The following is a 199,062-nucleotide window of genomic DNA, read 5'->3' as shown; positions in this document are numbered from 1 at the left end:
AGCGCAAACCAGCGTCCATCGCAACCCGTCCAACGTCCGTGACGACGGCCGACGCCCTTCTGAGTAGGACGGGATGGGCGAATATATGCCCCTGATTTGCATTCTGGTAAACAGAAATATTTCTTATTTCGGGCTTGACACAATTTCCGTAAATCGGAAGTGATTTGCCCGTCGGGTTGATTTGTCGCACGCGGGCCGCAAGATTCCGCTTGCGTGGGGGCGACGCACGTCGGTAGGGCGGATTGAGCCGTAAGCGTAATCCGCCGTGCCGGTTACAACTCCAATAGGCTCAGAGCGGAGACCGCAGCGAACAGCCCAAATGGCGGATTACGCCTTCCACCTCGCTCGTGGAGTGACCGCCGATGTAGTCGACTCCAATCCGCCTACCCCCTCTCCTCCTCCGCCCGGCCCTGCCCAGCCCCTCTCGCAGACGCCCCGCGCCCCCAGTTCCCGTCATGTTCAACGAGATTCGTATTGAAGCCTTGGGCTTAGGCAAATTTTAAGTCGCACGGCGTAGGTTATCAGGGTGAGTTCAGTGGTTGAGAGTTTGTGAGTACGCCATGACAGAACCCCATCGCCCGAGGGTAAAATACGTCATCGGGCCTGACGGAAGTCCATTAACAATTGCGGACCTGCCCGCGCCCGGCACCAAACGGTGGGTGATCCGCCGCAAGGCCGAAGTCGTTGCCGCAGTTCGCGGCGGCCTGCTCTCCCTCGAGGAGGCTTGCAGCCGCTACACGCTGACGGTGGACGAGTTCCTGTCCTGGCAGTTCTCCATCGACCAGCATGGCCTTGCAGGCTTGCGGACCACCCGCATCCAGCAATACCGGCAATAAACTCTCCAAACCGGAAGATTTGATGAAAACCGGCTTCGTTTTGCGAAGCTGGTTTTTTTCATGCCCAAACTTCTTCACCGACTTTAACGGTCGTTAACCATATGGAAACCATCCCCTAGGCAATAATTGCCCAGTCGGTCCCCGGGTACGAATCTGGGCCGAACCCCTGGGGGCGGTTGGTGCAAAGTCTCGTTGCTTTCCTGAAAGGCCTTGGCGCGTCGCGGCTGATGGCCATGGTCGCCGTGACCGCAGCCCTGATCGGCTTCTTCACGTTCGTCATCATGCGCGTCACGACGCCGCAGATGACCACCCTCTTCACCGACCTCACGGCCGAAGACTCCTCCAGCATCATCAAGGATCTGGAACGCCAGGCGATCCCCTTCGAAATGCGCAACGAAGGCGCCGTGATCATGGTGCCGAAGGACAAGGTGACGCGGCTGCGGATGAAGCTGGCCGAAGGCGGCCTGCCCAAGGGCGGCGGGGTCGGCTACGAGATTTTCGACAAATCCGACGCGCTCGGCACCACCAGCTTCGTCCAGAACATCAATCATCTGCGCGCGCTCGAGGGCGAACTCTCCCGCACCATCCGCGCCATCGACCGCATCCAGGCTGCCCGGGTCCATCTGGTGCTGCCGGAACGGCCGCTGTTCTCCCGCGAAATCCCGGAGCCGTCGGCTTCGATCGTGGTCCGGGTGCGCGGCAGCCTCGAACCCCAGCAGATCCGCGCCATCCGCCACGTGGTCGCTTCGGCCGTCAACGGCCTGAAGCCGCAGCGGGTGTCGATCGTTGACGAGGGCGGCCGGCTCTTGGCCGACGGCGCCAGCAGCAATCCCGAGGGCGCGAGCGGCGACGAGCGCCGCACCGCCTTCGAGAAACGGATGCGCAATGAGGTCGAGGCGATCGTCTCCTCGGTGGTCGGCCAGGGCCGCGCCCGCGTCCAGCTCACCGCCGATTTCGACTACAACAAGGTCACCCAGACCTCGGACAAGTTCGATCCCGAGGGCCGCGTGCTGCGCTCCAGCCAGTCCCGCGAGGAATCCTCGGCGACCGCCGGCGACGCCGGCCAGGTCACGGTCAACAACGAACTGCCCGGCAACCAGGCCAATGCCGGCGTCCCGGCGCGCGACCAGAGCAAGAAGAGCGAAGAAACCAACAATTACGAGATTTCCCGCGTCACCAAGACCGAAGTCACCGAGGCCGGCCGGGTCAACAAGATCTCGGTCGCGGTGCTGGTCGACGGCGCCTACACCAAGAACGAAAAAGGCGAGATGGTCTATTCCGACCGCAGCAAGGAAATGCTCGACCGCATCGCCACCCTGGTTCGCTCGGCGATCGGCTTCGACCAGAAGCGCGGTGACCAGGTCGAGGTCGTGAACCTGCGCTTTGCCGAAGCCCCCTCGGTGCCCCCGGTTGCCGAGCCGACCGGCCTGCTCGGCATGTTCCAGTTCACCAAGGATGACGTCATGTACGTCATCGAGCTCGGCGTCATGATGCTGCTCGGCCTCGTCGTGCTGTTCATGGTGATCCGCCCGCTGGTCAAGCGCATCCTGGCCGCCGAAGCCGTTCCCGCGCTGGCCGGCGGCGCCGCCCTGCCGGCGCTGACCGACGGCAGCGCCGAAGGCGCGCCCGGCCAGGCCCTGATTCCCGCCGGCGGCGCCGCAGCCTTGATCGACGTCGCCCAGGTTCAGGGCCAGGTCCACGCCCAGGCCGTGCACCGGGTCGGTGAACTCGCCGAACGAAATCCGAACGAGACCGCCTCCATTGTTCGTCAATGGCTCACCGAACCTGTCGAGTAAGCTGACATGGCCGTACCGCAAACCACCAACGCCAACGACATCACCACCGTCATCTCGGCGCTGGCGAGCCGTCAGGCGACAAGGCCCAAGGGCAAGCCGCTGAGCGGCCCGCAGCGCGCCGCCATCCTGATGCTGGCGCTGGGCGAACAATATGGCGGCAAGGTCTGGGCGCTGCTCGACGACGACGAGGTGCGCGAATTGTCGATCCACATGTCGACGCTCGGCACCGTCGAGGCCGACGTGGTCGAAGACCTGCTGCTCGAATTCGTCTCAAGGATGTCGGCCTCCGGCGCCTTGATGGGCACCTTCGACGCCACCGAACGGCTGCTGCAGCAATATCTGCCGGGCGAGCGCGTCACCGGCATCATGGACGAGATCCGCGGCCCCGCCGGCCGCAACATGTGGGAGAAACTCTCCAACGTGCAGGAAGAGGTGCTCGCCAACTACCTCAAGAACGAATACCCGCAGACCATCGCCGTGGTGCTGTCGAAGCTGAAGCCGGAGCACGCCGCCCGCGTGCTGGCGATCCTGCCCGAGGATCTCGCGCTCGACGTGGTTGGCCGCATGCTGAAGATGGAAGCGGTGCAGAAGGAAGTCATCGAGCGCGTCGAGCAGACGCTGCGGACCGAGTTCATGTCGAACCTGTCGCAGACCCGCCGCCGCGACGCCCACGAGGTGATGGCCGAAATCTTCAACAATTTCGACCGCCAGACCGAAACCCGCTTCATCACCTCGCTGGAAGAGGAAAACCGCGAATCCGCCGAGCGCATCAAGGCGCTGATGTTCACTTTCGACGATTTGATCAAGCTCGACTCCGCCTCGGCTCAGACCCTGATGCGCAACATCGACAAGGACAAGCTCGGCATTGCGCTGAAGAGCGCCAACGAGGAGGTCCGCAGCTTCTTCCTCGGCAACATGTCGTCCCGCGCCGGCAAGATGCTGCTGGACGACATGGCCGCGATGGGACCGGTGCGCTTGCGCGACGTCGATGAGGCGCAGGCGCTGCTCGTCAACCTCGCCAAGGACATGGCCGCCAAGGGTGAAATCACCTTGACCAAGAACCGCGCCGACGACGAGCTGGTGTACTGATGGCCGCGCCCGCAAAATTCCTGTTCGACATGGACTTCGGCGCGCCGGACAAGACGCGCGAGCGCCCCGCCACGCCGGCCGAGATCGCGCAGAAGATCGCCTCGGCCGAGGCCCGCGCCTATCGCGACGGCTACGAGGCCGCGCAGCGCGAGGCCAAGGCGGAAAGCGACCGCCGCGCCGCGCTGGCGCTGGAAGAGATCGGCATTGCGATCAAGGGCATCGCCTCGCGCTTTGGCGGCATCGAAGCGCGGATGGAAACCGAAGCGGTCGATGTCGCGGTCGCGGTGGCCCGCAAGCTGTGTAGCGAATTGATTGCCGCCGAGCCGCTCGGCGAGATCACGGGACTGGTGGGCGACTGCTTCTCGCATCTGGTCGCGACGCCGCACCTCGTGGTCCGCATCAACGACTCCCTCTACGAGGCCGCGCGCGAAAAGATCGAGCGGCAGGCCACCCAGAGCGGCTTCGAGGGCCGGCTGGTGATCCTGGCCGAGCCTGGGATTGCAACCGGTGACTGCCGGATCGAATGGGCCGACGGCGGCGTGGTGCTGGAGCGAGCCGCCATCGAAGCCAAGATCAACGAACTTGTCGGGCGCTACATGGCGTCCCGCGATCAGGCCGGAAGGCCGTGAGGACTGAACCATGAGCGACACCGACACCCGGGTCCCGCTGCAAGACCTCAACGCGTCAGCCGCGGAGCCTGCGGACGATCTGGCCTACAATGAAGACGAACAGGCCTCGCGCATCGCGGCCGACCTGGAGGCCGTGTTCGACGTTCCGGTCCAGGTCTCGGCGGTGCTCGGTCGCTCCAAGATGGACGTCGGCGAGCTGCTGAAGCTCGGCCCCGGCACCGTGCTCGAACTCGACCGCCGCGTCGGTGAAGCGATCGACATCTACGTCAACAACCGGCTGGTGGCGCGCGGCGAAGTCGTGCTGGTGGAAGACAAGCTCGGCGTCACCATGACGGAAATCATCAAGGCGGAACGCACCTAAAACAACGGCACGCGCATAAGCTGCGCGAACAGACGAACAGGAGACTATGATGCGGCTTCTCATCGTTGGCACATTAAAGGGCCAGCTCACCACGGCCACCAAGATCGCGATGGACAACGGCGCTTCGGTGACCCACGCCGAGACGATCGAACAGGCGATGGCGGTGCTGCGCGGCGGCAAGGGCGCCGACCTGATGCTGGTCGACGTCGCGCTCGATATCCGCGATCTGGTGATGCGGCTCGAGGCCGAACACATCCATGTGCCGATCGTTGCCTGCGGCATCTCCAACGACGCCCGCGCCGCGGTCGCCGCGATCCACGCCGGCGCCAAGGAATACATCCCGCTGCCGCCCGATCCGGAACTGATCGCCGCCGTGCTCGCCGCCGTCGCCAACGATTCCCGCGACCTGATCTATCGCGACGAGGCGATGGGCAAGGTCGTCAAGCTGGCACAGCAGATCGCGGGCTCGGACGCCTCGGTCATGATCACCGGCGAATCCGGCACCGGCAAGGAAGTGCTGGCGCGCTACGTCCACACCCGCTCGACCCGCGCCAAGCGGCCGTTCATCTCGATCAACTGCGCGGCGATCCCCGAGCACCTGCTTGAATCCGAACTGTTCGGCCACGAAAAGGGCGCCTTCACCGGCGCCGTGGCGCGGCGGATCGGCAAGTTCGAGGAAGCCACCGGCGGCACCCTGCTGCTCGACGAAATCTCCGAGATGGACGTGCGGCTGCAGTCGAAATTGCTGCGCGCGATCCAGGAGCGCGTGATCGACCGCGTCGGCGGCACCAAGCCGGTCCCGGTCGACATCCGCATCATCGCGACCTCGAACCGCAACCTGGCCGACGCCGTGCGCGAAGGCACTTTCCGCGAGGACCTGCTGTTCCGCCTCAACGTCGTCAACCTCAAGATCCCGGCATTGCGTGACCGGCCGGCGGATATCATCGAACTGGCGCACCATTTTGCGAAGAAATATTCCGAAGCCAACGGCGTGCCGCTGCGCCCAATCTCCAGCGACGCGCGGCGGGTGCTGACCGCCAACCGCTGGCAGGGCAACGTCCGCGAGCTGGAAAACACCATGCACCGCTCGGTGCTGATGGCGCAGGGCGACGAGATCGGCGCCGATGCGATCCTGACCCCGGACGGCGACCGCCTCGACCTTGCCAAGACCGCGCCGGCCGTGGCCCACGCCACCTTCGCCGCCGAACAGGTCACGCGCGCGCTGGTCGGCCGCACGGTGGCCGACGTCGAACGCGACCTGATCCTGGAGACGCTCAAGCATTGCCTCGGCAACCGCACCCACGCCGCCAACATCCTCGGCATTTCGATCCGCACGCTGCGCAACAAGCTGAACGAATATGCCGACGGCGGAATCCCGATCACGCCGGCCGGCGCCGGCGACTATCAGCGCTTTGCGGCGGCGGGCTAGCCGACGAGCCATCACCGTCATTGCGAGCGAAGCGAAGCAATCCACCTATCCGTTATGCCGAAGGATGGATTGCTTCGCTACGCTCGCAATGACGTTGGAATACCGGAATAGCTCGGTGCGTCCGGCTTGCGGAAGATGTGGATGGGATCGCCGGGCTGCAGATCGCGGCCGGTGAAGACCGCATAGGCGTAAAGCGCGAGATAGCCGGTCGCGAGCGCGCCGACGCCGTAGAATGCCCAGACCGCGATACGTTTCATCAGATTACACCGCATTGGACCAGACGCACGGCATGGCGTTGCCGAAACGACTGCGTCGGTAAGACGATTTTGCAGGAGCTTGCGTACCAAGGCACGATATCCCAATCGGGAGGAAAACGCCTCCAAGGCTTCTAATCCGTGCGCGCGCTGAAGGCCATGGCCACGACCGGTCCGCGCCGGTCCCCCGTCACCGAATTTTCACATTTTCCGGTCCGGCGATTCCATTTGCCTTGCTCAACCTTTTGTTGCTAGGCATTTATCAGACAACGGGAGAGCGACCATGGCCATATACGCGCAGACGAGTGGGACGCAGTCGACAACGTCCGATTCGTACGTACCGATTCCCGGGCTCACCTTCAGCATTCCGGAAGGCGTCGGCACTTCTGCGCTGATTATCCTGAACCTGCCCTATGTTTACGCCGAGGGTCCAGCCTCCCCTGGCGGAATCTTCGGCATCGCGATCAACGGCGCCGTGTCGCCGGTCGTGGGAGGATTCACGAGCGGTACGCCAATCGTACCTAACACCGGCCGCGTACCGACCACGCTGATCGTCAACATACCGTTGGCCGGTGCAGCGCAAAGCATTACCGCTCTGTGGCGAGGTGTGCGTGGCAGCACAGTGATCATCGACTCACCGGCGACGCTCAGCGCAATCCTGAACTAGACCGGCTGACATTATCGCGAGGCATGCGTGGCGCAGGGACGCTGACCTCCGCCAGCCTGACCGCGTCTTCGTCGCGATCGATCGCGACATACTGGCCCTGCCAATAGGCGAGCGCCGCGGTGCGGGTCGATAGCTGCAAGTCCAGCACGCGGCCGATCAGGATCGCATGAGAATGCCGCTCGACGATTTCCTCCACCTCGCACTCGATCGCGGCCAGCGCGCCCACCAGCAGCGGCACGCCTGACGCGCGCGTCGTCCACTCGGCGCCGGCAAACCGCTCGGCGCCCTTGAGCCCGTCCTTGCCGGCAAAACGCTCGGCGACGTCGATTTGGTCAGAGGTCAGGATATTGACGCCGAAGAAGCCGTAGCGCTGCACCAGCGGCCATGAGGACGCGTTCCGGTTGACGCTGACGATCAGCGCCGGCGGATCGACCGACAGCGACGATACCGAGGTCACCGTCATGCCCGAAATGTCCTTGCCGCGTCCGGCCGTGACGACGCTCACCCCGCCCAACTGGCGCATCGCGCCACGAAAATCGTCTTGGGAAACCTCTTGGGAAACCGCGCGGGAAACCTCTTGAGAAACCTGACGGTCGATCGCGATATGCCGGACAACGGAGTTCATGATGGCCTCACAGGTCGGAAGTGTCCTCGGTGCCTTGCAGCAGGTTCTTCAGGATCGAGCCTTCCAGCGCAGCGAGCTCCGCCGAACCCCGGCGCCTCGGGCGCGGGATATTGACGTCGATGTCATGCGCGATGCGCCCGTCCTCGATCACCAGGACGCGGTCGGCCAGCGCAACCGCCTCGGAGACGTCATGCGTCACCAGGATCGCGGTGAAGCCCTGATCCTGCCACACCCGCTCCAGCAGCCGCTGCATCGAGATCCGCGTCAACGCATCAAGCGCGCCTAGCGGCTCATCGAAGGCCAGCACGCGCGGGCGGCTGACCAGGGCCCGCGCCAGCGCCACGCGCTGTTTTTGCCCGCCGGAGAGAACCGCCGGCCATTGCGCCCGCTTGTCGTCAAGACCGACTTCGACCAGCGCGCTGTCGGCGCGGGCCTGCGCGTCCGGCGAGGTCCGCTCGCGGCCGAGGCCGACCTCGACGTTCGACAGCACCCGGGCCCAGGGCAGCAACCGCGGCTCCTGAAACATCACGCGGACGTCTTCCGCGCGGGTTTCCTCGCCAAAGCTGATGGTACCCGCGGTAATCGTTTCGAGGCCCGCGATCAGCCGCAGCAGCGTGCTCTTGCCGCAACCGCTGCGGCCGACTATGGCGACGGACTGCCCTGCCGGAATGTGCAGATCGATGCCGCGCAGCACCTCGTTGTCGCCGAACGATTTGCGCAATCCCCGGATCGTCAGCGAAAGCCCGCGCAACAGGGCGTCGGCATCCCGCCGCAACAGCCGCGCCTGCTTGACAAACTCGGGCTGGTCTACGGCTTCGGCATCCGCGGGGCGAAAACGAAGAGCTTCCTGCATTTTAATCCTCAATGTTTCTGGAAGGCCGGATGCCAGGACAGCGTCAGCCGCTCCAAGGCGCGTGACGCGCTGTCGGCAAGCTTGCCGAGCAACGCGTAGATCAGGATGGAGAGCACCACGACGTCGATCAGCATGAACTCGCGCGCCTGCATCGCCATGTAGCCAACGCCGGATGACGCCGCGATGGTTTCCGCCACGATCAGGGTCAGCCACATGATGCCGAGCGCAAAGCGCAGGCCGACGAAGATCGACGGCAACGCGCCCGGAAAGATCACCCGGCGGAACAATTCACCATCGGTCATGCCGTAGATGCGGCCCATCTCGATCAGCTGCGGATCGACGGTGCGGATGCCATGCAGCGTGTTGAGGTAGATCGGGAAGAACACGCCGAGCGCGACCAGGAACAGCTTTGCGGATTCATCGATGCCGAACCACAGGATGACGAGCGGGATCAGCGCCAGATGCGGAATGTTGCGCACCATCTGCAACGTCGTGTCGGTCAATTTGCTCGATAGCTGCGACAGGCCGTTGGCGAGGCCGAAGGTAAAGCCGATGCTGCCGCCGATCAGGAAGCCGACACTGGCACGCCAGAAACTGACCCAGATATTGCGCACCAGTTCGCCTGACAGCAGCAGCTTCCATCCAGCCAGCGCCACATCGCTCGGCGCCGGCAGCACCCGCGCCGAGACGAAGCCGGTGACGCAAGCCACCTGCCAGAGCAGGATGATCGCAAGCGGCACGATCCATGGAATGAGGCCGTCGGCCCGCGGCAAGCGCAGGCGTCGGACACGCGGAAGACTTTCGATCAGACTCATGATTGCGATGCCTTGACGAGGGGACGATGTTCGTTGGCGATGGTCTCGCCAAACGGGCCGGTATTGACGCGGATCGGCGTCACGTTGTTCGGCTGCTTCAGCGACAGCAGCGGAAACACCAGTTCGGCGAAGCGATAGGCTTCCTCCAGATCCGGATAGCCCGACATGATGAAGGTATCGATGCCGACCTTCTGGTATTCGCGGATCCGCGCCGCCACCGTGGCGGGATCGCCGACCAATGCCGTCCCTGCCCCGCCACGCACCAGACCGACGCCGGCCCAGAGGTTGGGGCTGATCTCGAGCTTGTCGCGCCTGCCGCCATGCAACTGCGCCATGCGCTGCTGGCCGACCGAATCCATCCGGGAAAATATCTTCTGCGCCGAGGCCACCGTCTCGTCGGTGACATGCTGGATCAATTCATCCGCCGCCTTCCAGGCCTCCGCGTTGGTCTCGCGGACGATCACATGGAGCCGAATGCCGAACGAGAGTTTTCGTCCGCGCGCGTCCGCGACCGCTTTCACGCGATTGATCTTGTCGGCGACCTGCGCCGGCGGCTCACCCCAGGTCAGATACTTGTCGACGGTGTCGACCGCGACATCGATGCCGGCGTCCGACGATCCACCAAAGTAAAGCGGCGGCCGCGGCGACTGCACCGGCGGAAACAGCAGGCGGCCATCCTCGATGCGGATGTGCTTGCCTTCGACATTGACGGTCTTGCCCGCGAGCAGGTCGCTATAGACGTTGAGGAACTCGCGCGTCACCGCATAACGCGCGTCATGATCGAGGAATATCCCGTCGCCCTTGTTCTCGACGGGGTCACCGCCGGTGACGACGTTGACCAGGAGCCGCCCGTTCGACAGCCGGTCGAGCGTCGCGGTCATGCGCGCTGCCACGCTCGGCGATTGCAGGCCGGGCCGCACCGCCACCAGATAACGCAGCCGCTCGGTCCAGGGCGCGACGGCCGACGCCACCACCCAGGAATCCTCGCAGCTTCGCCCGGTCGGCAGCAGCACGCCGTAATAGCCGAGCTGGTCCGCGGCCTGCGCGATCTGGCGCAGGTAATTGAAGTTCACTTCCCGCCCGCCGGTGGTGGTGCCGAGATAGCGGCCATCGCCATGGGTCGGCAGGAACCAGAGGATGTTGGCGTTCGATTGGTCGCTCATGAACCCGGCCTCCGTGCCGCGTCGGAAATCTTGATTTGCTTGGGAATAAGACCGAGCGCGAAGAACGCGTCGGCGACCTGCTGCTGGTCGGCGATCACGCTGTCGGTGATCGGCTTGATGCCGTAGGACTGCCGCTTCAACGCGACTTCAACGACAGGTACCGGAAGGCCGATCGCCGGCGCCAGCTGCTCGGCGACGGTGTGAATGTCGCCCTTGACCCAGTCGTCGACTTCGCTGAGCTGGGCAAGCACGAGATCGACGATGCCAGGGTCGGCGCCAATGAACTTCTTCGAGGCGAAATAGAACTGATAGTTTGAGACGATGCCGGCTCCGTCGGCGAGCGTCCGCGCGCCGGTGGCGGCTTCAGCGGCGGCCTGGAACGGATCCCAGATCACCCAGGCGTCGACCGCGCCACGTTCGAACGCCGCCCGCGCATCGGCCGGCGCAAGAAACACCGGCTCGATCTCCGAGTATTTGACACCAGCCTTCTCCAGCGCTTTCACTAAGAGATAGTGGACGTTGGAGCCCTTGTTCAGCGCCACCTTCTTGCCTTTGAGATCGGCGACCGAAGCGATCTTGCTGTCCTTCGGCACCAGGATGGCTTCGCCCTTCGGCGCCGGGGGCTCATAGGCGACATACTGGATCGGCGCGCCCGCGGCCTGCGCGAAGATCGGCGGCGCTTCGCCGGTGTTGCCGAAATCGATGGCGCCGACATTGAGCGCCTCGAGCAGCGGCGGCCCGGATGGAAATTCGGTCCATACCACCTGATAGCCCGCGGCCTTCAGCTTGCCTTCGAGCGTGCCCTTGCTCTTGAGCAGCACCAGCTTGCCGTATTTCTGGAAGCCGATGCGGACGACCTTGTCCTGGCCGTAGCTGAGGCCGACCGTCGAGCCGACGATGGCAAGAGACAGCATGGCGCTCGCGATCAGGCGTTTGATGAAACGCTTCATGTTGAAATCCTCTGCGTTGATTGGAATGGCTTTTCTCGAACTCAGGTCTGGGTATTGCGCCAGACGATGTCGCGAACCACGATCGGCTTCGGGATCAGCCCGAGCTTGAAGAAGCGATCGGCGACGGCCTGCTGGGTCTCGATGATCGGCTCCGTCACCGCTCCGATCGCGAATGAGGCGCGGTTGGCCGCGACGGTCTGGACTTCCAGCGGAACGCCGGTCACGGCGGCGAGCGCGGTTGCCACGGCGTCGCGATTTCCTTCCGCCCAGCGGGCGGCTTCCGCCAGGCCGGCGATGATGTCGCGGGTGTGCTGAACGTTGGTGTTCGCGAAGTCGCGGTTGGCGAGATAGAACGAATTGGTCTTGGCGACCTCGTAGGCGTTGATCAGGATCCGGCCGTTCTGCTTTTTCTCGCCGATCGCGAAGTATGGATCCCAGATCGCCCAGGCTTCGATGCTGCCATTGGCGAATGCCGGCCCCGCATCGGGCGGCGACAGATAGACCGGCGTGATATCGGCGTAGGTGAGACCGGCCTTTTCCAGCGTCGCTATCAGGACGTTATGCGCGCTGGTGCCCTTGGCAAATCCGATCCGCTTACCCTTCAGATCGGCAATCGTGCGAATGCTGGAACTGGCGGGAACCAGAATGCCCTGCCCGTTGGTGATGGGCGACGCCGCCACATAGACGATGTTCGCATTCGCGGCCTGGGCAAAGATCGGCGGGCTATCGCCAACCGCGCCAAGATCGACACTGCCGGTGCTCATCGCCTCCAGCAATGGCGGGCCCGACGTGAATTCGATCCATTTGATGGCAATTTGTTTTGCGGCGAACTGCTTTTCGAGAATGGCCTGCTGCCGCGTGATCACGAGGACGCCGGTCTTCTGATAGCCGATGCGGATTTCCTTTACCGGCGCTTGCGCCCGTGCACCCGGCGACAGTGCGACAAAGGCACCGGCAACCGACAATCCGAGAAACTCCCGACGCTTCATCACATTCTCCTGAACGATCATGCTCGCGAAATTGCGCGATCATGCGATGCAAGAGATGATGGTGGCGCTTTGAAACGCTGTCGAGTGCTCTGCAAAAATAGCAATGACGGCACTGCCAAGCCGTCGCACGACGACGCGTTTATTGCCGTAACACGATTTACAACGACGCATTTTTCTTGACGCTCGCCCGACGCCATTTCGTTAATCTTGCATTAGGCAGCGGCGGAACCCGATCCATCCAGAGTCATAAGCGACCGCCGCCGAGATCGACAAACGCTTATCAAACATGCAGCTTGGAATTTATCTCTGCGAACAGCGGCCGGCGTAGCATCGTCATGCGGATCGCCGGACAACAATAGACGGCGGTTCTGTTGACTGAGGTCGCCTCGTCTTTAGCTTGGCTGCATCCTTTTAATTTCAGGCAGATCAAATTCCATGGGCAACCGTACCGCATCAATTATCGGAGCCATCGCAGCCATCGCGGTCGTTTCAGCAACATCCGTGGCCGCGCAGACACCGCCCTCCGATACGATTCGCATCGGCTATCAAAAATCCTCGACGCTGACGGCCATCCTGAAAACCAATGGCGAACTGGAAAAGGCGCTCGCGCCGCTGGGCGTCCGAATTTCATGGCATGAATTCACCAGCGGCCTGCCTTTGCTGGAGGCGATCAACACCGGCAACATCGATTTTGGCGCCGACGTCGCCGATACCGTGCCGCTGTTCGCGCAGGCCGCCGGCGCCAGGCTTGCCTATATCGCGGAGGAAGCCGCTTCACCGTCGGCGCAGGCCATTCTGGTCGGCGCGGAATCGCCCATCAGGACGCTGGCCGACCTGAAGGGCAAGAAGGTTGCGGTGACAAAAGGCGCCGGCAGCCATTTCCTGCTGCTTGCCGCGCTCGCCAAATCAGGCCTGAGCTTCAAGGATATCTCGCCGGCCTACCTGACGCCGGCCGACGGCCGCGCCGCCTTCATCGGCGGCAATGTCGATGCCTGGGTGGCCTGGGATCCGTTCCTGACCAGCGCCCAGCGGCAGTCCAACGCGCGGGTGCTGTCCGACGGCAGCAACGGCCTTGCGAGCTACAAGCGATACTATCTGTCGTCGGCAGCGTTTGCCGATCGGCGCGGTGACGTGCTGAATGCCATCTTCGGCAAGCTCGACGAGACCGGCAAATGGGTCAAGGCGCATCAGGATGACGCGGCCAAATTGCTGTCGGGCCTCTGGGGCATCGATGCGGCGACGGTGAAGGAAGCCAACAGCCATCGTTCCTACAAGGTCGGTGTCGTCACGGCGCCGGGCCTGTCCGAACAGCAACGCATTGCAGATGCGTTCTTTGCGGAAGGATTGCTGCCGGTAAAGGTCAACGCGGGCGATGCGAAGATCTGGACGCCGAAGCGCGATTGATCGGAACATCGTCATGCCCGGCCTTGTGCCGGGCATCCACGTCTTGGCTTCCATTGAGCAATAAGACGTGGATGGCCGGGACAAGCCCGGCCATGACGAAAAGGGGTGCGGCGGATGTACGTAGCGAGGCGGCTTCTATGCCGCCTCGAACGCCGGAACCGGCAATGCGGTGACCGACTTGATCTTTTCCATCGCGAACCGCGAGGTCACATTCTTCAGCGCGACCGCGCCGATCAGCTTCTTGTAGAAAAGATCATAGCTCCGCATGTCGGCGACGACCACGCGCAGCACATAGTCCACGTCGCCGGCCATGCGATAGAATTCGATGACCTCGGGCATGGCGCTGACGGCGGCGGCGAATTTCTTCAGCCACGCATCGGAATGATCGTCGCTCTCTACCGAGACAAACACCGACAACCCGAGGCCGATCTTGTTCTGGTCGACCAGTGCGACCTTGCCGGTGATGATGCCCTCGTTCTCCATGCGCTGGACGCGCTTCCAGCACGGCGTGGAGGAAAGCCCGACGCGCTCCCCGATCTCGGCCACGGACAGCGATGCGTCTTCCTGAAGCACCCGCAGGATCTTGCGGTCAATCGCATCGATGCGGCGGGGAACTTCCGAGGAAGCGGTGACGACGTCGCTCATGTGTAAAACTTTCTTCCAAATGCATTGCTCTCAACAATGCTATTCAGAAAATAATTCCACACAAGCCTGGTACCGTTTCGAAATTAGCGGCTGCCGGAGAAAGACTTGCTGCGCGGACCGCGTTCGCCAGTTTAAAGACCCGCGCCCTTGCCGATCGCTCCGGAAAACGAGCGGTCGACGATATCGGCGGCATTGAGCTTCTGCTTGATCAGGCCCGAGCGAAAATAGAGATCGATGGTTTGCTGTTCGTCAGCCACCACACCGTCATCGATCGGGGCGACGCGGATTTTGGCCCGGCTCAGCCAATTCAACGGCACAGCGGGCGGAATGTTCATCAGCCTGCCCCACGTCTCGGCATAGGCCCCGACGTTGGTCTGCGACCACGCCCGCGCCGCCGTCAGCCGTCTGACAAAATCTTCCAGTTCCGGCCGCTTGTCACGGATCGCGTTCGGCGTCGCGACCTGGAATCCCAGTCCAGGCGTCAGACCCTCCGCCGTGATCACGCGCCGTGACTGGAACAGCACTTCTTCCTGGCTGACATAAGGCTCCCAAGTCGACCAGGCATCGACGGAGCCCTGCGTGTACGCGACCTTGGCGTCCGACGGCGCGAGGAACACGATCTGGACGTCGCTGGTCGACCAGCCCTTCGATTCGAGGGCTGCAAGAATCAGTTGATGACCGATCGAGCCGCGGCCGGTCGCAATCTTCTTGCCTTTCAGGCTCTCGAAGTCGCGGACTGGCGAGTTGTTCGGAACGAGTACCGCCAGCCCTTCCCGAGTTTGCCGGATCGCGGCGATGGCTTTCACGGGAACATTGGCCGCCGCGGCGAAGGTGAACGGCGCGTCGCCGACCAGGCCGGTTTCAATCGCGCCCGCACTCAGCGCTTCCAATAGCGGCGCCGCGGCCGCGAATTCCTTCCACTCGATCTTGTACGGAACATCCTTGAGCACGCCGGCCGCCTCCATCACGGCCTGCGAATTGCCCTTTTGATCGCCGACCCGCAATGTGGTCTGGGCATCCGCCGAGGCAATCGCACCCAGCAACAGGCCCGCAACGAGAACAGCGCGCATCATTCCGCGGCCACTCCCCGGGCAGCACTGCGTCCGGCGATCAGTTGGCGCGTCAGCGGAATCAGTTCGCGGCCGTAGTCGATGGCATCGATCAGCGGATCGAATCCGCGAATCAGGAAGTGGCTGATGCCGAGATCGTAATAATCGCCGAACACTTCGGCGACCTGTTCGGGCGTGCCGACCAGCGCCGTCGTGTTGCTGTTGGCGCCGGTGAGCTTTGCGATTTCGGTCCACAGCCGCTTGTCGATCCTTGTCCCCTGATCGGCCAGCGCCAGCAGCCGCTTCGCGCCGGCGGTGGCATGGCCGTCCGCCGGTTTGCGATAGCCGGTCTTGTCCTGCAGCGCGGTAGCGCGCGCCAGGATTTCATCGGCCTTGGCCCAGGCCTTCTCCTCGGTATCGGCGAGGATCGGGCGAACCGAGAGGCTGAAGCGCGGCGTCGGCCGGCCATGTTTCGCAGCCGCGGCGCGAACCCGCGACGTAACATCGCGCACCTGCGCATAGGATTCGCCCCACAGCGCAAACGTATCCGCGTGCTTGCCCGCGACCTCGATTGCCGCGTCCGATCCGCCGCCGACGAAGATCGGAATGCCCTCACTGCGATACGGCTTAAGCTGCGAGAAGCCGTTGTGCACCTGATAATACTTCCCCTCATAGGTGAACGGCTTTTCGCTGCTCCATTCGGCGCGAACCACATCCAGGAATTCGCTGGTGCGGGCGTAGCGTTCGTCCTTGTCATCGATGACATTGCCATCCTGCCGCAGCTCGGTGGCGTTGCCGCCGGTGATGACATGCAAGGCGACGCGGCCGCCGGAGAGTTGATCGACGGTCGCAAGCTGGCGGGCGAGCAGCGTCGGCGCGGTGAAGCCGGGCCGCTGCGCGATCAGGACATTGAGCTTGTCGGTCACGCCGAGCACGTGCTGGCCGATCTGCAAACCATCCGGCGTGGTCGAGTGAAACGCCAGCAGCGCGCGATCGAAGCCTGCGTTCTCATGCGCCTTGGCTACGGTCTCGACATAGTTCCGGTCGAGAATCGGGCCGTTCCGCACCACGGTTTCGGACGAATAATTGCTGCCGATGTATCCGATGAATTCCACTGACATGAGCTTGCTCCAGAGTTTGGGATTGGATTGTTGATATTCAGACGCCAAGCACGAGGCGTCCTGCGTTGACGCGGGTGGCGTCGTCCTGCGGGGTGTGAACCCGCCCGCACAGCACATCGCGATAATGCCGCTCCAGCGGATTGGCGCGGGTGAGACCATGATTGCTGGTCAGCGACAGCGCGTCCTCGAGAACCGCGACCGCATTGTTCGTGACCGTGAGCTTGACGATGCTGGATTCGGAGGCGCAGAGCTGCACGCCATCGTCGAAATCGCCCGCAAAGCTGTCGATCAGGCGCGCATTAACGGCAAGCCGCGCCTCGATGCCGCCGACGATCTCCTGCACTCTCGGCAGCGTCGCCAGCGATGCGCTGAGATTGGATGGCTTCCGGTTCTTCAGGAATTCGACCAGCCAGTCGCGCGCGGCACGGGCGACGCCGTCATAGATCGCGGCGACGAAGATCGCATGCACCACGGACTGGGTGAAATCCGGCACCCGCCAATCCTCGGGCGCGCGGACGTCGATCTCATGGTCGAGCGGGAACACGACGTCCTCGAATACGACGTCATGGCTGCCGCTGGCACGCAGGCCGAGATGGTCCCAGGTTTCGACGATTCGCGTGCCCGGCAATCCCGCAGGCACCAGGAACAGGCCGACGCGCGTTTCCGACTCATCAGTCTTCGCCCACACCGCATACCATTTCAGGATCGGCGCGCCGGTCGAATAGACCTTGCGGCCAGAGAGCCGCCAGCCCGTCTCGGTCTTTCGCGCGGTTGTCGCCGGCAGCCCGCCGCGCGCAGGCGAGCCCAGATCGGGCTCGACCCGCAGCGCATTGATCAGCGCCACGCCATCGACCGCTTCCCGCGCCAGTTTGCGCGACAAACGCCCCGGCCAGCGCGTGCTGCGCGCCATCACCAGATGCTGGATGTAGTGCATCGACAACACCAGCGCCGTCGATGGATCGGCCTTGCCGAAGATGCCGAGGATGCGCGACGTATCGAGCGCACCCGCGCCGTGGCCGCCCAGCGCGGTCGGCACGGTCAGCGCCAACAATCCCGCCTCGGCAAGCTCCTTGAAATTCTCATGCGGAAAACTGGCGTCGCGATCGTGCTGCGCCGCCCGGGCCGCGAATTCGGAAGCAAGTGCCCGCGCGCAATCGTACGGCACGGGCGCGGCGTCCTTCGGAGGCTCTTTGCGTATCGAACTGTTGATCGCGCTCACCATGTGGCGTCCAATCCGAGCAGGCCAAGGATGTTACGGCGAAGCTCCGCCAGCCTGGGATCACCGCGGTGCCGCGGATACGGCCGATCGACCGCGATGTCGGCCTTGATGCGCGCGGGACGATCGCTGAACACGATGACGCGGTTGGCGAGGAACAAGGCTTCCTCGACGTCATGGGTCACCAGCAGCGTGGTAAATCCCTTGCGCTGCCATAGCGCCACGATTTCAGCCTGCATCGTGATCCGCGTGAGCGAATCCAGCTTGCCGAGCGGCTCATCGAGGATGAGGATCTTTGGATCGTTCACCAGCGCCCGCGCCAGCGCGACACGCTGCGCCATGCCACCAGACAATTGATGCGGATAGGCATTGCGAAATTGCGACAGCCCGACGAGGTCAAGCGCGGCGTCGACACGCTGCCGCTGGCTCTTAAGGATGCCCTGCGCCTCGAGCCCGAGCGCGACGTTGTTCCACACCGTTCGCCACGGAAACAGCGTCGGATCCTGAAACACCACCACGCGGGACGGAAATGGTCCGGTGACGGGATCGCCGTCCTCGCGCAGCACGCCGGAGCGCGGCGCCTCAAGCCCCGCGACCAGCCGCAGCAAGGTTGACTTGCCGCAGCCGGATGGGCCGAGCAGCGCGATAAACTCGCCGGGCTTGACGCTGAAATTGACGTCGTCGAGCACCGGCAAGACGCTGCCGTCGATGTCAAAGGCGTGGCTGATGCGTTCGACATCGAGCGAGGCACCGACGGCGGGATAAGTGACCGCTTCGGCCAAAGCATGCGCTACCATTTGACGACTCCCTTCTGCCAGATCAGCAAACGGTCGCGCGTCCGGAACAGCAGCGTGATCGCGCCCGAGCACAGCAGCGACATCACAATCAACGCGGCATACATGTTGGCATACGCCGCCCAGCCCTGCGCCCATTGCAGATACCAGCCGAGCCCAGCCTTCACGCCGATCATTTCGGCGACGACCAGCACGGCAAACGACGAGCCGAGGCCCATGAACAGGCCGACGAATACATGCGGCAAGGCGGCGGGAATCGCGACCTTCAGCACCAGGAACGACGGTTTCGCACCGAGCGTCCGCGCCACGTCGTAATAGGAATTGCTGACGCTGGCGACGCCGGACCAGGTCAGCACCGTGACCGGAAATCCGGTTGCCAGCGCGATCAGGAACGTCGAGGCGCTCCAGCTCGACGGGAAGGTAAAGAACGCAATCGGCAACCATGCCGTCGCCGGCAGCGGACCGATGAAGCGCAGCACCGGATGCACCCAGTAGCCGACGCTGCGCGACCAGCCGATCGACACGCCGGTCAGAAAGCCGACGGTGGCGCCGATGACATATCCGCCGAGCTGAAGCTTTACAGACGCGATGATGCTGTCGAGCAATTTGGGCAGATCATCGGTGTAGACCTCGATAATCGACTGCGGCGGCGGGAAGAACGGCAGCGGCAGCCATCCGAACTTTGCGGTCGCCGCTTCCCACAGCGTCAGGAACAGCGCCGATACCAGCAGCCACGGCGCACGCCGCTGCAGGCCGGCATTGAACCGCCCGAGCCGGCTGCCCGCCACCGTCGCCAGGAAAATGGCGCCGGCGATAACGAAGGCAGCGGCGGCGAGCTGATGGGTGCGCGTCCAGTCGCCGATATCCGGCCACCACAGGCACGAGATGCCAAACCCGACCCACGCCAGGCTTGCGAACACCCCGGTCCCGCCTGCCGGAAAGGAGACCGCCAGCGAGAGCGGCCGCCCTGAAAGTGCTGCGCCTTCCTCCGCCGATTGCGCGAGAGCGACCGTTTTAGACGCCGAATACGTCGACATAGATCCGCTCCGCAAATTTCGCCGTATCGGTGCTGGCCTTGAAGACCGAAACGCTCTTCAGGTCGTCCGCATAAGCCTTCAGTTCCCGCTTCAACACTTCGCCGACGGGATGGTGATGGTGGGTGTGGTAGCGGACCATCGCCTGCAGATCCTGCAGGCTCGCCGTCTTGGGGGCGTAAGGCTGGAACGAAGCCGCGGCGACATCGGGGTTTTGCGCAGTGAACATCGCGGCATCGAGCAACGCCTGCGTGATGGCGCGCGCGACCTGCGGCTCTTCGCGAACCAGGCTGCCGCGCAAACCGAGGATGCAGCAGGTCTTGTCCTTGTATTCACCATCGAGGTTGGACGCGACCTCCTTGTAGGCAGAGTCCTTCAGCCAGATATGGGCAATCGGATCGGAGGCGAGGAACGCCTGAACTTCGCCCTTCTCGACGGCGAGCTGTAGCAGATTGCCGGGATAGGCGCGCCAGTCGACGTCCTTGTTGGGATCGATGCCCTGCTTGGCAAGCTGGATCGAGAAGAAATTCTTGTCCGGCCCGCCGAGATCGCCGACCGCGACGATCTTGCCCTTGAGGTCGGTCAGCTTGTCGACACCGGAATTGACGCGCGACAGCACGCGCATGCAGCCGCCATGGGTTCCGGCCGCGATCTTGACGTCAAACCCCTGCTCCAGCGGCTTCAGCCAGCGCAACGCCATGCCGAGCCCCGCGTCGCTCTTGCCGGTCGCGATCGCCTCCAGCAACTGATCGGTCGAGCCGCTGTAATTGATCAGTTCGACGTCGAGATTGTGCTTCTTGAAGATGCCTTGGTCGATCGCCACTGGAACCGGCACGAGGCAGACCGCGCCGGCATTCCAGGACAATTTCAACTTTCGCGGCGCTCCTGATAGCGCCGGCGCGTTGGAGGCGGTCCTGCAAATCGGAAACTCCGAGAGATCGATGCCGGGTGTGGCCGGGCGGAACGGAAAGGCTTGCGCGCCGAACACGCCCAACGGTGCGGCGAGCGCCGCGGCAGCTCCGCCGCGCAGCAACGTTCGGCGATCCAGCCGCGTTGCGCCATTTTTTTCATCTCGTGACATCCTGCACTCCTGCTCTCAAAACGGCATGGCTCCGCCGTCGGCGCAGCACGTGGATGCTGCGGCCCGTTATGTTCCACACTGGCGATCGGTTATTCGGTTCAATCCCGGCGAGACTCCGATCTCGCCTCCTTTGATCTGACGTTCAAATGATGCGCGGCAGCAACGCCATCGTCAATGAAATGGAATTTTGAATGTGAAAGCGAACGGAGAGATTATCTCCACGCTGACATCGTCGTGCGATGAAACGGTTTTCGCGCGCTCGCAAAATATGCAGCGACCCGCATCGATTCAATTCTTCCGGTTTCGAACGAATTCAAGCCGCACAGCAGACAATTTTTATTCGCGCGCGAGTAGCGAGGCGATCGTTGCCGACGCATCAAAATATTCAGTCAGCCATTTCATTGACTGCGGAGCCGTCGCCCGTACGCTTGCTGCATCGCCGATTGCCTCACGCAATGCGGCGGATCACACCGGAAAGAACAAAGGCATGCACAAACTCGAATCAACAACGCGCTCACGCATCCGCAAATTTAACACCACCCTGTTCGGCGCGGCGCTGGGGCTGGCGATGACAGCATCGGCCATGGCGGCAGACATCGTGACGCTCCGCGTCGGCGACCAGAAGGGCGGCAACCGTTCGCTGCTCGAAATCGCGGGATTGGCGAAGGATCTTCCCTACAAGATCGAATGGTCGGAATTTCCTGCCGCGGCGCCGATACTCGAAGCGCTGAACGCCGGGGCGCTCGACGTCGGCTATACCGGCGATCTGTCCTTCCTCACCGTCTATGCCACCGGCGCGCCGATCAAGGCGATCGGCGGGACGCGCTCCGATGCCCGCACGCAGGCAATTCTCGTTCGACAGGATTCGCCGATCAGGACGGCCGCGGATTTGAAAGGCAAGCGGCTGGCGGGAACGCGCGGCGGCTGGGGCCAGTTCCTGATCGACGCGACGCTGGAGAAAGCCGGATACAAGGTCGACGACGCGACCTTTGCGCCGCTCGGACCGGTCGATGCCAAGATCGCGCTGGTCGCCGGCTCGATCGACGGATGGGCGGTGTGGGAGCCCTACGTGTCCTACGCGACGCTGAAGGACAAGGCCCGCGTCGTCGCCAACGGTGACGGCCTGACGCCGACCATCACCTTCATCGTGGCATCCGATTCCGCCATCGCCACCAAGCGGGCGGCCGTGCAGGATCTCGTGCAGCGGCTCAACAAGGCGCGGCTATGGTCGCTGGATCACCTGCCCGAATATGCCAGGAACACCTCCGAGCTGACCAAGCTGCCGGAAGACGTGCTGCTCAGCGCCTACACCGCGCAAAAAACCAGCCCGATCGTGATCGATACCGGCATCGTCAAGGAAGTCCAGGAAGCCTCCGACCGCGCGACGCGCTACGGCATCCTTTCCAAGACGCTCGATGTCAGCAAATCCGTCGATCGCAGCTTTACCGCGGCGGCTGCCGGATCGAACTGACGCACCACTCAGATGAAACGGACAGGGGCCGGCATCCGGTGCCGGCCTCACCCCGTTGTAATTTCTTCTGCAGTGGCCCACGTCCAGAGAATGTTGTGCGAGGAACCTGCCTTGCTTTGGAATTCAAAAAGCAGCGCTTCGAGGGAATAATCAGGCCCGTTCGACATGACTCGTCACGGCCACGCGAGCGAGCGCACGAGGTCACAGATGATTCAACGCAGCACGATCTATCCGATCAAAATGGCGGTGGCGATCATCTGCCAGGCGGCGCTGCTGACCATGATCGTCTGGGGATTTCACTGAAATTCTGAACTTCCCGGCGGAAGGCCAATCAACGAAACGAACTGGGCAGCATCAGACATGATCCCGCATTACACCATCCGGCATCTCGCGGGAGCGCGCGAAGAACTCTCGTGCTTCCGACAGCTGGAGGATGAAAGCGCGGCGCTGTACTTCAATATTGTGCACGGTGCGAAGGTCCGCAGACGCTTCACCACCGCAAAGTCGGGACTGCCGTGCACGGACTACGTGCTGATCGCGCGCGAGGATGGCAGCGGCGGAGCCGTCAGGGAACGGGCTATCGCGCTGTTCGACGCCTCCTGACCAAGACTTCCCCAGGCGATCTCGGCGTGCCCGCTATCCCGCCACCGCAACCTTTTGCGTCGGCGCGACGCTGACCGCCAGTTTACCGTAACGGTCCTTGAACGCCTCGGTGTCGATTTCCTCGAGCTGGATCGCACCGCTCATCACGCCGGCCTTCCAGGCCTCGTGCTCGGGATCGTGCTGGAATTCCGGCATCACTTCCCTGGCGAACAATTCCAGCGAATCGCAGATGTGCTCATGGCTGTTCTTGCCGGCCTGGTTGAGCAGGATCACCTGGTCGATGTGCGAGGAGCGGAACCGACGCAGCTTCTTGCGGATGGTTTCCGGCGAGCCGATCAGGCCGCCACGAAGGGCTGCTTCCTGCGCCTCCGGATTTTCGCGCTTCCACTTGTTGTATTCGTCCCACATGTTGACGGTGCCGGGGTCGGGGCGCTGCCGGTTCTGCGACGCGCCGTAATAGCGCAGCGCGAACTGGAAGAAGGTCGCGCCATCGGCGCGCGCCCGCGCCTCTTCGTCGGTCTTGGCGCACATGAAGAACGACACCAGCGCCATGTTCGGGTTGATCTCGTAATCGGCGAGCTTCTTCAGCCGCTTGGTGATCGCGTTGTAATAGGCGTGCACCCAGGCATGCGCCGCTTCGGCGCTGACGAACTGAAAGCCCAACGCGCCAAAGCCGTTCTCGCCGGCGCGTTCAATGGTCTGCAATTGCGAGCACGCCATCCACAGCGGCGGATGCGGCTTCTGCACCGGCTTCGGCACCACGTTGCGCAACGGGATGTCGAAATATTTGCCGTGATGCTCGGTGCCCACCTTGGTGAACATCGGGAAGATCGCCTGCACCGCTTCCTCGAAGACCTCGCGCTTGGTCTCCATGTCGCGGCCGAACGGCGTCAGCTCGGTGATCGAGGCGCTCTCGCCCATGCCGAATTCACAGCGGCCGTTGCTGAGCAGATCGAGCACCGCGACACGTTCGGCAACGCGGGCCGGATGGTTGGTGGTGAGCTGGAAAATGCCGTGGCCGAGCCGGATTTTCTTGGTGCGCTGGGAGGCGGCGGCGAGGAACGATTCGGGCGACGGCGAATGCGAATATTCTTCCAGGAAATGATGTTCCACCACCCAGGCGTGGTCATAGCCGAGCCGGTCGGCGGTCTCGAGCTGCGTCAGGGCATTCTGGTAGAGCCGAAGCTCATCGCCCTCTTCCCACGGGCGCGGCAGTTGCAGCTCATAAAAGATGCCGAACTTCATGACGTCGCTCCCGATTGTTGTTTTGTTGCAGTGTATTCGCCGCGCTGCCCAAGTCTAGCCTCGGGCATGAAACTCCAATTCCGCGCCGCGGAAGCCGGCTTGCATGGAACGCGCAAATGATTAGCTTGAGTTTTCGATGAGTCGCGGCCGATCACGGCCCGCTTGCCCCTCCGCCGAGACCAAATGACCACGTTTACGCCGCATCAGGATTCCGCGCTGAAGGCCGTTGCCGACTGGATGAAGGCAAAGCCCGGCAAGAACGGCACGCCGCCGGTATTCCGGCTGTTCGGCTATGCCGGAACCGGCAAGACCACGCTGGCGCGGCACATCGCCGACGGGGTCGACGGCGAGGTGAAATTCGCGGCCTTCACCGGCAAGGCCGCGCTGGTGATGCGCAACAAGGGTTGCGACAACGCCTCTACCATCCACTCGCTGATCTACCGCGCGCGGGAATCCGGCGTCGAGCAGCCGAGTTTTGAACTCTGGGACGACGCGCCGGCCTCGAAGGCGAAACTGATCGTGATCGACGAATGCTCGATGGTCGACGCCGAGCTCGGCCGCGACCTGATGTCGTTCGACTGTCCGCTGCTGGTGCTCGGCGATCCCGCGCAGCTGCCGCCGATCCAGGGGGGCGGATTCTTCACCGATTGCGAGCCCGACGCGATGCTGACCGAGGTGCATCGCCAGGCCCAGGACGATCCGATCGTGCGGATGTCGATGGATATCCGCGAGGGCCGCGAACTCGAAATCGGCCGCCATGGCGAGAGCGAGGTGGTGTCACGGAGCGAACTCGACCCGGACCGGGTGATGAAGGCCGATCAGGTGCTGGTCGGACGCAACAATACCCGCCGCGCCTACAACATGCGGGTGCGGCAGAAGCAGAACATCGAGGATCCGTTGCCGGTTGCCGGCGACAAGCTGGTCTGCCTGCGCAACAACCGCAAGAAGGGCCTGTTCAACGGCGGGCTGTGGCGGGTGAAGTCGCGCGCGCAGTCGAAATCGAAGATCATCACGATGCGGCTGTCGCCGGATGAAGATTTCGGCCACAAGGTGACGAAAGTCTCCGTGCGCGGCGATTGCTTTGGCGGCGCCATCGAGACCATCCCTTGGGAACAGCGCAAGCCCTATGACGAGTTCGACTATGGCTATGTGCTGACCGTGCACAAGTCGCAGGGCTCGCAATGGGACGACGTGGTGCTGTTCGACGAAAGCTTTGCGTTCCAGGACAGCCGCGCGCGCTGGCTCTACACCGGCATCACGCGCGCCGCGAAGCGGCTGAGCGTGGTGGTGTAGGGACGACTGTTCCGCTCCCCTCTACGTCATTACGAGGAGCCAACGGGTCGCGCGAATGCGCGCCCGATGACAGGCTCCGCGACGCAGCACTCCATCTATCGATTATGCCGCGCTATGGATTGCTTCGCTTCGCTCGCAATGACGGCAAGGCTTACTTCTCCGCGACAAAATAAAAATCCTCCTTCCCGGGCGGCGAGCCGTAGGTGAAGGGCTGCTGCGCGCGCTTGGTCATCGTCCAGACGTCGTCGCGGACGATATCGAACAGTTTCCGTACCTCGACCTTCGGCGTCTTGAGTTCACGCGCCAGCACGGTTGCGAACGGGCTGTTGACGGAATCGCCGTCGAGCGCGGTCTCGCCGTGCTTGGCGGCGTAGACCACCATGAAGCCGGCCTCCGGCTCGATGTTGGAAAAGCCCTTGTTGACCAGCTTCAGCGCAATGGTCCGCTGCATGTTCTTCTCGAACGGATTGTCGCGGCAGGCGTCTAATATCACCAGCCGCAGCTTGCGCGCGCCGGAAACCGCGGCGATCAATTGCTCAAGCGCCACCGCCTGCGTCTCCGCATCGCGGTCGGCGGCGAGCTTGGCGTCGGTCGGGATCAGATAATTGACGCCGCCGATCTCCATGCCGTGACCGGCATAGTAAACCACCGCCCAATCGGCTTTTTCAGCTTGCGTGCCGAACTCGTGCAGGGCCGCGAAAAATCTGTCGCGGGTGAGGTCCGGCGCCAGCGTCACGGTCGCAAAGCCGAGGTCGCGAAGCGTGGACGCGATCAATTTGGCGTCGCGCGCCGGATTGGCGAGCGGCTGCACGTTCTTGTAGGCGCTGTTGCCGACGATCAAGGCGACCTTGCGCGGACCTGATGACGCGGGGGCTCCTCCGGCCGTCAGCGCCGCCAGGCGCTCCTTGGCGAAGCGGCGCGCAATGGCGGTATCGATATCATCGAACTTGGTCAGGGCCGCGCTCGCCGCACGGTATTCGCCGCGCGCGCCCGCGAGGTCGCCGCGCTTTTCGAACACCTTGCCGCGGTTGGCATGGGCGCGGATATTGTTCGGGTTGATCCTGAGCGCCTCGTTGTAATCCTTCAGCGCAGCGTCGAGGTCACCCTTTGCCAGATAGACATTGCCGCGGCTGGTCATCGCATAGACCGAATTCGGCGTGTGGACCAACGCCACGTTGCAATCCGCGATCGCTTCGTCGAACTTCCTGATCTCGGCGTAGGTGATGCAACGGTAGGCCGCGACCTGCGGGGCATCAGGATTGATCTTTTTCGCCTCGGCGAAATCGGCGAGCGCCGCCTCGTATTGCTTGCGGTAGGTCTGGACGCGCCCCCGGTTGAAGCGGTGATTGTAGCGGCTGGCGTCGTTGTTCGCGAGCCTGACGGCGGAATCGAGTTCGGTGAGGGCGCGCTGCAGGTCGCCCTGACGCATGAAAATAAGCGCGCGGTTGTTGTAGGGGCTCGAGAAATTCGGCTGCAGTTTCGAACTCTGCGCGTAGTCGGCCAGGGCCCGTTCGTCCTCGCCCTTGCTGCTATAGGCGAGGCCGCGCATGTTGATGTATCCGGCGTTATCGGGAACCAGATCGATCGCCGTGGTATAGGCAGCGATCCCGCCGTCATAGTCGCGCTTCTTGATCAGCGCCTCGCCGCGAACGGCGAGAGCGCCCGCCTTGGCTTTGGCGGGCATTTTGTTGTCGGCAATCACGGTGTCGCAGGCAGCCAGTCTTGCGACCGGTTCCGCATCCTTGTTCCGGCAGGTGTCGATATCGCCCGCCGCCCGCGCAGAGCCGGCGGCGACAAGCGTGACGATGACCAGGAAGGCGCGCAACATCAGTGAAACGCTCCGGCGCATGAATTTTGGTCGCCGGAGGCTGCCGGCGGTTCATTGTGGGAAGCTGCGCCGGATTCGGTCAAGCGTGGCCAAACATCGCGCCTAATGCGCCGGCGCGGTTTTATTCACGAACTCGTGTGTCGCCGGCCGTAACAAAATGAGCCCGGGCTCGTATCTCTGCGTATCTGAGGAAGCTGCGCCGATTGCGAAACGCGGCTCCCGCTCTAAACTGCCTTCCAACAACCCCAAGAGGAAACCATGTCCCCTCGCCGATCCAGCCGCCTTTCGCTGTGCGCCGCCGCCATCGGCGCGCTCGCCATTGCCGCGTTCGCCGTCACCCCCTCGCGCGCCGCGGAAGAAGCCGTGATCATCCCCCCGCCCGCCGCCGACGTGCAGCCGGCCAGCGGCCTCCAGACCGCGGTCCTTGCCGGCGGTTGCTTCTGGGGTGTCCAGGGCGTGTTCCAGCACACCGCGGGCGTGGTCAACGCCGTATCCGGTTACGCCGGCGGCACCAAGGCGACTGCCGACTACAATCTGGTCTCGATGGGAACTACGAATCATGCGGAAGTGGTCGAGGTCAAATACGACCCGAACAAGATCAGCTACGGCAAGATCCTGCAGATCTTCTTCTCTGTCGTGCACGATCCGACCCAGCTGAACCGCCAGGGCCCGGACACCGGCACGCAATATCGCTCGGCGATCTTCACCACCAGCGACGAGCAGAAAAAGGTCGCGGAGGCCTATATCGCCCAGCTCAACGCCGCCAAGGTCTACAAGAAGCCGATCGTGACCAAGGTCGGTCCGCTGGAGGCGTTTTATGCGGCGGAAGCCTATCACCAGGACTACATGACGCTGCACCCGAACCAGCCCTATATTGCCTTCAACGACATTCCGAAGGTCCATAACCTCAAGAAGATCTTTGCGAGCGACTACCTCGACAAGCCGACGCTGGTGAGCAGTGCGAAGGCCAGCAACTGAGGGACCAAATTCAAAGGAGACTCCATGTCCGACACCAAGACCAAGGTCGAGAAAAGCGAGGCCGAGTGGCGCCGCGAGCTGACGCCGATGCAGTATGCGGTGCTGCGCGAAAAGGCGACCGAGCGGCCGTTCTCCGGCGAATACGAGCATGAGCACCGCAAGGGCACCTATACCTGCGCCGGCTGCGGGCAGACGCTGTTCGAATCCGACGCCAAGTTCGATTCCGGCTGCGGCTGGCCGAGCTTCACCGCACCCGCCGTCGACAGCCATGTCGACGAGGAACGCGACGTCAGCCATGGCATGATCCGCACCGAGGTTTTGTGCTCGAAATGCAATGGCCATCTCGGCCACGTCTTCGAGGACGGCCCCGGCCCGACCGGCCTGCGCTACTGCATCAATTCGGCCGCGCTGAAGCTGGAGCCGAAATAGCTGGCATTCGCCGTCGTCCCCTACTCGTCATGCCCGGGCTTGACCCGGGCATCCATCGACTTCTCTCAAGATGATGGATTGCCGGGTCAAGCCCGCCAATGACGACAGATGGATAAATCGCACCTAACATTCGAACTCATTTCCCACCCCGTGCGACCAAGAGCTGGTCGCGCGGGGTTTTTCATTTTTCAGGGGTGCTTCTCCGGTTTGCCCGGCGCGCAAACAAGGAAAGTTCAGATGCAATTATCGAAACGTCTGCTGCTCGGTCTCGGCGCAGCCACCCTCATCATGGAGAGCGTTGTGATCCAGCCCGCTTTTGCGGCCGACAAGGTCTCCCTGTTCAAGGTCATTACCGCCAAGGATGAAATCGTCATCGGCATCGCCGAGGACGATCTGGCGCAGATGGACGGCAAGAACGCCGGCGGCATCGCCAAGATGCTGGTCGCCAAGGGCTCGATGAGCGTCTGGCGATACGCCGTGCACAAATCCGCCTCGGGCGACCTCGAACAGGCGCCGCTGCACAAGATCGGCCTGCTCGCCTCGGACTCGCTGCGCGTCGAGCCCTACGCGACGCCGCTGAAGGTGCTGCCGATCGACGAGACGAAGAAGTGACGACGTAGCCGTCATCCCGGGGCGCGAAGCGAACCTCAGGTGCGCAATTGCGCACCCGGGATTTCGAGATTCCGGGTTCGCTTCGCGCCTCGGAATGACATTTCCCCCTTTCGGCGGAGCGAGAACTCGCGGCCTGGAGTATGCTTTGCTCCGGGCCGCGGGGCGTTTTCACCTGACGCCGGCCACGCTTTCAGGAGGCCGCCATGTCGCTTGGCACAATACTGATCATCATCCTGATTATTTTCCTCTTGGGCGGCTTCTCCGGCCGTTTTGGCGGCTATGGCTATGGTCTCGGCCATTCCGGCATGGGGCTAATCGGGGTGATCCTGATCGTGCTGCTCATCCTGGTGCTGCTGCGCAAACTTTAGGCGTCGTAGCCCATTGAAATAACAGGCCTTATTTCGGTCCGAAACGGCCCCAAAGCCAGCCATGCGCGGATTCAGCATCACCCCCGATCTGCGCATCAGGAGTCGCATTTCTGTCAAACAGGCTTATATTGGGGGTCGAAATGACGTGCACGGCGCGCCGCCCGGGATAGCGGCCCACCGTCATCCAATCCCCACTCGCTCGACGAACGAGCCAAAAAGATTGAGGTCACAAACCATGCGTCCATTCAGCTACGACACCGCAGCCGAACTGTTTCCTGCCGCGATCCGCAAGAAGAAGCGGGCTGGCTTTGCATATCGGCGTTTTGGCACCGCGGCCGAAGCGGTTCGCTTCGCGATCGAGGAGCTGCCGGCGGACTCGCTGAACGGCGCTTACTTGCAGGTGGAGGAAGCCCGCTTCGACCAGAGCGGCATCCGCACGCTCTATGAGAGCGAGGCCTTCCCGCTGACGCGCCGCCCCCGTGCGCCCGCCGCGACCGAAACCAACGCCGACGCTGCGTAACAGTTAAGCTTTCGAGCTGTCTGCCCTCGGACGATGTCCGGGGGCATTTTTTCGTGCGAGTATCTCTTAGTCTCCGTCATGCCCGGCCTTGTGCCGGGCATCCACGTCTTACTTCACCTAGGCAAGGTAGACGTGGATGGCCGGGACAAGCCCGGCCATGACGAAAGATTAGGATCACTCGTCACGAGCGCGGCTGCTTGTCGAGCCAGCGCTTGAGCATCCGCACGTTGCGGACGTTGGCGCGGAACATGACGTCGAAGGCGTCGCCCGCGACCGGCACCAGGCCGACTACGCCGTCGAGCGCGACATTGGCCAGCATCCGCGTCGTGATGTGCCAGGGCGCGCCGAGCGCGCGCGCCTCGCGCACCACCCACAGCGAGATCGCTGTCGTGATGATGTCGCCGACGACAGGGATCAGCCCGATCAGCCCGTCGATGCCGTAGCGGATCTTGGTGCCCGGCACGATGAAGGCGACGTCGAGCAGTTTCGACAGCGCTTCCAGCCGCGCCAGCCGCTGCTCGCGGGTGAGGTTGCCAAACGGGTTGGCGCTGGAATTCCCGAAGTCGATCCTGAAACCCTCGAATTGCCCGCGCAGGCCGGGGTCGGGGATCTCGCGCCCCTCCTGGTCGATCACAGGCCCACGGCCCTTCGCGCGGCCCTGTGAGGGACGTTCGGCGGCGCGGTTCGGCACAAAAATATCGTCGTTTGTCATGGCCATCAGATGGTAACGCAGAAGGCGTGTGCAAGTTGCGTCAAATTATCGCTGAACTCGCTGAGTTAGCACCTGTGCGGCCGTCGAAGTTCGTCCCAACAGTGCAGGAACCCACCTCCGTCATTGCGAGCGAAGCGAAGCAATCCATCGGGCCGCCAAGCAAGAATGGATTGCTTCGCTCCTCGCGATGACGTGGCTTGCAGTTCCGATTCAAAATTCAAACAGCTCAGTCTCAAACCCGTCATCCTGAGGTGCGAGCGCCAGCGAGCCTCGAAGGATGAATCGGCCACAGTCGGGCCGTCGTCCTTCGAGGCGCGCAAGAGCGCGCACCTCAGGATGACGGAGCTACCGTCAGACGCACCTTCGCGTTCCCGCGGCACATTGCGCCCGAGGTGTGCACCTTCTGGCTTGACACGATTTCTGAAAAGCGGAAGCTATTGTCACGATTCTACGTCGAGTGCACCGGCGCCTGTTCGTCGGCATACTTGTGTGCCAGCCACGACGACAGCACCGCGGGCACGCCGCCGACCAGCCCGTAGAGGATGAACTGAATCACGCCGGTGTCCGGGCCGCGCGAGCCATAGAGCAGTTCCGTGATCGTGAACCCGATCGCGCCCACGATGCATACCCGCACCCACCAGGGTATCCGCCGCACGTGGTACAGGATGTCGTCGATGGCGCCGATCATCAGCGCCGGCACGACGCCGAACAGATAGCTGTATTGCAGCGTCTTGGCGAAAGTGCCGAAGAATTTCCCGACCTCCTTCCAGTCGGTCTGAGCCCAGTAGCCCGAAGCCATCGTGATCGCGAACAGCATCAGCAACCCGCCGACGAACGGGCCGATAGCTCCGAAGATCAGATAGCGTTTCATGGACCGTCCTTTTCCAATCGCGGGATCAGATGCGGTCTCCGTCTTACGACGATCTTGCGAATAATTCGACAAGCTTGACGGACGCGTTGCGACACAATCCGCCGCCGCCCCTACTCGCCCCAGGCCGCGAACGCCTCGTTGAACGCCCGTTCGCCCGGCGCGCCCTTTTCGATCGCGATGATGGCGCGGCGCTGGTTGACGTAGACCAGCGGCACGTCGAACCAGGAACGCTCCTTCAGGAGCTGCAGATTGCGGGCGCGGTCGGCGTCGACGTTGGAGAGGCCGACCAGGAAGAAGCCGTCGGTGACCTTCACGGCGAGCCCGGCCAGCGGCGTGCCGCGCGCCTGCTCGTTGGATTTCATCAAGATGCCCGGCACGTTGCCGACGCCGCCGCCGGAGAAATCCTGCGGCAGGATGAAGGTGAGCTCCGCGGTGTGGCTTGCGGGCAGCGACGTGTCGGTGTTGCGGCGGAACGACATCGTCATCTTGAACTTGCGGTCGGGAATTTCGATGTCGGCGCGCACGCTGATGTCAGGCTTCTGGTTGCCGCTCGCCTTGATCGGTTCGGTACGCCAGATCACCGAGCCGACATATTGCTTGCCCTTGGGATCGGACGGGTCCTCGTCATACAGCACCACGCGCTGCGCCACCGGCGCCACCTGGTCCGACGACGGCTGGCCGACGCGATCGGGGATCTTCGGCTTCGACTGCGGCGCCGCGGGATCCTTCGGCGCTTCGACGACGGGTGAGGATTTGAACAGGCTGCTCACCACGTTGATGGCGGACTTGCCCCCTACCATCGCAGCGCCGATCACGACCAGCACGATGCCGACCGCGATCGCGCTCTTGAACGGGAATGCCGCGCCGACCCGGCGTGCCTTTTTCGGCTCGCGGTCGCGATCCTGCGACAGCCGCGAACGCTGCGGCGGCGGCTGCATCGGGGAAGCCTGCGGCGAATAGCGGTCGGCCTCCTCGAGCGACTCTTCATAGGAATACGGCGCTTCCGGATCGGCGCCGCGGTTCTCCATGCTCGGCTCCAGCCGGTCGAACTCCGGCGTGGGCGAGGGTACGTTGGCGTAGGTCTTGCGCGCCGAGCGGTTGGCCTGCGCGGCGGCGCGGCCGAGATCGTCGGCGTCGGCGGCGATGTCGCGGAAGCCGCGCATGCCCGGGGGCTGCGGCATCTGCGGCGCTGAATTGTCGGGGCCGCGGCGCGCCGCGCCTGACCGTTCACGGGTCGGCGGCAGCGTAGGCTCCTGCGCCGGCAGCTGCGGCGGACGTGGCGGCGGCGGCGGCAAATCGGGCCGCAGGTTGCGCGGCGCGCGTTGCTGGTCGCCGTCACCGGACGGCGGACGGGGTTCGCGCGCGGGCGGCGGCGAAGCCGGGCGCGGACGGGGTGGGCTCGCTGCAGGCGCGCCGGATTCCGGCGGGCGCGCATTGGCGCGGCGGAAGGCGTCGCCGCCACGCGAAGCCCCGGCGCCGCCGGGCCGCGAGGCGTCACGGGCGCGCTGGGCGGCCTCGGATTCGACCTTGCGGACGGCCTCTTCCAGCGACAGCCGCTCCCGGGTGATTTCCGATTCGCTCAGCGGCGGCTGCACGCTGCGCAGCTGCGCGATCAGCGCCGAGCGGGCCCGCTCATAGAGCGCACGGCGGCTCTCGCCGGGAGCACTGGGGTCCAGTCCGGCAATGGCGCGGGCGATCAGCGGGTAGTAGTCAGCCATAACGACTCAACAATGCGGACTTATGGGTAACAACTCGTTAAGCCTCGAACGGGTTTTGAACGAGAATAGTATCCTCGCGTTCCGGGCTGGTGGAAAGCAAGGCGATCGGACAGCCCACCAATTCCTCGACCCGGCGGACATATTTAATGGCCTGGGCCGGCAGATCCGCCCAGGAACGGGCATTGGCGGTCGGCTCCTTCCAGCCTTCGATGGTCTCGTAGATCGGCACCACCCGGGCCTGGGCGCCCTCGCCGGCCGGCAGATGGTCGATTTCCTTGCCGTCCAGCATGTAGCCGGTGCAGACCTCGATCGTGTCGAAGCCGTCGAGAATATCGAGTTTGGTCAAGGCGAGGCCCGTGATGCCGCAGGTTCTTGCGGCTTGTCGTACCAAGACGGCGTCGAACCAGCCGCAACGCCGCGGCCGGCCGGTATTGGTGCCGAACTCGCGGCCCCGCTCGCCGATCTTGCGGCCGATCTCATTGTCCAGTTCGGTCGGGAACGGGCCCTGACCGACCCTCGTCGTATAGGCCTTGCAGATGCCAAGTACATAGCCGACCGCGCTCGGCCCGAGGCCGCTGCCGGTCGCGGCCTGCGCCGCCACCGTGTTGGACGAGGTGACATAGGGGTAGGTGCCGTGGTCGACGTCGAGCAGCGCGCCCTGCGCGCCCTCGAACAGGATGCGCTTGCCCTCGCGGCGCTTGAGATCGAGCAGCCGCCACACCGTCTCGGCGTAGGGCAACAAATGCGGCGCCAGCGCGGTGAGGTCCTTCAGGATGACACGGCCGTCGAACTCCTCCAGCCCGAGGCCGCGGCGCAGCGCGTTGTGGTGCGCCAGCAGGCGGTCGATCTTGTGCGGCAGGGTGTCGAGGTCGGCCAGGTCCATCAGGCGGATGGCGCGGCGACCGACCTTGTCCTCATAGGCCGGGCCGATGCCGCGGCGGGTGGTGCCGATCGCGGTGCCGGCGTTGGATGATTCGCGCAGGGCGTCGAGCTCGCGGTGCAGCGGCAGGATCAGCGTGACGTTCTCCGCGATGCGGAGATTTTCCGGGCTGATGGCGACGCCCTGGCCCCTCAGCCGGGTGACCTCGTCGAGGAAGGCCTGCGGATCGAACACCACGCCATTGCCGATGACGCCCAGTTTCGAGGGCCGCAGCACGCCGGACGGCAGTAGCGCCAGCTTGTAGGTCTCGCCATTGATGACGAGCGTGTGGCCGGCATTGTGGCCGCCCTGGAAACGCACGACGATGTCAGCCTGCTCCGACAACCAGTCGACGATCTTGCCCTTCCCCTCGTCACCCCATTGGGCGCCGACGACGACAACATTGGCCATTTCTAAGCGTTTCCCTGCGACTCACGTGGTTTCAGCATGACCTCCCCGGAAAACTACTGTCCGACTTTCCGGATCATGCTTTAGATCGCCCAGCCCAAATCACGGCTTAAGGCCGTTCGCATGCGAGGCAGCCCAACCGGATAAAGGAAGCGGCCCGTCTAGGCAAGCAAGAAGGGAGCTTCGGGGGTCGTCAAAAAGGAGGACAACCCTTTGATATCCCCCAAAAATTTGTGGCGGCGCGAAGGCGGCGACATGAACGCGGAGTAATCTGGCAAATGTCTAAAACCACTCCTGCGACAAAGGCGCTGGAAAAGCTCGGCGTGAAGTTTGTGCTGCACAGCTATGTCTATGATTCCACCGCCGACAGCATCGGCCTGCAGGCGGCCGAGGCGCTCGGCGTCGACCCCTCCCGGATGCTGAAGACGCTGATGGCCGAGGTCGACGGCAAGCCGGTCTGTGTGGTGGTGCCGTCGGACGGCGAAGTCAGCATGAAGAAGCTCGCCAGCGCGTTCGGCGGCAAGGCCGCGAAGATGATGCGCCCGGCCGATGCCGAGCGGCTCACCGGCTATCATGTCGGCGGCATCTCGCCGTTCGGGCAGAAGAAGCGCGTGCCGGTCGCGATCGAGGCCACGGCGCTCGGCCACGCGACCGTGTTCCTCAATGGCGGGCAGCGCGGATTGCAGGTCGAGCTCGATCCAAGCGACGCGATGCAGGCGCTCGGCGCGATCGCGCCGGCGCTGACGGTGTGAGGATTCAAGACGCCGCGCGCAGTTTTGCTTCGGGGCTCGGCTGCGCGAAATCGCAGCGCTTGGCGACGACCAGGAACAGCAGCACCAGCGGCACCATCGATGCCAGCAGCGCGGCGCTGGCGACCAGCGCCGCCGCCGGCGATCCCCAGGCGTCCTGCAGGCTTCCGGCGGCGGTGGGTCCGGCCGCCATCAGCACGTAGAAGCAGGTATAGAACAGGCCGAAGCCCATCGAGCGGTCAGCCGGCTCGAGCACCCTGGCAGGCATCGACAGGATCGCACCCGACATCGGACCGATCGCGACGCCGAAAATCAGGCAGGCGATCGTCGAATGAAAATTCTCCACGAATAGCATCAGCGCACCGGCTGCGATCAAGCTGCAGGCAATGATTGCGGTGATCGGCCGGCCGGCGCGGTGCACGAGATAGCCACCGGCCGGAATGGCGAGAATGGTGAACCAGATCGACAGGCTCGTCAGCGACGCCGCAACCGTCGGCGAGGATCCCTGCGCCACCATCAACAGCGGCGCGTAGCTGAAGAACAGAACGCAGGCGAGATTCATTGCGCCCCAGATGGCGCCCGATATCACCACCGGGATCAGCGCCGCGCGTGGCAGCCGTCCGGGGCCGGCGGCCTCCGCCTCGGCCAGCTGCGCCGCGCGCGGTATCATCGCAAACGCCAGCAGCACCGCCACCGAACAGATCGCGCCCGACACCATCACCGCCTGCCAGCCGAGCGAATGGGCGATCCAGGTCTGGATCGGCAGCGCAATCATGGCGCCGAACGGCCAGCTCATCTGTAGGAACGACATCGCCAGCACCATCTCGCGGGCATCGAACCAGTCCGCCACCATCTTGGTCGCGACCAGCCCCACGACCGTGCCCCCGATCCCGCCAATCGTGCGGGCCGCCAGCGCGAAGGCGAGATCGCCGGAATAACTCAATGCCAGGCCGGAAACCGCCATCAGCAGCAGGCCCACGATCCCGAGCGTCTTTTCGCGGCCCCGGCTTCCGAGCAATCCGGCCGGGAATGCGACGATGACGCCCGGCAGCATATAGGCGCCGAGCAGCATGCCGATTTCCGAATAGCCGATGCCGAGATCGGCCATCAGAAGATTGGCCGCCGACCCGATCGATTGAAACTGGAATCCGATGGCCGCGCGCGTCGCGAACAACACCGCAAGGATGACCCACCTGCGTCCGGGCATACAGCTACTCCCGGGGTTCAATCGGTGCGTTCGCCGCTGAGCACGTTGGAGAACTCGGATAATTCATCCTCGGAGATCTCGTGCAGCGAGAGGCGCAGCTGCATGATCGCAAGATCGACCAGATGACCGGCAAAGGAGACGCCGCCGGAAACCAGCAAATTGCGCTGCTCTACCAGCACCGGAAGCACATTACGCAAACGACGCGCACTTAACTCATCCATAGCGATGCCCTTTGAGAGGTCGCTGCGACGTCGCGACCAGCCACTGGCCTGTGGTGGCGACGTCGGCGAAAAGTTCGATCGCCCTTGTGGCGAGCACATGCACGGCGGCGGCATCGGTATTGGGCCGCGACCGGCTCACGGATGCATCACTCAGGAAGGTGACGCTGTGCTCCCTGCGCGCGGCATCCATCGCCGTCGCAAGGCAGGTTTCCTCGGCGACAAGACCGGCAATGGCGAAGCTGCCGGCCTGCGAGACCACGCTTTCGAACAGATGATTGCTGTAGCAGGACGGCTGCTGGCGCTCGAACACCATGTCCGACCGCCGCGGCTCAAGACCGGAAATCCAGGCCGACTGGCTCGAGCGTTCGAGTATGCCCGGGCCATCCCCCCGACCCTCGGCTTGCCGCGTGAACGCGATCGGTATGGCGAACTCGCGCGCATGCCGGATCGCGGCCATGCAGTTGTTCAGCGACCGCTGGATGTCGCGCGCGTTGTCCCTGGCCAAAGCGGCGTAGTTTTTTTCCTGCAGGTCGACCATGATCAGCAGGCGGCCACGCGAGGCACCGACATAGGTTCGCAGATCAATAACCGAACTCATTGGACATCCGCCGCTTCGCAAACTCCCCGGCTGGTGGATTTTTCGAGGATGCCTGGTCTATCCCAGCGGCCTTCGGGACGAATGAGCACGTAGGGATCGTCGTTGAGGGTGATACATTGCGGATGCTTCTCGGTCTCGAGTCTGACCTCGACATAGTCAAAGTCGGAAAACACGAACTTGCGGCCGGGCGCGCGTTTGAAGCCACGTTGCTGCCAGAAGCCGAGCAGCCGGGTCTGCGCATGCGCGTACAGCACGCGATAGCCCTTCTTCCGGCACAGCTCGATGGCCGTGTCCACGATCTGGCCGGCCAGGCCGGCATTGCGACTTTCGTTGCGGACGGCCAGCCGTTCGAGCTTGGCGAAATCGGCAAAATAGCGGATCCGCATGCAGCCGACCGGCTCGCCATCCTTGTGGCAGATCAGATGGGTGGCGGAGAAATCGTTGCCGTCGAATTCCTCTTCAAACGGGCAGTGTTGTTCGCCCATGTAGACCGCTCCGCGGATCGCAATGACGCGCGCCATCTCGTCCATCGAGCGGACGACCTCGACGGTGACCGGCTCGGGCGGCATTGCCTTGACCCGCGGAAGATCCTTCGAGCGGTCGAACATCTGCAGATGCGGCGCGAACAATTCCTCGTAGCTCGCGCCCGGTTGGAAGCCGAGCGGCTCCAGCACCCGCAGGCCGCCCTTGGTGATGGGACGCGAATAGAGGTTGACGCCCTGGTAGAGCGGCGAGGAGATTTTCTGCAGCACCAGCGGGATCGCTGCCGCGAGCGTACCCTTGGCCTGGATCGCCCAGACATAGATGCCGGCCGGACGCTCGGATTGCCGCGCGACGTAGCACAGCTCGGGATCCTTGGTGTTGAGCCGGCCGTCGAGCAGCCGGCGCATGCCCTCATGGGTCAGCGGCAACACCGCAAGGAAGCCCTCGCCCTTGGGGTCGCTGATGTCGAACCGGTCGCTTCGCGCGATGGCCCAGAAAATATCGGGGTTGTGGCGTGCCGCCGCCTGGAGGACTTCGTTCTTGGTTAATCCCGGTATGTCGGCGCGGGCCCTGTCAACCAGCGAGGCGATGCCGGCGGCCCCGACGGTGAAAATCACCGTGCGTCTGGCCACTTGAAGATTGGTCATCCTCTCGAGAGAATGGGCCGTAGACCGGCTGGCGGGAACCGAGCGGCTGGCGCGAGCGTGCTCCCGGGCGGATTTTCTGATCAGATCGATGTCGAGCGCGTTCATTGATCGTCTCTTGATTGTGTAAAACTTGGTTTTCTGCCAATAATAGAAATATGGTTCTCTTAAATTAGAAGGCGACAAACGAGGCGATTTGTATGCACTCAGGTGAGCGCAGGGGCGCGCACAGCGGCGCGCACATGCCGGGACGAATGGCGAACTGGGATCTGGTCCGGATTTTCCTGGCGGTCGCCAGAACCGGAAGCTTCCGCGCCGCAGCTGCGGAGCTGAACATGTCCGCCAATTTCCTCAGCAAGCGTATTTCAGTCCTGGAGAATGCCTACAAGACGCCCCTGATGACCCGCCACGTCGACGGCATCAGACTGACGCCGGAAGGCGAGGCGGTTCTGGACGCCGCCAAACGGATGGAAGAGGCGTCCTTCGGGCTCGACCGCGCGCTAAGCCGGGCGACGCCGGCGCTCACCGGCGAGGTCCGGCTTGCTGTGACCGAGGGGCTCGGCACGTTCTGGCTGGCGCCCCGGCTGGTCGAATTCCAGCGGGTCTATTCCGGACTGCTGGTCGATCTGAAATGCGAGATGCGATCCGCGGACGTGCTCCGGCTCGAAGCCGATGTCGCCGTGCAACTCGAAGAGCCCTGCAATCCCAACCTGAAGCGGGTCAAGATCGGCCGGCTTCACATCATGCCATTCGTCAGTCCGTCCTATGTCGAGATCTACGGCATGCCGACAGACCTGAACGACCTGCAGCAAAATCATCGCATGGTGATTCAGGACGCAGAGCAGACCAAAGGCAAGGAGATGTACGAACGGCATGCCGCACGCGAACAGCTCGGCTTTGTCGCGATGCGCAACAACGTCTCCAGCGCGCATGTCTGGGCCGTCTCCAAAGGCGCCGGCATCGGCTGGTTGCCGACTTACATACCGGCGATCGCCGGGCCCCTGATTCCGCTCGATCTCGGCGTCCAGTTTCCGCTCGATATCTGGCTCACCTATCATCCCGATGCGAAGCGGATTCCACGCGTCAAGCAATTGATCGACTGGACCATCCAGGCGTTCGACGGCCGCAAATATCCGTGGTTTCGGGATGAGTTTGTCCATCCCGACGATTTGCAGAAAACCTACAAGGGCGAGCCGCTGGTGAATCTGTTCGCTGGTTTCATGAAAGAATCACGGTCAAAGATTGGCTGAGCGAGACAAATGAGCAAGTCGACCGACGGGCAAATCGATCAACTGGTGAAGGCGCGCTGGCTCGCGCTCGGGCTTTCGCAGAACGATCTTGCGGAAGTACTCGGAGCCCCCGGCCAGCCGACGCAAACCAACAACGGGTCGGGCCGCGTCAGCGTCGGCCGCCTGATGCAAGTGGCGGACGCGCTCGGCGTTTCCCACGATCTGTTCGAAGGCCTGTCGCCGTCGACCAAGCCGCAAAAGCCGCAATCCGATATCGCCAATTCCGATACGATGCAGGCGCTGCTCGAACTGCGTTTGCTGCGCGTGTTCCGCGAGCTGCAGGACAGCAATACCAAACGGATGCTGATCCAGCTCGCCGAGCAGATCGTCAAGCGTCAGACCGCGGGCCCCGACGAAGCGGGTTAGCCGGAACGCTGCGCAACTCCCTCCACGCATGGTCGCGATGCATCTGCCCCATTGATGAACGCGGCAAATCGGTGTCTGTGACACAGGCCGGGCGACCTTCTCCGGCCCGGCTTGCATCGCCGGGCGGGCCGCGGCGTCATGAACCGGGCCTTGTTTTTGCGAATGTCTGCTTCCCAACCCAACTCGCCCGCGCAGCCTGCGACATGGATCGCCAACCAGCCCTATTTGTTGCTCAGCATCACCGCGCTGTGCTGGGCCGGCAACGCCATCGTCGGCCGCCTCGCCGCCGGGCATATCCCGCCGGTGACGCTGTCGTTCCTGCGCTGGTCGTTCGCGTTCCTCATCATCCTTCCTTTTGCCTGGAAACATCTGGTGCGCGACTGGGCTGCGATCCGCGGCCGCCTCGGCATCATGATCTTTCTGTCGATCGCCGGCATCGGCGCCTTCAACACCCTGCAATACTGGGCGCTCGAACACACCCAGGCGCTCAACACGCTGCTGCTGCAATCGGCCGGGCCGTTGATCGTCGCAGTGTGGTCGCTGATCCTGTTCGGCACGCGGCTGACGCTGGCCCAGGCCGGCGGGGTTCTGCTGTCGCTGGCCGGCGTGCTGGTGATCCTGCTGCACGGCGATCTCACCACGCTCAAGAACATCGAGTTCAACAAAGGCGACCTCATCTTCACCGTGGCGCTGGCGATCTTCGGGCTTTATTCGGTGCTGTCGCTGAAGCGCCCCGCCATCCATGGCCTGTCGTTCGTCGCCTTCACCTTCGGCGCCGGCGCGGCCTGCCTGATCCCGCTGTTCATCTGGGAACTGTTCGCACGGCCCCTGATGCGGATCGACACCGCCAACCTGCTGACGCTGTTTTATGTGGCGCTGTTTCCCTCGACGCTGGCCTATCTCTGCTTCAATCGCGGCGTGCAGCTGATCGGCGCCAACCGCGCCGCCCCCTTCTTTCATGTGGTGCCGGTGTTCGGAACCGTGATGTCGATCGCCTTCCTCGGCGAGCACCCGCAGCCGTTCCATTTCCTGGGCTTTGCGCTGGTCCTGACCGGGGTGTTTGTGGCGTCGCGAAAGCAGCCCAGCTAGTTTTGGACAGCCTGGTTGCGGTGACTTGCAGCGGCAAATCCGTTATCTATCGGGCCTGCTTCGCAGGATTTCACTGATGGCGCGCGCCAGCAATCTGATGATCGGGACCTTGACCCTGGCGTTGATCGCCGGGTCGCTCGGCTCGTTCCTTGGCTATCAGAAATTCGCCAGCAATAAGCAGAAGACGCCGTTCCGGGTGATCTTCGAGGGCTCCGCCTCCGGCCTGCGCCAGGGCGGCAGCGTGAATTTCGCAGGGGTCCGGGTCGGCGAAGTGGTGTCGATGAAACTGGACCACCCGCGCCGCGTCGTCGTGCTCACCATGATCGACGGCAACACCCCGGTGCGCCGGGACACCCAGGTCGGCCTCGAATTCCAGGGCCTGACCGGCATCGCCGCGATCTCCTTTACCGGCGGCACGGTCGATCCGCCGCCGCTCGGCGCCGACGGTATTCCCGAACTGACCGCGGATCCGGAAGGACTGCTGGACATGCAGGAAAGGATCCGCGTGGCGCTGCGCAACGTCGACAAGATCATTGCCGACAATGAAGTCGCCGTGAAAGACACGCTGCGCAACTTCGAAACGTTCACGGCCTCGCTGTCCGGCAGTGGCGAGCGGATCAGCAACATCATCGGCACCGCCGACGACGGCATCAACGCGGTCGACGGAGCGCTGACCAAGACCAGGGATTTCCTCGGCGGGCTCGGCAGCGACAAATATGGCGGCGACCTGTTGCCGACCGTGATTTCGATGCGCGAACTGATCGTAAGCTTCGACAAGAAGTCCGACACGGCGCTGAAAGAAGCCCGAAAAATGCTGATCGACCTCAGCCAGTCCATCAACAACAGCAAGTTTGCCGCGCCCCCCGCCAGACGCTAAAGCGCTCTTTGTTTGAGCATGATCTTTTTCGGAAAACCGCTTCGCACTTTTCCGGATCATGCTGTAGCGTCTTGCCCCGATAATAACCAAGAACAGGGACTGCTCCGCCGTGCTCGATAAATCCGCTGGCCTGACCGCTCCGCCCGCAACAGTGACCCGGGCCACCAGCGCGGTTCCACGTCACTTGAAACGCTATCTCTCGCTCGACGATTTCGAAGCCACCGCGCGGCGGCGGATTCCGAAATTCCTCTACGGCTATATCGCCGGCGGCGCCGAGACCGACGCCGCGGTCCGCGACAACCGCGCAGCCTTTGACGAATACGGCTTCGTGCCGCGCGTGCTCAACGACGTCTCCGGCCGCGACCAAACCACGACGCTGTTCGGCAAGACCTACGCCTCGCCGTTCGGTATTCCGCCGATGGGCTCCTCGGCGTTGTGCGCCTATCGCGGCGACATCGTGCTGACTCGGGCGGCGGCCGCCGAAAACGTGCCGATGATTCTCTCCGCCTCCTCGCTGATCACGCTGGAGGACGTGCGCCGGGAAAATCCGGCCGCCTGGTACCAGGCCTATCTGGCCGGCCTGCCCGCGCGTATCGAGCCCCTGGTCGATCGGGTCGCCGCGGCCGGCTACGACACGTTCGTCGTCACCGCCGACGTGCCGGTGCCGCCCAACCGCGAGAACAACATCCGCAACGGCTTTCAGGTACCGCTGGCGATCACGCCGCAGATCGCCTGGGACACGGTGACCCATCCGCACTGGCTGTTCGGCACCTGGCTGCGCACCGTGAAGAATTACGGCATGCCGCATTTCGAGAACATGGACGCGCAGCGCGGCCCGCCGGTGCTGGCCAAGAATCTGATGCGCAACATCGGCGCCCGCGACCAGCTCGCCTGGAAGCATGTCGAACTGATCCGCAAGCGCTGGAACGGCAAGCTCGTCGTCAAGGGACTGGTCTCGCCCACCGACGCCCGGATCGCGCGCGAGAGCGGCGTCGATGGCGTGATGCTCTCCAACCATGGCGGCCGCCAACTCGACTACACGATGTCGGGCCTGCGCACGCTGCCGGAGATTGCGGCCGAGGCGAAAGGCATGACCATCATGGTCGACGGCGGCATCCGCCGCGGCACCGACGTGATCAAGGCCTTGGCGCTCGGCGCCCATTTCGTCTGGGTCGGCCGCCCCTTCCTCTATGCTGCGATCGCCGGCGGCGAGGCCGGCGTGCAGCGCGCCATCAGCCTGCTCCATGCCGAGATCGACCGCGACCTCGCGCTGCTCGGCATCCGCAGCATCCGCGAGATCACGCCGGATCTGGTACGAAAGTTCTAGGGCCGGGCGGCGCTCCCGCAGCACATTGCAGGCATGGCGACTGCTCGCGCGGGCCGGTCAGGGGGCCCTACTGTATTGCCCAACCCTGTGCAGGCTGGGTATCCTCGGCCCCCTCAAAGGCGAGGGGAGAAGGCCGATGACCGCTTTCAATACGGTGCGATTCCGGGTGAAGCCAGGGCGCGATCAGGAGTTTCTGGATGCCCACAAGAACGTTGAAGCGACGTGGCCAGGCCTGACGCACGCCAACATCATCAAGACCGGTGACCGCTCCTACTGCATTATCGCCGAGTGGAAAGACATGGACGCGTGCGTCGCGGCGCGGCCGAACATGATCGCGACCCTCAATTCCTTTCGCGATACGCTCGAAGACCTCGGCGGCGGCCTCGGCGTCACCGATCCGACGGCGGGTGAGGTCGTCCTGGCGCTGAAATAGTTCGTGGCGGCCTTCTTCGGCATTCGCAGAACGTCCCATTGACGGTTCTGAACAACTCGGAAACCCTGCCCGCGCTTTTCGGGATTGACTTCAGTCGCCCGTTTCGAGCACGGCTGACGGGGCATTTCCGGCCAGGGACGGTTGGCTGAACTGGTACGTCTATTGCTTCCGGGCAATCTGCGCTTGAGGGGAAAGAACACACGATGATCCGCCTGTTTCTCGATCGGCTCTATCTTTTCTCCGGCTATCTCGCCGGACTTTTCCTGATTGCGATTTTCGTGCTGATGATGCTGCTGTCGGCCGGCCGGCCGCTCGGCATCAATATCCCGGCAGGCGACGATTTCATCTCCTGGTGCATGGCGGCGACAGCCTTCCTCGGGCTCGCCCATACGTTCAAGCACGGCGAGATGATCCGCGTCGGTCTTTTGATCGACCGCCTCAGCGACGGCGTCCGCCATTATGTGGAGATCGCCGCGCTGCTGGTCGGCACCGGCTTCATCGGCTTTTTCGCCTGGCACGCTTCGGTCATGACGTGGCAGTCCTGGAAGTTTTTCGACATTTCGCAAGGCGTCATCGCGGTGCCGCTCTGGATCCCGCAGCTCGGCTACAGCGGCGGCCTCGTGATTCTCTTCATCGCCTTTGTCGACGAGCTGATCCACGTGCTGCGCGGTTTTCCGCCGCGCTACGAATTGCCGAAACCAAAGAGCGCCGAAGAGATCGTCGAACGCGCCATGCAGAGCGGGGTCTGACATGGAGCTGCTCTCGATCGCCGCCATCCTGCTGGGATTTCTGGCGCTGCTGCTCGGTGGCGGCGTCTGGATCGGCGTCGCCCTGATGGCGACGGGATGGGCCGGCATGCAATTCGCCGGCGGCGCCATTCCGGCGGGCAGCGTGCTGGCGACGACGGTGTGGGGCAACAGCGCGTCGTGGTCGCTGGCAGCCTTGCCGCTCTTCATCTGGATGGGCGAAATTCTGTTCCGCACACGGCTGTCGGAGGAAATGTTTCGCGGATTTGCGCCGTGGCTGAACTGGCTGCCGGGCCGGCTGATGCACGTCAACGTGCTCGCCTGCGGCGTGTTCGGCTCGGTGTCGGGATCGTCGGCCGCGACCTGCGCCACGGTGGCCAAGATCGCCCTGCCCGAACTGAAGAAGCGCGGCTATGACGAAGGCCTGAGCCTCGGCTCGCTGGCCGGCGCCGGTACGCTCGGCATTCTGATCCCGCCGTCGATCACCATGGTGGTCTACGCCGTGCAGGCCAACGTCTCCATCATTCAGGTCTTCCTCGCGGGCTTTCTGCCGGGCTTGCTGGTGATGGCGCTTTACTCCGGCTACATCGCCGTCTGGTCGCTTGCCAATCCGAAGCGCACGCCGCCGGCCGACCCGCCGATGAGCTTTCGCAAGCGCATATCGGAATCGCTCAATCTGTTCCCCTGTCTGCTGCTGATCGCTTTCGTCTTTCTGTCGTTGCTGATGGGCTGGGCGACGGCGACGGAATGTGCGGCCTGGGGCGTGCTGGGATCGCTCGCGATCGCATGGTGGCAGGGCGCGCTGACGTGGGAAGCGTTCTGGGCCAGCGTGATGGGCGCGACGCGGGTCAATTGCATGATCCTGCTGATCCTGGCAGGCGCTTCCTACATGGGCACATCGATGGCTTATACCGGCATCCCGCTGGCGCTGGCGAACTGGGTGAACGGTCTGCAGCTCAGTCCCTATGCGCTGATCGCGGCGCTCACTGTCATGTACATCGTGCTCGGCACGGCCCTCGACGGCATTTCCATGATCGTGCTAACCACGGCCATCGTTATTCCGATGGTGAAGCAGGCCGGCTTCGACCTCATCTGGTTCGGCATTTTCCTGGTGCTGGTGGTGGAAATGGCTGAAGTCTCTCCGCCTGTCGGCTTCAACCTGTTCGTTTTGCAGACCATGAGCGGCAAGGATTCCAACACGGTCGCCAAGGCCGCCCTGCCGTTCTTCTTTTTGCTCGTTGTGGCGGTTGCCATCATCACGGCGTTTCCTGCTATCGTGATGCTGCTGCCGCGAATAGCGTTCCCTGGCTAGAGAAAGGTATTGTCAATGTTGAGGCTTGTTAAGACGTGCGCAATCGCTGCCGGCGTCGCGGCGCTTGCGGTTTCCGCAACGGTCGTTCCCGCAACCGCGCAGACGAAATGGAATCTTCCGGCGGCCTATCCGGCGGATAATCCGCATTCGGTCAATCTGATCGCGTTTGCCAAGGACGTCGGCGACGCCACCGGCGGCAAGCTGCAGATCACCGTGCATCCGGCGGCGTCGCTGTTCAAGGCGCCGGAAATCAAGCGCGCGGTCGCAACCGGTCAAGCACAGGCGGGCGAGGTCCTGATCTCGCTGCATGAGAACGAAGACCCGCTGTTCGGCATGGACGTCATCCCGTTCCTGGCGACGAGCTATCCGGCAGCCAAGAAGCTGTGGCTGGCGTCGAAGCCCGCCATCGAAAAGAAGCTCGCCTCGCAAGGCCTGATGCTCCTGTTCGCGGTGCCGTGGGGTCCGCAGGGCATTTTTGCCAAGAAGGAGCTCAACAGCGTCGAGGACATGAAAGGCCTGAAGTTTCGCGCCTATAATGTCGGTACCTCGCGCATCGCAGAACTCGTCGGCGCGCAGCCTGTCACCATCCAGGCGGCGGAATTGCCGCAGGCGCTGGCGACCGGCGTGGTCAACTCGTTCATGACCTCGGGCTCGACCGCCTACGACAGCAAGGCCTGGGAAACCATGACGCATTTCTATGATGCGCAGGCCTGGATTCCGAAGAACGTCACCTTCGTGAACAAGGCGGCTTTCGACGCGCTCGACAAGCCGACCCAGGACGCGATCCTCAAGGCGGCGGTTGTCGCCGAAGAACGCGGCTGGAAGCTCAACGAAGAAAAGGCCAAGTGGTATCTCGAACAGCTTCAGGCCAACAAGATGAAGGTGCTGCCGGTGCCTCCGGCGCTGAAGTCCGGCCTCGAGAAAATCGGCGAGCAGTTGACGGCCGACTGGTCGAAAAAGGCCGGCGCCGATGGGGAAGCCGTGATCGCCGCCTACAAGAAGTAGGACGGTCGCTATCGCGTTCTGTTAGTTAGCAAAAAACTCGTCATGCCCGGCCTTGTGCCGGGCATATACGTTCTTGGTACGAAAATGCGACCTGTTTGTTCGGTCAGACTCTCGGCGACGCCGCAATCCCGAACTTGCTGTACGCCTCGTTCGTACAAATGATCACATGCTCGGCGCAGCCATTGTGGCGGTGCGGATCGCAGCGGTTTTCGTAATCGGCTGATGTCATCATGTCGATGAAAGCAGCGACGTCGGGATAGTACACCAGCGCCAGATAATCCCACTGATTGCCTTGCTGCGCGCCGAGCGCGACCGCCTTGGCGTCGCCGGTCCACAGCAGCGTGCCGCCACGCGCCTTGATCATCGGCACGGTGAGCGCGCTGTAGCGCAAATAGGCATCCCAGCCCGAGCCGTCACCGTCGAGCGAGCGTTCACGGAAGCGCATCAGATTGACCATCACGACCGGCCCCTGATGCGCCAGCTCCTCGAGGCCCCTGACATTCAATAGATCCACACCCATGACTTGCTCCCGGCCGGCTCAGACCCATTCAGGACATTGTAGCATTGCAGCCATAGTAGCATTGCAGACTCGGGCCTTGTCGCGCGGCGAAAATCCGGCACAACTCGCGATAGACCATGACCAGCCCCGCGCCACTGCCGCCCGCCCGTGATCCGGTCGGCTGGCTCAACAACCAGCCTTACGTCCTGCTGACCCTGACCTCGCTGTTCTGGGCCGGTAACATCGTGCTGGCGCGGCATGTCGGCGACCACGTGCCGCCGATCACGCTGACCACGATCCGCTGGTTCGGCGTTTTCCTGATCCTGCTGCCGTTCGCCTGGCCGCATCTCAAGCGCGACTGGAAGGTCTTGCGCGCCCATCTGCCGCTGATGCTGTTCCTCTCGCTGATCGGCTTTGCCTACAACAACGCGATCTCCTTCTGGGCGATGCAATACACCCAGGCGCTGAACGCGCTGCTGATCCAGTCGTCCGGCCCGCTGTTCGTGGCGATGTGGTCGCTGGTCCTGTTCGGCGTGCGGCTGACCGGCGCGCAGCTGGTCGGCATTGCCCTTTCGCTGATGGGCGTCCTGACCATCATCCTGCGCGGCGATTTCTCGGCGCTCGCCAGCATCAGCTTCAACAAGGGCGACGTGATGTTTGGCTCGTCGCTGGTGTCGTTCGGGCTTTACTCGGCGCTGATGCTGCGCCGCCCGGTGACGCATCAATTATCGCTCATCTCCTTCACCACCTGCTGCGGCGCGATGATGCTGGTGCCGTTCTCGGTCTGGGAATTTTCGACCGGTGCCGTGCTGAAATTCGATTTACTGACGCTGGCCACATTGGCCTATGTCCTGATCTTTCCCTCGGCGCTGGCCTATACGTTCTTCAACCGCGGCATCGCGCTGATCGGGCCGAACCGCGCCGCGCCGTTCTTCCATCTGGTGCCGGTGTTCGGCTCGGCGATGGCGATCCTGCTGCTTGGCGAGCAATTGCGGCTGTTTCACCTGGTCGGCTATGCGCTGGTGCTGGCCGGCGTCGTGATCGCGTCGCGGCGGGGCTCGGCGCGGAAATGAAAACGCGCGGCTGCGACCTCTCGACCAAGCTGTACCGCCTTTCGCTTTTATCCCGGGCAGGCTAGCTTGCCCGCCAACCCCTCAAAAAAACCAACCGGGAGAAACGACCCTATGATCGCGTCCTTGAAACGATACCGGCGCATGGCGGCGGCAACATCCTTGCTGTTCGCGCTGGCATCAACGGCTTCCGCGCAGGCTCCGTATCCGAACCGCAACATCACGCTAGTGCTGCCGTTCGCCGCCGGCAGCGGCACCGACACCACGACGCGCCTGATCTCGAAGGAGGTCGGTGTTTCGCTCGGCGTCAGCATGGTGATCGACAACAAGGCGGGCGCCAATGGCTCGATCGCCGCAAGCTATGTCGCCCGATCGGCGCCAGATGGCTACACGCTGTTCGTGACGACCAACACCACGCATTCGGCCAATCCGTATCTGCTGAAGAACATGAGCTACGATCCGGTCAAGGATTTCACGCCGATCGCGCGGACCGGCGACCTGCCGTTCATGCTGGTGATCCACCCCGACATTCCCGCCAACTCGGTCGCCGAGCTGATCGCGCTGGCGAAGAAGGAGCCGGGCAAATACTCCTACGCCAGCGGCAGCTCGTCGGCGATCGTCTCCGGCGCGACGTTCGCGCGCCTCGCCGGCATCGATCTGCTGCACGTCCCCTACAAGAGTTCGCCGCCGGCCTTGACCGACGTCATCGCCGGACGCGTCTCGATGATGTTCATCGACGTTCCGACCGGCCTGCCGCACGTCAATGCCAAGGCGCTCAAGGCGCTCGCCGTGACCACCAAGCGGCCTTCCGCCCTGCTGCCGCAGCTCCCCACCATGGACGCCACGGTGAAGGGCTTCGACATCACCTCATGGCAGGGCTATCTCGGCCCGGCCAATCTGCCAAAGGACGTGGTCACCAGGCTGAACGCGGAAATCCGCAAGGTCATCGAGCGGCCGGACATCAAGAGCCAGCTTGCCGAGCGCGGCATGGAGGCCTTCTCGGGCACGCCGGAAGAGTTCGACGCGTTCCTGAAGGAGCAGCTGGTGCTGTGGGAAAAGCTGATCGCCGACGCGGGGATCGAGAAGCAGTGAGAGCGTAGATCGTAGGGTGGGCAAAGGCGCATCGCGCCGTGCCCACCATCGATCGATTGACCGTCATCTGCGATGGTGGGCACGCTTGCGCTTTGCCCACCCTACAAAGCTACGAAGCGAGGCCGGTCGGAATACCTGGCTCGAAGCCCAAAGCGGCTTCGACCCATTTCGCCACCCGCAGCATACGATGATCATTCAGATACGGGCCGACGATCTGAACGCCGAGCGGAAGACCATGCTTGCCGAATCCGGCCGGCAGGGTGACGGCCGGCACGCCGAGCAAGGTCCACGGCGCGCAATATTCCGCATCGCCGGTATAGTGCAGGCCGCGCGGGGCTTCGCCAAACGCCGGCAACGTCAACACGGCATCATAGCCCGACATTTCCGAAGTCAGCCTGTGACGCCAGGCGTCCTGGAATGCCCTGGCCGCAAGGTAGCCGGTCGCCGAATGAGCCTTGCCGCTCTCGACGAGCGACTTCAGATGATCACTGGTGCGTTCCGGATAATTTGCGACGAGACCGGCGAATATCAGGGCAGCCTCGCTCGACAGGATGCAATTGATCGTCGTCCAGTTCGCCTCGTCGAGTTCGGATAATTCAAGTTCCTCCAGAATGGCGCCCTCGCCACGCAATTTGTCGATTGCAGCGTCGAACACCTTCTGCTGTTCGACTTCAACGCGCGGCCATTTTGCAAAACGCACGACGGCAAGCCGCGGCTTGTTCAGCGGCGGCAGCCCGGTGCCGATATCGACGGTAAAGGCGGGCAGCGGCCGGCCATGGAGATCGCGATCGCTCGAGCCGGCAAGAAGCGACAATGCGAACGCGACATCGTCGACCCGCCGGGCAAAGAAGCCGACATGGTCGAGCGACGGGCTGAGCGGATGCACGCCGACGCGAGGGATGGCGCCGAAACTCGGCTTGAATCCGACGATGCCGTTGAACGCGGCCGGCCGGATGATCGAACCGAGCGTCTGGGTGCCGAGCGCCAGCGGCACCAGTCCCGCGGCAACGGCGGCCGCCGAACCTGACGAAGATCCGCCCGGCGTATGCTCGCGATTCCAGGGGTTGACCGTCGGTCCCGGATGCCGCCAGGCAAATTCGGTCGATACCGTCTTGCCGAAGATCGTCGCGCCGAGATTGCGCAACCGCTCGACCACCCAGGCATTGGCGGCCGGAACCTGACCGGCATAGACGGGCGAACCGTTCGCCGTCGGCATGTCTGATGTGGCGATGATATCCTTGATCGCTACCGGAATGCCCGAGAGCGGGCCTGGCCGCCGCGCGGTATCGACCGGCAGGTATTCAAACGCTCTCAGCGCGGGCTCGAGGGCTTTCGCCTTCTGCAGGCACAAGGCCGCATATTCGTCCGCCATTGGCTGGCTATCGCCAAAGAGACGCAGAAGCTCAAGAACCCCTGCTTCCGAATTGGATACGGGACGCGCGCGTCGATCGGTCATGCCAGCTTCCGCGGAGAATTAGCTCAAGACGGCAGTATAGCAGGCCCGCCCCCGGTCCAAAAGCATCATGCCCGGGACAAGCCCGGGCATGACGATGTGGTTGGTGCCGAGATCTGGTTACGCCGCGCGCACCTTGACGAGGAATTCATCGACCGCGTTGCGCAGCATGCCGGATTGATTGTCGAGTTCGCGCGCGTTCGAGAGCACGTCGGACGCCGCCTTGCCGGTGGCTGACGCCGCCGTGGTGACGCCGCCGATATGGGCGCTGATCTCGCTCGACCCGCCGCCACCGACTGGATGTTGCGCGCGATCTCGCGCGTCGCGTCGCCCTGCTGTTCGATCGACGTCGAGATGCTCACGGTGATCTCGCTCATCTGCGCGATGGTTTCGGTTATGCCGCCGATCGAGGAGACCGCCTCGCTGGTGGAAGCCTGCATCGCCGCCACCTGGGCCGAGATTTCCTCGGTCGCCTTCGCTGTCTGGTTGGCCAAAGCCTTTACTTCGGAAGCGACGACCGCAAAGCCGCGGCCGGATTCGCCAGCGCGCGCCGCTTCGATCGTCGCATTCAGCGCCAACAGATTGGTCTGCGCGGCGATCGAGTGGATCAGTTTGACAACCTCGCCGATCTTCTCGGCACCGGTGGAGAGCGCCTGGACGGTGGAGTTGGTGCGCTCGGCATCGCCGACGGCCTTGCTGGCGATGTCGCTGGAACGTGCCACCTGGCGGGCGATCTCGGCCACCGAACTCGACAGCTCTTCGGCTGCAGCCGCGACCGTGCCGACATTGTTCGACGAGCTCTCCGAAGCAGCCCCAACCGTCGCAGCGCGCGCGCTGGCGTCGCTGGCGGTCGCCGTCATCGACTGCGCCGTGGTCTGCATGCCGGCGGCGGCCGTCGATACCGAGCGAACGATGCCGTTGACGCTGCGCTCGAAATCGCTGGCGATGTTCTCCATCGCGGTCCGCCGTTCGGCTGCCGCACGCGCCTGCGTCGCCGCTTCGGCCTGTTCGAGCCCGCGGATCCGCACCGCATTGTCCTTGAAGATCTGCACGGTTGCCGCCATCGCGCCGACCTCATCGCCGCGCCCGAGCCCGGGAATTTCACCGTCGAGCTTGCCGTCGGCCAGCGCCTGCATGCGCGCGCCGAGTTCGCCGAGCGGCTTTGAGATGCTGCGGCCGATCATCCAGGCGATGCTGCCCCCGATCACGCCGATGCCGAGAATGGCGAGCCCCAGCAGCCACGCGATCGGCTTCAGCTTGGCATCGAGATCGTCGAGATAGGCGCCGGTGCCGACATACATGTCGAAGCCGGGGACCGCCACCGCGTAGCCCATCTTGCGGATCGGCTTTTCCTCGCCGGGTTTGACATATTCATAGGTCAGCAGGATTGAACCGTTGGCTTTGACGCCGTCCATCAGCTCCTGCGACAGCTTGCGGCCATTGGTCACCACGTCCATGCGGTTGGTGCCAACCTGCTTCGGATCGGGCGCCATGACGGTGATGCCGTTATAGGCGGTGCCGAACAGATAGCCGGCGCCCTTGTCGTAGGTCAGGGTGTTTCCGCGCTTGCCGAACTCGGCGATGGCCGCTTCCTTGGTCATCTGGCCGGCATCGACCTGCTTCTTCAGGCCGGCGGCCATGTTGAGCGCCATATCGACGATCGCCTTGGTCTGGTCGATGCGCGCGTTCAGCATCTCGCGCTGCATCAGGTAGCCCGCGAGCACGCCGGCGGCGCACAGGCCGAGCAGCGTCACCCCCACCAAGATACCGAGTTTGGGGGTGATCTTCAGATTTGACAGCTTCACAGGGGTCTCCGGACATTTGCGCGCGGGACGCGATTGGCGAATTGATTCGCCGCACGTTATCGTGCGAGCCTTTAGCGCTTTGTTACGATGCCGCCCCGTAGAAGCCCGGACATGCAAAAAGCATGGGTCTCTATGTCGCAGGATTGTGCGAGAAGCTGATCAGGACGTTTATAATTCGGGGGCATCGGCGCGTGCCGCGGGGATAATCAACACCGAAGAGTCAAATCGGGAGCAGGAAATGCCGAAATTCAGGATATTGACGCCGAAAGGCGCGAGTTTCACGGTCGCCGGCGGCGGCTACGACTATGAAATGGAGGCGCTGGAGCCGATCGGGGCCGAGATCATCGAGGCGCCCGCCAACGAGGCGGAATTCATCGCCGCCGCCCGCACCGCCGATGCCATCTACGCCAAGGGCATGCGGATCTCAAAAACGGTCATCGACGCGCTCGATAATTGCAAGGTCATCACGCTCGGCAGCGTCGGGGTCGACAGCGTCGACGTCAAAGCCGCGACCGCCCGCGGCATCCCCGTCACCAACATCCCCGACACCTTCATCGAGGAGGTCGCCGACCACGCCATGATGCTGCTGCTCTCGGGCTTCCGCCGCCTGGTCGAGCAGGACAAGATGGTCCGCACCGGCCGCTGGTCCGAAGGCCGGCCACAGCTTTTGAAGATTCCGCGGCTGATGGGGCAGACGCTCGGCTTCATCTCGTTCGGCCGGGTGGCGCGCGCGGTCGCCAAGCGCGCAGCCCCGTTTGGCCTGCGGATGATCGCCTACGACCCCTTCATCCAGGAAACCCTGATTTCCGACCATGGCGTGCTGCCGGCGACCCTGTCGGAGGTGCTGTCGCAGTCGGATTTCCTCTCGATGCACGCCCCGGCGCGGCCGGAGGTGCATCACATGCTCGGCGAGAAGCACTTCAAGCAGATGAAGAAGAGCGCAATCTTCATCAATACCGGCCGCGGAGCCACCGTGAACGAGGAAGCGCTGATCAAGGCGCTGCAGGAGGGCTGGATCGCGCACGCCGCCCTCGACGTGCTGGAAACCGAGCCGCCGTCGCACAACAACCCGATGCTATCCATGGAAAACGTCACGCTGACGGCGCATGTCGCCTCGGCATCGGCACGTTTCGACGAAGCGCGCAAGCGCCGCGTAGGCTACGAATTGTCACTGGTATTGTCCGGCATGTGGCCGGTAAGCTGCGTCAATCCATCGGTGCTGCAAAACACCTCGCTTCGTCGCTGGCAACCTGTCAGCATGGACCGGGGGCCCAACAGCTAGGGCCGGCTGAACGCGCTATCTATCGGGCAACGCGGAGAGCGGTCCGCGCCCGGGAAGACGCACCAGAAAGAAATACCCTTTGGTTCCACTAGGAACCGGAGGCCGCGAGTTCATCGGCGATCAACGCCGGGAGCAGAAAACAGGGAGACGATAAAATGACGATCGATATTACCCGCCGCGAGGCGCTGGCACTGGGTGTGTCCGCCGCCGCGCTGGCCGCCACCGGCGCTTCGGCGCAATCCCCCATCAAGGCCGCCGATGTTCCGGCGCCGAAGTTTGCGATCGAAAAAGGCGCATCCTTGCGCATGCTGCGCCCGGTGCGCTTCGTGCAGGCCGACGAGGACGTGTTCCGCGCCAATGCCGCCAAGTTCACCAAAGAGACCGGGGTCGAGGTCAAGGTCGACTTCGTCGGCTGGGAAGACATCAACCAGCAGACCGCGGTGACCTCGAATTCCGGCGCCGGCCCGGACATGATCATCGGCTTCTCCGACGCGCCGCACATTTACGTCGACAAACTGGTCGAACTGAGCGACGTCGCCGATTACCTCGGCAAGCGCTACGGCGGCTGGCTGCCGCTGGCGCAGACATACGGCAAGAAGAGCAAGAGCAACGCCTGGATCGGATTGCCGTTCGGCGCCACCGCCGGCCCCCTGATCTACCGCAAGTCGATCCTGAAGTCGGTCGGCTACGACTCGGTCCCGGAAGATCACGCCGGAATTCTCGAACTGTGCCAGAAGCTGCAGAAGGCCGGCAAGCCGGCCGGCTTCGCGCTCGGCAACGCCAAGGGCGACGGCAACGGTTTTGCCAACTGGGTGCTGTGGTCGCATAACGCTGCCCTGCTCGATGAATCCGGCAACATCGTCATCAACAGCAAGGAGACCGTCGCCGCGCTGAAATGGGTCAAGGAACTGTACCCGACCTTCATCGCCGGCACGCCGTCGTGGAACGACGTGAGCAACAACCGCGCCTATTCCGCGCAGGAAATCTCGCTGACCGCCAACGGCGTCTCGTTGTATTTTTCGCTGAAGAACGATCCGGCGACCAAGGCGATCGCCGAGGACAGCGAGCATCAGTTGCTGCCGAAGGGCAACGCCAAGATCTCGCCGATGGCCGGCCTGACGCTGAACGCGATGCTGTTCAAGCACAGCCAGTATCCCAACGCCGCCAAGGCGTTCCTGACATTCATGCTGGAAAAGGACCAGTATGAGCCGTGGCTCAACGCCAACTCCGGCTACTGGTCGCAGCCGCTTGCGGCCTACGCCGAAGCCAAGGTCTGGTCCGAAGATCCCAAGGTCGCGATCTTCAAGAACACCATGCAGAGCACCTATTACGACGGCTACAAGGGTCCGATCACGACCGCAACGGGTGCTGTCAACGCCGATTACGTGCTGGTGCAGATGTGCGCCGCGGTTGCGACCGGCGCCTCGACGCCGGAGGCCGCCGCCGCGGAGGCCGAGCAGCGTGCGAAGCGGTATTTCCGGCGCCAGGAGCGGTAACGGCCGAACAGAGCGACCGTCATTGCGAGGAGCGTAGCGACGAAGCAATCCATTCTTTCTTTCCATGGAGACGTGGATTGCTTCGCTTCGCTCGCAATGACGGCCTCACATAGCTCGCATCGGGATAATTTTGATGTCTGTGACGACCCTACCTTCTCGACCTCGACGCATCATTGAGCAGCGGCAACCAGGCTGGATCGTGCGCCTGTTCGACTACAAGCCGTTCCTGATCGTGATGTGCCTTGCGCCGGCGATCGGCCTCTTGGCGGTGTTCCTCACCTACCCGCTCGGCCTCGGCGTCTGGCTCGCCTTCACCGATACCACCATCGGTCAGCGCGGCGTCTTCATCGGCCTGGAGAATTTCCAGTACCTGCTGAAGGATCCCTTGTGGTGGAACGCGGTGTTCTACAGCGTGTTCTACACCGCGGTCGCGACCATCGGGAAATTTGCGCTCGGCTTCTGGCTGGCGCTGCTGCTCAACAACCACTTCCCGCTCAAGAGCCTGCTCCGCGCCATCATCCTGCTGCCGTGGATCGTGCCGACGGTGCTGTCGGCGCTGGCGTTCTGGTGGATCTACGATCCGCAATTCTCGATCATTTCCTATTTGCTGGTCGACGTGCTGCACGTCCGCACCACCAACATCGACTTCCTGGGCACGCCGTGGCCGGCGCGGTTCTCGCTGATCGTCGCCAATATCTGGCGCGGCATTCCGTTCGTGGCGATCTCGCTGCTGGCGGGCCTGCAGACCATCTCGCCCTCGCTCTATGAAGCTGCCATGCTCGACGGCGCCACCGCCTGGCAGCGCTTCCGCTTCATCACGCTGCCGATGATGATGCCGATTCTCGCCATCGTCATGACGTTCTCGATCATCTTCACCTTCACCGACTTCCAGCTCGTCTATGCCATCACCCGCGGCGGACCGGTCAACTCGACGCATCTCCTGGCGACGCTGGCGTTCCAGCGCGGCATCGCCGGCGGCGAGCTCGGAGAAGGGGCGGCGATCGCGGTGTCGATGATCCCGTTCCTGGTATTCGCGACGTTGTTCAGCTACTTCGGCCTCGCCCGCCGCAAATGGCAGCAAGGAGAAGCCAATGACTGACGTAGCCGCCTCACCGGGCAACAGCAATGTCGCCAGCGCCACGCCGGACACCATGTCGTGGGATTCCCGCGCCCGGCGGGTGATGATGATCTATCTGCCGTTGTCGTGCTTCGTGCTGATCCTGCTGTTCCCGTTCTACTGGATGGCGATCACCTCGTTCAAACCGAACGCGGAGCTTCTGAACTACAAGGAGCATAACCCGTTCTGGATCACCTCGCCGACCATCGCCCACATCAAGCATCTGCTGTTCAATACAGCGTATCCGACCTGGCTGAAGACCACGATGTTCGTGGCTGTCGGTTCGACCTTCCTGTCGCTGTTCGCCTCGACGCTGGCCGCCTACGCGATCGAGCGGCTGCGCTTCCGCGGCAGCCCCTATGTCGGCCTCGGCATCTACCTCGCCTATCTGGTGCCGCCCTCGATCCTGTTCATTCCACTCGCCACCGTGATCGTGCAATTCGGCCTGTTCGACTCGCCGATGGCGCTGATCCTGGTGTATCCGACCTTCCTGGTGCCGTTCTGCACCTGGCTGCTGATCGGCTACTTCAAGTCGATTCCGTATGAGCTCGAGGAATGCGCGCTGGTCGATGGCGCGACGCGGCTGCAGATCCTGCGACGGATCACGCTGCCGCTGGCGGTGCCCGGCCTGATCTCGGCCGGCATCTTCTCGTTCACGCTGTCGTGGAACGAGTTCATCTACGCGCTCGCCTTCATCCAGAGCGGCGCCAACAAGACCGTCCCCGTTGCGATCCTGACCGAACTCGTCACCGGCGACGTCTACCAGTGGGGCGCGCTGATGGCGGGCTCGCTGCTCGGCTCGCTGCCGGTCGCGCTGTTCTACTCGCTGTTCGTCGACTATTACGTCTCGTCGCTGACCGGCGCGGTGAAGGAATAGACGACCCGTCTACCTGACGGTAAACGCCACGGGGATCGTGAAGCTGATCGATCCCTGCGGGATTTCGGATGGGATCGGGGGAAATGGCGAAGCCTGGCGGATCATCGCCGAGGCCTGCGCGTCGAGCGCGGCAACGCCTGACGATCCGCTGAGGCGGCCTCCGCTGACCTGTCCGCTGCGGCTTACCGTGAAGGACAGCCGCGCGACGCCGCGCTGGCCGTTGGCGCCCGACGGGTACTGGTGGAAACGCATCAGATGGGGGCGGACGCGCTGATTATAGGATGCGAGCGCCGAGGCCGATGCACCGGCGCTGGCCGCGGAGGCGGTCTGGGCCTGGCGCTCAACACGCGGCGGCGCCGCCGTGCGTGGCGCGGGCGTCGCCTGGTTCGGCTTCTTCGCGTCGGGCCGGACGACCTTTGGCTTGACGGGTGTCGGCGTGGCGGTCGGGACGGGCTTGGCGGGCTCGGCGGCCGGCTTCATTTCAACCTTCTGCTCGGGCGGCGCCACCACCTCCGGCTTCTCCTGCGGCGGGGTCGGCGCAATCTGCTCTTCGACCACCTCCTGCTGCTTGACCGGCTCCGGCGGCGAGGCGTCGGCCTGCTCCATCAGCTGGTCAGGCGCACGCTCCAGCTCAGTCGATTGCGGCGCCGCCGATACCGGCGCCATCTCGACCATGATGGCGGGCAAGGTAGCGCCCGGCGGCGGCCGCTGCGTGTACCAGTTCATGAACAGCGCGATCAGCGCGGCATGCGCGGCGAGGATTGCAATGCTCGATGTACTCCAACGCCGTACCCCGGCGTGATCGGTGGCATCATGCAGCGCGAACGCGTTCATGGTCATCTATTTTGTTTGCGCATGATCTTGCCGGAAAACCGGCGTCCACTTTTCCGGATCATGCGCTAGCTTCGTCCGTCGAGGCCGACCAGGGCGACCTTGAGATAGCCGGCGTTGCGCAAGAGGTTCATCACCTCCATCAGGTCGCCATAGCTGACGGCCTTGTCGGTGCGCAGATAGATCCGCTCGTCCTTGCGGCCCTTGGTGGCGCCATCGAGCGTCGCGGTCAGCGTGTCGCGCGCGATGATGTCCTCGCCGACCGCGACCGACAGGTCCGGCTTCACCGTGACGAACACCGGCTTGTCCGGACGCGGCGCGGGTTCGACCGCACTGGCGGGCAAATCGACGCCGAGATCGACGGTGGCAAGCGGCGCGGCCACCATGAAGATGATCAGCAGCACCAGCATCACGTCGATGAACGGCGTGACATTGATCTCGTGATTCTCGGCCAGATCGTCGTCGCCGCCGCGCGACCGGCCGCCGAAGCTTGCGCGTGTGCCCAATCTAGCGCCCATGATTCACTCCGCGGCGCGCGCCAGCCGGAACGAGCCGTGATCGCCCTCGCGGCTGATCAGCAGCATCACCATGACAGAGGCGTCGCCAAGCAGCGCCCGGTGGGCCGATATCGTGCGCGTCAGATGGTTGTAGATCACGACTGCCGGGATCGCCGCCACCAGTCCCAGCGCGGTCGCCAGCAGCGCCTCCGCGATGCCGGGCGCGACCACCGCAAGATTGGTGGTGTGGGCCTCGGAAATGCCGATGAAGGCATTCATGATGCCCCACACCGTGCCGAACAGGCCGACGAACGGCGCGGTGGCGCCGATGGTCGCCAGCACGCCGGTGCCGCGCGCGATCTGCCGCGACATCGCGGCCTCGACCCGCTCCAGCCGCAGCGCGATCCGCTCCTTGAAACCGTCATCGGCGATGCCGCCGGACAGGCTGGCTTCGCGCGCCGCGGACTGCACGATCTGCGCCACCGCGTCGCCGCCGCCACGGCACTGCTTTTCGACGTCGGCGAGCACCGTATCGGCCTCGAGCAGGCCGATACGCCGTTTGGCGGTCGCGGTCTTGCGCCTGATCTCGAGCGTCTTCGCCAGCCAGATCGTCCAGGTCACCAGCGAGGCAAACGCCAATCCGACCATCACGGCTTGCACCACGATGTCGGCGTTGACGAACATGTTCCACGGCGAGAGATTGCGCGGCAGCAACGCGGTATCGGTGGCGGCAAGCGCCGCCCCCGGAAATACTGCCACGCCAGCGGCCATCAAGACCGCCGGCCTTCCCGACTTGCACACATTCTGCTGCATGGTCACCTCCCGGCTGACAACACTGCGGATGGTCAGGCCGCCTTTGCCGAAGCAAGGCTGTCCGCAAGCGACTGAAAACGCTTGAGCTGATCGCCGCGCAACGCGCGGGTCTCGTCGCGGCCGACGAACACCTTGAACATGATGCCGCCATCGACATTGATGAAGGCGACGAACGCCGACGACTTGCCCATGAAGGGCCGCTCGACAAAGGCGACCGCGTCGCAGCGTTCATGCCTGAGATGGCCGTGCAATCCCTTGTTAGATCCCTAGGGCTGCATCAGGTTGAAATAGCCGCGGCCGACCTCGCCCGCCGGGATCGCGCCGGTGAATTCGAAGATCGCATCAACGGTATGGACGATCAGCGTCACCTCGCCCCATTGCGCGATGTCCTGCATCGCGGCGGCGAAATGGCTGCCGGCACCGATGCGCACCATCGTTTCGGGCATCGCCTCGATCACCGCGCGCGGCGTGACGTTGCGCTCGCGCGCAACGTCCTCGATCACCGCGCCCGGATTGTCCGCCATATACGCCTTGAGATCGGCGCTCTGCGTGCTCGACATGCAGGCCTCCCGTCAGGCGGCGGCGCTGGTTTTGCGCTCGGACTGGATCACCTCGAAACCTTCGAACTTGGGATGGCCGAGATAGAGGCTTTCGCCGGTCTTGTTGTCGGCGCGGGCATGGGCGCGGCGAAATTCTTCCGAGCGGGTCCAGGCCTCGAACGCCGCCTTGTCGACCCAGGTCGTGTGCGACGAATACAGCGTGTGGTCGTCGGCGACCGGACCCTTGAGCAGATGGAATTCGACGAAGCCGACCATGTTGCCGAGATAGGATTCCCGCGTTGCCCACACCGTCTCGAAAGCCTGCTCCTGGCCCAGCTTCACCTGAAACCTGTTCATCGCGATAAACATGGAAATCTCCTTGGTTGTCGTCGCAGCCGATCTGGCCCGATCATATTGTAACGCAGAAATGCTCCGAGGCCGCGCTGGGACATCAGCACGGCCCGGAGCCCTAATGGTGGCAATCTCTCAAACAAGACCGCCGATTTTTCTTACTCCGATCAGGTGCCTCCGAAGTGATATTTGAGACCGCCCTTGAAGACCATTCCAGGACCCGCACTCGCCCATTTCACGTCGTTCTGCGTGTCGCCGGCACTGCCGACCGGGATGGCGTAAGGCCGGTAGTACGTGTTGAAGATATTCTCGGCAGAGAGGTTGAGGGTCAGGTCGGGCGTCGGCTTGTATTGAAGATACAGGTTGACGAGATCGTACGACGTTGCCGGCGTATAGGTCACAGGAATGTCCCTGTTAGCCTTCGCCGACGTCCACATTACGGAGACCACCAAGGTATTCTCAAGGAACCTCAAACCAGCCGTCGTCGTAAGCTTCTGCGGCGGGACGCTGTACAACCCGAAATTGGTTTGAAGATTCTTGCCTTCCTGGAGGGTGCCGGCGACCCCGAGGAACCAGAGTTGGGCGTCGTACATGGCCTCGGCCTCGAAACCATGGATCCTGGCCCTCGCAACGTTCTGGTACTGCAGAAACGGGAAGAAACTACCAAAGCCCGGAACGACGACCGGCGTTCCGAACGCAACCTGATCGATGTAGTCGGTAATATCGTTGCGGAAGAAATTGAACTTGCCGCGGATGCTGTCGCCGGCAACCCACACGTCGTTCTTCTTCAGGTTGAAGCCGATTTCCTTGGTCTTGCCGATTTCGGGCCGCAGGTTCGGATTGGGAACGAAGCAGAATGTCGAATCGGCGCCCGGACCCGGCGTGCCCGACGGACAGCGGAAGAACGAGTCTTGCGGGGTGGCGCCGGCATGCGGCCCGTTGACGAGCGTCTCGGTGATCGACGGCGCGCGGTAGCCTTCAGCATAGCTGACGTAGGGCGTCAGCACAGCCAGGGGCATCAGACCGACGGTGATCTTCGGCGACAAGCGGTCGCCGCTGGAAGATGTCGTGCCCGATTCCAGCTTGTAATTGTCGTAACGCAGCGCGCCCACCACTTCGAGCATCGAGGTGTAATTGGCCTTCCACTGCACGAAGCCGCCGGAGACCGTGCGCCTGCCGCCCGGCGTCGTCACCTCGGAGGTTCCGCGAAGACCTCGGTCGACACCTTGTCCTGGAATGCATCGAGCCCGTAGGTAACGGCGTGACGCCAATCGTAGGTCTCGAAACGCGTCGTGTTGTGCACATCGATACCGATCGTGTCGAGCAGGTATCCGCGGTTGCTGCCGATACAGCCGGAGACCGCATTTCCGGGGACTCCGCCGCAATAGGTCGATGCCGTCGTGGTCGTATGTCCCGTCTTGATCTGGTCGTTATCGGTGCGATTCCAGTAGACCTTCGCGTCCCAATCGAACCACTTGTCCTCAGGCTTCGAGTATTTCCAGCCGAGCGTGGTGGTGTAGTTCTTTACATTGGTCGCGTAGATCGACGTTCCGTTGAGGTTGTTGGTGCCGTTCGCATTGGTCGAATTGGGATCACCGGCGCGGCGCGGCGGCTGGCCCACGCTGTAGATATTCTCCTGGAAGATCGCGCCGAGCTTGACCTCGTGTCCGTCGGCCGGCCGCACCGTCAGCTTGCCGATACCGCGGTTGAGACGGTTTCCGGTGTTGGCAACCTCATAGCCGGTGCCGTCCTTGTAGTTCTCCTGCGTGCTGTAGGTGCCGCCGGCAAACACATCGACGTTCGGGTTGACGTGAACGCCACCGAAGACCGAACCCAGCGCACGGCCGTAATTGGTGCCGAGAATCGTCTTGGCATCCACGCCCCAACGCTCGCCCGGCCGCACCACGTCTTCGATGTCCTTGGTGCGGAACGAGGCCACGCCGCCGATCGCGCCGGAGCCGTAGATGTTCGCGGTCGGGCCGCGCACGATATCGATTCCGGCGATCAATTCGGGATTGAGGAAGAACGAGCCGTTCGCGAAATGGCCGGTGCGCTGATAGTTCTGCCGGGCGCCGTCGACCACCACGGCGACACGGCCGAAATCCTGCAGGCCGCGAATGTTGATCGCGGTGGACGGCTCATCGCCGCGGTTCTGCACCCAGACGCCGGGGATATTATAGAGCAGATCGCCGACCGTAGAGGCCTGACGTCCCTGGATCTGCTCCAGCGTCACGACGCTGACCGGCGCCAGCGCGTCGATCGCGCGCTCTTCGGTCTTCGATGCCGCAACAGTGATGGTGTCGAGCGCCTGCACGGGTGCGCGGCCGACCTGCGCATACGCATTCAACACCGGCGCGGAAGCCTGCTGCTCGGCTTGCGGTTTGGCGGATTTGCGCTTGGCCTGTTTTTTCCGTTCCGACGGACGATCGGTCTCCTGCGTGTCCGCGGTCTGTGCAACCGCGGCATCGCCCATCAGCAACGCAAATGACACCACCGACGCGCCCAAAAGAAGGGCGCGCGGATACCTAGCCCCGTCAGCCATAACAACCCCAACCTGTTAGCTATTTCTCGGGTCTGGCTGGCGGGCGCTGCGCGACGTGCGAGCTGCTTGCTGGCTACCACTTTTCGAACGCGGGCTCCCCGGCCCGCATTCTGTCACAATTGGTTAAGCGGTGGCGTCAGGGCGGTCAATGACCGCAGGGCACACTTTATATCTATTGTAAATTGCCGCGGTTGGATTGCGCTTGGGCCCACCTATACAAGGTTGGATCATAAGAACTTCTTTGGGGCACAACAGAATTAGATGGCCGCACCGTCCGGAGACAAACTCGGAGACGCCGCTGGGAAAGCAGGGCATCCCCCTGTTGCAGCACGATCGGTTGTCATGAGCGGCAACCGGCTCGACAGCCGCGAGTTGTTTGCAACCGAACGCGAGATCATCATTGCGCACGGCGAAGAGAATTACCGCTTGCGGCTGACGTCGCAGAACAAGCTGATCCTGACCAAGTGATGCCTGCAAGTGATCCCTGCAAGTGATACCTGAATGACAATTTCTCGCACACTCGCTCTGCTCGCCACCACTTGCGCCTTCGCCATTGGCGGCGCCGCGCTTGCGGCGGGCATCACGGTGCATGACGCGCGCAACCGCGACGTCACGATTTCGGATCCGGCGCGGATCGTTTCGATCGGCGGCGCCATCACCGAGATCCTCTACGCGCTGGGCTTTGAGGACCGGCTGGCCGGTGTCGATGCGACCAGCCTCTATCCGACGTCGGCGCTGCGCGACAAACCCAATGTCGGCTATATGCGCCAGCTCTCGGCCGAGGGCGTGCTCGGGCTCAACCCTTCGCTCGTGCTTGCCGTGCAGGGATCGGGACCGAAGGAAACCATGGATGTGCTGGAGGCGGCAAAGGTGCCGCTGGTGCTGGTGCCCGAAACATTTTCCGAACAGGGCCTGCTCGACAAGATCAAGCTGGTCGGCCACGCCATGGGCGCCGACGCGCGCGCCGAATGCCTGACCGCGGCCGTATCCGGCGACCTGGCGCAACTGCGCGCGCTGCGCGCCAAGGTGACAAACCCCGTGCGCGTGATGTTCGTGATGTCGCTGCTCAACGGCCGCGCCATGGCGGCCGGCCAGAAGACCGCGGCGAATGAAATCATCGCGCTGGCCGGCGGCGTCAACGCGATCGACAGCTATGAGGGCTACAAGATCATCAATGACGAGGCGATCGTCGCAGCCAGGCCCGACGTGGTGCTCTCGATCCAGCGCAGCAAGGATTCGCTGGAAGCCGAAGCGGTCTACGTCCACCCGGCCTTCGCGATGACGCCTGTGGTGGCGAACAAGGCTTTCATCTCGATGGAAGGCCTCTATCTGCTCGGCTTCGGCCCGCGCACCGCCGCCGCCGCGCGCGACCTCTCGGTCAAGCTCTATCCGGCGCTGGCGCCGCAGGCGGCGAGCTTCACGCCGGCCGTGCTGACGGCAAATTGCCGGCAATGACCGCCGTGGCGCCGGCCGAGGCGGACGGCGCGAAACAGCGTCGCAGCGGCCCCACGCTGCGGCCCGCCGCCACGCTGACGCTGGTCGGGTTGCTGCTGGCGCTCGCTGGTGCGGCGCTGATCGCGCTGACGATGGGTGCTGCGGGAATTCCCTTAGCACGGCTTCCGGCCGCGCTCGGCCTGTGGAGCGATGCGTCGCCGCATCCGCTGGCGGCGCGCGATCAGCTCGTGCTGTGGTCGATCCGGATTCCGCGGATCGCGGCGGCGGCGATGGTCGGCGGCCTGCTCGCCGCGTCCGGCACCATCATGCAGGGGCTGTTCCGGAATCCGCTGGCCGATCCCGCCCTCGTCGGCGTCTCCAGCGGCGGCGCGTTTGCGGCGGCCTGCGCGATCGTGTTCACCGACAGCCATCTCGGCGAAAGCCTGCGCTTCATGCAGAACCAGTTGCTGCCGCTCGCCGCCTTCTTCGGCTCGCTGGCGACCACCATCGTGCTCTACGGCATCGCCAGCCGTTCGGGACGAACCTCGATTGCGATCTTCCTGCTGGCCGGGCTGGCGATCGCCGCCATCGCCAATGCTGGCATCGGGCTTCTGGTGTTCATCGCCGACGACCGCCAGTTGCGCGACATCACCTTCTGGCTGTTGGGTTCGCTGAGCGGCGCGACCTGGCCCAAGGTCGCCACGCTGGCGCCGGTACTTCTGTTCGCCCTGATCGCCTGCCTGTGGATTGGCCGCGGGCTCGACGTGCTGGTGCTCGGCGAGGCCGAAGCGTTTCACAGCGGCGTCGACGTCGAGCGGCTGAAGCGGATTTCGATCGTGCTGGTGTCGGCGATGACCGGCGTCGCGGTGTCGATCTGCGGCGTCGTCGGATTTGTCGGCATCGTGGTGCCGCATCTGCTGCGGCTGGTGATCGGGCCGGCGCATCGGCTGCTGTTGCCGGCTTCCGTATTGCTCGGCGCGATCCTGCTGGTCGGCGCCGATACGCTGGCGCGCACCATCGTCGCGCCTGCGGAAATGCCGATCGGCATCCTGACCGCGGCGGTCGGCGCGCCGTTCTTCCTTGCCATGCTGCTGCGCCAGCGCGGGTTGGTCGGGCTATGAACCCGATCCTCGAAGCGCGGTCGGTCTCGCTGCGGATCGGTGACGCGACCCTGGTCGACGCGATCGATCTTCGCGTCGCTGCCGGCGAGATGATCGCGATCGTCGGGCCCAACGGCGCCGGCAAGTCGACGCTGCTGCGGATGCTGTCCGGCGACCTCCGCCCGACCCGCGGCCACGTTGAACTCAAAGGGCGCGACATCGACGCCTACAGACCGCGCCAATTGGCCCAGCATCGCGCCATGCTGTCGCAGCATGTCACCGTCACCTTCCCGTTCACGGTCGAAGAGATCGTCGCCATGGGCGCCGGCGACAACAGCCGCGCCGCCGCGCAAAGGCTGGTCGAGACGGCGCTGCACGAGGTCGGGCTGGAGCGCTTCAGCCACCGGCAATTGCCGACCTTGTCCGGCGGCGAACAGCAGCGCGCGCATTTTGCCCGCGTGCTGGTGCAACTCGCCTGCGGCGAGGCGCAGCACGGGCCGGGATTGCTGCTCCTGGACGAGCCGACCTCGAGCCTCGACATGCGCCACCAGATCGACCTGGTGGAAACCGCGAAGCTGCGCGCGCGCAATGGCACGGCCGTGATCGCGGTGCTGCACGACCTTAATCTCGCGATGCGTTTCGCCGACCGGATCGTGCTCTTGCACCGCGGCAGGCTGGCGATCGACGGCGGCCGCACCGACGCCATTACGGCCGAAACCATCCGCCGCATCTTCGAGGTGGACGTCACGGTCGAATATACCGACCATGGCGTGCCGTTCCTGCTGCCGCAGACCATGCGGCCGGTCGCGACCCGGTAGCCGCCCAAGGATCCGCCTAAGGATCCTCGTTCGCGCGGGCGGCGTAAGGCCGCAACTTTATCCAACGGCATCACCGGCGTTTCACAAAACTGTCAGGCGGCTGTTACACGCTCCCCGGAGAACACGGCATCGCTTTTCACAGGAGATACTAACATGCGCATGTCACTGCTCTGTTCCGTCGCCTCGGTCTTTCTGGCTACAGGTGCCGCGTTTGCGCAAGGCGAAGGCGAGTTTCCCGCCACGCTGAAGGGCCACGCCGTCCTGCCCGCGCAATCCTTTGTCGAAGCCCCCGCCGACGCGCCGGATGATCTCAAGACATCAGGCAAATATACCACCGGCCGCCGCGTGGATGCCGTCGGCAGCGTGATGGGAAAATCCTATGAGCGCCCGACCGGCGTCGCGCTACCCTTCAAGGGCCAACCGCTGCAGGGCCATTCCGGCATCAAGGTGATGGCGGACGGCTCGTTCTGGGTGCTCACCGACAATGGCATGGGCTCGCGCTACAATTCGGCTGACTCGATGCTGTACCTGAACCGGCACAAGATCGACTGGGCGACCGGCAAGATCGACCGACAGGAAACCGTCTTCCTGCATGACCCCGACAAGAAGGTGCCGTTCCGCATCGTCCACGAATCCACCGCCAAGCGCTACCTCACCGGCGCCGACTTCGACACCGAAGGTTTTCAGATCATCGGCGACACTTTCTGGATCGGCGATGAATTCGGTCCCTACATCCTGAAAGCCGACAAGACCGGAAAAGTGCTCGCCGTGTTCGACACCACCGCCGACGGCAAGCCGGTACGTTCGCCCGATCATTGGTCGGTGCAGTCGCCGGGCGCGCCCGGCGCCAGCTACACCACCGTCAACCTGCGCCGCTCCAAGGGCTATGAAGGCTTTGGCGGATCGAAGGACGGCAAGTTCCTCTACGGCCTGCTGGAAGGCCCGCTGTGGGATGTCGAGAAAAAGGATTGGGAGAAGGTCGACGGCAAGGAAGCCGCGCGGATCCTCGAATTCGACGTCGCGGCGGAGAAATTCACCGGACGCTACTGGCACTATGTGTTCGAGGCCAACGGCCACGCGATCGGCGACTTCAACATGATCGACGCCTCCTCCGGCCTGATCATCGAGCGCGACAATGGCGAAGGCACCGCGGACAAGGCCTGCCCGCAAGGCACCCGCGGCGAAAACTGCTTCCCGGATCTGGCCAAATTCAAGCGCGTCTACAAGGTCGAGCTTAGCGATGCGAACGTGGGCAAGCCGGTGCGCAAGATCGCCTATATCGACCTGATGAAGATCAAGGATCCCGAGAAGAAGGCAAAGAAGCCGCTCAATGACGGCGTGCTGACGTTCCCGTTCTTCACCATCGAGAACGTCGACCGCGTCGACGACACCCACATCATCGTCGGCAACGACAACAATCTGCCGTTCTCATCGAGCCGCGATCCGAACAAGGCCGACGACAACGAGTTCGTGCTGCTGGAAGTGGGTGAGTTTTTGAAGGCGAAGTGAAGGCCTCCATCCTATCGGCCGTCATTGCGAGGAGCGAAGCGACGAAGCAATCCATCTATCCCCGCGCAGGGAGATGGATTGCTTCGCTTCGCTCGCAATGACGGTGGGTATCTAACTGCACTCGCGCGGTTACTCGTTCCTTGTCCGATAATCCCCAAACGTCGCGTCGCGCTGGTCGAGCTGTGATTTCACGCTTCCACCGTCGCGGCGAAATGTCGACATGTAATTGCGGGAAGCTTCCGTCGTGAACGCCAGCGCCTGGATTTCGGTGCCGGCGCGCATCGCGGCGCGGGCGCCCATGATCTCCATCGCGCGATGCACCGAGCGCTTGTTGAGCTGCTGCAATTCGACCGGCACTTTGGCGGCGCGCTCGGCGAAATCCAGCGTGCGCGCATCCAGCTCTTCGAGCGGAAATGACCGCGTCGCGAACCCCCACTCGGCGGCCTCGCGGCCGGACATCGCATCGCCGGTCAACATCAGCTCCATGGCGCGGCGCATGCCGACCAGCCAGGGGTGATACTGCATGTCGGGCGGGCTCATCAGCCGCACCGGCGGATAGCCGATTTGCGCATCGTCGGCGACGTAGACGATATCGCAGGCGGTCGCGAGTTCCGTGCCGCCGGCAAGGCAATAGCCGTGCACCTGCGCCACCACGGGCTTTGCGAGATCCCAAATCCCGAACCAGCCCTCGACGACGTGCCGCGACCATTGGCCCGGGCCTGCGGCCGAGTGATAGGGCTGGTCGACGCGATTATCGGCGGAGAGATCATACCCTGCGGAAAAACAGGGACCAGCGCCGCGAACAATCGAGATCGAGATATCAGGATCGCGATCGGCCTGCTCCAGCACCTCGAACACTTCCGCCCGCAGACGGTTGTTCAGCGCGTTGCGCTTCTCCGGGCGATTGAGCGTGACGCGCCGGACCCGCGGCCGGGGATCATCGACGAGAATGTGTTCGTAGGGCATTGGTGGCTTCTCCCTGTTCGCGGACCTGTTCGGCGGTCGTCGGCGGTGATGCCGGTATCAGAGAGGAAGTCTGTAGTGACAGCAAGGCCGCGGGATGCAGACCACCACCCCGCGGCTATTGCTCACCTCCGTCATGCCCGGCCTTGTTCCGGGCATCCACGTCTTGCTTATTTTCTCACCAGGAAAGACGTGGATGGCCGGAACAAGCCGGCCATGACGAGCTAACCCGCCGGAATCATCACCACGCCCTTGTCCTTGGGCCAGCGCACGCGCCAGGCAAAGCCGATATCGCGGACTTCGCCGGGCTTGGCTTCGAACGCCCATTCCAGCACGCCGCGCTTGTCGCGCAGGTTGGTCGTGGTCGGCGGCGTCGAGGACGACAGCATTTCGACCTGGATGTCCTCGTTCTCGCTGACCGGCAGTTGATCCTCGATCGCGACCTTGATCGGGAAGTCGTGGCCGTTGCGGATGGTGGTCTTGAACGAGCGTTCGTCGGTCTTCGACGTCGTCACGATCAGGCCGGCCGAACCCTCGTTGCGTTTCACCACGGTGCGTTCGATCTTGATCTTGTCGTCGGCGCCGAAGCCGAGCCGCACGGTTTCGTCCTTGCCGGCGGCGGCCATCTGGCCGCGGCCGACGAACACGCCGTCGCGATAGATCGAGACCCGGCCGGGCAGCAATGGCGCGTCCTCGGTCTGCTTGAAGCTCGCTTCGAGGAATGCGGTCGGGTCCAGCACCGGCACGGCGCGGACCGCAAGATCGGGCGCGATAATCGCAGAGGAGACGCGCAAGCTTTTGGCGCCCTCGCTGGCGCCGAGGCTGACGCGGCCGGGAATCTTGAAGGTGACCTGGAAGCCGTCGACTTCAGCCGTGGCCTGTTGCTCAAGGGCGGTGCTCGGTATCAACGCCTCAACCGTCCTGGGCGCCGCCGCCGGGGCCGCGCGCGCCAATGGTTTGGCGGCATCCATGCCACCGCTGATGGAGGCTGAAGCCCGCGGCGGCGGCGGATATTGCACGATCAGCGAATTCAGATCCGGCGCCTTGCCGCCGCGCGCGGTGCGCACGGTGGAAACCGCGAGCGCGACATTCGACCAGTCCTCGCCGGTGTTCTGGGTGATTTCGGCGCGGCGCACCAGTTCGAGCGCGGGCTTGCGGTCCTTGGCGCCGGTGTCGAGACGGGCATCATAGAGCGGCGTCCAGCGCGCGTTACGCACCGCATAGGTCACCCGCAGCGTGGCCTTGGTCGCGGCCGCGGCGGCGAGCTCGATCCGGACCTCGAGCTTGCTCGGCGGCTTCTGCGCGCGGTCGGCTTCCAGCCGCGCAATCTCACGGTCGAGCTCGCGCTGCTTGCGTTCGGCATCGCGGATCGCGCTGTCGGCAGTGGCGACTTCCTCGGCCACGGCCGCAAAAGCCGCGCGCCATTCGGCAATCGGGCGCGCCTCGCCCTTGTCGCCGATCCCGGCCGGCGAGGCATCGGCAAAGCGCTCGGCGAATTTGCGTCGCGCCGCGGCTGAATTGATGGCGCCCTGCAGATCGGCGCGCTGGTCCTTCAACGCCTCGATGCGCTTGTCGAGTTCGGGCAGATTGACCGGCGGCGCCGCGCGCGGCGGCCTGGCGTCGATGGCGCCAATGGTGAGTTTTGCGCCCGCCTCGCCCTCAACCCGCAGCGAGGACGGATCCAGCGTCAGCGGAAAATCCTTCAGCACAGCCGAGTGGTCGCCGGCCGGAAGATCGAGGGTGATGACCCGGGTGATGCTGGCGCCGTCGGGATAGACGGTGACGGCATCGACAGCCGAAATGGCAGGAACATCGGCCGCCCGCCCCGGTGCTGCGGCCAACGCCGCAACCACGACGAGGCTGGTCGTCACAAGATACTTGGCTAGAAACTGCATTGGTTTCCCTCTCCTAAAGGCCGCCTGCTGAACGGCGAAGCGAAACAATCCCACCCCCCCTGGTGATGAGACGTTGCGAGAGAGGAACTGGTTCGATTGGGGTTTCCGTGAGGCTTATGCGAGGCCGCACCGCGGCGGAAGGCAACGGAGGACGCCAACGGCCGCGGAATATGGGCACAATGTCGTCCCGGCCTTGAGCCGGGACGACGAGAAGTGAAACGCGTCTTTAAAACACCAGCGCCTTGGCCTGCTTGACCTGCGGCAACGCCTGCACCTTGGCGAGCACGTCGGCCGGAATTTCACCGTCGATTTCCACCAGCGCGATCGCGTCACCGCCCTGCTTGACGCGGCCGAGATGGAAGGTCGCGATGTTGATCTTGGCGTCGCCGAGCAGGCCGGCAAAGCTGCCGATGAAGCCGGGCTTGTCCTCATTGGTGACGTAGATCATCGACTTGCCGAACTCGGCATCGACGCGGATGCCCTTGATGTCGACCAGCCGCGGCTTGCCGTCGTGATAGACGGTACCCGACACCGAGCGCTCCTGGCGTTCGGTGACGACGGTGACGGTGATCAGGCTTTCGTAATCGCTCTGCGCCGCGCGCACGATCTCGTCGACCACCATGCCGCGCTCCTTGGCAACGACAGGCGCCGAGACCACGTTGACGTCGCCCAGCATCGGCCGCAGCAGGCCGGACAGCACCGCCGAGGTGATCGCCTTGATCTTCATTTCGGCGACATGGCCCTCATAGGTGATCTGCACCTTGAGGATGCCGCTCTCGGTGAGCTGGCCCGCGAACGAGCCGAGCTTCTCGGCCAGTTCAATGAACGGCTTCAGCTTCGGCGCCTCTTCGGCGGTGATCGAGGGGAAATTGACCGCGTTGGAGATCGCGCCGGTCAAAAGATAATCCGACATCTGCTCGGCGACCTGCAGGGCGACGTTCTCCTGCGCTTCGGTGGTGGAGGCGCCGAGATGCGGCGTGCAGATCACGTTGGGATGGCCGAACAGCACGTTCGAGGTAGCGGGCTCCTCGATGAAGACGTCGAAGGCGGCGCCTGCGACATGCTTGGAATTCAGGGCATCGACCAGCGCCTGCTCGTCGACCAGGCCGCCGCGGGCGCAGTTGATGATGCGCACACCCTTCTTCATCCTGGCGATGGCCGCGGCATCGATGATGTTTTTTGTCTTCTCGGTCAGCGGCGTATGCAGCGTGATGAAATCGGCACGCTTCAAGAGATCGTCGAGCTCGACCTTCTCGACGCCGATGTCCTTGGCGCGCTCCGGCGACAGGAACGGATCGAAGGCGATCACCTTCATGCGCAGGCCGAGCGCGCGGTCGGCGACGATCGCGCCGATATTGCCGCAGCCGACCACGCCGAGCGTCTTGGCCGTGATCTCGACACCCATGAAGCGGTTCTTCTCCCACTTGCCGGCCTGCGTCGAGGCGTCGGCCTGCGGAATCTCGCGTGCCAGCGCCAGCATCAGGGTAATCGCATGTTCGGCGGTCGTGATCGAATTGCCGAACGGCGTGTTCATCACGATGATGCCCTTGGCGGTCGCGGCGGGAATCTCGACATTGTCGACGCCGATGCCGGCGCGGCCGATCACTTTCAGCTTCTTGGCCTTCTCGATGATTTTCGCGGTCGCCTTGGTTGCGGAGCGGATCGCTAGCCCGTCATAATTGCCGATGATCTCGGCGAGCTTGTCCTTGTCCTTGCCGAGATTGGGCTGGAAGTCGACATCGATGCCGCGGTCCTTGAAGATCTGCACGGCGGCCGGGGAGAGAGCGTCGGAGATGAGGACTTTGGGTTTGGACATTTGATGTTCCTTTGGGAAATCGATCGTCGTCCCGGCCGAAGCGCCGCTTGGCGCGTAGAGCCGGGACCCATACTCCGTGCTGTGGTTATGGGTCCCGGCTCGCGCTTCGCTTGGCCGGGACGACGGCTAACTGGAGAGTTAAGCAGCCTTCGGCAACGCGGCCTTGGTCTCGGCGAACGCCCAGTCGATCCATTGCGTCAGCAGCGCGACGTCGGAGGCTTCCACGGTGGCGCCGCACCAGATCCGCAGGCCCGCCGGCGCGTCGCGGTAATAGGCGAAGTCGTAACCGGCGCCTTCCTTCTCCACCAGCGCGACCAGCTTCTTGGAGAAGTCGGCCTGCGCGTCCGCCGTCAGCGAGGTGATCGCGGGATCGACGAATTTCAGGCACACCGAGGTGTTGGAGCGGATCGCCGCATCCTTGGCCAGGAAATCGATCCACGGCGTCCTGGCCTTCCAGTCGGCAATCGCCTTGGTGTTGGCGTCGGCGCGCGCGATCAGCGCCTTGAGGCCGCCGATCGATTTCGCCCAGTTCAGCGCATCGAGATAATCCTCGACGCACAGCATCGACGGCGTGTTGATGGTCTCGCCTTCGAAGATGCCTTCGTTGAGCTTGCCGCCCTTGGTCAGGCGGAAGATTTTCGGCAGCGGCCACGCCGGCTTGTAGGTCTCCAGCCGTTCCACGGCGCGCGGCGAGAGGATCAGCATGCCATGCGCGGCCTCGCCGCCCAGCGCCTTCTGCCAGGAGAACGTCACCACATCGAGCTTTGCGAAATCGAGCGGCTGCGCGAAAGCGGCAGACGTTGCGTCGCAGATCGTGAGGCCTTCGCGGTCAGCCTTGATCCAGTCGGCATTGGGCACGCGCACGCCCGAGGTGGTGCCGTTCCAGGTGAAGACGATGTCGGAGGCGGGATCGGCCTTGGAAAGATCGGGGATTTCACCATAGCCGGCGTGCAGCTTGGTAACGTCCTTGAGCTTCAGTTCCTTGACGATATCGCTGACCCAGCCTTCGCCGAAGGATTCCCAGGCGATGGTGGTGACGGGGCGCGCGCCGAGCAGCGACCACAGCGCCATTTCGACCGCGCCGGTATCGGACGCCGGCACGATGCCGATCTTGTAACCGGCTGGCACTTCAAGCACTTCGCGCGTCAATTCGATCGCGAGCTTGAGCTTGGCCTTGCCGACCTTCGCGCGATGCGAACGGCCGAGCGCGGCTTCCTTGAGATTTGCGGGATTCCAGCCGGGGCGCTTGGCACAGGGGCCGGAGGAGAAATGCGGCACATTTGGCCGCGAAGCGGGCTTCGCTACGGTCATATTCTATCCTTCCAGATAGCAAGCCTCCCGTTGGGGGGAGGTGTCCCGCGGCGGTCATTAGGGGAATCGCGCCCGATCGTCAAGGAACTTCGGGCGCTTCCGATATCACAGGTGATTGAAGCATCGACAGCTGTGGATGAGACCGGCTGCTGCTCCAGCAGTCCAGCCGCATCGTTGATGAGCCTGGCGGCCATTCGCCGGCTCGAGGTTTTCAGAACGCTCTTTTCGCCGGCCTGCACGACATATTCATTGCCGATCCGAACGATCGAATAATCCTTCATCGAAAAATCCCCCAGAGTTGCCCACGGCCCCATGGGAGACGCTGACATAGCGGAGACGTTCCTCTCCGTAAAATCACGGAGATCGAGGTAGTTTATCGCCTGTTAATGGGATTGCAGAGTCACGACTGCTCCAGGCAATTGCCTGCGCCGCGACCCAACTTTGCACAAAAATAAAGCTCAGAATCTCAAGGTCATGCCGACATGGCTGCGCGCGAATCCAAGCCGTTCATAAAACCGTTGCGCATCGACGCGCGTATGATGCGTCAGCAGTTCCACCAGCTTGCAGCCGTTGGCTCGCGCTTCTGAAACCGCCCATTGCACCAACTGCTCGCCAATGCCCCGGCTGCGGCAATGGCTGGCGACGCGGACATCCTCGAGTAAGCCGCGCGCGGCGCCCTGCGAACTCAGGCCGGGCAGGATGCACAGCTGCAGGCAGCCGACGACAGCGCCCTCGCCGTCCTCGGCGACCACGAGATGGATGTTCCGGTCGCCCGCGACGCGATCGAACGCGTCGAAATAGGCTTGCGGCAGCGGATCTTCGAGCCGTTCGCGCGGGCCACCGAGCGGATCGTCGGCCAGCATGACGACGATGTGACCGACATCGTCACGGCGCGCGCGACGGATGGTGACTTGCGAAACGGTGGCCATGGAGCTTTCCGGTGAATTCAGCGCGCCGGCGGAAGGCCGAGCGATTTTTCGGTCTCGCCGATCCAGCGGCGCACGGCGGCATAGCCGTCGAGATGGAAACCGCCTTCATGCGCCAGCCTTGTATAGGCCAGCAGCGAAACGTCGGCGAGCGAGACGGCGTCGCCGACCAGGAACGGCGTGATGGCGAGCTGATGCTCCATGCGCGCCAGCGCCGCATAGCCGCGCTTGACCTTGTCGGGGTCGAGATCGGAGGCAGATTTCCCGAGATAGAACATCTGGAAACGGCAGACCGCGATATAGGGCTCGTGGCTGTATTGTTCCCAGAACAGCCATTCGTCCATCTTCGCGGCGGCGAACGGATCCGCTGGAATGAGATCGCTGCCGCGGGCGAGATAGCGGATGATGGCGTTGGACTGCGCCAGCGTGCGGCCGTCGTCGAATTCGACCGCCGGCACCTGGCCGGCATAATTGAGCTTGAGGAACTCGGTGGTGCGGGTTTGGCTCTTGAGCGTGTCGATCGCAACCCAGCTATAGGGCAGCGCGAGTTTGTCGCACACCCACTTCACCTTCAGGCAGTTGCCGGAATTGGTATCGCCGTAGATTTTCATGCGCCGCCGCCCTCGTTATGGCGACAGTGCAACAGCCCGCGGCAAATCTGTCAACGGTATCAGGATCGACGCCGGACCAGGCCAAGTCTTGAGGCCAAGCCTGAGGCCAGGTCTGAGCCTGTAGCCCATCAGAACTTGTAGCCCAGGCCCGCGCGCACCGTGTTGACGGTGGTATCGACACTGGAGGTGAACCGGAGATATTCCCACTCGGCGCGCAGGAACAGACCCGCATACAGCATCATGTCGATGCCGAGACCGCCGGCAAATCCTGTGATGAACTTGGAGTTGGCGTTGTCTGTCAGGAAACCGGCTGCAGAGTAATTGGGAAGTCCGTTCGTGCCGACATAGAGATAATCAATGTTGGCATCGGCCCTGCGATTGATATTCGCCTGCCCCATCGCAACGCCGACAAATCCATATGGCAGAAAGCTGTCGATGGCGTATCCGCCACGTACCCGCAACGAGCCGTAATCGGTGATCTTCATCGAGGCGCTCGAGGACACGCGCGCCGTCGATATGTAATCGGTGGGGTATTGGAACGAGCGACCCTGGGAACCACTGTTGGAACCGAAGAAGTTGCCGTGGGTATAGTTCAGCTCGATACCGATGAGGGCTTCGCTCCACTGAAAATTATAACCGACGAACCCGCCGTAACCGCTGCTCTGCATGTGGGACTTGCCGAGCAGAGGCCACTGCGAGATGTTGAACTGCGATTCCAGATCGAGATTGTTGAGGAGCTTGGCGAGCAGGTCCTGGCCGGAATTGGTGAAGTCCATGTCCGCCGCACCGTGCGAGACGTGGCCGCCAACATAGACGCCCGACCAGTTGATGCTGGTTCTGCTCAACCCGTCGGTGAAACTGCCGCGTAGAATCGGCAAGTCCGGCATATCGGCCGCCTGCGCGCCAGCCGCCGCGCCACACATCACCGCCACCAGCAAAAAACGACGCATCGCAGTACTCCATCGACCAACTCTAACTTGCTTTGATCATCGCTCGTTAACCCTAACCAATCGTTATCGCAGGCTCCGATGCGACGTGATCTTGCGCGAAAAAGCCAAACCCGTCGCGTGCCTGCGGCAGGCGCCAGCTGCGGGCCCGCCAGAAGCAAAAACGGCGCGGGAAGATCCCGCGCCGTTCTCAATCCTTAACGGATGGCAGTCGCAATTAACCTTTGCGCATCAGCGGCGCCGGCGCATAGACCTGCGGGCTTTCCAGGTTCCAGCGCACGCCGAGCTTGAGGTCATGCGAGGTGATGTTCTTGAACGTCGTCGGGTTGTTGACGGTGTTGACGCCATCGAAGCGGCGGAGATCGCCGGTCAGACCGTCGCCCATGTCGAGATAGCGATAGGCCAGTTCGACCGTGAAGTTCGGCGTGACCTTGTAAGCGACACCGGCGTGGGCCGCCCAGGCAAAATTCCACTTCGCGGTGGTGTCGCCGAAGGCTACGCCACCGGTCGGCGTATTGGTGTCGGTGAAGTTGGCGATCTGGACGCGCGCGCCACCGACACCAGCACCGATGAACGGGGTCACGCACCACCAGGTGCCGAGATCGACATAGGCGTTGCCGAGAACGACCCATTCCGACTTGGTAGCATTATAAGTGTCGACGCCGTATGCGGGGCCTGCATACGTCAGGTGATCGGTTCCGAAGAATTGCGAATTGCCGCGATACTCACCGGTGATGTCGGCGCGGAACCAGTTGTTGACCTTGTAGCCGACGCCGAGGCCGAAGATGCCCGCGGCGCCGAAGCTGTTTTTCTGAACTGACGTCGGCGAGCCGACGGTGTCCAGCACGTTGTTCAGACGCTCGACCCGCTGGTTGCTGAAGCCGATATCGCCGCGCAGATACCAGCCACCGAAGTCTTCGACCACCGGGGGCGGCGCATACTGGGGCGGGGGCGCGATGGCCATGTCCGCGGCGAAGGCCACCGACGACAACAGGGATGCCGCTCCGGCGGCAAGAAGAGACTTAACGCTACGCATTGGCTTCGTCCTTTTGTCCGGTGAGGCGCTGCGGAGGCCCCACATCAAAAACTCACGGGCGGACGATGCCAGCAAATGCTTAAGCGGCGCTTAACCCTAATTTTTAAGGTTGATAATCCGTTGCGCATGATCCGCCGAAGTGCGCCGCGGTTCGGCGATAAGATCATGCGCCACTTATATTTTTTGAGCGCGATCGAACGAAAAACCGGAATCCAGTTTTCTGATGGCGCTCGCATGTTTTTCGCGCGGGCGTTTATGCAGCATGCAACCTGATGCATTTGCAGCACCGAAAATGGCGAAACCGCCATACATCCTAACGATGTGTTGACGGAAATGACACGGATGCTGACCTACCCGATTGCTTGCCCGCGCCGTTTGCAAACGCTTCGTTAACGCGCGAGCTTCGGCATCTTCGGCAGGAACACGGCGAGCAGGCCGAGCGCCGGCAGGAAGGCGCAGAGCTGATAGACAAAGGCGATGCCGGTGTGATCGGCAAGCTTGCCGAGCACCGCCGCCCCGAGCCCGCCGATGCCGAAGGCGACGCCGAAGAACACGCCGGAAATCATTCCAAAGCGATGCGGCATCAGCTCCTGCGCGAACACGATGATCGATGACGTCGCCGAGGAAAGGATCAAGCCGATGATGATTGTCAGCACCGCGCTGCCAAACAGTCCGGCGTAAGGCAGGGCCAGCGTGAACGGCAGGGCGCCGAGGATAGAGAACCAGAGGACGTATTTGCGGCCATAGCGGTCGCCGAGCGGCCCGCCGAAGAACGCGCCCGCGGCATTGGCGGCGAGAAAGATGAAGAGATAGAGCTGGGCCGCCTGGGTCGAGACGCCAAACTTGTCGATCAGATAGAAGATGTAATAGCTCGACAGGCTCGACACATAGAGCTGTTTTGAAAACAGCAGCGCGACCAGTACCACGAGCGCGATCTTGACGCGGCGCGCGTCCGGCGCATCCGGATGCCGTTCGACCACGGCGGACTTCTTCGTCGTGATCTGCGGCCGGTACCAGACGCCGATCCGCCACAGGATCACGATCGCCAGAAACGCGATCGAGGAAAACCAGGCGATGCTGGGCTGGCCGAACGGCACCACGATCAACGCCGCCAGCACCGGCCCCATCGAGGTGCCGAAACTGCCGCCCAATTGAAACACCGATTGCGCAAAGCCATAGCGCCCGCCCGAGGCCAGCCGCGCGATCCGCGCCGATTCCGGATGGAACACGGCCGATCCCAATCCGACCAGCGAGGCTGCGATCAGAATGATCGCGTATTGATGCGCGACGCTCAGCAGCAGCAGGCCGAAGAACGTGAACCCCATGCCGAGCGCGAGCGAGAACGGCTGCGCCTTCTTGTCGGTGAAGTGTCCGACCAGCGGCTGCAGCAGCGACGCGGTGAACTGGAACGCCAGCGTGATCAGGCCGATCTGCGCATAGTCCAGCGCGTAATTGTCCTTCAGGATCGGATAGACCGACGCAATCAGGGACTGCATGGTGTCGTTGAGAAAGTGCGAGAAGCTGATCCCGGCCAGCACGATATAGGCCGGCCCCGCGGCGGCCGCCTTGGCGGCGAGCGCCGGCGACACGTCGGGCACCACCACGGGCGCGGTGAGCGCTTCCTCGGAGACGGTGACGGGCTTGTTCAAGGGCGCGATTCCCGAATATCGACTTGCAATAATGCCCGTTCCTACGCCGCGCGCGGTGCTGCGACCAGCATCAATAGCTAATAGCTGCGATGCGTTGAGGACACTGGCAGGCACTTCTTCCCTTCTCCCCTTGTGGGTGGGAGAAGGAAGAAACGCCGCATGAGAGAGCTCGCCTACGCCGCGGCGGCGTGGCCGAGGGCGGTGACGATGTGGTCGACCACTTCCTCGACCAGGATGCGATCGTCGCCCTCGCCCATCACGCGGATCACGGGCTCGGTGCCGGACGAGCGGACCAAGAGGCGGCCGCAGCCGTTGAGGCGTTTCTCGCCATCGACGATCGCGGATTTGACCTCGGCGTCGTCGAGCGGCTTGCCGCTGCGATAGCGTACGTTCTTCAGGATCTGCGGCAGCGGATCGAATTTGTGGCAGACCTCCGACACCGGACGGCGCAGCTTCTGCACCACGGCCAGCACCTGCAGCGCCGCGACGAAACCATCGCCTGTCGTCGCATAGTCGGACAGGATGATGTGGCCCGACGGCTCGCCGCCGAGATTGTAGCCCTGCTTGAGCATCTGCTCGAGCACATAGCGGTCGCCGACCGGCGTGCGCACCATCTCCAGCCCGATGCCTTCGAGGAAACGCTCCAGCCCGAGATTGGACATCACGGTGGCGACGATGCCGGGCTTGGCGAGACGGCCGTCTTCCTTCCAGCTCTGCGCGATCACCGCGAGCAGCTGGTCGCCGTCGACCACATGGCCCCGCTCGTCGACCAGGATCACGCGATCGGCGTCGCCGTCGAGCGCGATGCCGATGTCGGCGCGCATTTCCCGCACTTTCCGACTCAATGCCTCCGGCGAGGTCGAGCCGCATTCCTTGTTGATGTTGAAGCCATCAGGATCGACGCCCATGGCGACGACGTCGGCACCGAGTTCCCACAGCGCTTCCGGCACCACCTTGTAGGCCGCGCCGTTGGCGCAATCGATCACGACGCGCAGGCCGTCGAGCGAGAGTTCGCGCGGCAGCGTCCGCTTGGCGAATTCGATGTAGCGGTCATGGACGCCGTCGATGCGGCGGGCACGGCCGAGGCTGGCGCTCTGCGCCAGACGCCGGTCGATCGGCTCGTCGAGCAATTGCTCGATCTGCTTCTCGACGTCGTCGGACAATTTGAAACCCTGCGGGCCGAACAGCTTGATGCCGTTGTCCTCGAACAGATTATGCGAGGCCGATATCATCACGCCAAGATCGGCGCGCATCGACTTGGTCAGCATCGCGACCGCCGGCGTCGGCATCGGGCCGAGCAGCAGCACATCCATGCCGACAGAGGTAAAGCCCGCGACCATGGCGTATTCGATCATGTAGCCGGACAGCCGCGTGTCCTTGCCGATGACGACGCGATGGCGGTGATCGCCGCGCTGAAACACCAGGCCGGCCGCCTGCCCCACCTTGAGTGCGAGCTCCGGCGTGATCAGACCATTGGCACGGCCCCGAATTCCGTCGGTACCGAAATATTTGCGGCTCATATAACCCCCAGCCATTCCGTGCCTCTTAAACCATCCGGCAAGAAGCAGCGAACGCCCACCATCATAACGTGCACCGGCCTTATAGTCCCTCAGGCGCTAAAATGGCTTCAAAAAATATGATGAATCATTACCGGCACGGGAAACCGCGATTGGCGCATAAACCATTGCAAAACATGATATTTTTCAATTCATCCGCTGCCTGGGTACCCCTTAATCGCTCCGCTTGATGTGATGGTCGCCCTTCGACGGCGGCGGCTGGGTCACATTCACGGGGTCCGAGCCCGGAAAGGTCTCCTCCAGCCCCTCCTCCAGGGCCTCGTCCAACCGGCGCTTTTCAGCGCTCTCGCGGGATTCGCGGACGGGCTTGGGATGGCGATCAGGTCCGGTCATGAGATGTCCTTGGAAGTTTCCTTGGGATGTCCTCACCGCAGGGTTCCGCAAGCCTGATTTGGCTGACGTACCAACCATGCTAGATGACGACACAGAAAAGAAATTCAAGAAGGGGCCGGGAACGTCCATGAAGCACATTACCTGCATCGAAGATCTGCGCCAGCTGCACAAGCGCCGGGTGCCGAAGGCGTTTTTCGACTATGCGGATCGCGGCTCCTATTCCGAGGACACGCTGCGCGCCAACCGCGCCGATCTCGAAGCGATCAAGTTCCGCCAGCGCATCCTGGTCGATGTGTCCAGGCGCGATACGTCGACGACGATCCTGGGCGAACCGGCCGCGCTGCCGCTGAGCCTCGCCCCGGTCGGATTGCTCGGCATGCAGCACGGCGACGGCGAAATCGCCGCCTGCCGCGCCGCGCAGGCCGCCGGCATTCCGTTCACGCTGAGCACGATGTCGATCTGCTCGATCGAGGACGTCGCCGCCAATGTCGACAAGCCGTTCTGGTTCCAGCTTTACGTGATGAAGGACCGCGGCTTCATCAAATCCCTGATCGAGCGCGCGATCGCGGCGAAATGCAGCGCGCTGGTGCTGACCGTCGACCTGCAGGTGATGGGACAGCGCCACCAGGACATCAAGAACGGCATGACGATTCCACCCGAATGGTCGTTGTCGAAACTGATCGACTTCGCGACCAAGCCGGCTTGGGTCGCCGGCGTGATGCGCGGCAAGCGCCGCACCTTCGGCAACATCGCCGGCCACGTCAAAGGCACCGACGATATCACCCAGCTCTCGCAATGGACCAACGCGCAGTTCGACACCACGCTGAGCTGGAAGGATGTCGACTGGATCCGCTCGATCTGGCCGGGCAAGCTGATCCTCAAGGGCATTCTCGACGTCGAGGACGCCGAGGAGGCCGTCAAGACCGGCGCGCATGCGATGGTGGTCTCCAACCATGGCGGCCGCCAGCTCGACGGCGCGCCGTCGTCGATCGAGGTGCTGCCCGAAATCGTCGATGAGGTCGGCGACAAGATGGAGATCATGTTCGACGGCGGCATCCGGTCCGGCCAGGACGTGATACGCGCGCTCGCGCTCGGCGCCAAATCCTGCATGATCGGCCGCGCCTTCGTCCACGGCCTCGGCGCCGGCGGACAAGAGGGTGTCGCCAAGGCGCTCGATCTGATCCGCAACGAAATGCTTGTCACGATGGGCCTGTGCGGCGTCAACACCATCGCCGAAATCGACGATCACGTGCTGGCGATTTAGCAGTAGTCGCGGCCTTCTTGCTTCCTTCTCCCCTTCTTGTGGGAGAAGGTGGCGCGAAGCGCCGGATGAGGGGTCTCCATCCTCACCTTCAGCTTACTGTGAGGAGAGAACCCCTCACCCGTCTTCGCTTCGCGAAGCCACCCTCTCCCACAAGGGAGAGGGGAAGAAAGCGCTCACCCTCACATCGGCGGTGTGATCCCGTCGCGGCCGACATTGACGCGGGCGGCTTCCAGCGTGCCGTCTTCCTTCTTCGCCGCACCGAAGATGATGATTTTTGCGCCCGGCTTCAGTTCGGACTTGTCGCCGGCGACGAAGGTGACAACAGGCGTATCCGGCGGCACCACGACTTTCTTCTCGCCGTCCTTGTACTTGACCAGGATGTTCTGGCCATCGGTGCCCTTGACCGTCTGGGCGACGGTGGCGTTGGTCATGGTGGAGTTCGGACGCGCATCCCAGGGCCGGAAACCTTCCGCGGCGCCGCGCTGGTTTTCAGGGAAGATGTGAACGGCAACCGCCCGCTGGGTACCGTCGGGCTCCGGTATGCCGGTGACGCCGATGTAGGAGCCTTCCTTGATCTCAGACAGTTCGGTCCTGGCGACGCCGAACACCGCCACATTGTCGGTCATGCGCACCTTCAGGTCGGTGCCCTCGCGCGACTTGATCGACAGGACAGATCCATCGACGGCCTCGATGGTGCCGCGAATCCGCACCGTCGGCGTTGGCGGTTGTTGCGCCCAGGCGGACGCCCCAAACACGGTGGCAAATGTCAATGAAGCAGCGAGCAGGCGTGACGTCATCCGCATGGCGGTATCCCTTCCAATGTCTTTGAGCGTCCCATCAACGCGAACACCGGAGGGGAATGGCTATTCCATCTCTGTCATTCCGGGTCTGGTGCTAACGCACCATCCCGGAATGACGCTTCGCGTCACATCGGCGGCGTCAGCCCATCGCGGCCGACGCTGACGCGGTTGGTTTCGAACGAGCCGTCCGGCAGCTTCTTCATGAAAGCGATCACCTTGGCGCCGGCCTTGAGGTCGGACTTGTCGGCGGGGACATAGGTCACGACCGGCGTCTCCGGCGACACCACAACCTTCTTCTCGCCGCCCTTGTATTTGATCAACAGCGTGTGACCGTCATTGCCGGCCACCGACTGATCCACCGTCGCATTGGTCATGGTGCTGTTGGGGCGCAGATCATACGGCCGCGAGCCCTCGCCGGTGCCGCGCATCGCCTCGGGAAACACGTGCACCTCGACCGCATTCTGGCTGCCGTCCGGTCCCGGCACCGTGGTGGCGCCGATGAAGGAACCGACCTTGACATCGGACAGCGCGATTTTGGTGATCCCGACCACCCTGATATCGCCGGTCATGTGCAGCTTGACGTCTTCGCCGCCGCGCGACTTGACCGCAAGTATGTCGCCCTCGACACCTTCGATGGTGCCGCGAACCCGCGTCGGCGTGGGCGGCTGCTGGGCAACGGCATAGATGGTGGACGCGGCCACCATCGCGGCGGCGAACAGCGGGCGGATGAGTGTAGAACGATGCTTGGACAGATTCTTGGTCATGAGGGATCTCCGGTAGGCCACCACGTAGCCACTGCCCCCAATTCCCGCAACGATACTCCCGCTCAAACCTTGGTGAGATCGGCCTCGACGATCGCACGAAGTTCTGATGTCACTTCGGGGCGCTTGCCGAACCATAGCTCAAATCCGCGCACCGCCTGGTGCAGCAGCATGCCGAGCCCGTCGGCGGTCTGCAGCCCGCGCCCGCGCGCGGCGACAAGCAATGGCGTATCCAGCGGCACGTAAACGAGATCGTTGACGACGGCGCCCGTCGGCAACCGGCCGACATCGAGTTTGAGCGCCGGCTGGCCGTGCATCCCGAGCGAGGTCGTGTTCACCAGCAGCCCGGCGCGCGGCAGCAATTCACTCAATGCATCCCATGCCACCGGCAACACGCTCGCGCCGAATTGATCCGCCAGCGCCTGCGCGCGCTCCCCGGTCCGGTTGGCCAGATGCACGCGCTTGATGCCGCGCTCGATCAACCCGAACAGCACGGCGCGCGCCGCACCACCGGCGCCCAGCACCAGCGCCTCCTCGGCACGCTCCCATCCGGGCGCGCAGGCATCGAGATTATTGATAAAGCCCTCGACATCGGTGTTGGTCGAACACAGCTCGCCATTCTCGAACCACAAGGTGTTGGCGGCGCCGACCGCGCGGGCGCGGTCATCCGGCTTCGACAGCGCCAGCGCGCGCTCCTTGTGCGGAAGGGTGACGTTGGCGCCGACAAAGCCGCGCAGCGAAAGCCGGAAGACAAAGTCCTGAAACTCGTCGGGCGGCACCGCCTCGATGACGTAGCCGCCCTCGATGCCCAGCGTCCGCAGCCAATAATGATGGATCAGCGGCGAGCGCGAATGCGCGGCCGGCCATCCGATCAGGCACGCGGCGGGGGGTCTGGTTGCTCGGGTCATGGCAGTCAATTCGGCCATGCCGGCGGCGGTGTCAATGCCGGCGAAGGTCAGCTGGCCTACCGGAGAGCGGCGCTCTCAGGTCACGGCTCAACCTTGCACTCAAACCGGCCGCCCGGTCCTCCCAACGGATCGCCTGGCGCGCATGAAATGCCTTCGACCGGATGGCCGCGACGGTCGATGGCGCACCATTTGCCGTCGCGCTTGGCCCAGGCGATGCCGCGGAGGCGCGGCAGGAAAGCGACCGGTTCCTCATATTGCGGCTCGACCGTCACCCGCCCGGTCGTATCGACCAATCCCCATTTGCCGTCCCTGAGGAATGTCAGAAGGCCGATATCAAGCGAGATGCCGATCCTCTCGGCGTCGATCTCGATCCAGTCCTGCCCGGCCTTCGACAGGATCGTCCGCTTGCCCTCGCCTTGCGTCATCAGCGCATGGTTGATGTCGCACATGACACCCGGGCGCGGTGGAACGACCCAGGATTGATCTGCGAGCCGCACTACACCGGTGGCGCCGGCAACAGTGACGAATGCGGTGTCGCTGTTCTGGCGTCGTGCCGCAGCGTCGAATTTTGGTTCGATCACCCAAGTTCCGTCCGACCGCATGAATCCACGTTTGCCATCAACCGACGCAACGAAGGTATCGGCATGCCCCGAGAGATAATCGAAACGGGGCTCAAGCAGCCAACGGCCGTCGGGTCCGATGCGCCCCCACTTGCCATCGATCTTCACGTTCTTGACGCCCCCTGGAAATTGGCTGACCGCATCGAACTGCAATTGGATCAAAGGGATCGAGTTGGCGTCCACCAACGTAAATTTCTCGCCGGTCTTCAAGGCATAGGGCGGCACGCTGTTGCATAACGCGCCGACAAGCTTGCCGTCGGATGGCTGCAGCGGTGTGCCATCCGCCTTGAAGGAGAGCAATTCCTTGTTCTTGTGGCCCTCGAGCCGGCCATCGGCGCATCGCGTGATTGCCTGATCGAAATCGGCATCCAGCAAGACGCGGCCATCGAGGTCCAGCAGACCCCATCGATCGGTCTTCTTGAAGTGCCAGCCGAACGCAGGTTCGCGAATGCCAGCCCTGTAGCCGGCAGCGAGACGCATCTGCTGATAGTCGTTCTTGGAAACCCAGGCCCCCTTCTTGTCGATCAAGCCGACAGAGCCGTCTCGCTCTGCCTAGGTGTGCTCTATCCCTCGCTCGAATACCCATGCCTTGTCGAAGACCGGTTCGATCGCGAAATTTCCAGCCCGGTCAATAAAGCCGATCTTGCCGGTCAGTGACACACGCGCCAGACCATCCACCAGCGAACCCGCCTGCTGGAATTTCGGTTCGATCAGCCAACTTCCGTCAGCGTGCGCCAGCCCCCAGAGCTTGTCTTTTTGCACCCAGCGGATCGATGGGTCGTCCTTGTCAAAGCCGGGAGTCCACGGCACAGGTGGCGGTCCGACCCGCTGTCCCGACAAGTCTATGATTTCGCCTCCGTTATTTCCCAGGACGAATTCAGCGACGGTGACACTGACTCCTCCGGACGGAGGGTAGGCGATCCGGCCCTCTGAAAAATCCTCGCCGCCCTGCACCCCTCCAAGCCACCGCGTATCCGATACGCGGAAGCGATCCGGACCTATTGCGCGGACGAAGCCGTATTTCGGCTCGATCACCATCTTGCCGTCGCGATCGATCAGGCCGGACTTACCGTCGACATCGACCTGCGCGAAGCCGAAATGGTAGTCGTCGACGATGCGATATTGCGGCTTGACGATTTCGTGGCCGTCTTCATCGACATAGCCGTAGAGACCACCCACGCGAACAGCGGCGCGGTTGTCCGAGAATGTACCGACCCAATCATATTTCGGAAGTACCGCGACCGAGCCATCGCGACGGACCGCTCCGCAGAAGCCGCCCGGAAACGTGCACATCGCCAATGGGAAGGTCATCGGTTTACCCGGCCCGGGCCGGTCGTAGAGCGGGCGGCCGTCAATTGCGAGCTTGTCCTGGAGGATCGCTTTGCCGGCCGGCGTCAATTCCGGCGGCTTGTCCTGCGCGAGCGCGGCAGTTGCCAGCATCACGGCAACCAACGCAGCGGCTTTCCACATACGCACTATCACTGCCCTCGTCCGAACCGCCTTATCTGTCGTGGACAAATAAGGACGATCCGTGGCGAGAGCGTGTTAGCTATCTCACAATTTACGATTGCACGTTGCGCCGGGTGGCAAAGGAATCCTGTTTCCAAACACGAAAATGGATTCCGGGTTCGCGCTTTCGCGCGCCCCGGAATGACGATCGTCAACAAATCACGCCGCGACTCGATGCGCGGCGATGATCTGGTCGGCGGCGCGGCCGGTTACTTCGGCCATGCGGTCGAATTGCCGGGTGAAGCCGCCGGCGCCGGCGGTGGCGGACCGCAGCTCCACGATCAGGTCGCCGATCTCGGCTTCCGGCATGGTGGCGCGGACGCAATCCCAGCCGGCCCAGCCCTCGCGGGTGTCAAAGCCGAGGATCTGGCCGCGCCGCGCCGACAGGATGGCGTTGATTTTTGCCGTGGCCTCGGTCGGGCAGACGATCTCCACTATGTGGATCGGCTCCAGCAGCACCGGCTGGCACTGCGGCAGCGCCTCGCTCATGCCGAGCCGCGCCGCGGTGCGGAAGGCAAGATCGGAGGAATCGACGCTGTGATAGGAGCCGTCGGTCAGGGTGACGTGGAGGTCGATCACGGGAAAGCCGAGCGGCCCGCGCGCGAGACTGTCGACCACGCCCTCTTCCACCGCGCCGATATAGTTGCGCGGCACCGCGCCGCCGACGACCTTTTCGTGGAATTCGAAACCCGAGCCGCGCGGCATCGGCTTGATTTCCAGCACCACGTCGCCGAACTGGCCATGGCCGCCGGACTGCTTCTTGTGGCGCCCGCGTTGCGTGATCGATTTGCGGATCGTCTCCTGATAGCCGATCGCCGGCGCCTGCGATTTGACGTTGACGCCGAAACGATCCTTGAGCCGCTCGAGCGCGACGCGCAGATGCATCTCGCCCTGGCCCCACAGCACGATGTCGTGGGTCTGCGTGTTGTGGATCATCGATAGCGACGGATCCTCCTCGTTCAGCCGCAGCAGCGCCTGGCCGAGCTTGACGTCGTCCTTGCGATCGTTCGCGGCCAGCGACATCGCGAGCACCGGCGGCGTCGGCTCGACAAGCGCCAGCGAGGCCGGCGCGGTCTTGCCGCTCGAGAGCGTGTCGCCGGTCTTGATGGCGTCGAGCTTGCCGAGGGCCACGGTTTCGCCGGCTTCCGCCGCCGCCCGTTTGCTGTCGTGCCCGCCACTGACCGCGAGGATGCCGGAGACCCTGCCCGCTTCGCCGGACGAGGATTGCAGCGTCGCACCGTCATCGAGGTGCCCGGCGAGCAGCCGCACCAGCGACAGCTTGCCGCCGTGCGGCTGATGCACGGTCTTGAACACATAGCCCAGCGCATCCTTGGGCGAAGAGGCGCTGAGGCGCTTGGCGGTCTCGGCCACGCCGGGCGCTTCATGCCGCAACGCCTTCATCAGCCGCAGCACGCCGTTTTCGCGTGTCGCGGCACCCAGCAACACCGGGCAGATCAGGCCTTCGCGCAATTCGCGCGCGAGATCGTCGAACACCGCGTCGCGCGGCGGCTGGATGTCTTCCAGCAGTTGCTCCATCAGCACGTCGTCGTGATCGGCGAGCTTTTCCAGCATCGAGAAGCGCGCTTCCTTCTCGCGGTCGAGATTACCGCCATCCAGCGCAATCACTTCGGAAGGCTTGTGTTCGCGGTAGACAAAGGCGCGCTCCAGCGCGAGATCGACAAAACCCTCGATCAATTCGCCGTTCCAGATCGGAATCTGGCGCAACACCAGCGGCACGCGCGAGGCCGGCTGCAGCGTCGCCAGCGTTTCGCGAATCCGCTTGTTGGCCTTGTCGATCTTGTTCAGAAACAAAAAGCGCGGAATGCCCAATTCCTCGAGCTCGCGCAGGATGATCTGCAGCTGCGGCAGCTTCTTTTCATCGGCTTCGCAGACCACGATCGCGGCATCGACCGCCGGCAGCGCGGCGCGCATGTCCTGCGCGAACTCGATCGAGCCGGGACAATCGATAAAGGTATAGCTGTCGCCCATGAAACTGGTGGTGGCCGCGCTCAGGCCGACGCCCATCTTGTGCTGCCGCGCTTCGGGGCTGGAATCGCCGACCGAAGTTCCGGCATCGACGCTGCCGGCGCGGTGGATGGCGCCTGTGCGCGCCAATATGGCTTCGAGAAGTGTGGTTTTTCCGCTTTGGAAAGGGCCCACCAGCGCAATGCACCGTGGACCCGATTCTTTAGTACCTGGGGGACTTCTGACGTCTTGTCCCATTGCCGCCTCCTTGTTTGGAGCTCGGCCCATGATTGGGTCGGCGGATCAGATGCTCCGCCCGCCGCGACGATTTGGCAAGTCAGAAAAAGTTGCTGCGGTGCATCGTGACCGGCGCGGGGGCAGCGGGCTCAACTTCTCCCCGCGAGAGCGGGCGGGGGAGAAAAATTAACGCTCCGGCCCGAGTTCCAGGCCTTCCAGCCCAGCGATGCTGCACCGGCCTTGTACCGTCGATTGAAATTCGCGGAACGGAGGCCCGTCATCGCAATTTTGAGCGTCGCGACGCTTCGCGCAGGTCGGTCGGCGTCATGCCGAAGCGACGGCGAAAGCGACGATTGAAGTAAGGGACCTCGTTGAACCCGCAGGTCCATGCGATTTCGCTCACCTTCAATCGATCGTGGGCTGCATCCATCAGCATCACCCTGGCCTCATGCAGCCGCATCTCGAGCACGCGCTCGGCGAAACCAGATCCGCTTTCGGCCAGCAGATCGTTCACGTAGCGACGCGACAGGCCCAAACGCTGCGCAACGCTCTGCGACGAGAATTCCGGATCGTGAAAGCCCGATTTGATGGCCGCAAGGACGTCATGCAATCGTGCTGCGCGCAGGCCGCGCGTCACGGCAATCCCCGACGGATCGCCGCGCGCGCCGAGCGCGAGTGCGACGAGATCGACGATCATGGTCTCGATGTGCCGGTCGAGCGCCGGATCGCCATCCTGCTTCAGCCCCATGAGAAACTCGACGTACCGGCCGAGATGACGCAACGCCGGTGAGGACGCATCGAGCGGCTTGCCTATGAGGTCGTCAGCGTTTGGGACCAATGCAAGAAGCCGGGCGCGCGAAATATTGATCGCATACCAGCCATTTTCCGGACCTCTGAGCATCTCGCCGGGTTCGGCAGTCAGAAGCACCGCTGTGTCGCGGTTGATCGTCGCATCCTGCCCGTTCTGGATGCCGATTATATCGGAACGACCGCTATGAAGCGCGACGCAAAAATTGTCCGCACCATCGGAAGCGACGTCGCGCTGGCTGCCCTCTATCCGATCGATGCTGCCGTCGAGCCGACCAATACCGACCGCGCCGATCGGCTCGAATTCAAAATTCACCGCGAACGGGCGGTCTTCCGCACGCTTCAGATCGACCGAACCGTAAAGCGCGTTCCATTGATCCTGCCAAAGCGAAAATTTTTCCCGATCATTCAGATGGGGCGGAAGTTGCTCCGACGCAAAAGCAACTTTCTGGATCCTGCCGCCAACGGCTTTTCCGCCACGCTCATCAACGTCCATCGCCTGCGACGCCCTCAAAACTCGCTTCGCTGCGAGCAGATCCCGATCAAGGCAAAATAGCTGCATCGGCACGATCCAGACAGTGCCAGTTAAACCAATTGTGCCAGCCAGTTTCGCAACCCGTGGCGCGATTGCAACGCTCGCCAGCAATCGGGCGGCGATGCCACGCGGTGCAAATCGAGAGCCAGCGAGGACAAGCCAATTTTGGGCGCCTTGGTAAGGATGAAACAGGACTTGATGAGACGACCTGATGAATCCGGACCTGACGATTTGAGGGATCAGGACTCATCTGCAGCATTATTCGGGGGCAACCATGTATCATCTATCGCGGACGACGCTCGCAGCCGCAGCCATCTCATTGGGCAGTCTCTCTGCTGCGTTCGCGGCCGATCTCGGACCGCGCCCCGCCTATAAGGCGATGCCAATCGCCACCGTTTATGACTGGACGGGAATGTACATCGGCGCACACGCCGGTTGGGCCGGCGCCGACCGCACGTTCGAGCGAACCTTTGTCGGCAACGCAGTGGTCTCATTGGTTATCAATCCCGGCTTTTCGCAGCATCCAAACGGCTTTGCCGGTGGCGGCCAAATCGGCTTCAACCGCCAGACTGGCAATTGGGTCTGGGGCCTCGAAGCAGAACTTACCGGCACCACGCTTCGCAGTTCGACCACCGTTGCCGTTCCTACAAACCCGCTCCTTACGCAAACCTACGACGTGTCGATCGATTGGACCGCGAGCCTGACCGGACGCCTCGGTTATGCGTGGGACCGCTGGCTGGCTTACGGCAAGGGCGGCGCCGCCATGATGCACGAAACCTATGCCCTGACGGCACCCGGCCTCGTGATACCGGATTCTCCCTACCATCGCGCCAAGGTCGCGCGCCTTGGATGGACGGTCGGCGCCGGCATTGAAAATGCCTTCCATGATAACTGGTCATGGAAGGCCGAGTACAACTACATGCGCTTCGACGGCAACGACAGCATCACCAATGCCCTTTCCGGGGCAACAATCACCGGCGTCAAGTCCTATACCGACGTCAACCTTCACTTGGTCAAGGCCGGCATCAACTACCGGTTTGGCGCTCCGGTAGCCGCCGCGGTCACAGGATCAGCGGCGGTCTACAAAGCCCCGATCATGACCGCTTATAACTGGACGGGATTGTACGTCGGTGGACACGCCGGCTGGGTAAGCACCGAGCGCAACTTCGCCACCATCATGGGCGTCGTTGGAAACGTATTCACGCCACCTTTCCAGCAGAAGCCAAGCGGCTTCCTGGGCGGCGGGCAGGTCGGGTTCAACCGACAGGCCGGCAACTGGGTGCTCGGGCTCGAGGCCGATGCGTCAGGTACAAACATTGGCGCGAGCACGACCGTGGTCGATCCGTCCGGGACCATCATTCAGACTTACGACGTCTCGATCGACTGGACCGCCACCCTGGCAGGCCGCATCGGTTACGCCTGGAACCGCTGGATGCTTTATGGCAGGGGTGGCGGCGCGTTGATGCGCGAGACCACCGCATTGACAGCCCCGCTACTGGGGACCCGTACCGACGCCCATGCGACCCGGGCAGGCTGGACGGTTGGCGTCGGTATCGAGAACGCTTTCCTCGACAACTGGTCGTGGAAGGCGGAGTACAACTACATGAGGTTTGACAACACCAAGACCGTCGGCAACCCGAGCCCGCTCACAACTTCCGCGGGGATCATGACCGAGACAAACGTGGACATTCACGCGTTGAAGCTTGGCGTCAATTACAAGTTCGGCGGTTACGGCCTCGTCGCCGAATACTGATTAAGGAAAAAGGCCCGCATCATGCGGGCCCCTTTTACGTCGGTTGACCGAATTTAACGTCCCGGCCGAAGCTCCAGGCTTTCCAGTCCGGCGGCGATGCTGACGCCGACCTGGCCCTGCAGGCTGAGCGGCTGCAGCGCGATCGAGTTGGCCGAGCCGCCGACCAGCACATTGCCGCCGACGCCGATGCCGAGCGTGGCGCTGCCCTGCGCGCCGACATAATCGCCGGAGAGGCCGCCCGGCCCGAGCTGCGCCGACGGCGCAAACACGCCCCAGGCCAAAGCGGATTCCTGGGTGATGCCGAGATCGAGACCGACTTTACGGATGGTGGCGACGTAGCGGTCTTCCGGCATGCCGTCGGCGCGCAGCACACAACCGAGATTGGTGACGGATCCGACGATGAAGCCGATGCTGGCGCCGCCGCGGCATTCGAGAATGCCGACCTGCACCCGCGCCACCTGCTGCGCATTGGCGCCGGGAATCGAGGTGGCCAGCATGGTGATGGCGGCAGCGGCGAGAATGAGGGAGCGACGCATGAAGAAATCTCCAAGAGCACAGGCGCGAGGTCGCACGGTTTTCTATGGCACAACAACGATGATGGTTCCAGATTGGGCCTTGGTTCGTCATTCCGGGGCGTGCGAAGCACGAACCTCAGATGCGCAATTGCGCATCGGGGAATCTCGAGATTCTCAGATGTGCAACTGCACATCATAGTTCGCTTCGCGCCCCGGAATGACGGCGATAAAAAAGGCCCGCTCTCGCGGGCCTTTTCACAAAAACCATATTCAACCGCGGCGATGATGCCGGCGGTGGTGACGGCGCGGAGGGGCATAGCCGCGGAACGGCTCCAGCTGGATGTCGGCAATCCCGGCGGCGACGTTCAGCCCGGTCTGGCCCTGCACGCTGAGCGGCTGCAGCGCGTAGGCATTGGCCGGACCACCGACGAGGAAGTTGCCACCACCGCCGATACCGACCGACGCGTTGGCGCCGACGCCGCCATAGTTGCCGGCGAGATCACCGCGGCTGACCCGGCTGTTCGGCGCGTTCACCGCCCAGGCCAATTGCGTCTGCGCGGTGACCCCGAGATCGAGGCCGTAGCGGCGCACGGTGGCAATGTAAGGCTCCGGCCGGCGGCCTTCGCTCTTGAACACGCATTCGAGGCTGGTCACGGAGCCGACGACATAGCCGACATTCTGGCCGCCCTGGCATTGCAGGACGCCGGCGCGAACCGGCGGTGCCGCATCCGCGCCCGCGATCGGCGCAACGAGCGCCGCGATCGCGATGCCGAAGGTCGTAAAACGTTTTCCGAAAAGCATGTGTCGTCCCCGCTTGATGAACTGAATGTGCGGGGGGACAGGAAGGAAGCGCCGTGTTCAAAACATGGCGCTTTCAAAAAGAAGACTTCAAAACATCATGCGCTTCACGCGTGATGTGATTTGACACGCCTTTTTTCTGACGTGTTTGCTTTGCGCGTTTTCTTTGACAGAAATCTTGGGACACAAACCGGAACCCGTCCCGCATCATGTGCGGAACAGGCTTCGCTTGAAAACGCGCTATCGCAAATTGCCGCAAAAGCGCTGGATGCGTTTGCAGGCGTCTTCGAGATCGGAAGTTTTGGTGGCGTAGGAGATCCGGAACGCCGGGCCAAGCCCGAACGCGGAACCCTGCACAACAGCGACGCCTTCGGTCTCCAAGAGCTCGGTGACGAAGTCCTCGTCGTTCGCAATCACCTTGCCGGACGGCGAGGTCTTGCCGATGGTGCCGGCGCAGGACGGATAGACGTAGAACGCGCCCTCGGGCCGCGGGCATTCGATGCCTTTGGCCTGGTTCAGCATCGCCACCGCGAGGTCACGGCGTTCCTTGAACACCTTGTTGTTCGCGGGGATGAAGTCCTGCGGACCGTTGAGCGCCTCGACTGATGCCCACTGCGAGATCGACGACGGGTTCGAGGTCGACTGCGACTGGATCGTCGCCATCGCCTTGATCAGTTCGGCCGGGCCGCCGGCATAGCCGATGCGCCAGCCGGTCATGCAATAGGCCTTCGATACGCCGTTCACCGTCAGTGTGCGGTCGTACAATTTCGGCTCGATCTGCGCCGGCGTCGTGAACACGAAGTCGTCATAGACCAGATGCTCGTACATGTCGTCGGTCATCACCCAGACGTTGGGGTGCTTCACCAGCACGTCGGTGATCGCCTGCAACTCGCTGCGCGAATAGGCAGCGCCGGTCGGGTTCGACGGCGAGCAGAGGATGATCCATTTGGTCTTCGGCGTGATCGCCTTTTCCAGCGCGTCGGGCTGCAGCTTGAAGCCCTGCTCCGCCGTGCACACCACGGCCACCGGCACGCCGCCGGCCAGCGCCACCATTTCCGGATAGCTCACCCAATAGGGCGCCGGGATGATGACCTCGTCGCCCGGATTGATGGTCGCCATCAGCGCGTTGTAGAGCACCTGCTTGCCGCCGGTGCCGATGATGATCTGGTTCGGCTTGTAGGTCAGGCCGTTCTCGCGCTGGAACTTGGCGATGATCGCCTCCTTCAGCTCGGGAATGCCGTCGACCGCGGTGTACTTGGTCTTGCCGGCCTCGATGGCGTGGATCGCCGCCAGCTTGATGTTGGCGGGCGTGTCGAAATCGGGCTCGCCGGCGCCAAGGCCGATGACGTTGCGGCCGGCCGCTTTCAGCGCGCGTGCTTTATCCGTGACCGCGATCGTCGCGGACGGCTTCACACGGTCGAGCGCAGCGGACAGAAAAGGCATCATCATCTCCTGGGAATGGCATGTGTGGGCACACGTGTGCCCGTTTCGGGAATGATCCGTGATTCCAAATGTTGGGATCGGCGCACCCTAAAGCGCTCAGCGCCGCATCGCAAGAAGCTTGGCCCGAAAGGCTCAAATTTTACGGGGTCGCAGACCCGATCGACGCAATATTTGGAAAAATTTCACGCCGAAATGACTCATATCTGGCCAAGGAAACCCGCGAAGGAAACCGGCGCGGCCGCGACGGATTTGGCGACGGCCTGATCATCCCCGCCCGCGCGCCGCACCGGGTACGCCCCTCCGACGCGATCAGTTGCCGCGATGGATTGCTCCGAGGTCAATTCAGAATAGACGTCGATCCATCGCGCAGCGATTTCAAAATCCGCGCCTGCAACCATCGGCGACATCGCGAAAGCTTGAAGCGTTCCGATCACAAATCCCGACCACGTGATCGCTCCGTCGAGGCATGGCGTTCTGCGCGCGTGCAGTGCGGTAGAGGTTTTCGACTTTTTCCATAATGCGGGTCTTGCGACGCAACCCTAACGGCATCATTGTTTAACCGCGTTGCGGCGATCCGCGCGCGACAGACGTCCAACGGATCGATTGAAATTCATACGATGTACAAGCTCTATTCGATGCAGCGCTCCGGCAACAGCTACAAGGTCCGCCTTGCGCTGTCGCTGCTCAAGGCGCCGTATTGCGCGATCGAAGTCGACATCCTGCGCGGCGAAAGCCGGACGCCGGATTTTCTGGCGATGAACCCGAGCGGACAGGTGCCGCTGCTGGAAGTCGCCGATGGACGCTACCTCGCCGAATCCAACGCCATCCTCTGGTACGTCGCCGGCGGAACCTCGCTGGCGCCAGAATCACGGGTCGAGCGCGCCGAGGCGCTGCAGTGGATGTTCTTCGAACAGCACGCGCTGGAGCCCAATCTCGGCGCGGCCTATTTCTGGCTGTCGCTGGTCAAGGGCGGCCGCGACCTGCAGACCCACGCATTGGAGGACTGGATGGAGCGTGGCTATGCCGCGCTTCAGGTGATGGAAAACCATCTCAAGACCCGGGCCTACTTTGCAGCTGACCAGCTCACCGTCGCCGACATCGCGCTGTACGGCTACACCCATGTCGCCGACCGCTGCGACTTTGACCTCGCAACCTTCCCCGCGATCCGCGCCTGGCTGCGCCGGGTCGAACAGACTCCCGGTTTCGTGACCATGGACTGGCGGCCGGATGCCGAGGTCGATGATCCCGCCAGCGTCGCCGCCGGGGCTTAAGACGCGGGTAGCGATTCACGTTCGCTTGAAGAGGCGTCCAAAGGTTAAGGACAGCGGGAATAACGTTAACCTTTGCCGTGGTTTCGCCATTTTTGGCACTCCGGCGCCCCAATATTGCCGGCCACAATTGTGAACTTCCCGACGTCGCGGGTGATTCGCCCGCGTCTTGAAGGATTTAGACCCATGACACGGTCGCCCGGCACGGTCGGCTTCGAAAGCCGCCCTGCGCCCGTTGCGTCTCTCCGACTGACCAACGCCATTGCCGCCACTCTGGCGATCGGTACGCTGTCGCTCTGCCTCGTCGTTGCGCTGACAGTGCTCTCGATCAAGGTGACCATGGCCATGCCGATTCCGGCGTGATTCCGGCATTTCCTGTTTGGACTTTTTCCGAGAGCAACGCGCGATGATTGGCATCGCGGGCGGACGAAGATGAAGACACCTGTCGGACTTGTGACCGTGGCGCTGACGGCAGCGATCCTGCTGACCGCGACCCTGGTAATCGCCACCGGCACCCGCGGCGAAGAGACGGAGTTTCCGTCGTCCGCGGGCGGACTCGAAGTGCGCACCTTCGCAAGGGGCCTGGTCAATCCGTGGTCGCTGGCGTTCTTGCCCGAAGGCAGGATGCTGGTGACCGAACGGCCCGGCCGAATCCGCATAGTATCCGCGGAAGGGCAGCTGTCGCCGGCGCTCAAGGGCGTGCCCGACGTGTGGGCGTCCGGCCAGGGAGGAATGCTCGACGTCGCGATCGACAAATCCTACGCGCAAAGCAAGACGATCTATTTCTGCTTTGCGGAGCGGACCAGCGGCGGCGGCCGTACCGCGATCGCGCGCGCCAAGCTCAACGACGGCGGCGGCCGCCTCGAAGATACCAAAATCATCTTCCGCCAGGAGGGGCCGCTGTCGTCGGGCAACCACTATGGCTGCCGCATCGCGCAGGCCGACGACGGCAATTTGTTCGTGACGCTGGGTGACCATGGTTCACATCGCGAGCAGGCCCAGGACCTCGGCAATCATCTCGGCAAGGTGATCCGGATCGCACCGGATGGATCGGCCGCCGCCGGCAACCCGTTCATCGGCCGCGCCGGCGCCAAGCCGGAAATCTGGAGTTACGGCCACCGCAACGGACAGGGCCTCGCGATCAACCCGGCGTCGGGCGACGTCTGGGAAATCGAGCACGGCCCGCGCGGCGGCGACGAGCTCAACATCATCAGGACGGCCAAAAATTACGGCTGGCCGGTGATCGGCTACGGCCTCGAATACAGCGACGCCAAGATCCATGAAAGCGCCGCCAAGGACGGCATGGAGCAGCCGGTCAAATACTGGGTGCCGTCGATCTCCCCATCCGGCATGCTGTTCTATACCGGCAAGCTGTTTCCAAAATGGTCCGGCAGCCTGTTTGTCGGCGCGCTATCCGGCAGCATGCTGGTGCGACTGTCACTGAACGGCAACGGCGTCGCGGGCGAAGAGCGCCTGCTGCAGAATCTGCACGAGCGGATTCGCGACGTCAGACAAGGCCCGGACGGCGCCCTGTGGCTGCTGACCGACAGCTCCAACGGACGGATCCTGCGGGTGACGCCCTCTGCAAAGTGACGCCCAAACGCAGATGAACGCGTGAACGGGAAGCTGCGACCAAGCTCATGGTTCCCCCGTTCTCGGACACGCAACGCATGAACCGGCGCCAGTTTGCTTTCGCCATGTCAGGAGCCCTGACACTGCTCGCCGCCACGCGGCCCGGCCGCGCCGAATGCGGCGGCCTCAGCCTCAGGGAATTCGTCGAGACCACCTATTACAAGCAGGCGCGCCTGCACGCCGCCAAAACCCCGCCTGGCAACGACGACTTCTACGCGCTGTTCTCGCCCGGCTTGCGCCGGTTGATGCAGGCGCCGCGGCAATATCCGAAGAACCAGACGATCGGCCCGCTGCTCAACGCCTTCTTCGGCTGGGGCGTGCTGCCGGGCGCCGAGATCACGGTCGGCAAGGTCGAGCACCATTCCGGCGACGAGATGGGGCCGGCCACCATCCGCGTCGAGATCGAGCATCGCGGCCAGCCGCACAAGATCCTGGTTCATGTCATCGGCCCGGACGATGACTGGCGCATCGCCAACATCATCTATGATTCCGGCAAGAGCCTGCTCGATCACTACCGATCGATCACCGGTCTTTGAGAGTTAGCCCCATTTGTGGAAAATCAAAAACGCCCCGCCGGCAATCAAGAGAAAGCCCAGCGCGTGATTCCAGGCCAGCGGCTCTTTCAAATACAGCGTCGAGAATGCCGCGAACACGACCAGCGTGATCACTTCCTGCATGGTCTTGAGCTGGGCCGCCGAATAGACCGCGCTGCCCCAGCGGTTGGCCGGCACCGCCAGCCAGTATTCGAAGAACGCGATCCCCCAACTCGCCAGAATGATCAGCACCAGCGGGCTTTGCTTGAATTTGAGATGGCCGTACCAGGCAAAGGTCATGAAGACGTTGGAGGCGAACAGCATCAATATCGGCAGGATCTGCGGGGAGACGGTCGGCATCATGTCCTCATCAATTTCGTGCGCTAACAAGCGGGCTGGAGCCCGGTTCCAGCCGTTGCGCATAGCATTTGAATTCAAAAACGCGAAAGCTTTGCGCAGGCAGTCAACCCTGTCTTAACGACAGAAAAAGAAAACCCGCCACAAAACGAAACATCCGTCACACTGCGTGCCTTATTCTCGAAGCAACGGGAACGGCCCCAAACGGCCGCTCGATCAACGCCTTGGGAGGCAGCGAGAACCGGCATGTTCGACTGGCGCGCCATCTCCGGTCCGGCTCTGACGACGGCGACTGCGCTCGCCGCCTTCCTGGTCGACCGTTATGTCATCGCGGTCCCGAACCCCGCGCCGCTGTTCGTCTGCATCGTGGCATTGGCCAGTTCCGTCAGCGGGCTCGCCTCCGGCCTGACCAGCGCCGCGATTGCCGTCGTGTCCTCGGCGCTGTTCTTCCTCAACCACCGCGCCGTGCCCGGCTATGACGCCTCCGACCTGATGCGCATGCTGCTGCTGGCGGCGACCGCGGTCGGAACCGCCGTGATCACCGGGCTGCTGCGGCAAAAATGGATCGACGCCTTCGCCTGGGAGCAGAAGCACCACGCCACCGCGATGCGGCTGTCGGCAGCCCTCGACCAGGTCGATATCGGCATCGTGCTGCTCGATTCCGACACCCGCGCCGAATTCATCAACCGTGCCTTTCGCGACTATTTCTCGCTGTCCGACGAGCAGGCCGACGCCAAGCCGCCGTTCATCGCGCTGATGTATCACGGCCGCGACACCGGCGCCTACGAGCTGCCGGAAGACGAATTGAGCCTCTTCATCGCGCAGCGCACCGAGATGATGCGGGCCGGCGATTCGACGCCGATCAACATCAAGATGGCCGACGGGCAGGTGCTGCGCTTTTCCTGCACGGCGCTGCCCGATGGCGGGCGCATGCTGAGCTATACGCCGGTCACCGACCTCGTCCGCCATACCGACGACATCGGCAATGCCGACTATTACCGCTCGCTGCGCGGCGGCAGCGAACGCAGCCTGGCGCGGCACCTGCGCGCCGCCGAATAGCATCAGCGACGCGGCAAAGCCTCTCTCCCGATTGATCCGTTGGCGTGCCGCCTGTAGGCTGGCGCGAACAGCGCGTCGACGACGCAGCTCCCTTCCCCGAAGCTCCCTTGCCGAATACGGAATCAAACATGCCCGGCGATGTAACGATTCGTTTTGTCACAAGACAGGACTACGCAAAATGGCTGCCTTTGTGGGATGGCTACAACGCGTTCTACGAGCGGACGGGACCGACCGCGCTCGATCCCGCCATCACCGCGATGACCTGGGCGCGCTTCTTCGATGCCTACGAGCCGGTGCACGCTTTGGTCGCCGAACGCGACGGCGAACTGCTCGGGCTGGCGCATTATCTGCTTCACCGCTCAACCACCGCGATCGAGCCGACGTTCTACATGCAAGATCTGTTCACCAGCCAAGCCGCGCGCGGCAAAGGTGTCGGCCGCGCGCTGATCAACGGCGTCTACGAACAGGCCGGGCTCGCCGGATCGCCGCGCGTGTACTGGTTCACCTACAACACAAATCACACCGCGATGCAGCTTTACGACAAGGTGGCGGAGAAGACCGGGATTGTCGTCTATCGCAAGGTGTTCTGAACAGCCTGTGGATAAATCTGGATGTCACTGGGGCGTAACAAAGCCCGGTTAGGTTGCGCCTGCGTTTGATCAGGCCCCCCGTCTCGGATCACGCGCCCCCAGCGGCCCCCGTCAGTCGCCGCGTCTGACCGGGGCCGCATCTTTTTTTCGCAGCACTTTCATACCCTTTACGGCCGAGCTACGCCGGAACTGCTGCTCAGGCATGCCGTGCGCGGTCAGACCGCATCTTGCGGGCTCAGGGGTGCGCGGGCCACAATGCGGCCTCCTCGCCCCACCCCACAGGATCTCCCATGCAAATTCGCAATCTCGGCGGCTCCGGCCTGCGCGTTTCCGCCGTCGGCCTCGGCTGCAACAATTTCGGCCAGCGCACCGACCTCGAAACCTCGCGCAAGGTGATCCACAAGGCGATCGACCTCGGCATCACCCTGTTCGACACCGCCGACATCTATGCCGGGATGGGCGGCTCCGAGACCGTGCTCGGCACCGTGCTCGGCGACCGCCGCAAGGACATCGTGCTGGCGACGAAATATTCCAAGCCGATGAGCACGGACGGCACCAAGCAGGGCGCTTCGCGCCGCTACATCATGTCCGCGGTCGAAGCCAGCCTGACACGGCTGAAGACCGACTACATCGATCTCTACCAGCAGCACGATTACGATCCCTTGACGCCGATCGAGGAGACCATGCGCGCGCTCGACGATCTCGTCCGCCAGGGCAAGGTCCGCTACATCGGCAATTCGAATTTTCCGGCCTGGCGCATTGCAGAAGCCGAACTGGTCGCGCGGCAGATGAACGTCAACCGCTTCGTCTCCTGCCAGGACGAATACAGCCTCGTGGTGCGCGGCATTGAAAAGGATCTGCTGCCCGCCGCGAAGGAATACAAACTCGGCCTGCTGCCGTTCTTCCCGCTGGCAAGCGGCTTGCTCACCGGCAAATACAAGCGCGGCGCCGCCGCGCCCGACGACACGCGGTTTGCAAAAGCCCCTGCGCTCAAGGAGCGTTACGTCACGCCGCGTAACGAAGACATCGTCGAGAAGCTGCAGGCCTTCGGCGACAAGAGCGGCCACACCATGCTCGAGCTCGCCTTCTCCTGGCTCGCCTCGCACCCGCAAGTCTCCAGCGTCATCGCCGGCGCCACCCGCGTCGAACAGGTCGAGCAGAACGTGAAAGCGATCAGCTGGCAGTTGAGCCCGCAGGAACTCGCGGAGATCGATGCGATTACGAAGGGGTGAGCCCGACTCTCTCACTCCTCTCCCCGTTCTTCACGGGGAGAGGGTGGGGTGAGGGGCTCCATCCGCGAATACTGAATTTGCCGGGAGACCTGTACCCCCTCACCCGACGCTGCGCGTCGACCTCTCCCCGCAAGCGGGGCGAGGTTAAGAAGGCAGCGGGGATCTACTTCAGTAGCTCTGCTTGAATGGTGACAAGCACGCCTTCGATATTACCGAGAACATCGTTATTCCAGAACCGAAGCACTCTGTAACCTTCCTCACCCAAGCGACGATCTCGTATTACATCCACGTCCGATTCATTGTGTTGCCCGCCGTCGACTTCAACAACCAGACGCCTTTCGCGGCAAACGAAGTCGCAGACATAGCCGACCAGCGGCTCTTGCCGTACGAACTTATGTCCGTCGATCTGTCGGTTACGGATACGATTCCAAAGAACTGTCTCCGCGTCTGTTTGATTGACGCGCAACCGTCTCGCGATTCGGATGGTCTTCCGAGCTGGTCCGCGCACTGCCTTGCCCCTCACCCGGATCGCTTCGCGATCCGACCTCTCCCCGCAAAAAGCGGGGAGAGGTTAAGGCGACCCCGCTCTTAAATTAAAGCATTGCGGTGGAGCTTCTGCTTCTCTCCCTCTCCACGTTCTTCACGGGGAGAGGGTTGGGGTGAGGGGCTCTATCCGCGAATGCTGAAGTCGCCGTGAGAGCGGTACCCCCTCACCCGGATCGCATCTGCGATGCGATCCGACCTCTCCCCGCAAGCGGGGAGAGGTTTAAGGGCGCAATCACCCCACCAGCCCCTTCATCGGCTTCACCGGCGCGCTATCCGGAAACACCGTTTCCGCCAGCACGCGTTCGGCCAGGCCGAACTGGTCCTGCAGCACGCCCTTCATGATGGCGCGGAGGTCCGTGGTCGGGGCGAGGTCGCGGGCCTGATAGAGATTGGCGACCTTCAGCCCGGGCCAGTCCGAGATCACCCGGCCGCCCTTCACCGCGCCGCCGGCGAGCAGCGCCACGGTGCCGGTGCCATGGTCGGTGCCTGCGGTGCCGTTGATGCGCGCGGTTCGGCCAAATTCGGTGACGACGACCACGACCGTGTCGCGCCAGCGTGGCCCCAGCCCGCTTTCGAATTCCGCGAGCGCGCCGTCGAGGCCCGACAGCAGCTGCGCCAGACGGCCGACCGGGCCGCCTTCATTGGCGTGGGTGTCCCAGCCGTCGAAAGCGAGCGCGCCGATCCGCGGGCCGTCATCGGCCGCCATCAGCTTGGCGGCGCCGCGCGCCACCAGCCGCATCGCGCCTGCGCCGTTGGTGCCGGGCTTCGGTTTCATGTCGTCGCCTTGCGCGGCCTTGTCGAGCGCGAGCCCTTGCGTCAGCGCCGCCGCCAGCGCCGGATCGCGGTGGCGGTAGAGTTCGATCAGGCGCATTGCGGTGTCTTCGGCGGCCTGCGGCAGCGCCACGGGCGTCCAGCCGACGGTCGGCGCCGCGCCGCGCAGCACCAGCGGCGTGGTCGGGCCGACGCCGAGCGCGCTCATCACGCGTTCGCCCTTCGGCAATGATTCCAGCGCGCGGTTGAGCCAGCCCGATTGCACCCGGCCCGGACCGGCAAAGCCGCTTTCGAGCACGTCCTGCCCGTCGAAATGCGAGCGCTCGCGATAGGAGGTCGCGACCGCATGAATCACCGCGGCCTGCTTCTGGCGGTACATCCGCGCAAATTCAGGCATCGCCGGATGCAGCGCAAAGAACGAATCCAGCATCAGCGCCGCATTGGGTCCACTCGACGTCAGCGCGATCGAGCCATGCAGGCCGGCATAATCGGGGTCGCCGATCGGGGCGACGGTCGCAAGGCCGTCCAGCGCGCCGCGCAGGATGACGACGACCAGACGTGGATCGCGCCCATCGGCAGCACGGGCGAATTTCGGCAAGTAAGCCCAGGCCGCAAAGGAAGCGCCGCCGAGCAACATGGCGCGGCGCGAAGGGGATGTCGGGCTTTCGCAGCAATCCGTTGTCATTTCCCTTGGTGTCGTTTCCATTGGCGTCATCTCCTCTGGAATTCCGGCGACATCAAAAGCAGCGCCAGCGCCTGCTGCCGCGACTCCGCGCGCTCGACGGTGCGCCTTGTTTCCGTCGACGCTGCGTCGGCGGCGACGAGTTCAAGCAGGTCGCGCGGATCGATGGCGTCGGCGAGGCGCGAGGCGATCTGCGCCGATATATCGAGCCGCAGCTTCATGCCTTCAGGCGCGGCCCATGCCGCATTGCTGTCGGGAAAACCGTTCGGGCCGGCGGGCGCCCATAATGGCTGACCCAGCACGTTGAGGCCGTTGAGATAGCGGCCGGGATCGCCGGGGATTTGCGCCAGCAACCGGCCGGACGCGACCAGGAATTCATACGGCGAACGCACTTTGGTCAGCGGCGCCTTCCAGGCTTCGTCGGAATCAACCAGCGCCGTCGCCAGCGCCTTGAGATCGCCGTCGGTCTTGCCGAATACATCGGCCAGCCGCGCCACCAGCGCCGGCGGCGGATCGTCGGCGACGAAATGGCGGACGAATTTGGTGGCGATGAATTTTGCGGTCGAGGGATGCCGCGCAATATCCGCCAGCACCGCCTCGCCCTGCGCCACGCCATTGGATTCGTAGATCTTTCCCATCACGGCATGCGCGCCGGGCTGGTGCGCATTGGCGTTGAAGACGAAGGTGCCGGGCGCGCCGAGCTGGCCCTGCCGTCCGGCATAGGTCCACCCCGTGATGATGCGCGCCAGCGACGTCACGTCGTCCTGCGAATAGCCGCCGCCGACGCCGAGCGTATGCAGCTCCAGGATTTCGCGCGCGAGATTTTCGTTCAGGCCGCGGTTGCGGTTCTTCCCGGCGCGCGAATCCGGCCCCAGCGATTGCTGGTTGTCGAGAAAGAACAGCATCGCCGGATGCTGCTCGACCGCCTTCAGCATGTCGCCGAACCGCCCGAGCACGAAGGGCCGGATCGCTTCGCGCTCGAACGAGCCCGCCCACATCCGCGCCACCCCGCCCTTGTTGGCGGAGATGCAAAAATGATTGGACCAGAACACGACCAGCCGCTCGGTGAACCCGCAATCGGCGATGATGGCCCGCTGCAGCCGCGCCAGCGCTTCGGCGCGAAACGTCTTCTGGATGATGTTGAGCGGTTGCGGCGGCGGCTTTGGCGCGGCGGGCTGCATCGTCTCGGGCGATACCGCTTGGGGAGGCGTCATAGATGCATTGGCGCTTTCCTGCGGTTTTGCCGGCAGCTCCTTCGGCGCCATGTCCATGGCAATGCTGTTGAGCGACAGGTTTCGCCGTTGCCCTTTCGCATCGACAGCCGGTTGCGGTCCCTCGGTCGCGGCTGACGGCGCGGATTTGGCAGCCGCGTCGCGCGCCTGCTGGATCTCGAACTGATAGTCGAACACCGCCTTGCCGAGCGCCGCGGTCGACAACAGGCCCGGCACTTCGAGCAGCACCCCATTGGGCCGGCTCATCTCCGCCTTGACGAAACCTCTGGGATCGGAGGCTGCATTGACGAAATCGCCGGATGCGCCGCCGCGCGCGCCGAATCCGAAGCGATTGAGCGCCACCAATGCGGCTTGCGAATCGCGGGCCATCGGATTTCCCTTGAGCTGTCCCCGGTATATGATTTGCCGGCAAGCATAACGCCTTTCGGGATGAACCCCGAATTAAAACCCGGTTAGAAAACGCCTCGTTCATGACAAATCGGTCGGACAATCCTCCCTCGCGGCGGCTCGCCTGCGCCGGCTGCGGCACCGAGTTCTCCTGCAGCCTGTCCGGGCCGTGCTGGTGCAGCGAGGAAGCTTTCCGGATGCCGATGCCGCTGGACGGCAGCGATTGCCTGTGCCCGGCTTGCCTGCGCGAGGCGGCGACGCGCGCATCGAGCGCGGCCGCGACGTGACCGGCGAATGGAACGTCCGGGCCGTTCTGCTCGACATGGATGGAACGCTGCTCGACACCGAGCGGGTTTACTTCGACAGCCTGGTCTCGGCGCTCGGCGCGTTCGGTTATACCGACGATGTCGAGACGCTTTGCCATGCGATGGTCGGCCTGCCCGGCCCGGACTGCGAGGCCATGCTGCATGCGCGCTACGGCGAGAGCTTTCCGCTACCCGCGGTCAACGAGGCCTTCATCGCACGGCGCGACGAAATTCTTGCCGCCGGCCTGCCGCTGAAGCGCGGCGCCGTCGAATTGCTCGATGCGTTGCGGGGAAACGAATGCCCGATGGCGATCGTGACCTCGTCGTCGCGGCACACGGCGGATGCGCATTTGACGCTGGCCGGAATCCGCAGCCGTTTCGACCATATCCTGACCCGCGACGACGTCACGCGCGGCAAGCCGAGCCCTGATCTATATCTGCTGGCGGCGTCCAGGCTCGGCCTGAACCCTGAGTTCTGCGTCGCCGTCGAGGATTCCAATCATGGCGTGACTTCAGCGCATGCTGCCGGCGCGATCACGATCATGGTGCCGGATATGGTTGCGCCGACGGAGGAGTCGCGCGCACGATGTGTGGCTGTGGTGGATGATCTCGGCAAGGTGCTGGAGGTGCTGCGAACGCGCGGTGGGTTTGGACGCCGCTCGTCGTAGCCGTCATTGCGAGCGAAGCGAAGCAATCCATATCTCCGCTTGCGGCGGGCGTGGATTGCTTCGCTTCGCTCGCAATGACGGACTGCCAAATCTATCGCGCCCGCGACTTCCCCCACCCCGGCAGCGCCGCCTTGGTCAGCGCATGCGCGGCTTGACCTGCGGTCTCCATATAGCTGGGATCGCGGTGCAGCAGGACGACGGCGAACGATCCGTCCAGCAACAGCAATATCTGCCGGGCGAGCTGCGATGCTTCGGCGATCCCGGCGGCCTCGAACGTGGCGCGCAGCCAGTGCTCGAACTTCTTCTTGTGGGCGGCGCCGATCTTCATCGCGGGATGGCCGGGCATGTTGGCCAGCTCCGCCGAGGTGCGCAGGAAGCCGCACCCCTTCCATTTGGGATGCCGGGCCGAGCGGGCGAGATTGCGAAAGATCCGCTCGATCTTTACCGGCAATCCGCCGTCGGCCTCCGCGAACCATTGCTTGAACAGCGCGAGATTTGGCTGGTCTCGGCCGGCAAGATAGGCCGCCACGAGGTCATCCTTGCTCTTGAAATGATAATACAGCTCCGCTTGGTGACGCCGGCCTTTGCCGCCACGGCGTCGACGCTCACGCCGCGAATACCGTCGGCGTAGAACAGCGCGTTTGCCGCCGAAACGATCCGCTCGCGGGTGGGAGTTTCCGATCTCGCCATGCCTCAATGTATACCGACCAGTGAATATACACAATGTGATGCCGCGCCTAAGGTGCCACCGACACCGACATTTGCGGAGACCATCATGTCCGACGCCGTGCTGCTCGATATCAAAAACGGGATTGCGCTGATCACGCTCAACCGGCCCGAAAAACTCAACGCGCTGAACTACGATCTGATCGATCGCCTGATGGCCGCGCTCGACACGATCGAGACCGACGCCGGCATTGGCGCCGCGATCCTCACCGGCGCCGGCGAGCGGGCGTTCTCGGCAGGCGCCGACATCAAGGAGTTTTCGGGCAGCGTTGGGCAGGGCCCGAATGCGGCGATACGCGACTTCGTCCGGCGCGGACAGGCGATGACCGCGCGCCTCGAAGCATTCCGAAAGCCCGTGATCGCCGCGGTCAATGGCCTGGCGTTCGGCGGCGGATGCGAGATCACCGAGGCGGTGCATCTGGCTATTGCCAGCGACCGGGCGCAGTTTGCAAAACCGGAAATCAATCTCGGCATGCCGCCGACCTTCGGCGGAACCCAGCGCCTGCCGCGGCTGGCCGGGCGCAAGCGAGCGCTGGAGCTGCTGTTGACCGGCGATGCCTTTTCGCCCGCGCGGGCGCTGGAGATCGGGCTCGTCAATTCAGTCGTGCCGCATGATGAACTGCTGCCGGCTGCGCGCGAACTGGCCACACGGATCATGCGTCACTCCCCGCTTGCGGTTGGCAGCATCATCACATCAGTCACCCGCGGCTTGAACATGGCCATCGGCGAAGGGCTGCAAGTCGAGAGCGAGCAGTTCGCCGCCATGGTGCCGACCAACGACCTCCGCGAAGGCCTGGCCGCCTGGCGCGAGCGGCGGCCGCCGAGCTATAGCGGGCGGTGATGTCGGCTGCTGGACTACTCCGCAGGTCCGGCAAACAGCAGCAGATTGCCGTCGGGGTCCTTCAGGATAAAATCCCTGGCACCCCATGGCTCTCGCTTGAGCGTCTGGAAGAACGTGACATCCACCGCCTGAAATTCGAGAAATAGCTGCTTGATCTCTTCCGTCGTCGCGACCCTGAGTGACGCTGAGAGCAATTGCTCGCGGTCGCGCAGGCCAGGGTCAATCACCCCCGCCTCGACGCAGCGCAAATTGAGCCGCGCCCCATCGCGCAAAACCTGTGCGTAGAACGGCGGCTCGCCATAAATGAAGGCGATGGTGAAGCCGAGCTTGCCGGTGAAGAAATCGCAGGAAGCCTTGATATCGGCGACGAAGAGTTGCGGCTCGGCGGCGGATATGACGGCTTTGGTGGAAATGACGTCTGCATGATCTGACATGGTGTTGAGTCCTGTCTTGAGCGCCTGCCAACTCTCGAAGCCATGCTGCCGCGCGACCAGTTCCTGCGCATCGCTGAGCTTGAAGCTTTTCGCGAGGATTTCGGAATCGGTCATTTGGCCATAGCGAGGCAGGCCCGACCTGATCTGGGCCGCGACCGGATAGTAACGGTCACGATGCCAGCGCAGAACGAGCTTGGCCTGCTTCCTCAGGTTTTCGAGATTCAGCATGGGCGCAGCTACGGTTGACGTTACGTAGGTGGGCATTGCCCCTTCGGCGAAAGCCGATGCGCCCTACATGCAGCCCGGCAAGAATGACGGAGACGACCGGTTTCTGTCAAGCGGGCTGTCGCGCGCCGGAACCTACACCGCAAACCCCGGCGATTTGCGCGCCATGCCGTCGAACGCGTCGAGCAGCCGCTCGCGCCAGTCATAGACCGGATCGTCTTCCCCAAGCAGCTTGAACGGGCTGACCACGCGCGCCCACTGAAACCCGCCGAACACGATGTAGTCCGCATAATTCGGCTGCCCGCCGCCGAGATAGGATTGCGTCTTCAAGGTCAGCCGCAACGGGTCGATCGACCTGCGAAAGCCTTCGACTGTCTCGTCGCGGTCCGCCACCACCTCTTCCAGCGGCTTGCCGAAGCGTACTTCCCGTGACTTGCGGAAATAGGCGGCGTCCACCGGCTTCAGGTTCAAGGGGATGTCGGCGACGATCATCGGAGACAGGCCGCCGATCACGGTAACATCGCCCCAGCAGTTCAGCATGCGGGCCAAGGCGCGGCCGCCCTCGCCACCGAACAGCGACGGCCGGTCCGGATATTTGTCTTCGAGATAGTTCGCGATGGTCCAGGAATCGACGACCGACGTTTCGCCGTCGAGCAGCACCGGCACCCTTTCGGATCCGTGCGTCGCGATCGCGTCCTTTTCCGTAAAACACCACGGGATGGTTTCCGCGGAGAGCCCCTTATGCGCCAGCGCCATCCGCGTCCGCCAGCAGTACGGGCTGAACGGGCGCGCGGCGTCGGCGCCGACGAGTTCGAAGAGTTTGAGAGTCATGCTTGCGCGCCAGTTTGAAACACAGCTGCCAGACTAACCGTCATTGCGAGGAGCGCAAGCGACGAAGCAATCCATCTATCCCCGAGCGGAGATATGGATTGCTTCGCGGAGCCTGTCATCGGGCGCGCATTCGCGCGACCCGTTGGCTCGCAATGACGTGGATGGAGTGGCGCGCAAGCCTACCGCACCACCGCCGCGGTCTGGCCGAACAGCACCCGGCGCTCTTCCTCGGTACGGTTGACCGGCTGGCCGAAATTCGGATTGATCTCTTTGGCCAGTGCGTAGGCGCGCTCGGTCGCGGGCCGCGCGCGGATGGTCTCCAGCCAGCGCTTCAGATGCGGGAAGTCGTCGATATTCTGTTCCTGATTCTTGTAGGGCACGATCCAGGGATAGCTCGCCATGTCGGCGATCGAGTAATCACCGGCGATGAATTCGCGGTCGGCGAGGCGCTTGTTCAGCACGCCGTAGAGCCGGTTCGTTTCATTCACATAGCGGTCGATGGCGTATTTGATTTTTTCCTGGGCGTAGTTGCGGAAATGGTGGTTCTGCCCGGCCATCGGCCCGAGACCGCCCATCTGCCAGAACGTCCACTGGATCGCATCATAGCGGCCATAGGGATCTGCCGGCAGGAACTTCCCGGTCTTCTCGGCGAGATACAGCAGCATCGCGCCGGACTCGAACACCGAGATCGGCTTGCCGCCACCCTTCGGCTCATGATCGACCATCGCGGGAATCCGGTTGTTCGGCGCGATCGCCAGAAACTCCGGCTTGAACTGTTCGCCCTTGCCAATCTGCACCGGGAAAATTTTGTAACTGAGCCCGGTCTCTTCGAGGAACATCGTGATCTTGTGGCCGTTCGGCGTGGTCCAGTAATGAAGGTCGATCATGGGCACGGTCCCGCGTTGAGGAAACTGCACGCATCGCGAAAAGGATGCGGATGCATGAATGTGGTCGGGTCGCGCCGTGAAGTCAATGGAATTGGTCCGGCGCGCGCGAATGTGATGCCTTCCCGCACGCGCGCGAAACGATCAGTTCGCCCGCCCGTGTTCCCGCAGAAAATTCTTGCCGCCTTCGGTAATCGCGACGCGCACGCCGAGGCCGGCCACCGGCTGGCGCGCGACATAGCCGCGATCGACCGCGTCTTCCCAGATCGTCAGCCGCGGGCATGAGGTGCGCCAGGTCTCGATCACTTCGGAATAGAGTCTCGGCTCGCGCGCCACCCATTCGACGAGATCGAGCACCAGTGCGTCTGTCGTCTCGGTCATCGGGCCCTCCTTCGTTCGAAATGCCGTTCGATATCAAAATGCCATCGCGCTGGAGCGCGTGACCAGCAGCCAGCCGCCATAGAGGATGTAGTAGCTGGCGACCGTCGTGATCAACCGTCCCGCCCAGGTGCGGAACTGCGCGTCGCTCATCGCTTCCAGAATGCGCCGCGCCAGCGTGGTGCCGAGCATCGAGGCTGCGATCGCCACCGCCGCCAGCACCGGATCGAGCGACGCCGCCTGATCGATGATGCCGCCGAAATAGACCAGCTTGACGAGGTGGCTCGCGACCTGGCAGGTCGCCTTGGTCGCGACAATCTCGCGGCGGTCGAACTTGCCGCCGAGGAAGAACGTATCCATCAATGGGCCGGACACGCCGGTCATCAGCATCAGACCCATGCAGATGAAGCCGTAGAAACTGCCCTGCCAGATGCTGTCCGGGTCCGGCTTCAAATTCGCCGGCATCAGCCGCGCCATGAACGGCGTGACCCCGAGCAGCAGCAGCGCGATCGGCTTGTCCGGCACATAACGAGTCAGCGACCAGAGCCCGAGCGCCAGCGCGCAGCCGATCAGATAGACCGCGACCGGCCGCCATCTGATATGCGCGCGCCACAGGAAGGCGCGCCAGCCATTGGACGCCATCTGCGTGATCGCATGCAGCACCATCGCCGTCGGCAGCGGCATCAGGGCCAGCAGCACGCCGATCAGGATCATGCCGCCGGCCATGCCGAACAGGCCCGACAGGAAAGCTGTCGCGACCATCAACAAACCCAGTGCTGCGATCAAAAGCGGCGTCATTTGAATCTCCAAGGATATTACTGCCGCGCTTGGACGCGACGTGCAAACTGAGTTATCTTGCCCTGGCATCAGTTTTCCTGAGGGTTGGAATGCGGCGGCTGCTCTTCCTCAACGGCATCAAGGCATTCGAGGCTGCGGCGCGGAGCGGCAGCTTTGCGGCGGCAGGTAGCGAACTCAACGTATCGGCGGCCGCGGTCAGCCGGATGGTGCATCTTCTGGAAGACCGGCTCGGGGTGGCGCTGTTCGAGCGCAAGGCCAACCGCCTGGTGACGACGGCCGCCGGTCGCACCTATCAGAGCGGGCTGACGCCGATCTTCGACGCGCTGGCGAGCCTGACCGCGCAGGTCACCGCGCCCTCCACCGTCCGCGTGCTGACCATCGGCGTCGGGCCCACCTTTGCGATGCGCTGGCTGATCCCGCGGCTGGCGGATTTCCACAAGCAGGAACCCAACATCGATGTCCGCATCACCACCGGCGGCGCGGCCGCGCCGTTCGGCGAGGACTGGAGCTGCGGCATCCAGCTCGGCGACGGCGAATGGCCGGGGCTGATCGCCGAGCCGCTGTTCGCGGCCGATCTGTTGCCGGTCTGCGCGCCCCGCCTCGCCAGCTCGCTCAAGCGGCCCGGCGATCTGAAGGGACCCGCGCTGCTGCGCGTCGCGCATTCGCCTGACGACTGGCCGTCATGGCTGAAGGCGGCAAGCGTCGCCCGCGTCAGCGCGCGCGGACCGGAGTTTCAATTCTACGGCCAGGCGCTGCAGGCCGCGGTCGACGGCCTCGGCATCGCGATGGGCATCCGCCCCTATATCGACGACGACCTCGCCGCCGGCCGGCTGGTGGCGCCGTTTGCGCTGAGCGTGCCGAAGGGCATGCGCTGGTACCTGGTCTATCGCGAATACAGCACCGGCCAGCGCGACTTTGTCGCGTTCCGGCGCTGGATCATCCGCGCGGCGGCCGAACCCGCCGCCCGCCGCAAGGGCCCGCGCCATGCCAACTGAACGCATCGACACGCTGGTCATCGGCGGCGGCCAGGCCGGGCTCGTGATGAGCTACCGGCTCAAGCAGCGCGGCATCCCGCATCTGGTGCTGGAACGGGCGCGCATTGCCGAGCGCTGGCGCAGCGAGCGCTGGGACGGGCTGAAATTCCAGTTCCCGAACTGGTCGGTGCAACTGCCGGATTTTGCCTTTCCGCACAGCGATCCGGACGCTTTTGCGACCAGCGGCGAGATCGTGGAATTCATCGACGCCTTTGCCGAATTCGTCGCGCCGCCAATCCGCTGCGGCGTCGAGGTCACACATTTGAAGCGCGGCGACGCCGGCTTCATCGCCGAGACCGCGGATGGCACCATCGAGGCCAACAACGTCGTGGTCGCGACCGGGCCCTATCAGCAGCCGCTGATGCCGGACCTGCTGCGCGATGATCCGGTGTTTCAGGTCCATGCCAGCAGCTACAAAAATCCCGACCAGCTGCCACCGGGCGCCGTGCTGGTGGTTGGCGCAGGCGCGTCCGGCGCGCAGATCGCCGACGAACTGCATCGCGCCGGCCGCCGCGTCTTTCTTTCGGTCGGCCAGCACACCCGCATGCCGCGCCGTTACCGCGGACAGGATTTGACCTGGTGGTTCGGCGCCCTTCGCCTGTTCGACATGACGGCGGAGCAGCGCGGCCCGATCCGGGTCAACCCGTCGATCACGGGCGCCTATGGCGGCTACACCATCGACTTCCATCGATTCGCCGCTGACGGCATCACGCTGCTGGGAAGGGTTTTGGCGGCGCGCGACGGCGTGCTCGAGATTGCCGCTGGTCTCGCCGAAAATCTCGCCAACGGAGATCTCTATTATGCAGGTTTCCTCGACATGCTGGACGCGCATGTCGAACAGCACGGCCTCCATCTGCCCACTGACCCCGCCGCCCGTATTGTGCTGGCCGATCCGCCTTGCGTCACCGAACCGATCCGGCGCCTCGACCTCGGCAACGAGGAGGTCCATGCGGTGGTCTGGGCCACCGGCTACGGCGTCGATTTCAGCTGGATCGACCTTCCGGTCCGGGATGGCAGCGGCGAGCCGGTCCATCGGGGCGGCGTGTCAGAGGTAGCGGGGCTCTATTTCCTCGGCCTGCCCTATCTGTCGAAGCTGTACTCCGCCTTTTTGTCGGGCGTCGGCGACGATGCCGCCGTGCTCGCCGATCACATTGCCGCCCTACGCTGAAGTTCCCGCTTCCGCAAAAATGCCGCGAGATGTGAACCGGTTCACACCGGCCGTCGAAAAACCATGGTCTGGTCAGGCCCGGATGATCGCGGGGGCGATCGGGATCCCGGGAGTTCAGCCATGATTTACGGCGGCTTTGAAATTCAGTCGTTCGAAGCGGGGAGAGGGCAATGGCACGCCAGGATACAACGAGCCGATCTCGCGCCGGTCGTCATCGATGGCTTGTCGTTTCCGACGCTCGAAGTCGGCTTTGCATGGTCCGATCCGGAAGCGGCGATCGCGGATGCGAAAGCCCATATCGACCACAACCGGCAGCGCTACACGATGGCGGCGTCGGTCTGAAACAGGCGGCTGGGATGTCGCAAGTCGAACCCAACCCGGCGCAGCCACCCAGGCAGGTGATGTCGAACTGCCCGCAATGCAGTGCCTCCCTCGCCGTGCTGCGCATCATCCCCGGCAAGGCCGGCGCCGAATACTGGACCATGCGCTGCACGAAGTGCGGCGGCATCCATCTCGACATCGTCAAGGCCGATTCACCCCCCGCGACGGTTGCGGATTCCGGCGACGTCTTCGCCTGACGCTGACACCTGCTGACATTGGAACGGCCTAAAATCGGCCGTTCAATCAACACCGGCTTTGCCCTTTTTTCGCGCGCCGATTGGCCCCATATTCGCCCCATGGCGAAGAAACCCGACTCCCCGAAAAAATCAGGCAAAACCCCGAAATCCAAAGCGCACCGGCCGGAAGTTCAGCCGATCGGGCCCGCTCTGGCGGAACTGCTCAATCCCGCGATCAACCGCGGCGATGCCGGCATGGGCTCGGGCACCGGCCTGCAGCCGCCGCCGGATAATTCGAAGGACCGCCGTTCCGGCGGCGAAGCCGCCGTGCATCGCGCGCGATCGTCGACGCCCAAGAACTTCCCGCCGAGTTCCGCCGATCCCTATCCGCAACCGCTGCGCCCGAATCCGCAGCCGCCGGGCGCACGAAGCAATCCGGACGGCCTCGACGAAGCCCCGCAAGCCAATTACGGCACGTCGGCGACCATCCCGACGCTCGATCCGGCACTGGCAAAACAATTCGGCTTCACCACCGAGGAGGAAGACGCCGCCGCGCTGGCGCGGCCGCCGCGCAACAAGATGGAGGCGCTCGGCGTCCAGGCTACGGCCGATGCGCTGGAAGATCTGATCCGCGAGGGCCGGCCCGAATTCAAGGGCGAAGGCGGCGGCGTGAAGGTCTGGACGCCGCACCGCCCGCCCCGCCCGGAGAAGTCCGAAGGCGGCGTGCGCTTCGAGATCAAGTCCGAGTATGAACCGAAGGGCGACCAGCCGACCGCGATCAAGGAATTGGTCGAAGGCATCAGCCGCAACGACCGCACCCAGGTGCTGCTCGGCGTCACCGGCTCCGGCAAGACTTACACCATGGCCAAGGTGATCGAGGCGACGCAGCGCCCCGCCATCATCCTGGCGCCGAACAAGACGCTGGCGGCGCAGCTCTATGGCGAGTTCAAGAGCTTCTTCCCCGACAACGCGGTGGAATATTTCGTCTCCTATTACGACTACTACCAGCCCGAAGCCTATGTGCCGCGCACCGACACCTACATAGAGAAGGACTCCTCGATCAACGAGCAGATCGACCGCATGCGCCACTCGGCGACGCGCGCGCTGCTGGAGCGCGACGACGTCATCATCGTCGCGTCCGTGTCGTGCATCTACGGTATCGGCTCGGTCGAGACCTACACCGCGATGACCTTCGCGCTGAAGAAGGGCGAGCGCATCGACCAGCGGCAATTGATCGCCGACCTCGTGGCGCTGCAATACAAGCGCACCCAGGCCGATTTCACCCGCGGCACCTTCCGTGTTCGCGGCGACGTCATCGACATCTTCCCGGCGCACTATGAAGACCGCGCCTGGCGCGTGAACCTGTTCGGCGACACCGTCGAAAATATCGAGGAATTCGATCCGCTCACCGGCCACAAGCAGGACGATCTCGAATTCATCAAGATCTACGCCAACTCGCACTATGTGACGCCGCGGCCGACGCTGGTGCAGGCGATCAAGTCGATCAAATCAGAATTGAAGCTGCGGCTGGACCAGCTCAACAACCAGGGCCGGCTGCTGGAAGCGCAGCGGCTGGAGCAGCGAACTACGTTCGATCTCGAAATGATGGAAGCGACGGGAAGCTGCGCCGGCATCGAGAACTATTCGCGCTACCTCACCGGCCGCCGCCCCGGCGAGCCGCCGCCGACGCTGTTCGAATACGTCCCCGACAACGCGCTTGTTTTCGCCGACGAAAGCCACGTCACCGTTCCCCAGATCGGCGCCATGTTCAAAGGCGATTTTCGGCGCAAGGCGACGCTGGCCGAATACGGTTTCCGCCTGCCCTCCTGCATGGACAACCGCCCGCTGCGCTTCGAGGAGTGGGACATGATGCGCCCGCAATCGGTCGCGGTGTCCGCCACGCCGAGCGGCTGGGAGCTGAACGAAAGCGGCGGCGTGTTCGTCGAACAGGTGATCCGCCCCACCGGCCTGATCGATCCGCCGGTGAACATCCGCCCTGCCCGCACCCAGGTCGACGATCTCGTCGGCGAAGTCCGCGCCACCGCGCAGGCCGGCTATCGCTCGCTGATCACGGTGCTGACAAAGCGCATGGCGGAAGACCTCACCGAATACCTGCACGAGCAGGGCATCCGCGTGCGCTACATGCACTCCGATATCGACACGATCGAGCGCATCGAGATCATCAGGGATCTCCGCCTCGGCGCGTTCGACGCGCTGGTCGGCATCAACCTCTTGCGCGAGGGCCTCGACATTCCCGAATGCGCGCTGGTCGCGATCCTCGACGCCGACAAGGAAGGCTTTTTGCGCAGCGAGACCTCGCTGATCCAGACCATCGGCCGCGCCGCGCGCAACGTCGACGGCAAGGTGATCCTCTATGCCGACCAGATGACCGGCTCGATGGAGCGCGCTATCGCCGAAACCGACCGCCGCCGCGAGAAGCAGGTCGAGTACAACACCGCCAACGGCATCACGCCCGAAAGCATCAAGAAATCCATCGGCGACATCATGAACAGCGTCTACGAGCGCGACCATGTGCTGGTGGAAATCGGCGACGGCGGCATGGCCGACGACGTCATCAGCATCGGCCACAATTTCGAGACCGTGCTGAACGATCTCGAAACAAGAATGCGCGAAGCCGCCGCCGATTTGAACTTCGAGGAAGCCGCCAGATTACGCGACGAAGTCAAACGCCTCCGCGCCACCGAGCTCGCCGTGGTCGACGACCCCACCATCAAGCAGCGCGGCGTGGCCGCGAAGGCCGGTGCGTACGCGGGCACGAAGAAATATGGCGACTCCGCGAACCTCCCGGCCAGCGCCTCGAAGAAAAGAGGCTTCGGAATGCGCGGCGGCAGCGGTGCCTCTTCCCCCTCGCCCCGCCCTTCGCGGGGAGAGGGTCGGGGTGAGGGGCAGCCCACGGGCGGTGCCACCGGCACCTCCAAAGTCCACAAACCCCACCTCGACGAAATGCACGGCCCGGAATCCCTGCCCGACCGCCCCAGCGGCGCAAAACCGCGCAAGCCCGACATCGGCGGCAACACCAAAATCTTCCAGCCCACCGACTCTCGCCAATCGGGGCCGGAGTTCGGCCCGGCGCCGCGATCGAGCGGCGGCGCACCGGGGCATCGGGGCGGGTGGAAGAAGAGGTAGCGATCAATCATTAAGCCGTCATTCCGGAAGCCGCGAAGCGGCTGTCCGGAATCCATACTCCCGATCGCGGTTATGGATTCCGGGTTCGATGCTTCGCATCGCCCCGAGACGAGCCCTACCCCACGCTTGCAATCCCCACCGCCAGCAGCGACAGCAACATCACGTTGGTCACCAGTTGCAGCGAGGTGACCGGCTGGGTCCGCCAGCGCGCGATCTTTTCGATGAAGGACAGGCTGGCGTCGAAGAACAGCGGTTCGAAGCCGTACCCGAACCGCTTCGGGAATTTGCGCGCGAGCCACGGCGTCAGCAGGGCGTAAAAGACAGCGGCCAGCACGACGAAGATCGCGGCGCCGTAGCGCTGGCCGACGATTTCGTGGCTGCCGACAAGCTTGAGCATCAGCGCAGCGGCGGCGAAGGTGGGGAAGCCCTGGAACAGCGCGGTCAGCACAAAACCTTCGAGACGGTTCCGCGAGCTGGATTTCGGGGCTGACATGACGTTCATGGCGGCGGCTTTCTGTGGTCCCCGGTGGGGACGTTGATGCCGCCAGGATAGGTGGTTGTGCAGGGGTGTGGCGTGATGCGTGTCACGCACTCCCTCCCCTTGTCATTCCGGGGCTCGCGAAGCGAGAGCCCGGAATCCATACTCCCGATCGTGGTTATGGATTCCGGGCTCGTGCTTCGCACGCCCCGGAATGACGAGGGAGGGTGGGTGCGCCGCCGATCACCCCGACCGCCGATTACTCGTGTTCTGCGTCATATTGCCGTGATCGCCCTGTTCGCGGATGTTGTTCTTCTCGTCGTCGCGATGGCCCTTGGTGGTGTCGACGGCCACCTTCGGCGTGCTGCCGGGGCCCTTGTGACTCCTGTTCTCCTCGGGAACGGGCGTAATGGTTTTTTCAATCGGTTTGGTCATCAGATTCTCCATTGATAGCAGGAGAAACGCGGGACAGGCCGTACTCGTTCCCGCGTGAACGCGGCCCCGCCTTGCGCCGACCAAGCCAACATGAACCAATTGTTCCCGCCGACTGAAACCATGACCCGCCCGATGCCGAAATCGTTTGCTGCTCTCGTCGCGCTGGCCATTGCCGGCGCCTGCCTGCTCGCCAGCCCGGCTCGCGCTGACGATGCCGACCGCGCGCTGCTGTCGACGTTTTGCGAAGCTACCGATATCGAAGGATCGACCTGCAAGCGGGCGAAGAACTATCCGGATGCGGGAGACCGTGCGTGCGACGTCAAGCTGACAGCCGATCGTCACAGTGGCCGGTTCATCGCCGCAGGCAATCCGCTTCTGGTGGTCAATTACGAGAGCGGCTGCGAGCCGCACGCGACCGACAATGGCGGCTCGGTCGTGTTCGAGCAGAGCGGCGGCAAGACCAGTTTCAGGAGTTTTCAGCCGGGCTCGCAGGTCAATGACTGCATCACCCTGGCGAAGAGCGCGCAGCAGGATTGGCTGATGTGTATCACCGGCCATACCGGCCAGGGCAATCTGGAAACCGGCGTCGCCGAGTTCGTGTTCACCCAGGACTACAGCAGGAACATCAGCATCTCGCCGGATTTTCTGATCACCGCGGCGGATTCGATTCGCGCCTATGGCGCCAACGTCGTTACCTGCAAGGAGCGTTCGAAATATTTCGAAGTCTCGGACATCAAGGCCGGGCCGCGGCCGCAGACGCTGACCGTGACAGTGCGCCATGCCGACGCGAACACGATCCGGAAGGCCTGCCGCAAGGTGTTTCCCAAACCGAAGGAAGTCTTTGGCAAGCTCTCGCGCGGCGAGGCCTATGTGCCGGAAGGCTACGAGAGGCGCGGCAAATTCATCATCGATCTTGTCACGCGCAAGGTGACGCCGCAGGGGTGAGGAAGGCGGGCTTTTGTTGTTCTCCGCTATGTGGGGCGACATCGACGCCACTCGAACGGTCGGCTCCCTCCCCCCTTGCGGGGGAGGGTTGGGGAGAGGGGTAAGCCACGCGCACCGCCGTTGCCGCCACCCCTCTCCCTGCCCCTCCCCCGCAAGGGGGGAGGGAACGGAAAGAGCTGCGGCAAAACGGCACGACGGGCAAATCACTTCCGATTTACGGAAATCGTGTCAAGCAGGAAATTTCTGCAAATCAAAAATATTTCTCTTTCCATCCGCCCCAAATCGCCTGCACAACTATCGGCATCCCGTCCCACTCAGAGGGGCGTCGGCCGTCGTCATGACGAGGGGCGGGTCGCGGTGGACGCTGAGGTTGCGATTGACGGTCGCGGCTGAAGCGTACGGCGAAAGCGTGTGGTCCTGGCGCCCGTAACGGCGTCAAGTCTTGCGGAGCGATCCGCGAGGCGACGGTGGCAATAGAGGCCGTCTCACCGGGGAGAGCGCGTCATAAGCCGTAAAGCCATTGCGCAGGGAATGTCGGATGTTCTCCGCTGCCCTGTATGCTCGTGTGCGCACTTCCTTGTGCACATTGCACACGAGACCGCGGGTGCAGCGCGCATCCGGCATTCCCTGCGCCCTCTGATTTTCGGGGGCGAAAGAATTCTTGCAAACCTCGGGCGCAACGCGTCGCGGGAATGCGAAGACATGTTCTCTACCCGTCATCCCCGCGCAACGGCTACGCCGTTGTCGCTGGAGGTGCGAGCGCAGCGAGCCTCGAAGGATGAATCGGCCACAGTCGGGCCGTCGTCCTTCGAGGCGCGCAAGAGCGCGCACCTCCCGAGCGAGCGCAAGTGCGTTCGTCCGGGGATGACGGATTAGAGAGTAGTCGGTTTGGCTGTTTGAAATTCGAATCCCTTCCATTTCATTCGCACGCGAACGCACCAGCGGCCGCGCCGGTGCAGCGTATTCCAGCGGCCTCCGTAGTTCCTCGCATTGCCAACCCAACCGTTCGGCCCACAATGCAGCCGGGCGTCAATTGCAAGTTTTGATTGAAGACTTGCAGCTGGCAGTAGTGAACCGTTTCCACGCTGGCGACGTCAGACTTTGTGCCTGCTTTTGCGGATCGGCCGCTGTGTTATGGCGTTCGCTGTGGAACCGGCCGCCGCGGGGCACGTTGAAACTCGGCGGAGAACGACTGGATGACCGCGGACCTGCATCGGCAGCGCCTACTGAATTTCCTCGACGTCTACTATGCCGGCGACATCGAGGGGGCGCTGGCGCGCTGCACCGACGATGTCGAATTCATCGCCAACGCCCCGGTCGACCTGCTTCCCCACATGGGTCATCGCCGCGGCACCGAAGCGATGCGCGAGATGTGGACCACCGTCCACGCCCGCTATTCCGAGATGCGTTGCGAGGTGCCGATCCTGGTCGCCGAGGGCGACAGGGTGGCGGCGAACATCCGGGTGTTCTTCCGCAAGCGCAGCAATCAGCGGATGGTGCAGTTCGACATCGCGGCGTTCTATACCTTCCGCGACGGCCGCATCGCCCAGATCCGCGAGATCATCGACACCTTCGACATGGTCGAGCAGCTGCTGGAGCGCGACGTCAGCGCGGCCCTGAAGGGTGGGAAGCCGGAGTAGATGGAGACAATGTCATTCCGGGGCGATGCAAAGCATCGAACTATGGTGCGCAATTGCGCACCTGAGAATCTCGAGATTCCCCGGTGCGCAATTGCGCACCTGAGGTCTGGTCCTGCGGACCATCCCGGAATGACGAATTATACGTCACCGTTGAACCTCACCGCCCCGGCGACGACACACCACAAGGCTTTTTCCGGGGCAAAAGAACATATGAAGATCGCATTGCTGGCTCTGCTTGGTTTGGCGTTGGGGGCGCTGGGAGGTGCAGCACTTGGAATCGGGGCCGGGCTGGCCTGGGTCGAAATCTTTAAAGTCACGAGTTTTGAAGGCTATAACGGCATGCTGGTGTTCTTTACCTTCATGCCGCTGGGCGCCGCGATCGGCGGTATCGGGGGCGCTTTGCTGTTCGGCGTGATCGCGATCAAGGACGCCGAGATCGCCATCGAGCGCGAGCCGGTGCGCCGCCGGGAGCGGTAAAAACGGCGCGAGCGGCGGCAAAAACACGGAAAATCCTGCATTTGTGCAATGCAGAAACGTCGGTTGTATTTTAGCGAAAAACGCCTATTGTTAGTGTACGAATGAATTTAGCGACTGGCCGGCGTCGACGCGGACGCCTTGGGGCCGTTCTTGGGCCGTTGCCGTTTGAAATCAGTTTCAAGGACCAACTCAAATGACAGAGCATAGTCTCTGGCGTTTTTCGCGCGCGTTGCATCGTGCGATCAATGAACGCCAGCCTGCCGATCTCGAAGCCCTGCTCGACGAGGACGTCGATTGGGCGATCTATGGACCGATCGACATGTTTCCGTTCTTCGGCTCGCGCCGGGGCAAGGCGGCCGTGATCGAGGTGATCAGGCAGATCGCCGAGAACATCCGCGTCCATCGCTTCGACCGCGAGTCGATCATGCTGGGGGTCGATTCCGCCGCCTCGATGATGCGCTACTCGCTGACCGCGCTGGATTCGAACAAGCCGATCAGCCTGCGGGTCGCGCATTTCGCCCAGTTCAAGGCCGGCAAGCTGACCAACCTCCGCGTGCTGGTCGACACCTTCGACCTGGTCGAGCAGGCGGTGGGTTATCCCATCCATCTGCCGCGCATGGCGGTTTAGCCGCCTACGATTTATGTCTTCGTCATGCCCGGGCTTGTCCCGGGCATCCACGCCTTTGCTTTGCCAGCCCCAAGCAAGACGTGGATGGCCGGGACAAGCCCGGCCATGACGGACTCTGGTGCTTATCGCACATGCGCCCTCGCCATAATTTCGCACCACCGCCAACGCATTCTGCACCAGATTTGGAATGCGGGCGGGTAATGACTTCCACGACACGATTTGGCTGGACAAGGCTGCCGTTGCTGGTGGCCGGCTTCAGCTTGGCCGCGGTGCTGGCCGTGGCGGCGCAAACGCCGCCCGCCGATGAAGATACCGAAGAGCTGGCGGAGGAAGCGGCCCCCGACGTCGCGGCGGCGCCCGACGTGAATGACCCTGATGTCATGAAGGATATCGACGTCTCCAAGCTCGACTGGAGCCAGCTCGATCTCGATGCCGCGCCCCTGACCGGGCCTGCCGCCAAGACCCGCGCGGCATCGAAAGCCGCGACCAGCGCAGACACGGCCTGGTCGGCGAACGAAAAGGCGAACGGCAGCTCCGCGGTGTCGGTCAAGCAGTCGCTGACCCCGTTCTGGGATGCGCGGATCGGCGCCGACATGACGGTCGCCCGGCAAGGCACGCTGACGGCCCAGGAATTGCTGTCGGAAAAACTCGCCAATGGCGGCAGCCTGCCGCAATCGTCCGGCACCGCCTGGGCCGCGATCACAGCGCCGGGTGTCGGCTCGATCTGGGACAAGACGTCAGTCGAAGCCCGCGTCGATCCCGGGGCGGACCAGAGCAAGCTCGGCACCTCCCTGAGCAAATCGCTGCCGCTCAGCGAGCAATACTCGCTGACGCTGCAGAACAGCTACAATCTGATCCAGCAGGGCATCGTTCCGGTGCCCGGCATCATCAGCCATCCGACCCGCAGCTATGAGACCGACCAGTCGGCGCGACTGAGCATCACCGACACCGGCACCAGCTTCATGGCCGGCCAGACGCTGTCGACCTCGGACGACAAATGGCTGCGCAAGGTCGGCGCCGAGCAAAAACTGTTCGACGGCGTCACCATCTCGGGTTCGGTCGGCGAGACCCCCTCGGGCGTGGTTAACAAGAGCTTTGGCGCAGGCTTCAAGCGCAGCTGGTAAACCGCTGCAGTTCTTCGCCAATCCACTTCAGAATGATGCAGCATTGCCGCATATTGGCCCAGATGCAGACAAATTCCACACTACTGATAGGAACGCTTCACTTCGTCGTGCGGGGGACGTCCGCGCTCGCTTATCGCGAAACAGAGGAATGGCCGATGAACGCTACCAATCGAACCGAACAAGTTGAATCAACTGAGGATGTCGTCGACAGCAACCTCGCTGCGGTGTCGGAAGTCGAGGCCGGGATCCGCGACTTCGTCCGCAACGACATCGCCTATCTGCGCCGTCCGCCTGCGGGTGCCACGGAAACCGTGCCGCTCGATGCCAGCGCGGAGGCCACCGTCAACAACGTCAACTCGCTGATCCAGCGCGTCGCTGGCACCTCGCTTGCTGAAATCGAGAAGCTGATCTCGGAACTCGAGAGCCTGCGCGATCTCCTGCATGCCGAAGGCCAGCGCGTTCAGCGCGAAATCTCCGGCTATGCGCAGCTCAGCCAGGCGGCGATGAAGTCGACGCGCATGATCGCCGACAACGTCACGCAGTGGAAGCGCGCCGCCGACGGGCTGCGCAACAGCTGATCCGGGATCCTGGCTGATCCGGGATCTTTTACTGATTCCAGACCGTTGCAAAAATCCTACACCCGCCGTCTTCTTCAACAGAAGGCGGCGGTTTCGTTTGATATGTGGCTGTTTTGAACTTTATAAGCAGCGCGTCGGGATCAAGGGACGGATGCCCAACGGTAGGCAAACTTCCAGGGATACGAGATGCAAAACGGTCAGCCCAACAACACCCATCCACTGCCGCATTCGGCACATGGCATGGGCACGCTCATGGTCCGGTTCGTCGGACTGCTGACGGTTGCGGTAGTGTTGATGACGCTGATCTGGAGCAGCTGACCCGGCGACGGGCAGGCCAGCTTTAAGGTCGCACGGTTCCAAGTGCTGGTACGATCCAGCACCATGGTTAGCAAAGCCTGACCTTATTGGATGGTCGACGTGCTCTCGAGCGTGTAGCCGCCGTCGGCATAACCCTTCACCACCATCGCAGTCGTCAGCATCACGCAAAGCGTGACGGTAGCGAAAATAAAGCCGACAAGTTTCAGGTGACTGCGATCTGCCATGGTCGTGCCCTCGGTACTTCCCCTAGGTCTCATATGGCAGGCAGAAAGTTCAAAATGTGTTAGCAAATAAATTGCTTCGCAGAATGGTAAACTGCGCCCGGACCAAGAAAACGGTTCGCTAAGCATACCGGCTCGGATCAGGAACCCGCGCTCCGCCACGCACGAAGGCGGTGGCCAAAAACGAGTACACCTGTTCGCCGCGCTGGTTGGTTCCGGTATTGCGGGCCTGCAGGATGCCCCATTCGGGACGCTTGTCCGAGGTGCGCTTGGTTTCGACGACACTCGAAAAACTGATGGTGTCACCGGCCAATACCGGCCTGATCCAGCGCAGTTCGCGAAAACCGGGCGACGGTCCCCAGACCGCAACTTCCTCGCCGCGCGCAATCGCCTCCCGCGTCAGGCGCTGGCCGTCGGCGACCAAGAGCTTCATGCAGACAGAGCCGACATGCCATCCTGACGCCGCCAACCCGCCGAACAGCGATTGGCGTCCCGCCTCCTCGTCGAGGTGAAACGCCTGCGGATCGAACTGCGCGGCGAATTGCTTGATCAGCTCGGCGGTGAAGGTGAACGATCCGAGCTCACGCCGCGAACCGATTTCAATGTCCTCAAAGAAACGCATTGAAGATCCTATTCCGCCGCGGCATCGGCGCGACGGCGCACGATGATCGGCGACACCATCTCGCACAGCGTCACGCCGGCGGCGTTCTTGACCACGCCCTTGAACGTCACGATGCCTGTCTCGGGACGGCTGCGCGAGACTCGTGCCTCCGCGACCTCGATATCGAGCATCAGATCATCGCCCGGCCGCAGAGGTGAGAGCCAGCGCATCTCGTTGACGCCCGGCGAGCCCATCGACGCGGTGCGGCCGATGAAGCCGTCGAACATCATCCGCATCATGATCGAGCAAAGATGCCAGCCCGACCCGGAGAGGCCCTTCAGCATCGACTTGGCTGCGGCCGCTTCGTCCAGATGCATCGGTTGCGGGTCGTACTCCGCAGCATAAGCCAGGATCTCCTCGCGCGTGACGTGGCGCGGTCCGAACGTACCGAAATGGCCGGGCTTGAAATCTTCGAAGGTGAGCGTTGTCATGATGGGATTTTACAGTGCGGAAGCCCGATTGTGGCCGTTATTTGCAGCAATCTCAACCCGCCCACCCGCATGGCTCGTGCCCGACGGGCGAGCACCGTTGCAACCGGTGCGCGTCTTCGGCTTGCTCGAGACCCCATTCGGAGCTAGGCCCTGTGCGCTCAAGAGCGAGGCTGGACGCGAATCACTTTCGACTTGCCGGGAGAACCACCGATGTTCGATTTTCAGGATCTGTTTCAGTGGGACCGTTTTATCACGCCCACGATCATCAAGACCTTTTACTGGCTGGTGATCGGCCTGATCGTGCTGTTCGGTATATCCGGCATTTTCTCAGGGCTAGCCGCGATGGCGATCAGCCCGTTCGGCGGCTTCATCGTGCTGCTGTCCTCGATCGCCAGCGTCGTGGTCGGCGTGGTGTTTTCACGCATCGCCGCAGAATTCATCCTGATCGTATTCCGCATCAACGAGCACCTCGGCGCGATCCGCGACCAGGGCCAGACGCATTAAGTATTGAACCTGAAATGCATGACGTCGCCGTCGGCGACGACGTATTCCTTGCCCTCCAGCCGCAGCTTGCCGGCGTCGCGCGCGCCGGCTTCGCCACCCAGCGCGACGTAGTCGGCATAGGCGATGGTCTCGGCGCGGATAAAGCCCTTTTCGAAATCGGTATGAATCACGCCGGCCGCCGCAGGCCCTTTGGTGCCGCGGTTGATGGTCCAGGCGCGGGCCTCCTTCGGCCCGACGGTGAAGTAGGTGATGAGGTCGAGCAGCTGGTAGCCGGCGCGGATCAGGCGGTCGAGGCCGGCCTCTTCGAGGCCGAGCGTATCGAGGAACTCGACGCGCTCCTCGCGTGACAGCGTCGCGATCTCGGATTCGATCTTGGCCGAAATCGCCACCGCGACTGCGCCCTCTTTCTTGGCGTGCTCGAACACCTGTTTGGAAAAGCTGTTGCCGTCCTTGGCCGAGCCTTCCTCGACGTTGCAAACGTACAGCACCGGTTTCGACGTCAGCAGGCCAAGCATGCCAAAGGCACGCTCTTCTTCTGCCTTGCGTTCGAGGAACCGCGCCGGCTTGCCGTCGCGCAGCAGCACCAGCGCGCGGTTGACGAGATCAAGCTGTTCCTTGGCATCCTTGTCGTTGCCCTTTGCCTTCTTGGTAAGATTGTCGACGCGCTTTTCGAGGCTGTCGAGATCGGCCAGCATCAGCTCGGTCTCGATGGTCTCGATATCAGCCAGTGGCGCGATCTTGCCTTCGACATGGGTAATGTCGGAATCCTCAAAGCAGCGCACCACATGCGCCACCGCGTCGACCTCGCGGATGGTGGCGAGGAACTGGTTGCCGAGGCCCTCGCCCTTGGAGGCACCGCGCACCAGGCCCGCGATATCGACGAAGGTCAGTCGCGTCGGGATGATCTGGGCCGACTTAGCGATGGCAGACAATTTATCGAGCCTGGGATCAGGCACCGCCACCTCGCCGACATTCGGCTCAATGGTGCAGAACGGATAATTCGCCGCCTGCGCCGCGGCAGTCTCGGTCAGCGCGTTGAACAGCGTCGACTTGCCGACATTGGGCAGGCCTACGATACCGCATTTGAATCCCATGACGTGTCCTGAAGTCTGTTGCTGGCGGTCGGCGGCGCGTTACGCAGCGCCGTCATCGCCCTTGTCTAAAAATCCCTTGGCCTGCAGCGCCAGGTGCACCTTGTTCTGAAACGTCGAGGCGCGCTCGGTCGCGAGCAAGCCGGCATTGTCGGCGACCGCCTCGCACAGAGCCTCGACCCAGGGCCGATCGCTCTTGGCGAAATCCGACAGCACGTGGCTGTGTACCAGCTCCTTGACGCCGGGATGACCGATCCCGAGCCGCACCCGGCGATAGTCGTTGCCGATATGCGAGGAGATCGAGCGCAACCCGTTATGGCCGGCAATGCCACCGCCGACCTTGACGCGTACTTTCGCCGGCGGCAGTTCGAGCTCGTCCTGAAACACGATGATCTCACCGACCCCGAGCTTGAAGAAGTTCGCGGCTTCCTGCACCGCACGCCCGGACTCGTTCATGTAGGTCATGGGCTTGAGCAGGACCACGCGCTCGCGCTCAAGCGTGCCTTCCGACGTCTCGCCCTGAAAACGGCGGCGCCATGGTGCGAAACCATGACGCCGCGCAATTTCATCGACGACCGCGAAACCGATATTATGCCGGTTGTTCGCGTATTTCGTGCCGGGATTACCGAGGCCAACAAACAGGCGCATGACGCGGCATCCCGCGTTCGCTTACTTCTTCTTGTCGCCAGCCGGTGCCTTGGCGCCAGCCGCGGGTGCCTTCGCACCAGCCGCCGGAGCAGCAGCACCCGCTGCGGGCGCAGCAGCCGCACCCGCCGCCGGAGCAGCACCGGGAGCCGCAGCACCGCCAGCGGCAGCCGCAGCAGCCGCCTTCAGTTCTTCGGCGTAGCCGGACGGCGGCACGATGGTCACGAGCGTTGCATCTTCACGCGACAGCGACTTGACGCCAGCGGGCAGCTTGATGTCGGACAGATGCAGCGAGTGGCTGATTTCCAGCGCGCCGGCATCGGCCTCGATATACTGCGGAATATTGTCGACCGAGCATTCGAGATCGATGGTGTGGGTGACGATGTTGACCGTGCCACCGCGCTTGACGCCGGGCGAGACTTCACCGTTGACCACATGCAGGGGAACGCTGACGCGGATGGTGGCGCCTTCACCGAGCCGCATGAAGTCGACATGCAGCGGGAAGTCACGCACCGGATCGAGATGGAAGTCGCGCGGAATCACGCGGTGCTTCTTGCCCTCGAGATCGATGTCGTAAATCGTGGTCAGGAACCGGCCGGCCAGAATGCGCTGGCGCAGTTCGGCATCGTCGACCGAGATGGTCACGGGGGGCTGGTTGTTGCCATAGATCACTCCGGGAACTCTCCCGGCGCGACGCTCTGCCCGGGCGGCCCCCTTGCCGCTCTGCGGACGCGCGGTCGCCTTCAATTCCTTGACGGTCGCCATCGTGTTAAGTCCTTGTTTTCTAAAAAGTTAAAGGCCGCAACGCGGCCCGGTAGCGTCCGACAGCAAGCCTCCAGGGGTGCGGGGGCTGCGGACGTGGCGGGCTTTTAGCCCCAAAGCGCCAAAATGACAAGGAAATCAGGGGATTTTTCTGCCCGCCTTCAAAGCCTGTCATTGCCGGGCTTGACCCGGTAATCCATCCTTCATCGCCGGTCTTTTCATGAAGATTGATGGATGCCCGGGCACAGGCGAGCGGAAGCGACGCCGTTCTTCGAACGGCTATGCCCGGACATGACATAGACCCTCAGCTGGTCGCCGGCTGAGAACCCCCTAGCCTGGCTTCCAGCGCTTCGATGCGGGTCTTCAGCGCCTCGTTTTCCTCGCGCGCCAGCCGGGCCATGTCCTTGACCGCGTCGAACTCCTCGCGCTTGACGAGGTCGAGGTCGCGCAGGATGCGTTCGGCCTGGTTGCGAACGACCGCATCGACCTCGCGCTTGACGCCCTGGGCGGCGCCGGCAGCGTCGTTCATCAAACGGCCGATCTCGTCGAAAAACCGATTGTTGGTCTGGGTCATCGCTAAACGCTCCGGTCGCTGCAACTGGGTCTGCTTCCAGCAAGACAATGGCGATCCAAACGCCCGGGTTCAAGAGTGCCGTTCAACGCCAAGGTGATGTCCGTTGCCTTGTCATGCCCTCCTTTCCTTGCAATCGTAGCGGGCGCCCACCCCCCTAGCCAAAATCAGAAAACAGAAACGCACATGATCGACCAGCAGATCGACATCCAGACCAAGGACGGCAAGACCACCACTTTCATCACCCATCCCGAGCGCGGCGGACCGTTTCCCGTCATCCTGTTCTACATGGACGCGCCGGCGATCCGCGAGGAATTGCGCGACATGGCGCGGCGGCTCGCGACCTCAGGCTACTACGTGATGCTGCCCAATATGTATTACCGCTCCGGCGTGATGGAGCTGGGGCCGATTCCGCCGGACCCGGATGCGCCCGAGCGCAAGCGGATGTTCGAGTTCATGGCCTCGATCAATATTCCGATGGTGATGGAGGACACCAAGGCCCTGCTCGCCTATGCCGCGACCCAACAGGCCGCCAACACCGCCATCGTCGGCACCGTCGGCTACTGCATGAGCGGCCGCTACGCGGTCAACGCGGCGACGCATTTTCCGGACCAGGTGAAAGCCGCTGCCTCGATCTACGGCACGCATCTGGCGACCGACCAGCCGGACAGCCCGCATATTGCCGCCGGCAAGACCAAGGCCGAACTGTACTTCGCCTGCGCCGAAACCGATATCTACGCGCCGGCCGAGATCATCGAGCAGCTGAAGCAGGGCATGAAGGGATCGAACAACGAGGTCGAGGTCTATCCCGGCACCCATCACGGCTTCGCCTTCCCGAAGCGGCCGGTCTATCACCGCGACGCCGCCGAGCGGCATTGGGAGCGGCTGCTGGCACTCTATCGCCGCAACCTCGCCACCTGATCGCAAGGTTCCGATGTAAGGGTCCCCGCCGATCTTCGGCGTGGCCTATGCCGTCTACACCAAGGCCCTGTGAGCCCAATGCCTTTCCTCACCATCGACTTTCCAGTTTTCAATCCGATCGCCTTCTCGATCGGATGGTTCGTGATCCGCTGGTATGCGCTCGCCTATATCGGCGGCATCGTGCTGGGATGGATTTATGCACGGTCACTGGTCAAAAATGAGAGATTATGGGGCGGGCCGGCGCCGATCACGCTGGTGCAGCTCGACGATTTCATCCTGTGGGTCACGATCGGCATCATCGTCGGCGGCCGCACCGGCTATGTGCTGTTCTACAATCCCGCCTACTTTGCGCAGCACCCGGCCGAGATTTTCGAATTGTGGAACGGCGGCATGTCGTTTCATGGCGGCTTCCTCGGCTGCGTCGCCGCGGTGATGCTGTTCTGCCGCAAACACGGCATCTCAATCCTCTCGCTCGGCGACATCACCACCGGCGTCGGGCCGATCGGATTGTTCCTCGGGCGGCTCGCCAACTTCATCAACAGCGAGTTGTGGGGCCGGCCGGCCGATTCCAGCGTGCCCTGGAGGATGGTGTTCCCAAATGGCGGGCCGCTGCCGCGCCACCCCAGCCAGCTCTATGAGGCGGCGCTCGAGGGCATCCTGCTGTTTGCGATATTGGCGGTCATGATTCGGATGGGTGCCCTGAAGCGGCCGGGCCTGATCCTCGGCAGTTTCATCGCGATCTACGCAATTGCCCGAATAATAAGCGAGTTCTTCCGTGAGCCGGACCCGCAGCTTGGATTTTTGTGGGGCGGGCTGACTATGGGTATGCTGTTGTCGGTGCCGATGATCATTGCCGGAGCCATCCTGATGGTGATGGCATGGCGCAAGGCGCCGGAGCATTTGCAGAAGTCAATTTAACGCAAGGCAGGCCGTGACCGAACTTTCGCCGCTGCAGTCCGAGATCAGGAAGCTGATCCAATCGTCAGGCCCGATGCCGGTCTGGCGGTACATGGAACTATGCCTGATGCATCCCGAGCACGGCTATTACGTGTCGCGCGATCCGCTGGGCCGGGAGGGCGATTTCACAACGGCGCCCGAAGTCAGCCAGATGTTCGGCGAACTGCTCGGATTGTGGGCGGCTTCGGTCTGGAGGGCGATCGGCTCGCCGCCGGCGCTGCGGCTGGTCGAGCTCGGGCCCGGCCGCGGCACCATGATGGCGGATGCGCTGCGCGCGCTGCGGGTGCTGCCGCCGCTCTATCAGTCGCTCAGCACACACCTCGTCGAGATCAATCCGGTGCTGCGCGAGAAGCAAAGCGCGACGCTGTCCGGCGTGCGCAATCTCAGCTGGCACGACAGCATCGACGACGTGCCCGAGGGCCCTGCGGTTATTTTCGCCAACGAGTATTTCGACGTGCTGCCGATCCACCAGGTGGTGAAGCGCGAGACCGGCTGGCATGAGCGCGTGATCAAGCTCGACGACGGCGGCAAGTTGGTGTTCGCGGCCGCCGACGAGCCGACGCCGCGCTTCGAGGTGCTGCTGCCGCCACTGGTGCGTGCCGCCCCTGTCGGCGCCGTGTTCGAATGGCGGCCCGACGCCGAGATCATGAAGATCGCCAAGCGCGTTCGCGAACAGGACGGCGCGGCGCTGATCATCGATTACGGCCATCTGCGCAGCGACGCCGGCGACACCTTCCAGGCCATCGCCCGTCACAGCTTCGCCGATCCCTTGAAGAATCCGGGACAGGCCGACGTGACCGCCCATGTCGATTTCCAGGCGCTGGTGCGCGCCGCCGAAGATATGGGCGCGCGCACCCACGGTCCGGTGACGCAGGGCGAGTTCCTCAAGCGGCTCGGCATCGAGACCCGCGCGTTGACGCTGATGGGCAAGACCACGCCGGAAGTATCCGCCGATATTTCCAATGCGCTGAAGCGGCTGACCGATAGCGGCCGCGGCGGCATGGGCTCGATGTTCAAGGTGCTGGCGATCACGGAGCCGCATCTCACCTCGGTCGCCGGCCTGTCCGACGAACAGGAAGCTGCCGACGAAGAGGCGTCATGACCTACGGATCCTCGTTGCTTTCGGCCATTCCGGGCCTGCGCCACGCTTTCTTCACCCGCGAGGGCGGCGTATCCGGCGGGATTTACGAGGGCCTCAATGGCGGCCTCGGTTCGAACGATGATGCCGCCCACGTCGCGGAAAATCGCCGCCGCATGGCCGAGCAGATGGGGGTCGCACCGGATCGTTTTCTCAGCGTGCACCAGATCCATTCGCCCGATGCCGTGGTGGCGACCGGCCCCTGGACCGGGGACAAGCCGCGCGCCGACGCCCTGGTCACCCGCACTGAAGGCCTTGCGATCGGCGTCACCGCGGCCGATTGCGGGCCGATTTTGTTCGTCGATCCCACGGCCCGCGTGATCGGCGCGGCCCATGCCGGCTGGAAGGGCGCGCTGACCGGGGTAATCGAATCCACCGTGGATGCGATGGAGAAGCTGGGCGCCGACCGCAGCGGCACGGTGGCGGCGATCGGTCCCCTGATCCGCCAGCATTCCTACGAAGTCGGCGGCGAATTCCTGGAACGTTTTCTGGATGCCGACGCCGGCAATGCCGCCTACTTCATTGCTTCGGAGCGCGCCGGCCATTCGATGTTCGACCTTGCCGGCTACATCCGGATGCGGCTGGAAAACGCCGGCGTGCTGATGATCGACGACATCGGCGTCGACACCTATTCCGACGAACGCTTCTACAGCTACCGCCGCTCGGTGCATCGCAAAGAGCCGGATTACGGAAGGCATGTTCACGCCATCGCGCTGACCGACTGAGTTCCGCCAGCGCAATTCCGGAACCAGCTCCGAGAGCGGGAATCCAGCCTTGACTCTCCACCCGGTGGAGGCTGCACAAGGCGCGGCATGACACATCGAACCTACAGCATCGGTGAAGCGTCGCGCCTCAGCGGAGTGTCCGTTCGAAGGCTGCGCTTCTATTCGGACCAGGGACTGCTTCCGCCGGCAGGGCGAACGGAGAGCGGCTATCGCGTCTTCACCGATAGCGAGCTCGTCCGCCTCGACCTTATCAGCTGCCTGCGCGACGCCGGCCTCGGTCTCGATGCTATTCGCGAGGTGTTGTCGAAGGAGCTTTCGCTGACCGAGGCACTGGCGCTTCGCCTGCGGGCGCTCGAGGCCGAAATCGCAGCGCAACGCCGGATCGCGGCGGCACTGCGTGCGGCCCTTCGTTCGCCCGAACTGACTGAAGCCGATTTGAGGAGATTCTGGACCATGACCAAATTGTCGCGTGATGAACGGCGCAGCGTTGTTGAGGCATTTTACGAACGGGTGTCTGACGGCGTGAACATCGATGCCAAATGGATGCGCCAGATGATTGAAGACAGCGTCCCCGAACTGCCTGAAGAGCCGACGCCCGAGCAGTGTGACGCGTGGATCGAGCTTTCCGGCATGCTCCGCGATCCCGAATTTGCGGCCAACATGCGAACCAATGCCAAGGACATCTGGGACGGCGCGACCTTCGATCCTGAGGCGTGGAAGGCCGAAGGTGATGCCATGGTCGTCAAGGCCGGGGAGGCTATCGCGCGTGGCCTTGAGCCGAATTCGGAAACCGGCCGGGCGCTGGCCAGGGAGTGGCTGGAAACACAGGCCCGACTCACGCAGCGGAAGTTCGACGATGATTTCCGCATCTGGTGGCGTGCGAAATATCAACAGCAAAACGCCCGTGCGACCCGATATTGGGAGCTGATTACGATCCTTCGCGGCCAACCGCCGTGCAGCAGCCCGAACCGGGAATGGATGTGGATTGGAGCTGCCATGACGAACTATCTCGCCGATCAGCCCGCGCGGCCGTGAAAATGCCGTGATTGGCCAAGCGATACGCCAAATGTCCAGGCAGATATTCGGCCAGGTGTGGCGGTCCTGCCAGAGCGCCGGGCTTTGTGAGTAGGCCGCCATCCCTGCCCTAGACCTTAATGCTTTTTAACGATATCGGGGGGCAATGAGGGACCTCATCCCAGCCCCCTGCCTGCGAGCCCCGCGCGCGATCATCGCCGCAGCGCTGTTCGCCGTCTCGTGTGCGCTTGGCGGCTGCGCCGGTGGCGGCGCGGCGAGCGGATCGTTCGCGATGGCGACCAGCGGCGGCTCGACCGTGGCTTTCGAATCGATCGACGGCCCGCCGCCGCACGTCTTCGACCGCATGGTCGGCGTCATCGACAGCGAATCGAAGCTGCGGAACCTGCAGATCGTCTCGCGCGAGGGTGGCGCCTCCTACCGTGTGCGCAGCTATCTCTCGGCGCAGGTGGTGCGCGGCAAGACCATGATCGCTTGGGTCTGGGACGTCTACGACAACAACCAGCAGCGCGCGCTGCGGCTGTCCGGCGAGGAACCGGCGGGCAAGGCCGGCCGCGACGCTTGGGCCGCCGCCGACGATCTCGTGCTGCGGAAAATCGCGCAGGCCGGCCTCAGCGGCCTCAGCGGCATGATCAACGGCACGCCGGAAGCACCGCAGCCGACGCCAGCCCCCTCGCCCGGCCTCCGCGGCTCCGCGGTCGCGAGCATGGAGCAGACCGCACCCGCCGAGGGTGCATTCGGTGTCGCCGCGCTGGGCTTCAGCAGCCATTAAGCCTACCCCGTAAAGTCCCGTATCGGCTCATTTTTAACCGGGAAAACAGCTGCGACGGGTTGCCAGCCGCGCCACCTGCCTGATATCTCCTCGCGCATCGAAACCCGCCGGGCTACAGGTATCCGAGATGCTGAACGTCGTATCCAGCAAGGCGCGGGGAGAGGCCTCGATGTCCGCCAAGAACGGCTCCATCAAGCTGGTCGCCGGCAATTCGAACCCTGCTTTGGCGAAGGCCATCGCCGAAGGGCTGGATCTGCCGCTGACCAAGGCCAGCGTCCGCCGCTTTGCCGATAACGAAATCTTCGTCGAGGTGCTCGAGAACGTGCGCGGCTCGGACGCGTTCATCATCCAGTCGACGTCGTTTCCAGCCAACGACCATCTGATGGAATTGCTGATCATCACCGATGCGCTGCGCCGCTCGTCCGCGCGCCGCATCACGGCGGTGATCCCCTATTTCGGCTACGCCCGGCAGGACCGCAAGGTCGGCTCGCGCGCGCCGATTTCGGCCAAGCTGGTGGCCAATCTGATCACCCATGCCGGCATCGATCGCGTCATGACGCTCGACCTGCATGCCGGCCAGATCCAGGGCTTCTTCGACATCCCGACCGACAATCTCTACGCCTCGCCGCTGATGGTGCGCGACATCAAGGAGCGCTTCGACCTCGCCAATGTGATGGTGGTGTCGCCCGACGTCGGCGGCGTGGTGCGCGCCCGCGGCCTCTCCAAGCGGATCAACGCGCCGCTCGCCATCATCGACAAGCGCCGCGAACGCGCCGGCGAATCCGAAGTCATGAATGTGATCGGCGATGTCGCCGGCTATACCTGCATCCTGATCGACGACATCGTCGATTCCGGCGGCACGCTGGTGAATGCGGCCGACGCCCTGATCGCCAACGGCGCCAAGGAAGTCTACGCCTACATCTCCCATGGCGTACTGTCGGGCGGCGCCGCCGCGCGCATCGCCGGCTCCAGGCTGAAAGAGCTCGTCATCACCGACTCGATCCTGCCGACGGAAGCGGTCAACAAGGCCGCCAATATCCGCACGCTCTCGATCGCGCCGCTGATCGCCGAAGCCATCGGCCGCACCGCGGCGGAAGAGTCGGTTTCGAGCTTGTTCGACTGACGTCTCTTCTGTCGTCCCGGCGAACGCCGGGACCCATACGCCGTGGCGGCCATTGTTTGCAGAAGGTCTCAAACGTCAGCGCTCTCATTGATGGGCCGCGGCGTATGGGTCCCGGCTCAAGGCCGGGACGACGGTGTTTTTTGTTGCTGCACTGAGCACACTTTCGCGATCTCGCGGCGCGATGCGCCCGAGCTTTGCCAGAAACTTCCCACCCTCCAATAAGAGGGCGCAGGGAAGACCGGGTGCGCGCTGCACCCGCGGTCCCGTGTGCGGTTTGCACTAAAAAGGCTGCACACGAGCATACAGGGCAGCGGTGAACACCCGGCCTTCCCTGCGCAATGGCTTTTCGGCTTATGCCGTGATCTCCCCGGAGACGAGTTCTTGGTTGACTCCGTCGCTGCCGTTCAGCTCTCGCCTACCCGACAGCTTGACGCCTGCAACGGGCGCCAGGACCACACGGTTTTGCCGTACGCTTAGTCCACGCCATCGTCTCAGCGCAAACCAGCGTCCATCGCAACCCGTCCAACGTCCGTGACGACGGCCGACGCCCTTCTGAGTAGGACGGGATGGCGACAAACATGCCCCTGATTTGCCCTTCGCGAAAAGCGAAATATTTTTTGTTTCGGGGCTTGACACGATTTCTTTAAATCAGAATTGATTTGCCCGTCGCGTTGTTTTGTCGCACAACAACGGGGCTGGGAAGGTCGGTGGTTCGTATGAGTAAACCCGGCCGCACACCGGCGGCTTGCCATCCGCATGGAACGACCCGGCGGCTTTGAGCCACGCCGGCCCATCGCTTGACCACTATCAAGCGGCCGGCAGGCACACACATCTCGATCCAGCCACTTGTCGCGCCCGCACCGCTCGACGGGCCCGGTCAGCGAGAGGGATCTTGAGTCCCGGAATTCGGCGCGCGGGACGCATGATGCGTCGCGCGATCACGATCATCGTTGGGGACCCATTCTTCCGCGCTTGCGTCCCAATGATGGGTGTCGTCGAAGTGTTTCCAGAGTGGCGGCCTTTTGCTTTCACCCTTTCGCAATGCATTCAGGGCGCGGAGTACAACGAGCGCGCCAGCCATCGTCACCCATCCGCGAGGGTTATATCGGGAGTTCCATTTGATTGTCTCGAGCATCTGATGCCTCCTTCAAGAAAGAAGCCTTCCGCCATCTTAGCCCGGGCCAAGAACACAGTAATGTAAAGTACTTCACAGTCCGCCGACATCTTCGACATCGCCAGGGCGAACCCATGAGGGCATGCGTCTGGCGGCGCCGCCGAGGACTGAGTGTCCCGGATCATATCCGCTCCATCATATCCTTTCTGTCGCAAGGACGGAACATCGTCGGCGCGCGTCATTTTGCAACACGCGCTTCCTGCTTCCTGGTCACATGCCAGATCACGAAATGATAGTGCGGCACATCCACTCCGGGGTGACCCGGGTTGAAGTAGATGCTGACGTGGTCAAGCGCTGCGCCAGCGAACCCCGGCGCCTCCAATAGCTTGTGATCGTCGATGTCTCGTGTCGGGACCATATACACGGTTGCCGCCAGGCGATCCTTGCGGTCGAAGCACAGGAATGGTCCGAGCGGCAAGGTTTCGGGTTTGACAAAGACGACGCCCAGGCTGGGAAAGAACTTTGGGAAGTTCACGAGATCGCTGACCCGCTTGTATCCGTTCTTTTCGGCAAGCTTCCGCTGATTTGGAGGCGCACGAACGACGTGGTGCTTCCGGTGCGCTTTGCCGACTTTGCGAGCGGCTGTTTTGGTTTTTCCGACCTTGTCGGCCGTTTGCACCCCGGTCGGTGCAAGCCCCTGCGGCGCCGCGCTTTGGGCTGGACCAAATTGGGGTTGACCAAACGGGGGCTGGATAAATTGCGGTTGGCCCAATTGGGGTTGGCTCAATTGGGGCTGGCCAAACTGGGCGGCAGGCTGCCTCACATCGGCAATCAATCCGAGCGAGGCGACGAGAGCTGCGGTCACCAGCGCATGGCGCATCGTGATCTCCCAATCTCACCTGCCCTGCTTGCGTTCCTGCCACCGCATGAAGTCCTGGAACAACTCTTCGCGGTCCGGCGGATTGCTGGTTGGCTTTTGCTCGAGGAACCGGCCGAACGCCTTGCGAAGCGCGGCCTCTCCACCCGATTGCCGCTGGAGCCAGCGCTCTGCCGGTTGAAATCGCCGCCAACCCGGCAGCACCTCCGGCAAATTCGCCTCGCGCCATTTGGGATGGTGAGCGTCACCGAGAAATTCGGGAAACCGCGAGAACAGCGTTTCGACAAAATGTTCCAGGAGCTGAAACCGCTCGCTGCGGGCCGGCCAGTTGTAGGCGAAAAGAGCGCATTTGATCGCGATCGTGTCGACGCTTTCACCGGCCCCAACGAGGTTTGGGTAATCCTCGCGGCGGAACGTCGATGGCAGATAATCTTGCTGCAGCGCCCGCGAATAGGGAATCGGCAGCAGGTGAATGCCGTCCATTTGCGCGGCGCGGGCCACGGCGTTGACCGGTTTTCCCGAAACCAGCAGGCTGGCGACGATTTGCCCCTTCCTCATCCCATCCAGCGCGGCGTCCAGCCCCAAATTCAATTCGCTGAACTTCACCTCCAGACGGTTGAGCACCTCACGGCCAAGCACCGCGGCAGCACCGCCTTCTTCGCCGAGATTGACCGTCTTTCCCTCAAGATCCGCCAGGCTCCTGATCTCGGAGCGCGCGAGGAGATGGAACTCTTCGACAAAAAGCGGGGTGATGTAGACGAGCTTGTTCTGGATGTCCGGGATCGTCCTTGTCTCCCGCAGACGGTCGACCAGGACGACAGGCGCGATCGCCATGTCGGCACCCGCCAGCGTAAGCACGTCCAGGATGTTGCGGATGCCACCGTTTCCCACCATCGGGAGCACCCGTAACGCGACCTCGCCGCGAGGGCCGGTCTCCTGGCCGGTGGCCAAGGTGGTCGCAATGTCCTGCGTGATGGCGAACTCGGTGCTTAGCGGTGGCCCCGTTACCAATCCTGCCGTGTATGGGCTCACAGCCGCTCCCGCTTCCTTCCTGGGAGCGCTTGCCTTGGGCCCAGACGCTTTGGCGGGTTCACTCGCGGAAACGGATGGTCGGGTTTGGGCGAGGCCCTCCCGGACCGGTTGGCCGAGCCAAGCCGCCGCAATGAAGGCGGTCAACAAACCGACCCGCACCACTCCGCAGACCCTCATTGTTCCCACCTGTTCGACCGGACCAGCCCCGGGCGTGACATTCGCTCGCCGTCAGGGAAAAGGCTTGAGCCGACAAATCGTCACCCCGCGACGTCACACGCACGACCGGGTAGAATGGATTTGCTTCGCCTTTTTCAACGCGCCTGAACCAGCGGCGTTCCGTTGTCGGGGATGCCTGCGGCCAACGGTCCGCGTCCGTTCCGGGGCATTTTCGGACTATGGTCGCGCGTTGTTGCGAGGTCCGCTTACCTCGATGAACGGACGTCGTCAGGCCGCTTCGGCAGGCCAAAATGGGTCAAAGGCGTCGTTCGAGTCGCCGCTAGCCACTGCCGGCCTGCCCCGACAGATGGACGACAGAGGGCCCGCCGATGGGCAAATCGCGTGGGCTGGATCCTTGGGGCGGTCCAATCGCGTGCCAGGCTATTTTGATGTGTGCTACCTAGGTGGGTGCAAACTGGCAGCAGGAGAAGCCGATCATGACTGACGATCAGGTCAATCTCGTCGTTCAGCACCTTTGCGAGCAATTGCACCTGGCGCTCCGATTGAAGGGCAGCGAGGCACATCCACCAAACGCCAAGGAAATTGGATTTGATCCTGCCTCTGTGAGAACTGTATTGCTGACCGGGTTGCGTTCGGCGGGTGTCACGACCCACCACGAGGCAGCCGGGGCGAGCGAAGAGCCGCCGTGGTCCTAAAGGCAAAGCGCGGGACAGAAGCCCCTAGCCAATGTCTCTGGTGGGTCATTTTCAAATCTCGCTTCACACAAGTGCGAGGTCTGCTTCAACCCATTACGTCAGAAAAGTGCCTCACTGCGGCACTCGCAGCTCGATGCCGTAGCGCGCATAGATCCGCGCGATGGTGCTATCGCCCAGCAGGGTCTCGAGTCGTAGCTCCTTCCGCTACGACCTGGCCGTTCACCCCGATGGTCTGGCCAAGGGATCGTGATGGAGGGTCGGGCCTGTGCTAGAATGATCGGGCCGAGCCATCCCGGGGAAGCCCATGAGGTGTCCGAGCTGCGGGGCCGAGAGCAAGGCGGGGAACAGGTTCTGCAGCAGATGCGGAGCACCGCTTGCGCTGACCTGCGCCGCTTGTGGCTCGCTGAACGAGCCGACGGCCAGCTTCTGTGGCCAATGTGGCGTGGGGCTTGTGCGGGAGGTTCGAGGAGGTCCCTTTGCGACGGAGGAGTCGCCGGGCCTTGGACCGGCCCCGCTGGCCGCGGAGCGCCGTCACTTGACGGTCATGTTTTGCGATATGGCCGGCTCGACGGCGCTTTCGAGTCGCCTCGATCCGGAGGACCTGAGGGAGGTTATCCGGGGGTTTCAGGACGCGTGCGTCCGGGCGATCCGTCGATTCGACGGCTTTATCGCGAAGTTCATGGGCGACGGCGTACTGGCTTATTTCGGCTATCCGAGGGCTCATGAAGACGATGCCGAACGCGCCGTCAGAGCGGGACTCGCAGTCGTCGATGTGATCAGCCAGCTGATGTTGCCGACCAAGGCGCGACTAGAGGTCCGAGTGGGCATCGCCACCGGTCTTGTGGTGGTCGGCGAGACGTTGGGTGAAGGTTCTTCTCAGGAGCAGGTGGTCATCGGCGAGACGCCGAACCTTGCAGCCCGCCTCCAGGGAATCGCCGAGCCGAACGCTGTTGTCATCGCCGACGGAACGAGACCGCTGCTCGGCAGGATATTCGACCTCGAGGATCTCGGCTCGCGGTTTCTCAAGGGAATGGCCAATCCAGTTCCGTCGTGGCGTGTCGTTGGCGAACACACGGCCGAAAGTCGCTTCGGGGCCGGGCAGGCTCAGCGTGCAACCGGTTTTTTTGGCCGCGAACGCGAGGTTGACCTTCTGATGGACCGCTGGGTTCAGGCGCAAAATGGCGAAGGTCAGGTCATCCTCTTGTCCGGCGAGGCCGGAATTGGCAAGTCGCGGATCGTCGCGGCGCTGCGGGAGAAGATCGTCGACGGGGCTCATACGCGCATCGTATATCAGTGTTCGCCTCATCATACGAATAGCCCGTTTTATCCCGTGATTTCCCAACTCGAGCGCGCGGCCGGGATTGCGCCTGACGACCCCGCTGAGACCAAGCTCGACAAACTGGAACCGGTTCTAAAACGTTCGTTCTCGGCGATCGGTCATGTTGCGCCATTCTTCGCGACGCTCTTGTCACTGCCATTCGAGGGCCGGTACGTAGCACCCAGCCTCACGCCGCGAGAGCAGAAGGAGCGCACTTTACTAGCGCTCATCGAGCTGCTCGGCGGCCTCGCGAAGCAATGCCCCGTACTGTTCATCCTGGAAGATGCACACTGGATTGATCCGACGACGCTTGATTTGTTTACCCGGACCATTGACCGGCTGCAGCGCTGGCCGGTCCTGCTGATTGTCACGTTCCGTCCCGAGTTCGAAGTGCCGTGGGGCCACTATCCCCACGTGACAGCACTCGCTTTGAATCGGCTGGGGCAGCGCCATGTGGCGGCAATGATCGACAGATTAACAAATCGCAAGGTGGTGCCAGCCGACGTCCGGGACGAGATCATCGCGAAAACCGACGGAGTGCCGCTGTTCGTGGAAGAGCTCACAAAGGCAGTCCTGGGATCGGGGCTCCTCAAGGAGACCGCCGACCGCTATGTTCTGCACGGCCCGCTGCCTCCTCTCGCGATTCCAGGAACGCTGCACGACAGTCTGATGGCCAGGCTCGACCGCCTTGCGTCCGTGAGGGAGATCGCCCAGATCGGGGCCGCCATTGGAAGAGAGTTTTCCTACCAGCTGCTGGATGCCGTTGCGCCGGTTCACGACAAGGCGCTGGAGGACGCACTCGACCAGCTCAGCAAGGCGGACCTGATTTTTCCCAGAGGAGTGCTGCCCGAAGCGACCTACATCTTCAAGCACGCGCTCGTGCAGGATGCCGCCTATCGAAGCCTCCTGCGCTCAACGCGTCGACAGCTCCATGGCCGCATCGCTCAAGCGATCACGGAGCTGACGCCCCAAATCGTTGAGACCCAACCCGAACTTCTCGCCCATCACTATGCGCAGGCGGGGTTCATCGATGATGCCATTGCCTATGGCCTGAGGGCTGGGCGGCGCTCCGCGGCGCGTTCCGCCAACGAAGAAGCGATCACGCATTACACCAAAGCACTGGAGTTGCTGGGGGCGAAATCGGCGGGAGTGGAGCGAGATCGGCAGGAGCTCGACCTGCTCATTGCCCTCGGCGTGCCGACGATCGCGGCGCGCGGCTACATGGCCGCTGACGTCGAAGGCATTTACGGCCGCGCGCGCGACCTGTGCGACCGCGTGACCGAGACTCCGCACCGCTTTATCGCACTGCGCGGCCTATGGAACAGCGCATTCCTGCGAAAACCGCTGCTGAAAGCGCAAGAGCTGAGCGCCGAATTGGTGGCCCTGGCGGATGCCCAGGGCGATGCTACGCGTCGGGCGCTCGCTCATCGGGCGCAAGGCTGTACCCTGCTTCTTCGCGGCGAATTTGAGTCCGGCTGGGAAAGCTTTCGTCAGGCCATCGACCTCTGGGATGTCGACAAGGCGCACGCGGAGATCCTCGTCTACGGCGAGGATCCGAGCGTGCTCTGCCAAGCCTATGGCTCGTGGCTGCTATGGTTTCTCGGCTATCCGGACAAGTCGAGCACATTGATCTGCAAGGCGTTGGCCGATGCCGAGCGGCTATCCAATCCTTTCATTCACGCCATGACCCTCGGCCTCGCATCCGCGCTACACGTTGATCGTCACGAATTTTCTCGGGGATTAGAACGCGCCGACGAGTCCTCAGCTATCTGCGCTGCGTACGGTTTCCCGCAGTGGACTGCTTACGTCATGATAACGAGAGGCCGAGCTCGCGCGGCGCTTGGTCGAGCCAATGACGGTATCGCCGAGATGGAACGGGGCTTGGCCGACTGGCAGGCACTGGGCGCCAAGCTCGCTACGACACGGACCGTGGGATTAGCGGATGCGTGTGCGAAGGCAGGCCTCATCGCGGCGGGCCTCGATTGGATCAAGGTCGCCGCGGAGCATGCGCGCACGTTTCACGAAAGGATTCTCGAGGCCGAGATCCATAAGGCGCATGGTGAGCTGCTGCTCACGAGGGGGGCGACGGGGGATGCGGAAGCGTGCCTTCGCCGCTCCATGGAGATCGCTCAACGCCAAAAGTCTAAGTCTCTGGAATTGCGGACAGCCATGGTCTTGGCGCAACTCTGGCAGCACCAGGGCCAGCGAGAGGCGGCGTACGACCTAGTCGCGCCGATATACGGCTGGTTCAGCGAGGGGTTCGACAGCCCAGATCTGCGGAATGCGAGGGCGTTGCTGGATGATCTCGCATGAACGACAGGAAGTCGTGCGGGCCGTTATCCTCGCCGGCCAGGCTGCAAGTCTGCTTTGCCCCGATGAGTTGACGTCGCGCGAGCGTTTCCAAGTTTGCGGTCAAAATCGACACTTTGGCCGTGTGCCGATCACTTCCGGTGTACACCCGACTCCGGACATGTCGCTACACCGCTATAACTGATGCTTTGTGGTCATTTTCGGAAGTCGGCGCCTGCCTCGGTGTGGTCCGCATTACCCCGGCAAACGAACATCATCGGCTCGGCAATCCAGGTCCGAAAAGTGCCAGAGGCGTTTTGCCCGACGGCCCGCAGCGTCGTTTGACCGACGATGCGTAAAAGCACGCGAGTGTCTTCCCGTCGGGCAAGCGCGGGCCATCTCGCGCGATACCGCGCCTCACTGCGGCACTCGCAGCTCGATGCCGTAGCGGGCATAAATCCGCGCGATGGTGCCGTCCGCCAGCAGGGCCTCGATCGCCGCATCGACACGCGCGCGCAGCATGTCGTCGGGGCGCAGCAGCCCGGCGGCAATATTCCAGTTCAGATCCTGATCGTCGCCGAACGCCGGAATCAGCCGGAGCGGCCTGTCGGCGTGCTGCAGGTTGAACCAGCCGACCGTCATCGGGGTGACGGCGGCGGCCTCGATCTCGCGATTGGCGAGCGCCGCAACGATATCGTCCTCGAAGGCGAACGGAGATGTGGCGGCGCCGCCCTTGGCGAGCGTCATCGAGACCACCGAGCCGACGGGTACCCCGACCCGCTGATCGGGACCGAGACCGGCCAGCGAGGAGGCCTGTGAATCGCCGCGCACCGCGAGCACGACGCCGCTGCGATGGTAGGGACGCGACGTCCGCACACCGCCGGCGGGCGGCGTATCCTTGCGGGCGATGACGTCGAGCACGAGGTCGCAGTCGGCGCGGCGATACTGGATCGCGCTGATCACCCACTCCCGCGTCAGCTTGACCCCGAGTTGCTCGGCAATTTTTTCGCCGAGTTCGATCTGAAATCCCGGGACCGGTCCGGACTTGCTGGCAAACGGCAGCGCGTTGGGACTGGCGCAGAGCGCCAACGCACCGCGCTCGAGGACGGCCTCCAGCGAGCGGGCATCCGCCGGCGCGTTCCACAGCATCATCAGTGCGAGGCCTGCCGCGTATCGCGAGAGGCGATCTCGCGGTTTCCACGCCGCTTCAGTCATCAAGCCCTCTGATGTAGGCCAGGATCGCGATGATCTGGCCGTCACTGAACACCGAACCATAGGCGGGCATGGCGCCGACCTTGCCCTTCTTGATGCGCTCGACGAGGTATTCGTCGCTGCGCTCGGACTTCGACAGCTTCGGACCCCTGCCCGCATGGCGGCCGCCCTCCTGGTGACAGAAGCCGCAGGTGGTGGCGAACATTTTCCCGCCCTCGATGTCATCAGGCGAGGCTTCGGCTTGCGGCAGCGGATTTGCCGCGCCCACCGGGGAGGACTGTTGGGCTAACGCGCCGGTCGACAGAAATGGCCAGATGATGGCCGAAACAATCAGCAACGGTATTCGCATTCCAGCATCCGTATTGATCGCAAGAGCGACAACGTATTGACCGGCCAGGGCGGCAAGGAGATCCCTGCCGCCCGCGCCACTGTCATTGTCTGAGCGTGTAGACGATCATAGCGCCGGTATTCTTCGACATGCTCTTGAAGGGCTCGCCATAGAGCGCGACGAACTCGTCGGCCACCAGGCTGCCCCAGCCCGCCGGCACGGCGACATACTGCTTGCCACCGGCCATGTAGCTGATGATGCCGGCGTTGTGCCCCATGCCGTTGTTGCGCGACCAGAGCTCTTCGCCGGTGTCGGCATTGTAGGCGTGCACGATGCCTTCGGCGTCCGGCACGAATACCAGATTGCCCGCGGTGGCCAGAACGCTGGCGAGCGGCGGCTGCTTGTAGGCGACCTCCCACTTCTTGGCGCCGGTGACCGGATCGCGGGCGCTGAGATGACCACGGGCGGGCCCGTCCGGCGGCGCCACGATCTTGAACGTGGCGCCGATGTTGAGCTGGGCCATCGGCTCCAGGATCGGCGTGGTCTTCTCGACGCTCATCTCCATGCACCACTCCTGCCCGATCCGGTAGAACAGCCCGTTCTTGGGGCTGTAGGCGCCGGAGTTCCAGCTGATGCCGCCGGCGATGGCCGGGCACAGTGGCGGGTCGACCTTGCCTTCGACGAGGTCGCGGCGACCGATCAGTTCGCCGGTCTTCGGATCGATGCTCTTGACGAAGTTGATGTTCTTTACCAGCGCCCAGACGTTCTCGACCTTGGCGTTGGAACGGTCATAGACGAAGACGTATCCGCTCTTGTTGGCGTGCACGACGAGCTTCTTGCCGCCGCGCTCGAGCATGACGAACTCGCCGACGGAAGAGTCGAAGTCCCAGGCATCGTGCGGCAGCTCCTGATGATAGAATTTGAGCTTGCCGGTATCGGGATCGAGCGCGATGACCGATGTCGTGTAGAGATTGTCGCCCGGCCGCGGTCCGCTCTTCTTCCAGTCCGCACCCGACCAGTCGTAGAGCGGCGCCGGGTTGGCGGTGCCCCACCACACCGAATTGGTTTCCGGGTCATAGGTTCCGGGCATCCAGCCGCCGCCGCCGCCGGTCCGCCAGGACTCGCCGCCCCAGGTCTTCATCGCCTCTTCGGTGCCGGCCACCGTGAAGAATTCCCATTTCTTCTGGCCGGTCTTGCCGTCGACGCCGAAGATCGGTCCGCGACCGGTCCACTCGCCGCCCTGCGCACCAATGATCACCATGTCCTTGACCACCAGCGGCGCGCCGGTGAAGCCGACGGTCACCTTCTTGGAATCCAGCAGCTTGGTGTCCCACACCGATTTGCCGGTCTTCAGATCGAGCGCGATCAGGCGCCCGTCGACGGTGCCGACATAGAGATTGCCGCCTCCGATGGCGATGCCGCGGTTGTAGGGCGAGTGCGTCTGCTTGGCGACCAGCTCCTCGTCGAGCTCCGGCGCATAGGCCCAGATCGTCTTGCCGGTCGCGCCATCAAGCGCGTAGACGCGGCTGTAGGAGCCCGAATAATACAGCACGCCGTCAAGGGCCAGCGGCGTTGACTGCAGGCCGCGGGTGGCGCGCTCCGGGAAATGCATCCAGGCGACTTCGAGATTCTTGACGTTGCCGGCGTTGATCTGGTCGAGCCCGCTGTAATGGTAAGACTTGTACGTGCCGTGATAGGTCGGCCAGTCGTTCATGGTCGCCTCGGCATTGAGCGCCGCAGCGTTCTGGGCGCGCGCCGGTGAGACGCTGACAGTGACAGCGACTTGGGCAGCCACCGCCAGCGCGGCGCAACCGACAACAGATCGTCCGTAGAAAATCATCTGCATCCTCCCTTTGTGTTTGTTTGTTGGGTCGAATTTTCTTCGCGACGCTTGCAGGATGTTCTGGTGTTCTGTTCTGGTGTTCAAAGCCTCATGGGGTCGGCAGTTCGAGATGGATGGCATGGACCGGCGGGACTGCCGTCGTGAGACGGCAGCACTTCATGCCGCCTGACTGAGAAGCGGGCATTGGTCCGAATGAAGAATTGGTCGGGGCGAAGGATTGTTCTCGAGGCGGGGACGATTTCAGTGCAGCGCGGCACACGCGGTCATTGCCGGGGCTTGCCTGCCCCACACGGTCCCCGGCGACGTCGGTGCGGTGCACCATGACATGTCCCTCGATGCGCCACGCCATTAGCTGACCGGATTGTTGTTTTTTTGTGGAGCACGGTCGGATTTGGCAACCCTAAGCTGAAAGACCGCACGCGAGCAGACGAGCGACAGCATTGCGCAGAACGCGTCGCGCATCGCACAAATCGAACGAGCGCGATTGAGAGATCAGCAGTGCATGAGGGGGCGCAAGACCACCTCTTCGTCACTCAAATCCCGGCCGCGGCACCAAATTCATCAACATGTTGGCATAGCCGCCGTCGACGGTGATCTCGTCGCCGTTGACGTAGGACGAGCGGTCGCTGGCGAGATAGAGGATCGCATCCGCGATATCCTGCGGCAGGCCGACCCGCCGTAACGGCACCACGGCGGATCGGCGTTCGGTGACGCCGGGCGTATCGTAGAACGCCTGGCTCATCGGCGTGATCACCATGCCGGGGCTAACGACGTTGCTTCTGATCCCCTGCGGTCCCCATTCGCTGGCGAGCTGGCGCGAGAGCATGATGACGCCGGCCTTGCTGACACTGTAGGCGCCGCTCTGGCCCTGCGCATGGCTGCCGGCAATCGACGACACGTGAACGATGCTGCCGCTCCCGGATTTACGCATCTGCCGGCCGAAGCTTTGCGCGCAGAGGAAGTAGCCGGTGAGATTCACCGACAGCACCGCGTTCCATTCGGCCAGCGTCAGATTCTCAAGACCACCCGGCCGCAGCACCGCGGCGGTGTTGACGAGCACGCTGCATGGCCCGAGCGATTGCTCGACCGCCTCGGACACGCCGGCGACGCTCTCGGCATTCGCGGTGTCGCAGCGCCCGACGAAATGCCCGGCGCCGAACTGGCGCAGCTCACTGCGCGTGGTCTCAAGGCCGCGCTCATCGAGGTCGATCGCCGCGACGCGGGCGCCGGCCTGCGCAAGGCTGAGCGCCGTGGCGCGGCCGATGCCGCCGCCTCCGCCCGTCACCACGCACACGCGGCCTGTCAGGCCAAGCCAATCGGGTGGATTTTGTCCGGTCATGATGGCCTCCCGTTTCCTGCTTTGATTTTTTCTATTTGCGGTCGCGGCGGCATACATCGCCGCCGCGGCCTGGTCGTAGGATGGGTAGAGCGCTAGCGAAACCCATCAATGACTTGCGACGAGGTGAGATGATGGGTTTCGCTTACGCTCTACCCATCCTACGGACCTTATCCCGTAATCCCCGCCGCGACTTGGCCGCGCAGCCGCTCCAGGCTGTGCAGGGTGTTGGCGCAGGCTTCGGCGACTTCGATGCCCTTGATGACGAAATGCTTGCGGAAGAAATCGTGGTGCACGGCGCTTTCGTGGAACTGCTGCGGCGTCAGCACCGCCGAGAAGATCGGCACTTCGGTCTTCAGCTGCACATCCATCAGCGCCTTGATCACGGTGTCGGCGACGAATTCGTGGCGGTAGATGCCGCCGTCGACCACCAGCCCCGCCGCCACGATCGCGGTGTAGCGCCGCGTCTTGGCGAGCAGTTGCGCATGCAGCGGGATCTCGAACGACCCCGGCACCTCGAACAGGTCGACCTGCGCGCGCGAGATATGGCGCGCCTCGATCTCTTCGAGGAAGGCGATGCGGCATTCCTCGACCACGTCGCGGTGCCAGGACGCCTGCACGAAGGCGACCCGCTGCGGCTTGACGAAACGCGGATGCACGGGCGCCGGCGGGCGCTCGGGCGTGTCGGGAACCCTAACCTCGGATTCCACTGTTTGGGCTTGTTGGATTTGGGCTTCAGGCTCTTGCAACATCTGATTCATGGCTTTCCTCTTTCAGGACCAGAATCAGGGCACACGGAACGACGATTGACCCACGCAAAAGCGGGCCGCCGCAACCGTTCTCTTTCATCCGGACTTTAACCGTCGGCTTCGGAATCACACCGAATCTGCTGACCCTTCTTCCCCATGGAAGTCCGAGAAGAAGGCGCTCGCGGGCTTGGGCTACGTCACCCTTACCGCCGGTGGGGATTTTCACCCCGCCCTGAGAACATCGGCCGCCCGGAATGGACGACCTGTCGGCAAATATGACCAAAGGCCGCGGCATCGGCAAGCTCCATCAGCACCGGGAATCTGCATGATCCCCATGACGGCGGGACAGGGCAGCCTACGCTTCTCCCTTCCCCCGCGCTTTGCGGGGTCGAGACGAGCGAAGCTCGCTCTTAGAGGGTTGGGGTGAGGGGCTCTCTCCGCGAACGCTTGTGCCGATTGAAAGACCTGTACCCCCTCACCCGGATCGCAAGTGCGATCCGACCTCTCCCCGCAGGCGGGGCGAGGTAAGCAAGAGAGCACCGGCCACTTCGCATTCAACCTCAGGCCGCCTTTTGCGCCGCCTTGATCAGGTCAAGGATCGCCTCAAGCCGCGCGGTGACGTCGCTGGTTTCCAACAGCTGCTGCCGCTGCGCGATGCTGACCGGCAGCAGCGGCGCGACGGTGTCGGCCAGCAGGCTGGGGTCTCCGATGTCAGGAAGGTGGAGACGCGCCTGCAGCTGCGGCGGCACATGGGAGTAATCGACATTGGCGAACATCCGGTAGGCGTCGAGGACAAGGCGCGACAGCAAAACGGCCTTGTCGCTCTGGCCGTTGCTCTCTTCGATCGGTGCGATCTCGGCCGCCAGAAATTCTTCCGCGACCGGTTTGCCGACCGCGGCGCGTTCGAGGCCGGAGATCGCCAGCTTGAGCGTTCCGTCGGTCATCACCACGCGATTGATCAAGGCTGCGGTGACGCCGACCGGATAGAGCGCATCCAGTTGCGGATCGTCGTCGCCCGAGCTCCGCTGCGTGACCACGAGCACGCGGCGGTCCGTCGCCAGCGCGCGCTCGATCGCGCGCCGGGTTTTTTCGCGCCCGACGAAAATCGGCGCGACCATCTGCGGAAACACGACCAGATCCCGCATCGGCACGATCGGGATGCCCGCGCCTGCCGCGACGCTAACCGTATTTGTCGCACCGGACGGAACGAGAGGCAGGCTCGACTCAATTCGCGCGGCGAGATGATTCCAGTCGGGCAGGCCCAACGTCCTGGCGACAAGTTCCAGGCTTTCGCTGTGGGTGAGAGAAACCGATTTGGCCTTGAGAGCTTCGCGCAACGAATGCGCCATAGCCTTGGCATCGCGAAAATCGCGCATGGGATAACTCCTCTGCATTGGCGAACAAGATGTGTCAGGCGCTTGCGTTACTGACTCGTTCGCTGGGCAAAGGAGGCCTCGAACGGCGTGATACGTTCACCGTACCCTCGAAGGGCGCAAGCGGCGGGTCGTATCCACCCTGTGGAAAAATATGCGCCTTGAGCAAAGCGGCTGTCAATTCAGGTTAAGAAAAAATTAACCATTGTGGCGGGCCGGTGCTCTTCCGGTGGCGGACGACTCCAATCCACAGAATCCGATTCCGATTTGTTCTCAAATTAATAATTACGACCACGAAGAGCTGTGGACGGCCTGCGCATTGGCTGTGGACGGACTCCGGGGTCGGTTGCGCAGATTCCGCAAATCACATCACTTGAGCCGGCAAGCCTCGGGACGATCAAGAACAAGGTCAGGAACGATCAGGGGATTGCAGTCGGCCGCGACGCATCAGCTTCCGCGCGCGCTGGTCCCCGTTGTGCGTATCAACTCACGTGAAATGGCAAGGTCGAGACGGAATGTCCCTCCTCGAAGGCATTATCGATTCCCCGAACAACCCGCTCGCGGTTGTCGAGGACATCGCCAGCGACAACAACTGGGCGTATGAGCGTTCCGGTGAAGACGAGGTGACCATCGTCTCCAAGGGCGACTGGACCGACTATCAGCTCTCCTTTACCTGGATGGCCGAGATCGAGGCGCTGCATCTGGCCTGCGCCTTCGATATGAAGATTCCACCCGCGCGCCGGCCCGAGGTGCAGCGGCTGATCGCTGCGATCAACGAGCAATTATGGATCGGCCATTTCGACATCTGGACCCATACCGGCATGATCATGTACCGGCAGGCCCTGGTATTGCCGAACGGGCTCACCGCCTCGACCGCGCAATGCGAAGCCATGCTGGTCGGCGCCATCCACGCCTGCGAACGCTATTACCCCGCGTTCCAGTTCGTGGTCTGGGCCGGCAAGACCGCCGCGGAAGCCATGAGCGCGGCGATGTTTGATACCGAGGGCGAGGCGTAGATCCCTCCTCTATCGTCGTCCCTGCGAACGCAGGGACCCATACGCCGTGGCCTCAATGGCTTAAGCAAACTGCTTGTGGCCACTGCTTCGCTTCACTAGAAACGGCTGTGGTTATGGGTCCCCGCGTTCGCAGGGACGACGAGAGAGTATTTGCACATGTCGTCAACAACCAACGCACTCAAAAACGTCCACGGCACCATCGCGCTCGCGGGAGCCGGCAAGATGGGCGGCGCGATGCTGACCGGCTGGCTGGCGCAGGGGCTCGATCCCCGGCGCGTCGTGGTGATCGAGCCGCATCCTTCCCAAGAGATCAACGCGCTGGCGGCGCAGGGCATTCGGCTCAACCCGACGGCCAAGGATGTCGGCGAGGTCGACACGCTGGTGGTCGCGGTGAAGCCGCAATCCTTTCGCGAGGCCGGTGCGGCGCTGAAATCGTTCACGGGATCGTCGACGCTGGTGGTCTCGATCATGGCGGGCACGCCGATTGCTGTGCTCGAAGCGGTCGTCGGCGGTAGTGTGGTTCGCGCCATGCCGAACACGCCGGCCGCGATCGGCCGCGGCATCACGGTTGCGGTCGCCGCCAGGAAAGTCAGCGCCGCGCAGCGCGCGATCGCCGACGCGCTGCTGCGCGCGGCGGGCTCGGTCGAATGGGTCGAGAAGGAAAGCCTGATGGACGCGGTGACCGCCGTCTCCGGCTCGGGGCCGGCCTACGTGTTCCTGCTCGCCGAAGAACTCGCACGCGCCGGTGTCGCGGCTGGCCTGCCGGAGGAGCTTGCGACCAAGCTCGCCCGCGAAACCGTCGCCGGCTCCGGCGAGCTGCTGCATCGCTCGGATCTTTCGTCGGCGACCTTGCGCCAGAACGTCACCTCGCCCGGCGGCACCACCGCGGCCGCGCTCGAAGTGCTGATGGGTTCTGACGGAATGCAGAAGCTGATGACGCGCGCCGTGGCCGCGGCGACGCAGCGCTCGAAGGACCTGGCGAAGTAAATTCCGGTCGTCATCCCCGGACGAACGCACTTGCGTTCGCTCGGGAGGTGCGCGCTCTTGCGCGCCTCGAAGGATGGACACAGCCCGTGGTCCATCCTTCGAGGCTCGCCCAGCGGTGCAAATGCACCGCAAGGCTCGCACCTCCAGCGACAATGGCGAAGCCATTGCGCGGGGATGACGGCAGTGGGTGAAGCTACTTCGCGCCCAAGCGCTTATTAAACATCTCGACATTGACGAGGCCGCGGGCGTGGCGGCCGTCGCCGATCTTGCGCTCGCCCTCAAAGGCCTCGACCTCGAAGCGGATCACGCGGCGCTCTACCGCGACCACTTTCGCCGTGGTCCGCACCAATGAGCCGACCAGCGAAGCGCCGATATGGCGGATATCGACCTCGGTGCCGACCGTGATCCAGCCCGGCTGAAGATGGTCCCGGACGGCATCGCCCGATGCCATCTCCATTTCCAGGATCATCATCGGCGTCGCATAGACCATCGGCATATCAGGCACGAAATGCCCGACCGTCCGCTCCGGCGGCACCACCAGCGTGCGCTCGGCGCTCATACCGATCTTTATGATTCCGCGTGCGTCCATGGATCGTTTCCACAAAACCGGTGTCGTCCCGGCCTTGAGCCGGGACCCATAACCATAAATGTCCATTGTAGCAGCTAGCTGGAGCTCCAGCTTTGCCTAACAATCAATGCCGGTGGTTAGGGGTCCCTGCGTTCGCAGGGACGACGGATGAAACTACTTCTTCGCCGCGGCCGCGCGTTCGACGAACGTCTTGCCGCCCTTCATCTTGTGGGCGAGCGGCGCTTCGTTGATCTGGATCACGACTGCATCGGCATCGACGCCGAGGTTCTTGACCAGCGCCTGCGTGATGTCGCGCATCATGCCGGCCTTCTGCTCGTCGGTGCGGCCGGCGGCCATGCTCACGGTGATCTCGGGCATTTTTTTCTTCTCCCTTTGCTCTTGCTGTACTTGCACACTGTCATTGCCGGGCATAGCCGTCTGAAGGACGGCGTCGCTTCCGCTCGCCTATGCCCGGCAATCCATCCCTTTTCAAGGAAGATGGATACGCGGGTCAAGCCCGCGTATGACAGACCTAATTCCACTTCACGTCATGGCGCGCCAGAACTTCGCGCACGGCGTCGACGAGCTTGCTTGCATCGACCTCGTATTGGGCCTCGGACTGCTTCTTCAGATATTCCTCGCGGTCCTTGATCTCGGTCAAGCCCGCTCCGAGGATGAGGTCCTTGAGCTGAACCTTGCCGTTGGCCCGCTCGTCCGAGCCCTGGATGATCGCACAGGGCGCGTTGCGCCGGTCGGCATATTTCATCTGCTGGCCGAGGCTGTGCTTCGGGTTTCCAAGATATAGTTCCGCGCGGATACCAGCGTTGCGCAGCGTCGCGACCATTTTCTGGTAATCGGCGATTTCGCCGCCGAACACGGTGACGACAACAGGTCCGACAGCGGGCTTGGTGTCGACCTTGCCGATCAGTGTCAGCGCCGCCTGCAGCCGCGACACGCCGATGGAGAAGCCGGTTGCAGGAACGGGTTCGCCGCGGAAGCGCGAGACGAGACCGTCATAGCGCCCGCCGCCGCCGACCGAGCCGAAACGCACCGGACGGCCTTTTTCGTCCTTGGTCTCCAGCAGCAGCTCAACTTCGTAGACTGCACCGGTGTAATATTCGAGACCGCGGACGACGGAAGGGTCGATACGGATGCGATCCGATGCGTAACCGGAGGCTGTGACCAGTTTGGCAATCTCCTCCAACTCGCTGACGCCGGCCTGACCCACGTCGCTCCTGGCGAGATAAGCATCCGCGGCGGCAATTGCCTCTTTCCAGTCGTCGCGTTTTTGCGTGACGGCCAAAACGATGTCGGCGTCCGCGGCGCTCAGGCCGGCTCCGTTTGTGAAGTCGCCCTTGCCTTCTTCGCCTCCATCCCATCGTCCGGGACCGAGCAACTTGCGAACTTCGTCGGCGGAAAATTTGTCTAGCTTGTCGATGGCGCGCAGCACCGTGAGCCGGCGTCCGGCATTCTCCTCGCCGCCGAGGCCGATCGCTTCGAGCGCCCCGTCGAGGACCTTGCGGTTGTTGACCTTCACCACATAGCTGCCGCGGGGAATGCCGAGCGCTTCCATGGTGTCCGCCGCCATCATGCACATCTCGGCGTCGGCGGCCGGCGTCGGCGCGCCGACGGTGTCGGCGTCGAACTGCATGAACTGACGGAAGCGACCCGGACCCGGCTTCTCGTTGCGGAACACCCACCCGAAACGATAGGAACGATAGGGTTTTGGCAGCGAGTCAAAATTTTCCGCGACATAGCGCGCCAGCGGCGCGGTCAAATCGTAGCGCAGCGAGATCCACTGCTCGTCGTCGTCCTGGAACGAGAACACGCCTTCGTTGGGCCGGTCCTGGTCGGGCAGGAATTTGCCGAGCGCGTCGGTAAATTCCATCGCCGGGGTTTCCACCGGCTCAAAACCATAGCGCTCATAGACTTCGCGGATTTTCTCGACCATCTGCCGTGTCGCCGAGATCGCAGCGGGACCTCGATCCTCCAGCCCGCGCGGCAGGCGCGCCTTCAGCTTCTGGGGCTTTTTGGGTTTATCGTTCATGGCGGCGTTGCAACTTGTGTAGGGTGGGCAAAGCCGCTTCGGGCGCCGCACTCACCGGGAAAAACAGGGGGCTCTTGGCTCGGCCCATCCCTCGCACTTAGCCCACCGGGCCGGTTTTGACCAGAACGTCCTGCCCGGCGTTCATGGGGTTTCCATCCTGGCGCGCAGCGCATCGGCGTCGGCCTTCGACATCTTTTTCAGCATCGGCCGGATGGTCTCGCCGCCGACGATCTTGCCGTTCCGCAAGAACATCCAATCCGAGATGTCAGCCACCCTGAACTCGGCCAGGTCGCCGGCCCGCTTGCCCGGCAAATGGCGCGGCGCATTGGCGAACCTGCCCGAATAGCGGCCGTTTCCAATCTTCTTCACCTCGGCCATCCAGATATGTTCGCCGCTGTTGTTCGGATATGGAAACCGCGCCTTGAGAGAGTGACCGGTCTCCGACGGTTTTGGCGCGTCGTAGGAGGCCCAGAATTTCGGCAGCGTGGAACGCGCCTGCGCGATCGCGGCATTGATCTCCGGGTCGCCATTGCGAAAGTCGATCACCGGGGAGCGGTCTTCGGCCCTGACACTCGTTGTGGGGGAGCCGAGAACCGCAAGCGCCGCCGCGAAGGCGGCCGCCACGACGCATTTCGAGCATGTCGAGAGGATTGAGGTCATTGTCACCATTTCGCGCACCGCTATCCGCAAATCCGGGAGTTGGTCGCGCAAGGGGGCGAAACAGTTCATGGGCTGCGGGGGCGCTGCGCTTCCTTACCTCGCCCCGCTTGCGGGGAGAGGTCGGATCACATCGAAGATGTGATCCGGGTGAGGGGGTACAGGTCTCACCATTATCTTCAGAATTTGCGGAGAGAGCCCCTCACCCCACCCTCTCCCCGCAAGAGCGGGGCGAGGGAGTGAGAGAGCGCTCCCGCCTTACGCCGCGACGGCCTTGCCTTTCGGCTGCACTTCGACCGCAAAATCCGCCATCAGTTGTTCCGAAATCTTGCCGGGCGTGAACTTCCACTCGGCGATTTCAGCCACCGGGGTGATTTCGGCGGCGGTGCCGGTAATGAAGCATTCCGTAAAGCCCGAAAGTTCTTCCGGCATGATGCGGCGTTCGATCACTTCGATGCCGCGACGCTGCGCGAGGTCGATTGCGGTGGCGCGGGTGATGCCGGCGAGGAAGCAGTCGGCGATCGGGGTGTGGATCTTGCCATCCTCGATGAAGAAGATGTTGGCGCCGGTGCATTCGGCGACCCGCCCCTGCCAATCCAGCATCATGGCGTCGGCATAGCCGGCACGCTCCGCCTTATGCTTTGGGATGGTGCAGATCATGTAGAGACCGGAGGCCTTCGCCATCGCCGGGATCGTCATCGGATCGGGGCGCCGGTATTCGGCAAGGCCCATGCGGATGCCCTTCATCTTGGTGGCCGGATCGAAATAGCTCGGCCAATCCCAAGCGGCGATCGCCAGATGAATGGTGTTTGATGACGCCGACACGCCCATCATCTCCGAACCGCGCCAGGCGATCGGACGAAGATAGGCATCAGGCAGATTGTTCTCGTCGATCACCAGCTGCTTGGCGGCATCGATCTCGGCGACCGAATACGGAATCTCGAAATCGAGGATGTTGGCCGAGTTCTTCAGCCGCTCGGAATGTTCCGTGCTCTTGAACACCCTGCCGCCATAGGCGCGCTCGCCCTCGAACACGCAGCTCGCGTAATGCAGCCCGTGGGTCAGCACATGGACGTTGGCATCAGCCCACGGCACAAGCTTGCCATCGTACCAGATCACACCATCGATCTTGTCGAAGGAAATTCCCATGGCCTCTCTCCCATTTTGACCGCGCACGCGCGCGCGCCTCCGCGAGGCGTGCGCGGCCCCGTGCTCAGATCAAATGAAACGCTGCTTGTCTCAAGAGACGGCGGAATAAATCCGCCGCCGGTTACAGGACCTTTCGGATCCACTCGTGCGGGTCTTCCGCACGGCCGTACTGGATATCGACCAGCTTCTTGCGCATCCCCATCGCGACGGGGCCGGCCGCGCCGCCGCTGATGAGGAAATCGCCGCTCGTCGAACGCACCTTGCCGATCGGCGAGATCACAGCGGCCGTGCCGCAGGCGAACGCTTCCTTCAGCTTTCCGCTGGCAGCATCGCTGCGCCACTGGTCAATCGTGTAGGTCTCCTCGCGCACGCGGGTGCCGGAGTCCTTCGCCAGCGCAATGATCGAATCCCGCGTAATGCCGGGCAGGATGGTGCCGAGCGGCGGCGTCAGCAGCGAGCCGTCGTCGAACACGAAGAAGACGTTCATGCCGCCGAGTTCCTCGATGTTGCGGCGCTCGACCGCATCGAGGAACACCACCTGGTCGCAGCCGTGCTCGATCGCCTCGGCCTGCGCGCGCAGGCTGGCGGCGTAATTGCCGCCGCATTTGACGGCGCCGGTGCCGCCGATCGCAGCACGCGTGTAGTTCTCCGACACCCAGATCGACACCGGTGCAGGTCCGCCCTTGAAATAGGCGCCGACCGGCGAGGCGATGACGGCGAAGATGTACTCGGAAGAAGGCTTGACGCCGAGAAAGGTCTCGCTCGCGATCATGAAGGGCCGCAAATAGAGGCTGCCCTCGCCGCCGGGTATCCAGGCGCTGTCGATGCGCACCAGCTGCTCGACCGCTTCGATGAAGACGTCCTCGGGGATCGGCGCCATCGCCATGCGCTCGGCCGAATTCCTGAAGCGCCTCGCATTGGCGTCAGGGCGGAACAGGTTCACGCCGTTGTCGCGCTTGTAGGCCTTGAGGCCCTCGAAAATCTCCTGCGCGTAGTGCAGGACGGCGGCGGCCGGATCGAGCGGAAAATTGGCGCGGGATTCGACCCGCGCGTCATGCCAGCCCTTGCCCTGATTGTAGCGGACGATCGCCATGTGATCGGTGAAGATCCGGCCGAAGCCGGGGTCCACGAGCTTTGCCGTGCGCTCCTGCTCGGACGTCGGAGTAGCCGTTGGCCGGATTTCGAATTTCAAACTCATTGTCTTGCTTCCCGCCCTTGCTTACTGCTGTCGGAACTGGTGCGTTTCCTGGCACAGGCCCGTTTCGTCAAGCCTGCTTGCTTGATTGGTCCGAACTTCGCCACCACCGGCCTTGCCGCTGGTTTCCATCGCTGGCAAGTCCCTTGAGGACACGCTTTTGCGGAGTGCCGAAGTCCAGTATGTTTGCGCAAATGCCGCTCGACAATCGCACGGTAGTCCAATTCGCGGCCGTTGCCGCCATCGCTGGCTTACTCCGGCCGCCCCTTACGTTGCCATGGCCGAAACGACTTAAAGTTTCGTCGTGGCTGGCAGTTTTGTAACATTGAACCCAAGATATGTCAACATGACTGACATAAATTTCTCGAGGCCCGCCGGTGACCCTGATTCGAGGGGGCCTGACGGGGTGTCCCCGGCCCCGCGCGCGGGCGAATTGCGCTGGGATATCATCGAGCTCCTGTTCTTCGCCTATCGTGACTTCGTCGGCGACGCCGACCATGAGCTCGAGGCGTTCGGGTTCGGCCGCGCCCATCACCGGGTGATGCATTTCGTCCACCGCTACCCGGGCCTCAAGGTCGCCGACCTCCTGGACGTATTGCGCATCACCAAGCAGTCGCTTGGCCGGGTGCTCAAGCAGTTGCTGGACGAAGGCTATATCGTGCAAAAGACCGGCAATAACGACCGCAGGCAGCGCCTTCTCTACGCCACGGCGAAGGGCGAGGCCCTGGTGGGCAAGCTCGCCGGGCTGCAGACCGATCGCATCAACCGCGCCATGCAGGACATCGATACCGCCGGCCAGGAAGTGCTGCGGCAGTTCCTGCGCGCGATGATCGATCGCGACGACCCGGACAAGGTGCTGGAGACGATCTTCGGCAGCGGAAAGAAGCCAAGGGAGTGACCGTGGCCCAAATAACCCCAAACGGAATTCCAAACGCAACTGCCAGCCCAACCATCGCCGCAGCCACTGTGCGGACGCCGCGGCAAATGGCCGACGACGCCCCGCATCTGCTGCTGGTCGATGACGACCGCCGTATTCGCGACTTGCTGTCGCGCTTCCTGTCCGGCGAGGGCTATCGCGTCACGACCGCGGCGAGCGCCACCGACGCCCGCGCCAAGCTGCTCGGCCTGCATTTCGACCTTCTGATCCTCGACGTCATGATGCCCGGCGAAACCGGTTTCGATCTCGCCCGCTTCATCCGCACCTCCTCCTCGGTGCCGATCATCATGCTGACGGCGCGCCATGAGGCGGAAGCCCGGATCGAAGGCCTGCAGATCGGCGCCGACGATTATGTGGCCAAGCCGTTCGAGCCGCGCGAACTGGTCTTGCGGATCGGCAACATCCTCAAACGCACCGCGACGCCGCCAGTGGAGACGCTGGAGCAGATCGCATTCGGGCCCTACGTCTATCATCTCGAACGCGGCGAGCTGCGCGAGGGCGAGGAGATCATCCATTTGACGGACCGGGAGCGCGAGATGCTGCGCATCCTGAGCCTGAGCCCCGGCGAGACCGTGCCGCGCGCGGCGCTGACCGGCGGCGGCACCGTCAATGAGCGCGCCGTCGACGTGCAGATCAACCGGCTGCGCCGCAAGATCGAAAAAGATCCGGCCAATCCGTTGTTCCTGCAGGCGGTGCGCGGCATCGGCTATCGCCTGGTGGCGTCGCCGTGATCCAAACGAACCAAGCGCGATGAGCACGCTCGACACCGGCCTCACGCTGATCCGCACCGCCGCCGGCCGGGTCTCCAAGGCCAATGGCTGGATGGGCAACGCGTTCAAGGGCTGGATGCCGACCGGCCTCTACGCCCGCGCGCTGCTGATCATGATCGTGCCGATGGTGGTGCTGCAGACCGTGGTCGCGTTCGTGTTCATGGAGCGGCACTGGAACACGGTGACGCGGCGCCTGTCGGCCGCGGTGGTGCAGGACATCGCGAGCCTGATCGACGTCTACAAGGGCTATCCGCAGGACAAGGATCGCGCGCAGCTGCGCCGGATCGGGCAGCGGCTGCAATTGGTGGTCGATTTTCTCCCCGTCGGCGACATGCCGCCGCCCGGGCCAAAACCGTTCTTCTCGCTGCTCGACCAGACGCTCTCGGTTCAGATTGGCCGCCAGATCGGCCGGCCGTTCTGGATCGATACCGTCGGCAAATCCAACCTTGTTGAAATCCGCATTCAGCTCGATGACGCTGTGATGCGCATCTTCGCGCAACGAAGCGCGGCCTATGCCTCCAATTCGGAGATCTTCATCTTCTGGATGCTGGGGACGTCCTCGATCCTGTTGATCGTCGCGGTGCTGTTCCTGCGCAACCAGATCAGGCCGATCCTGCGGCTCGCCGACGCCGCCGAAAGTTTCGGCAAGGGCCGCGAGGCGCCGAACTTCCGCCCCCGCGGCGCGCGGGAAGTGCGGCGCGCGGCGCAGGCGTTCCTGGAGATGAAGGCGCGCATCGAGCGTTCGATCGAGCAACGCACCGCGATGCTCGCCGGCGTCAGCCACGATCTGCGCACCATCCTGACCCGTTTCAAGCTCGAGCTCGCGCTGATCGGCGACATTCCCGAGGTCGACGGCATGCGCAAGGACGTCGACGAGATGTCCGCGATGCTCGAGGCCTATCTCGCCTTTGCCCGCGGCGACAGCGGCGAGGTCGCGCAGCCGACCGACATGTCGATGGCGCTGGAGGAATTGCGCAGCGATGCCGAGCGCCACGGCCATACCGCGACCGTGGCGTTCCACGGCCTGCCGGTGGTGACCGTGAAACCGGCCTCGTTCAAGCGCTGCCTCGCCAACCTCGTCTCGAATGCCGCGCGGCACGCCAACACGATTTCGATCACCGGCCATCGCGACCACCGCTATCTGACGGTCACGATCGACGACGATGGACCGGGCATTCCGGCCAACATGCGCGAGGAAGTATTCAAGCCGTTCCTGCGGCTCGACGACGCCCGCAACCAGGACGAAGGCGGCACCGGCCTTGGCCTGGCAATCGCCCGCGATATCGCCCGCTCGCATGGCGGCGACATCACGCTCGGCGACAGCCCGATGGGTGGATTGCGCGCGGCGGTCAGGGTGCCGGTTTAGGAAAGAAAGAGCGTTGTCGTCCCTGCGAACGCAGGGACCCATAACCACCAGCGGATGTTGGTTTATCCGGCGGTCGTTATCTGCCTTTTTCAACAATATCGGCCGCGGCGTATGGGTCCCTGCGTTCGCAGGGACGACAAGTTCTGCCTCGTTACTTCGGCGGCTGCTTCGGAATAAGCCCCTTCAGCTTTTCCATGTCCTTGAGATTTATCTTCATGCCGCCGGGCATGATGATGTCGCCGGGCTTTTGATCGGCCTTGCAGGCCCCTAACCACTTCGCCTCGATCGTGGTCGTGGAATCGCGCGGCACGCCGGCCGGAGCGCCCGTGCTGTTCGAGGTCGACTTCACGGTGTAGGCGGAGTTGAAATCGCCGGTGATTTCGGCACGCGACTTGACCGACATGCCGCCCGAGCCGCAGACGGAATCGGTGACGTAGCCGGTCGCGGTCTTCTGGGTATCGTTTTTCGAGCAGACGTCCTTGGCCATCGGCGAGAACGAGGTGCTCATATCCTTGTCCGTGGTGGCGTCGGTGCACTGCTGCATCGTCATCTCGGGCACCGGCGAGCCGGTCTGCACCACCTTCATTTCCCACAGGCCGGCCTTGCGCACCGGCAGCTCGACGGCGCCGGCATGGCTCGCAGGCCACACCGCGAGCAGGCCAAGCGCCAGACAAAATGAATCAAGCTGTCGCGCCATGCTCGCGCTCCCCTGGTGGATCAGGCGTTCAGGTCCGGCTCAGTAGAGCGTGCGCAGCGGCCGCGCGTTGGCCCCATAGGGCACCCAGCGGCAGGCAAAGGAGACGTATCCGCCGTCATAGGGCTGCACCGCGAGGAATTTCACCACCTTGCCGTAGCCGGCGCAGTGATCGACCGCGAGCTGGCGCGCATCCGCCTGCCTGGCCAGCGAATAGGCGATAATGCCGCCGGTATCATTGCCCTTGAACGGCGGCACCCAGTCGGCTTGCGCCGGCGCAGCCGCCAGCATCCCGCACATCGCAACCAGGCACGCGGCCCCAATTCTCTGCATCGCCGACTCCATTTCGCTGGGGCCACCATAGAGTGCGCTGGCGGCTGTGAAAAGAATGGGTTACGGCCGAACCCCTACTTGTCTGCAAGGTGTTGCCGCGCTGCACTTGACCTCGTCCGGGCTTCACGGCACGGTCCTGACGGTTGGATGACCGGCGGAATTCCCATGCGCACCCTCTTCACATCGTTGAAAACACTCGGTCTGGCCGCGGCGCTCGCCGTCCTGGCATTCGGCCAGTCGGCGCAGGCCGCCAATCCGCTGGAATTGAATTTCTGGCTGTCCGGTCCCCGCTATGACGGGCGGGTCGCGCCGTGCGAATCAGCGCTGCCGACCATCATTTCGCAGTTCCGCGAGAAGGAAAGCACCTTCTGGAATTCGTCCCTGACCATCACCGCCTACGGCCGGGTCCACGAAACCACGTTCCGGCCCTGGCAATCCGACAACATTCCGCGCCGCTATTGCACCGGCGACGTGATGCTGAGCGACGGCAAGGTGCGCAACGTGCACTATTCGATCGTCGAGGATGGCGGCTTTGCCGGCTTTGGCCAGGGTGTCGAATGGTGCGTCACCGGGCTGGACCGCAACTGGGCCTATAACCCCGGCTGCAAGGCCGCTCGGCCTTAAGCTTACCCCCAGCTTCCTGCCTGGATTTTTCGATCGCGGTGGCCGGCGCCACCCGATTCGCGCCTAATGCCATTTTTGTTCTTGAAATGTTCCGGTTCCCTGTTAGGCTCGGGTGATCGAGTACCGTCATGCTTTGCGCGTAAGGGAGCGTTTGATGTTTTCATCGGTCATTGTTTCGCGGCTGCTGATTTCGCTGGCACTTGTTTTGGTCACCGCGAGCCACGCCGCCGCGCAGGACCGCCGGCAGAACGCCCCTGGCGAGTTCGATTTCTACGTGCTGGCCCTATCGTGGTCGCCGTCCTTCTGCGAGGCCGCCTCCGAACGCGGCAATAGCGGCCGTTCGGCGCAGATCCAGTGCGAGCGCCCGTTTTCCTTCGTGGTCCACGGCCTGTGGCCGCAATATGAGCGCGGCTTTCCCGAATATTGCCAGCGGCCGTCGCCCCGGCTCGACCGCAACATCATGACGTCGATGCTGGACCTGATGCCGGCGCCCGGGCTGATCTTCAACGAATGGGACAAGCACGGCACCTGTTCCGGCCTTGGCGCGCGGGCCTATTTCGAGAACATCCGCAAAGCCCGCGCGGCGGTGAAGATCCCCGAGGAATTCCTGCAATTGTCGGAATCGAAGACGATCGCCCCCGAGGCGCTCGAGGCAGCCTTCATCAAGGTCAATCCCGGCCTGAGCAGCTCGGCGATTTCGGTCGTCTGCAGCAGCCGGCGGCTCAGCGAAGTCAGGGTCTGCATGAGCAAGGACCTGCAATTCCGCTCCTGCGAGGAAATCGACCGCCGCGCCTGCCGCCGCGACGAGGTCGTGATGCCGCCGGTGCGGGGGAGTTGATCCTCAGTCGTCATGCCCGGGCAGAAGCGCGAAGCGCGTCTTCGCGCTGGATGACCCGGGCATCCACGTCTTCTTTCGTCTGGTGATCAAAGACGTGGATGGCCGGGAGCGCAGACAAGTTTACGTAGTCTGCGCAGCAGACTTACTATGCCCGGCCATGACGAGTAGAAGACGTAGACGTAGACGTCTTCTCGAACGGCTCTTGAATTCTCCCATGAACTACCGACACGCCTTTCATGCCGGCGGCTTTGCCGATGTCATCAAGCACATCGTGCTGGTGCGGATGCTGATCTATCTGCAGGAAAAGCCCGCCGCCTTTCGCGTCATCGACACCCATGCCGGCGCCGGCCGCTACGACCTGTCCGGCGACGAGGCCCGCCGCAGCGGCGAATGGCTGACCGGCATCGCGCGGGTGATGCAGGCGAGGTTCTCGGAAAATGCGTTGCCGCTGGTGGCGCCCTATCTCGACATCGTCAGGGCTTTCAACGCGCAAGCCGAGCTGAAAGCCTATCCCGGGTCGCCCTTGATCGCGCGCGCGCTGCTGCGGCCGCAGGACCGCCTCACGGCGTGCGAGATCGAGCCGAAAGCCCACAAGCAATTGATCGATGCGCTGCGCCGCGACACCCAGGCCCGCGTGGTCGATCTCGACGGCTGGACGGCGTTGCCCGCCTTCGTGCCACCGAACGAGCGGCGCGGCCTCGTGCTGATCGACCCTTCGTTCGAGCAAAAGGATGAGTTCGAAAAGCTCGCCGACGGCTTTGCCGAGGCCTATGCGAAGTGGCCGACCGGCAGCTATCTCTTGTGGTATCCGGTCAAGAGCAGGCGCATCACCGACGGCCTGGCGCGGCATGTCGCCGCCGTGGCTGAGACCGGCAAGCCGGCCGGGAAATGTCTGCGGCTCGAATTCAGCGTCGCACCGCAGCAGGCCGGCGGTCCCCTCACCTCCACCGGGCTTCTGATCGTCAACCCGCCGTGGACGCTCGCGGGCGATCTGAAGACCATTTTACCCGAACTGGAAAAACCGCTCGGCCAGGGCGGCGCCGGCCGGTTCAGGCTTGAGACGCCCAAACCTTGAAGGCTCGCCTTGAACGCAAACCTTGAAAGCAAGCCTTTCGAGGTAAGCCTTCAAGGCAGTGCATTGGGCCGAAAAGTGCGATTGAGCCATAGTCAATTTGCGCGGAACCGTATTATGCTCAGTTGTTATGACTGGCTTTACGTTCCGCTTCCGCGAATGGTTGCGGCGGAGTGATCAAGGCCTAAAAAAAAATCCAGACTGATCGGTGCGTGACCCGATCGGTTCAGGTGGCCAAGCTTCCGACAACGAATGTCCGGTCGGCCGATACGCGAATTGCGCGTAGCGGCAGTGCAATGCGGGGGAGGAGTTTTCCCGATGGCCATGACTGGTACAGTCAAGTTCTTCAATGGAGAACGCGGCTACGGCTTCATCAAGCCCGATGACGGCGGCCGCGACGTGTTCGTTCACATCACTGCCGTTGAGCGGGCCGGATTGAAGGATTTGACTGAAGGACAGCGCATTACATTCGAGGTTGAACCGGACAAGAAGGGCAAAGGCCCCAAGGCGGTCAACCTGGTGATTTCATCGTAAGCTGACGCGAGAGCTGAAGCTTCTCGGTGAAAGCGAACTGAAGTTTTGCCTGCACCAAATCCCGCTGAGCGCGAGGCGCGGCTCAGAACGTGGAGGCATGCATGATGTGGCCGCCGCGCGCCGGTGCGTCACGTTCGCTCTCGGGGAAGAACCGCGCCGCGATCCTGTCAGGGCCGACATCATCGACATGCCGAAAGCCGATCTCGCTCATGCGGGCGCAAAGCGGCGCGGTGTCGAAATAGCTCTGAAGGCTTTCGCCGGCCGCGGCCACCCGCTCGGCAAGCGCTTGATGTGCGGCGCGGCCAGCCGGTGCGACCGAGTTTGCGGGATTGACGTAGTCGAACACAACTTCAGCGCCGCCTTCGAGCTGCGCGATATAGCCGAGCGTCGAGAACACCGCGGTCTCGGTCAGATAGGGCACCACGCCGAGCCAGCTGAAGAAGCTGCGTTTGGCGGCGACAAAGCCTGCGGCGTCCAGCGCTTCGGCCAATGTCTGCCGTTCGAAATCTATCCCGACATAGGTCAGCGTGTCCGGCACGGCGATTGCCGCGGCGGCCAGCATCTCGCGCTTGCGTGCTTGGGTGGCGGGAAAATCGACCTCGAAAATTCGCAGGCCGCCCGCGAGGGGCGTCCGGTAGGCGAGCATATCGAGCCCTGCGCCGAGCACCACGAGCTGCGTCGCACCATTAGTCACCGCTTCCGTCAGCGCTGCTTCCGAGATGCGCGAGCGCGCGGCGATGAACCAGCGCAACCGTGGCCCGGACGTGTGGGCCCGGGCATGGTCGAGCGAGACCTGGATATCGTCACCGAGAATGCGTAACGCCAGCGGATCCCGAAGGATCGATGCGTTATCCAGCACCTGATGCGCCGCGCGCAAGCGGGCGGCGCCCAACGCGGTCAGACTTGGCTGCCCCGGCTGCATCGACGAATTTTAGGCGTGCCGCCGCGCACTGTCCACGAGACAAAAAAATCCCGGCAGCTTGTGGCTGCCGGGAGGCTGCAACAGATGGTTTCTTTGCGTTTTCTTGATCTCAGAAGCGGTAGTTCACGCCCGCGCGGATCAGCCCGAAGCTGTAGCCGTTCGATGCGCCGGTGATGACAAAATTGGTGTTGGAGAGGTCGACATAGAGATATTCGACCTTGGCGCTCCAGTTCGGCGCAAAGCCCATTTCAGCGCCGACGCCCGCGGTCCAGCCCGCCGTGGTGTGTGATTCCGACAGGCCGAACGTGGTGGCGCGCAGTTCGCCGAAGGCAAGACCGCCGGTGCCGTAGAACATCACGTTGTTGAAGGCGTAGCCGACCCGGCCGCGCAGCGTGCCGAACCAGGGGTTGGAGAACTTCCACGGCGCGAAGGTGTCGGCCGCGCCGGTCGCGTTGATATCACCCTCGAGGCCGAACACCCACGGCCCGTTCTGAAAATTGTAGCCGGCCTGCACGCCGCCCGCGAAGCCCGACGGCTTGGTCGGGTTGTTGTCGACAGAGCCCCAGGCATAGCCGAGATTGCCGCCGAGATAGGGCCCCGCCCAGCTATAGGCGTTGAGCGGCTGATTGACGGTATAGGGCGCGCGCGATCCGTAATTCATGTCGGCCGCCTGCGCCGACATCGTCCAGGCTGCGGCGACCACCGCCAGCGCCCGCAAAACAAAGCTGCCCATCACTCAACTCCACCACGCAACAGCCGCACCCTTCCGGCCGAGGCCGGCTTGGTTACGGAATTCCACTTTTTTCCTGTAAGATTTATCGAGAGTTTTAAGTTAAAGGGTTGTTAAGCCCTCTTACCGCCCGATCATCAGTCTTAAGAATGTGTTACCCGGCGTGGCCTCGGTTGGCGCCGGCACGCTGGCGATGCCGGCCAGCAGCGCTTAATTTAGGCCCATGGATCACGATTCTACCGACCATCCGAAAGCTCCGGGCAAGCCGCGGCGGGGTTCCCGGCCGGATTTGCTCCCAAAGGACCTTGCAAAGGACCCTGCGCAGGAGCTTGGCTCCGCCGATCTCGATCCGGCGACGTCGGCGGCCGAGGACGAAGACGAGGCCCGCCTGCCGGAACCGGCGGAGGAAACCGCCGAGGAAACAGCCGAGGCGGTGGCCGAAGGCCCGCTCGCGGTCGGCCATGCCGCGATCGAAAATGCCGTGCGCCTGGCGCCGACCTCGCCCGGGGTCTACCGCATGCTCAACACCGGCAATGACGTGCTTTACGTCGGCAAGGCCAAGAACGTCCGCAAGCGGCTGGCCTCCTACGCCCGCGTCAACGCGCCGCTGCCGGCGCGGATCCTGCGCATGATCGCGGCCACCGTTGCGGTCGAGATCATCTCGACCACGACGGAGACCGAGGCGCTGCTGCTCGAGGCCAATCTGATCAAGCAGCTGCGGCCGCGCTTCAACGTGCAACTGCGCGACGACAAGTCGTTTCCCTATATCCTGATCACCGGCGACCACTGGGCGCCGCAGATCCTCAAGCATCGCGGCGCGCAGTCGCGGCCGGGACGGTATTTCGGGCCGTTCGCCAACGCCGGCGCTGTCAACCGCACCATCACGGCGCTGCAGCGCGCGTTTTTGATCCGCTCCTGCACCGACGGTTTCTTCGAGAGCCGCACCCGGCCCTGCCTGCTCTATCAAATCCGCCGCTGCTCCGGCCCCTGCACCCGCGAGATCGATTTCCCCGGCTATACCGAGCTGGTGCGTGAGGCGGGCGACTTCCTGTCCGGCCGCAGCCATCTCGTCAAAAAAGAACTGGCCGGCGAGATGGAGAAGGCGTCCGCCGAACTCGAATTCGAGACAGCCGCACTCTACCGCGACCGCCTCGCCGCACTCTCGGCGATCCAGTCGCAGCAGGGCATCAATCCGCGCACCGTGGAAGAGGCCGACGTGTTCGCCATCCACCAGGAGGGCGGCTATTCCTGCGTCGAGGTGTTCTTCTTCCGCACCGGCCAGAACTGGGGCAACCGCGCCTATTTCCCGCGCGCGGAGAAATCCTTCACGCCGGAGGAAGTGCTGGCCTCGTTCCTGGCGCAATTCTACGACGACAAGCCGCCGCCGAAACTGATCCTGCTGTCGCACGAGATCGAGGAAAGCGCGCTGCTGGCGGACGCGCTCGCCGTCAAGGCCGGTTTCAAGGTCGAAGTCTCGACGCCGAAGCGCGGCGAGAAAAAGGAGCTGGTCGCGCACGCGCTGACCAACGCCCGCGAGGCGCTCGGCCGCAAGCTCAGCGATACCGCGACCCAAGGCCGCCTGCTGGAGGGCATGGTCACCACGCTCGGGCTGCCGCATGCGCCCAAGCGCATCGAGGTCTACGACAACAGCCACATCCAGGGCACCAACGCGGTCGGCGCGATGATCGTGGCGGGACCCGACGGATTCATCAAGAACCAGTACCGCAAGTTCAACATCAAGTCGGAAGGCCTGACGCCCGGCGACGATTACGCGATGATGCGCGAGGTGCTGGAGCGGCGCTTCAAGCGGCTGTTGAAACCGCCGGAAGAAGATACCGCCAAAGCAAAAGCCGAGATCAAGGCCGACGATGATTCGTTTCCGCAATGGCCCGATCTGGTGATTATCGACGGCGGCCGCGGCCAGCTCAACGCGGCAAGGCAGATCTTCGAGACCCTGGGACTGACGCAAGTCACGCTGTTGGCCGTGGCCAAGGGGCCGGACCGCGACGCCGGCCGGGAAACGTTGTTCATGCCGGACCGCGAGGCGATCAAGCTCGAACCGCGCGATCCCGTGCTGTATTTCATCCAGCGGCTGCGCGACGAGGCGCATCGTTTCGTGATCGGATCGCACCGCAAATTGCGCAAAAAGGACATCCGCGAAGCGGGTTTGCAGGAGATTCCGGGCATCGGCCCGTCACGCAAACGTGCCTTGCTGCATCACTTTGGAACGCTGAAGGAAATCGAGCGGGCCTCGATCGCCGACCTTGGCAAGGTTCCAGGGGTCAGCGCCGAAAGCGCCCGCAAGATTTTCGAGTTTTTCCATGCGCAACCGGGTTAAAGGGAGCCGATTCACATGAGGTTCACCTGGGCGTTTCATTTGGCCGTCGCCTGCGACCGATCATCTGGGGCCTGCACGGTTGACCTTCACGCCTGAGCGGTATTGGTAAGACGGATGAACATCGCAACCACCAAGGGCCAGTCCAAGAGCCTGTCCCTCCCGAATATCCTGACCTATGCCCGTATCGCCGCCATCCCGGTGGTGGTCGGCTGCGTCTATGCCCAATCCATCATGGACGGCCCACTCTGGCTGCGCTGGGTGGCGCTGGCGATCTTTATCGCCGCCGCCGTGACCGACGTTCTCGATGGCTATTATGCACGGATGTGGGACCAGCAATCCGCCTTCGGCCGTATGCTCGATCCGATCGCCGACAAATTGCTGGTGGCGTCCTGCCTGTTGATGCTGGCCGCCGACAACAGCATCCATGGCTGGACGCTGTGGGCCGCCATCGTGATCCTGTGCCGCGAAATCCTGGTCTCGGGCTTGCGGGAATACCTCGCGGCGCTCCGGGTCAGCGTCCCCGTAACCAAGCTCGCGAAATGGAAGACCACCGTCCAGCTGGTCGCGATCGGCTTTCTGATCGCCGGTGAAGCGGGCGAACAGATTTTCTCCCCGACCACCATGATCGGGATCGCCCTGCTGTGGACGTCGGCGATCGTCACGATCTATACCGGCTATGATTATTTCCGCGCCGGCATCCACCACCTCATCAAGGAGGATGAGGGATGAGGGTCAAATATTTCGCCTGGGTGCGCGAACGGATCGGCATTTCGGAGGAAATGGTCGACCCGCCGGCCGCCGTGCGCACGGTGGACGATTTGATCGGCTGGCTCTCCGAGCGCGGCGAGACCTATGCTTACGCGTTCGAGAAGCCGAAAGTGATCCGCGCCGCGATCGACCATACCCATGTGAAATCGGATGCGATGATATCAGGCGCCCGCGAGATCGCGTTCTTTCCGCCGATGACCGGCGGTTGATTAACATAGCGTTTTCGAGCGAAGTGGGTACCGGTTCGCGTCAAGAAAACGCGTCAAGAGAAGAAAGCTTCATGACCGCCGCCGCGACCATCCGCATCCAGCAAGCCGATTTCGACATCGCGCAGGAGATTGCGGCGCTGACCAAGGGCCGCAGCGATGTCGGCGCGGTGGTGACGTTCAGCGGCATCTGCCGCGGCAGCGAGAATGGCGAGCCGATCGCGGCACTGACGCTCGAGCACTATCCCGGCATGGCGGAGGCCGAAATCAAGCGGCACACCGACGAAGCGATGTCGCGCTGGCCGCTGACCGGCCTCACCGTGGTGCATCGCGTCGGACGCATCACGCCGGGCGAGAACATCGTGCTGGTGCTGGCGGCGTCGGCGCACCGCCAGGCGGCGTTTCAGGCGGCGGAATTCCTGATGGATTATCTGAAGGCCAATGCGCCGTTCTGGAAGCGCGAGGAAAGCGCGAAGGGAACGAGCTGGATCGACGCGCGCGGCCATGACGACGACGCCGCGGCGCGCTGGACCAAATCCTGATGGCCAAACCCAGCAAGACGCCCGTCAAACGCGGTCTGCCGAAATCCACCAAGCCGAAATTCCCAAAAGTCGGTGCCGGCGAATTGCTGACGCTGCTGGATTTCGTGCGCTTTGCGGTGAGCCGCTTTATCGAAGCCGATCTGGCATTCGCGCATGGCACCACCGATCCGGTATCGGAAGCGGCGTTCCTGGTTTGCGAAACCCTGCATCTTCACCCCGACCAGTTCGAAGCGTTCGCGACCGCGCGGGTCACGGTCGCCGAAGGCAAAAAGATCGTCAGCCTGATCGAGCGCCGCGTCACCACGCGGACGCCGACCGCCTATCTCGTCAACAAGATCTACATGCGCGGCCTGCCGTTCTATGTGGACGCGCGCACCATCGTGCCGCGCTCGTTCATCGGCGAATTGCTGGATTCGCATTTTGGCGGTGACGACGACGTGACCGGAGGTTCGCTGATCGCGGACCCGGCAGTGGTGGAAAATGTGCTCGACCTCTGCACCGGCTCGGGCTGCCTCGCCATCCTGGCCAGCCGGAGCTTCCCCAACGCCGAAATCGACGCCGTCGATATTTCAAAAGACGCGCTTGATGTCGCCGCGCACAATGTTGCCGATTACGGGCTGCAACATCGCCTTAACCTGCACCGCGGCGACCTGTTCAAGCCGCTGGGCGACAAGCGCTATGACCTCATCATTTCAAATCCGCCCTATGTCGACGCCGAGGGCATGGCCGCTCTGCCGCGCGAATGCCGTGCCGAACCGAAACTCGCCTTCGACGGCGGCGCTGACGGGCTCGACATCGTCAGGCGCATCCTCGACGAGGCCAAACAGCATCTGACGCCGGATGGCGGGCTGCTCTGCGAGATCGGCCGTTGCCGGCCCGCGCTTGAAGCAGCCTATCCGCAGTTACCGCTGATGTGGCTCGACACCGAGGATTCGGAAGCCGAAGTTTTCTACATTACGGCCGACGATCTTTAGGCGCTGGCGTAAGTCACTTCCGGAACATTCGAAAACAAGCCGCGTTCAATCATGGCGGAGGCAATCATGCCTCGCCGATAGAGGAAATGCGGACATGCCCGGGCCTTCGAGCGGCTTGTTGCGCGCTGGCATTGCGCTGAAGCTCAACCAGATCAAGCGCGCGACGCAATCCTATCTGCGCGACCGGACCGACCAGGCCACCGGCACCGTCACCTCCTACGCGATTGCCGCCGGTCTCTTCGCGGCCGCCGGTATTTTTCTGATCGCGGCGCTCCTGGTCGGCACAGCAGCGCTGTTTCGCTGGGTTGAAATCAACTACGGACAATTTTGGGCGTTCGGCGCCATTGGCGGCCTGCTCGCGGTCATCGCCGGCATCTGCGCCGCTGTAGCCGTCATCAAGCTCAAGCGTCCTGCGCCGCAGTTCCCGTCGCTCACCAGCCGTTTGCGGATGGCGATCAAGGCCAGCCCCGTCAAGCCCGACCAGATCGAGGCCGTCCGGGACACGGCCGCGGCGATCCTGCAAGCCCCCGCGGTGCCAGTGGGACATCGGAGCCGACGGGACCGGTCCGGACACGACAGTAGAAACGTGCAAATCGGCTTGATCCTGATGGCAAGCTTGCTGGGCTACGCGGCGGTGCGTCGGCGGCAGCAGGCACGACACGCGGGAATCTGATGTCCCGCGCCCGCGCCGAACATACGGATAATCTGATCCTGATCGCGGCCACCACGCTCGTGATCCTGACCGCGCAGCGCTATTTCCTAACGTCCGAGCCTGAACACGCCAATCCAGTGACCGATCCGGCGGCCGCGAAAGGTAGCGACTTTACACGCGAACTCTCGCAACCCGGCCGCGGGCGGCGCGCGCGCAGCCCGTTCAGCATTCCCTGGGCCGGCTGGAAAGACATTCTGTGGCGTACCTATGAGCAGGCCAATGACGACCGCCTGCTCGCCACGGCGGCAGGCGTGGTCTTCTTCGGCCTGCTCGCGGTGTTTCCCGCCGTAACGGCGCTGGTTTCCTCCTATGGCCTGTTCGCCGATCCCTCGACCATCGGCGCCAATCTGCAGACGCTGGCGCTGATGCTGCCGGAAGGCTCATTCCAGATCGTGCAGGACCAGATTGCGCGGGTGCTCGACAAAGGCAGCACTGCGCTCGGCGGAGCCTTCCTGTTCGGCCTCGCCCTTGCAATCTGGAGCGCCAACGCGGGGGTCAAGGCCGTGATCGACGCCCTCAACGCGGTCGATGGAGAACGCGAGAAGCGCAGCTTCATCAGGTTGAACCTGATCTCGCTGGCCTTCACCGTCGGCGGGATCGCGGCGCTGTTGTTGATGGTCGGCGCCGTGGTGGCGTTTCCTTTGGCGCTCCATCATCTGGGCCTGCCTCCGGACATCCTGTTCATCGTGAGCCTGGCGCGTTGGCCATTATTGTTCGCGGTCCTGCTGGCGGCGCTCGGCGTTCTCTACCGATACGGACCGAGCCGGCGGCCGGCGCAGTGGAAATGGCTCAGTGTCGGCACGCTGCTCGCCGCCCTGCTGTGGATCGCCGGTTCCGCGGCGCTGTCCTGGTATCTGTCGAAATTCGGCGACTACAATGCGACCTACGGTTCGCTCGGCGCCGCCATCGGCCTGATGATGTGGATGTGGATGTCGGCCATCGTCGTGCTGTTCGGAGCGGAACTGAATTCGGAAATCGAGCACCAGACCGCTGTCGATACCACCGTCGGCCACCCAAAGCCGATGGGCAGCCGCGGCGCCACCATGGCCGATACGCTGGGACCGGCGGTTCCAGCCTCCTGAAAGAACACTAGACCTGCGAATCAACATTGATGGTAAGGTTATTGCGCTTGGGGGAGCGCAAACCGGACGATGCCTGACGACACCAGCGTTTTCCCGGGCGGGGGTAGTTCGGACCTGAAGGCGTAGCGCGCGACATGATTCGCATTTCGACGATTTTTATCGCCATCTGCATGGTGCTGGTCGCAGCCTCGCTTGGCCTGGTTCTGCATGCGGTCGCCGGCATCAGCGGAACCGAATCCGCGATCGTGGCGCTGACGGCGCTGACCTTCCTGATCCTCTACAACGCGGTTTCGATGCGGCTGCGCGATCGCTCCGATGTCGGCAGCCAGATCGCGGACCTGTCCCGCGGCACCGCCGACCTCGCCCGCCAGGTCGCCGAATTCGGCCGCCGGCTCGCGGCCGTCGAGGGCCGCGTGGTGTCGGCGACTTCCGCCAGCAGCGACCGCATCCAGGCCGTGGTCGGCGAGATCAACGAACTCGGCGTGCTGGTCAAGCAGCTCGCGGTCTCCGTCGCCAGCCATGAGGATCTGATTGCCTCGGGCGCGGCGGCAGCGCCACCGGCGCCGGCACCAGCCGCGATCGTGGCTGCGCCCGTCGCCGAGCCGCAAACCTCACCGCCATTATCCACCGAATCCGCAGCGCCGCCCGTCGTCGCCAGGCCGGCACCATCAGCCGCGCCGACCGTCGCCGAAGCCGCCGCGCGCAGCCAGCCGCAGCTTCTCGCCGCGGTGAAGAACGCCATCGAGGAGAACCGGCTCGACATCTATCTGCAGCCGATGGTGACGCTGCCGCAGCGCAAGGTGCGCTTCTACGAGGCGGTGACGCGGCTGCGCGACGACAACGACCAGATTCTTGCCGCCGACGATTTCATCGCCACCGCCGAAGCCGGCGGCCTGATGGGGCGCATCGATCACATGGTGATGTTGCGCTGTGTGCAGGTGCTGCGCCGCCTGATGGTGCGCAACAAGGATGTCGGCGTGTTCTGCAACGTCTCCGCCGCGACGCTGGCCAATCCCACGACCTTCGCGCAATGCCTCGACTTCCTCGAAGCCAATCGCGCGCTGGCGCCGTCCTTCGTGCTCGAGTTCAAGCAGGCCACGTTCCGCAACCTCGGTCCGACCGAGACCGAGCATCTGGCGGCGCTGTCGCAGCGCGGCTATCGTTTCTCGATCGACCATGTCAGCGACCTCCGGATCGAACCGCGGGAACTCGCCGACCGCGGCGTCCGCTTCATCAAGGTACCGGCGGCGCTGCTGCTCGATCCCAGGCAGAGCTCGACGTCGGACATTCACCCCTCTGACCTGTCGGATCTGCTCGGCCGCTTCGGCATCGACCTGATTGCCGAAAAGATCGAGGGCGAGCGCGCGGTGGTCGATCTCTTGGATTTCGACGTGCGGTTTGGCCAGGGCTTCCTGTTCGCGCCGCCCCGGCCGTTGCGGCCCGAGGGGGCATCTGCTACCGGCGGGGCGACTTCGAACAGCACCAATGGTTCCAATGGCCCAAGCCCGCCTGCAAGCCCCCCTGCTCCCGTCGCAAGCCCGGCGATCGAACCTTCGACACGGGCGACCGGCAATGCCGCGCTGGCGCGCCGCGCCGCCGGTCCGGGCTAACCGGCGCCCGATGTCATGACCACACTCCGGTTCGTCGAAAACCTGAGCGACCTCGTCGATGGCGTGGAAGTCATCCTCTCCGATATCTGGGGCGTGGTGCACAATGGGCTCGAGGCATTTCCCGAGGCTTGTGCGGCGCTGCACACCTTTCGCCAGCGCGGCGGCACCGTCATCCTCATTACCAACGCGCCGCGGCCCGCCGATTCGGTGCAGCGGCAGTTGCGCAAGCTCGGCGTCGCCGACGAGATCTATGACGCGATCGTCTCTTCCGGCGATCTGACCCGGCTGTTTGTCGCCGACCATCCGGGACAGAAGGTTTTCTGGCTCGGTCCGGAGCGCGACAATTCGATCTACCGCGGCCTTGATCCGGTGATGGCTCCGCTCGAACAGGCTGATTACATCGTCTGCACCGGACCGTTCGACGACGAAACCGAATCGGCTGAAGATTATCGCGCGATGATGCTGCAGGCGCGCGAGCGCAAGCTGCCGCTGATCTGCGCCAACCCTGACATCGTCGTCGAACGCGGCGACCGGCTGATCTATTGTGCGGGCGCGATCGCCGAGCTCTATCGCGAACTCGGCGGCGAGGTGATCTTCTACGGCAAGCCGCACCGGCCGATCTATGAACGCGCGATGGCGCTCGCCGCCGAACACCGCGGCCACGCCGCCCCGCTCGACCGGGTGCTGGCGATCGGCGATTCCGTCCGCACCGACCTCACCGGGGCATTGGGTTTCGGCATCGACTGCCTGTTCGTGACCCGCGGCATCCATTCCGAGGAATTCGAAGGCATCGACCAGCTGGACCCGGCCTCGGTCAGGGAATTGTTCGGCCATCCGCCAAAGGCGCTGATGCGGGAGCTGAAGTGGTAGTCGTGGGAGACTGAATACCAGCTACTTTCAACACACCGTCATGGCCGGGCACAGCCGTCTGAAGGACGGCGTCGCTTATGCTCGCCTATGCCGGCCATCCACGTCTTTACAGACTCGCGGTGCCAAAGACGTGGATGCCCGGCACAAGGCCGGGCATGACGAAAATTAGTGCTTGTGGCTAGCGCCTTACGCCGTCGCCATGTCCGGGAAGACCGCCTCGATCTTGGTCTTCAGCGTCGCCGCGTTGAACGGCTTGACGATGTAATTGTTCACACCGGCCTTCTTGGCCGCGATCACGTTCTCGGTTTTGGATTCCGCCGTGATCATGATGAAGGGCGTGGTGGCGAGGTTAGGATCGGCACGGACTTCCTTGAGCAAGTCGTAGCCGGTCATCGGCTCCATGTTCCAGTCGGAAATCACGAGCCCGTATTTCTTGCCGCGCATCTTGTTCAGCGCTTCCGAACCGTCGCTGGCATCGTCGATATTCTCAAAGCCGAGCTGCTTCAAAAGATTTCGGATGATGCGGATCATGGTGTTGTAGTCATCGACCACCAGAACCGACATCGACAAATCAACCGCCATCTCTTCCCCCACTAACGCTTAGGTCACTAAATATCGGCAGGCCTGCGCGACCCGCAGTCCTCGCCCCACCCCTAGCATCAAGGCGTTAAACAGCGCGTTAATCGGGCGCAGGTGGATTGCCTCGGTTTTGAACCAAAGCCGTCCGGCTTGACTTCGCCCGCGCCCCCGCGTCACGGTCCGGCCGCGCGCATCGCGGCCCACGGTCTTTTTAGAATCGGCAAGAATCCTGCAAGAATCCGTCACATGACAACTGGTTTTACCGTTATTCGAGACACCACCCCCGCCGCCGATATCCCCAAGGGGGCGGTGGTCGCCATGGGCAATTTCGACGGCGTCCATCTCGGTCACCGGGCCGTGATATCAGCCGCGCTGAACATGGGGCGCGCCCACGGAAAACCGGCTTTTGCGGTGACCTTCGAGCCGCATCCGCGCAGCTTTTTCAGCCCGAACAGCCCGCAATTCCGTCTCACGGACGAGACCAACAAGCTCCGGCTCTTGGCCGCCACCGGGCTCGCCGGCGCCGTGGTGATGACCTTCGACAAGGGCCGCGCCGGAACGTCGGCGCAAGATTTCATTCACCATGACCTGATCGGCCGGCTCGGCATCAGCGGGATCGCGGTCGGCTACGACTTCCATTTCGGCAAGGGCCGGGTCGGCTCGCCGAGCCTTCTGGTCAGCGAGGCGCCGCGGCTCGGGATCGAGGTCGACGTCCAGGCCCATGTCGACATCGCCGAGCGGCCGGTGTCCTCCAGCGCGATCCGCATGGCGCTGGCGGAGGGCCAGATCGACGACGCCACCGCGATGCTGGGCGGACCGTGGTTTGCGACCGGCGAGGTGATCCATGGCGAGAAGCGCGGCCGCGACCTCGGCTATCCCACCGCCAACATCCGCCTCGACAAGAATTGCGCGCTCAAGCACGGCATCTATGCGGTGCGCGTCGGGCGCGGAACCGAGCGATTGAACGGCGTGGCGAGCTATGGCCGCCGTCCGACCTTCGACAATGGCGCGCCGCTGCTGGAAGTGTTCCTGTTCGACTTCAAGGGCGATCTCTATGGCTCCGTGCTCGACGTCGCCTTCATCGCCTTCATCCGCGATGAACTTAAATTCGACGGCATCGAGGCGTTGATCCGCCAGATGGACGACGACAGCGCCCGGGCCCGCGCGGCGCTCGCAGCCGCGCCCGATGCGTTTCCGAAGCTTGGAGCGATCGATTGAGCAGAAGCGAAAAGCAAAAGATGCTCGCGGGCGAATTGTATCGCCCCGACGCCGAACTCGGCGCCGAACAGGCCGTCAACAAGGCCTGGCTGGCGCGCTACAATGCGGCGCTGGCGCAGCCGGTCTCGGAACGGCACGCGTTGCTCCGCGAACGCCTCGGCCATGTCGGCAAGGATGCCGTGATCCGGCCGCCGTTCTTTTGCGACTACGGCTACAACATCCGCCTCGGCGACGGCGTGTTCATGAACTTCAACTGCGTCATCCTTGATGTCGTCGAGGTCTCGATCGGCGACCGCACCCAGATCGGGCCCGCCGTACAGATTTACGCGGCCGACCATCCCCGCGACGCCAGGACACGGCGCGAGGGCCTCGAATTCGGGCGCCCGGTCCGGATCGGCAGCGACGTCTGGATCGGCGGCGGTGCCATTATCCTGCCCGGTGTCACCATCGGCGACGGAGCCGTGATCGGCGCCGGCAGCGTGGTCACGCGCGACGTCGGCGCTGAAGTGACCGTCACGGGAAACCCGGCAAGGCCGAAACGGTCGTCCTGAGCTGCGGGCCCTGCGGGGCTTTGCGATTTCCGCTTCCGGCTGCTATGGAAAGCCCATGTTTGCGCGGCGCACCATCCCCATTAGCGGCCCGGCTTCCGCCTGAGCCTTGGCTCGGCGCAAGACCGGGATTTCCCCGTTTACCCCGCGAATGACCAGCGTATCTCGCGCCTTTTCAGCCAAACCAGAGCATTCATGTCCGAAAAACCGCAAAAGTCCGAAAAGTCCGAAGGACCAGACTATTCCAAGACCCTGTTCCTGCCGCTGACGGAATTCCCAATGCGCGCCGGCCTGCCCAAGCTCGAGCCGGAAATCCTCAGCCACTGGAACAAGATCGGTCTCTACGAGAGGCTGCGCGAGGCCGCCGACGGGCGACCGAAATTCGTGCTGCATGACGGCCCGCCCTACGCCAACGGCAATATCCATATCGGCCACGCGCTGAACAAGATCCTCAAGGACGTCGTGACCAAGAGCCAGCAGATGCTCGGCTTCGATTCCAACTATGTGCCGGGCTGGGACTGTCACGGCCTGCCGATCGAATGGAAGATCGAGGAAGAGAACTACCGCTCCAAGGGCAAGCCGAAACCCGACTTCCGCGACTCCACGGCGATGGTGGCGTTCCGCAAGGAATGCCGCGCCTATGCGACGCACTGGCTCAACGTGCAGCGCGAAGAGTTCAAGCGGCTCGGCATCATCGGCGACTGGGATCATCCCTACGCCACCATGAGCTATCCCGCCGAAGCCCAGATCGCGCGCGAACTGATGAAGTTCGCCGCCAACGGCACGCTCTATCGCGGCTCCAAGCCCGTGATGTGGAGCGTGGTGGAGAAGACCGCGCTCGCCGAGGCCGAGGTGGAATATGAGGACTACACCTCGGATACGGTGTGGGTGAAGTTTCCGGTGACCTCGCCGGCGCATGGCGCGCTGGCCAATGCGTCCGTCGTGATCTGGACCACGACGCCATGGACGCTGCCCGGCAACCGCGCCATCAGCTTCTCGCCGAAGATCGCCTACGGTCTGTTTGAGGTCACCGACGCGCCTGCGGACAATTGGGCCAAGAACGGCGACCTCCTGATCCTCGCCGATGCGCTCGCCGAGAGCGTGTTCAAGCAGGCGCGCGTCACCGCCTACAAGAAGGTGCGCGAGCTGCCGGCCGACACGCTCGACGCGGTGGAATGCGCCCATCCGCTGAAGGGCTTCAGCGGCGGATACGAATTCACCGTGCCGCTGCTGCCCGGCGACCACGTCACCGACGACACCGGCACCGGCTTCGTGCACACCGCGCCCGGCCACGGCCGCGAAGACTTCGACGCCTGGATGGCGAATGCGCGCGAACTCGACAGCCGCGGCATCAATACCGCGATCCCCTATACCGTCGACGAGAACGGCGCCTTCACCGACCACGCCCCGGGCTTCACCGGCAAGCGCGTGATCAACGACAAGGGCGAAAAGGGCGACGCCAACGAGGCCGTGATCAAGGTGCTGATCGAAGGCGGCAAGCTCTTGGCGCGCGGCCGCCTCAAACATCAGTATCCGCATTCCTGGCGCTCGAAGAAGCCGGTGATCTTCCGCAACACGCCGCAATGGTTCATCGCGATGGACAAGGACATCGCCGACAACGGCAAGGCCAAGCCCGGCGATACGCTGCGCGCCCGCGCGCTGCATGCGATCTCGGTGACGCAATGGGTGCCGCCCGCCGGGCAAAACCGCATCAACGGCATGATCGCCGGCCGCCCCGACTGGGTGATCTCCCGCCAGCGCGCCTGGGGCGTGCCGATCGCGGTGTTCGTGCGCGAAAAGGGCGACGGCTCCGCCGAAATCCTGCAGGACGAAATCGTCAACCAGCGCATCGCCGAGGCCTTCATGGAGGAAGGCGCCGACGCCTGGTACATGGACGGCGCCCGCGAACGCTTTCTCGGATCCCGTGCCGGCGAAGACTGGAAGAAGGTCGATGACATCTGCGACGTCTGGTTCGATTCCGGCTCGACGCACGCTTTCGTGCTGGAAGACCACCAGAATTTTCCGACGCTCGGCAACATCGTCCGCAAGGTCGATGGCGGCGAGGACACCGTGATGTATCTGGAAGGCTCAGACCAGCATCGCGGCTGGTTTCATTCCTCGCTGCTGGAAAGCTGCGGCACCCGCGGCCGCGCGCCGTATGACGTGGTGCTGACGCACGGCTTCACGCTGGATGAGAACGGCCGCAAGATGTCGAAGTCGCTCGGCAACACCGTCGAGCCGCAAAAGGTGATGAAGGATTCCGGCGCAGATATTTTGCGGCTGTGGGTCTGTTCGACCGATTATGCCGACGACCAGCGCATCGGGGCGGAAATCCTGAAAAACACCGTCGAGACCTACAAGAAGCTGCGCAACTCGATCCGCTGGATGCTCGGCACGCTGCACCACTTCAAGTCCCGTGACGCGGTCGCGCATGAGGAGATGCCGGAACTCGAGCGGCTGATGCTGCATCAACTCGGCGGACAAGCCGCGATCGTGCGGCAGGCCTATGCCGAGTTCGATTACAAGACGGTTGTCGCCAGCCTGTCGGCGTTCATGAACACCGAACTGTCGGCGTTCTATTTCGACATCCGGAAAGACGTGCTGTATTGCGACGCGCCGTCGTCTCCGGTGCGCAAGGCGGCGCTGACCACGATCGACATCATCTGCGACTCGATCCTGAAATGGCTGGCCCCGGTGCTGAGCTTCACGACCGACGAAGCCTGGCGGATGTACCGGCCGGGCGCCGAGCCCTCGGTGCACCTGACGCTGTTCCCGACAGATCTGGGTTCATTCCGCGACGATGCCCTGGCTGCGAAATGGGAAACCATTCGCGACGTCAGACGCGTCGTCACCGGCGCACTCGAACTCGAACGCGCCGCCAAGAACATCGGCTCGTCGCTGGAAGCTTCGCCCCTGGTCTATGTGTCGGACAAGGCGATCTTCAACACGCTGTTCGACGTCGATCTGGCCGAAGTGTGCATCACCTCGAACGCGATGGTGACCAATGACGACGCGCCGGCCGCGGCCTTCACCCTCGCCGACGTTCCCGGCGTCGCGGTCGTGGTCGAAAAGGCCGTCGGCACCAAATGCGCGCGGTCGTGGAAGATCCTGCCGACCGTGGGCGACGACGCCGAATATCCCGATGTCTCCCCCCGCGACGCGCAGGCGCTGCGGGAGTGGAAAGTACTCGGAGTGGGTGTCTAGGATTCTGGAGTGCGAGTCTAAGATTCTATCGTCGTCCCTGCGAACGCAGGGACCCATAACCACCGGCGTCCGTAGTAGACAACAGTCGATGAACGAAGACCTTTCAGGGCAGAAGCGACACGGTGTATGGGTCCCCGCGTTCGCGGGGACGACACCTGTTTTTGCGGCGGCTTCAGTGCCATGAGCCCTCACCTCCGCCCCGGCATCATCGCCGCCGTCGCAGCCCTGGTGCTCGACCAGGCCTCGAAACTCTGGCTGCTGTTCGTGTTCGATATCGAACATCGGGGTAGGGTAACGGTCACGCCGTTCTTCGACCTGGCGCTGCACATGAATCCCGGGATCAGCTTCGGCTGGTTCCAGAACGACGGCTTCCTGGCCCAGGCCATCCTGACCGCGATCAAGGCGGTGGCCGTGGTCGTTCTGGCGGTCTGGATGGCCCACTCGCGCAATTGGCTGGCCACCGTGGCGCTCGGCCTGATCATCGGCGGGGCTGTTGGTAACGCCATCGACCGGGTCGCCTATGGCGCGGTGGTCGATTTTGCCCTTTTCCACGTCCAGATCGGGGGAAATACCTTCAATTGGTACGTGTTTAACCTTGCGGATGTGGCCATTGTTGCCGGGGTAGCAGCCCTATTGTATGATTCCTTCCTGGGGGTACCCGCCGCAAAAGCGCCCTGATCCCGGTCGATACGGGCCGTTGGCGGCATATTGCCTTGCAAACACGGGATTGTGCCTCAAGGCCAGCCCGGCAAGTTTTGCGGAAATTTGAATGGGAACGAGCGCGATGCGCGAGACCGAAGCCAGCTTCTGGATGGTGCAGACAACCTCGCTGACGCGGGCGATGCGGTTCGCCGCCATTGCCCTTGGCGTCGGCCTCGTGATGGCCGCCGGTCCCGTGCGCGCGGCCGATGACGATGACGAAGACGACAGGACCTTCGAGGAAAAGATCATCGGCAACATCATGAGCGGCCTCGGCGGCAAGAACATGGAAAGCAAGGGCATCGAATACCGCGAGCGTTCCCCGCTGGTGGTGCCCCCGAAACTCGATCTGCCGCAGCCGGCCGCCTCGGCCGCAGCGAACGCGCCGAACTGGCCAAAGGATCCGGACGAGGCGCGCCGCAAGGCTGCGATCGCGGCCCGCAAGAAAGAGAACAAGGACACCTCCCAATCGGCTCGAGCTCTGTCGCCGTCCGAACTCAACGTCGGCAGAACCGCCGCGCCCGCCCGCACCAGCAACGATCCGATCCAGCCGGGCACCACCAACAACGCCCCGCAGCTGAGCCCATCGCAGCTCGGCTATGAAGGCGGCTTGTTCGGTATGTTCAAGGGCAACAAGGCCGAGTCGGCGGAGTTCAAGGGCGAACCGCCACGGCAGTCGCTGGTCGAGCCTCCGGCTGGGTACCAGACGCCCTCGCCGAACTATGCCTACGGCACCGGGCCCAAGGAATCGCTGAACAAGAACTACGACGTCATGACGGGCAAGGAACGCTGACGCCAATTTCGGCTCCGCGCCCTCACCGGTGAGGACCGCTGTTGGTACCGTCAGGCGCTTTGCTCTCTGCATCGTGACATCAGGCGTGGTACCCGCGGTATACGATGCCGCGGCATTGTCCCGAACGCTTGGGTTCGGGCTTCCAGATAGGTCATGATGTCCCCACATCGCTTTGCCGTTTCGCTCGCTGCCGTTTTGATTTCGACAATCGCTTTTTCCAGCAGCGACGCGCCGGCCCAGACCACGGTGACGTCGGAGCGACCCGCCAGCTTCACGCTCGGCAACGGCCTGCAGGTGGTGGTGATCCCCGATCACCGCACTCCCGTCGTGACGCAGATGATCTGGTACAAGGTCGGCTCCGCCGACGAGACGCCGGGCAAGTCAGGACTGGCGCATTTCCTCGAGCATTTGATGTTCAAGGGCACCGCCAAGCATCCCGCCGGCGAATTCTCCGAAACCGTGCGCCGGATCGGCGGCAACGAAAACGCCTTCACTTCGGTCGACTATACCGGCTATTTCCAGCGCGTGCCGCGCGACCAGCTAGGCCGGATGATGGAATTCGAGGCCGACCGCATGACCGGCCTCATTCTGAAGGACGAAAATGTTTTGCCCGAGCGCGACGTCGTGCTCGAGGAATACAACATGCGGGTCGCCAACAACCCGGACGCGCGGCTGAACGAACAGATGATGGCCGCGCTGTATCTCAACCATCCCTATGGCCGCCCGGTGATCGGCTGGCGACAGGAGATCGAGAAGCTCGACCGCGAGGACGCGCTGGCGTTCTACAAGCGCTTCTACGCGCCGAACAACGCCACCCTGGTGATTGCCGGCGATGTCGATGCCAAGGAGATCCGCCCGATGGTGGAGCGCGCCTATGGCGCGATCCCCGCGCAGCCGGCGATTCCCGCGCAGCGTACTCGTCCGCAAGAGCCGGTGCCCGCAGCACCGCGCACCGTGACGCTGTCCGATCCCCGTGTCGAACAGCCCGGCCTGCGGCGCTATTACCTCGTTCCCTCCTCCACGACCGCGGCCGCCGGCGAAAGCCCGGCGCTCGACGTGCTTGCGCAACTGATGGGCGGCGGCTCCAACTCCTATCTCTACCGCGCGCTGGTGATCGACCGTCCGCTCGCGATCAACGCCGGCGCCGGCTATCAGGGCACCTCGCTCGATCCGTCGCAATTCTCGATCTCGGTTTCGCCGAAACCCGGCGTGGAGTTCTCGGCAGTCGAGCAGGCGATCGACGACGTGATAACGGACGTCATCCAAAATCCCGCCCGCGCCGAGGATATCGAACGCGTCAAGACCCAGCTGATCGCGGAGGCGATCTACGCGCAGGACAATCAGGCGACGCTGGCGCGCTGGTATGGCGGCGCGCTCACCACCGGCCTGAGCATCGAGGACATCCGCAGCTGGCCTGATCGCATCCGCGCCGTCACCGCCGAACAGGTCCGTGACGCCGCCCAGAAATGGCTCGACAAGAAGCGTTCGGTGACGGGTTATCTGATCAAGGACCCCACGCCGAAACGCGAGGAGAAGCGCTCGTGATCCATTTTTCGATTGGCGCGCAGCGCTTCACATCAGCCATTGCCGCCCTCGCGGCACTGCTGTTGCTGACTTCGGCATCATCGCACGCCGCCGCAAAAATCCAGCGCCTGGTGTCACCCGGCGGCATTGAAGCCTGGTTCGTGCAGGACGCCACCGTGCCCCTGATCGCGATGGAATATGCCTTCCGCGGCGGCTCGAGCCAGGACCCGGCCGACAAGCCCGGCACCGGCAATCTGGTCGCCGGCCTGCTCGACGAAGGTGCCGCCGATCTCGACTCCAAGACCTTTCACGAGCGGCTTGATCGCCGCGCCATCGAGCTCAGCTTCTCATCGACGCGGGATTATTTCCGCGGCTCGCTGCGCATGCTCAAGGACAACAAGGACGAGGCCTTCAACCTGTTGCAGCTGGCATTGACCTCGGCACGTTTCGACGCCGCCGACGTCGAGCGCATCCGCGCGCAGGTGATCTCCAGTCTGCGGCGCGAGACCACCAACCCCTCCTCGCTGGCGAGCCGCAAGTTCCTGGAAGTCTCGTTCGGCGATCATCCCTATGGCCGTCCGTCCAACGGCACGCTGGACAGCGTGCCCAAGATCGACGTGTCGGACATGAAGGCCTATGCCGGCCGCATCATCGCCAAGGACACGCTGCGGATATCCGTGGTCGGCGATGTCGACGCCGACACGCTCGGCAAACTCCTGGACAAGACGTTCGGCGGATTGCCGGCCAAAGCCAGCCTGACGCCGGTCGCCGAAATCCAGGCCGCCCAACCGCCGCAGCGCGCCTTCGTTCCGCTCGACGTGCCGCAAACCGTGGTCACGTTCGGCGGTCCCGGCATCCGCCGCCATGATCCGGATTTCATGGCCGGCTATGTCGTGAACCACATCCTCGGTGGCGGATCATCGTCGCGGCTTTACAAGGAAGTCCGCGAGAAACGCGGGCTGGCTTATTCGATCTCTCAATCCCTGCTCTGGATGGACCGCTCCGCCCTGTTCGTGGGCAATACCGGCACCCGCGCCGACCGCGCCGGTGAAACGGTCGATGCCATTGAAAAGGAGATCCGCCGAATCGCCGAGGACGGACCGACCCAGAAGGAACTCGACGAAGCCAAGTCCTATCTGAAGGGCTCGCAGATGCTGGCGCTCGACACCTCCTCGAAGCTCGCCGCGGCGCTGCTGCAATACCAGCTCGACAAGCTTCCGATTGATTACATCGAACGGCGCAACGCCCTCGTCGACGCCGTGACGCTCGACGACGCCAAGAAGGCCGCACAGCGGCTGTGGGGCAAGGGCCTGCTCACCGTGATCGTCGGCCGCGCCCCGCAAGCCGCCGCCCAGCCGGCTGTTGCCGCGCCGCCGCCCAAGGCGAACTGAGCTCCGCCGGCTTTTTCATCGTCATGGCCGGGCATAGCGGTCCAAGGGACGGCGTCGCTTCCGCTCGCCTATGCCCGGCCATCCACGTTTTCTTTTTGATCGACACCGACTAAGACGTGGATGCCCGGGACAGGCCCGGGCATGACGACTCCCCGGTGAACGCCATGCTGCGGGTCTCCCGCGACCTTTCAATTGAAGAGAACGACATCGAGATCGGCTTTGTCCGCGCCTCCGGTCCGGGCGGGCAGAATGTCAACAAGCTCTCGACCGCCGCGCAATTGCGTTTCGACACGCGCAAGATCACGCTGCCGGAAGACGCCGCTCTACGGCTCAACCGGCTCGCCGGCCAGCGCATGACCAAGGAAGGCGTGATCGTGATCCACGCCCAGCGCTTTCGTACCCAGGAACGCAACCGCGCCGACGCCATCGACCGGCTGCTCGAATTGTTACGCGAAGCCATGGTGAGGCCGGTGCCGCGGCGCGCCACCAAGCCGACTTTCGGATCCAAACAACGGCGACTGGAGGGCAAGAAGAGCCGCAGCGACGTCAAGTCGAAGCGCGGCGCGGTGCGCTTCGACGACTGATCCGCGCTGCAAAACTCCGGCCGCCGCGCGACCGGAGTTTCCAAATCGTAGTCTGCTGAAGCGCGCGCGGTACTAGTAGCGCTTGCCGCCGGTCGCGGTATCGCCGGCTGCACCGCCAGTGCCCTTGGCCGCGCCACTGCCGGCGCCGACTGTGCCCTTCGCACCGGTCTTCGCGGCCTTCTGTCCGGTGGCACCCGGCTGCGCACTGAGTTCCTCGTCGTCGGTGGCCGCTGCCCCGCCCTGCATCTGGCTCTTGCCCTGCACGCCGCCGCGGATCTTGCTATCAGACGAGGCACCCTGCGCCAGCACGGGACCGGCCACCATGGCCGAGATGGTAAGCGCGATCGCCGAGGTTTTCACTAACTTCATTCAGTTCTCCTGGGTTTGATTCGCGATGAGCGGTTCGGTTGTTGCATGCGCCATCCGTCCGGACCTGCCCATCGCACAGAGCAATTTGTCGCGAACGGCGCACGCACCAGACAATCCGCGCCGTGTGGTCTTCGTTTAGGGATTTCGGGGCAATTTCGCGAAAACTTGGCCACGGATCGACCCAATATGCGGCGCGTGGAACCTGCGTCAGTCGCGAATCAAAAATTCCCGGATCATGATCCGCGCGCGGTGAATGCGGGCCTTGACGCTTTCACGAGAGAGGCCGAGCACGCAGGCGATCTCCTCAATCGACAATTCCTCGATGTCGCGCAGCAGGATCACTTCGCGATAATGCGCGGGCAGCGACTGGATGGCACGCGAAAGATCGATGCGAAGGTCTTCGGGACGCGAGTGCGCCAGGCGCGCCTCGGTGTCTTCCGCCGGCGCGCCGGCCATCCCGATGGACCGGCGCAAGAGCCGCAGACAGGCGCGCCGCGCGACCGCGAACAGCCACGCCGAAAACGACGTCACCGCCCGCAGCGTGCCGACGCGCCGGTACAGCAGCAGCAGCGTTTCCTGAACCGCATCGTCGATGTCGGCTGCGCGGCAATTGCGCGCCGCGTAGCGACGGACGTCAGGCTGGGCCGCTGATAGCAGCGACACCAGCGCATCGGCGTCCCCGCCCCGCGCCGCCTCGACCAGGGCGGGATCGCAGCGGCTGGTCCGGACCAGCGCAGTCATGGCGAGGGCAGCCGGCGGCCGACCATGGCGCACATCGGGCAAAAGCCGAAGAATCCGGTCGCGATCGCGACCGCTCCGGTAGCGGCGATCAAATAGCCTGATGTCGTGCCTGACATTGCCATCAGCCCGTACGCGATCATCAGGATGCCTCCGACGGTCCGCATGGCCCGCTCCCAGCCCGGCAGATTCTAGCGATAGAACATACTAGCTCCTTTGATTTCACGAGAGAACTCATGCGTTCTCGTGTCGTAGAGCCGCCCCGCCGAGCTTTCGGTTCGCCGACCGGCAAGTTTTTTTAGCGCCCCGATCTCGCCCGTTGCTGGAACCCGACCCGCAGCATGGCCGCTTTTGTTCTGCCGTGAAACAGCCCGCTACTACCACCGCTTCCGGACAGCGACCTAAATTCTATGGACGCGAACGGCCATCATCGCCTGCCCAAAGGAGCTGAACTGAATGGCAAAACCCGTTCATTCGATGATCCGCGTGTTCGACGAGGCGAAGTCGCTGGACTTTTACGCGCGCGCCTTCGGGCTCGAAGTCGCCGATCATCTTAAGTTTCCGGATTTTGCGCTGATCTATCTGCGCCATCCCTCCTCGCCCTTCGAGGTCGAACTGACCGTCAATTACGATCGCAAGGAGCCCTACTCCCTCGGCGATGGCTACGGCCATCTCGCCGTTGTTGTCGACGACGTCGATGCCGAACACGTCAGGTTTGAACGAGAAAAACTATCTCCCGGACCGTTGCGCGACTTCAAGCATGACGGCCGGACGCTGGCGCGCTTTTTCTTCGTCACCGACCCCGACGGTTACAAGATCGAAGTGATCCAGCGGGGTGGCCGCTTCGGTTAGTCGCAATCAATAAACGTTCAATGGAGGAACCCATGAGAGAAGTCGATCGTCGAAGCAAATACAATCGCCGCATCTTTCTCCAAGGCGCGGCAACCGCCGTACCGGCCGTTGCGATTGCGACCAGCACAGGTCTCGGCATTGGGGAAGCCTGGGCCGACGACGCCACGTCGTTGACCCCTGCGACACTCAAGACGCTGGTCAAGATGGCGCGCGATATCTATCCGCACGATTTTCTCGGCGACAGCTATTACATCACCGCGATCAAGCCATGGGACGGCAAGGCGGCGAAGGACCCGGCGGTGAAGTCGCTGATCAATGACGGCGTCACGAGGCTGGATCAGGACGCCAACGACCGACACAAGGTCGCCTATGCCCAAGTGCCCTGGGAAGCGGACCGCGTGGTGTTGCTGCAGCGGATCGAGCAGACCGCATTCTTCCAGAAGATTCGTGGCGACCTCGTCGTCTCGCTCTACAACCAAAAAGAGCTGTGGCCGAAGTTCGGTTACGAAGGTTCCTCCGCGGAGCATGGCGGCTACATCAAACGTGGCTTCGCCGACATCGACTGGCTGCCGAAGGTCTAGGCCCAGGCAACTCAACAAACAGCGGTGAGGAGGAAATCCAAATGGCAAAATTCGATCTGAATGACAGCGGCGTGGTGGTGATCGTGGGCTCAGGCGCCGGCGGCGGAACATTGGGCAATGAACTTGCACAGAAGGGCGTCAAGGTCGTGATCCTCGAAGCCGGCGCCCGCATCGAGAACCATGACTTCGTCAACGACGAATGGGAGAGCTTTACCCAGCTCGCATGGACCGACATGCGCACCACGTCGGGAAGCTGGCGGGTCGCCAAGGACTTCGCCAACCTGCCGGCCTGGATCGTCAAGGCCGTCGGTGGCTCGACGACCCACTGGGCCGGGGCGTCGCTGCGTTTCGACGAGCACGAATTCAAGGTGAAGACGACCTATGGCGGATTGCCCGGCGCGAACCTGCTGGACTGGCCGATCACGCTCGCCGAAATGGAGCCATGGTACGCCAAGGCCGAAGACAAGATGGGCGTGACGCGCACCAACGGCATTCCCGGCCTGCCCGGCAACAATAATTTCAGGGTGCTCGAGGCCGGCGCCAGGAAGCTCGGCTACAAGACCGTGCATACGGGCAACATGGCCATCAACAGCGAGCCCCGCGATGGGCGCGCCGCCTGCCAGCAGATCGGATTCTGCTTCCAGGGCTGCAAGTCCGGTGCGAAGTGGTCGACGCTCTATACCGAGATTCCAAAGGGTGAAGACACCGGGAATCTCGAGGTGCGGCCCAACAGCATGGCGATCAAGATCGAGCACGATGCGTCGGGCAAAGTGACCGGCGTCGTCTATGCCGACGCGTCAGGCGCGATGCAACGCCAGAAGGCGCGCGTGGTGGCGGTTGCCGGCAACTCGATCGAGAGCCCGCGTCTGTTGCTCAACAGCGCATCGACCATGTTCCCCGACGGTCTTGCCAATTCATCCGGCCAGGTCGGCCGCAACTACATGCGGCACATGACCGGCAGCGTCTACGCGGCGTTCGAGAAGTCGGTGCATATGTATCGCGGCACCACGATGGCCGGCATCATCCGGGATGAGGCCACCAACAATCCAAAGCGTGGGTTCGTCGGCGGTTACGAGATGGAAACGTTGTCGATCGGTGTGCCCTTCATGGCGGCGTTCCTCAATCCGGGCGCGTGGGGACGGCCGTTCTCAGCCGCGATGGAGGCCTATCCGCGCATGGCCGGCATGTGGCTGGTCGGCGAGGACATGCCGCAGGAAACCAACCGCATCACGCTGGATCCCAAGGCCAAGGACAAGTTCGGCATGGCGGTGGCGAGTGTGCATTTCGACGACCATCCCAACGACATCGCGATGCGCAATCACGCCTACAAGCAGGGCGCCGCCGTCTACGAGGCGATCGGCGCCACGGTGACCTACCCGACGCCGCCCTATCCCAGCACCCACAATCTGGGCACCAACCGGATGAGCGAGAAGCCAAGGGATGGCGTGGTCAACAAGTTCGGCCGGACGCACGACATCAAGAATCTGTTCATTTCCGACGGCAGCCAGTTCACCAGCGGCGCTGCCTGCAATCCGACGCTTACGATCGTCTCATTGGCGATCCGGCAGGCGGATCACATCGCAGGTGCGATGCAACGCAAGGAAATCTAGCTGCGCGAATAACAATGCGGTCCTGTCCCGGACAGGGCCGCATTCCATTTGAAGTGCGTGAACTCTACTCGGCCGCGTCGAGAATGACGGGCGCAGTGCCGCCAAACTCCGCGATCGCCGCGGCACTCACCGCCACCGCACTTCTGGAGCGATAGATCAGACACGAGCACCGCAGCAGCGACGCAAAATTGTTGACCTCGCCATGGTGGTCGAGGACTTCGTTGTGCAGCTTGGTAAGGAATTTCGCGAGGCTCATTCCCTCCTTCGCCGCGATCTCCTCCAGCGTGTCCCAGAACGACATTTCCAGCCGGATCGAGGTGCAATGGCCACCGATCCGCAGCGATCGGGTCTGCGATTCGTAGTCGCGTTGCGGCTGGTGCGCGAACAGCTGGCACATGGCAGTCCTCCCGTCAGTTTATAACTTTTCTAAACGATATACCTGCGCAGGCGACCTCACAATCCCACGTCGTGGACAGCGAAAGCTCTCGCGAGCTCCGCGTTGCGGCGCCGAACATCAGCATCTTCAATGTGATAGTCAGTGCCCATCCCCAGCGGGAACCGATTCGGTCGCCGCCCAATGCATTTGCCGTCACGGCAGCCTAGAATGCGGCAAGCCCAGAATCGGTCCCTGAACGAAGCCCATGCCCGTCCGCCAGCTCCCAGAACAGGTCGTCAACCGCATCGCCGCCGGCGAGGTGGTGGAACGGCCTGCAAGCGTGGTCAAGGAACTGGTCGAGAACGCCATCGACGCCGGCGCCAGCCGGGTCGATATCTTCACCGACGGCGGCGGCCGGCGACGGATCGGCATCACCGACGACGGCAGCGGCATGACCCATGCCGACCTGGCGCTGGCGGTCGATCGCCACGCCACCTCCAAGCTCGACGACGAGGACCTGCTGCGGATTCGCACGCTGGGATTCCGCGGCGAGGCGCTGCCCTCGATCGGCGCGGTGGCGAAGCTTGGCATCACCACGCGTCACGCCACCGAGCCGCACGCCTGGTCGCTGTCGGTCGAAGGCGGCGCGAAGTCACCGATCATGCCGGCGGCGCTGAGCCAGGGCACCCGCGTCGAAGTCAGCGATCTCTTTTATGCGACGCCGGCGCGGCTGAAATTCCTCAAGACCGACCGCACCGAAGCCGAAGCGATCCGCGAAGTGGTGCGAAGGCTGGCAATGGCGCGGCCCGACATCGCCTTTACGCTGGCCGGCGAGGAACGCGCGCCGGTGACCTGGGCCGCAGCACTGCCCGGTGCTCCGGGCCGGCTGACGCGGCTCGGCGATATTTTGGGGGCGGATTTCCGTTCCAGCGCGATCGAAGTGCGCAGCGAGCGCGAAGGCGTGGTGGTCGAAGGTTTTGCCGCCGCCCCCTCGCTGACGCGGGCCAATGCGCTCGGGCAATATCTGTTCGTCAATGGCCGCCCGGTGCGCGACAAGCTGATCCTCGGCGCGGTGCGCGCGGCCTATTCCGACTATCTGCCGCGCGACCGACATCCGGTCGTCGCGCTGTTCGTGACGCTGGAGCCGCAGGAAGTCGATGCCAACGTGCATCCCGCCAAGACCGAGGTCCGGTTCCGCAACGCCGGCCTGGTCCGTGCGCTGATCGTGCATGCGCTGAAGGACGGCCTCGCCCGCGAAGGCCGGCGCACGGCTGCGAATACCGATGGCGCTGCGCTCGCTTCGTTCCGTCCATCCTTCGCGCCGCGCCCAGGCAATTGGGACTGGCGAAACTCGCCTTCCTATCCGACAGGACCGATGCCCTCCTTCACCGGTTCGGCGGCGCCGGCCTTCGCTGAGCCGGGACAGGCCGCGTTCGATGTCGGCACGCCGACGGCCGATGTGCGCTTCGAGGCGCAACCCGCTGCCGACATGCTGGATCGCCCGCTCGGCGCGGCACGAACGCAGATCCACGAGACCTATATCGTGTCGCAGACCCGCGACGGGTTGATCGTGGTCGACCAGCACGCCGCCCATGAGCGCATCGTCTATGAGAAGCTGAAGGCCTCGCTGGCGAAGAACGGCGTGCAGCGGCAGATATTGCTGATCCCCGAGATCGTCGAACTCGACGAGGCCACAGTCGAGAAGCTGCTCGATCGTTCTCTGGAACTGGCGACGTTCGGGCTGGCGATCGATTCCTTTGGCCCCGGCGCGGTCGCAGTGCGCGAGACGCCGTCGCTGCTCGGCAAGGCCAATGCCGCGGGACTCTTGCGCGATCTCGCCGAGCATATGGCGGAATGGGATGAGGCACTGCCGCTGGAGCGCCGGCTGATGCACGTCGCCGCCACCATGGCCTGTCACGGCTCGGTTCGCGCCGGCCGCCGCCTCAAGCCGGAAGAGATGAACGCGCTGCTGCGCGAGATGGAAGACACGCCGAACTCCGGCCAGTGCAACCACGGCCGCCCGACCTATGTCGAATTGAAGCTGTCGGATATCGAGAAGCTGTTCGGGCGGAGATAGCGGAACTGTAGGGTGGATTAGCGAAGCGTAATCCACCGATTTTGCGAGCCTGAAGGCGGATTACGCTTCGCTCAATCCGCCCAACTTCGCCTTCAGGAACACGAACTCCGTATCATCATACGCCCGCCGCTCCAGCTCCTCGAATCCCTCAGGCGCCGCGAATGCCGCGGCCTTCGCCTCTTCCACCACCAGCAACGCACCGGCTCTCAGCCAGCCGCCCTCGCGCAACGAGGCCAGCGCTTTATCCGCGAGTCCCTTTCCGTAGGGCGGATCGAGGAACACCAGCGAGAACGGCTCCATCGGATGCGCGGGGCCGAGATTGGTGGCGTCGCGGCGATAGACTTTTGTCACGCCGCCAAGCCCCAGCGCCTCGACATTGTTGCGCAAGAGCGCCCGCGCCTCGGCGCCATTGTCGACGAACAGCGTGAATGATGCGCCACGCGAGGTCGCCTCGATGCCGAGCGCGCCGGTGCCCGCGAACAGGTCGAGCACGCGCGCGCCTTCGACCGGATCGTCATAGGCGTGGACGAGGATGTTGAACACGGACTCGCGCAAGCGATCCGCGGTGGGACGGATCTCGCGCGATGAGGGCGAGGCCAGATTACGACCCTTCAACCGTCCGCCGACGACACGCATAGCGCAACTACTCGTCCCGCGGCTTCAGATCGCGCTTGCCGTGATAGCCGCGCTGCGGGCGGCGCGGCGGGCCGTAGCCGTTGGCCTCTTCCTCGTTGCGCGCGCGGGCTTCCTCGCTGCCGGTGCGCTGCACCAGCACGCGGCGACCCTTGCGGTCGGCGATCACGCCTCGCTGGGTCACCGGCTTGGGAGGCGTTGGCTCCTTGTCACCCGGCATCGGCCGGTTGAAGTCGGCGCCTGCCAACTCGGCGATCTTCTCGCCGAGCTGTTCGCGCAGCACGCGGGTTTTGACTTCCTCGACCTGGCCTTCGGCGAGTTCGCCGAGTTGGAACGGGCCGTAGGAGACGCGGATCAGCCGGTTCACCTCGAGGCCGAGATGCGCCATCACGTTGCGCACTTCGCGGTTCTTGCCTTCGCGGATCGCAAACACCAGCCAGACATTGGCGCCCTGGTCGCGCTCCAGCGTCGCGTCGATCGAGCCGTATTTGACGCCGTCGACCTCGACGCCTTTCTTGAGTTCATCGAGCTGCGCCTGCGTGACTTCGCCATGGGCGCGGACGCGGTAGCGCCGCAGCCAGCCGGTGTCGGGCAGTTCGAGCGCGCGCGCCAGCCCGCCATCATTGGTCAGCAGCAGCAGGCCCTCGGTATTGAAATCGAGCCGGCCGATCGAGATCAGCCGCGGCAGGCCTTCGGGCAGATTGTCGAATACCGTCGGTCGTCCTTCCGGATCAGCATGCGTCGTCATCAGGCCACGCGGCTTGTGAAACATGAAGAGGCGCGTGCGCTCGCGCGGCGGCAACGGCTTGCCATCGACGGTGATTACATCGTTGGCGGTGACGTCGAGCGCCGGCGAATTGATGACGCGGCCGTTGACGCTGACGCGGCCTTGCGTGATCCATTCCTCGGCGTCGCGGCGCGAGGCCAGGCCGGCGCGCGACACCACCTTGGCGATGCGCTCACCTGACTTCTTGACCTTCGGCGGCTGCGGCCCGCGCTTTTCGAATTCGGTCTTGCGCTCGCGATAAGCGCCACGGCCGCCGAACGCCGGACGTTTTGCAAAGATCCTGCTGTCGTCCTCGTTCTCGCGGCGCGGACGTTCGTCACCCGGCTCACTGCGCGGATGCTCCTGCCAGTCGGTGCGGCCCTCGGGCCGCTGACGCGGTCGGTCGAACTTCGGACGATCGCCGGCGGGACGATCCTCGCGCGAACGCGAGAAGCGCGGACGCTCGTCACCGCCGCGGTCGTCGCGGGAACGGTCGAAGCGCGGCTTGTCGAAACTGCGCGCGCCGTCACGGGCGGGACGCGCATCGCGCTCGCCACGATCCTCGCGCTTCTGCCACGGCTTTGAATCGCTGCGATCGGCACCGAAGCTCTTGCGCGGCCCGCGGTCGGGCGCGCCACGCGAGGAGAATTTCTTGTCGCCGCCGAATTTTCGCTCCGGACGATCGCCGCGAGGACGGTCGCCGTCTTTGCGGAAACCTTCACCACGCGGCGTATACGGCCGCTTCTCGCTGGCACCCTCGCCACGCGGAGTGTAGGGACGCTTCTCGCCGAATTTCTTTTCGCCGAATCGCGCCGCCGGACGCGCATCGTCACGGTCCCGAGGGCCGCCCTCGCGGTCCCGGCGCGGCGGACGGTCGTCGCGATTGAAGTTCGGGCGGTCGCCACGCGGCGTGTACGGGCGCTTCTCGCCGCCACGGTCCTCGCGCGGCTTGAACGAGCGCTTTTCGCCGTCGTCACCACGGGACGGACGGCTGGTAAACGGCCGGTCGCCACGGGGACGGTCATCCCGGTTGAAGCGCGGCGGACGATCACCGCCCTCGCTGCGATCGCGGAACGGCCGGTCGCCACGCGGCGGGCGCGGCGCGTCGAAATCGCGGCGCGGCGGACGATCGCCGTCGCGCTTGCCGGCGTAGGGCTTAGCCCCGCCGGCATAAGGCTTCTTGTCGAACGACCGCGCGCCGTCGGATTTGCCGGCATAGGGACGCCGCTCGCCGTCGCGCTTGTCGCCGTCACTTTTCCCGGCAAAGCCACGCTTGGCGAATTTCTTCTCCGGACCCCTCGCCGCGCCCGAGCGGCCCTTACTAGCGCCGGCGCGGCCTTGGCCGCCCGAGGGGCGGCCACCACCGGGGCGATCACGCCGGCCGCGGGAATCGTTGTCTTTGTCGTTGTCGCGGGGCATGAATAGTCTCTCGTTCGTAGCTGAAATGGCGATCAGGCGGATGTGGATCGGCTGTCATAGCGGTAACGCGCGCGCACTTGGCTCAAGGCGCAATCTCACGCAAAACCGGTATCCACGTTTGCTGAAGGCGCTTCTAGTAGCAGGTTTCTTCCGATGATACGAGGGATGACTGCCCCTTCTTTCATGGATTTGGCGCTCAAAACGGCCAAAAATGCCGCCAAGGCGGGCGAAGTTCCGATCGGATGCGTCATTGTCCGGGGTTATGAGGTCATCGCCACCGCCGGCAACCGGACCCTGACCGACCGCGATCCGACCGCCCATGCCGAAGTTTTGGCGATCCGGCAGGCCGCGGACGCCATCGGGACCGAGCGGCTGGTCGATTGCGACCTCTATGTCACCCTCGAGCCCTGTACGATGTGCGCCGGCGCGATCTCGTTTGCGCGGATCCGGCGGCTGTATTACGGCGCCGCCGACCCCAAGGGCGGCGCCGTCGATTCCGGCGTGCGGTTCTTTGCGCAGCCGACCTGCCATCACGTGCCGGAAGTGTATTCGTCGGTCGGCGAGACCGAGGCGGCGACGCTGCTGAAGGATTTCTTTAGGGTGAGGCGGTAGCCGACCCCGCTTCCCGTCATTGCGCGCGAAGCGAAACAATCCATGGCCCGGCATAACGGATGGATGGATTGCTTCGTCGCTTTGCTCCTCGCAATGACGGCAATGACTAGCCAGTGAAAAACTCCCTCAGCAACTTCGCCGTCACGTCCGGATTCTCCTCCGGCAAGAAATGCCCGCTGTCGAGCGGCGCGCCCTGCACGTTGGTCGCCCACTTCTTCCAGGTGTCGAGCGGGGTGGTCGCGGCGCTGGCGACGCCGGCATCGCCCCACAGCGCCAGCATCGGAATCGTGATCTTCTTGCCGGCGTCGAAATCGGCCTTGTCGATCTCATAGTCGGCATAGGCGCCGGCGCGGTAGTCTTCGCACATCGCGTGGACGCGGGCGGGATCGCGGAATGGCGCGAGATAATGCTCCAGCGCGCGCGGGTCGATGGCGTCGAGCGTCTGGCTCTTGGTCTGGCTCGCCATCTTCTGCCTGAGGAAGAATTCGCCATGGCCGTCGATCAGCGTTTCCGGCAGCGGATGCGGCTGCGCCAGAAACGCCCAATGATAAATTTTCAGCGCGGAGAGCCGGTTCAGCTTCTCCCAGTAGTCATAAGTCGGCGCGATATCGAGCACGGCGAGTTTCGACAGCCGGCCGGGATGATCGAGCGCGAGCCGGTACGACACACGTCCGCCACGGTCGTGGCCGGCGAGCGCGAAATGCACATGGCCGAGCTGCTCCATCGCCTCGACCATCACCTTCGCCATCGCGCGCTTGGTGTAGGGCGTGTGGTGTTCGTCGGTGCGCGGCATGTCCGACCAGCCATAGCCCGGCAGGTCGGCGATGATCAGCGTGAACTTATCAGCCAGTTGTGATGCTACCGGATGCCACATCACATGCGTGGACGAAAAGCCGTGCAGCAGCAACAGCGGCGGCCCCTTGCCGCCGACGCGGGCGAAAATGCGGCCCGCCGACGTGTTGATCCATTCGGAGGCGTAGCCGGGAAACAGATCGGCAAGATCGGGCATGGTGAGCGCTCCCTTGTGCCCGCGCTGCTTTAAACATTGTTTGGCGTTGCCGCTGGCACGTCCCGGGTTTATGCCATTCATCAAGTCTGCCCAACAAGAACCAAAAAGCGAGGAAGTGCCATGTCGATCGATTTCGAGATTCCGGCCGAAGCCAAGGCGATCCGCGAGAAGGTCCGCAAATGGGTGCAGGACGAGTGCATCCCCGCGGAAAAGGAACTCGATACCAAGCCGCTCGCTGAAGTGCTCGGGCCGCTGCGCAAGAAGGCCCGCGCGCAGGGCCTGTGGTGCCCGTGGGTGCCGAAGGAATATGGCGGCATGGGCCTCGGCCCACTGGCCAACGCGCTGGTGCAGATGGAGCTCGGCGAGAGCATGCTGGGCGCGCTGTCGATGAACACGCAGGGCCCCGACGACGCCTCGATGATGACGATATTGGCCCACGGCACGGAATATCAGAAGGAGAAGTTCCTTAAACCCCTGCTCAACGGCGAAAAGCGCATCTGCTTTTCGATGACCGAAAAGGCCGCCGGCGCCGACGCCACCGGCATGCAGACCACGGCGGTGAAGGACGGCAACGAGAATTACATCCTCAACGGCGAGAAATGGTTTTCGTCCTCGGCCAGCGTCGCCGACATGGCGCTGGTGGTGGCCAGAACCGATCCGAACGCGCCGCGCCACAAGCAGCACTCGACGTTCATCGTCGAACTGCCGAACCCCGGCTACAAGATCAAACGCAACGTCGCCAACATGGCGATCGAGGGACCGCATGCCGACGCGATCCATGGCGGCCACTCCGAGATCGAGATCAAGGATTTGAAAGTGCCGGCCGACAATCTGCTCGGCGGCGAAGGCAACGGTTTCAATATGGGCCAGCATCGCCTCGCCTATGGCCGGCTTCGCCACGGCATGCACAACGTCGCCAAGGCGCAGCGCGCGCTCGACATGGCGGTCGGCCACATCACCAAACGCTCGACCTTCGGCCAGTTGCTCGCCGACCGCCAGGCCGTGCAGTTCATGCTCGCCGACTGCGCCGAGCAGCTCTATATCGGCCGCTTGATGCTGCTGCATATCGCCTACAAGGCGGAGAAGGGTCTCGATATCCGGCAGGAGAACTCGATCGCCAAGGTCTACCATGCGCACATGGTTCACAAGGTGATCGACACCGCGATCCAGCTCCACGGCGCGCTCGGCTTCAGCCAGGATACCCCGCTCGCCAAATGGTACACGCAGGTGCGCTCGCAGCGGCTGGTCGACGGTCCGGACGAGGTGCACCGGTGGAAGATCGGCAAGAACGTCATCAAGGCGTTCCGTGAGCACGGCACGACGGCGAGCGCTGTGGGCGGGGATTTGCTGTAGGCGTCGCATAGCTTTGCTCGTCGTCCCGGCGAACGCTGCGTCCTCTCCCCCCTTGCGGGGGAGGGTTAGGGAGAGGGGTGGCGGCAACGGCGGTGCTCGTGGCTTACCCCTCTCCCCCGCCCTCCCCCGCAAGGGGGGAGGGAGCGCACCTTTCGTGTCGCAGCATTCCCGATTCAATTTTCAAACAGCAGATGTAGCTTCGCATTCTCGCGACGCACAGCGCCCGAGCTTTGCCAGAAATTCCTTGCCCTCTCATGAGAGGGCGCAGGGAAGACCGGGTGCGCGCTGCACCCGCGGTCCCGTGTGCGGTTTGCACAAGAAATGCTGCACACGAGCATACAGGGCAGCGGAGAACACCCGGCCTTCCCTGCGCAATGGCTTTACGGCTTATGCCGTGATCTCCCCGGAGACGAGTTCTGGGTTGACTCCGTCGCTGTCGTTTCCGCTCGCGCTTCTTCGACAGCTTGACGCCGGCAACGGGCGCCAGGACCACACGGTTTTGCCGTACGCCTTTGTCGCGTTACGTCTTCGCGACATCAGCGTCCACCGCAACCCG

The 199,062-nt window shown here is 63.5% G+C and carries 199 protein-coding genes, 5 pseudogenes and 1 riboswitch; of the genes and pseudogenes, 104 read left to right on the top strand and 100 right to left on the bottom strand.

Going from position 1 to position 199,062, the window contains the following annotated elements:
- Positions 1-560 precede the first annotated feature (560 nt).
- The 6 genes from JQ575_RS16995 to JQ575_RS16970 all read left to right on the top strand — a co-directional run bounded on the left by JQ575_RS16995 (position 561) and on the right by JQ575_RS16970 (position 6,140).
- Entirely contained in the window at positions 561-836 is a 276-nt protein-coding gene (locus JQ575_RS16995) for a DUF1153 domain-containing protein (protein WP_002714638.1), read from the top strand.
- Positions 837-1,015: 179 nt separating this feature from the next.
- Positions 1,016-2,632 (top strand): flagellar basal-body MS-ring/collar protein FliF, encoded by a 1,617-nt coding sequence (gene fliF, locus JQ575_RS16990; protein WP_212034368.1) that lies wholly within the window; start codon positions 1,016-1,018, stop codon positions 2,630-2,632.
- A 6-nt stretch (positions 2,633-2,638) separates the two neighbouring features.
- Entirely contained in the window at positions 2,639-3,721 is a 1,083-nt protein-coding gene (gene fliG, locus JQ575_RS16985; protein WP_212034367.1) for a flagellar motor switch protein FliG, read from the top strand.
- Positions 3,721-4,350, top strand: a complete 630-nt coding sequence (locus tag JQ575_RS16980; protein WP_212034366.1) for a FliH/SctL family protein — start codon at positions 3,721-3,723, stop codon at positions 4,348-4,350. The genes fliG and JQ575_RS16980 overlap by 1 nt, the downstream gene beginning before the upstream one ends.
- A 10-nt stretch (positions 4,351-4,360) precedes the next feature.
- Positions 4,361-4,711, top strand: coding sequence for a flagellar motor switch protein FliN (gene fliN, locus JQ575_RS16975; RefSeq protein WP_212034365.1), 351 nt, complete (start codon positions 4,361-4,363; stop codon positions 4,709-4,711).
- A 49-nt stretch (positions 4,712-4,760) separates the two neighbouring features.
- Positions 4,761-6,140 (top strand): sigma-54-dependent Fis family transcriptional regulator, encoded by a 1,380-nt coding sequence (locus JQ575_RS16970; protein WP_212034364.1) that lies wholly within the window; start codon positions 4,761-4,763, stop codon positions 6,138-6,140.
- Positions 6,141-6,217: 77 nt separating this feature from the next.
- Here the strand turns inward: JQ575_RS16970 and JQ575_RS16965 are convergent, their stop codons facing one another.
- Positions 6,218-6,397 carry a hypothetical protein gene (locus JQ575_RS16965; protein ID WP_212034363.1) on the bottom strand — a complete coding sequence of 60 codons (180 nt, stop codon included), beginning with the start codon at positions 6,395-6,397 and terminating at the stop codon, positions 6,218-6,220.
- A 280-nt stretch (positions 6,398-6,677) separates the two neighbouring features.
- Between JQ575_RS16965 and JQ575_RS16960 the strand changes: the two genes are divergently transcribed.
- On the top strand, positions 6,678-7,061 hold the full coding sequence (locus JQ575_RS16960) for a hypothetical protein (protein WP_212034362.1): 384 nt from the start codon (positions 6,678-6,680) through the stop codon (positions 7,059-7,061).
- Here JQ575_RS16960 and JQ575_RS16955 read toward each other — a convergent pair.
- The 6 genes from JQ575_RS16955 to JQ575_RS16930 are packed head-to-tail and all read right to left on the bottom strand — an operon-like array spanning position 7,042 to position 12,456.
- Positions 7,042-7,686: a flavin reductase family protein gene (locus tag JQ575_RS16955; RefSeq protein ID WP_212034361.1), complete on the bottom strand. Its 645-nt coding sequence runs from the start codon at positions 7,684-7,686 to the stop codon at positions 7,042-7,044. The two genes, JQ575_RS16960 and JQ575_RS16955, sit on opposite strands and share 20 nt — an antisense overlap.
- Before the next feature lie 7 nt (positions 7,687-7,693).
- Positions 7,694-8,539 carry an ATP-binding cassette domain-containing protein gene (locus JQ575_RS16950; RefSeq protein ID WP_212034360.1) on the bottom strand — a complete coding sequence of 282 codons (846 nt, stop codon included), beginning with the start codon at positions 8,537-8,539 and terminating at the stop codon, positions 7,694-7,696.
- Positions 8,540-8,547: 8 nt separating this feature from the next.
- Positions 8,548-9,354 (bottom strand): ABC transporter permease subunit, encoded by an 807-nt coding sequence (locus JQ575_RS16945; protein ID WP_212034359.1) that lies wholly within the window; start codon positions 9,352-9,354, stop codon positions 8,548-8,550.
- Positions 9,351-10,517, bottom strand: a complete 1,167-nt coding sequence (ssuD, locus tag JQ575_RS16940) for an FMNH2-dependent alkanesulfonate monooxygenase (protein WP_212034358.1) — start codon at positions 10,515-10,517, stop codon at positions 9,351-9,353. Before ssuD ends, JQ575_RS16945 begins: the two co-directional genes overlap by 4 nt.
- Positions 10,514-11,467, bottom strand: a complete 954-nt coding sequence (locus tag JQ575_RS16935; RefSeq protein WP_212034357.1) for a sulfonate ABC transporter substrate-binding protein — start codon at positions 11,465-11,467, stop codon at positions 10,514-10,516. Before JQ575_RS16935 ends, ssuD begins: the two co-directional genes overlap by 4 nt.
- A 41-nt stretch (positions 11,468-11,508) precedes the next feature.
- Positions 11,509-12,456 (bottom strand): aliphatic sulfonate ABC transporter substrate-binding protein, encoded by a 948-nt coding sequence (locus tag JQ575_RS16930; RefSeq protein WP_212034356.1) that lies wholly within the window; start codon positions 12,454-12,456, stop codon positions 11,509-11,511.
- Between the two features lie 435 nt (positions 12,457-12,891).
- On the opposite strand from JQ575_RS16930, the gene JQ575_RS16925 reads away from it, so the two are divergent.
- The gene (locus tag JQ575_RS16925; protein WP_212034355.1) at positions 12,892-13,860 is read left to right on the top strand and encodes an aliphatic sulfonate ABC transporter substrate-binding protein; all 969 of its coding nucleotides are present in this window, start codon (positions 12,892-12,894) and stop codon (positions 13,858-13,860) included.
- Between the two features lie 135 nt (positions 13,861-13,995).
- On the opposite strand, the gene JQ575_RS16920 is transcribed toward JQ575_RS16925, so the two are convergent.
- The 7 genes from JQ575_RS16920 to JQ575_RS16890 form a co-directional block, all read right to left on the bottom strand.
- The gene (locus JQ575_RS16920) at positions 13,996-14,505 is read right to left on the bottom strand and encodes an Lrp/AsnC family transcriptional regulator (protein ID WP_212034354.1); all 510 of its coding nucleotides are present in this window, start codon (positions 14,503-14,505) and stop codon (positions 13,996-13,998) included.
- Positions 14,506-14,636: 131 nt separating this feature from the next.
- Positions 14,637-15,578 (bottom strand): ABC transporter substrate-binding protein, encoded by a 942-nt coding sequence (locus JQ575_RS16915; protein ID WP_212034353.1) that lies wholly within the window; start codon positions 15,576-15,578, stop codon positions 14,637-14,639.
- The gene (locus JQ575_RS16910) at positions 15,575-16,675 is read right to left on the bottom strand and encodes an LLM class flavin-dependent oxidoreductase (protein ID WP_212034352.1); all 1,101 of its coding nucleotides are present in this window, start codon (positions 16,673-16,675) and stop codon (positions 15,575-15,577) included. The genes JQ575_RS16915 and JQ575_RS16910 overlap by 4 nt, the downstream gene beginning before the upstream one ends.
- 37 nt (positions 16,676-16,712) lie before the next feature.
- The gene (locus tag JQ575_RS16905; RefSeq protein WP_212034351.1) at positions 16,713-17,897 is read right to left on the bottom strand and encodes an acyl-CoA dehydrogenase family protein; all 1,185 of its coding nucleotides are present in this window, start codon (positions 17,895-17,897) and stop codon (positions 16,713-16,715) included.
- Entirely contained in the window at positions 17,891-18,688 is a 798-nt protein-coding gene (locus tag JQ575_RS16900; protein WP_212034350.1) for an ABC transporter ATP-binding protein, read from the bottom strand. The genes JQ575_RS16905 and JQ575_RS16900 overlap by 7 nt, the downstream gene beginning before the upstream one ends.
- Positions 18,682-19,722 (bottom strand): ABC transporter permease, encoded by a 1,041-nt coding sequence (locus JQ575_RS16895; protein ID WP_212034349.1) that lies wholly within the window; start codon positions 19,720-19,722, stop codon positions 18,682-18,684. The genes JQ575_RS16900 and JQ575_RS16895 overlap by 7 nt, the downstream gene beginning before the upstream one ends.
- A complete protein-coding gene (locus tag JQ575_RS16890; protein ID WP_212034348.1) occupies positions 19,700-20,800 on the bottom strand; it encodes an ABC transporter substrate-binding protein in 1,101 nt (366 codons plus the stop codon). The genes JQ575_RS16895 and JQ575_RS16890 overlap by 23 nt, the downstream gene beginning before the upstream one ends.
- A 568-nt stretch (positions 20,801-21,368) precedes the next feature.
- Here JQ575_RS16890 and JQ575_RS16885 point away from each other — a divergent pair.
- Positions 21,369-22,271 (top strand): ABC transporter substrate-binding protein, encoded by a 903-nt coding sequence (locus JQ575_RS16885; protein ID WP_249166695.1) that lies wholly within the window; start codon positions 21,369-21,371, stop codon positions 22,269-22,271.
- Positions 22,272-22,631: 360 nt separating this feature from the next.
- Complete coding sequence (locus JQ575_RS16880) at positions 22,632-22,874, top strand: hypothetical protein (RefSeq protein ID WP_212034346.1); 243 nt, start codon at positions 22,632-22,634, stop codon at positions 22,872-22,874.
- Between the two features lie 33 nt (positions 22,875-22,907).
- On the opposite strand, the gene JQ575_RS16875 is transcribed toward JQ575_RS16880, so the two are convergent.
- Entirely contained in the window at positions 22,908-24,119 is a 1,212-nt protein-coding gene (locus JQ575_RS16875; RefSeq protein ID WP_212034345.1) for an LLM class flavin-dependent oxidoreductase, read from the bottom strand.
- Positions 24,120-24,302: 183 nt separating this feature from the next.
- Between JQ575_RS16875 and JQ575_RS16870 the strand changes: the two genes are divergently transcribed.
- Positions 24,303-25,412: an ATP-dependent RecD-like DNA helicase gene (locus tag JQ575_RS16870; protein WP_212034344.1), complete on the top strand. Its 1,110-nt coding sequence runs from the start codon at positions 24,303-24,305 to the stop codon at positions 25,410-25,412.
- Positions 25,413-25,563: 151 nt separating this feature from the next.
- Here the strand turns inward: JQ575_RS16870 and JQ575_RS16865 are convergent, their stop codons facing one another.
- Entirely contained in the window at positions 25,564-27,261 is a 1,698-nt protein-coding gene (locus tag JQ575_RS16865) for a caspase family protein (RefSeq protein ID WP_212034343.1), read from the bottom strand.
- A gap of 237 nt (positions 27,262-27,498) precedes the next feature.
- Between JQ575_RS16865 and msrA the strand changes: the two genes are divergently transcribed.
- The 5 genes from msrA (at position 27,499) to JQ575_RS16840 (ending at position 30,147) form a co-directional block, all read left to right on the top strand.
- Positions 27,499-28,218 carry a peptide-methionine (S)-S-oxide reductase MsrA gene (gene msrA, locus JQ575_RS16860; protein WP_212034342.1) on the top strand — a complete coding sequence of 240 codons (720 nt, stop codon included), beginning with the start codon at positions 27,499-27,501 and terminating at the stop codon, positions 28,216-28,218.
- Positions 28,219-28,242: 24 nt separating this feature from the next.
- Positions 28,243-28,647: a peptide-methionine (R)-S-oxide reductase MsrB gene (msrB, locus tag JQ575_RS16855; protein WP_212034341.1), complete on the top strand. Its 405-nt coding sequence runs from the start codon at positions 28,243-28,245 to the stop codon at positions 28,645-28,647.
- A 237-nt stretch (positions 28,648-28,884) separates the two neighbouring features.
- Entirely contained in the window at positions 28,885-29,259 is a 375-nt protein-coding gene (locus JQ575_RS16850; RefSeq protein ID WP_249119324.1) for a hypothetical protein, read from the top strand.
- A gap of 203 nt (positions 29,260-29,462) precedes the next feature.
- The gene (locus JQ575_RS16845; RefSeq protein ID WP_212034340.1) at positions 29,463-29,627 is read left to right on the top strand and encodes a DUF3309 family protein; all 165 of its coding nucleotides are present in this window, start codon (positions 29,463-29,465) and stop codon (positions 29,625-29,627) included.
- A 235-nt stretch (positions 29,628-29,862) separates the two neighbouring features.
- Positions 29,863-30,147, top strand: coding sequence for a hypothetical protein (locus JQ575_RS16840; RefSeq protein WP_192737574.1), 285 nt, complete (start codon positions 29,863-29,865; stop codon positions 30,145-30,147).
- A 181-nt stretch (positions 30,148-30,328) separates the two neighbouring features.
- Here JQ575_RS16840 and JQ575_RS16835 read toward each other — a convergent pair whose 3' ends face one another.
- From JQ575_RS16835 to JQ575_RS16820, 4 genes are all read right to left on the bottom strand, one after another.
- Entirely contained in the window at positions 30,329-30,865 is a 537-nt protein-coding gene (locus JQ575_RS16835) for a DUF4112 domain-containing protein (protein WP_212034339.1), read from the bottom strand.
- 442 nt (positions 30,866-31,307) lie between these two features.
- The gene (locus JQ575_RS16830) at positions 31,308-31,730 is read right to left on the bottom strand and encodes a DUF5413 family protein (protein WP_212034338.1); all 423 of its coding nucleotides are present in this window, start codon (positions 31,728-31,730) and stop codon (positions 31,308-31,310) included.
- Between the two features lie 110 nt (positions 31,731-31,840).
- The gene (locus JQ575_RS16825; protein ID WP_212034337.1) at positions 31,841-33,448 is read right to left on the bottom strand and encodes a hypothetical protein; all 1,608 of its coding nucleotides are present in this window, start codon (positions 33,446-33,448) and stop codon (positions 31,841-31,843) included.
- Between the two features lie 37 nt (positions 33,449-33,485).
- Positions 33,486-34,778: an adenylosuccinate synthase gene (locus JQ575_RS16820; RefSeq protein ID WP_212034336.1), complete on the bottom strand. Its 1,293-nt coding sequence runs from the start codon at positions 34,776-34,778 to the stop codon at positions 33,486-33,488.
- A gap of 275 nt (positions 34,779-35,053) precedes the next feature.
- Here JQ575_RS16820 and ybaK point away from each other — a divergent pair, with 275 nt between their 5' ends.
- Positions 35,054-35,527 carry a Cys-tRNA(Pro) deacylase gene (gene ybaK / locus JQ575_RS16815; protein WP_212034335.1) on the top strand — a complete coding sequence of 158 codons (474 nt, stop codon included), beginning with the start codon at positions 35,054-35,056 and terminating at the stop codon, positions 35,525-35,527.
- 4 nt (positions 35,528-35,531) lie between these two features.
- On the opposite strand, the gene JQ575_RS16810 is transcribed toward ybaK, so the two are convergent.
- Genes JQ575_RS16810 through JQ575_RS44640 form a run of 4 tightly spaced genes read right to left on the bottom strand, consistent with a single transcriptional unit; the run spans position 35,532 to position 38,785 of the window.
- Positions 35,532-36,731, bottom strand: coding sequence for an MFS transporter (locus JQ575_RS16810; protein ID WP_212034334.1), 1,200 nt, complete (start codon positions 36,729-36,731; stop codon positions 35,532-35,534).
- Positions 36,732-36,748: 17 nt separating this feature from the next.
- On the bottom strand, positions 36,749-36,952 hold the full coding sequence (locus tag JQ575_RS16805) for a hypothetical protein (protein WP_192737581.1): 204 nt from the start codon (positions 36,950-36,952) through the stop codon (positions 36,749-36,751).
- On the bottom strand, positions 36,945-37,550 hold the full coding sequence (locus tag JQ575_RS16800) for an isochorismatase family protein (RefSeq protein WP_212034333.1): 606 nt from the start codon (positions 37,548-37,550) through the stop codon (positions 36,945-36,947). Before JQ575_RS16800 ends, JQ575_RS16805 begins: the two co-directional genes overlap by 8 nt.
- Positions 37,547-38,785 carry a GNAT family N-acetyltransferase gene (locus JQ575_RS44640; RefSeq protein ID WP_249166686.1) on the bottom strand — a complete coding sequence of 413 codons (1,239 nt, stop codon included), beginning with the start codon at positions 38,783-38,785 and terminating at the stop codon, positions 37,547-37,549. The genes JQ575_RS16800 and JQ575_RS44640 overlap by 4 nt, the downstream gene beginning before the upstream one ends.
- 92 nt (positions 38,786-38,877) lie before the next feature.
- On the opposite strand from JQ575_RS44640, the gene JQ575_RS16790 reads away from it, so the two are divergent.
- The 9 genes from JQ575_RS16790 to JQ575_RS16750 all read left to right on the top strand — a co-directional run bounded on the left by JQ575_RS16790 (position 38,878) and on the right by JQ575_RS16750 (position 47,121).
- The gene (locus tag JQ575_RS16790) at positions 38,878-39,927 is read left to right on the top strand and encodes a LysR family transcriptional regulator (RefSeq protein ID WP_212034332.1); all 1,050 of its coding nucleotides are present in this window, start codon (positions 38,878-38,880) and stop codon (positions 39,925-39,927) included.
- 9 nt (positions 39,928-39,936) lie between these two features.
- A complete protein-coding gene (locus JQ575_RS16785; RefSeq protein ID WP_212034331.1) occupies positions 39,937-40,332 on the top strand; it encodes a helix-turn-helix transcriptional regulator in 396 nt (131 codons plus the stop codon).
- Positions 40,333-40,494: 162 nt separating this feature from the next.
- Entirely contained in the window at positions 40,495-41,421 is a 927-nt protein-coding gene (locus tag JQ575_RS16780; protein WP_212034330.1) for a DMT family transporter, read from the top strand.
- A gap of 76 nt (positions 41,422-41,497) precedes the next feature.
- The gene (locus JQ575_RS16775) at positions 41,498-42,298 is read left to right on the top strand and encodes an MlaD family protein (RefSeq protein ID WP_212034329.1); all 801 of its coding nucleotides are present in this window, start codon (positions 41,498-41,500) and stop codon (positions 42,296-42,298) included.
- A gap of 109 nt (positions 42,299-42,407) precedes the next feature.
- Positions 42,408-43,625, top strand: coding sequence for an alpha-hydroxy acid oxidase (locus JQ575_RS16770; RefSeq protein WP_312015949.1), 1,218 nt, complete (start codon positions 42,408-42,410; stop codon positions 43,623-43,625).
- 136 nt (positions 43,626-43,761) lie between these two features.
- Positions 43,762-44,058, top strand: a complete 297-nt coding sequence (locus tag JQ575_RS16765; RefSeq protein WP_212034328.1) for an antibiotic biosynthesis monooxygenase — start codon at positions 43,762-43,764, stop codon at positions 44,056-44,058.
- Between the two features lie 203 nt (positions 44,059-44,261).
- Complete coding sequence (locus JQ575_RS16760) at positions 44,262-44,807, top strand: TRAP transporter small permease (RefSeq protein WP_212034327.1); 546 nt, start codon at positions 44,262-44,264, stop codon at positions 44,805-44,807.
- Between the two features lies 1 nt (position 44,808).
- Positions 44,809-46,116, top strand: coding sequence for a TRAP transporter large permease (locus tag JQ575_RS16755; protein WP_212034326.1), 1,308 nt, complete (start codon positions 44,809-44,811; stop codon positions 46,114-46,116).
- Between the two features lie 15 nt (positions 46,117-46,131).
- The gene (locus tag JQ575_RS16750; RefSeq protein ID WP_212034325.1) at positions 46,132-47,121 is read left to right on the top strand and encodes a TRAP transporter substrate-binding protein; all 990 of its coding nucleotides are present in this window, start codon (positions 46,132-46,134) and stop codon (positions 47,119-47,121) included.
- A 103-nt stretch (positions 47,122-47,224) separates the two neighbouring features.
- Here the strand turns inward: JQ575_RS16750 and JQ575_RS16745 are convergent, their stop codons facing one another.
- Positions 47,225-47,641, bottom strand: coding sequence for a DUF1330 domain-containing protein (locus JQ575_RS16745; RefSeq protein WP_212034324.1), 417 nt, complete (start codon positions 47,639-47,641; stop codon positions 47,225-47,227).
- Between the two features lie 116 nt (positions 47,642-47,757).
- Between JQ575_RS16745 and JQ575_RS16740 the strand changes: the two genes are divergently transcribed.
- Positions 47,758-48,693 carry a DMT family transporter gene (locus tag JQ575_RS16740; RefSeq protein WP_212034323.1) on the top strand — a complete coding sequence of 312 codons (936 nt, stop codon included), beginning with the start codon at positions 47,758-47,760 and terminating at the stop codon, positions 48,691-48,693.
- A gap of 111 nt (positions 48,694-48,804) precedes the next feature.
- Entirely contained in the window at positions 48,805-49,782 is a 978-nt protein-coding gene (locus JQ575_RS16735) for a tripartite tricarboxylate transporter substrate binding protein (protein WP_212034322.1), read from the top strand.
- A 109-nt stretch (positions 49,783-49,891) separates the two neighbouring features.
- On the opposite strand, the gene JQ575_RS16730 is transcribed toward JQ575_RS16735, so the two are convergent.
- Positions 49,892-51,238 (bottom strand): amidase, encoded by a 1,347-nt coding sequence (locus tag JQ575_RS16730; protein WP_212034321.1) that lies wholly within the window; start codon positions 51,236-51,238, stop codon positions 49,892-49,894.
- Between the two features lie 117 nt (positions 51,239-51,355).
- Positions 51,356-53,040 (bottom strand): annotated as a pseudogene (locus JQ575_RS16725) (methyl-accepting chemotaxis protein).
- Positions 53,041-53,278: 238 nt separating this feature from the next.
- Here JQ575_RS16725 and JQ575_RS16720 point away from each other — a divergent pair.
- The 4 genes from JQ575_RS16720 (at position 53,279) to JQ575_RS16705 (ending at position 57,812) form a co-directional block, all read left to right on the top strand.
- Positions 53,279-54,322: a C-terminal binding protein gene (locus tag JQ575_RS16720; RefSeq protein WP_212034320.1), complete on the top strand. Its 1,044-nt coding sequence runs from the start codon at positions 53,279-53,281 to the stop codon at positions 54,320-54,322.
- 155 nt (positions 54,323-54,477) lie between these two features.
- Positions 54,478-55,818, top strand: coding sequence for an ABC transporter substrate-binding protein (locus tag JQ575_RS16715; RefSeq protein ID WP_212034319.1), 1,341 nt, complete (start codon positions 54,478-54,480; stop codon positions 55,816-55,818).
- A 133-nt stretch (positions 55,819-55,951) separates the two neighbouring features.
- Positions 55,952-56,917 carry a carbohydrate ABC transporter permease gene (locus JQ575_RS16710; protein ID WP_192737598.1) on the top strand — a complete coding sequence of 322 codons (966 nt, stop codon included), beginning with the start codon at positions 55,952-55,954 and terminating at the stop codon, positions 56,915-56,917.
- Complete coding sequence (locus tag JQ575_RS16705; RefSeq protein WP_192737599.1) at positions 56,910-57,812, top strand: carbohydrate ABC transporter permease; 903 nt, start codon at positions 56,910-56,912, stop codon at positions 57,810-57,812. The genes JQ575_RS16710 and JQ575_RS16705 overlap by 8 nt, the downstream gene beginning before the upstream one ends.
- A gap of 9 nt (positions 57,813-57,821) precedes the next feature.
- Here the strand turns inward: JQ575_RS16705 and JQ575_RS16700 are convergent, their stop codons facing one another.
- The 6 genes and pseudogenes from JQ575_RS16700 to JQ575_RS16675 form a co-directional block, all read right to left on the bottom strand.
- Positions 57,822-58,652, bottom strand: coding sequence for an energy transducer TonB (locus JQ575_RS16700; RefSeq protein WP_212034318.1), 831 nt, complete (start codon positions 58,650-58,652; stop codon positions 57,822-57,824).
- A gap of 59 nt (positions 58,653-58,711) precedes the next feature.
- The gene (exbD, locus tag JQ575_RS16695) at positions 58,712-59,161 is read right to left on the bottom strand and encodes a TonB system transport protein ExbD (RefSeq protein ID WP_212034317.1); all 450 of its coding nucleotides are present in this window, start codon (positions 59,159-59,161) and stop codon (positions 58,712-58,714) included.
- A gap of 3 nt (positions 59,162-59,164) precedes the next feature.
- Positions 59,165-59,911: a tonB-system energizer ExbB gene (gene exbB / locus JQ575_RS16690; RefSeq protein WP_249166693.1), complete on the bottom strand. Its 747-nt coding sequence runs from the start codon at positions 59,909-59,911 to the stop codon at positions 59,165-59,167.
- A 74-nt stretch (positions 59,912-59,985) separates the two neighbouring features.
- Positions 59,986-60,513: pseudogene (gene hutX, locus JQ575_RS16685) on the bottom strand (heme utilization cystosolic carrier protein HutX).
- A 12-nt stretch (positions 60,514-60,525) separates the two neighbouring features.
- Entirely contained in the window at positions 60,526-60,861 is a 336-nt protein-coding gene (locus JQ575_RS16680; protein ID WP_212034315.1) for an antibiotic biosynthesis monooxygenase, read from the bottom strand.
- A gap of 149 nt (positions 60,862-61,010) precedes the next feature.
- Positions 61,011-63,385: pseudogene (locus JQ575_RS16675) on the bottom strand (TonB-dependent hemoglobin/transferrin/lactoferrin family receptor).
- A 261-nt stretch (positions 63,386-63,646) separates the two neighbouring features.
- On the opposite strand from JQ575_RS16675, the gene JQ575_RS44635 reads away from it, so the two are divergent.
- The 5 genes from JQ575_RS44635 to JQ575_RS16650 all read left to right on the top strand — a co-directional run bounded on the left by JQ575_RS44635 (position 63,647) and on the right by JQ575_RS16650 (position 68,246).
- Entirely contained in the window at positions 63,647-63,853 is a 207-nt protein-coding gene (locus JQ575_RS44635; protein WP_249166685.1) for a hemin uptake protein HemP, read from the top strand.
- Positions 63,854-63,886: 33 nt separating this feature from the next.
- The gene (locus JQ575_RS16665) at positions 63,887-64,840 is read left to right on the top strand and encodes a hemin ABC transporter substrate-binding protein (RefSeq protein WP_212034313.1); all 954 of its coding nucleotides are present in this window, start codon (positions 63,887-63,889) and stop codon (positions 64,838-64,840) included.
- Entirely contained in the window at positions 64,837-65,940 is a 1,104-nt protein-coding gene (locus JQ575_RS16660) for an iron ABC transporter permease (protein ID WP_212034312.1), read from the top strand. The genes JQ575_RS16665 and JQ575_RS16660 overlap by 4 nt, the downstream gene beginning before the upstream one ends.
- Positions 65,937-66,737 carry a heme ABC transporter ATP-binding protein gene (locus tag JQ575_RS16655; RefSeq protein WP_212034311.1) on the top strand — a complete coding sequence of 267 codons (801 nt, stop codon included), beginning with the start codon at positions 65,937-65,939 and terminating at the stop codon, positions 66,735-66,737. Before JQ575_RS16660 ends, JQ575_RS16655 begins: the two co-directional genes overlap by 4 nt.
- A gap of 153 nt (positions 66,738-66,890) precedes the next feature.
- Complete coding sequence (locus tag JQ575_RS16650) at positions 66,891-68,246, top strand: esterase-like activity of phytase family protein (RefSeq protein ID WP_212034310.1); 1,356 nt, start codon at positions 66,891-66,893, stop codon at positions 68,244-68,246.
- Positions 68,247-68,375: 129 nt separating this feature from the next.
- Here the strand turns inward: JQ575_RS16650 and JQ575_RS16645 are convergent, their stop codons facing one another.
- From JQ575_RS16645 to JQ575_RS16590, 12 genes are all read right to left on the bottom strand, one after another.
- On the bottom strand, positions 68,376-69,212 hold the full coding sequence (locus JQ575_RS16645) for an enoyl-CoA hydratase-related protein (protein WP_212034309.1): 837 nt from the start codon (positions 69,210-69,212) through the stop codon (positions 68,376-68,378).
- A 221-nt stretch (positions 69,213-69,433) separates the two neighbouring features.
- Entirely contained in the window at positions 69,434-71,104 is a 1,671-nt protein-coding gene (locus tag JQ575_RS16640) for a mucoidy inhibitor MuiA family protein (protein WP_212034308.1), read from the bottom strand.
- 226 nt (positions 71,105-71,330) lie between these two features.
- Positions 71,331-72,920: a phosphoglycerate dehydrogenase gene (gene serA, locus JQ575_RS16635; RefSeq protein WP_212034307.1), complete on the bottom strand. Its 1,590-nt coding sequence runs from the start codon at positions 72,918-72,920 to the stop codon at positions 71,331-71,333.
- Positions 72,921-73,058: 138 nt separating this feature from the next.
- The gene (locus JQ575_RS16630) at positions 73,059-74,231 is read right to left on the bottom strand and encodes a phosphoserine transaminase (protein WP_212034306.1); all 1,173 of its coding nucleotides are present in this window, start codon (positions 74,229-74,231) and stop codon (positions 73,059-73,061) included.
- Positions 74,228-74,512 carry a hypothetical protein gene (locus JQ575_RS16625; RefSeq protein WP_212034381.1) on the bottom strand — a complete coding sequence of 95 codons (285 nt, stop codon included), beginning with the start codon at positions 74,510-74,512 and terminating at the stop codon, positions 74,228-74,230. Before JQ575_RS16625 ends, JQ575_RS16630 begins: the two co-directional genes overlap by 4 nt.
- A gap of 177 nt (positions 74,513-74,689) precedes the next feature.
- The gene (locus tag JQ575_RS16620) at positions 74,690-75,160 is read right to left on the bottom strand and encodes a GNAT family N-acetyltransferase (protein ID WP_212034305.1); all 471 of its coding nucleotides are present in this window, start codon (positions 75,158-75,160) and stop codon (positions 74,690-74,692) included.
- Between the two features lie 17 nt (positions 75,161-75,177).
- Positions 75,178-75,768 (bottom strand): glutathione S-transferase family protein, encoded by a 591-nt coding sequence (locus tag JQ575_RS16615; RefSeq protein ID WP_212034304.1) that lies wholly within the window; start codon positions 75,766-75,768, stop codon positions 75,178-75,180.
- A gap of 128 nt (positions 75,769-75,896) precedes the next feature.
- On the bottom strand, positions 75,897-76,718 hold the full coding sequence (locus tag JQ575_RS16610; protein WP_212034303.1) for an outer membrane protein: 822 nt from the start codon (positions 76,716-76,718) through the stop codon (positions 75,897-75,899).
- A gap of 214 nt (positions 76,719-76,932) precedes the next feature.
- Positions 76,933-77,751 (bottom strand): outer membrane protein, encoded by an 819-nt coding sequence (locus JQ575_RS16605; RefSeq protein ID WP_212034302.1) that lies wholly within the window; start codon positions 77,749-77,751, stop codon positions 76,933-76,935.
- Positions 77,752-78,140: 389 nt separating this feature from the next.
- Positions 78,141-79,400 (bottom strand): MFS transporter, encoded by a 1,260-nt coding sequence (locus tag JQ575_RS16600; protein WP_212034301.1) that lies wholly within the window; start codon positions 79,398-79,400, stop codon positions 78,141-78,143.
- Positions 79,401-79,573: 173 nt separating this feature from the next.
- Positions 79,574-80,920, bottom strand: a complete 1,347-nt coding sequence (glmM, locus tag JQ575_RS16595; RefSeq protein ID WP_211998557.1) for a phosphoglucosamine mutase — start codon at positions 80,918-80,920, stop codon at positions 79,574-79,576.
- Between the two features lie 210 nt (positions 80,921-81,130).
- On the bottom strand, positions 81,131-81,310 hold the full coding sequence (locus JQ575_RS16590; protein ID WP_212034300.1) for a hypothetical protein: 180 nt from the start codon (positions 81,308-81,310) through the stop codon (positions 81,131-81,133).
- 127 nt (positions 81,311-81,437) lie between these two features.
- Here JQ575_RS16590 and JQ575_RS16585 point away from each other — a divergent pair, with 127 nt between their 5' ends.
- On the top strand, positions 81,438-82,574 hold the full coding sequence (locus tag JQ575_RS16585) for an alpha-hydroxy acid oxidase (protein WP_212034299.1): 1,137 nt from the start codon (positions 81,438-81,440) through the stop codon (positions 82,572-82,574).
- A gap of 179 nt (positions 82,575-82,753) precedes the next feature.
- Here JQ575_RS16585 and JQ575_RS16580 read toward each other — a convergent pair whose 3' ends face one another.
- The 7 genes from JQ575_RS16580 to JQ575_RS16550 all read right to left on the bottom strand — a co-directional run bounded on the left by JQ575_RS16580 (position 82,754) and on the right by JQ575_RS16550 (position 90,677).
- Entirely contained in the window at positions 82,754-83,371 is a 618-nt protein-coding gene (locus JQ575_RS16580; protein WP_249166692.1) for a hypothetical protein, read from the bottom strand.
- Between the two features lie 128 nt (positions 83,372-83,499).
- Positions 83,500-84,078, bottom strand: coding sequence for a hypothetical protein (locus JQ575_RS16575; protein WP_409364796.1), 579 nt, complete (start codon positions 84,076-84,078; stop codon positions 83,500-83,502).
- A gap of 122 nt (positions 84,079-84,200) precedes the next feature.
- Positions 84,201-85,043, bottom strand: coding sequence for a shikimate dehydrogenase (locus JQ575_RS16570; protein WP_212034297.1), 843 nt, complete (start codon positions 85,041-85,043; stop codon positions 84,201-84,203).
- Between the two features lie 80 nt (positions 85,044-85,123).
- Positions 85,124-86,191, bottom strand: coding sequence for a WG repeat-containing protein (locus tag JQ575_RS16565; RefSeq protein WP_212034296.1), 1,068 nt, complete (start codon positions 86,189-86,191; stop codon positions 85,124-85,126).
- A 24-nt stretch (positions 86,192-86,215) separates the two neighbouring features.
- Positions 86,216-87,133, bottom strand: coding sequence for a WG repeat-containing protein (locus JQ575_RS16560; protein ID WP_212034295.1), 918 nt, complete (start codon positions 87,131-87,133; stop codon positions 86,216-86,218).
- Positions 87,134-87,331: 198 nt separating this feature from the next.
- On the bottom strand, positions 87,332-89,395 hold the full coding sequence (locus JQ575_RS16555) for an elongation factor G (RefSeq protein WP_212034294.1): 2,064 nt from the start codon (positions 89,393-89,395) through the stop codon (positions 87,332-87,334).
- Between the two features lie 256 nt (positions 89,396-89,651).
- Entirely contained in the window at positions 89,652-90,677 is a 1,026-nt protein-coding gene (locus tag JQ575_RS16550) for an AraC family transcriptional regulator (RefSeq protein ID WP_212034293.1), read from the bottom strand.
- Between the two features lie 313 nt (positions 90,678-90,990).
- Here JQ575_RS16550 and JQ575_RS16545 point away from each other — a divergent pair, with 313 nt between their 5' ends.
- Positions 90,991-92,469 (top strand): outer membrane protein, encoded by a 1,479-nt coding sequence (locus JQ575_RS16545; protein ID WP_212034292.1) that lies wholly within the window; start codon positions 90,991-90,993, stop codon positions 92,467-92,469.
- A 53-nt stretch (positions 92,470-92,522) separates the two neighbouring features.
- Here JQ575_RS16545 and JQ575_RS16540 read toward each other — a convergent pair whose 3' ends face one another.
- From JQ575_RS16540 to JQ575_RS16530, 3 genes are all read right to left on the bottom strand, one after another.
- Positions 92,523-93,005, bottom strand: a complete 483-nt coding sequence (locus JQ575_RS16540; protein WP_212034291.1) for a DUF992 domain-containing protein — start codon at positions 93,003-93,005, stop codon at positions 92,523-92,525.
- A gap of 249 nt (positions 93,006-93,254) precedes the next feature.
- Complete coding sequence (locus JQ575_RS16535) at positions 93,255-93,785, bottom strand: DUF992 domain-containing protein (RefSeq protein WP_212034290.1); 531 nt, start codon at positions 93,783-93,785, stop codon at positions 93,255-93,257.
- Positions 93,786-94,022: 237 nt separating this feature from the next.
- Complete coding sequence (locus tag JQ575_RS16530; RefSeq protein ID WP_212034289.1) at positions 94,023-95,225, bottom strand: pyridoxal phosphate-dependent aminotransferase; 1,203 nt, start codon at positions 95,223-95,225, stop codon at positions 94,023-94,025.
- Between the two features lie 617 nt (positions 95,226-95,842).
- Here JQ575_RS16530 and JQ575_RS16525 point away from each other — a divergent pair.
- From JQ575_RS16525 to JQ575_RS16510, 4 genes are all read left to right on the top strand, one after another.
- The gene (locus JQ575_RS16525) at positions 95,843-96,496 is read left to right on the top strand and encodes a glutathione S-transferase family protein (protein ID WP_212034288.1); all 654 of its coding nucleotides are present in this window, start codon (positions 95,843-95,845) and stop codon (positions 96,494-96,496) included.
- A 183-nt stretch (positions 96,497-96,679) separates the two neighbouring features.
- On the top strand, positions 96,680-96,856 hold the full coding sequence (locus tag JQ575_RS16520) for a hypothetical protein (RefSeq protein ID WP_212034287.1): 177 nt from the start codon (positions 96,680-96,682) through the stop codon (positions 96,854-96,856).
- A gap of 69 nt (positions 96,857-96,925) precedes the next feature.
- The gene (locus tag JQ575_RS16515) at positions 96,926-98,086 is read left to right on the top strand and encodes a PQQ-dependent sugar dehydrogenase (RefSeq protein ID WP_212034286.1); all 1,161 of its coding nucleotides are present in this window, start codon (positions 96,926-96,928) and stop codon (positions 98,084-98,086) included.
- Positions 98,087-98,163: 77 nt separating this feature from the next.
- Positions 98,164-98,661, top strand: coding sequence for a hypothetical protein (locus JQ575_RS16510; protein WP_212034285.1), 498 nt, complete (start codon positions 98,164-98,166; stop codon positions 98,659-98,661).
- Positions 98,662-98,664: 3 nt separating this feature from the next.
- Here the strand turns inward: JQ575_RS16510 and JQ575_RS16505 are convergent, their stop codons facing one another.
- Positions 98,665-99,018, bottom strand: coding sequence for a DMT family protein (locus JQ575_RS16505; RefSeq protein WP_212034284.1), 354 nt, complete (start codon positions 99,016-99,018; stop codon positions 98,665-98,667).
- Between the two features lie 243 nt (positions 99,019-99,261).
- On the opposite strand from JQ575_RS16505, the gene JQ575_RS16500 reads away from it, so the two are divergent.
- From JQ575_RS16500 to JQ575_RS16490, 3 genes are all read left to right on the top strand, one after another.
- Positions 99,262-100,074, top strand: coding sequence for a PAS-domain containing protein (locus JQ575_RS16500; RefSeq protein WP_212034283.1), 813 nt, complete (start codon positions 99,262-99,264; stop codon positions 100,072-100,074).
- A gap of 128 nt (positions 100,075-100,202) precedes the next feature.
- Complete coding sequence (locus tag JQ575_RS16495) at positions 100,203-100,664, top strand: GNAT family N-acetyltransferase (protein ID WP_212034282.1); 462 nt, start codon at positions 100,203-100,205, stop codon at positions 100,662-100,664.
- Positions 100,665-100,954: 290 nt separating this feature from the next.
- Positions 100,955-101,896, top strand: a complete 942-nt coding sequence (locus tag JQ575_RS16490) for an aldo/keto reductase (protein ID WP_212034281.1) — start codon at positions 100,955-100,957, stop codon at positions 101,894-101,896.
- Positions 101,897-102,059: 163 nt separating this feature from the next.
- Here JQ575_RS16490 and JQ575_RS16485 read toward each other — a convergent pair whose 3' ends face one another.
- The 3 genes from JQ575_RS16485 to JQ575_RS16475 form a co-directional block, all read right to left on the bottom strand.
- Positions 102,060-102,404, bottom strand: a complete 345-nt coding sequence (locus tag JQ575_RS16485) for an endonuclease domain-containing protein (protein ID WP_212034377.1) — start codon at positions 102,402-102,404, stop codon at positions 102,060-102,062.
- Between the two features lie 270 nt (positions 102,405-102,674).
- Entirely contained in the window at positions 102,675-103,898 is a 1,224-nt protein-coding gene (locus JQ575_RS16480) for a DUF1501 domain-containing protein (protein ID WP_212034376.1), read from the bottom strand.
- Positions 103,899-103,924: 26 nt separating this feature from the next.
- Positions 103,925-105,496 (bottom strand): DUF1800 family protein, encoded by a 1,572-nt coding sequence (locus JQ575_RS16475; protein WP_212034280.1) that lies wholly within the window; start codon positions 105,494-105,496, stop codon positions 103,925-103,927.
- Between the two features lie 101 nt (positions 105,497-105,597).
- On the opposite strand from JQ575_RS16475, the gene JQ575_RS16470 reads away from it, so the two are divergent.
- Positions 105,598-105,801 (top strand): cysteine-rich CWC family protein, encoded by a 204-nt coding sequence (locus tag JQ575_RS16470; protein WP_212034279.1) that lies wholly within the window; start codon positions 105,598-105,600, stop codon positions 105,799-105,801.
- Positions 105,753-106,487, top strand: coding sequence for an HAD family hydrolase (locus JQ575_RS16465; RefSeq protein ID WP_409364795.1), 735 nt, complete (start codon positions 105,753-105,755; stop codon positions 106,485-106,487). Before JQ575_RS16470 ends, JQ575_RS16465 begins: the two co-directional genes overlap by 49 nt.
- 91 nt (positions 106,488-106,578) lie before the next feature.
- On the opposite strand, the pseudogene JQ575_RS16460 reads toward JQ575_RS16465, so the two are convergent.
- A pseudogene (locus tag JQ575_RS16460) lies at positions 106,579-107,177 on the bottom strand (TetR/AcrR family transcriptional regulator).
- Positions 107,178-107,262: 85 nt separating this feature from the next.
- Between JQ575_RS16460 and JQ575_RS16455 the strand changes: the two are divergent.
- Complete coding sequence (locus JQ575_RS16455) at positions 107,263-108,054, top strand: crotonase/enoyl-CoA hydratase family protein (protein WP_212034278.1); 792 nt, start codon at positions 107,263-107,265, stop codon at positions 108,052-108,054.
- 14 nt (positions 108,055-108,068) lie between these two features.
- Here the strand turns inward: JQ575_RS16455 and JQ575_RS16450 are convergent, their stop codons facing one another.
- The 5 genes from JQ575_RS16450 to JQ575_RS16430 all read right to left on the bottom strand — a co-directional run bounded on the left by JQ575_RS16450 (position 108,069) and on the right by JQ575_RS16430 (position 111,604).
- Positions 108,069-108,716, bottom strand: coding sequence for a VOC family protein (locus tag JQ575_RS16450; RefSeq protein ID WP_212034374.1), 648 nt, complete (start codon positions 108,714-108,716; stop codon positions 108,069-108,071).
- Positions 108,717-108,848: 132 nt separating this feature from the next.
- Complete coding sequence (locus tag JQ575_RS16445; RefSeq protein WP_212034277.1) at positions 108,849-109,544, bottom strand: glutathione S-transferase family protein; 696 nt, start codon at positions 109,542-109,544, stop codon at positions 108,849-108,851.
- A gap of 179 nt (positions 109,545-109,723) precedes the next feature.
- Entirely contained in the window at positions 109,724-110,431 is a 708-nt protein-coding gene (locus JQ575_RS16440; protein WP_212034276.1) for a glutathione binding-like protein, read from the bottom strand.
- A gap of 141 nt (positions 110,432-110,572) precedes the next feature.
- The gene (locus JQ575_RS16435; RefSeq protein WP_212034275.1) at positions 110,573-110,809 is read right to left on the bottom strand and encodes a hypothetical protein; all 237 of its coding nucleotides are present in this window, start codon (positions 110,807-110,809) and stop codon (positions 110,573-110,575) included.
- A 33-nt stretch (positions 110,810-110,842) separates the two neighbouring features.
- Complete coding sequence (locus JQ575_RS16430; RefSeq protein WP_212034274.1) at positions 110,843-111,604, bottom strand: sulfite exporter TauE/SafE family protein; 762 nt, start codon at positions 111,602-111,604, stop codon at positions 110,843-110,845.
- Between the two features lie 89 nt (positions 111,605-111,693).
- On the opposite strand from JQ575_RS16430, the gene JQ575_RS16425 reads away from it, so the two are divergent.
- The 5 genes from JQ575_RS16425 to uvrB all read left to right on the top strand — a co-directional run bounded on the left by JQ575_RS16425 (position 111,694) and on the right by uvrB (position 117,510).
- Positions 111,694-112,599: a LysR substrate-binding domain-containing protein gene (locus JQ575_RS16425; RefSeq protein ID WP_212034273.1), complete on the top strand. Its 906-nt coding sequence runs from the start codon at positions 111,694-111,696 to the stop codon at positions 112,597-112,599.
- The gene (locus tag JQ575_RS16420) at positions 112,589-113,806 is read left to right on the top strand and encodes an NAD(P)-binding domain-containing protein (protein ID WP_212034272.1); all 1,218 of its coding nucleotides are present in this window, start codon (positions 112,589-112,591) and stop codon (positions 113,804-113,806) included. The genes JQ575_RS16425 and JQ575_RS16420 overlap by 11 nt, the downstream gene beginning before the upstream one ends.
- A gap of 120 nt (positions 113,807-113,926) precedes the next feature.
- Positions 113,927-114,148 carry a hypothetical protein gene (locus JQ575_RS16415; protein ID WP_212034271.1) on the top strand — a complete coding sequence of 74 codons (222 nt, stop codon included), beginning with the start codon at positions 113,927-113,929 and terminating at the stop codon, positions 114,146-114,148.
- A gap of 14 nt (positions 114,149-114,162) precedes the next feature.
- Positions 114,163-114,384 carry a hypothetical protein gene (locus JQ575_RS16410; protein WP_212034270.1) on the top strand — a complete coding sequence of 74 codons (222 nt, stop codon included), beginning with the start codon at positions 114,163-114,165 and terminating at the stop codon, positions 114,382-114,384.
- A 99-nt stretch (positions 114,385-114,483) separates the two neighbouring features.
- Positions 114,484-117,510 carry an excinuclease ABC subunit UvrB gene (gene uvrB, locus JQ575_RS16405; protein ID WP_212034269.1) on the top strand — a complete coding sequence of 1,009 codons (3,027 nt, stop codon included), beginning with the start codon at positions 114,484-114,486 and terminating at the stop codon, positions 117,508-117,510.
- A gap of 115 nt (positions 117,511-117,625) precedes the next feature.
- Here uvrB and JQ575_RS16400 read toward each other — a convergent pair whose 3' ends face one another.
- Together JQ575_RS16400 and JQ575_RS16395 are read right to left on the bottom strand one after the other, a co-directional pair.
- Positions 117,626-117,958 (bottom strand): hypothetical protein, encoded by a 333-nt coding sequence (locus JQ575_RS16400; protein WP_312015948.1) that lies wholly within the window; start codon positions 117,956-117,958, stop codon positions 117,626-117,628.
- Positions 117,959-118,231: 273 nt separating this feature from the next.
- The gene (locus JQ575_RS16395) at positions 118,232-118,423 is read right to left on the bottom strand and encodes a hypothetical protein (RefSeq protein ID WP_212034267.1); all 192 of its coding nucleotides are present in this window, start codon (positions 118,421-118,423) and stop codon (positions 118,232-118,234) included.
- 90 nt (positions 118,424-118,513) lie between these two features.
- On the opposite strand from JQ575_RS16395, the gene JQ575_RS16390 reads away from it, so the two are divergent.
- The 7 genes from JQ575_RS16390 (at position 118,514) to JQ575_RS45705 (ending at position 124,133) form a co-directional block, all read left to right on the top strand.
- The gene (locus tag JQ575_RS16390) at positions 118,514-119,368 is read left to right on the top strand and encodes a hypothetical protein (protein WP_249166682.1); all 855 of its coding nucleotides are present in this window, start codon (positions 118,514-118,516) and stop codon (positions 119,366-119,368) included.
- Positions 119,369-120,564: 1,196 nt separating this feature from the next.
- Positions 120,565-121,008 carry a nuclear transport factor 2 family protein gene (locus tag JQ575_RS16385; RefSeq protein ID WP_212034266.1) on the top strand — a complete coding sequence of 148 codons (444 nt, stop codon included), beginning with the start codon at positions 120,565-120,567 and terminating at the stop codon, positions 121,006-121,008.
- Positions 121,009-121,218: 210 nt separating this feature from the next.
- Entirely contained in the window at positions 121,219-121,485 is a 267-nt protein-coding gene (locus JQ575_RS16380) for a hypothetical protein (RefSeq protein ID WP_212034372.1), read from the top strand.
- Positions 121,486-121,678: 193 nt separating this feature from the next.
- Positions 121,679-122,113 carry a nuclear transport factor 2 family protein gene (locus tag JQ575_RS16375; protein ID WP_212034265.1) on the top strand — a complete coding sequence of 145 codons (435 nt, stop codon included), beginning with the start codon at positions 121,679-121,681 and terminating at the stop codon, positions 122,111-122,113.
- A gap of 200 nt (positions 122,114-122,313) precedes the next feature.
- Positions 122,314-123,237 (top strand): hypothetical protein, encoded by a 924-nt coding sequence (locus JQ575_RS16370; RefSeq protein ID WP_212034264.1) that lies wholly within the window; start codon positions 122,314-122,316, stop codon positions 123,235-123,237.
- Between the two features lie 155 nt (positions 123,238-123,392).
- A complete protein-coding gene (locus JQ575_RS16365) occupies positions 123,393-123,815 on the top strand; it encodes a hypothetical protein (protein ID WP_192737666.1) in 423 nt (140 codons plus the stop codon).
- 186 nt (positions 123,816-124,001) lie between these two features.
- Entirely contained in the window at positions 124,002-124,133 is a 132-nt protein-coding gene (locus tag JQ575_RS45705; protein ID WP_283816511.1) for a hypothetical protein, read from the top strand.
- A gap of 83 nt (positions 124,134-124,216) precedes the next feature.
- Here the strand turns inward: JQ575_RS45705 and JQ575_RS16360 are convergent, their stop codons facing one another.
- The 3 genes from JQ575_RS16360 to JQ575_RS16350 form a co-directional block, all read right to left on the bottom strand.
- Positions 124,217-124,357 (bottom strand): hypothetical protein, encoded by a 141-nt coding sequence (locus tag JQ575_RS16360; RefSeq protein WP_212034263.1) that lies wholly within the window; start codon positions 124,355-124,357, stop codon positions 124,217-124,219.
- Between the two features lie 118 nt (positions 124,358-124,475).
- Positions 124,476-124,976 carry a MaoC family dehydratase gene (locus JQ575_RS16355; RefSeq protein WP_212034262.1) on the bottom strand — a complete coding sequence of 167 codons (501 nt, stop codon included), beginning with the start codon at positions 124,974-124,976 and terminating at the stop codon, positions 124,476-124,478.
- A gap of 8 nt (positions 124,977-124,984) precedes the next feature.
- Entirely contained in the window at positions 124,985-125,446 is a 462-nt protein-coding gene (locus JQ575_RS16350; RefSeq protein ID WP_212034261.1) for a MaoC family dehydratase, read from the bottom strand.
- A 210-nt stretch (positions 125,447-125,656) separates the two neighbouring features.
- On the opposite strand from JQ575_RS16350, the gene JQ575_RS16345 reads away from it, so the two are divergent.
- Positions 125,657-125,950, top strand: coding sequence for a DUF4282 domain-containing protein (locus JQ575_RS16345; protein ID WP_192737670.1), 294 nt, complete (start codon positions 125,657-125,659; stop codon positions 125,948-125,950).
- On the opposite strand, the gene ychF is transcribed toward JQ575_RS16345, so the two are convergent.
- The 4 genes from ychF to JQ575_RS16325 form a co-directional block, all read right to left on the bottom strand.
- Entirely contained in the window at positions 125,947-127,044 is a 1,098-nt protein-coding gene (gene ychF, locus JQ575_RS16340; RefSeq protein ID WP_212034260.1) for a redox-regulated ATPase YchF, read from the bottom strand. The genes JQ575_RS16345 and ychF overlap by 4 nt on opposite strands.
- 39 nt (positions 127,045-127,083) lie before the next feature.
- Complete coding sequence (gene pth, locus JQ575_RS16335) at positions 127,084-127,689, bottom strand: aminoacyl-tRNA hydrolase (RefSeq protein WP_212034259.1); 606 nt, start codon at positions 127,687-127,689, stop codon at positions 127,084-127,086.
- Positions 127,690-127,710: 21 nt separating this feature from the next.
- Complete coding sequence (locus JQ575_RS16330) at positions 127,711-128,451, bottom strand: 50S ribosomal protein L25/general stress protein Ctc (RefSeq protein WP_212034258.1); 741 nt, start codon at positions 128,449-128,451, stop codon at positions 127,711-127,713.
- A 301-nt stretch (positions 128,452-128,752) separates the two neighbouring features.
- Complete coding sequence (locus tag JQ575_RS16325) at positions 128,753-129,022, bottom strand: accessory factor UbiK family protein (RefSeq protein WP_192737674.1); 270 nt, start codon at positions 129,020-129,022, stop codon at positions 128,753-128,755.
- 183 nt (positions 129,023-129,205) lie between these two features.
- On the opposite strand from JQ575_RS16325, the gene JQ575_RS16320 reads away from it, so the two are divergent.
- The 7 genes from JQ575_RS16320 to JQ575_RS16290 all read left to right on the top strand — a co-directional run bounded on the left by JQ575_RS16320 (position 129,206) and on the right by JQ575_RS16290 (position 135,687).
- Positions 129,206-129,940, top strand: a complete 735-nt coding sequence (locus tag JQ575_RS16320) for a dienelactone hydrolase family protein (RefSeq protein WP_212034257.1) — start codon at positions 129,206-129,208, stop codon at positions 129,938-129,940.
- 78 nt (positions 129,941-130,018) lie between these two features.
- Entirely contained in the window at positions 130,019-130,858 is an 840-nt protein-coding gene (gene lgt / locus JQ575_RS16315; RefSeq protein WP_212034256.1) for a prolipoprotein diacylglyceryl transferase, read from the top strand.
- A gap of 13 nt (positions 130,859-130,871) precedes the next feature.
- Positions 130,872-131,999, top strand: a complete 1,128-nt coding sequence (locus JQ575_RS16310; protein ID WP_212034255.1) for a class I SAM-dependent methyltransferase — start codon at positions 130,872-130,874, stop codon at positions 131,997-131,999.
- Positions 131,996-132,760: a peptidoglycan editing factor PgeF gene (gene pgeF / locus JQ575_RS16305; RefSeq protein ID WP_212034254.1), complete on the top strand. Its 765-nt coding sequence runs from the start codon at positions 131,996-131,998 to the stop codon at positions 132,758-132,760. The genes JQ575_RS16310 and pgeF overlap by 4 nt, the downstream gene beginning before the upstream one ends.
- A gap of 87 nt (positions 132,761-132,847) precedes the next feature.
- Positions 132,848-133,795: a MerR family transcriptional regulator gene (locus tag JQ575_RS16300; protein ID WP_212034253.1), complete on the top strand. Its 948-nt coding sequence runs from the start codon at positions 132,848-132,850 to the stop codon at positions 133,793-133,795.
- 145 nt (positions 133,796-133,940) lie between these two features.
- Complete coding sequence (locus JQ575_RS16295; RefSeq protein WP_212034252.1) at positions 133,941-134,564, top strand: hypothetical protein; 624 nt, start codon at positions 133,941-133,943, stop codon at positions 134,562-134,564.
- 169 nt (positions 134,565-134,733) lie between these two features.
- Positions 134,734-135,687 carry a ribose-phosphate pyrophosphokinase gene (locus JQ575_RS16290; protein ID WP_212034371.1) on the top strand — a complete coding sequence of 318 codons (954 nt, stop codon included), beginning with the start codon at positions 134,734-134,736 and terminating at the stop codon, positions 135,685-135,687.
- Positions 135,688-137,039: 1,352 nt separating this feature from the next.
- Here JQ575_RS16290 and JQ575_RS16285 read toward each other — a convergent pair.
- Positions 137,040-137,681, bottom strand: coding sequence for a hypothetical protein (locus JQ575_RS16285; RefSeq protein ID WP_212034251.1), 642 nt, complete (start codon positions 137,679-137,681; stop codon positions 137,040-137,042).
- 15 nt (positions 137,682-137,696) lie between these two features.
- Positions 137,697-138,710 carry a TAXI family TRAP transporter solute-binding subunit gene (locus JQ575_RS16280; RefSeq protein ID WP_312015947.1) on the bottom strand — a complete coding sequence of 338 codons (1,014 nt, stop codon included), beginning with the start codon at positions 138,708-138,710 and terminating at the stop codon, positions 137,697-137,699.
- A 653-nt stretch (positions 138,711-139,363) separates the two neighbouring features.
- Here JQ575_RS16280 and JQ575_RS16275 point away from each other — a divergent pair.
- The 3 genes and pseudogenes from JQ575_RS16275 to JQ575_RS16270 all read left to right on the top strand — a co-directional run bounded on the left by JQ575_RS16275 (position 139,364) and on the right by JQ575_RS16270 (position 143,213).
- On the top strand, positions 139,364-139,582 hold the full coding sequence (locus JQ575_RS16275) for a hypothetical protein (protein ID WP_192737681.1): 219 nt from the start codon (positions 139,364-139,366) through the stop codon (positions 139,580-139,582).
- Positions 139,583-139,886: 304 nt separating this feature from the next.
- Positions 139,887-140,012 (top strand): annotated as a pseudogene (locus JQ575_RS46430) (double zinc ribbon domain-containing protein); the annotation flags it as partial.
- A 105-nt stretch (positions 140,013-140,117) separates the two neighbouring features.
- Positions 140,118-143,213, top strand: coding sequence for an AAA family ATPase (locus tag JQ575_RS16270; RefSeq protein WP_283842618.1), 3,096 nt, complete (start codon positions 140,118-140,120; stop codon positions 143,211-143,213).
- Between the two features lie 393 nt (positions 143,214-143,606).
- On the opposite strand, the gene JQ575_RS16265 is transcribed toward JQ575_RS16270, so the two are convergent.
- The 6 genes from JQ575_RS16265 to JQ575_RS16240 form a co-directional block, all read right to left on the bottom strand.
- Positions 143,607-144,404 (bottom strand): ABC transporter substrate-binding protein, encoded by a 798-nt coding sequence (locus tag JQ575_RS16265; protein WP_212034249.1) that lies wholly within the window; start codon positions 144,402-144,404, stop codon positions 143,607-143,609.
- Positions 144,397-144,750, bottom strand: a complete 354-nt coding sequence (locus JQ575_RS16260) for a cytochrome c (RefSeq protein ID WP_212034248.1) — start codon at positions 144,748-144,750, stop codon at positions 144,397-144,399. The genes JQ575_RS16265 and JQ575_RS16260 overlap by 8 nt, the downstream gene beginning before the upstream one ends.
- 82 nt (positions 144,751-144,832) lie before the next feature.
- Complete coding sequence (locus JQ575_RS16255) at positions 144,833-146,569, bottom strand: PQQ-binding-like beta-propeller repeat protein (protein ID WP_212034247.1); 1,737 nt, start codon at positions 146,567-146,569, stop codon at positions 144,833-144,835.
- 532 nt (positions 146,570-147,101) lie between these two features.
- Complete coding sequence (locus JQ575_RS16250) at positions 147,102-147,911, bottom strand: SDR family NAD(P)-dependent oxidoreductase (protein ID WP_212034246.1); 810 nt, start codon at positions 147,909-147,911, stop codon at positions 147,102-147,104.
- A gap of 167 nt (positions 147,912-148,078) precedes the next feature.
- Positions 148,079-148,669, bottom strand: coding sequence for a 6,7-dimethyl-8-ribityllumazine synthase (locus tag JQ575_RS16245; protein WP_212034245.1), 591 nt, complete (start codon positions 148,667-148,669; stop codon positions 148,079-148,081).
- A 72-nt stretch (positions 148,670-148,741) separates the two neighbouring features.
- Positions 148,742-148,901: riboswitch (FMN riboswitch) on the bottom strand.
- Positions 148,902-149,217: 316 nt separating this feature from the next.
- The gene (locus tag JQ575_RS16240; RefSeq protein WP_212034244.1) at positions 149,218-150,033 is read right to left on the bottom strand and encodes an LON peptidase substrate-binding domain-containing protein; all 816 of its coding nucleotides are present in this window, start codon (positions 150,031-150,033) and stop codon (positions 149,218-149,220) included.
- 512 nt (positions 150,034-150,545) lie between these two features.
- Here JQ575_RS16240 and JQ575_RS16235 point away from each other — a divergent pair.
- Both JQ575_RS16235 and proC read left to right on the top strand, forming a co-directional pair.
- Positions 150,546-151,046 carry a YbjN domain-containing protein gene (locus JQ575_RS16235; RefSeq protein ID WP_212034243.1) on the top strand — a complete coding sequence of 167 codons (501 nt, stop codon included), beginning with the start codon at positions 150,546-150,548 and terminating at the stop codon, positions 151,044-151,046.
- Between the two features lie 156 nt (positions 151,047-151,202).
- Complete coding sequence (gene proC / locus JQ575_RS16230; protein WP_212034242.1) at positions 151,203-152,033, top strand: pyrroline-5-carboxylate reductase; 831 nt, start codon at positions 151,203-151,205, stop codon at positions 152,031-152,033.
- A gap of 193 nt (positions 152,034-152,226) precedes the next feature.
- On the opposite strand, the gene JQ575_RS16225 is transcribed toward proC, so the two are convergent.
- The 6 genes from JQ575_RS16225 to JQ575_RS16200 all read right to left on the bottom strand — a co-directional run bounded on the left by JQ575_RS16225 (position 152,227) and on the right by JQ575_RS16200 (position 157,652).
- The gene (locus tag JQ575_RS16225) at positions 152,227-152,622 is read right to left on the bottom strand and encodes a thioesterase family protein (protein ID WP_212034241.1); all 396 of its coding nucleotides are present in this window, start codon (positions 152,620-152,622) and stop codon (positions 152,227-152,229) included.
- A gap of 153 nt (positions 152,623-152,775) precedes the next feature.
- Positions 152,776-152,979 (bottom strand): tautomerase family protein, encoded by a 204-nt coding sequence (locus tag JQ575_RS16220; protein WP_025590867.1) that lies wholly within the window; start codon positions 152,977-152,979, stop codon positions 152,776-152,778.
- Between the two features lie 154 nt (positions 152,980-153,133).
- Positions 153,134-154,648 (bottom strand): histidine--tRNA ligase, encoded by a 1,515-nt coding sequence (gene hisS, locus JQ575_RS16215; RefSeq protein WP_212034240.1) that lies wholly within the window; start codon positions 154,646-154,648, stop codon positions 153,134-153,136.
- 141 nt (positions 154,649-154,789) lie between these two features.
- A complete protein-coding gene (locus tag JQ575_RS16210) occupies positions 154,790-155,308 on the bottom strand; it encodes a YegJ family protein (RefSeq protein WP_212034239.1) in 519 nt (172 codons plus the stop codon).
- A gap of 255 nt (positions 155,309-155,563) precedes the next feature.
- Positions 155,564-156,454, bottom strand: coding sequence for a branched-chain amino acid aminotransferase (locus JQ575_RS16205; RefSeq protein WP_212034238.1), 891 nt, complete (start codon positions 156,452-156,454; stop codon positions 155,564-155,566).
- A gap of 121 nt (positions 156,455-156,575) precedes the next feature.
- Positions 156,576-157,652 carry a branched-chain amino acid aminotransferase gene (locus tag JQ575_RS16200; RefSeq protein ID WP_212034237.1) on the bottom strand — a complete coding sequence of 359 codons (1,077 nt, stop codon included), beginning with the start codon at positions 157,650-157,652 and terminating at the stop codon, positions 156,576-156,578.
- 343 nt (positions 157,653-157,995) lie between these two features.
- Here JQ575_RS16200 and JQ575_RS16195 point away from each other — a divergent pair, with 343 nt between their 5' ends.
- The 3 genes from JQ575_RS16195 (at position 157,996) to JQ575_RS16185 (ending at position 160,722) form a co-directional block, all read left to right on the top strand.
- Positions 157,996-158,547: a MarR family winged helix-turn-helix transcriptional regulator gene (locus JQ575_RS16195; RefSeq protein ID WP_192737695.1), complete on the top strand. Its 552-nt coding sequence runs from the start codon at positions 157,996-157,998 to the stop codon at positions 158,545-158,547.
- A gap of 86 nt (positions 158,548-158,633) precedes the next feature.
- Complete coding sequence (locus JQ575_RS16190) at positions 158,634-159,317, top strand: response regulator (protein WP_212034236.1); 684 nt, start codon at positions 158,634-158,636, stop codon at positions 159,315-159,317.
- A 19-nt stretch (positions 159,318-159,336) separates the two neighbouring features.
- Entirely contained in the window at positions 159,337-160,722 is a 1,386-nt protein-coding gene (locus tag JQ575_RS16185; protein WP_212034235.1) for an ATP-binding protein, read from the top strand.
- 151 nt (positions 160,723-160,873) lie between these two features.
- On the opposite strand, the gene JQ575_RS16180 is transcribed toward JQ575_RS16185, so the two are convergent.
- Together JQ575_RS16180 and JQ575_RS16175 are read right to left on the bottom strand one after the other, a co-directional pair.
- Positions 160,874-161,419: a DUF3617 family protein gene (locus JQ575_RS16180; RefSeq protein ID WP_212034234.1), complete on the bottom strand. Its 546-nt coding sequence runs from the start codon at positions 161,417-161,419 to the stop codon at positions 160,874-160,876.
- A 39-nt stretch (positions 161,420-161,458) separates the two neighbouring features.
- Positions 161,459-161,749 carry a hypothetical protein gene (locus tag JQ575_RS16175; RefSeq protein ID WP_192738819.1) on the bottom strand — a complete coding sequence of 97 codons (291 nt, stop codon included), beginning with the start codon at positions 161,747-161,749 and terminating at the stop codon, positions 161,459-161,461.
- A 165-nt stretch (positions 161,750-161,914) separates the two neighbouring features.
- Between JQ575_RS16175 and JQ575_RS16170 the strand changes: the two genes are divergently transcribed.
- From JQ575_RS16170 to JQ575_RS16155, 4 genes are all read left to right on the top strand, one after another.
- Positions 161,915-162,373 carry a hypothetical protein gene (locus JQ575_RS16170; protein WP_212034233.1) on the top strand — a complete coding sequence of 153 codons (459 nt, stop codon included), beginning with the start codon at positions 161,915-161,917 and terminating at the stop codon, positions 162,371-162,373.
- Between the two features lie 154 nt (positions 162,374-162,527).
- Positions 162,528-163,211, top strand: coding sequence for a ribonuclease T2 family protein (locus JQ575_RS16165; protein WP_212034232.1), 684 nt, complete (start codon positions 162,528-162,530; stop codon positions 163,209-163,211).
- A 214-nt stretch (positions 163,212-163,425) separates the two neighbouring features.
- Complete coding sequence (locus JQ575_RS16160) at positions 163,426-164,286, top strand: 23S rRNA (adenine(2030)-N(6))-methyltransferase RlmJ (protein ID WP_212034231.1); 861 nt, start codon at positions 163,426-163,428, stop codon at positions 164,284-164,286.
- Positions 164,287-164,601: 315 nt separating this feature from the next.
- Positions 164,602-164,817, top strand: a complete 216-nt coding sequence (locus JQ575_RS16155; protein WP_028350729.1) for a cold-shock protein — start codon at positions 164,602-164,604, stop codon at positions 164,815-164,817.
- Between the two features lie 82 nt (positions 164,818-164,899).
- Here the strand turns inward: JQ575_RS16155 and JQ575_RS16150 are convergent, their stop codons facing one another.
- The gene (locus tag JQ575_RS16150) at positions 164,900-165,739 is read right to left on the bottom strand and encodes a class I SAM-dependent methyltransferase (protein ID WP_212034230.1); all 840 of its coding nucleotides are present in this window, start codon (positions 165,737-165,739) and stop codon (positions 164,900-164,902) included.
- Positions 165,740-165,848: 109 nt separating this feature from the next.
- Positions 165,849-166,472 (bottom strand): outer membrane protein, encoded by a 624-nt coding sequence (locus JQ575_RS16145; protein ID WP_212034229.1) that lies wholly within the window; start codon positions 166,470-166,472, stop codon positions 165,849-165,851.
- A 220-nt stretch (positions 166,473-166,692) separates the two neighbouring features.
- Between JQ575_RS16145 and uvrC the strand changes: the two genes are divergently transcribed.
- The 9 genes from uvrC (at position 166,693) to JQ575_RS16100 (ending at position 175,571) form a co-directional block, all read left to right on the top strand.
- Entirely contained in the window at positions 166,693-168,807 is a 2,115-nt protein-coding gene (gene uvrC / locus JQ575_RS16140; RefSeq protein ID WP_212034228.1) for an excinuclease ABC subunit UvrC, read from the top strand.
- Positions 168,808-168,921: 114 nt separating this feature from the next.
- Positions 168,922-169,536 carry a CDP-diacylglycerol--glycerol-3-phosphate 3-phosphatidyltransferase gene (gene pgsA, locus JQ575_RS16135; protein WP_212034227.1) on the top strand — a complete coding sequence of 205 codons (615 nt, stop codon included), beginning with the start codon at positions 168,922-168,924 and terminating at the stop codon, positions 169,534-169,536.
- Entirely contained in the window at positions 169,533-169,784 is a 252-nt protein-coding gene (gene moaD, locus JQ575_RS16130) for a molybdopterin converting factor subunit 1 (RefSeq protein ID WP_212034226.1), read from the top strand. The genes pgsA and moaD overlap by 4 nt, the downstream gene beginning before the upstream one ends.
- A 71-nt stretch (positions 169,785-169,855) precedes the next feature.
- A complete protein-coding gene (locus JQ575_RS16125; RefSeq protein WP_212034225.1) occupies positions 169,856-170,323 on the top strand; it encodes a molybdenum cofactor biosynthesis protein MoaE in 468 nt (155 codons plus the stop codon).
- The gene (gene prmB / locus JQ575_RS16120; RefSeq protein ID WP_212034224.1) at positions 170,323-171,297 is read left to right on the top strand and encodes a 50S ribosomal protein L3 N(5)-glutamine methyltransferase; all 975 of its coding nucleotides are present in this window, start codon (positions 170,323-170,325) and stop codon (positions 171,295-171,297) included. Before JQ575_RS16125 ends, prmB begins: the two co-directional genes overlap by 1 nt.
- Before the next feature lie 115 nt (positions 171,298-171,412).
- Entirely contained in the window at positions 171,413-171,970 is a 558-nt protein-coding gene (locus JQ575_RS16115; protein ID WP_312015946.1) for a phage holin family protein, read from the top strand.
- Entirely contained in the window at positions 171,970-173,091 is a 1,122-nt protein-coding gene (locus JQ575_RS16110; RefSeq protein ID WP_212034222.1) for a YihY/virulence factor BrkB family protein, read from the top strand. The genes JQ575_RS16115 and JQ575_RS16110 overlap by 1 nt, the downstream gene beginning before the upstream one ends.
- A gap of 134 nt (positions 173,092-173,225) precedes the next feature.
- Positions 173,226-174,701, top strand: a complete 1,476-nt coding sequence (locus JQ575_RS16105) for an EAL domain-containing protein (protein WP_212034221.1) — start codon at positions 173,226-173,228, stop codon at positions 174,699-174,701.
- Between the two features lie 15 nt (positions 174,702-174,716).
- Positions 174,717-175,571, top strand: coding sequence for a TIGR01459 family HAD-type hydrolase (locus JQ575_RS16100; RefSeq protein ID WP_212034220.1), 855 nt, complete (start codon positions 174,717-174,719; stop codon positions 175,569-175,571).
- Positions 175,572-175,757: 186 nt separating this feature from the next.
- On the opposite strand, the gene JQ575_RS16095 is transcribed toward JQ575_RS16100, so the two are convergent.
- Complete coding sequence (locus JQ575_RS16095; RefSeq protein WP_192738834.1) at positions 175,758-176,153, bottom strand: response regulator; 396 nt, start codon at positions 176,151-176,153, stop codon at positions 175,758-175,760.
- 243 nt (positions 176,154-176,396) lie between these two features.
- Here JQ575_RS16095 and JQ575_RS16090 point away from each other — a divergent pair, with 243 nt between their 5' ends.
- The 8 genes from JQ575_RS16090 to arfB all read left to right on the top strand — a co-directional run bounded on the left by JQ575_RS16090 (position 176,397) and on the right by arfB (position 186,111).
- Positions 176,397-177,368 (top strand): bifunctional riboflavin kinase/FAD synthetase, encoded by a 972-nt coding sequence (locus JQ575_RS16090; RefSeq protein ID WP_212034219.1) that lies wholly within the window; start codon positions 176,397-176,399, stop codon positions 177,366-177,368.
- Positions 177,365-177,919 carry a sugar O-acetyltransferase gene (locus JQ575_RS16085; protein WP_212034218.1) on the top strand — a complete coding sequence of 185 codons (555 nt, stop codon included), beginning with the start codon at positions 177,365-177,367 and terminating at the stop codon, positions 177,917-177,919. The genes JQ575_RS16090 and JQ575_RS16085 overlap by 4 nt, the downstream gene beginning before the upstream one ends.
- 192 nt (positions 177,920-178,111) lie before the next feature.
- A complete protein-coding gene (ileS, locus tag JQ575_RS16080; protein ID WP_212034217.1) occupies positions 178,112-181,120 on the top strand; it encodes an isoleucine--tRNA ligase in 3,009 nt (1,002 codons plus the stop codon).
- Positions 181,121-181,300: 180 nt separating this feature from the next.
- Positions 181,301-181,798, top strand: a complete 498-nt coding sequence (gene lspA / locus JQ575_RS16075; RefSeq protein ID WP_212034216.1) for a signal peptidase II — start codon at positions 181,301-181,303, stop codon at positions 181,796-181,798.
- A gap of 106 nt (positions 181,799-181,904) precedes the next feature.
- The gene (locus JQ575_RS16070) at positions 181,905-182,612 is read left to right on the top strand and encodes a hypothetical protein (RefSeq protein ID WP_212034369.1); all 708 of its coding nucleotides are present in this window, start codon (positions 181,905-181,907) and stop codon (positions 182,610-182,612) included.
- Positions 182,613-182,765: 153 nt separating this feature from the next.
- Positions 182,766-184,157: a M16 family metallopeptidase gene (locus JQ575_RS16065; RefSeq protein WP_409364794.1), complete on the top strand. Its 1,392-nt coding sequence runs from the start codon at positions 182,766-182,768 to the stop codon at positions 184,155-184,157.
- Positions 184,154-185,527 (top strand): pitrilysin family protein, encoded by a 1,374-nt coding sequence (locus JQ575_RS16060; RefSeq protein WP_312015945.1) that lies wholly within the window; start codon positions 184,154-184,156, stop codon positions 185,525-185,527. The genes JQ575_RS16065 and JQ575_RS16060 overlap by 4 nt, the downstream gene beginning before the upstream one ends.
- Before the next feature lie 164 nt (positions 185,528-185,691).
- Entirely contained in the window at positions 185,692-186,111 is a 420-nt protein-coding gene (gene arfB / locus JQ575_RS16055; RefSeq protein WP_212034213.1) for an alternative ribosome rescue aminoacyl-tRNA hydrolase ArfB, read from the top strand.
- Positions 186,112-186,183: 72 nt separating this feature from the next.
- Here the strand turns inward: arfB and JQ575_RS16050 are convergent, their stop codons facing one another.
- From JQ575_RS16050 to JQ575_RS16040, 3 genes are all read right to left on the bottom strand, one after another.
- Positions 186,184-186,480 (bottom strand): hypothetical protein, encoded by a 297-nt coding sequence (locus JQ575_RS16050; protein ID WP_212034212.1) that lies wholly within the window; start codon positions 186,478-186,480, stop codon positions 186,184-186,186.
- A 207-nt stretch (positions 186,481-186,687) separates the two neighbouring features.
- Positions 186,688-187,221 carry an RNA polymerase sigma factor gene (locus tag JQ575_RS16045; RefSeq protein WP_212034211.1) on the bottom strand — a complete coding sequence of 178 codons (534 nt, stop codon included), beginning with the start codon at positions 187,219-187,221 and terminating at the stop codon, positions 186,688-186,690.
- A complete protein-coding gene (locus JQ575_RS16040; RefSeq protein WP_283842619.1) occupies positions 187,218-187,406 on the bottom strand; it encodes a DUF2892 domain-containing protein in 189 nt (62 codons plus the stop codon). The genes JQ575_RS16045 and JQ575_RS16040 overlap by 4 nt, the downstream gene beginning before the upstream one ends.
- A 268-nt stretch (positions 187,407-187,674) precedes the next feature.
- On the opposite strand from JQ575_RS16040, the gene JQ575_RS16035 reads away from it, so the two are divergent.
- From JQ575_RS16035 to JQ575_RS16025, 3 genes are read left to right on the top strand one after another with little or no spacing between them, the layout of a single operon-like run.
- Positions 187,675-188,070, top strand: coding sequence for a VOC family protein (locus tag JQ575_RS16035; RefSeq protein ID WP_212034209.1), 396 nt, complete (start codon positions 187,675-187,677; stop codon positions 188,068-188,070).
- Between the two features lie 32 nt (positions 188,071-188,102).
- Complete coding sequence (locus JQ575_RS16030; protein ID WP_211998546.1) at positions 188,103-188,651, top strand: gluconate 2-dehydrogenase subunit 3 family protein; 549 nt, start codon at positions 188,103-188,105, stop codon at positions 188,649-188,651.
- A gap of 41 nt (positions 188,652-188,692) precedes the next feature.
- Complete coding sequence (locus JQ575_RS16025; protein WP_212034208.1) at positions 188,693-190,261, top strand: GMC family oxidoreductase; 1,569 nt, start codon at positions 188,693-188,695, stop codon at positions 190,259-190,261.
- A gap of 64 nt (positions 190,262-190,325) precedes the next feature.
- On the opposite strand, the gene JQ575_RS16020 is transcribed toward JQ575_RS16025, so the two are convergent.
- Positions 190,326-190,658 carry a ribbon-helix-helix domain-containing protein gene (locus JQ575_RS16020; RefSeq protein ID WP_212034207.1) on the bottom strand — a complete coding sequence of 111 codons (333 nt, stop codon included), beginning with the start codon at positions 190,656-190,658 and terminating at the stop codon, positions 190,326-190,328.
- Positions 190,659-190,902: 244 nt separating this feature from the next.
- Here JQ575_RS16020 and mutL point away from each other — a divergent pair, with 244 nt between their 5' ends.
- Complete coding sequence (gene mutL / locus JQ575_RS16015) at positions 190,903-192,714, top strand: DNA mismatch repair endonuclease MutL (protein WP_212034206.1); 1,812 nt, start codon at positions 190,903-190,905, stop codon at positions 192,712-192,714.
- Positions 192,715-192,774: 60 nt separating this feature from the next.
- On the opposite strand, the gene rsmD is transcribed toward mutL, so the two are convergent.
- Positions 192,775-193,350, bottom strand: coding sequence for a 16S rRNA (guanine(966)-N(2))-methyltransferase RsmD (gene rsmD / locus JQ575_RS16010; protein ID WP_212034205.1), 576 nt, complete (start codon positions 193,348-193,350; stop codon positions 192,775-192,777).
- A 7-nt stretch (positions 193,351-193,357) separates the two neighbouring features.
- Entirely contained in the window at positions 193,358-195,532 is a 2,175-nt protein-coding gene (locus JQ575_RS16005; RefSeq protein WP_212034204.1) for a pseudouridine synthase, read from the bottom strand.
- Positions 195,533-195,685: 153 nt separating this feature from the next.
- On the opposite strand from JQ575_RS16005, the gene JQ575_RS16000 reads away from it, so the two are divergent.
- A complete protein-coding gene (locus JQ575_RS16000; protein WP_212034203.1) occupies positions 195,686-196,144 on the top strand; it encodes a nucleoside deaminase in 459 nt (152 codons plus the stop codon).
- A 106-nt stretch (positions 196,145-196,250) separates the two neighbouring features.
- Here JQ575_RS16000 and JQ575_RS15995 read toward each other — a convergent pair whose 3' ends face one another.
- Positions 196,251-197,153: an alpha/beta fold hydrolase gene (locus JQ575_RS15995; RefSeq protein ID WP_212034202.1), complete on the bottom strand. Its 903-nt coding sequence runs from the start codon at positions 197,151-197,153 to the stop codon at positions 196,251-196,253.
- A 120-nt stretch (positions 197,154-197,273) separates the two neighbouring features.
- Between JQ575_RS15995 and JQ575_RS15990 the strand changes: the two genes are divergently transcribed.
- Complete coding sequence (locus tag JQ575_RS15990; RefSeq protein WP_212034201.1) at positions 197,274-198,506, top strand: acyl-CoA dehydrogenase family protein; 1,233 nt, start codon at positions 197,274-197,276, stop codon at positions 198,504-198,506.
- Positions 198,507-199,062: the final 556 nt, after the last annotated feature.

Source organism: Bradyrhizobium sp. JYMT SZCCT0428 (assembly GCF_018131075.1).
GTDB lineage: Bacteria > Pseudomonadota > Alphaproteobacteria > Rhizobiales > Xanthobacteraceae > Bradyrhizobium.
Note: the sequence above shows the minus strand (reverse complement) of the source record. Positions and strands in the feature narration are given on the sequence as shown.

Bases quoted from the DNA above. Each gene is read 5' to 3' on its own strand.
- JQ575_RS16995 (WP_002714638.1), top strand. From the start codon at position 561: ATGACAGAACCCCATCGCCCGAGGGTAAAATACGTCATCGGGCCTGAC.
- fliG (WP_212034367.1), top strand. From the start codon at position 2,639: ATGGCCGTACCGCAAACCACCAACGCCAACGACATCACCACCGTCATC.
- JQ575_RS16980 (WP_212034366.1), top strand. From the start codon at position 3,721: ATGGCCGCGCCCGCAAAATTCCTGTTCGACATGGACTTCGGCGCGCCG.
- fliN (WP_212034365.1), top strand. From the start codon at position 4,361: ATGAGCGACACCGACACCCGGGTCCCGCTGCAAGACCTCAACGCGTCA.
- JQ575_RS16970 (WP_212034364.1), top strand. From the start codon at position 4,761: ATGCGGCTTCTCATCGTTGGCACATTAAAGGGCCAGCTCACCACGGCC.
- JQ575_RS16965 (WP_212034363.1), bottom strand. From the start codon at position 6,397: ATGAAACGTATCGCGGTCTGGGCATTCTACGGCGTCGGCGCGCTCGCG.
- JQ575_RS16960 (WP_212034362.1), top strand. From the start codon at position 6,678: ATGGCCATATACGCGCAGACGAGTGGGACGCAGTCGACAACGTCCGAT.
- JQ575_RS16955 (WP_212034361.1), bottom strand. From the start codon at position 7,686: ATGAACTCCGTTGTCCGGCATATCGCGATCGACCGTCAGGTTTCTCAA.
- JQ575_RS16950 (WP_212034360.1), bottom strand. From the start codon at position 8,539: ATGCAGGAAGCTCTTCGTTTTCGCCCCGCGGATGCCGAAGCCGTAGAC.
- JQ575_RS16945 (WP_212034359.1), bottom strand. From the start codon at position 9,354: ATGAGTCTGATCGAAAGTCTTCCGCGTGTCCGACGCCTGCGCTTGCCG.
- ssuD (WP_212034358.1), bottom strand. From the start codon at position 10,517: ATGAGCGACCAATCGAACGCCAACATCCTCTGGTTCCTGCCGACCCAT.
- JQ575_RS16935 (WP_212034357.1), bottom strand. From the start codon at position 11,467: ATGAAGCGTTTCATCAAACGCCTGATCGCGAGCGCCATGCTGTCTCTT.
- JQ575_RS16930 (WP_212034356.1), bottom strand. From the start codon at position 12,456: ATGAAGCGTCGGGAGTTTCTCGGATTGTCGGTTGCCGGTGCCTTTGTC.
- JQ575_RS16925 (WP_212034355.1), top strand. From the start codon at position 12,892: ATGGGCAACCGTACCGCATCAATTATCGGAGCCATCGCAGCCATCGCG.
- JQ575_RS16920 (WP_212034354.1), bottom strand. From the start codon at position 14,505: ATGAGCGACGTCGTCACCGCTTCCTCGGAAGTTCCCCGCCGCATCGAT.
- JQ575_RS16915 (WP_212034353.1), bottom strand. From the start codon at position 15,578: ATGATGCGCGCTGTTCTCGTTGCGGGCCTGTTGCTGGGTGCGATTGCC.
- JQ575_RS16910 (WP_212034352.1), bottom strand. From the start codon at position 16,675: ATGTCAGTGGAATTCATCGGATACATCGGCAGCAATTATTCGTCCGAA.
- JQ575_RS16905 (WP_212034351.1), bottom strand. From the start codon at position 17,897: ATGGTGAGCGCGATCAACAGTTCGATACGCAAAGAGCCTCCGAAGGAC.
- JQ575_RS16900 (WP_212034350.1), bottom strand. From the start codon at position 18,688: ATGGTAGCGCATGCTTTGGCCGAAGCGGTCACTTATCCCGCCGTCGGT.
- JQ575_RS16895 (WP_212034349.1), bottom strand. From the start codon at position 19,722: ATGTCGACGTATTCGGCGTCTAAAACGGTCGCTCTCGCGCAATCGGCG.
- JQ575_RS16890 (WP_212034348.1), bottom strand. From the start codon at position 20,800: ATGTCACGAGATGAAAAAAATGGCGCAACGCGGCTGGATCGCCGAACG.
- JQ575_RS16885 (WP_249166695.1), top strand. From the start codon at position 21,369: ATGACAGCATCGGCCATGGCGGCAGACATCGTGACGCTCCGCGTCGGC.
- JQ575_RS16880 (WP_212034346.1), top strand. From the start codon at position 22,632: ATGATCCCGCATTACACCATCCGGCATCTCGCGGGAGCGCGCGAAGAA.
- JQ575_RS16875 (WP_212034345.1), bottom strand. From the start codon at position 24,119: ATGAAGTTCGGCATCTTTTATGAGCTGCAACTGCCGCGCCCGTGGGAA.
- JQ575_RS16870 (WP_212034344.1), top strand. From the start codon at position 24,303: ATGACCACGTTTACGCCGCATCAGGATTCCGCGCTGAAGGCCGTTGCC.
- JQ575_RS16865 (WP_212034343.1), bottom strand. From the start codon at position 27,261: ATGCGCCGGAGCGTTTCACTGATGTTGCGCGCCTTCCTGGTCATCGTC.
- msrA (WP_212034342.1), top strand. From the start codon at position 27,499: ATGTCCCCTCGCCGATCCAGCCGCCTTTCGCTGTGCGCCGCCGCCATC.
- msrB (WP_212034341.1), top strand. From the start codon at position 28,243: ATGTCCGACACCAAGACCAAGGTCGAGAAAAGCGAGGCCGAGTGGCGC.
- JQ575_RS16850 (WP_249119324.1), top strand. From the start codon at position 28,885: ATGCAATTATCGAAACGTCTGCTGCTCGGTCTCGGCGCAGCCACCCTC.
- JQ575_RS16845 (WP_212034340.1), top strand. From the start codon at position 29,463: ATGTCGCTTGGCACAATACTGATCATCATCCTGATTATTTTCCTCTTG.
- JQ575_RS16840 (WP_192737574.1), top strand. From the start codon at position 29,863: ATGCGTCCATTCAGCTACGACACCGCAGCCGAACTGTTTCCTGCCGCG.
- JQ575_RS16835 (WP_212034339.1), bottom strand. From the start codon at position 30,865: ATGGCCATGACAAACGACGATATTTTTGTGCCGAACCGCGCCGCCGAA.
- JQ575_RS16830 (WP_212034338.1), bottom strand. From the start codon at position 31,730: ATGAAACGCTATCTGATCTTCGGAGCTATCGGCCCGTTCGTCGGCGGG.
- JQ575_RS16825 (WP_212034337.1), bottom strand. From the start codon at position 33,448: ATGGCTGACTACTACCCGCTGATCGCCCGCGCCATTGCCGGACTGGAC.
- JQ575_RS16820 (WP_212034336.1), bottom strand. From the start codon at position 34,778: ATGGCCAATGTTGTCGTCGTCGGCGCCCAATGGGGTGACGAGGGGAAG.
- ybaK (WP_212034335.1), top strand. From the start codon at position 35,054: ATGTCTAAAACCACTCCTGCGACAAAGGCGCTGGAAAAGCTCGGCGTG.
- JQ575_RS16810 (WP_212034334.1), bottom strand. From the start codon at position 36,731: ATGCCCGGACGCAGGTGGGTCATCCTTGCGGTGTTGTTCGCGACGCGC.
- JQ575_RS16805 (WP_192737581.1), bottom strand. From the start codon at position 36,952: ATGGATGAGTTAAGTGCGCGTCGTTTGCGTAATGTGCTTCCGGTGCTG.
- JQ575_RS16800 (WP_212034333.1), bottom strand. From the start codon at position 37,550: ATGAGTTCGGTTATTGATCTGCGAACCTATGTCGGTGCCTCGCGTGGC.
- JQ575_RS44640 (WP_249166686.1), bottom strand. From the start codon at position 38,785: ATGAACGCGCTCGACATCGATCTGATCAGAAAATCCGCCCGGGAGCAC.
- JQ575_RS16790 (WP_212034332.1), top strand. From the start codon at position 38,878: ATGCACTCAGGTGAGCGCAGGGGCGCGCACAGCGGCGCGCACATGCCG.
- JQ575_RS16785 (WP_212034331.1), top strand. From the start codon at position 39,937: ATGAGCAAGTCGACCGACGGGCAAATCGATCAACTGGTGAAGGCGCGC.
- JQ575_RS16780 (WP_212034330.1), top strand. From the start codon at position 40,495: ATGTCTGCTTCCCAACCCAACTCGCCCGCGCAGCCTGCGACATGGATC.
- JQ575_RS16775 (WP_212034329.1), top strand. From the start codon at position 41,498: ATGGCGCGCGCCAGCAATCTGATGATCGGGACCTTGACCCTGGCGTTG.
- JQ575_RS16765 (WP_212034328.1), top strand. From the start codon at position 43,762: ATGACCGCTTTCAATACGGTGCGATTCCGGGTGAAGCCAGGGCGCGAT.
- JQ575_RS16760 (WP_212034327.1), top strand. From the start codon at position 44,262: ATGATCCGCCTGTTTCTCGATCGGCTCTATCTTTTCTCCGGCTATCTC.
- JQ575_RS16755 (WP_212034326.1), top strand. From the start codon at position 44,809: ATGGAGCTGCTCTCGATCGCCGCCATCCTGCTGGGATTTCTGGCGCTG.
- JQ575_RS16750 (WP_212034325.1), top strand. From the start codon at position 46,132: ATGTTGAGGCTTGTTAAGACGTGCGCAATCGCTGCCGGCGTCGCGGCG.
- JQ575_RS16745 (WP_212034324.1), bottom strand. From the start codon at position 47,641: ATGGGTGTGGATCTATTGAATGTCAGGGGCCTCGAGGAGCTGGCGCAT.
- JQ575_RS16740 (WP_212034323.1), top strand. From the start codon at position 47,758: ATGACCAGCCCCGCGCCACTGCCGCCCGCCCGTGATCCGGTCGGCTGG.
- JQ575_RS16735 (WP_212034322.1), top strand. From the start codon at position 48,805: ATGATCGCGTCCTTGAAACGATACCGGCGCATGGCGGCGGCAACATCC.
- JQ575_RS16730 (WP_212034321.1), bottom strand. From the start codon at position 51,238: ATGACCGATCGACGCGCGCGTCCCGTATCCAATTCGGAAGCAGGGGTT.
- JQ575_RS16720 (WP_212034320.1), top strand. From the start codon at position 53,279: ATGCCGAAATTCAGGATATTGACGCCGAAAGGCGCGAGTTTCACGGTC.
- JQ575_RS16715 (WP_212034319.1), top strand. From the start codon at position 54,478: ATGACGATCGATATTACCCGCCGCGAGGCGCTGGCACTGGGTGTGTCC.
- JQ575_RS16710 (WP_192737598.1), top strand. From the start codon at position 55,952: ATGTCTGTGACGACCCTACCTTCTCGACCTCGACGCATCATTGAGCAG.
- JQ575_RS16705 (WP_192737599.1), top strand. From the start codon at position 56,910: ATGACTGACGTAGCCGCCTCACCGGGCAACAGCAATGTCGCCAGCGCC.
- JQ575_RS16700 (WP_212034318.1), bottom strand. From the start codon at position 58,652: ATGACCATGAACGCGTTCGCGCTGCATGATGCCACCGATCACGCCGGG.
- exbD (WP_212034317.1), bottom strand. From the start codon at position 59,161: ATGGGCGCTAGATTGGGCACACGCGCAAGCTTCGGCGGCCGGTCGCGC.
- exbB (WP_249166693.1), bottom strand. From the start codon at position 59,911: ATGGCCGCTGGCGTGGCAGTATTTCCGGGGGCGGCGCTTGCCGCCACC.
- JQ575_RS16680 (WP_212034315.1), bottom strand. From the start codon at position 60,861: ATGTTTATCGCGATGAACAGGTTTCAGGTGAAGCTGGGCCAGGAGCAG.
- JQ575_RS44635 (WP_249166685.1), top strand. From the start codon at position 63,647: ATGGCCGCACCGTCCGGAGACAAACTCGGAGACGCCGCTGGGAAAGCA.
- JQ575_RS16665 (WP_212034313.1), top strand. From the start codon at position 63,887: ATGACAATTTCTCGCACACTCGCTCTGCTCGCCACCACTTGCGCCTTC.
- JQ575_RS16660 (WP_212034312.1), top strand. From the start codon at position 64,837: ATGACCGCCGTGGCGCCGGCCGAGGCGGACGGCGCGAAACAGCGTCGC.
- JQ575_RS16655 (WP_212034311.1), top strand. From the start codon at position 65,937: ATGAACCCGATCCTCGAAGCGCGGTCGGTCTCGCTGCGGATCGGTGAC.
- JQ575_RS16650 (WP_212034310.1), top strand. From the start codon at position 66,891: ATGCGCATGTCACTGCTCTGTTCCGTCGCCTCGGTCTTTCTGGCTACA.
- JQ575_RS16645 (WP_212034309.1), bottom strand. From the start codon at position 69,212: ATGCCCTACGAACACATTCTCGTCGATGATCCCCGGCCGCGGGTCCGG.
- JQ575_RS16640 (WP_212034308.1), bottom strand. From the start codon at position 71,104: ATGCAGTTTCTAGCCAAGTATCTTGTGACGACCAGCCTCGTCGTGGTT.
- serA (WP_212034307.1), bottom strand. From the start codon at position 72,920: ATGTCCAAACCCAAAGTCCTCATCTCCGACGCTCTCTCCCCGGCCGCC.
- JQ575_RS16630 (WP_212034306.1), bottom strand. From the start codon at position 74,231: ATGACCGTAGCGAAGCCCGCTTCGCGGCCAAATGTGCCGCATTTCTCC.
- JQ575_RS16625 (WP_212034381.1), bottom strand. From the start codon at position 74,512: ATGAAGGATTATTCGATCGTTCGGATCGGCAATGAATATGTCGTGCAG.
- JQ575_RS16620 (WP_212034305.1), bottom strand. From the start codon at position 75,160: ATGGCCACCGTTTCGCAAGTCACCATCCGTCGCGCGCGCCGTGACGAT.
- JQ575_RS16615 (WP_212034304.1), bottom strand. From the start codon at position 75,768: ATGAAAATCTACGGCGATACCAATTCCGGCAACTGCCTGAAGGTGAAG.
- JQ575_RS16610 (WP_212034303.1), bottom strand. From the start codon at position 76,718: ATGCGTCGTTTTTTGCTGGTGGCGGTGATGTGTGGCGCGGCGGCTGGC.
- JQ575_RS16605 (WP_212034302.1), bottom strand. From the start codon at position 77,751: ATGCGTAGCGTTAAGTCTCTTCTTGCCGCCGGAGCGGCATCCCTGTTG.
- glmM (WP_211998557.1), bottom strand. From the start codon at position 80,920: ATGAGCCGCAAATATTTCGGTACCGACGGAATTCGGGGCCGTGCCAAT.
- JQ575_RS16590 (WP_212034300.1), bottom strand. From the start codon at position 81,310: ATGACCGGACCTGATCGCCATCCCAAGCCCGTCCGCGAATCCCGCGAG.
- JQ575_RS16585 (WP_212034299.1), top strand. From the start codon at position 81,438: ATGAAGCACATTACCTGCATCGAAGATCTGCGCCAGCTGCACAAGCGC.
- JQ575_RS16580 (WP_249166692.1), bottom strand. From the start codon at position 83,371: ATGACGTCACGCCTGCTCGCTGCTTCATTGACATTTGCCACCGTGTTT.
- JQ575_RS16575 (WP_409364796.1), bottom strand. From the start codon at position 84,078: ATGGTGGCCGCGTCCACCATCTATGCCGTTGCCCAGCAGCCGCCCACG.
- JQ575_RS16570 (WP_212034297.1), bottom strand. From the start codon at position 85,043: ATGACCCGAGCAACCAGACCCCCCGCCGCGTGCCTGATCGGATGGCCG.
- JQ575_RS16560 (WP_212034295.1), bottom strand. From the start codon at position 87,133: ATGTGGAAAGCCGCTGCGTTGGTTGCCGTGATGCTGGCAACTGCCGCG.
- JQ575_RS16555 (WP_212034294.1), bottom strand. From the start codon at position 89,395: ATGGGACAAGACGTCAGAAGTCCCCCAGGTACTAAAGAATCGGGTCCA.
- JQ575_RS16550 (WP_212034293.1), bottom strand. From the start codon at position 90,677: ATGGACGTTGATGAGCGTGGCGGAAAAGCCGTTGGCGGCAGGATCCAG.
- JQ575_RS16545 (WP_212034292.1), top strand. From the start codon at position 90,991: ATGTATCATCTATCGCGGACGACGCTCGCAGCCGCAGCCATCTCATTG.
- JQ575_RS16540 (WP_212034291.1), bottom strand. From the start codon at position 93,005: ATGCGTCGCTCCCTCATTCTCGCCGCTGCCGCCATCACCATGCTGGCC.
- JQ575_RS16535 (WP_212034290.1), bottom strand. From the start codon at position 93,785: ATGCTTTTCGGAAAACGTTTTACGACCTTCGGCATCGCGATCGCGGCG.
- JQ575_RS16530 (WP_212034289.1), bottom strand. From the start codon at position 95,225: ATGCCTTTTCTGTCCGCTGCGCTCGACCGTGTGAAGCCGTCCGCGACG.
- JQ575_RS16525 (WP_212034288.1), top strand. From the start codon at position 95,843: ATGTACAAGCTCTATTCGATGCAGCGCTCCGGCAACAGCTACAAGGTC.
- JQ575_RS16520 (WP_212034287.1), top strand. From the start codon at position 96,680: ATGACACGGTCGCCCGGCACGGTCGGCTTCGAAAGCCGCCCTGCGCCC.
- JQ575_RS16515 (WP_212034286.1), top strand. From the start codon at position 96,926: ATGAAGACACCTGTCGGACTTGTGACCGTGGCGCTGACGGCAGCGATC.
- JQ575_RS16510 (WP_212034285.1), top strand. From the start codon at position 98,164: ATGAACCGGCGCCAGTTTGCTTTCGCCATGTCAGGAGCCCTGACACTG.
- JQ575_RS16505 (WP_212034284.1), bottom strand. From the start codon at position 99,018: ATGCCGACCGTCTCCCCGCAGATCCTGCCGATATTGATGCTGTTCGCC.
- JQ575_RS16500 (WP_212034283.1), top strand. From the start codon at position 99,262: ATGTTCGACTGGCGCGCCATCTCCGGTCCGGCTCTGACGACGGCGACT.
- JQ575_RS16495 (WP_212034282.1), top strand. From the start codon at position 100,203: ATGCCCGGCGATGTAACGATTCGTTTTGTCACAAGACAGGACTACGCA.
- JQ575_RS16490 (WP_212034281.1), top strand. From the start codon at position 100,955: ATGCAAATTCGCAATCTCGGCGGCTCCGGCCTGCGCGTTTCCGCCGTC.
- JQ575_RS16480 (WP_212034376.1), bottom strand. From the start codon at position 103,898: ATGACAACGGATTGCTGCGAAAGCCCGACATCCCCTTCGCGCCGCGCC.
- JQ575_RS16475 (WP_212034280.1), bottom strand. From the start codon at position 105,496: ATGGCCCGCGATTCGCAAGCCGCATTGGTGGCGCTCAATCGCTTCGGA.
- JQ575_RS16470 (WP_212034279.1), top strand. From the start codon at position 105,598: ATGACAAATCGGTCGGACAATCCTCCCTCGCGGCGGCTCGCCTGCGCC.
- JQ575_RS16455 (WP_212034278.1), top strand. From the start codon at position 107,263: ATGTCCGACGCCGTGCTGCTCGATATCAAAAACGGGATTGCGCTGATC.
- JQ575_RS16450 (WP_212034374.1), bottom strand. From the start codon at position 108,716: ATGCTGAATCTCGAAAACCTGAGGAAGCAGGCCAAGCTCGTTCTGCGC.
- JQ575_RS16445 (WP_212034277.1), bottom strand. From the start codon at position 109,544: ATGACTCTCAAACTCTTCGAACTCGTCGGCGCCGACGCCGCGCGCCCG.
- JQ575_RS16440 (WP_212034276.1), bottom strand. From the start codon at position 110,431: ATGATCGACCTTCATTACTGGACCACGCCGAACGGCCACAAGATCACG.
- JQ575_RS16435 (WP_212034275.1), bottom strand. From the start codon at position 110,809: ATGACCGAGACGACAGACGCACTGGTGCTCGATCTCGTCGAATGGGTG.
- JQ575_RS16430 (WP_212034274.1), bottom strand. From the start codon at position 111,604: ATGACGCCGCTTTTGATCGCAGCACTGGGTTTGTTGATGGTCGCGACA.
- JQ575_RS16425 (WP_212034273.1), top strand. From the start codon at position 111,694: ATGCGGCGGCTGCTCTTCCTCAACGGCATCAAGGCATTCGAGGCTGCG.
- JQ575_RS16420 (WP_212034272.1), top strand. From the start codon at position 112,589: ATGCCAACTGAACGCATCGACACGCTGGTCATCGGCGGCGGCCAGGCC.
- JQ575_RS16415 (WP_212034271.1), top strand. From the start codon at position 113,927: ATGATTTACGGCGGCTTTGAAATTCAGTCGTTCGAAGCGGGGAGAGGG.
- JQ575_RS16410 (WP_212034270.1), top strand. From the start codon at position 114,163: ATGTCGCAAGTCGAACCCAACCCGGCGCAGCCACCCAGGCAGGTGATG.
- uvrB (WP_212034269.1), top strand. From the start codon at position 114,484: ATGGCGAAGAAACCCGACTCCCCGAAAAAATCAGGCAAAACCCCGAAA.
- JQ575_RS16395 (WP_212034267.1), bottom strand. From the start codon at position 118,423: ATGACCAAACCGATTGAAAAAACCATTACGCCCGTTCCCGAGGAGAAC.
- JQ575_RS16390 (WP_249166682.1), top strand. From the start codon at position 118,514: ATGAACCAATTGTTCCCGCCGACTGAAACCATGACCCGCCCGATGCCG.
- JQ575_RS16385 (WP_212034266.1), top strand. From the start codon at position 120,565: ATGACCGCGGACCTGCATCGGCAGCGCCTACTGAATTTCCTCGACGTC.
- JQ575_RS16380 (WP_212034372.1), top strand. From the start codon at position 121,219: ATGAAGATCGCATTGCTGGCTCTGCTTGGTTTGGCGTTGGGGGCGCTG.
- JQ575_RS16375 (WP_212034265.1), top strand. From the start codon at position 121,679: ATGACAGAGCATAGTCTCTGGCGTTTTTCGCGCGCGTTGCATCGTGCG.
- JQ575_RS16370 (WP_212034264.1), top strand. From the start codon at position 122,314: ATGACTTCCACGACACGATTTGGCTGGACAAGGCTGCCGTTGCTGGTG.
- JQ575_RS16365 (WP_192737666.1), top strand. From the start codon at position 123,393: ATGAACGCTACCAATCGAACCGAACAAGTTGAATCAACTGAGGATGTC.
- JQ575_RS45705 (WP_283816511.1), top strand. From the start codon at position 124,002: ATGCAAAACGGTCAGCCCAACAACACCCATCCACTGCCGCATTCGGCA.
- JQ575_RS16360 (WP_212034263.1), bottom strand. From the start codon at position 124,357: ATGGCAGATCGCAGTCACCTGAAACTTGTCGGCTTTATTTTCGCTACC.
- JQ575_RS16355 (WP_212034262.1), bottom strand. From the start codon at position 124,976: ATGCGTTTCTTTGAGGACATTGAAATCGGTTCGCGGCGTGAGCTCGGA.
- JQ575_RS16350 (WP_212034261.1), bottom strand. From the start codon at position 125,446: ATGACAACGCTCACCTTCGAAGATTTCAAGCCCGGCCATTTCGGTACG.
- JQ575_RS16345 (WP_192737670.1), top strand. From the start codon at position 125,657: ATGTTCGATTTTCAGGATCTGTTTCAGTGGGACCGTTTTATCACGCCC.
- ychF (WP_212034260.1), bottom strand. From the start codon at position 127,044: ATGGGATTCAAATGCGGTATCGTAGGCCTGCCCAATGTCGGCAAGTCG.
- pth (WP_212034259.1), bottom strand. From the start codon at position 127,689: ATGCGCCTGTTTGTTGGCCTCGGTAATCCCGGCACGAAATACGCGAAC.
- JQ575_RS16330 (WP_212034258.1), bottom strand. From the start codon at position 128,451: ATGGCGACCGTCAAGGAATTGAAGGCGACCGCGCGTCCGCAGAGCGGC.
- JQ575_RS16325 (WP_192737674.1), bottom strand. From the start codon at position 129,022: ATGACCCAGACCAACAATCGGTTTTTCGACGAGATCGGCCGTTTGATG.
- JQ575_RS16320 (WP_212034257.1), top strand. From the start codon at position 129,206: ATGATCGACCAGCAGATCGACATCCAGACCAAGGACGGCAAGACCACC.
- lgt (WP_212034256.1), top strand. From the start codon at position 130,019: ATGCCTTTCCTCACCATCGACTTTCCAGTTTTCAATCCGATCGCCTTC.
- pgeF (WP_212034254.1), top strand. From the start codon at position 131,996: ATGACCTACGGATCCTCGTTGCTTTCGGCCATTCCGGGCCTGCGCCAC.
- JQ575_RS16300 (WP_212034253.1), top strand. From the start codon at position 132,848: ATGACACATCGAACCTACAGCATCGGTGAAGCGTCGCGCCTCAGCGGA.
- JQ575_RS16295 (WP_212034252.1), top strand. From the start codon at position 133,941: ATGAGGGACCTCATCCCAGCCCCCTGCCTGCGAGCCCCGCGCGCGATC.
- JQ575_RS16290 (WP_212034371.1), top strand. From the start codon at position 134,734: ATGTCCGCCAAGAACGGCTCCATCAAGCTGGTCGCCGGCAATTCGAAC.
- JQ575_RS16285 (WP_212034251.1), bottom strand. From the start codon at position 137,681: ATGCGCCATGCGCTGGTGACCGCAGCTCTCGTCGCCTCGCTCGGATTG.
- JQ575_RS16275 (WP_192737681.1), top strand. From the start codon at position 139,364: ATGACTGACGATCAGGTCAATCTCGTCGTTCAGCACCTTTGCGAGCAA.
- JQ575_RS16265 (WP_212034249.1), bottom strand. From the start codon at position 144,404: ATGACTGAAGCGGCGTGGAAACCGCGAGATCGCCTCTCGCGATACGCG.
- JQ575_RS16260 (WP_212034248.1), bottom strand. From the start codon at position 144,750: ATGCGAATACCGTTGCTGATTGTTTCGGCCATCATCTGGCCATTTCTG.
- JQ575_RS16255 (WP_212034247.1), bottom strand. From the start codon at position 146,569: ATGATTTTCTACGGACGATCTGTTGTCGGTTGCGCCGCGCTGGCGGTG.
- JQ575_RS16250 (WP_212034246.1), bottom strand. From the start codon at position 147,911: ATGACCGGACAAAATCCACCCGATTGGCTTGGCCTGACAGGCCGCGTG.
- JQ575_RS16245 (WP_212034245.1), bottom strand. From the start codon at position 148,669: ATGAATCAGATGTTGCAAGAGCCTGAAGCCCAAATCCAACAAGCCCAA.
- JQ575_RS16240 (WP_212034244.1), bottom strand. From the start codon at position 150,033: ATGCGCGATTTTCGCGATGCCAAGGCTATGGCGCATTCGTTGCGCGAA.
- JQ575_RS16235 (WP_212034243.1), top strand. From the start codon at position 150,546: ATGTCCCTCCTCGAAGGCATTATCGATTCCCCGAACAACCCGCTCGCG.
- proC (WP_212034242.1), top strand. From the start codon at position 151,203: ATGTCGTCAACAACCAACGCACTCAAAAACGTCCACGGCACCATCGCG.
- JQ575_RS16225 (WP_212034241.1), bottom strand. From the start codon at position 152,622: ATGGACGCACGCGGAATCATAAAGATCGGTATGAGCGCCGAGCGCACG.
- JQ575_RS16220 (WP_025590867.1), bottom strand. From the start codon at position 152,979: ATGCCCGAGATCACCGTGAGCATGGCCGCCGGCCGCACCGACGAGCAG.
- hisS (WP_212034240.1), bottom strand. From the start codon at position 154,648: ATGAACGATAAACCCAAAAAGCCCCAGAAGCTGAAGGCGCGCCTGCCG.
- JQ575_RS16210 (WP_212034239.1), bottom strand. From the start codon at position 155,308: ATGACCTCAATCCTCTCGACATGCTCGAAATGCGTCGTGGCGGCCGCC.
- JQ575_RS16205 (WP_212034238.1), bottom strand. From the start codon at position 156,454: ATGGGAATTTCCTTCGACAAGATCGATGGTGTGATCTGGTACGATGGC.
- JQ575_RS16200 (WP_212034237.1), bottom strand. From the start codon at position 157,652: ATGAGTTTGAAATTCGAAATCCGGCCAACGGCTACTCCGACGTCCGAG.
- JQ575_RS16195 (WP_192737695.1), top strand. From the start codon at position 157,996: ATGACTGACATAAATTTCTCGAGGCCCGCCGGTGACCCTGATTCGAGG.
- JQ575_RS16190 (WP_212034236.1), top strand. From the start codon at position 158,634: ATGGCCGACGACGCCCCGCATCTGCTGCTGGTCGATGACGACCGCCGT.
- JQ575_RS16185 (WP_212034235.1), top strand. From the start codon at position 159,337: ATGAGCACGCTCGACACCGGCCTCACGCTGATCCGCACCGCCGCCGGC.
- JQ575_RS16180 (WP_212034234.1), bottom strand. From the start codon at position 161,419: ATGGCGCGACAGCTTGATTCATTTTGTCTGGCGCTTGGCCTGCTCGCG.
- JQ575_RS16175 (WP_192738819.1), bottom strand. From the start codon at position 161,749: ATGCAGAGAATTGGGGCCGCGTGCCTGGTTGCGATGTGCGGGATGCTG.
- JQ575_RS16170 (WP_212034233.1), top strand. From the start codon at position 161,915: ATGCGCACCCTCTTCACATCGTTGAAAACACTCGGTCTGGCCGCGGCG.
- JQ575_RS16165 (WP_212034232.1), top strand. From the start codon at position 162,528: ATGTTTTCATCGGTCATTGTTTCGCGGCTGCTGATTTCGCTGGCACTT.
- JQ575_RS16160 (WP_212034231.1), top strand. From the start codon at position 163,426: ATGAACTACCGACACGCCTTTCATGCCGGCGGCTTTGCCGATGTCATC.
- JQ575_RS16155 (WP_028350729.1), top strand. From the start codon at position 164,602: ATGGCCATGACTGGTACAGTCAAGTTCTTCAATGGAGAACGCGGCTAC.
- JQ575_RS16150 (WP_212034230.1), bottom strand. From the start codon at position 165,739: ATGCAGCCGGGGCAGCCAAGTCTGACCGCGTTGGGCGCCGCCCGCTTG.
- JQ575_RS16145 (WP_212034229.1), bottom strand. From the start codon at position 166,472: ATGGGCAGCTTTGTTTTGCGGGCGCTGGCGGTGGTCGCCGCAGCCTGG.
- uvrC (WP_212034228.1), top strand. From the start codon at position 166,693: ATGGATCACGATTCTACCGACCATCCGAAAGCTCCGGGCAAGCCGCGG.
- pgsA (WP_212034227.1), top strand. From the start codon at position 168,922: ATGAACATCGCAACCACCAAGGGCCAGTCCAAGAGCCTGTCCCTCCCG.
- moaD (WP_212034226.1), top strand. From the start codon at position 169,533: ATGAGGGTCAAATATTTCGCCTGGGTGCGCGAACGGATCGGCATTTCG.
- JQ575_RS16125 (WP_212034225.1), top strand. From the start codon at position 169,856: ATGACCGCCGCCGCGACCATCCGCATCCAGCAAGCCGATTTCGACATC.
- prmB (WP_212034224.1), top strand. From the start codon at position 170,323: ATGGCCAAACCCAGCAAGACGCCCGTCAAACGCGGTCTGCCGAAATCC.
- JQ575_RS16110 (WP_212034222.1), top strand. From the start codon at position 171,970: ATGTCCCGCGCCCGCGCCGAACATACGGATAATCTGATCCTGATCGCG.
- JQ575_RS16105 (WP_212034221.1), top strand. From the start codon at position 173,226: ATGATTCGCATTTCGACGATTTTTATCGCCATCTGCATGGTGCTGGTC.
- JQ575_RS16100 (WP_212034220.1), top strand. From the start codon at position 174,717: ATGACCACACTCCGGTTCGTCGAAAACCTGAGCGACCTCGTCGATGGC.
- JQ575_RS16095 (WP_192738834.1), bottom strand. From the start codon at position 176,153: ATGGCGGTTGATTTGTCGATGTCGGTTCTGGTGGTCGATGACTACAAC.
- JQ575_RS16090 (WP_212034219.1), top strand. From the start codon at position 176,397: ATGACAACTGGTTTTACCGTTATTCGAGACACCACCCCCGCCGCCGAT.
- ileS (WP_212034217.1), top strand. From the start codon at position 178,112: ATGTCCGAAAAACCGCAAAAGTCCGAAAAGTCCGAAGGACCAGACTAT.
- lspA (WP_212034216.1), top strand. From the start codon at position 181,301: ATGAGCCCTCACCTCCGCCCCGGCATCATCGCCGCCGTCGCAGCCCTG.
- JQ575_RS16070 (WP_212034369.1), top strand. From the start codon at position 181,905: ATGCGCGAGACCGAAGCCAGCTTCTGGATGGTGCAGACAACCTCGCTG.
- JQ575_RS16065 (WP_409364794.1), top strand. From the start codon at position 182,766: ATGATGTCCCCACATCGCTTTGCCGTTTCGCTCGCTGCCGTTTTGATT.
- arfB (WP_212034213.1), top strand. From the start codon at position 185,692: ATGCTGCGGGTCTCCCGCGACCTTTCAATTGAAGAGAACGACATCGAG.
- JQ575_RS16050 (WP_212034212.1), bottom strand. From the start codon at position 186,480: ATGAAGTTAGTGAAAACCTCGGCGATCGCGCTTACCATCTCGGCCATG.
- JQ575_RS16045 (WP_212034211.1), bottom strand. From the start codon at position 187,221: ATGACTGCGCTGGTCCGGACCAGCCGCTGCGATCCCGCCCTGGTCGAG.
- JQ575_RS16035 (WP_212034209.1), top strand. From the start codon at position 187,675: ATGGCAAAACCCGTTCATTCGATGATCCGCGTGTTCGACGAGGCGAAG.
- JQ575_RS16030 (WP_211998546.1), top strand. From the start codon at position 188,103: ATGAGAGAAGTCGATCGTCGAAGCAAATACAATCGCCGCATCTTTCTC.
- JQ575_RS16025 (WP_212034208.1), top strand. From the start codon at position 188,693: ATGGCAAAATTCGATCTGAATGACAGCGGCGTGGTGGTGATCGTGGGC.
- JQ575_RS16020 (WP_212034207.1), bottom strand. From the start codon at position 190,658: ATGTGCCAGCTGTTCGCGCACCAGCCGCAACGCGACTACGAATCGCAG.
- mutL (WP_212034206.1), top strand. From the start codon at position 190,903: ATGCCCGTCCGCCAGCTCCCAGAACAGGTCGTCAACCGCATCGCCGCC.
- rsmD (WP_212034205.1), bottom strand. From the start codon at position 193,350: ATGCGTGTCGTCGGCGGACGGTTGAAGGGTCGTAATCTGGCCTCGCCC.
- JQ575_RS16005 (WP_212034204.1), bottom strand. From the start codon at position 195,532: ATGCCCCGCGACAACGACAAAGACAACGATTCCCGCGGCCGGCGTGAT.
- JQ575_RS16000 (WP_212034203.1), top strand. From the start codon at position 195,686: ATGATACGAGGGATGACTGCCCCTTCTTTCATGGATTTGGCGCTCAAA.
- JQ575_RS15995 (WP_212034202.1), bottom strand. From the start codon at position 197,153: ATGCCCGATCTTGCCGATCTGTTTCCCGGCTACGCCTCCGAATGGATC.
- JQ575_RS15990 (WP_212034201.1), top strand. From the start codon at position 197,274: ATGTCGATCGATTTCGAGATTCCGGCCGAAGCCAAGGCGATCCGCGAG.